Origin of the sequence: Novacetimonas sp. GS1, from assembly GCF_036686925.1 — a bacterium.
GTDB lineage: Bacteria > Pseudomonadota > Alphaproteobacteria > Acetobacterales > Acetobacteraceae > Novacetimonas > Novacetimonas hansenii.
Genome location: NZ_VSZP01000001.1, coordinates 2,026,819 through 2,257,504, shown reverse-complemented (window position 1 = coordinate 2,257,504; position 230,686 = coordinate 2,026,819). Strand labels below are relative to the sequence as shown.

The window sequence follows — 230,686 nt, the reverse complement described above, 5'->3', positions numbered from 1 at the left end:
TAATGTGGTGGAACAGACCAATGGCCTTTACCTTGCTGATACTGTTTCCCTTCTTAATGACAAGTTGAAAATTTCGGCTGGCCTGAAGGCAATGATGGTTGATCGGCGTGGGACGGATAAGATGCCGAACACGCAGTATGTCGTCAGTGGCAACAGTTTTCAGCCACTTCCGCGTGTTTCCATTCATTATCAGATCAATTCCCATCACCAGATTTATGTAAACGGCACAACCGGGTTCCGGCCACCGTTGAGCATGAGCTTCTTTGACATCTACAACCCCAACACGGGTGCGGCAACGCAGCTTGGCGGTGGCAAGACGAAGGATGAATATTCCATCGAGGAGGAACTTGGCTACCGGTATCGGGACAAGACATTTACGGCATCTGTCGTGTTCTTCAACTATAACTTTACCAATCGGCAGATCGCATCACAGACTTATATCGGGTCGTCACCGGTTTCGACCTTCATCAATGTTGGCGGACAGACATCGCGTGGTGTCGATGTGGAATTTGGTACACGCCCATTCTATCACTTCAGCCCATATGTCTCGTTTGAATATCTGTATACGAGATTGGGCGATAACTTCAAGGTTGGGGATAACTACCTGCCGACCAAGGGCAAGGAAGCTGTGGCCTCCCCACGGTTTCAGGGTTCCGTGGGTATTTCCTACGATGACTCCCACTTCTTCGGGAATTTCGCGCTTAAATATATTGGAACACAATATTCGACCTTCATGAATGATCAGCAGATGCCCTCGCAGGTACATGCCGACATGTCCATTGGCTATCGCTTTCCGTCTTATGGACGACTGCAGAAGCCGACACTGCAGGTAAACTTCATTAATCTGGGTGATAATCATTACCTGTCTGGGATCGGTGGTGTCATGGCATCGGCCAAAAGCCATGAAAATGTCGGTAATACAGCCGTTGTTGGGGCGACTGGCACCCCAACTTACTTCATGGGGGCCGGATTTACGGTTGCGGTACAGATGGGGATCCATTTCTGATCGTATGTCACGCCCATGCCCTATTGTGCCAGCCGATGGGGCAGGGAATATCAATCGGCATATAGTATGAATGGATACGGCGCTTTCCGGTCATAGGGGGGAAGGGAACGTATTTATAAAAGAAAGGGTAGCAATAAGATGCATGAATACGATGGATCTTTTCCTGATTGGCGGCATTCTGGATTCTCTGCTACCCGATGAACTCTGGTTTGTTTCGACACAATGTTGGAATTACATTGTTTTTTGAAGACAGGAGAACGGCATGAGCCGTGTTATACGTGTCGCGGCCGCGCAGATGGGCGGAAACCAGAGCACCGATAGCCGTCAGTCCATTCTGGGCCGCATGATCGGGTTGCTGGAACAGGCCGCACAGCAGGGAGCGACACTTGTCGTATTTCCTGAACTTGCATTTACGACGTTTTTCCCGCGGATGCTGCTTGATGGTAGTGTATTGGCGGAATATTTTGAAGCACATATCCCCTCGGATACAACAGAACGTCTTTTTAAGCGTGCCCGTGAACTGGGGGTTGGCTTTTACGTGGGCTATGCCGAACAGACGCCAGAGGGGCAGCGTTTCAATACGTCCATCCTTGTCGCACCAACAGGGGAGATCATCGGGAAATACAGAAAAATCCATCTGCCTGGTTCGGTTGAACCCAGGCCAAATTCACGTTTTCAGCAGCTTGAAAAACGCTATTTTGAATATGGTGACACGGGATTCCCCGTCTTTCAGGGACCACAGGCTTGGGAAGATGCCCGTATAGGCATGCTGATCTGTAACGATCGTCGTTGGCCGGAAGCATGGCGTTGCCTTGCGTTGCAGGGAATGGAATTGTTGTGTGTAGGTTATAACTCCGCTGCCTATGACCCTAATGGTGGCAATAGTGAAAGCCCGGAACTGCGCACGTTTCATGCCTTGCTTGCCGTACAGGGTAATGCCTACATGAATGCGTGCTGGGCTGTCGCTGTGGCGAAGGCCGGTGTCGAAGACGGGGCGGCGTTGATCGGTGGGAGTTGTATCGTTGACCCGAACGGGGTCATAGTGGCACAGGCCAGCACATTGAAAGATGAAGTGCTAGTTGCGGATTGTGATCTGGACATGTGCCTGCAGGGACGCACCAAAATGTTCAACTTTGACCTGCATCGCCGTCCACAGTGGTACAGGCGTATCGTGGACCAGGTTGGCATCGAACTGCCCAAGGCGGAATAAAAATCGCACCGCTTGGTGCAGCCTTATGACCGGGTTCTCTGGTGCCCTGGCTGTCAGCCACCATTGGACAGGGAACAGTAGACCGGAACTGTTTTTATCTTCGTAAAATTGATAAATCGAAACGAATATAGAGCCTGACTTTAAAATAAAAAGTGGGAGTTTCCATGACTGAATATGATCTTATACTGAAAAACGGTCACGTTCAGATCGATGGACTTCACCAATGTGATATCGGATGCCGCGATGGCCGTATTGCAGCCATAGGAAATATTCCCCCCTCCATGGGGCGTACGGTCATGGATTGTTCCAATCTTGTCATCCTGCCGGGGCTTATTGATCCTCATGTACATCTGCGTGATCCGGGAAACCCGGCGGTCGAGACGATACATGATGGCACACGCGGGGCGATCCTTGGGGGGATCACCACGGTGTTCGATATGCCCAACACATTGGAACCTGTGACCTCGCGTGCGGTACTGGATCGCAAACGTGATTTTGTGGCGGATCAGGCATGGTGTGATATCGGGATGTATGTGTGGGGTGTGCACGATAATATCCCTGCCTTGTCCCACCTGGAACTGCAACCCAACGTCTGTGCCATCAAGGTATTCATGGCGGGCAACATGATGGTGGACGATGATGCAGGCCTTGAGGCCCTGATGCGCAGCGGCACCCGGCGTGTATGTTATCATTCAGAGGATAATGACCGGCTGCTGGAAAGGCGCAAACTGTTCACCGAAGGACAGCCCCATCGCATGCACAGTGAATGGCGGGATGTGGAATGTGCATTCCTTGGCACGCGCCGGCTGCTGGCTCTGGCGCGCAGGACAGGACGCCCGACCCATATCCTGCATGTTTCCACCATGCAGGAAATTGAATATATTCAGTCGTATCGTGACATCTGTACGGCAGAAGTCCTGGTGAATCACCTGACGCAGATTGGGCCGGAAGTTTATGATACGCACGGAGGATATGCGGTCATGAATCCGCCCATCCGGGGGCGCGAGCATTATGACGCCCTGTGGAGGGCGATCAACGAAGGTCATGTCGATTGTATCGGGTCGGATCATGCCCCCCATGCGCGTGCGGCAAAGGAACGCCCGTGGCCGTCGACTGCGGCCGGTCTGACCGGGGTGCAGACACTGCTACCCATCATGCTTGATCATGTGAATGCCGGGCGACTGTCGCTTGCGCGTATGGTGCAGCTTATGGCGCATGGGCCTGCACGGGTTTATGGCGCAATCAACAAGGGGCGGATTGCCCTGGATTATGATGCTGATTTCACGATTGTCGATATGAAGAAAAAACGCACAATCGAGGAAAGCTGGATTACATCCCCATGTGGTTGGACGCCGTTTCATGGCTATTCCTGCCACGGGTGGCCGCATGCGACCGTTATTCGGGGCCGTATTGTCATGCGTGAGGATCAGGTTCTTGGACAGGCCACAGGAAAGCCGGTGTTTTTTCATTAAAGGTCGGTTGCATAGACCTGTGATCAATAAAATATTTCGGCACGCCGTCCGACGGATGACGGTTTCCTTCAGGAGATAAAACATGAATGGACGTGGGCGTATCCTGATTCTCAATCCCAATTCCTCAGCAAAGGTGACAGATGTAATCGAGGCGGGGATTGCTGGGATGCGTGGCATTGTTGCGCACGACATTGATGTCATTTGCCTGCCCGAAGGACCATTGGGTATTGCAACGCAGGCCGATGCGGACAGGGCGGCAGTGCTTGTTCAGGAAAAAATCCGCACTGAACCCGCCGATGCCTACATCATTTCGTGCTTCAGCGATCCTGGCCTGCTGGGCAGTCGTGAAGAGCATGCCGGGACAGGTCGTATCATTCTGGGATGCGGTGAAAGCGCGATTTTGCATGCCCTGACGCATGGTGATAAATTCGGCATCATTGCGTTATCGCCCCTGTCATGCATAAGGCAGGCACGGATCATACGCATGATGGGGCTGACGCAACGTTATGTTGGTAGCCAGTCGATTGACGCCAGTGCGGAAAGTGCGGCAACCCTTGCTGTCGCGGCGCGTATGATCCAGGCAGGTCGGCAGTTGATGGACAAAGGGGCAAACACCGTCATCCTTGGATGTGCGGGTATGGCGCATTTCTGTCCCATCCTTGAATCTGCGTTGGGCATTCCGGTGATGGAACCTACGATCGAGGCATTGGCAATGGCCATGGGGCGTATGGGATTGCGTCAGGCGCGTGCGCGGGAAGAACCGCAGCATGCTCAGCGGTCATGAACAATATTTTCCACTTCCCTGATGAACTGTCGGCTTACGCGCGTCAGGGAACGGTTTTCTGCCCACACGACGGATGCCATGACCGAAATTTCAGGAACGAATGGTCGTTGCGCCAGTGAATATTGTGATGAATCCGCCGTCAGGGGATCAACTACAGCCACGCCAACCCCTGCATTGGCAAGCGCGCATGCAGTCAGCCCATAGCGCACTTCCACCGCGAAATGCAGGTCCTGTTTTGACTGTCTGAAGGCATGTCGCAATGCATCGCCCAGTTTCGTTCCGTGTTCCAGCGCGATAAAGCGATGCCTGACAAGATCCTGGGGTGTGACAACCGAAAGTTTCATGAGTGGGTGCTCGGGCGGCATGACGCACACCATATGCCCCTTATAGACGACTTGTGATACAATGCCGGGATGTTCGGCAAATCCCATGACAAACCCGATTTCTGACCGGTGACTCAGGATATATTCTATAACATCCTCGTAACGATGCACGTCAAAAAAAGCCTTGAGGTTAGGCTTCTTTTTCTGGATCTGCTGGATTGCCTTTGCAACGACACCATAGCCTAGGGGAGGGGTCGCGACCAGGCGCAATTGCCCGATGCGGTTGTTCTTCAAATCTTCAATGCGCATCTCAATGCGTTTATGGATTTCGAAGATCGTTTCAGCCTCGTTGAGGAGGATTTTCGTTTCTTCGGTGGGGAAGATACGATTATTACTACGTTGGAACAGGGAAAAACCAACCTGTTCTTCCATGGTCTTGAGGGCGTTGCTAATCGCGGGTTGTGACAGCCCCAGCACCCGGCCCGCGGCCACGGTGGTATTGTAGCGCACAATCGCCCTCAGGATTTCCAGCTGCCTCAGGTTCACTTAAATACAACCTTTTACCATATGTATTGATGCTCAGGAATATTTTGAAAATAACCTGTCAAGAAAAACAATAAAAGTTTCTTGTTCTTGTCTTCTGCAAAAACACCTGCCGGATCATGTTGACATCACCCATCGGATACAGCCCGATAGGTGATGTCAATATACGATCATGGCCGCATCGTATTTCAGAGGCGATAGTCCGTACCCTCATTTTCAATCAGGCGCAGGCAGGCTTCCCATGCCATCTGTTCTATATCAAGCTGGACCTGTGCATCCGCTTGTGCGCCCAGATGAGCCTGTATGGAATGTGCGGGCACCACCAGTGGCGTATTCCCCGACTGTGCTGCAATCTGGATTTCGCAGGCGCGTTCCAGATTATAGATCCGGTTTACAGCTTCCGCCACAGTACGTCCCACGACGATCAGGCCATGATTGCGTAGGATCAGCGCCTTGTTCATCCCAAGGTCACGCGCCAGCGTCGTGCGCTCTTCACGTGACAGCACAAATCCTTCGAAATCATGATAACCCACGGCATCATGGAACATCATTGCCTGCTGACTGATGGGCAACAGGCCTTTGGCCTGCGCGGAAACGGCAGCGCCGGCACGGGTATGGGTATGGATCACGAACTTTACGTCCGGGCGCGCCTTGTGAATGGCGCTGTGAATATTGCAGCCAGCGAAATTCACCCGCAGATGGTCATTGCCGTGTTTGCGCTGCCCCTCTTCATCAATTTCGACCAGGTTGGTGGCCGTGACCTCATGAAACAGCAGGTCATAACGGTTGATGAGCAGCGTATCCGCCGTTTCCTCGATCCGTGCGGAGGAGTGGGTATGAATCAGGTCCGTAAAGCGGAAATGGTTCAGGATGCGAAAAATGGATGCAAGCTGCTGCCGGGTATCAAGTGAGGCGGGAACAGTCGGGAGGTTATTCCATACCATGCGGGCTCTCCATAATGGAAAGTGAGAAGATGTGGGAATGTCTGCTTTTGCCTGTTCATATATATAATCAGGCACGACGATTTTACGCGCAATATCGTTGCCGACAACGCGCAAATGGAAGATGCCCTATAATTTAAAATGACCTATTATCATTCCCTTTTATAGTTATGAATGGGGTAGTTTTTGGAAATTTTTCCAAGAATATTTTATAATCATTAGTTTTCCAAAACTACATGGTCTGGATCAGGCCACCATCGACACGAAGCGTGCTACCGGTGATGTAGGATGCCCTTCCGCTGGCGAGGAAGGCCACGGCATCCGCAAATTCATCTGCACGGCCATAGCGTTGCATGGGAATGGCCTGTTGCGATGCTGCGGCCACATCCTGTGGTGTGCATCCACGGCTGATGGCTGTAACGCGGTCAATCTGGTCCACGCGACGGGTATGGATGCGTCCGGGAATAACGGAATTAACGGTGATCCCGTCTGCCGCGACCTCCATGGACAGGGCCTTGGCCCACCCAATGACCGACATGCGCAATGCACTCGATAGCCCGAGCTGGGGAATGAGCTGGACAACACTCGAAGAGGCGATATTGATGATCCTGCCCCATGTCTGCTGGCGCATATGAGTCAGGGCCGCCTGTGCAATCTGGATGGGAACATTGACCATCGTTTCGAACTGCGCGCGCCAGGCTTGTGCATCCACGGCGGAAATGTCACCGGCTGGTGGACCACCACAATTGGTAATGACGATATCGATACCCAATGTCGGTATAAGGCCCAGCAATGTTTCGACCTGCGTGGGGTCGGAAAAGTCCACGGTATGGATATCTACCTGCGTCCGCGTCGTCTGCACGGACTGTCGCGCCTGTTCAAGGCGTGCTGTGGACCGGCCCGTCAGAACGACATCAACGCCTTCGCATGCCAGCGCCTGTGCGGAGGCAAGCCCCAGTCCCTGGCTGGACCCCATGATCAGTGCCCGACGTCCGCTGATATCCAGATCCATGATATGTCTTATCCATCCGTGTGCAAAAACAGCGTCATACCGATAAATTTTATCGTTACATGAAGTTTATGAGCATGTGGGTCAGTGTTTCGCAACCCGAAATGAAATCATCCATCCGCATGGCTTCTCGCGGATTGTGGGAACCATTCTGATTGCGCACGAAAATCATGGCCGACGGAACTCCCATAGCTGCAAAAACTGCCGCATCGTGCCCCGCCCCACTGGGTAATTGCATGAAGCCAACGCCCTGTGCCTTCATGATTGTGCAAAGCCGTGCTTCCCATTGCGGGTCCATCTGCACCGGGGGCGTCGTGTCCTTGTGTCCCATTTGGAACCGGACGCCACGCTGCGCAGAAATTCGGGCGCACTGGGCAAGGAATTCCGACTGGAAGCGTTCCAGCATCCCAGATGATGTGCTGCGGGCTTCAAAGGAAAATGACACTGTATCCGCGATCTTGGCGATGGCATGCGTTCGTGCATCGGTGCCGATACAGCCACTTGTCATGACCAGGTCTTCCCCATTGCGCAGATGTGCCTGCCAGTATTTTTCCATGGTCGAGAGCAAGTCCGCTGCCGCCAGAACGGGATCGTGTCGCAGGGCAGGGGGGGTAGAGCCTGAATGCCCGCTTTCACCCATGCAGGTAATGGAGGGATAGCGGAAATTGCCCCGGATGGCGCTGACCACGCCTAACGGGATGTCACATGTGTCCAGAACGGGGCCCTGTTCGATGTGCAGTTCGATCCAACCAGCCAGTGTGTGCGGATCAAGCAGGCATCTTCCATCCGCGATTGCGGTTGTATTAATCCCGCAGGCGCGCATGCACTCCCCTAACGGGCGGCCGCTACCATGCTGGCGCAATGCCAGGTCTGCCGATCCCAGTCGTCCGAACAGTGCTGACGACCCGAGGTAAGGTTTGCCAAAGGCCGCGCTTTCCTCTCCCCGCAGGGCATAGACCCTAAGGTTGCGATGTGGCCGCGCGCCCCGTGCATGGAGGGATGCAAGCGCGATAATGCCCGCGATGACACCGGCCGCGCCATCGTAATTGCCGCCCTGTGGCACGGAATCCATGTGCGAACCGCAGGCAAGGGCAGGCAGGGACGCATCTTTCCCCCGAAGAGAGATGACAAGGTTTCCTGCCGCGTCAGAAGCAGTGTCCAGTCCCATCTGACGCGCATGGCGCGCAATGATCCCAAGTGCCGCATTTTCCTGTTCTGTATAGGCCAGTCGGGTGATGCCGATGCCATCAGTCCCCTGCAGGCGCAGTTCTTCGAACATGTTCTGCGCAAGTTTCAGGCTGTCGGGGAGCAGGATGGACGGCGTAAGGCTGGTCATGTGCGATGGGAGTGTCTTTATTATCGGGTGGTCATGCATTGCATTATGCGTCCATATCGCAGCAGCGGGGGCTGGTCGCGTCGCGCAGGGCACCTGTCAATGCTGCCACCCGTGTGATGCTGCGGGCGTGGCAGAACCGGTCCAGCCCATCAAGGATATCGGTCATGGCCAGACTGTTAATAAAAGAGGCCGTGCCCACCTGTACGGCCACAGCACCAGCCAGCATGTATTCCACCGCATCGTCTGCGGTTGTAATGCCACCGCATCCAATGACCGGAATGGCCACGCTGCGGGCACATTGATATGTCTGGCGCAGTATGATCGGCTTTATCGCCGCGCCCGACAGGCCGCCCATAACATTGCCCAGACGCGGGCGGAATGTGCGGGTGTCGATGGACATGCCAAGGATGGTGTTCGCAACGACCACCGCGTCGGCGCCCGCCGCCTCCGCCGCGCGGGCAATCACGCTCATGTCATGGCAGTTCGGGGTCAGTTTTACCCACAGGGGCAGGTCTGTGGCTGCACGCAACGCCGCAACCACCTTTGTGGTGGCGTTGGCCTCCATGGCGAAAGCCTTGCCGTCAGCCTCGATATTGGGGCAGGAGATATTGGCCTCTATTGCATCGACGCCTGCAATACTGACGGCGCGGGCCAGTGTTGCAAACCCCGCCGCGTCGGGGGCAGATATGGAAACGATCAGTGGCGTACCCCATTGGGTGTAATGTGGCAGCGTCCGGTTGATGAAATCCTCGACGCCACATGAAGGAATCCCGATGGCGTTCAGCATGCCCCCCGTGGTTTCAGCGACACGGGGCAGGGGATTGCCGGCACGTCTTTCACGGGTGATGGTTTTGGTGACGATGGCCCCCAACCTGCGGATATCCATGACCTGGCCCAGCCCGTCGCCAAATGTGCCCGAAGCCGGCATCACGGGGCTGTCAAGGCGCAGGTTGCCGATCATGACCGACATGTCCGTCATGCCAGTGTCTCCCTGATGTCAAAGACCGGACCGTCAAGGCAGACACGCCTTGTCACAGTCCCATGGGCCGACGCAAAATCGCGGACGCAGCAAAAACACATTCCCAACCCACATGCCATCTGCTGTTCCAGCGCGACCTGTCCGGGAAGGTCGAATTCAACCGCAAGTGCCCGTAGCATGTGCAGGAGGCGTGAAGACCCACAGGTGAAAAGCGCATCGCACCGATCCGCCGAGATCAGCCCGCGTAATGCCTGTTCGATCCAGGCCGGATCGCTGTTGCCCTGCGTATCCGTAACCGGGATGACAGACATGCCGTTCATGTTAAATCGGTCTGCCGATACAATAAGTTCAGGACTGCGGGCCGACAGAATGGCGGTGACGCCAATGCCAGCTATGTGCGCAGCCTCGGCCAGCGGTGCGAGTGTGGCAAGCCCGACGCCGCGCCCGATTACGACGATATGGCGCAGGTGTCCGGCAAGATCGTATCCTTTTCCCAACGGTCCCAGAATCCTGATGGTATCGGATGGGAGCAGCGTGCTCAGGCCCCGTGTGCCGCTGCCTGTCACTTTATACAGAAACTGGATCTGTCCCGTCGCCGGGTCCGTGCCGTACAGGCTCATCGGGCGGCGCAGGTAGGGTGTTGCCCCATGGGCAGGTGGGCACTGCAACTGATAGAACTGACCCGGGGATGCGGCCGCGGCAAGGGGGGATGCCTGTATCACCAGATGCCAGTACTGTGCATTGACCGCCATGTTGGACAGGACCGTGGCGTCCTCTTCTGCGACTGTCGGGTGAAAGGCGGGGGCGGGGACGCCTGTTGCATGTTCCTGACCCGGTTCAGGATACAGATCATGGGAAAGGTGCTGTATGGTATGCGCCATGGCGGATCTGCTTTCCCATTTTGTTCATGATGCCCGTTCTGGATATCGGGAACCTGCGCGGCATTACTTGACAACATGAAAATCATTACGAAAAAAGGATATTATCGCTGGTGAGGATGTGCGCGATAGATCATAATATAGAGCGTCATGATGCTGTAATAGCATCACCTCCCATACGCAGTATCAGGTAGGGTTTCCCTTTGCCGGATGTGGAATGGAAAACGCCATGAAACGGAAACGCCTTAGGATACATGCGGCTTCCTTGCATTATTTCGATGCGGTCTGCCGGGCCGGCACGATACGCGAGGCTGCACGGCGATTGAATATCGCGTCATCTGCGGTAAACCGACAGATTTTACGTCTTGAGGAGGAAATTGGTGCTCCTGTTTTCCTGCGCCTCTCATCAGGATTGCGCCTGACGGAGGCAGGACAATTGCTGGCTGCACATATCCGTACGGTTCTGCGTGATGCGGAACAGGTTGCGTCGCGACTTGATGAATTACGTGGGCTGCGTGCGGGGCATGTGGAAATCGCCACTGTTGCGGGAACCTGTGCCTGCCTGTTGTCGGATACGATCACGCAGATGGCACAGGATTATCCGAAAATTACCGTGGGGGTAAGGATCATTGATACTCATGCCATTGCGGAAGCCATCGTCAATGGGGATGTGCATCTGGGACTGGCGTTTGAAGTGCCCCGCCAGCCGGAGATACATGCAATGCATGTCGCGCAATTTCCGCTTGGGGCCGTCATCCTGCCACAAAGTCCCATGGTCCAGAAAAAAATCGTAGATATAAGTGAGTTTTCAGAACACCCAATCATCCTTCCCAAAGAAAATTTTGCCAACCGCAAACAGGTTCATTCTCTTTTGTTCAAGGCAGGAATGGAGGATTGGGGACAATATGAATCCGGTTCGATCGACCTGATGAAACAACTTGTATTACGTGGTCTGGGCGTTGCATTCATGACGCGGATTGGTATCGAGCCTGAACTTCGTCAGGGTCTTCTGGCGCATGTGCCGCTGATGCAGGGGGATATGCCGATACGCAGTGAACTCGGATTGTTTGTCCATGCATCTTCACCATTACCGGTGGCGGCAGGTCTGTTCGCAGACAGGCTGATGGCCATAATCGACCGCGAGTATGAGGCCACGCACACCAGCGCAAAGGAATGAATATACCCCCGACCGAATGTCAGTCGGGATCAGCATTCCGTGCGTCGCTGTTGCGGGGGATAAGGAAGATGGTGGTGATGAGGTCGATGATATAGATGCCAGATAGTACCTTAAGCGCAGTATCAAACGACATGTAAACCAGTAATGCCCCAAAAAACATCGGCCCAAAACCACCCAGCGCCCGACCCACGCTCCAGATCACGTTTTGTGCAGTACTGCGGGCATAGGTTGGAAACAGGTCGGTAATCAGGGCACCATATCCCCCCATCATGCCGTTAATGAAAATGCCGGATACAAATCCCCCCACCAGAAGTTCGGTTGGGGTACGCAGCATTGTATAAAGCAGGACGGTAACAATGGCCCCGACCTGATAGATCAGGAAGGTTGGTTTACGCCCGATCCGGTCGGCAATTTCGCCAAAGGCCCAGACACCAAGGATCATGCCGCATACTGAAACGGCCGTCCAGATCCCTGATACATTCAGTGTGAAGTGGTAGACTTTCATCAGATAGGACGGCACCCAGATGATAATGCCATAATATCCGAAATTCTGTACTGTACTCAGGATCAGTATGGCCAGGCTGCGTTTGGTGCTTTCCACCGTATGGAACAGCGCCTTCAGCGGGAAATGCGGTATGCCCGTTTCCTTGACTTCGGCAAAGGCCTGGGATTCAGGGACTGTGCGCCGGATCATGAACGACGCCACCGCAGGCAGGCCCCCAATGATGAACATGCCGCGCCATCCTACATAAGGCAGCAGGAAAGGGGTAAGCAGGGCAGCAAATAAAACCCCGAATTGCCAGCTCATCCCCACATAGGACGCGATCCGTGCACGTTTTTCACGTGGATAGGCCTCGGTCGCGAGCGTCATGCCCACACCAAATTCACATCCCAGCCCGATTCCAGCGCAGAAACGATAGATGAAAAGATCCTTGAACCCCACCGAGAACGCACACAGGAAGGTGAAGAAGGAAAAGACCAGTATGGAAATGCTCAGAACCCGGGCACGACCGAAATAATCCCCGGCGATTCCAAAGACCGATCCCCCCAGCGCCCCGCCAATCAGCGTCCATGTTACAAGAGATCCGCTTTGCGCGGTCGTCAGGTGCAGCGCCGTTGCAAGCGGTGTAAGAATGAACCCCAGCATCAGCAGATCGAAACCATCAAGCGCATAGCCGGACATGGCGGCGAACAGGGCACGTTTCTGGTTGGTCATGCGATACGTCCTTGGCAGGTGGAATGGTCGGCCCATCATAACTTTGTCGCAACAAAAACGTGGGTGTAACCAGACGATGGAATTCGTGCAAACACGGGGAGGGGAGGTAGATCAGGTTCGCATGTCAGCAAAGTAGATGAAAATATGTTAGATTTCATAGAAGTATAAAAATGTCGATATGATTTGTAAATAAACTGCATGCCCATAACCTATGATAATGCGCGTGTGCCTATTAATCATTGTGATGGAGGGGATATGTTGCGTATCTGCCACGTCTATCCCCCCGATCGTGGTTGTTGGCTGACGCTGCCTTCGTGCCCTGCCGGGCGCCATGATCCTGTGTGCCTGTATGATCAAGATGACAGTCCAGCATCGCATGATCCGCCATGGGCCGCAGATAGTCCCGGTAGACGGACAAGGGCCGAAGCCTATATCATATAGTGTGAAAAGGTTTGCCAACAGCGCATAACACCCTGCGTCAAAAGGACTTTTCACGCGATATTGAGCACGAAAGACTTTGTCTGGTGAGAGTGTCTATATACATTAGTATATAGACAAGCGCGGCAAATAGTCTGCCATCCGGCAAAAGCGGCTTATACACCTGACGTGATCTGCGCTTGGTTGTCAGGATGGCCTGCTATATGGCCGATAAAATATATCCGGAGGTCACGGTATAACCATGCTTTACCAGACAATAAATCCGTATACGGAAGAAATTCTCAAGACATTCGATTTACATTCGGATGCGCAGCTTGCAAATATTATCACAAATGCTGATGCAACATATACTAATATCTGGCGCAAGAAGAGCTATGCAGAGCGCAGCGCCGTTCTGCACCGGGCTGCGGAACTCATGCGGCATAATCGCGATGCGTTTGCAACCCCCATTACCGTGGAAATGGGCAAGCTGTTCCGTGAAGCCCAGGCGGAAGTGGATCTTAGCGCGGATATCCTTGATTATTATGCCGATAATGCTGAAAAATTCCTGGCTCCCGTCAACTTGCAGGTTGATGATGGCGAGGCGACGATCCTGAATCAGCCGATTGGCATCATCTTTTGTATTGAACCGTGGAATTTCCCTTATTATCAGCTTGCGCGCGTTGTCGGGCCAAACCTGATGGCGGGGAATGTGCTGATCGTGAAACATGCGCCTGGCGTGCCGCAATGTGCTGTCATGTTTGAAGACCTTCTGGCCGATGCTGGTGCACCCGCCGGGGCCTATACCAATGTCTTTATCACCAATGAGCAATCGGCAACGGTTGTGGCGGACCCGCATGTGCGTGGCGTTGCCCTGACCGGAAGCGAGCGTGCGGGCAAGGCCGTTGCCGCCGAAGCGGGTAGCGCATTGAAAAAGAACACGATGGAACTTGGCGGAAGCGATGCTTTCATCGTATTGGATGATGCAGACCTTGATATCGCGATCAAATGGGCGGTATGGGGCCGGATGAACAATACGGGGCAGTGCTGTGTCGCGGCCAAGCGTTTCATCGTTCATGAAAAGGTTGCGGACACCTTTACTGCCCGTTTCAAGGCAGAGCTTGAAAAGCTGGTGGCTGGTGATCCCATGGATGAAAAGACAACACTCGGGCCGCTTTGCAGTGAAAGTGCGTTGAAACTTGTGCTGGGGCAGATTGAAAGCGCAGTCGCGCACGGAGCCCGCATTGTTACTGGTGGCAAGCGTATCGCGCGTTCGGGCTATTTCATACAGCCCACAATCCTGGAAAACATCAACAAGGATAATCCGGCCTTTCATCAGGAATTTTTTGCACCGGTAGCCATGATTTTTCGCGTACCTGATGAACAGGCCGCAATTGATCTTGCCAATGACTCCCCCTATGGGCTTGGTGGTTCTGTCATTACGACGGATATAGAACGCGGCAGGCATGTGGCCGCCCAGATTGAAACGGGAATGGTTTTTATCAACCGTTCGACGTGGACGGCTCCGGGTCTTCCGTTCGGCGGGGTCAAGAATTCCGGTTATGGTCGTGAATTGTCCTCACTGGGTATCGAGGAATTCATTAACAAAAAACTGGTGCACACCCCGGCATAAGCGCGCATTCAACCTGTCTGTCATGGCTGTGAATGACGAAGCAATCTTGGGTAAGGTTTTTCCAAACCTTTGCAAGGTGGGGCGTTTTCAAAAGACAATATCTGGTGCCCCCCCCAAAAAAAAACTCCCGCGGCAATCACCGCGGGAGGTCCGATTTTTTGCAATGCCGACGCAATGACCGGCCATGCGCATCAGAAGGGGGCGTCAATGTCCACAATGTTGATCAGCTTGTGGTTGACAAACTCCTTGATGCCCAATCCGACGAGTTCACGTCCATAACCAGAGCGGGCGATACCGCCAAATGGCAGGTCTGCCTTGGGCACGAGGGGATGATTGATGAACACCATGCCGGTACGGATGGCGTGGGCCACCCGTGTTCCACGGGCTTCGTCACGGGTAAAGACCGATCCGCCCAGCCCGTAAGGAGAGTCATTGGCGATGCGGATGGCATCGGCATCGTCCTTTGCCCGGTAAATCTGGGTGACGGGACCAAAGAATTCCCAATGACGGGCGGCATTCTTTTCATCAAGGTTCGACATGAGCAGCGGTTGGAAAAATGCGCCCTTTTCAGGCACCGGTGCCCCGATGACTTCGACCTTTGCACCGTGATCCATCGCCCGCGTCACCTGATCGCGCAGGTCATCTGCTGCGGCCTGAGAGGACAGGGGCGCAAGCGTGGTGGCAGGGTCCATCGGGTCGCCCGCCTTCAGGGCTGCAACGCCTTCCTTGTAAAGTGCAAGGAACTGGTCATAAATTGCGTCGGCCACGATCAGGCGTTTGGCTGAAACGCAGACCTGTCCAGCGTTCCAGTGACGACCGATAACGGCCCAGTGGGCGGCCTTTTCCACGTCGGCATCGTCAAGCACCACAAAGGCGTCTGCCCCGCCGAGTTCCATGGTCGCCTTCTTCAGTGCCTTGCCCGCAATCCCTGCGATGACTGTGCCTGCACCTTCTGACCCCGTCAGGGCAACACCGCATACGCGTGGATCGTTCAGGATCATGGCGGTATGGGGACGTGCCGCGTACAGGTTGCGGAACAGGCCCTTGGGCAGGCCGGCTTCGACCATCAGCGTGTCGAATGCCGCCGCACACTGCGGCAGGTTGGACGCATGCTTGAGCAGGACGGCATTCCCGGCCGAAAGCTGCGGCGCAATGATACGCACGACCTGATAGAAGGGAAAGTTCCACGGCTCGATCGCCAGCACAATGCCCAGCGGTTCATGGACCAGGACGGCCTTGCCTTCGGCGGGATCGGCAACGGGCAGTATCTCGGGCTTCAGCAGTTCTTCGGCATATTTTGCATAATATTCAAAGATTTCCGCCGAAAGGATGACTTCCTTCTTGGCCTCTTCAAACAGCTTGCCCATCTCCAGCGTGCCAAGGCGGGCATATTTGTCAATGTCGCGACGCAGGATGGCGGCGGCAGCGTTCATGACCTTTGCGCGTTCGGCAAATGAGGTGTTGCGCCAGGATTCAAATGCGGCATGTGCTTCCGACAGGGCGGCCTGCACTTCGGCATCTGTGGCGTCGGGGAAGGTCGCGACGACCTCGTTGGTATAGGGATTGGTTGTTGCGTAAGCCATTTTCAGTCCTCGTATCTGTCAATTCGTTGCGTCCGGCATGTGATGCCGGACTGTATCCCGATGGTCCCTGCCAACAGGTCAGGCGGCGGCTTCGAGTATCCGACGGCTGACGTCAAGGGTAATATCGCCGTTTTCACCCAGATGGGTCATGCCGTGGTCCTCCAACTGCTGCACCAGGTCGGTAATGCCTTGCGCACCGATGTCATAGGCGGACAGGCGGGTCGGCACACCAAGGTTTTTAAAGAATTCCTCCGTCTTGCGGATAACCGCATTGATCCGCTCATCTTCCGTTCCATCGGTCAGGTTCCATACCCGTACTGCATACTGAAGCAGTTTGGCACGCTTTTCCTCGCGACGCACCTTCAGCAGGGCAGGAAATACCATGGCCAGCGTCCGGGCGTGGTCAATGTGGTATTTTGCCGTGATTTCGTGCCCGATCATATGCGTGCTCCAGTCATGTGGCACCCCTGCGCCGATCAGGCCATTAAGCGCCAGTGTCGCCACCCACATGAGGTTGGAGCGCAGGTCATAATCATCGGGTGCCGCCATGATACGTGGCCCGATTTCCACAAGGCTGGAGAGCAGCCCTTCGGAAAAGCGATCCTGCGCCATTCCGTCCACAGGATAGGTCATGTACTGTTCCATCACATGGACGAAAGAGTCCACAACACCGTTGATAACCTGCTTCATCGGCAGGCTCATGGTGCGTGTCGGGTCAAGCACGGAAAAGCGTGGGTAGACCAGGGGATTGGAAAACAGGAGCTTATCCCCAGTGGACTGCCGTGAAATCACGCTCATGCAGTTCATTTCAGACCCCGTGGCAGGCAGGGTGACCACCGTGCCCAGTGGCAGGGCCTTGGTCGCGGCTGTGCCTTTGCTGGTCAGGATGTCCCATGCCTCACCTTCATATGGGACAGCGGCAGCGACGAACTTGGTCCCATCCATGACAGAGCCCCCACCCACGGCAAGCAGGAAGTCGAGCCCTTCTTCACGCACCATGGTTACGGCCTTCATCAGGGTTTCATAGGTGGGATTGGCCTCGATGCCACCGAATTCCCGAAAGGTCCGGCCACCGAGGGCGGCGCGTACCTCGGCAAGCGTCCCGCTGCGCTCGGCGCTTGAACCGCCATACAGGACGAGGACACGGGCCTGGGGTGACAACTGATCATCCAGACGGCCAATCATGCCTTTGCCGAACAGGACACGTGTTGGGTTATAGAATTCGAAATTCTGCATCATGCACCTATTAGACCGGTCGTATTTAGTAGATCGGTCATCTATTAAAATCCTGTTGCAGGACCTTTTGCCCCATGCACCAGGATCAGATTTCCAGAAGTCGCCTGCTGGCCTGCCACGCATGGTCAAAAGGCGGGGAACTGTGTGTGATCTTGACCATCAGCGTTGATCCCAGCCAAAGCTGGTACAACGATGACGCCAGCATTCCGGCAGGTTGCGTGCTGCCGATGGAGCCTTCTTCCTGCCCGATGGCGATGACCGTGCTGATCCGCTCGATAACGGTGGCAGTACCAATTTCAAGGATGGCACGCATACGTTCGGACAGGTCAGACACTTCTGCCGCCAGTTTTACAATCAGGCATTTGTTCCCGACCTGTCCGTCGATATGGGTATCACGCCAGAACTGACAGTATCGGGTAATCCGCTGTGCGGCATTGCCGTCGCGGTTCCTGAGGATATCGTCTATCCTGATCAGGTATTCTTCCACATAGGTCCGCAGGAGTTCTTCGCCAAAGGCTTCCTTTGATTCAAAGTAATGATAAAATGACCCTTTGGGAATGTCCGCGACATCAAGGATCTGCGCCAGGCCGACGGCCGAGAAACCACGCTGGCCGATCAGTGGTTTTGCTGCCTGCAATATGTGCTGCCGGGCAGCGCGATGTTTCTCTGCGATCTTCATGTCAGCTTATATAAAAGAGGATATATCCCCTGTCCACTAAAAATTAGACCAGTCGTCTTTTTTGTGGGCGGGTTCAGATCGCATGCCGGGCCATGATATCCCCCATGAGAGTGCCGACCAGATGTGTAAGACGTGAGAGCTGCCGGGTGCGGTCATGTACCAGGGCCAGCGTCAGGTGCGGCATGTCGGTGCCGACAAGCGGTACAAAGGCCAGATCCCCGCGTGCCACTTCGGACATCACGTCAAGGGAACTCAGAAAACAGATCCCGATACCTGTGGTGACAAGGGAAATGATCATCTGCACATTGTTTGCCCGGGCGGCCACAGCCGGAACGATCCGGCCTGCCTCCATAAGACATGTGAACATGGCGGCCAGTGCCAGCGGCTGTTCCGGCGCAATCATGGGATAGGTTGCGCATTGCGCCAGTGTGACGGCGCCATGTCGTGCCAGTGCGTGATCGGGCCGACAGGCAAAGCCAAGGGGAAAGGACATGCGTCGGATTATGACAAGGTCGCGTGTTTCTTCAGGGTCCAGCACAAGGGCGAGATCCCCTTCGCCAGACAGCAGGGTCGGACAGATCTGTCTGTTGTCGCGGATGTTCATGTCCAGAATCACGCCTGGATGGCTGTGTTTCATGCGGTTAACCAGTTCGGGCAGGAAGGTGCGTGACAGCGCCTCTGGCGCCAGCAGGTCAACCTGTCCACGCCGTATGCCCTTCAGGTCATCTATCTGGCGGTTGAGGTCGTCAAGATCCTTTCCCCATCGTCTGGCGCATCCGTACAGCAGCTCTCCTGCCGCCGTCAGGCGCATGCCGCTGGGCAGGCGTTCAAAAAGTGGCGTCTGGAGCTGTTTTTCCCCCAACAGGATATGCCGGTTGATGGCGGAGCCGGCGATGCGGAGTTCTTCTGCCGCCTTACGTATGGATTTATGGCGCGCAACCGCCAGGAAATAGACAAGGAAGCGGGAGAACGGTTGCATGTGTGCTTATTTTGAGAATGGGAAATGATCAATTATGATATATCCGAGATCACATTGGTTGTGAAATGATCTTTCTCCAGATCCGCTGGACACAGTCCGGCGACCCTTCAGGAGGACCCGCCGTGACCACGACCACCCGCCCATGCCCGCCCAACAGCCCTGCCAATATCCTGCCACGGAACATGACGTTCGATGTGGATGACTGGAATATCCTTGCCAGATGCTGGTATCCGGTGGCCCTTGTGCGGGATCTGGGGGCGCAGCCGCTGTCCATGACATTGCTGGATGCCCCACTGGTTATCTATCGTGCGGGGGAAGGTGATATTGTGATTGCCGATGACCTGTGTCCCCATCGGGGCGTTCCACTCAGCATGGGGAAAGGGGATGGCCAGACGGTGGCGTGCGCGTATCATGGTTTCCGTTTTGGTGCGCAGGGGCGGTGTGTAAGGGTGCCGGCGCACCCCGACAGTGCCATTCCGTCGAAGCTGAACCTGCGTACCTATCCTGTGGCCGAACGTTATGGTCTGATCTGGACATGCCTGCGGCCGGAAGGCGAAGTGCCGGAAATCCCGCCCATGCCACACTGGGACGATCCTTCCTATCAGCAGATCAACTGTCCTTGGATCGATATCGCCGGTTTTGCCGGACGGCAGGTCGAGGGGTTTATTGACGTGGCCCATTTTGCCTTTGTCCATACCGATACGTTTGCCGACCCGGAAAATTCGGTCGTGCCCCCATACAGGACAAGGCTGACCCCTGACGGGTTTGAGGCGGAATACCGTAGCAACGTGGGGAATTACCCCATTGGCGTGACCGACAGGGGACGACCGGGTTTTGAATGGTTACGGCATTTCCGGGTCCATGTACCATTTACCGCAACATTGGAAATCCATTTCCCCGATAATGGGCGCCTTGTAATCATGAATGCGGCATCCCCTGTATCTGCGCGCAAGACGCGGATGTTTGCACCGATGTGTCGTAATTTCGACAAGGAATTGCCGCTGCAGGATGTCTACGATTTCAACCTGAGGGTTTTCGAAGAAGATCGTGCCCTGGTGGAGGCGCAGAGGCCCGAGAACCTGCCGCTTGATGTCACGCTGGAGGCCCATGTGATGGCGGACCGCAGTTCTATTGCCTATCGCCGTGCCCTGCGCACGATGGGGCTAAGCCAGTTTTTCACGGCGTGAAGGTAGCTGTGGCGATGTCTTCCCTGTTTCCTGTCCTTGTTGAAAGTGTCACGTTAGAAGGGGCCAGGTGCGTGCGCCTGCGTCTGGTGGCGCGCGCGGATGATGAAAACCTGCCAGGGTTTGAGCCTGGGGCGCATGTGGATATCATGACGCCGTCTGGCCTGATCCGGCAATATTCGCTGTGTGGTTCAGCGGATGATACTTCTGCTTATGAAGTGTGTATCAAGCATGACAATGCCACATCACGTGGTGGGTCAGCATCATTATGCACCCAAGTCAGCCCCGGCATGGAATTGCAGATATCCAGCCCGCGCAATGCGTTCACGTTGCCTGAGGCACGACGATATTCGCTTGTGGCGGGTGGGATCGGCATTACGCCGCTATTGCCGATGCTGCTGCGCCTTCAGCGTAACAATGCAGAATGGGAATTGCACTATTACACACGGGAACCGGAACAGGCCCCGTTTGCAGATATGCTCCGCAACAGTTCGTATCAGGAACATGTCCATTTCAGACGAAGCCTGCGGGAGGGATATCCCGATTGCCTGAACATACCTTCACCCGATACGGCAATCATGCTGTGTGGGCCAGATGGGTTCATGAATGCCGTTTCTTCTCATGCTGTTGCTGCGGGCTGGCGCGCAGAGCAGATCCATACTGAATATTTCCGTCCCGCAGAGTCCTCCCATAGCCTTATGGACCAGCCATTTGAGGTTGTGTTGGCCCGATCCGGGCAAACCATCCGGGTCCAGGCAGGACAGAGTATCGCATCCGCCCTGCTGGCTGCGGGGATAGAAATCGATCTGGCATGTGAGCAGGGCATGTGTGGTGCATGTATCGTCCCGCTTCTGGCCGGGGTGGGCGATCATCGTGACGTGGTGCTGACACAAGAAGAGCAGGGTGGTCACATTGCCCTATGCTGTTCACGTAGTCGCACCCCTTCGTTGACTCTTGATCTGTGAGCGCACGAGCCTGTCCGACAGAGTGTAGATTTCAAAAACATTCTTATAATATATATCTTTTATAAATTATATATTCCTGTCGTAAAAAAACGGGACCGCATTGTGCGGTCCCGTTTCGCTGTGTCTGCAAGAGACCAGACGATCAGTTCGTATTATCCAGTGCATAGACCACGAGGTCATCCGTCACCGGTGTCATCATGAAGTGGTGTCCACCCGCCATGATGGCAACATACTGCTTGCCTTTATATTCATACGTCATGGGTGTGGCCTGCCCACCACCGGGCAAGACGTCATTCCACACTTCCTTACCTGTATGGATATCAAAGGCATGGATCATGTTGTCGGTTGTTGCCGCAACAAAGATCAGGCCACCGGCTGTGATGACCGGTCCACCATTGTTGGGCGTCCCGATATTCAGCGGCAGGTGCGTCGGCAGGCCAAATGGTCCGTTGGCACGCGCACTGCCCAACGGGCGCTGCCACAGTACTTTTTGGGTGTGCATGTCGATGGCTGTAATCATGCCATAGGGCGGCCGATTACACATCATGCCGGTATATTCATCCCAGAAGGGTGAAACCACGATACCATACGGGGTTTCGGCCATGGCGCCTGCGCCCTCTGCCCCACCGCCACCGGGTTTATAGTTGGGGTCATCCACCGGCATCAGGCCCAACTTATCGGCCTTCTTGCGGCTGACCAACTGGTCATACATCGGTGTATTGTTCCAGTTGGCGATCAGGATTCCGCTCTTTTCGTCATATGCCACACTGCCCCAGTCGGATCCCCCATTATAGCCTGGATATTCCAGCCACGGCTTATCGATGCTTGGCGGCGTGAATTCACCCACATAATGGGCACGACGGTATTTCAGGCGGCAGTAAAGCTGATCAATGGGGGACATACCCCACATATCGGTTTCCTTGAGCGGGGCGAAGCCAAGGCGTGGCATCCCCACCGACCAGGGCTGTGTGGGGGCACGCGTATCATCCGGGACCATGCCAGGAGAGGGCGCAGGGCGTTCTTCCACCGGCAGCACCGGATCACCTGTACGGCGGTCGAGTACAAAGGTCTGTCCGCGCTTGGTGGGCATAATCAATGCCGGGACCGTGGAGCCGTCAGGTCTGGTGAAATCCATCAGTGTGGGCTGCGACCCGATGTCGTAGTCCCATACGTCCTTATGCACAGTCTGGAACACCCAGCGTGGCTCGCCCGTTTTGACATCGATCGCGACAACGGCGGAGGAAACCTTGTTTTCCTCCGGGCTGCGCATGGCGCTGTAATAATCGGCCGCCGAATTTCCGGTGGGCACATAAACCAGCCCCAGTGCATTGTCGCCGATCATGGCTGCCCACGAATTGGGGGTGCCACGACTGTAATGTTCGCCTTCCTTTGGTTCTCCATGTTCATGCGGGCGATTGACATCCCATGCCCACAGGAAGCGCCCGGTTTCGGCATCATATCCACGGATCACCCCAGAGGGGGCCCAGCGGCGCTGACCGTCAAGAATTTCCTGATTGGTGATGATCGCACCGTTGACGATGGGCGGCGGCGCAGTTTCAGCCACGAAACCGGGCACCGACTCACCCATGCCTTTCATCAGGTTGACCATGCCGTGCCAGCCAAACCCTTCACACACTTTGCCATCCTCGCTATCTACCTCGATCAGGCGTTCATCCAGCGTGGCTTCTAGGATACGGTGATGGCAATGCTCGCCTTCGGGCACGGTCGAGGACGTGTAGTACACAACTGCTTTGCATGCCGCCGTATAGGGAATGCTTTCATATTTCTCGTTGGCATGGAAGTGCCAGATTTCCTTGCCTGTGGCCGGGTCGATGCGCATCATGTCATTCAGTGCGGAACACATGTACAGCCCGTCTCCCACCTTGATGGGGGTGGTTTCGGCGGCCCATTTGTTCACCTGCCCCGGACCAGGCTTGCTGCCGGTGTGATAGATGAAGGCACGCTTCAGATGGCCGATATTTTGTGGCGTGATCTGGTTAAGCGGGGAAAAACGGGTCGCCCTGTCATCACGGCCATAGCCGGGCCAGTCATCATGCGCCGGATTTGCCGTGACCTGTTCCACCATCGGGGTGGCTTCGCTGGGCTCGGCAGGTGGTCCGTCTGGAATGTTTGCGGCATTGACGCCCGGCCCCTGCGGCGCGTTGGGGGATGGTGCGGAAAATGCATCAGCCAAGGGGGCTGGTTCCGTGGGCGGGACCGTGGCGTTGTCCTTGCCGGGTGGCTGCTCGGCAGGGGGAACCTGCGCCAGGGCGACCGTACAGGACATGCCTGCGATGATTGTGGCGCCCAGCAGAAAGGAACGCAGCATCGGGGGGGTAGACATCATGCAATCTCCCGCACGTTAAGGGTACGCGCGTTCTGTATACGACGCAGGACTGGCAGGCTTAGCAATACGCCAATAGCCAGCAGGGTGGGGCCGAATACACGCGGCAACAGGCCCCAGCCGTCAAAACCGACTTCCCACAATGCCCACAGCCATGTGAACGCGACCGCCGCGAGGTAAAGCATACCCCCAGCAACCCGGCCCATGGCCATGAGAATGCCTGCCACCGTTACGGCAAGGCCAACAATGATGTAGTACCAAGACCCACCAAGGAACGCGAGTTCCGCACCCATATAAACAAGTGGCAGGCCCAGTAAGGTGATAATGATCGCAAGCCCAAGCGTCGCCCATCCACCGGCGGTTTGGGGGACTGTGAAAGCGGACATGATGGATGTTCCTCCAGTATTGGTGATGCGGAGGCTAATCCCACCTTTACTGAACGTGAAAAAACGAAGTCGTGAAAATGGTCACGAGTTTATGAGTATTGTTACTGCGTGAACTGTATTCCGCCAAAAAACCACGTATTTCATTCCATTTTTAACAGACAGACCTGCGGTTTTCGCACGGTTCCAAGATTGTTATTATTTTTTTATCTATGGAAGGAACTATTTTGAATTCAGAATAATATAGGAGACGTTAACCTTTTGGTCTTGGTCGGTATCATAAAGACCAATTAGTCTATTCCCTGACGGGGGTCACAGGAAATCAATAACCTGTAGTCTATTTTTTCCTGTCATCGCATTGTCGGCTGCCACAGTCCATGCAGGGACAGTATATTCATTCCCCGATCTGGAAAAATAAAAATTATTTTGTATATTTTATTTATACATTGTGAAATTTAAAATAAATATGTATATTATAAATAAAAATGGAAGAAATTTCTGGTATATGTCATCAGGTAATGATGGGTGATATATAACCATAATATCACAAGACCGTTTCATGGATGGCTGTGAAACTACGAATCATTTTCTAAAATATAATAAATATGGGTATGATATCGCCCGACAGTAAGAAAAATAAAGTTTTCTCAAAGTCGCTCTATCAAAGATAGGCGGTTCTTTTGAAACTTCACTCGGGAGTTTTCTGCGTCATTATCATTCACCCAACCAGGTTTGCATCTGAACTGGCGATTTCCTGCTGGATAATACCAACAGTTTGGTGGGGGGCGTGCAGAAACCGAAGCAAGCGGTGGTGTGCAATCATACATGATTGCAATCACGCGTAAGGCATGGATTTTTCTGGAATCCACGGCTTGCAACGGTCTGTTTTCAGGTCGATCAGGAACATTATTCCCGCACTGATCCGTGCCCTTATGACCTTGTATGTAGTCAATGTGTTTGAGTCAGCAGCATGGCTACATGAAAACTCTTGTGCAGGAAAGGCGCCAACCCTCTGGCCCATTATCTGGGCAAGAGGGCGTCCTGTCCTTTATGCAAGCTTTTTTGTGATTTCAGCGACATGCTGGCCAAGGAATGTTGCACCGTCACGTTCATTCGCACTTGGCTGCCGGGAGCCGTCGCCTGCGGCAATCGTTGTGGCGCCATAAGGAGAACCGCCGGTCACTTCATCAAGCTTGAGCTGGCCTTGGAAACTGTAGGGAAGGCCAGTAATAATCATGCCATGGTGGATCAGGTTCGACATCAGCGAATAAAGAGTGGTTTCCTGCCCACCATGCTGGGACGCGGTGGAGGTGAATACCGCACCTACCTTGCCGATCAGGGCCCCACGCAACCACAGACCACCGGTCTGGTCCCAAAAATTGGCCATCTGTGCCGGCAGGCGACCAAAGCGGGTGGGCGCACCGAGGATGATCGCGTCGTAATCCGCCAGTTCATCAATTGTCGCGATGGGGGCATCCTGTTCAACCTTGAAATGATGCGCACTGGCTACCTCTGGCGGAACAAGTTCAGGAACCCGCTTTACATTGGCTTCCAACCCTGCAGAGCGGACACCGTCTGCCACTGCATTGGCCATTGTTTCAATGTGACCATAGGATGAATAATAAAGCACAAGAACTTTGGGCATGGTTGAGACCTCTTGAGGATAGCATATGAACAGGATTTGCAGGCAACGTGCAAAGCCCCCCGATCATATATCCTTGCTTGCATCAGAACAGGCTAAATCCGGAAATGATGTGTTTCCATAAATTATTCCATTCCTTATTGAAGAATGACATGTAAATTCTATACCAGTTTTTGGAATGATTTTTACAGGCATTAAAAAATCGTGGTTGTTAAAAATCAATATAAAATAAAGATATTCATCAAAAAATTTTATGTTTTTGACAGCGGTATTTCCAAACGACCTTTTAGCCTCCAACCATAAACTACTTGGCAAAAGTTTTGTTTGCCCGGTTCCGCTGGGCAGTGCACTTATGCGTAAGAAAAGCGAGTAGAGTTTGCACGGCAGGGAATCGCCCGTGGCATGTGGGGAATACGGCATGAACGATCCCCGCTGTTGGGCTCCAGTCGGGCAGAACTGGTGCCAGATGCCAGGTCTCTATATCGCGTCAGATCATCATGATGGGAAACTGCACAATTCCTACCCCAGCAGGGCGGCTTCACGCAGGATGGTCATGTCATCCGTGCCAACCAGGGAAGGGGAATGGTGGCGGTCTGTCACGGCAGCTTTTCCAATAGCAATGAATGCATTCCCCGGATCGGTTTGAAAATCGAGAGAGGGGTATCCGTTCAGGTCTGCGGTGGCAAGAAGACCATAGTACCTGTGCCGGGTTGCGACAGGGCATTGTATGCTGGTGTCAAGCGTGTGCATCACAAGATAAGGGAATGCCTGTGGGGGAGGGGACAGTACACGGTATGGTAGATTTTTTGAAAAAGATCTATTTGAATGAAAGTGGATCGAAAAAACTTTCCCCAGGATAGCTGCCATGCAGGACAAAATCCGGTGCCACGCGCATAGACGTGTGCAGCACAGGACCGATAATCCTGTTAGGGTAGTGAGACCTTAATAATGAAAGCAGGAATTACCATGCGGGATAATACGCTTTTCTCACTTGCGGGCAAACGGGCGCTTGTTACCGGCGCTTCGCGTGGTATCGGGCTGGCACTGGCCCGGGGGCTTGGGCAATACGGTGCGAAAATCGTGTTGAATGGTCGCACGCGTGAACCGTTGGAGGCAGCGCGCATGGTGTTGGATGGGGACGGGATTGAGGCTGTTACAGCCCGGTTCGATGTGACGGACCAAGATGCCGTCATCGCCGGTGTTGAGGCGATCGAACGTGATCATGGTCCCATTGATATCCTGATCAATAATGCTGGAATCCAGCGTCGCGCACCGCTGGAACAGTTCAGCCGTAAGGATTGGGATGCGCTGATTGCGACCAATCTCAATGCGGTCTTTTTCGTAGGGCAGGCCGTGGCGCAACATATGTTGCCGCGCAAGCAGGGTAAGATCGTCAATATCTGCTCAGTCCAAAGTGAACTCGCACGTCCTGGGATCGCGCCGTATACGGCAACCAAGGGGGCGGTAAAGAACCTGACAAAGGGAATGGCCACAGATTGGGCGCGGCACGGGTTGCAGGTCAATGGGCTGGCGCCTGGGTATTTTCAGACGGAAATGAATGAAAATCTTGTTGCTGATAAGGATTTTACGAAATGGTTATGTCAGCGTACCCCTGCGGGGCGGTGGGGACGGGTGGATGAACTTGTCGGGGCGGCAGTGTTTCTCTCCTCAGAGGCATCAAGTTTCGTAAATGGACATATTCTGATGGTCGACGGTGGTCTTACGTCATCAGTATGAGGTAAATAATTAGTATAAAATTGTAGGTATTTTATAAATATTCACGAAATATCGTATTTTTATGAATTCAAGGATTGCGGCATTCAAAGAGATTTCAAACCTATCGGACATAAGGGGATGTTTGAAAACAAACCTTTTATAAAAAATAGAAAAATATTTCTGGAGTTGCCTTTTGATCGAAAAAGGGGGGGATTTCGAAGATTTTTGAAAAAGACTCACCAAAAACTTTTATTATCTCAAGATTTTATCGGACTTATCTTTTCAAACAGTCTCTAAGCGTATCCGTTGGGGTCAAGCGGCTTTGAACGCCAAAATGAGCTTGACCACAACGGATACTTTAAGATTCTTCAATATTTTCCTGGTTGGATATTCTTTGAATTCTCTGCGCCTGATCGTAATCAAAGCAGGAAATTTACTCGTCTTGCAGTGAAAGTAATATTTTTGCAGCCTGCCTGCGATCCGGGGCAAGGGCAAAAGCTGAGGAAAAATCACTTAACGGGAATTTCTGCGTCACGAGGATATCGGCAATTTCCGGTTTTTCGGATAGCAGGGCAAGGGCAGCATCGAATTCCACATCAAATCGAAAGGTGCCACGGACATCTATTTCCCTGTTGATAATCAGGGCCATCGGCGCTGCAATATCACCCGGCGGGAACATACCAACCTGCACCAGTATGCCGCCGCGCCGTGTGTGGGTAATCGCATGTGACAGGGCTGCCGGCACGCCAGTAGCTTCGAACAGGATGTCGAATTCGTCTCTAACCTCGACATTGCTGGTATTGTAACATGCATTGGCCCCAAGCAGTCGCGCGCGTTGCAGGGGAAAATCCACCAGATCGGTGACGACAATATGTCCGGCCCCATGATGGGCAAGGGCGGCCACCAGCAGCAGCCCAATCGGTCCGGCCCCCTGTACCATTACGGTGCGTCCCCTGACGTCACCCGCGCGCGCAACCGCATGTAACGCGACGGACAGCGGTTCCGCAAGGCAGGCACGGCATGTATCCAGTCCTGGTGGCAGGTGACGCAGTTGCGTTGCCGCCAGCACCATCGTGCGACGAAAGCCGCCATCGGTGTGGGGATCACGCGCTGCACTCCCCAGAAAACGTGTGTTGCGGCACAGGTTGCGTCGCCTCGCCATGCATTCGGGACAGGTGCCACAGGGACGGGCGGGATGAATCGCCACCGCATCGCCTGGCGCAAATCCTCTGACCTCGCTTCCTATACGCGCAATAATGCCGCTGACCTCATGTCCCAGAACCATGGGGCCGTGTAATACCGATGCCCCCACGCCGCCATGGGCAAGGTAATGCAGGTCAGAACCGCATATGCCACCCCATGCCATGTCCACCCAGACCTCATCGGGTGCGGGTTGGGGCAGAGGAACCGGCTCCAGCCTCAGGTCATGTGCGGCATGAATGACCAGTGATTCGGTCATGCTGGGGAAGGTTTTGTTGTCGTCGAAAGGATACATGTCCATGACATCGCCCGCATTTGACAAAATGCAGCATACTGATAGCATATTTACACCATCAGGTGCATGACGCACGCGCCGCGTGCCATGAACGCAGCCATGCAGGCAGGTTTCCATCATGCTCCATCACAGGTTGCCTATAATGCCGTGCGATATGGTGCGATGCCACGTCCTTCGTTATCGACATCAACACGATGACCCATCATCGGCAGGGCACGATGGTGGCAGTGTTCGCGGGTGCATGCGCGACAGCCAGGACCAATGGGAATGATCATGCGCGGATCTTTCAGGTCCAGCCCCGCAGAATAGACGATCTGGGGCGCATCGGTGATGGAGCAGCCAAGGACCACAGCCGTCAGGCGTGGCCGGTCAAGATAAGAGATGCTGTTGCGCCCGACCGTCCGCGCGATATTGAGATAGACCGCGCCGTCGGTCGTCTGGGATAGCTGGACCTGCACCTGCTGGGGGGTGCTGAAGGCGCGGAAAATGTTCCATAACGGACACGGACCGCCAAAGCGGGACTGTGTAAAGCGGTTCGCGCTGAAACTTTTGAGAATGTTTCCCGCGATATCCGTCTTCAGGAAATAAAAGGGGATTCCCTCATGCCCTGGGCGTTGCATGGTGCTCAGCCGGTGGCAGGCCTGCTCGAAACTGACACCGAAATGGCGTTGCAGCAGTTCCAGGTCATGGCGCACTTCATGTGCCGTAACACGAAACCGCTCATAAGGCAGAAGCAATGCGCCCGCGAAATAGTTGGTAAGGTACACGCGTGCCAATCCCCGCGCCTCACTTTCCTTCAGGCGTGAACGGCGGACTACGCGTGCGAACAGGCTTTGATGTTCGATCTGGCCCAATGCCTGTGCCATCCAGAACGTGCTACTTTCCGAAGGGGCAAGGCGTGATAGGAACAGGATGCGCTGGCGACGGTCGATGTGCCACATCAGGCCCTTCTGGCTCAGGTTGAGGTCGATTTCGGTACGGATGCCATGGCGGTCAAGCAGGTAGCGGGCAAGCTGCTCACCAGGACTGCCTTCATCAAGGCGCATCATCTCGAATTGCTGTTCCGCACAGCGATCAATCTCGTCAAAATAGTTACGTTGCGCCTGAACCCAGTCATTCACGGCTTCATAAGGTTCAACCCGATCGGGGCCGTCATGCTGCATTGCGCGTAATGATGCAGATCCTCCCCCGATCAGCGCCGCTTCGGCATGTTCTTGCCGCAGGAGATAGGCGCGATAAAGCCGCACGAACTGCGCACACAGGTCTGGGGCCACACGCATGGCGGCGTGAATACTGTCAAGCCGTATGGCATCCATGTCAAATACGGGATCAGCCAGAATTTCCCGCACGGCCTGTATACCGCGGGTTTCTTCGGTATCACTGAAATAATCCGCACCAACGGAGAAGAGAGTGCATAGCGCGCCAAGCAATGTAATGGGAAGCGGTCGTGTATCATGTTCAATCTGGTTCAGGTAACTGGCGGAAATACCCAGTCGCTGCGCCAGTGCGCTTTGTGTCATTCCGACGCGGTGTCGCTGATGACGGATACGTGATCCGGTAAAGGTTTTGGTGGCGGCTTTTTTCATCTTCGCAATCTTTGCAATTCGCGGCGCGGCATTCGCCCCTTTAAACGGCAAAACATCTTTCGTCCACAATCAGGATTTGCCAAAGTCTGGGTAACAAAAAAAACAAGAGCAGAAAACATGAAGCGCCATGACGGAACAAAAACAATTATAAAATAAACATGTTCCGCAAAACATAACGTGCGGATTGTGCTTTCTGGCACGGCCTGCCGGACATGAAACATCGTTTGTGCAATGTCCGGCAGGCTGCATGCCATACTGCATCCCTGCTTTTGCCTGTTGTGATGCACTTCGTACGCAATCTTTCCCGCCGGTCTATTCGTCGCGGTTTCCTGGGCGGTGGATGCGGGCGCAACCCGATGGATTAAGGAACAGGACCATGATCAGCATGAATTATGCAAATTCCGCCCTTCGGTCAGTTCTCCGTACGGGGGCGGCCCTCCCGCAACAGCCCCCTACGGCCGGAAAGCATCGTTTCCGCCCGCAGCCTGATCATGGTCGCAGGGCATTGAATGTGTCCGCCCTGTGTGTTGACCGCCACCTGGGTGATTGTCCAGACCGGGCGGCCGTGATTATCCGCACCAATGCAGGCGCGGAGGCGGTATGTTATCGCGAACTGCACGAACGTGTCTGCCGCCTTGCGAATGCGCTGAAGGATCAGGGCGTGCAGCGTGGTGACAGGGTCGCAATTCACCTGCCCCTTATGGTTGAAAGCATCGTGGCGCTGCTGGCCTGTGCCCGTATTGGTGCGGTGCATGTCGTGCTGGACACGGAACTTGATGCACATTCAATGGCGGAACGTCTGATGGAATGTGGCGCGGTTGCCGTCCTGACGGGGGATGGTATTGGTGGCGCGTCCGGTCCCGTTCCGCTGAAGGCTACGTTGGATGGTGCGCTGGAAATTGCGGGGACGCGGGCGCGGGTGCATCTGGTTCTGGTTACTGCCATCAACGGTGCGGAAATTACGATGACGGCCGGTCGTGACCATTATTATGATGCCATGGTGGACTGGTATGAACCTGATTTCCCGCCAGAAGCGATGTACCGCGACGATCCGTTATTCGTGCTCTATTCCTCTGGTGGTCGCAATGGTGCCTGCGCTGTAACCCATACGGTGGGGGATTACAGGCGCATGGCGTCCGATGCCATGGAAATGGCATATCCATACACCGACGCCGATGTTCCCTCTGGCCTGCTCAGCATGGCGTGGAATGCGGGACAGACGCCCCTTCTGGTGAGGCTTCTGGCGCATGGTGGTACCATCATAACCACGACGGAGGCGCTGATGACCCTGCCGAGCTGAGACAAGTATTCCCACTTGCGCAAAAAGACAGGCAGGGCGACGAAGGATCGGGTGTAGGGCCAGAAACCTGATCCTTTTTCACGATATTGTTTTTATCGTTGGAAAACCTGCCTGTCAGGGTGGCGTTAAAGTTCATGATTGCCAAAATCAGAACTTCCACCAACAGGTTAATAAAAACCATCGTTACATACGTAACATTCCCAAACTGAATATAAAAATAATACAGACCTGCACGAAGCCGTGCCAGAGACGGGGAGGGCACGTGATGCCCGTGGCTATTCAATGAATGAACATATCGGCTGGGCCCTGATCGGCGCAAGTAACGTCGCCAGGCAATGGATTGTGGATGCCATTCGTGTACAGAATGACAGCAGCATTGTAACCGTCCTGAGTTCCAGTGAAGAACGTGGGGCGAAGTTCGCAAATGAAAACGCCATTCCTGCACATGTGACAGATATTGGCGCAATCCTTGCCGATGACAGGGTGAATGCCGTTTATATCAGCACTGCCAATCAGTTTCACCATGCGCAGACCATGGCTGCTGCGGCGGCAGGTAAACACGTGCTCTGCGAGAAGCCGCTCGCCCTTCGTGTCACCGACGCGCATGACATGATTGCCGCGTGTCGTACGGCAGGGGTGGTGCTGGGGATCAATCATCACCTGCGCTGCAACGCCATGCACCAGGAACTGCGTCGGCTTCTGGCGGAAGGTGCCATCGGGCGGCTTAACGCCGTACGTGTGTTCCACGCCAATTTCCTGGCCCAGGCCCTGCATGGATGGCGGATCAATGATGCGGGTGGTGGCGGGCTGATCCTTGACAGCACGATCCATGATATTGACACGCTCCGCTTCTTGATCGGCAGCAACCCGACCCACGTCATGGCCATGACGCAAAGCGGTCGTTTGGCTCATGACGGGGTGGAAGATGGCATCATGGTCATTATGCGTTTTCCCGGTGACGTGCTGGTGCAGATCCATGGATCCTATACCGTGCCATTTTCAGAAGGCGGCGTGGAATTTTATGGCAGCGATGGTGTCCTTGTCGGTCGCGATTGCATGAGCCAACGGCCTGCGGGTCGGCTGTTTATCCGTAATGCCGATGGGGAGCGTGAAATACCCATCCATCACCACAATCTCTATCACTATGCACTTGCCACCTTCAGCGGTGCGGTGCGGGGCAGGGGACAGCCTGCCGCCACTGGCGAAGATGGACTAGCCGCGCTTGCCATAGCGCTGGCCATTCGTGAATCGGCCCTGACGGGCCGTCAGATCGAAGTGGACATTCCATGACACAGGCAGCATTCGGGGCCGTCGGTGCGGACGGTCGGATAATACGGGGCGCGGGCGCAACACGAATGGCCCTGAGCGTAAGCGAACTTCGACGTGCGGCATGGACGTGCTCGCTGGGCAGTGCGCTCGAATATTACGATTTCGCGCTCTACAGCCTTGCATCCGCACTGGTGTTCGGACCGCTCTTCTTTCCGTCGGTTTCCCCTGTGACGAGCCTCATCGCCAGCTTTGCAACCTATTTCGTCGGGTTTGCCGTAAGGCCTGTCGGTGGCATTATTTTTGGCACGTTGGGTGATACTATCGGGCGCAAGAAAGTCCTGCTCATCACGGTGACGCTGATGGGTCTTGCAAGCACAGGCATCGGCCTGATCCCCACGTACCAGACAATAGGGGTATGGGCCCCTGTCCTGCTGGTCACAGCGCGGGTGCTGCAGGGACTTGGCGCCGGGGCAGAGCAGGCAGGCGCGGCCGTGATGATGACGGAATATGCCCCGGCAGGACATCGTGGATTTTATGCCTCGCTACCGTTCCTTGGCATCCAGATCGGCACCATCATTGCCGCCATTGTCTATTGCAGCCTGTTGTTTGGCGTGACGGACATTACGCATTCATGGGTCTGGCGTGTTCCGTTCCTGGTCAGCGCCGTGATCCTGGTGGTTGCCCTCTATATGCGTCTCAAGTTGAAGGAATCGCCGACGTTCGAGAAAATCCAGCGTAAGACGCAAGAAGAGCATGAAGCCCTGGCTGTGGTCATCCGTACCTCATGGCGGACCATCATTGCGGGGATTGGCGTCAGGATGGCGGAAAATGGCGGCTCATCCATCTATCAGGTGCTGGCGATCAGCTATATCGTCAATACGATGGGCCTGCCGGGCCTGTGGGGTACGTCGGCCCTGATAACGGCTGCCGTGGTGGGCGGATTTACCGTGCCCATCGCCGGGTTGCTGAGCGATCGGTTCGGACGCATAAAAGTCTATCGCAGTTTTGCGATCCTGCAGGGCGTCACGGCGTTTCCCGTATGGTATGCTTTCAGCACGGGTCGCCCGCTGCTGGCCGTGCTTGCGCTGTCGATGGGACTGGGGATAACGACATGGGGCATGTTTGGGACACAGGCGGCGATGCTGCCGGAAATGTTCGGCGCACGTCATCGCTACATGGCGGTATCCATGTCACGCGAAGTATCGGCCGTAATAGCCGGTGGCGTGACGCCTTTGGTGGGGTCATTCATCATTCGCTGGGTCGCGGCATTCCATCCCGATGCGGTTCATCCCGGACAGATGGCGTGGCTGCCGATCGCTGGATATGTCGTCCTTCTTTCGATGACCACAATTGCAACCACGTTCTTTATTCCGGAATGCTGCAACCGCGACCTGCTTGAGCAGAACGATATTCTGTAAATTTTATGATTAGACGGAAATGTAACAATGACTGATGTTGTCTCGACCGACGTGGTACATCTGCTGTTATCGGTGCGAAATGGCAAAACACCACCACCGGCACATGTGGATGATAATCTTGTGCCTTTGTCGATTGAAGATGCCTATCGTATCCAGGACGAGGTTGCGCAGCATCTCGGGCCGATTGTGGGGTGGAAGGTCGGGGCGCAGACGCCATCATCTGAACCGTTCTGTGCCCCCATCCATGCATCAACTCTCTTCAATGATGGTGCGACAGTCCCGCATGGACTGTGTCGCCATCTGGGCGTTGAGGCGGAAATAGCCTATCGCTTTGCCCAGGCTCTGCCCCCGCGTGAGCGGGATTGGACACGTGATGAGGTCATGGACAGGATCGGTACTATCCATCCTGTTATCGAGATTCTGGACACACGTTTCGAAACACCGGGATCACAGCATAAATTTCTGCACACTGCTGACCAGCAGAGTCATGGCGCACTGATCGTCGGGCCAGGGGTTGCCGAGTGGCGAAAATATAACCCTGTCGTGGAGCATGTGCGCCTTAGCATCAATGACGAGACTGTTGCCGAGCATGTGGGGGGAAACTCCGCCGGTGACCCGCTTCGTCTTCTGGTATGGCTTGCCAATCACGCCTCGCGCCGCAATCTGGGTATTGATGCGGGAAGTATCGTTACAACTGGTTCCACCACCGGGACTATCTTTGTGGATCATGGTGCGAGGGTCAGCGCAAGCTTCCCTGCCATTGGGTCCGTACATACCATTCTTGCCTGAAACAGGAGACAATACATCATGAAGCCTGAAATCCTGTTAATTGAACCGATGATGCCTGAAGTTGAAAAGCAGCTTGATGCGGCTTATACCGTTCATCGCTTTAACTCTGTGGAGCAATTGGAGGCGATTGCCCCCAACATACGTGCGATTGCAACGGGCGGGGCGACAGGTGTGCCCGCGCCGGTCATGAACAGCCTGCCCGCACTTGAAATCATTGCCATAAATGGTATTGGCACCGATGCCGTGGACCTGAAGGAAGCCCGGCGGCGGCATATTCATGTCACGACGACGCCAGGCGTCCTGACTGATGATGTGGCAGACATGGCGCTGGGTCTGATTCTGTCCCTGCTGCGTGGATTGCCAGAAAGTGATCGGTATGTGCGTGATGGTGCGTGGGGTCATTCACCCGCACCGGCCCTTGGTCATAAGGTCACAGGAAAAAAGCTGGGCATTATCGGAATGGGGCAGGTTGGTCGAGCGATTGCCCGGCGCGCCCAAGCTTTCTCAATGCCCATATCCTACACCGACCTGAAGGATTTCGGGCTGGATGAATATCATTTTGTTCCTGACCTGAAGGCATTGGCGCTGGAGAGTGAGATCCTTGTGATTGCTGCATCCGGTGGGCCCGGGTCGCGGCATCTGGTGAATCGCGATATTCTTGACGCGGTAGGAACGCATGGGGTCGTTGTGAATGTCGCCCGTGGTTCAGTCGTGGACGAGCAGGCATTGGTGCAGGCGTTGGAAGAAGGAACATTGGGGGGCGCAGCCCTTGATGTGTTCGAACATGAACCCAATGTGCCAACTGCCCTGATGCATTCCAATCGCACCGTGCTGCAGCCCCATCGCGCAAGCGCTACGGTGGAGACGCGCCTGGAAATGGGTAATCTGGTCGTGCGCAACCTTGCAGCTCATTTTGCAGGGCAGGCATTGCTGACGGCCGTTATCTGATTGTAACGGCTTTGCGACCGTATGATTCTCAACGAGAGAATCAGCGGCTGCTTAAAATAGATTATTAATGAGAGTAATAATATTCCTTAGATGTCGCCTGTTTATACAGGCGACATCCTATCGGGAATTTTGGTAACGGACTCAGAAGATTTTGTGTTAGTCAGCTTTTTTCAGGGTTTTCTGAAGAAATAACAAATATCAGAAAGAAAATGTTTCTGGAATTATGACCTGTCAGAGCAGGTCTATGACCAGGAACTTATTTTTCTCATTGTGTATTCTGATAGTGACTAAGTAAAATTATATCGGGGCCAGATGGATGATTGCATTTTTTGCAATGCGTAAAAACACATGTTGTCATGGATGGTCTTTTGTCAAAACGACCCTGATATTCGGTGCCCTCGTCACTATATCATCAGTACAGGCGCTGGCGCAGACTTTTCAGGACAATGCAAACAGTGATGCCAGATTGCGTGTCGCGACCCCGCTGATGGCCAATCCCTCCAGCAAGCCTGTAGTCCCCCCCTTTTCACGGCCAGAAGCCCTGTTTACCAACCCGTTTGGCATGACGTCATGGTTACGGTCGCGGGGGGTTGCCCTGACCATGGACAATACCAATGAATATACAGATGCTCTTTCCGCCCCTACAGCCGGTCATCCGAATTACCGGCAGGGATCAAGTAATGCAGGTCAGGTCAATACTGCCCTGCATATTAACTGGGATAAGATACTGGGTCTAAAGGGCTTTGCCACGCATACGCTTTTTACCAGCAGGTATGGCACAACGGCCAATCGCATGATGGGAGACTGGCTGGCGCATTCGTCGGAAATATATGGGGGCGGAGGTAATGTCGTCGTCCACCTGGTTACGGCTTATGGAGAAGAAAACCTGCTTGGGGGGCGCGTTAGTATTGCTGGAGGACGTTTAACGGAAATGAGCGAGTTCAGCGCCAGTTCTCTTTTTTGCAATTTCCAGAATAACAGTTTTTGTGGACGGCCAAAGGCTGCGATTGATAACCAGTACATCACCTCCTATCCCGCTGGGGAATGGGGATTTCGTGTCCGCGGACGTCCATCACGTTATACCTACATACAGGCAGGTGTTTATTTCGCTGAACGCGGAATATATGCCAACAGCCAACATAGGACCGGATTTCATTTTAATTCATCGAATATTGTTGGTCAGTTGGCCCCCATTGAACTTGGGTGGGAGCCTGTATTGGGAAGCAAACATGAATTGCCTGGACATTACAAGATTGGTGGACAGCTTATTTCAGCCCCCAACCCTGATAATTACTATGACGTAAATGGACAACCTTATGCCCTGTCGGGAAGGACAGCCCGTAATCACCAACAGACATGGAGTACATGGCTGGAAGTAGATCAAAAAATTCTCCATCATCCCTATTCCAACTCTGAAGGTGGACTGACGGTCATGGGAGGAGTGATCTATAATGATCCTCGTACATCCTTGCGCAATTACGAAACATATGTAGCATTTGTAGATCGCGGTTTTATTAGAAGCAGACCGTACGATGCTTTTGGCATGGTCATGACATATGTGAAGATTGCTCCGGGAGTTTCGGATACGGATATACTTGATCTCTCCATGATGCCGGCAAGGACTGCCCCCAATCATGCAACCGGCGTGCAGGGACATGCAACGATATTCGAGACGAATTACCAGATCCATGTCATGCGTGGTGTCGTACTGGCGCCAGATTTTCAGATATATTTTCATCCCAATGCACAAAGAAACCTGAAAAATGTTGAATTTATAGGGTTTAAGTCCCAGATACAGATAATGTAATGTATAATTTACAGAATGTTTTCAGTAATATTTGCAAAGTATCATTCCATGAATGATGGGATGTGTCGTATTATTATTGGCATAAATACAATTTTAAATTTCATAATTTATATGAATGGATGGTCATCAACCAGACGTGGGATAACGATATTGTTGCCTCGACATCCTTCGTAAGGCGACGGCAACGTCATGAGCCATGTAAAGTTCGCGCCACGATCCAGCGTTTGGGCAGGACGGCGAAGCCTTCGGCCTGATCGCTGCGTTTGACGCCCTCGATCATCCATCGACCGAGTTCAACCAGCGCACCACGCAATTTCTATCCCCTACCACTGATCAGATGGCGAAACCAGGGCAACAAAGACCTGATTTAGGCCGCTACGAGCGGAACGCCGTCGCAAGCCTGTATGTCGGCAGGATGCACTACGGCCGCGACGATATAGAGGATTGCCTCCTCCATGACCCGGCGCAAAATCCGTACGTTGTGGTTTGCCCAGACGTTTCTTTCTGGACATCAGCGGCGCAATCAGTGCCCACTGCGCATCGCACAGGTCGCTTGCATAGTTCAGGTCGTCCCTTTGATACTGCGCTCGGGTTATTTCAGTCTAGGTCATCTTGATCTCACCAGGTTCTCTCAACCCCATGAATCATAACCGGCTTAAATCGCTAAATCTATTTTCGGTCAGGCACTAAGGCAAGTGGGTATCCGTTACCTGATATTTCTATAGTGTCATATAACACATATGCGGATCAGTCAGGCGAAGAGAATTATCATGGCAAAATGTGAAACCTGTGGGGCCGAGTTTTCCTGTCAACCAAATGGAGCATGCTGGTGCATGGAACGTTTGCCTGTCCTGCCTGTACCCATAGATGCGCCATCGGGATGCTTTTGCCCAACATGTCTGGATAAGATGTCACTGTCTCATAAAAAAATAAAAAATAATAGTCACCAATGAGTTTATAAATATTCATATATAAAATATTATTATAAATCAAGTAAATTGTACAGGAAATTTCTTTTGTGATCCCTGTATTATCAAAACATATGATATGCATCGTTTGACCCTGCGCAATTGATTTATATCAACGACAGGCGAAGCTAAAGAAGCACGCTATGGCTATAAAGGGTTTGAAATGGATGGGCCATGCAATGGCTCCAACAGAGGCATAATATCCCATGAGATACGCCCACAGCAATTATGAAGCCTTTGTAAGGCCAGAAAAACCTGCCGGGATCGAGACACGTTCCGCATGGATTGTGGGTAGTGGCCTTGGGGGGATGGCAGCAGCAGCCTTTCTGGTTCGTGATGCGCAGATGCCCCCGTCACGTATCACCATATTGGAATCTTCAGATGCTGATGGCGGCGCGCTTGATGGTGCAGGCAATGCACAGACCGGTTGGCTTATTCGCGGCGGTCGGGAAATGGAGGAACAGTTTCAGTGCCTGTGGGATCTGTACCGGTCCATTCCTTCTCTGGAGGTTGCCGGGGCGTCCGTACTGGATGAATTCCATCGTTTGAATCGGACGGACCCAAGCAGTAGCCCAATACGGGCCATGTGTGGGCGTGGCCGACCCCTGCCTGATCGGGGCAGCCTGAAACTGACAGGTGGGGCGCGACGGGAAATTATCTCACTGATCCTGACGGATGAAGAAAAGCTGGCGGATAGAACAATTGAAGATGTTCTGTCAGAAGAGTTCATGAAATCGAACTTCTGGTTATTCTGGCGTTCCATGTTCGCATTCGAAACATGGCATAGCGCAATAGAAATGAAGCGTTATCTTGGGCGTTTTGTCCATCAGATCCTTGGCCTCAAGGATCTGCATACGCTGAAATTTACCCGTTTCAATCAGCAGGAGTCCCTCAGTCGACCGCTTGCTACGTGGCTTGCTGGACAGGGTGTTGTATTCCGACACGATGTGTGTGTAACCAATGTGCAGGTTGAGATATCGGGGGAAGCGAAGGCCGCAACCCGTATCGAATGGCTGGAGAAAGGGCAGGCAGGGGGCACCGATCTTGGTGGTGGAGACCTTGTTTTCGTTACCAATGGGTCGATGGTGGAAAATTCCCGCTGGGGTGATCACCATACGCCTGCACCGGTGGATGTGACCATTGCACAAGGCGGGACATGGCAGCTATGGCGTAATATCGCGCAACAGGATCCGGCATTTGGTCGGCCAGACGTATTTTGTGGAGATACCATGAAATCCCGGTGGGAGTCCGCAACCGTTACGACGCTGGATGCGCGTATTCCTGCCCTTGTGTACAAAATCACGGGTCGTGACCCTTTTTCCGGTCGCACCGTGACAGGGGGGCCAGTTACCATCGCAGATTCCGCATGGCTTATGAGCTGGGTCGTCAGCCGCCAGCCACACTTCAAAGGCCAGCCAGAAGGGCAGATGGTTGCGTGGCTTTATGGCCTGTTCAGCGATGTACCTGGGAATTACGTAAAGAAGCCGATGCAGGAATGCACGGGGGAGGAGATTACCCGCGAATGGCTGTTTCACATGGGCGTGCCCGATGAAGAGATTGATGACATGGCGGCAACAGGCGCCCTGACACGTCCATGCATGATGCCATTCATTACGGCGCAGTTTATGCCGCGTTCCAGTGGGGATCGACCGCAGGTGGTGCCGCAAGGCAGTGTCAACCTTGCCTTTTTGGGACAGTTTGCAGAAACACCACGTGATACTGTATTTACCACGGAATATTCTGTTCGTACCGCGATGGAGGCGGTTTATACGCTCCTCGATATTGATCGCGCCGTACCGGAAGTTTTTAGTAGCATTTATGATGTGCGCATGCTGATTCAGGCGGCAGCGGAATTGCGCGATGGCAGAAAAGTCCCGGCATCGGGTGTGGTACGCCATCTGGTCACAGGAACAGAAATTGGCGATTTATTGGAACGCTATGGACTGATTTGAAAGACAGGACCGACCCGGAAAGGCGGTCCTGTCTATGGTTTATGCTGGACAGGGTATTTTGGGGATATGGGAAAGAGGCCAAGTTGCAATCGCATCTCTGGGACTGAAAGATGCGGACAGGAAGACAATTATATATGACATTCAAAATATCATCCCGATGGTATATGAATATTGAAAACAGGAGGTACAGATAGCTATGTCAATCGCCCAGATGCGTAAAAACATGTCTGAAAATGCGGGTTTCATCGCGGCCCTGGACCAGAGCGGCGGCTCCACGCCGGGTGCGTTACGCCATTATGGCATTGCCGACAGCGCCTATAGCACTGACGCCCAAATGTTTGCCCTCATGCATGAAATGCGGGTCAGGGTCGTGACGGCTCCGTCTTTCACGGGGAAAAAAATCCTTGCTGCCATTCTCTTTGAACAGACAATGAATGGGTTGGTAAAGGATACACCGGTTCCGGCCTTCTTGTGGAAGGACCGCGGTGTCGTGCCATTTCTGAAGGTGGACAAGGGGCTGGAAGCCGAAGCCGGCGGCGTGCAGTTGATGAAGCCGATCCCGGATCTTGACGCACTCCTTGAGCAAGCAACAAAGAAGGGCATATACGGCACCAAAGCCCGTTCTGTCATTCACCTTGCCGAACGCCGCGGGGTGGAGGCGATTGTGAAACAACAGTTTACCTTGGCGCAGCAAATCGCGGAACGAGGGCTTGTTCCCATTCTGGAGCCCGAAGTCCTGATCAAGAGCCCGGATAAGGCTGGGGCCGAAACACTGTTGCATAATGAACTACATCGCGGTCTTGATGCCCTGCCGGGCGATTATCAGGTCATGATCAAGGTTTCAATCCCGGAAAAACCCGACCTTTACCTTGATCTGGTGAAACATCCCCGTGTGCAGCGTGTTGTGGCCCTGTCCGGTGGATACTCACGCGATGAAGCCTGTCAGCGTTTGGCGGAAAACCATGGCATGATTGCAAGCTTCTCCCGCGCGTTGCTTGAGGAATTGCGCTATACCATGACAGACGCACAGTTCGATGCGGCTCTTTCAACGGCTATCAACCAGATTTATGCAGCATCCACGCAAAAGTCCTGAAGTAGGGCACTGCATCATGTAGTATACCCCATTTCCATACGGGGAAATTGATGAATAGCGGCTTCTGAAATCTGGAAGCCGCTATTTGTGTATGTCGCTGTCATGGCGGAAAAATACATAAACAACTTCTGTTCAATCAGTGGCTTGTGATGATGTCGGTGTGGGAAGTGCGTTTTATCGTAGCGATAGATAACGGAGGAAAATCCCCATGCCTCACAATCCCGTCGCTCCTGAATTCCGTGCTGCCCTGAAGGTTCTGCCGTCGTTTGACGGGCTGTGTGACCAGACCCTTCCGCAGACAAGAGAGGCATTCATTGCCGCCATCCGTACGGTTGAGGTGCCTTCATATACGGATGTAGATGTTGAAACGCGCACTGTGCCTGGACCTGTGGGGGCACCACAGGTTCCCGTGGTTATCTATACCCCACGGGAAAGGGACGAAAATATCCCTGTGCTGGTTTATATTCACAGTGGCGGTATCGTCAGCGGCACGCCCGAAGTGGATGATGCGCGATGCCGGAACCTTGTAAATGAACTGGGTATTGTCATTGTTTCCGTGGACTATCGCCTTGCCCCTGAAGCACCGTATCCTGCTGCCATAGAAGACTGTTATGCTGTATTAAAATGGACGCATGCAAATGCCGACAAACTGTCGGTTGATCGGGCGCGCATCGCGATCGGGGGAGACAGCGCGGGTGGGGGACTGACGGCATGCCTTGCCCTGATGGCACGGGATCGTGCAGAGGTGCCTGTGTGTTTTCAGTTGTTGATTTATCCGATGCTTGATGACCGGACGGGTACGACTGTCATGTCATCCCCTGAACTGGGTAAATATATCTGGACTCGTTCTGCCAACCATTATGCCTGGAATGCCTATCTGGGTCAGGCACCAGGTAGTGCGGGTGTTTCGGAATATGCTGCGGCATTTCGTGCGGCAGATCTGCATGGCCTGCCACCAGCGTATATTGGTGTTGGATCTCTGGACCTGTTCCTTGACGAAGATCTTGAATATGCAAAACGCCTTATGGCAGTAGGTGTCCCAACGGAAGTTTGTGTCATTCCTGGTGCCTATCATGTGTTTGACGTTTTTATTCCGGAAGCACCATTGAGTAAAACATTCAAAAATTCATATTTTTCCGCGCTGAAACGTGCGTTTGCAAAATAAAAATAATTCCTGATAATATTATAATAATATATGGATATATTCACGTATATTTTGAAATTCATGGGGTTTGAATTTTTAAAAATAAGCCAGACATAATGCTGGGGTTAAAATTTCAAATACTCACTTCTATAATTAGAACTGTATGAATCTAAAAACGCCGCCTTTTAAAAAGGCGGCGTCAGAATTTTTATTGCTCTATAATTTCTGGAATTTCCCGATGCCCTCACATTTCGGAAATAATATTAATTGTTCAGGGCGTCTTTCTCTTCTTTGCGCGTCGCAAATGGGACTTCCTGTTTATCATCAAGTTCATTCATGCTTCCCCCGGGATTACCCAGGTTTTCTTCTATCCATGCCGGCTCTATCGGCTGTCCATTGGCATCAAGCGGGACGGAAGAGGCCACCGGAATCTGTCCTGCATCAGGGTTATTTTCCATCCCGATCAGTTCAGAGGCGTTTTCCCTATAGGCTTCGGGCCCACATCCGGGCTTGCCATCAGCAATCCACAGTTCCTTTGCCTTGGCGAGGATCCGGGCTTCCTTTTGCGGGGAATCTTGAAGTGGATTGTCCATCTTTATGTCCTTTATCCATGGTTCTGGCCTGTCTGTCAGGTTTACGAACCTGTGCCTGACAGACGTAATATCATGCTGCCGCAGAAATCAGGCAGGTTCTTTTGCCAGGTCTGTCTCATTGGTGGTGGGGTCAAGGACGACAGTTGCCTCACTGGTAAGTGCGCGGAACACAAAGCTTTCCTGCAGGTAGAGGTCAACTGTCTGCGCCGTATGCGCCAGATAACCGATTGAAAAATCCTGTCCGATATCGAGGGCCAGATCCCCCCCACGTGTAGAGACCACAAAAGCCCCCTTGATAGCTGGGGCCCAGATCAACTTCCCATCAATCAGGCTTTCAATATGCTTGCGGACAGGATAGCCCTCGTCGTCGCCGCTACTGATGACTTCATAGGCTTTTGTGCCAAGGACAATCGAATAAGGCCCATTTACCCCAGCCAGACGTAATGCACCAAGGGCATCGGCAATAACACGGGGATAATCCTTTGCGGATACCGGTAGCTTGAGATGGGTATTGGACGTGCTTTGACGGATGCCCTGCATTGCGGCGGCGGCATATCCATCGAAAATGGCGCGGTCTTCAGCGAACGCGATTTTGCGTGCGGCGTCCTTGACCGGCTGCCAGTCGGAATCAAGAGAGCCGCGCTCCACGGCATCAATTTCAGCGCGTGACAGGGTAAAGGGGACGCGCAATTCTACCAGTGGCAGGACTTCACGCTGCGTGACTTCTATACCCTCGCCAGGGGAGGTGATCTGACGCGTGCGTCCCGTCCCGACGCCAGAGAAAGCCTCGCCTTTTGGCTCTGACGTATCAACAATGCGACGTCCTGCCAGATGCCGCCGGATGGTGCGGGCTGCCTCTTCCTCAATCTGTGCCCATGCGCTGCTGGAGATGGGGGCAAGGTGCCGATGAAGATTATTCATGTCAGGAATTCCTTATTTTAATGATCCGATACCAAGAGAGCCGGGCCTTGGCTCCGTAAGGGGAGGTGTGGCAGGAGAGGCGGCAGATATATTGTCTGCCGGGATATTTGGCGCATTGTCGAGGAAATCGCCGGTCGGGATGAAGAACAGGGTTCCTGTCACCGCCGTACTGACATCAAGCAACCTGTCATAATTACCCGGTGGTTTTCCGATGAACATGTTTTGCAGCATCTGCTCTGTCCGTGCGGGCGAACACGCATAACCGATGAAGTAAGTGCCAAACTCTCCCTTGCCAACTTCGCCAAAAGGCATGTTGTCACGCACGATCTGAAGCTGCTGCCCGTTTTCCTCGATATTGGTGAGGACATTGTGGGCATAGCTGGGTTTGGCCGCATCGGGCAGTTCGATATCCGACACCTTTCGACGACCAATGATATGTTCCTGAACCTCTGTGGGAATGGCATCCCATTTTTTCAGATCATGCAGGTATTTCTGGACAATCACATAACTACCACCAGCGAATTCAGGGTCCTCATCACCAATCAGCGTGGATTCAAGCGCTGCCTGCCCCGTAGGATTCTCTGTTCCATCGACAAAGCCAAGCAGGTCACGCTCATCGAAATATTTGAAGCCATGCACCTCATCCACAACACCTGCGGCACCATCCAGCCTACTGACGATTGCTGTCGCAAGTTCAAAGCAAAGATCCATGCGTGTTGCACGGACATGGAATAGCAGGTCCCCGGCGGTGGCGGGCGCATGATGCACGCCACGGATTTCCTGAAACGGGTGCAGTTCCCTTGGGCGGGGCAGGCCGAAAAGGCGATCCCAGGCATCAGACCCAACACCTGTGATGCAGCTTAACCTGCCGTCAGGCACCCGGAAACCGACACCACGTACCAGGGAGGAAATATCCCCAAGCAGATCTCGCACCTGATTGTTGACAGATATGTCATCATTCAGGCGGACAACAAGAAATACAGCCGCTTGGGTCAGTTTGGTATCAATAGGTTGAGGTGTTGCCAACTGTCTGAAACTCCCTTGCAGGTTGTATTCGCATGATCATGCATGTCCTGCCAGCATAGGCAGGTGGTGGATGATGACAAGATACGGAATGCAGGCAGATAAACAAAACCATCAAAAATCGTTCACATTCATAATCCCTGTTTATGATAAAATAACAGGAATAATTATACGTTCGAAACATTACTTATAAATTGTGCAAATTTCCAATTTCATAGGGAATATTTTGAATTATGAAAAAATTGTTCGCTAATGGCTCTTTTTCTGTTTCCATGCCACATTTACTTTTAATGATAATTTAACATCCATAAATATCAAATATGTTTTATGTATTTCATGAATATATAATAAAGACCAGGGGATTTATTCATATATAATACATGTTACATTTTGTATTATTATTGCGATTCGCCATATGAAGGACATATCCTTCTTCTTCTCCTTGATTCTATTTGTAACATTGTTGGGGCTTACATTTGAAAGCATGCGGGACAATCTCTTGATGGTCAGATTATAGGAGACATTATGAAACGCTCGATTTTATTCGCATTGGCTCTTGGTGCCTCTGTACCGATGGTTGCCCATGCCGAGGACGGGCGCCATGGTCATCATCATGGTAGTGAAAACCAGAATGGTGGCGGTCAGGATGGCGACAACCAGGACGGCGGCTGGGGCGGTCGTGGTGGTCACGGCAATGGTGAGAACCAGAATGGTGGCGGCCAGAATAACGGCAACCAGAACGGCGGCTGGGGCGGTCGCGGTGGCCACGGCAATGGCGACAACCAGAATGGTGGCAGCCAGAATAGCGGCAACCAGAACGGCGGCTGGGGCGGTCGTGGCGGTCACGGCAATGGCGAGAACCAGAATGGTGGCGGCCAGAATAACGGCAACCAGAACGGTGGCTGGGGCGGTCATGGCGGCGGTGATCGTAACGGTGGTGACTGGAACCGGAATGGCAACTCAGATTCAAACTCAAACTCCAGTTCCAACTGATCCTGCCTGTCATCCCGAAAGGCCTGACTTGATCAGATCAATAAAACCCCAAGGAAGGCTCCGGTTTAACCGGGGCCTTTTTTGATATTCAGTTTTTCAATTTCAGATTGATTGCGCTCTTAGTGTCCGTCCAAGAACATGTTGGATTATTGGAATCGTTTATGATTTTCTGTCAGCGCGCCTGATTTGAAGGAGTTGCTGATGTGGACCGCCGAGAACCGTGCCCGATAGTGCATCCTGCCGACATCCAGGACCGCGACGGCGTGCCGCGCGTAGCGGCCCAAATCAGGTCCTTATTTCCCTGGCTTTGCTATCTGATCGGTGATGGGGGATATGCTGGCAAGAAATTGTGTGGTGCGCTGGTTGAACTCGGCCGATGTACGATCGAGACCATCAACGTAGCGATCGGGCCGAAGGCTTCGTCGTCCTGCCCAAACGCTGGATTGTGGAGCGTAGCTTTGCATGGCTTGGACGCTGCCGTCGCCTTACGAAGGATGTCGAGGCAACAATATCATTATCCCACGCGTGGTTGATGATCGCCCATATCCGTAGAGTCCTGCGAAAAATCAATCAGATTACTTTCTGATTTATAATTTCAGAGATTATTTCAAAAGTTTGAATAAATAATATCAAGAAAATATCAAGGTTTTTTTTGTGAATGTTTCCTAGAAATTTTTGGAAGACGTTGCCTTTTTCAAAAAAACGGCAATCGCAAAATTTTCTTATTTTTATCAAGGGTTTATTTTAAAACAATTTCCAAGAAATATATTCGTTCTCGCACACAATATAAAAAGTATTAATAAAATTATTTACTGATAATATGATTAAAACATGAATATATTTTTAAGTTTTGTAAAATATTATATTAATATTTTGTATAAGCGCATAGATTCATATCAATAGAAATTCATAAAAATATCACACAAGGTCCCCTGACGATTTTACATAATGTAAGGGAGGATCTTCAATGATCGGGTCAAGGCATTCTGGATCTGGGAGCAAAGGCAGACAAAGCAGAAATCTGTATTTTATATTCAGATCCAGAAAGGGATTTTCATGGTATTTCTAAAACGCAGGCAGGTTTTGGCAGGCTTGGGCACAGGATTGCTGCTTTCTACGCGGATCAGGGCCTTGAAGGCTGCTACTCCAGTTAACCTCGATAAAAATCCGAAATTTGATATATCACCTTTTCAACTTGGCGTCGCATCAGGCGATCCTTCATCAGATGGTTTTGTAATCTGGACACGTCTTGCACCTGCACCACTTTCGCTTGACGCGGGTATGGATAATAACCGCCCGATGCTGGTAATATGGGAAGTAGGTGAAAATGAGGCCCTTTCGCATATCGTGCGTCGGGGGCAGGCTTTTGCCCATCCCGAACTGGGGCATTCGGTGCATGTGGAAGTGACAGGCCTGAAATCTGACCGACCATACTGGTATCGCTTCCGCATTGCCGGTTACGACAGCACGATCGGACGCAGCCATACATTCCCACAACCCGATGCATCCCCCGCGCGCGTAAGGTTTGCCGCAGCAGGATGTCAACATTATGAAAAGGGATATTATACTGCCTGGCGTAATATTGCGAACGAACCAATAGATTTCGTGTTCCATTATGGTGACTATATTTATGAAAGTGGCGGCAGCAAGGTCGGCATAACGCCGAACAGCACATCGTTTCAGGCATTGCGCCGTCATGTCGGACCTGAATGTTACTCCCTTGATGAATATCGTCGCCGTTATGCACAGTATAAGGCGGACGCAGACCTGCAGGCGGCCCATGCCGCAGTACCTTGGATCGTTACGTCTGATGACCATGAAGTCGATAATAACTGGGCCGGGGACAGTGATCAGGACGGCATACCACCGGATATATTCCGACTGCGCCGGGCATCGGCCATGCAGGCCTATTATGAACATATGCCACTGCGCCTGACTTCGCTGCCCGATGGTAATCATATGCAGATATACCGCAGCCTGCGTTATGGCGACCTGATGAATATATTCGTGCTTGATACACGGCAGTATCGCAGTGACCAGGCATATGGGGATCAGTTCGCCGCACAAGGGAAGGATGTCTGGTCATCAGATCGGACAATGATGGGACGGGAGCAGGAACAATGGCTGTTCAATGGCCTTGCCCATTCAGATGCGAGGTGGAACCTGCTGGCCCATCAGGTCATGATGATGAATCTTGCCTTTCGCAAATCCGATCATGGCGCGTTGCTGTACAGCATGGATCAATGGTCTGGATATATGTACAGCCGCAATCGCCTGTTGCAGTTCATCAGGCAGAACTGCCCCGGGAATGTAGTAAACGTGACGGGAGATGCACATCGTCACTTCGCCGGGAACCTGCTTCTTGATGGAAATGATTCCAGCCCGGTATCGGTGGAATTTCTTGCGACATCCATATCATCGGGTTCGGATGGGGGCGGGGATAACGACAGTTTCAGCCGTTCGGTCCGGCGTGAGAACCCGCAGCTTATGGCAACGACGGACCAGCGTGGCTATGTGCTGTGCGATGTCGGACGTGATGTCTGGCATGCCGACCTTAAGGTGCTCGACAAGGTCACGCAACGTGATGGCAAATTATCAACTTATGCCAGCTTCGCTGTGGAGCGTGGATACCCAAGAATACAGAAGGCCTGATATCTATAGGAAAAGCAGGAGGTTAAAGGTCAATATTGCCCATACGCCATGCACGCGATACCATTTCATGCAGCTTTAGGCGTTACCGGATCAGGGCGGGGCGAACGATATGGGGTGGGGTTGGGTTGGTGCGACGACCCTTGGGTGTCAGTTACTGTTTATTGGAAGGGTGCTGTTAAGACCCCATCGTCAGCCAGCGTCACGTGTGGCGTGGGTTGCGATTATCGGATCGCTGCCTGTTCTGGGGATGGTTACGTACCTGCTGCTGGGTGAAACGCACCTCAACTGGCGGATTGTCCAGCGTATCCACAAAGCAATCCGGGATCTGCCGGTTGCGGGAAAAAAGAATGATGCCCTCATTGACGCCGAACATGATTTCGGCCTTCCGCCCCGCCTTGCACCCCTGTTCCGGGTGGGGCAGTCGATCAGTGGCTATCCTCCCGCCGGTGGTAACCGGGCCAGGCTGATGTCGGATTCCGATGCTGCGATCGCGGCTATGGTTGCCGATATCGATGCCGCAGGCGCACATGTTCATATCAGCTTTTATATCTGGTTGTCTGATAATAATGGTATGAAGGTTGTCGAGGCCCTTAAACGTGCGGCCATTCGTGGGGTTGTCTGCCGTGTGATGGCCGATGATCTTGGATCACGGCGATTGATACACAGTCACCACTGGGGGGATATGCGTGCGGCCGGGGTGCGGGTTGTGCGCGCATTGCCGATCGGAAATCTTTTGCAGCGTCCTTTCCGGGGACGTTTCGACATGCGAAACCATCGCAAGATTGTCGTGATTGACAACCGGATCACCTATTGCGGAAGCCAGAATTGCGCCGATCCAGAATTCCGGGTCAAGGCCCGCTTTGCACCGTGGGTAGATCTTGTCGCACGTTTCGAAGGTCCCGTCGTGCTTCAGAACCAGCATCTTTTCGCGACGGACTGGATCGCCCATACGGACGAGGATCTGACACCTCTCCTTGCTCCGCCTCCCATGGCGGTGGAAGAAGGATTCGTCGCGCAGGTCATTGGCACAAGTGCCGCAGTCCGTTATGCGGCAATGCCTGAGGTATTCGTCTCGCTCATGAATGCAGCGGCGCGGGAACTGACGATCACCACGCCGTATTATGTTCCGGATGAACCGATACAGGCCGCCCTATGCGCGGCGGCGCGGCGGGGTGTAAAAACGGTCCTGACCCTACCGCGTCGTAATGATTCATGGATCGTCGCGGGTGCCAGCCGCAGTTATTATCGTGAACTGCTGGAAGCCGGCGTCATGATCCATGAATATCCCCACGGCCTGTTGCATACCAAGGCACTTACGGTAGATGGCCATATGACCATGATCGGATCGGCAAATCTGGATCGGCGTAGCTTCGACCTTAATTTTGAAAATAATATCCTGCTGGTGGATCGGGATTTTACGGCGGCCATATACGAAAGGCAGCAAAGCTACACCGCTGCGGCCGCACGCGTGACGCTTGATGATGTGATACATTGGCCGATCCATCGGGTGCTGTGGAACAATATCCTCGCGATGGTCGGACCAGTGCTTTGACCTGCTCCCCCATCAAGCATATGGCCGGTGGGAGCAGGGCTGCATTCGGGAATGGGAAATAGCTGTTCACCAGAACATATGCATGTGCCCACGATAAATGTGATGTGGTCTGTCGGGCTGTTTACGCATAATCACTGCGCGGTGGGCGTGCAGTGTGGCGTTACGGGTTTTCCTGCCATGACCGCCTGCGTAAACGCGGCTGAATCCGGCAGGGAGGCATTGACCGTTTGGCTGTGGTCCAGTCCCTTGTAAAGATGTGCCTGCACGATTGTTCCTGCCGCACACGCAGCCTTGACAAGGCCGAACTGCAACGGTGGCGGAACATCGCGGTCCAGTTCACCTGTGCCTATGAACAAGGGTTGATTCAGTTTCATGGTAGGATATGCCATCGCAGCGAGTGCCGGGGCCAGGACCTTTGCAAAATTCGGTGTAAGCGAGTTACCGAACGTCAGGCCCTCAGCCTTCACCTGGTCGGTCAGTTCATGCACGCACAGGTCACTCGCGGCCTGATAGGCGGGCAGGGCCTTTGCGGTGAAGGCATCTTGTGGTCGGAAGGCGGGGTCATAACCAGCCAGTCCCTGTGCGAGATAAAGGGTATAGACCATAAGAGGGTCAAACGTCGCGCCCTGCTGCCGTGTGGCGGAAGTCGTCATGAGCTGTTTCAACAGTTCCGGCGTAAGATACGGCACGCCGGTCGCCACCGTACCACGAATATCGATGTCGGGGGCATAAGTGGGGGCAAATGCCGCAGATGCAAATGCGGCGCCACCGCCTTGCGACTGTCCGACAATCATGACCCTGTTACGTAGTTCCGGGGTGGAGGACAGGGCAGCGCGAACCCCATCAAGCAGGCTGTACGCCTCAACCCGCGTATCCAGATAAGCATGCGTGCCTGGTGTGCCCAGCCCCTGATAATCGGTACCTACGACAGCAAATCCGCGCTTCATCCAGGTCAACAGGTACTGCTTGTTACGATCCGTCCATGGATTGGAGGATGGGGCGCAATGATCCGCAACCCCCACAGTGCCATGTGCCCATGCAACGATAGGCCACCCTCCCTTCGGGGGCTTACCGGGGGGAAGGATCACTTCGGCCGTAACAGGTACCAGCCCATTGCCAGTAATGCCGTTTGTGGAAAGGTAGGTAATGCGCATGGCACGTCCCGCATCCGGCAGGCCGAATGCTTCAGGCAGCGAGGCCGTGGCAGTAAGTTGTCCCGGCCTGCTTTCATGCATGATGGGCGCTGCGTGAACGATGGATGGCAGGGCGACAAGGCATAGGCCTGCGGCAAAACAGGTCAGGGTGCGGACAGGGCTGGGAAAACGCACGCGGAATCCTTTCCATAAGGCAGCCTGCTTTTTGCTTGACCACCATGCGGGCTTAAACTTAACACTGTAAAGAATGACCATCAGGGCAAGCAGGTGTCAAGTTCCCACGATCATATGATATTGGCTTTGCCGTGCCCTGCGCCAAGGCGGAAAGGCGGAAGCAGGAAAGCCTATCATCATGGCAACTTGCGTGCGGCTTTGCTGAATTCTGCACGTCATCTGCTGGAGGAACAGGGCATTGCTGCTCTTGGGCTACGCGCCATCACGCGGCATGCGGGTGTGTCTTCAGCAGCCGCAACACCGCATTTTGGTAACCTGACCGGCCTTCTAAGTGCGCTTGCAGGCATGGGATATGAAGAACTGGCCGCAACGCTTTCCCCGGTGTTGGAAAAAGGGGTGCATGCAACGGGAATGGCATATGTGCGCTTTGCCATTCTCAACCCCGGTCTGTTTACCCTTATGTTTCGCAGTGACGCCATTGATCGCAGCACACCTGCACTAGCCCTGGCGTCAAGCCGGACATCAGCCATGCTGACACAGGTGATTGAGGGGATGCAGGAACGGCAGGCATCACACACATGCGCGGGAACACGTGCCGCCCTGTGGGGACGTGTACATGGCTTGGCCGTGCTGGCGATCGATGGGTTCCTTGATAGGCTGCTTGCCAGCGAAGGGGTGGGAATGTCGTTGGAGGAACTGGTGGAAGATGCCTTGCGCTGACAATAGGAAATCTTTTATCAGCATATTTGAAGGATATTGCCTTTGAGATAAAGGCAACGCCAGAGTGTTCTGTCATTACTTTTCAAATATCTGGTTCCATACAGATTTTATACAATCGTGGCATCGTCACCACCAATATAATAAGTGTGAGCAACCTCGGCAACGACACCTGTCCATTACGGTCCACGGTCGGATTGGCGCTGACACAGTTCAGCAACTGATGGAAAATGAATCGGGTGATTTTTGCACGGTATGATCCATGGGTTTGCGATAACCTGATGAGATCATGATGGCTTTGACTGAAACCACCTGCGCGCAGTATCGTCGGGACAATCAGGAAATATGTAAGTGAACTGTGTGATGCACTGTGGGCCCTGATTGCCCCCTGATACAGCGAAGGAAGGGCGGTTGGGCTGCTTCCCCGTGCACAAACCTGCGGCAGATCGTTGAGGCCATTTGATATTGTCACGATTGGGTGCCAGTGGCAGTAACTGCCAGATCATTTCCCCCTTCACGATCATGCAGGTACAGAGAATTTCTACCGGTGGATCCGTGAAGGTCGGGATTGGAGGTCTTGAATCATATCCTCGTCTGGTTGATGACCGCCTTCAATACGGAAGATGGAAAAGGGCTTGGTCTACGTGTGACGACAGGTGGGGAACTGACCAATACAATTGCGTAGGCATTGAAGAACCATGAAGGGCCGCCCTTGATCGAGTGTGATCTCCTGGGGGCGTCGCTGCGACCAAATGTACGGCCACCCCGTAATAATGTATAGGTGAGTATTTAAAAACGCTGCATGAAAAAAGAAAATTTGGACGATGACTTTTTTTAAAAGTCATCGTTTTTTTTGGGGGGGGTTAAATAATATTTTAAAAAATATACCTAATTATAAAATAATGTGAATTAATTTCTGGTTTTATATTGTGTATTTATGGTGCCGCTGTGCGTTTCACAACAGGGGGTATGTCCTCGAAACGGAGATTCTGTATCGGATAATCCCGCCAATCCTTGTAATCAAAATGCCACCATTCTTCTGGAATCTGTGTGAAACCTTCCCGTGCCATGGCCTGACGCAGGATTTCCCGGCTTTTCCGCTCTTGTTGTGTGCCACCGGTATAATCGGCATAGGCACGCGGGGTCATTTCATCAAACCCGCTGGGCATTGACACCGGAAGGCCGGATTTCAGTTCATAAAGCGTCAGGTCAACCGCGCATCCCCGGTTGTGCATAGACCCCACCGCAGGATCGGCCACGAACTGGTGCTTGTCGGGGGGCGTTGCATCCCAAAAGAGTTTCGTGACGTACCACGGTCGATATGCATCATAAATCAGCAAACCGTAACCTTGTGAATGCAGGGCGCGCTGTACCCGTACCAGTGCTTGTGCCGCGGGACGTTCCAAATACGCATGGGATGAGGAATAAACGGGATAGCTAAGGAAATTCCGTGTTGTGGCATAACGTACGTCAAAATGGAAAAGCGGCGACAGGCTGGAAAGATCGACAAGGTCGGGTTTCTTTTCCTGCGCTGAGGGGGCAGGGGGAGTGGCTTTCAGGGCATAATCCATCAGTTCCGGCACGGGGCGGCCTGGGGTAATGTGGAATACGGCGCCAGCAGGTTCCTGCGCCGCATGCGCCACCTGCAGAAGTGACCAGAACGATATCGTAACGAGACAGGTCGATCGAAACATCTGTCGGGATTTCCTATGCCGCATTCAGGATAAAGACAGGATTGGAATGTAGGAAAAAATATCTGTCAAGCCTTCCTTTGCAGGGAGCAGAGACGTCGGACATCATGTAACAGAAGAAACCAGGCATAAAAGACAGCATGTCTGGGGTTATGCGTGGCCTGCATTGGGGGAGGCGTATGTATCTTAGAGCCTGATCCGAAAGTTTTTCAGCACTGACAATGCCTTGCGGTTCTGCGGGTCAGCATGCGGATTGAGGCGATCAAAGTCCACGCTGTTGATGAGGCTATGGACTTTTCCCAGTCTTTGGCGAGCCGCCTGCATCGACCGAGCCAGGCGAATGTTCGTTCGACCACCCAGCGGCGAGGCAGGATTTCAAAGCCTCTGGCTGTGTCTGATCGCCTGATGATTTCGACCATCCATTTTCCCATGCTGGCGAGCGCGGATCGCAGTTTATTACCGGCATAGCCGCCATCGGCGAAGATGTAGCGAAGCCATGGAAAGTGTTTGCGTATTGCCGCCAGGACATCGACAGCCCCGTCACGATCCTGAATGTCAGCGGCATGAACAAGGAGGAAGATCAGGAAGCCGCAGGTATCCGTCAGAATATGGCGCTTGCGACCTTTGACCTTCTGTCCAGCGTCATAACCGGAAATTCCCCCACTTTCCGTGGTTTTCACCGACTGGCTATCAATCACGCCCGCGCTCGGGGAGGCCTTACGCCCTTCGATCTCCCGCAGGTTCATGACCAGTACTGTGTTCATCGCTTCGAACAGTCCGGCATCACGCCATGCGTAAAAGTAGCGCCTGACGGTCGAGACCGGTGGAAAGCATTTCGGCAGCAGACGCCACGCACACCCACCCGAGGCGATATAGAGTATCGCGTTTACAACCTCGCGCATATCCGCCGTGCGAGGCCGTCCGCCCCGTTTCGCCGGGGGCACGAACGGCATAATCAAAGCCCACTCCGCATCCGTCATATCCGATGGATATCGCAATCCCTCCCGGCTATGTTCGTGTCGGGCAATACCAGTCCATGCCACCATTCACTCCATCTCTTCGCAAAGACGGATGAATCACAACATGCCGGTATTGTTCAAAAACTTTCGGATCAGGCTCTTACATCCTGGAAGGGACCGATGTCCTTTCGATACGCAATTTCCAATATGCATACGCAATATGTCCAGACAGGCGTTACACGCAGGTGCAATGCAATCACCATCCGCTTTCAATGATTTCGGGGATGGTTGCGCCATATGAAATCCCTTGCCACACTTGTTTCCGATGCGCCGCACCGGCGTCCCCGGCAGTCATGTGCTGCTTCAAGCGATGGATTTTAGGATGAAACGAAGAGAACTTGGCCGTACAGGCATTATGGTCAGTGAAATCTGCCTGGGCACAATGACATTCGGACAGCAAAATACAGAAGCGCAAGGTCATGCACAGCTTGACCTTGCGCTGGAACATGGCATCAATTTCATTGATACTGCCGAACTTTATTCCATTCCGCCCCGTGCTGAAACCTATGGCGCCACGGAGACGATTGTCGGAAGCTGGCTCAGGGCCCGTGGTGGCCGCGACCGGGTCATCCTCGCAACCAAGGTGGTGGGGCGCAGTACGATGCCATGGTTCCGACCCGGCGGAGAAGAAACCCGGTTGAGCCCACAACAGATCCGTTACGCGATAGAAGGCTCCCTGCGTCGCCTTGGAACAGATTACATCGACCTTTACCAGCTACATTGGCCGGATCGTCGCATTGGCCTGTTCGGCGAAGGGGGAACGACTTTTACGGCCACCCCCGATCCGGACGAAGTTCCCATTGCCGACACGCTTGGCGTATTGGGCGATTTGGTCAATGAAGGGAAAATCCGACATGTCGGTGTGTCCAATGAAACGGCATGGGGGGTGTCGCAATATCTGGCATGCGCGAAAACCGGTGCGCCACGTGTCGCATCAATCCAGAATGCATATAACCTGATTAATCGTACTTTTGAGACGGGCCTTGCTGAAATCGCCATGCGGGAGAAGGTGGGCCTGCTGGCCTATTCCCCTCTGGCGCAGGGCTATTTGACGGGAAAATACCTCGATGGCGCCCGGCCTGAGGGGGCACGCACCACCTTGTTCAATCGTGGGCAACGTTATGAAAAACCTGGTGTGGATGCTGCAATCCGCGCTTACATCGACCTCGCCCATGAACTGGGGCTGGACCCGGTACAACTGGCTGTTGCTTTTGTAACGTCGCGCCCATTTGTGACATCCAACATTATTGGCGCCACGAGTATTGAACAGCTTAAGACAATTCTGGGATCGACGGAAATAAGCATGTCCCCGGAGCTGGAAGGAAAGATCAACGCCATTCACCAGATTCATTCCAATCCGGCCCCGTAACCTGCCGACAGATTGGGGCACGAAACCCGGCTTTATTGATTGACCGGGTTTCGTGTTCCCATGTTCCCTGTCATTCAAGAAAAATCAATGCCGTTGACAGGGCAAAAGCGACGGCAAGCAGGGTGGGACCAACGATATCCCAACGGTTCGGCCCACGCAGTCGTGGGATGTTATTATATGCGGTTTGGCGCAGTTACATGGACATCCAACCCTCCCGAGTGTGGGAAGACATATTGCACGAACAATATTATAAGGACTTCGCGGTGCCTACAGCACCATCAGCGCGCCCCACAGCGCCAGTGTAAGCACAACAATGCCAATTCCAAGCCAGTCCATGGCATTGCGACCGGGATGCATTTCCGGCTCTGGCGTGGGGCGGTATTGTGTTCCCATTGTCATGGCAACCTCCATGCCGGAACGAACATTGCCCGGCACATCCGATATGGGACATGCGACATCGGGAAAAAGGGATGATGACGCATGATCCATATCACAAAACAGCTACTGGCTACCGTTGGCCCATATCCCTGCGGAACAGCGCCCATTCCTCCATTTTCGTGCCATCAGGCAAATGGCAGATACCGACTGCACCATCCGCATCGTTACGGATTTCCAACCGCCCGCCGATTTTGATGCAATGTGCGGATGCGGGATTGGGCATGCCGATCGACTGGACATGTGATGGGTCCTGATGTGTCATGAGGGCAGGTGTCCTGTGGTGGTGGCATGCACCGAGAAGCAAGGGGAGAAACACGGTCATTGCCGCTTTGCGTGTTATCGTCACGTCATATCCTTGTCTGTCATGATGGGGGCCCGGGCGCATACAGGATGTTCCCGATACCAATGATAGTATATCATGCATGTGCGGGCACAGTCAGGCATGCCATGGCATGCGCATGTAATGTCTGGCACGCCCGCAATGCATCGTCGGCGGCGAACCCGACGAAACGGGCACGATAAAGCGTGCCACCAGCAACCGGAACCGGCATGACCATGGTGGCCAGAGGCACACGTCCGGTCCCGATGATCTGGCGTGTTGTATCAAGGGCCTGGCGTGCCTCCACATCCGTGGAAAATGCGCCGATCTGCACCGCCCACTGCCCCGGCGCGGCGGGTATATAGCTTGCGGCATGAAGTATGGGGGATGGTGCAGATGACGTCTGTGTATCGGGCAGGGGGGCGCTGTCGGCAATCGCGATGGCGCCAGCCGTCATTGAGGGCGCATTCCCCCCATCATCATGCGGTGTATCCTGATCCATCAGGCAGGGCGCCGCCGGGTCATAGGCCGCATCGGCATTACGCAGGCAGCCATCCGCCGTCCGTGACAGGGATGCCGCCATCCTGATAGGCTCGGAAGTAGTGGAAGACGCCGTGTCAGTAGAAGCATTGACCGGAGAAGCATTGACCGGAGAAGCATTGACTGGGGGCACATAGGCGGCATCCGGGTTCACCCCATCCGCCCGTGCCAGCAGGGTGGGGGCGCGAAGGGGGGATGCATCGATTCCCAGACTGGGCGTGATGGCCGCCACATATTGCACGGTTTCATCAGGCAACGGCGCACCATTGCGGCGCCATTCCTCCACCCGATCCGGACCAGCATTATAGGCAGCCAGAAAGTCAGGGGCGCCAAAACGGTCATACATCTGCCGGATATAGGCTGTGCCTGCCATGATGTTATCATGCGGGTCATATGGATCACCACCAAGCCCGTATTGCGCCTGCATGTCGGCATAGGTCTCGGGCATCAGTTGCATCAGGCCCATTGCACCCGCGCCTGATGTGGTCAACTGCCCATCCAGATACTGTTTTCCACCGGATTCCTGCTGCATGACAGCACGTATCCATGCCTGTGGAACGGAAAACTGGCTGGCGGCCTGCTGGATATATGGCCCCCATGGGTCATCCGCCGTTCCCGGTGCGCGATAGATACGTTGCCCGGCGGTCATCTGCGTCTGGATCGCGGGCTGGGCGGTGGTGCACGCGGCCACCCCCATTACAAGACCCATCATCACCAGTCCCATGCGGCGCTTCTGCATTGGCGCATCTTTCGTCATCATGTGGTTTGGAACATTTCGATCAGGTACCGCCCATCCTATTCCTAATATCCACGCCCTGCATCATAGAGAAGGGCAGGGGGCACACCATGCTCGATTTCGTGAATGACACCCGCCAGATAGGCAGCCTGCTCCGTCCGGGATGCTTCAGAGGCGGCGTGGGGTGTAACCGTCACCATCGGATGCTCCCACAGGCGGGAGGCCATCGGCAGGGGTTCCTCCCGAAAAACGTCAAGTACCGCCCCCGCAAGGTGGCCATTATCAAGTGCCGCAAGCAGGGAGACCTCGCACACCTGTTCCCCACGCCCGGCATTCACCAGCATGGCCCCGCGCGGCAGCCGCGACAGCAGGGCTGCGTCGATCATGTCACGTGTCTGTGCCGTGTTGGGCAGGAGGGAGACAAGGATATCAACCTGCGACAGGAATTCTCCCAGCTCGCCTGCCCCTGCAAATGATCTGACGCCGGGAACCTCGCGTCGTGTCCGTGACCAGCCGCGCACCTTAAACCCGAAGTGATGCAGCCGCCGTGCCACATGCCCGCCCAGATGCCCCATCCCCATGATCCCGACGGTCGTGGTGGCAGCCGTGCGCGTCACCAACCTACGATGGAAGATCCTGCGTTCCTGCTGCCGTGCCCATGTGCGGGTTTCGCGCAGAAGGGACAGGCACGCCCATGTCACATATTCCTCCATCAGGGCAGCCGTTTCCCTGCCCCCCATGCGCACAAGCGGTACGTCATGGGGCCAGTGCGGGTCTGCCAGCAGATGATCCACCCCCGCGCCCGCACACAATATCGCCTTGAGGTTCCTGAAGCGCGCAACAGCACCATGCGCAGGCTTCCATACAAGCAGGTAATCCACACGGTCAGGGATACACTGGGCATCTTCCCACCAGATGATGTCCAGATCCGGGGCAATGGCGGAAAATTCATCTTTCCAGCTCTGGAATGCCGGATATTCGCCTTCCGCGACTGCTAATGTCACCATGTTGAACAAGTCTCTCCCGCCATATGTGATGTTATCGTCGGGCCGGGCAACGTGGGCGGCAGTATCGCGGATACCCGATTGTAACCCTCATACCCTTATGGAGAAGCAGCATGACCACGACCAGCCCCCTGCATTTTGTTACCCTTCTGGGCAGCCTGCGCAAGGCGTCATTCAATGCAGCAGTGGCACGTGCCCTGCCGGAGATCGCACCGGAAGGGATTGCCATCACTCCGCTTGGCTCCATCGGCACCTTTCCGCATTACAGTCAGGATGTGCAGGAAGAGGGATTCCCTGCCCCGGTGCTGACGATGGCGCAACAGATCGCCACAGCGGATGCCGTGGTGATCGTGACACCTGAATATAACTACTCCGTCCCCGGTGTTCTGAAAAATGCGATCGACTGGCTGTCGCGTGTGTCGCCGCAACCGCTGGCTGGCAAGCCCGTGGCACTTGTAACCGCGTCCCCGGGAATGATCGGGGGCGCACGGGCGCAATATCATCTGCGCCAGAGTCTTGTATTCCTCGACGCCTATGTGCTCAACCGGCCCGAAGCAATGATCGGGCAGGTGACAGGCAAGGTGGATGCACAGACGCTGGAACTGCGCGATGTCGCAACGCGGGAGTTTCTGGCCCGTCAGCTCGATGCGCTAGCAGCACTTGCACGCACGCTGTCTCCGCGTGCAATCACCTGAAACCGGGGGCGGGTGTGGGGCAGGAACATGGCCTGCCCCACGCGGCAGGCCACATAACAGGGCTACAGGATCGGTTCGCGGACTTCGGCAATACCGCTTTTCTTCAGGATTGCCACCGCCAGAAGATAGACAAGCAGCCCCCCAAGCGAAAGGACTGCCCCCCCCATGCCAAGTGCACCATACCCATAATGCCACGCAAGAAGCTGACTGCCGAGTGAGGCCCCCAGCGCGTTGGCGATATTGAAGGCCGAGTGATTGAGCGAGGCGGCAAGCGTCTGTGCATCCCCTGCGAAATCCATCAGGCGCGTCTGTAGCGCGGGACCAAGTGCATTGACAAACGCGGGAATAAGAAAGACGTCAAGCATCAAGCCATAGATGTTATGCAGCAGTACCGGGAAGACCACCATGGCCAGGACACTGCCCGCCAGTGCCAAAATTGCAGCAAGATCCAGGTTACGGTCCACGATCCATGCACCGATATTCGCACCGGCCAGCATGCCCAGCCCCCAGACGACCATGAACACCATGATCAGCCATTCAGGCACATGCGTCACATCCTGCAACACGCTGGTCAGATAGGTATAGATGGCGAACATGCCCCCGAACCCGATGGCCGCCGTCAGCAGTGTCAGCAGCACCTGCGTGTTACCCAGTGCCGTGACCTCCCGCAGGGGGGAATTGGCGCGGTTGGGTGTGTCAGCCGGAATATAGCGCAGGACCCCAAGGAAGACGACGAAGCCAAGGACGGCGATTATCAGGTACGCCACGCGCCAGCCCATATGGTCGGCGGCGAATGTCGAAAATGGTGCGCCAAGCAACGTGGCAATCGCGATGCCGGACAGGATACGCCCGACCGCCCAGCCACGTCGGGACCGTTCAACCATGGATGCCGCCACCAGTGCGGAAATCCCGAACAGTGCGCCATGGGGAAGGCCGGTGATGAACCGCGCGACCTCCACCAGTCCAGGCGTCGGCATGAGGATGCTCAGGACATTGCCAGCACAGAACAGCAGCAATAACAGCAACAGCAGTTCACGTCGCGACAGGCGCGCACCCAGAACGGTGATGAGCGGCGCGCCAATCACCACGCCAAGCGCGTAGGCAGTGATGGCATATCCGGCATCAGCGGGTGAAAGGCCAAGCGACGATGCGAATTCGGGCAGCATTCCCATAATGGAAAACTCCCCGGTGCCAACGACGAACGTGCCGAATGTCAGCGTAAGCAGCGCCGCTGTCCTGCCACGGGGAGGGACAACAATCCCATTGATGGGCTTGGGCGGTGCGGTTTCAATCGTCATGAGGGTTCCCGGACAAAGGCCATTCAGGCCGTTAGGATATTGGCCGCGGCGCGGGCGATGGCGATGTCATCCTCGGTGGAGGCGCCAGAAACGCCGATTGCCCCCACAAGCGCACCGTCAGCCGCTCTGAGCACCAGACCGCCACCAAAGCTGGTCAGGCCACCGTTGGTGTTTTCCAGCGTATATGCACCAGCGTCGGGGTGGGCAACTTTTGCGAAATCTGCACTGTCCATCTGAAAAAGCACTGCCGTGCGTGCCTTTTTGTTGCTGACATCTATGACCCCCATCGGGGCATCATCCATACGCATGAAGGCCACAGGCCATGCTGCGGCATCCACGATGGAAATGCACACGCTGACGCCAAGCCGCTGCGCCTCGGTCAGGGCAGCGTTCAGCATGAGTGTTGCAGAAGATAATTTCATCGCACCTGTCCTATTAACCGCTGTCCCGAATGGAAAACGCACAATAACCATCCTCCCCCGCATGGGAACATGCCGCGGCCGGGAAAACAGGTTTATTCAGCATTGTTGAACCGCGCGCATCCGGCATGCCGCATCATCATCCATGCCATGCGTGCAAGCCGGTGCCGGGGAAACTGCGCCGCTGATCCCGTCAGGCAGATACTGGCCCGTACTTCCCCGTTTTCACGCCACGGGATGGCCACACCATGCAGTCCGGCCTGATAGGCCTGTAAATCCAGTGCGTATCCACTTATCCGTACCGCCTCAATCTGTGTGCGGATATCTTGGCCCAACGCATTGGCACGGGTTGCCAGTACCCTCTTTCCCAATCCGGGGACAAAGGCCAGGAAAACCAGACCCACAGCCGACCCTTCAAGCCTTTCGCGACGGCCTATGCCCGATATCGCCATCGCGGGATTGGCGATATCCACGATGTCGAGATAGGTGGCTTCATCGCCACTGGGTACAGCCAGCCAGGCAGTGGCGCCACTTTCACGCGCGATGGCCTCCAGCATCGGACGCAGGTGGGTGCGCAGCCTCGTGTCGTCCCCTGCGATCCGCGCAAGATTCAGGATACGTCCCCCAAGATGATATCGCATATCGCCCGGCCTGCGTTGCACATAACCAAGCTGGCCCAACGTCTGGAGGATATTGTGTGCTGTCGTCTTGCCGATACCTGAAACGGATGCGATCCGCTGCAATCGCGCGGCGCCGCCTTCCTGTGCAATGATTTCCAATATGGCTGCGGACCGTTCGATGGACTGGATCAGTTTCGGCGTGTTTTCCACGATGCATGTTCCCGTCATCCGGCGCGGATCAAGATGTTTGAACAACCGGAACATACGCGGATTTCGCGGTCAATTCCGCCAGGCAGCCATCCCCACAAAGTTATGACGGGCGGCAGGAGGGCGATTACCCTAGGATAGGGAACGAGACCAGACTGAAAACAGGAGTTTTTCTGCCTATGTTGCTGAATATGATTGAACAGGGACCGCAAAACGGCGACCTGTCACGTCCTCCTGTCGTTTTCCTTCATGGCCTGTTCGGGCGAGGACGTAATTTCGGGTTTTTCCAGCGGCGCATCGCAGCCACACGACGTACACTGGCGCTTGACCTGCGCAACCATGGGCAAAGCCCTCATGGGGCGATGGACTATCCCACCCTCGCCGCTGACGTGCGCGAGACACTGGCGGCGCATGATGCATTACCTGCCACGGTTGTCGGCCATTCAATGGGGGGAAAGGTCGCGATGATGCTTGCCCTGTCTTTCTGCACGGATGTGCATTCCCTGCTGGTTGCCGATATCGCCCCGGCGACAGGGGGATTTGCACAGTCATACCAGCTTGCGCACAAGATGGCGGCGTTACGTCTGCCCGCCATGCTGGACCGGGTAGGGGCGGATGCTCTCCTGCAACAGTTTATCGGGGAAAAGCCGATACGTGATCTGATGATGACGAACCTTACCCTTGGGGAACGTCCGCATTGGAATATCGGCATTCAGGATATTGTGGCGTCGATGCCTGCCATTATCGGATGGCCGCAACTGGGCGCGCAAATACATTATGATGGCCCGACGCTGTTTATTGCCGGGGGGCGATCACCCTATATCCAGCCTGCAAATTATCCTGTGATGCGACAGCTTTTCCCGCATTACCAACTGGAGGTCATACCAGATGCGGGCCATTGGGTACATGCACAGGCCCCGGCAGAATTTCTGAACCTGCTGAATCTGTTTTTGGATGCACCCTGAATTTCAGGGAATGCAGAAGGGTAAAACATGGCAGGACAGCAGCCTTCACCTTGAATCTGCATGAAAATAATCACGACAGGCGGGTATGGCTTTCGGATATCCTCAAGATATTATCACACATGATTATTATTTTCAGGGAGAATTCATTCCTTCGAACAGGATTGACGGATCTTTGAGTGAGAGAAATACCGCCCTGCCCAGCACCATCTTCCCTGTGTGACAGTTCTGGGCAGTGCGTGGAAATCCATCTGACAGACAGCCTGCCTGACCCCTGTAAATGGTCGCCCCCATCACGGTGTTACACACAGCCCTGTTGATTGGGCACCATATAAGAACATGGATGTCCGATCATGTCGGTGGTCATGTCTCAATAATCAATAGCAGACACATGGGGGACGATGCAGCCTGAGCGTTCCTTTGGGGAATAGCAACCATCCGCAAAATAATGGGCAAAAACGGTAATGGAAAATAACAATCCTGACCATTCATCAAATGCAGGGAAATATTTCAAAATATAAATTACAAATCATGTCTGGATTTTTTGATTATTAATGTAACAAAATTTTTCTATCATGTAGTTTTTATGAAAAATAAAGTAACAGAGCATCATCCATGGCTCGATTTCCGTGGTGGGTATGATAGGCATTGCCTGTATTCCAGAGTGTTTTCCTGGATTTCATTACCAGCCAGAGATCGCAATATCATGAGAGCCAATAGTACTACCCCCGAATGTTCTGTGAATACGCGATACACGGCCTCACATTCCACCTTGTCCCAAGGTTTATTTCATTCTTTGACGCGTGGGATGGGATTCGAACTTCCTTCAGATTTTCATGAATGGGCGGCGGATCGCGGGTTATATGTCCCACATGGACGCAAACGTCGGCAGCGCATGGATCTGATCGCACGACGGGGGGTATTGTTCATTCATGTGCCGAAAAATGCCGGGACATCCATTGCCACGGCACTGTACGGTCGTCCCATGTTACATGAGACAATGCATTTCTTTACCCGGACCGCCCCGGCAACCCTGCGTCAAATACCCAGCGTTGCCATCCTGCGCGATCCCGTTGCCCGGTTTGTCTCCTCTTACTGTTATGCAAGGGCAGGGGGTGGCCGCCATCGACAGGTTGTGGATACGTTTCGTGATCGTTACATGAAGTTCCGTTCAGTGGATGATGCTCTCGACCATGTCGAAAACGCCCGTTCGATTTATGGAATGGATCATATTTTTCGTCCCCAGTCATGGTACGTCAATGACCGTTCCGAACAGGTGCTGGTGGATCATCTGGTTCCGCTGTCGGCTGTTGCGAACCTGCACAGGGTCCTGCCCGCATTCCGTGGCGTGCGTATCCAGCACCTTAATGAAAGCCTTGATCACGATATCGTCCTGACCGGACGGCAGACCGCGCGCATTCATGCGATCTATCATCAGGACGTCCTTTTATATGATCGCAGCATCAAGAACGCAGACAGGTTTTGATGAGGGGGCTTTGAACATACCCATCGGATGGGATAAGGGTTCGCGAATATCGAATTTTTCCACAAATCCCATGTTTTCCGCGGATTTCCCAAGAAATCCCCGGCAGGTAATCCCTTGATGCCTGTAGCAAGGCGCCCAGCATAACGCTTTGTGCCACGTGCGATGTATGGCCATCGCCCTCTTTCCCGTTCTCCTTATTGGCGTATATCGTTGACCCTGCGGTATCAACCACAGGGGGAGACAGAAAAGATGACATGGGTTCCTGATGCACGCCGTTATGAACGGGCCGACTTTCGGCGTTGTGGTCGCTCGGGACTGGATCTGCCCCCGATATCCCTTGGGTTATGGCAGAATTTTGGCGGAAGCGACGTGTTTGAAACAGGACGTGCGGTTATCCGTCGGGCATTCGACCGTGGCGTCACGCATTTCGACCTCGCAAACAATTACGGTCCGCCCTATGGCTCCGCCGAAGAAAATTTTGGCCAGATCCTGAAAAAAGACTTTTCCGCCCACCGTGATGAAATGGTCATTTCGTCCAAGGCGGGATGGGACATGTGGCCTGGTCCGTATGGGATGGGGGGATCACGCAAATATCTGCTTGCTTCCCTGGATCAGAGCCTGCACCGCATGGGTCTTGATTATGTGGATATTTTCTATTCCCATCGCCCGTCCCCTGATACTCCCCTTGAGGAGACGATGGGCGCGCTGACGCAGATGGTGCGCCAGGGCAAGGCGCTTTATGTCGGCATATCGTCCTATGGACCGGAACGCACGCGTGAGGCGGCGGCGATCCTGAAGGCGGAAGGCGTGCCCCTGCTGATCCACCAGCCCTCCTATTCCCTGCTGAACCGATGGGTGGAGGTGTCATTGCTTGATACGCTGGCGGAACTCGGGGTGGGGTGTATCGCCTTCTCTCCACTTGCGCAGGGATTATTGACGGACAAATACCTTCATGGAATCCCGGATCAGTCTCGGGCGGCACGGGGGGAGTCCTTCAGTCGTGACATGCTGGGGGCGGAAAACCTGGCGCATGTGCGTGCCCTGAACGAATTGGCGGCGCAACGGGGGCAAAGTCTGGCCCAGATGGCCATCGCATGGGTATTGCGCGACCCGCGGGTGACATCCGCGCTGATCGGCGCACGTAATGTTGCGCAGTTGGATAATTCACTTGATGCCTTGAACAACCTTCATTTCAGCAGGGACGAACTGACGCGGATCGACACATACGCCCGCGATGGCAAGATCGACCTGTGGCGCGGGGTCAGCGCCCTGTGAACGGTCATGAACAAGACCGTGGTCATATCCCCGTTCCATAATCCGCCACCCCTGTAAAATATTATGGGGGGGCCAGAACTTTACTGACCTGACCCTGCATATCACGGGAAACACGACTGCATGCTTTCAAACATACTTGCCGCGATGCTACCGCTTGTGGTGGTGTTTTCCCTTGGTTATCGCGCGGGATGGCATAAGGATTTCAACGGGGAACAGGTTTCCACCCTGAACCGGATGGTCATGCTGTATGCCTTTCCGCTGAACCTGTTCGTCGGGATCACCAATACCCCCCGCGCAATCCTGGCGGAGCAGGTGCCACTTGCGGTGTCCGTATTTTCATTGATGTGCGCGAGCTTCGTCATAGCGTACTTCATGTCACGTCACGTTTTCAGGCGTGATGCCTCCACCTCGACATTACAGGGGTTGGCGATTGGCGCACCATCCGTACCTTTTATCGGTTCGGCCATGCTACCTCCCCTGATCGGGCACAGCAGCGCCACCGTCGCCATTTCCGCTGCCGTATTCGCCATGGTGCTTGTGCAGACGCCGCTATGTTTCATGTTGCTGGCCAAGAATGCGGATGCAGGCAGCGTGACCACGCCAGTCAGTGTCCACAGGCAGATCCTGTCCTCGCTGGAGGAACCGATCGTCTGGGCTCCCATCGCTGCCACGATGCTTGTGGTCATGGACCTGCATCTTCCCAAGGTACTGCTCGATTCACTTGGTCTCCTGGGGAATGCTGCGGCTGGGGTTGCACTTTTTGCATCGGGGATCGTGCTGTTTGCGCAACGTGTATCCATAACTCTGCCCGTGGTCATGACGGTGCTTGCACGCAATCTTATCGTACCGGCGGTATCGTGGGGCGTACTGGTGCTGGTTGGGATGCCGCATGATACCATCCGCGCAGCAGTTCTTGCGCTGTCGATCCCGGTGGGGACCGTGATGGTGATCCTTGCCGTACGCTTCAGGGTTGATGAACGTGAGGCCGCATCCACCCTGTTTCTCAGCGCCATCCTGTCGGTTCTGACGATGACGCTGTTTATCGCCTGCACGGGTTAGCACGCGACGCTTGCGGCCATATTGTTCCTTGGGAACTGTCTGAAAACAAACCGTTGATAAAAAATAAGAAAAGTTTTTGGGTGCCGCCTTTTTTTCAAACAGGCGGCGTCTTCTGAAGCTTTTTGGGAAAAGCTTCACAAAAAAACCTTTATAATTTCAGGATGTTATTGAACCTGACTTTTCAAACAGTCTCTTACTGGTATCCTGCCGCCTGAAGGGCAAACAGCTCGGCATAACGTCCATTGCGGGCCAGCAGGTCATCATGTGTGCCAGATTCCAGTATCTGGCCATGTTCCAGGACAATAATACGATCAGCAGTGCGCACGGTGGAAAAACGATGCGAGATCACCAGCGCCGATTTGCCTTGGCGCAGCGCACGCATACGGTCAAACACATCCGCTTCCGCACGCGCATCCAGCGCCGAAGTCGGTTCATCAAGGATCAGCAGGTCTGCATCACGCATATAGGCACGTGAAATGGCAATTTTCTGCCATTCCCCACCGGACAGGTCCCGTCCTTTTGCGACCCTCTTGCCAAGGGGCTGATCATACCCAAGCGGCAGTTTTTCTACGACGCCATCGGCCAGCCCTTCGCGGGCTGCCGCCATGATCCGCGCGCCATCCTCCAACGCACCGATACGCCCGACGGCGATGTTTTCTGCTGCCGTCAGGCTATAGCGCACAAAATCCTGAAAAATGACCCCGATATGGGCACGCAGGTCATCAAGGTCCATATCGCGCAACAAGACGCCATCAACCGTGATTTCCCCTTCATCAGGTTCATACAGGCGCGTCAGCAGCTTGACGATGGTGGTCTTGCCCGCGCCATTTTCCCCCACCAGCGCCACGGTCTCCCCGGCGCCGATACTCAGTTCCAGATGGCGCAGCGCCCATCGGTTCGTTCCGGGATAGCGGAAACCGACATTTCGAAAGCGGATGCCATGACGGATGGGGGAGGGAAAAGGCTGCGTCACGGCAGGCGTGGTAATGACCGGTCGCAGGTCAAGGAATGCAAAGAAATCATCAAGATACTGCGCCTGTCCCGCCGTCTGGGTGATCCCCAGCAGGAGACTGGATAGCAGGCCATGCAACCGAAGGAATGAACCCGACAAGAATGTCAGATCCCCCACCGAAAACTGTCCCCGCACCGTATCGCGTACGATAATGATATAAACACCGTAATAGGCCAGTGACCCGATCGCGGCGAACAGGCCACTCCATCCGAACCGGCGCAGAGCAAGCCCGCGGTTCTGTTCTAAGACAGTGTTGGCCGCCGTACGGAAGCGCCCGACAAGGAACCCACCCAATCCAAACAGTTTTATTTCCTTGGCATGTTCGGCACTGGCCCCGACATGGCGCAGATATTCCATCTCCCGCCGCTCCGCCGTTTTGGCCCGCATCAGGCGATAGGCTTCGGCATTGAAACGGGCCTCGCCCGCTGCGGCAGGCAACAGGCCGACAATCAGGACAACAACCATCCACGGCGCAAAAGCAACCACCCCGATCACCAGCGTCACGGCCGTCAGCGCCGTTTGGCCAATGTTGAACAGTTGCACCAGCAGGTTGTTGCGCCCGGATGCCTGCCGCCGGGCACGTTCCAGCAGATCCTGCAATTCACTCGATTCGAACTGCGCCAGGTCAAGTGTGGCCGCATGATCCATCAATGCAATGCTGACGGCGTTGATATAACGTTCATTCAAAAGCGCATCGACAAGGGCCATCGCGCGTGATGTCAGGTCTGACATGATAATCAGCGCGAATTCCACCGCCAGCCACATTTCCAGCCGGGGCGAACCCGCAAGGGAACCCGCATGCCCGTCAAGGCGTATGACGTCATCGACGATCAGTTTCGCGACATACAGCGCAAGGGGCGGCTGGATCGCCTGCACCAGTCGCAACCCGATACTGCCGAGTGTCAGCGCCGGGCTGCATTGCCATAACTGTCGGAACATACGCGGAAGATGTGCATACACCCCGAAACGCCGTAACAGCCATATACGCCATGATGTAAACATATCAGGCCGTGATGACCGGGAGGAAGACTGTGGGATCAAGGCCGATTTTCCATGAACGTGGTGAACGTGGCGACGCATCGCGCCACCCGGACCGGTGACAGGCATGATACCTGACGGGATGGGGGACTGTTACCCCTGTATCCCATAACCGCCCTGATCGGGATCAGTCACCGGATGGCAGCCATCTGGCGTGTTTTCACGCAGGAATGCTGCGAACTCGCGAAATGCGTCCTCCCGCGGGTCGGATGCGCGCCACACCAGGCCAATGGTGCGCCGCGCATCCGACAGAGGCAGGGTGGTGATCAGGTCTTCCCATTCACCGCGATGCCGCAGGGCAAGATGAGGTATCAGCGAATATCCCTCGCCAGCACCAATCATATGCCACAGCATTTCCAGACTGGTGGCAAGGCGCTGCCGGTCATGATGTGGGGGCATGCCACACAGGGCAAGTGCCTGTTCACGCAGGCAGTGCCCTTCTTCAAGCAGCAGCAGATCCGGCCCGTCCAGTTCCCCCATCGCCAACCCCTGATGCGCCGCCAGAGGATGCTGCGCAGGAAAGGCAGCGACAAACGGTTCTTCGAAAATCGGTGTGCAATGCAGGGCATCATGGCTGACGGGGAAGGCGGCAAACACCAGATCAAGTTCATCATGGCGCAGCATCTGGAGCATGGGCAGTGTCTGGCTGTCGGTCAGTTGCAGACGCAGTTGCGGATATGCATGTCGCAGCAATGGGAGGAGGCTGGGAACATAATAGGGGCCAAGCGTGGCGATGACCCCGATACGCAGCATGCCTTCAAGCGGGCCAGCCTGCACGCGCGCGGCCTCGATCATGGCACGTGCGGCGGCAAGCACCTCTCGGCCAAGCGCGATCAGGCGCGCGCCCTGCGGGGTGGGGGCGACATGGCGGCGGGTACGTTCGAACAGCACCACACCCAGTAGGGTTTCAAGTTTGCGCACCTGTTCCGACAGGCCGCCCTGACTGACGCCGCAGCGTTCTGCCGCACGTGAAAAGTTGCGCAGGTCATCCACCGCAACAACATATTCAATGTCCCGCAGCGAAAGGCCGGAAAGGGGGATATAGCTCATGGGTATAGGTATAACGGATTCCTGAATGGGGATTGAAAGGTTTTGCCGATCAGAGCTATCAGAACAAACAGTTTCCGCGTCATCCGTGTTCGTGGGACAACAGGCCTGTCATCAATGACAAGCGAAAAAGTGAGGAGCATTTTACATGGCACGCATCAATTCGCCCCTGAAGCCTTTCAAGGCTGATGCCTTCCACAATGGCAAGTTCATTACCGTGACCGATGCCGACGTGAAGGGCAAATGGTCTGTCTTCTTCTTCTACCCGGCGGACTTCACGTTTGTCTGCCCGACAGAGCTTGAAGATCTGGCCGACAACTATGCCGCGTTCCAGAAGCTGGGTGTGGAAATCTATTCGGTCTCCACTGACAAGCATTTCACGCATAAGGCATGGCATGATACCTCGCCGGCCATCAGCAAGATCAAATATGTGATGATCGGCGACCCGACCGGGCATATCGCACGTAACTTCGACGTCCTGATCGAGGAAGCGGGCCTTGCCGACCGTGGCACCTTCCTGATCGATCCCGAAGGCAAGATCCAGTATATCGAGATCACGGCGGGCGGCGTCGGTCGCAGCGCCACCGAACTCCTCAGCAAGATCGAGGCCGCGCAGTATGTCGCCTCCCACCCGGGCGAAGTCTGCCCGGCGAAGTGGAAGGAAGGCAGTGCGACCCTGACCCCGTCGCTGGACCTCGTCGGCAAGATCTGATCGCAGGTTCGTGGTCCGGCCCCTTTGCGGGCCGGACCATTCCCCACCTTTTCGGAAAAAGCGGAGTTCTTTCCATGTTGCAGGACACCATCAAGGCACAGCTCAAGGGGTATCTGGCGAATCTGTCCCATCCGGTCGTGCTGGAAGCCTCGCTTGATGACAGCGCACCATCGCATGAGATGCATGAGCTTCTGCATGAAGTCGCCGCCCTTTCCGACAAGGTGCAGGTTTCTGAACAGGGCGTGGCCACGCGACGTCCCTCCTTCGTCATCCGTCGCGCCGATGCGGCGGCAGGAAATACTATGGCGGGTGTGACCTTTGCGGCCATCCCGATGGGGCACGAATTCACATCCTTCGTACTGGCGCTGTTGCAGGTGGCCGGGCGTGCGCCCAAATTTTCTGATGACGTGATCGCGCAGATCCGTGCCCTGCCGGGAAAATACACGTTCGAGACCTATGTCTCGCTGTCATGCCAGAACTGTCCGGACGTGGTGCAGGCGCTTAATGCCATGAGCGTGATAAATCCCAACATCCATAATACCACGATTGATGGTGCATTGTTCCAGGACGAGGTTGCCGCACGTAACATCATGTCCGTGCCACAGGTCTACCTTAATGGCGAAGCATTCGAGACCGGGCGCGCCGATGTGGAACAGATCCTTGCAAAGCTGGATGCGGACGCCCCACGTCGCGCGGCGGAAAAGCTGAAGGATATCCCCCCCTTTGACGTGCTGATTATTGGTAGTGGCCCTGCTGGGGCTGCTGCTGCTGTCTATGCCGCGCGCAAGGGATTACGTACCGGTATCGTGGCAGAGCGTTTCGGCGGTCAGGTGATGGATACGGACGGGATCGAGAACTTTATTTCAGTCCAGGAAACGGACGGCCCGAAACTCTCTGCCGCGCTGGAGGCGCATGTCCGGCAGTACGATGTCGATGTGATTTCATCGCAGCGCGCCAGTGAACTGTTTCCTACGGCACAACCAGGGGGGCTGCATGGTGTGGCGTTGGAAAGTGGGGCCATCCTGCATTCCCGCACGGTCATTATCGCCACCGGTGCGCACTGGCGCCATCTGGGCGTGCCGGGCGAGGAGGAATACCGCAACAAAGGCGTGGCCTATTGCCCGCATTGTGACGGCCCGTTCTACAAGGGCAAGCGTGTTGCCGTCGCGGGCGGCGGAAACAGCGGTGTCGAGGCTGCGATCGACCTTGCGGGCATTGTCGCGCATGTCACGCTGCTGCAACGCGGATCGCACCTGAAGGCGGACAAGGTGCTGCAAGATAAACTGCACAGCATGACCAATGTGACGGTTCTGACGGAGGCCCTGACCACCCGGATCGAAGGAAATGGAAAGAACGTTACAGGCCTGACCTATCGCGGGGGCGATGGCACGGACCACCAGATCGACCTTGAGGGCGTATTTGTGCAGATCGGCCTGCTGCCCAATACCGGCTGGCTTAAGGGCACGATACAGTTGACCGATTTTGGGGAAATTGTCGTCAACGATCATGGCGCGACCTCGATCCCCGGCATATTCGCGGCGGGTGATGCCACGACAACCCCCTACAAGCAGATCGTCATTGCGATCGGGGATGGGGCAAAGGCTGCGCTTTCTGCGTTTGACTACCTGATCCGTGTTCCCCCAATCGTGCAAAAACATGCCACGACGCTGGAGGCTGTTTCAAACTGATCCAATAACGATAAGGTCTCTCCTGGCGCTGTCTTGTCCAGACAAGGCAGCGCCAGAACCGTTCAGTTCTGGAGGCGGGTGACAAGCAGCTGGTTAATGCGAAACCCTTCCACATCGACCACTTCAAAGCGGAAGCGTGCAGTATCCACGCGGTCGGCCTTGCGCGCCATGCGACGCAGCCGGTGCATGACAAACCCGCCGATGGTGTCGAACGGCCCGGCTTCGTCAAGGTCCATGACCTCAAGGTCACGTCGCACATCCTCGATCGAGGCCGCACCATCTATCAGCCAGGAATTGGCATCACGTCGGACGATCAACTGTTCCTCGAACGGATTTGCCACTCCCCCCATCAACGCGCCCATGATGTCCTTGAATGTGATAAGGCCGACGACAAGCCCATATTCATTGACAACCAGTGCAAACCCGACCCCATGCGTGTCGAACTGCGCCAGTGTATCCCACAGGTTGATCGTCTCAGGCACCGACAGGACATCACGTCGCACCTCAAAAACCGCCCTGTCACCCGCAGACGTGCCTGGTGACGGCGTGGCGGGGGCAGGGGGGCGATCCACCACCGCCGCCAGCACGTCTTCTGCCCGGATGGACCCCACGACATTATCCAGCCCGCCATCACATAGCGGATAACGCGAATATGGCTTTGCCCGTACCTTGGCTTTCTGCGCCTCGACGCTTTCCTGCAGGTCAAGGAATACAATTTCATCGCGTGGCGTCATGGCTGATGTGATGGAGCGGTCCTGTAATCCCAGCACGTTCTGGATCATCTGGTGTTCCTGCTCCAGCAGGACCCCTGAGGCTGTGCCCGCCGCAAGGATCGCACGCAAATCCTCTGGCGTGACCGGTTCCACCGCCGATGCCGCCGGAATCTTCAGCGCCCGCAGGATCGCATCCGACATCTTGGAAAAGATCCAGACAAGGGGAAAAAACAGTTTCAGCGCCATCGCCGGAAACCACCCGACAGCAAGCGCAACCTTGTCCGGGGCGTTCATTGCGATACGTTTGGGGATCAGGTCGGCAAACAGCACGAACATGCCTGTCACCATGAAAAACCCTACCGTCGCGGACAGTGTCTGGGCCGTGGCTTCGCCCAGTCCCCATGTCATAAGCCCATGGGTCAGGGATGGGGCGAGCATTTCCGAACTGATGATACCGCCCAGTACCCCCACACCGTTGAGGCATATCTGCAGTACCGTCATGACCTGTCCGCTGTTGCGGCGCAGACGCAGGAAGGCTGCGGCGCGTTCATCGCCCGCATCCGCGCGTGAGCGGAGCCGGACATCACGCGCCGCAGCGAATGATATTTCCGATAGTGAAATAAAAATATTGAGTGCGACCAGAAGAACCAGAGAAATCAGGCCAGATAAAAACAGAATCACAAGAGCACCTGTTAAGAGATAGGTGCCTCAAACTAGCATAAAACCCGCACGATATGGATATATTTTACAAAACATACATATGTCGCGTATGTATGTTTTGTATAAATAATAAAAGCTATGACCCTTTCCTGTGCAATCCCACCGTGCGGGTGGGCTACCTTGCGGTAGCCCTATCTTACTGACAGGGCCGACAGCTTGGGGCCGGTCAGGTTATCTTCGGGGTCTTCGCCCTTGGTGCGCGGCACAGGAACATCGCCGACAGGTTGTGCCGGGTGCAGACCGGAATATTGCAACGCTCCGACAGACGACAGCCGGTTCGACGCCGGCAGCAGTGATGCATTCCATCCCCCGCCACAGGCCCGGATCAGCCCGACCTGCGCCTGGAGATAGCGTGTCTGGACCTCCACCTGCTGGATACGCGCCTCCAATGTACTGACCTGCGCGATCAGCACGTCGAGATATGCGGCCAACCCGCCCTTGTACAAGTTCATCGTGATATCCTGTGTCTGGCTTGCGGCACCTACCGCCGCGCGCAGGCGTGCATTTTCATCATCCAGCCGTTTTGTGCGTGAAAGTCCGTCCTCCACATCACGAAACGCCGTCAGCACCGTCATGCGATAATGGTCGCGCGTCTCGCGGTAGGCCGACCAGCTCTGTTGCAATTGTGCGCGTCGCAGGCCCCCTTCGAAAATGGGCAACGTAACCGTGGCGCCATAGGTCCACATGCTGTTGGCAAGGTTGGCGAGGTTGAAGCCATTATCGTCAAAACCGCCATCCATCCGGAAAGAGACATGTGGATAGAAGGCCGCACGTGCGATGCCGATGGCCCGGTTGGCCTGTGCCATCTGGCGTTCGGCCATGGCGATATCGGGACGACGTTCCAGCAGCTCCGACGGCACCCCGGGTGAAAGTGCAACGCGGTTCGTGTTCAGGTGGCTGTCGGGGGCAAGATGGAACGAAGACGGCGCGACATTGACCAGCACGGCGATGGCATGTTCCATCACCTCACGCTGCGCCTGTATGTCGAGCAGGTGCGCCTGTGTGGTGTAGAGCTGGTTTTCCGCACGCGCCACGTCAAGCCGCGAGGCGGCCTGATCCTGCAGACGCGTGCGCGTCACACGTAGCGAGTCCTCATAATACCTGATCGACTGGGTATAGATGTTTGCCTGCGCGTCGAGACCGCGCAGGGTGAAATAATCGCTGGCAAGTTCCGCCTGCAAGCTGAGGCGGGCGGACGCATATTCGGCGGCCTGTTCCTGTGCATAATCCTTTTGCAGGCGGACACGGTTGCGGATGGATGACCAGAAATCCGGCTCCCACGAGGCCATGCCGCCATAGAATTCGTCAGAATCCGTGATCGGGCCTTTGTACCGGAACAATCGTTCGGCCGAGCTCTTGTTATTGCTGCCACCAAAGGCAAGCCCGAAATGGGGCAACAGGTCGGAACGCGCCTCGCTGACGACGGAACGCGCCTGCAGGAAACGTTCCGCCGCGGCCTGCAGGTTTCCATTATGGGCTGTGGCCTCGGCCTCCAGCTCATCCAGGCGGGGGTCAGTAAATGCTTTCCACCATTCCGCCCTGACGCTGTCATCCATCGGATGCGCCGGTGCAAAGGGGGCCTGCCCCTGCCATGTGGTGGGGATCACGTAATGTGGCGCGTGATAGGCGGGGGCAAGGTCACATCCCGCCAGCATCAGCATGGATGCAAGACCGACCCCACGCATGGCCGTGCAACGACGAAGACCTGATTTCATCATTCATCGTCCTTTTCAGAGACATCATTGCTGTATCCTGCGGCGGGTGCGGAGACATGGACCTTCTCCCCCTCCAGCAGGTCGGCGGGTGGGTTGTCGATGATCCGGTCCTGCGCCGACAGGCCAGAAAGCACCTGTGTGGCCCCATCCCCCATACGGCCCACCGTGATGTCATGGAAATGCGCGATATCGTGGTCATCCACCACCGCAACCTGCATGCCATGTTCCTGAAACACCAACGCGCCGGTGGGGATGGCAAGGTGGCCGGACTGTTCCGGTGCGCTCAGCGTCACTGCGGCAAAGGTGCCGGGCCACAGGGCGTGGTCCTTATTATCAATCACGAATTCACTGACGCTTGTCCGTGTATCGGGATCATATCCCCCCGATACAGTCAGGAATTGCCCTTCGAACACGCGATCGGGAAATTGCGGGACGCGCACGCTTGCATGCAGACCGGGTTGCAGGATGTAGGACATGTTTTCGGGGATGGAGACAAACAGGCGCATCTGGTGGGTGTCCGCCACACTGAACAATTCGCTGGCCCCGCCATTGGCGTTGAGGTTGCCGCCACCTTCGTGCACGTAATCCCCGACATTGATGTCACGTTCCGTCACCACCCCGTCAAAGGGGGCGACAATCACCTTGAAACGTTCAAGCGCGGCATAGCGATCGAGGTTATGGCGCGCGGCCTCAAGGTCAGCCGCGGCCGATTTTTCATTCGCGTCCTGCACGGACACCGACTGTCCCGATACGGCCTGTGATTTCCCCATCAGCCGCCAGCGCTGTGCCGTGACGACGGCAAGGTCGTATTTGGCCTGTGACGATTGCAGGTCAGCCTGGGCCTGTGCGAACTGTGCATCGAGGCCGGGCGTATTGATTTCAGCCAGTACGTCACCGGCGGCGACACGTGCGCCGTAATCCTTGTACCACATGCGCACATATCCCGACACCTGCGGATAGATCGGGGCCTGGTACCATGCCTCCACCGTTCCAGGCAGTTCGAGGCTGACATGATGGGCCTCGGTATGGGGGGAGATCACCATCACGTTGGGAATGGCGGCCATCTGGGCCTCCCTGCGCAGGGAGGCTGCATGGTGGACACGTTCGGCCACAAGGTATCCGCACCATCCCATGACGGCGACAGCCCCCGATACCAGCAGTATTTTTTGCGATTTCCGGATCGACATCACTTTGTTTCCCCCCGGCTGCGGGACGGACGATTGTGCAGGATTGCGTAAACACATGGCACGAACAGCAAGGTGGAAACCGTTGCCACCAGCAGGCCGCCGATGACGGCACGGCCCAGTGGTGCGTTCTGCGAATTGCTCATGGCCATGGGGACCATGCCGATCACCATCGCCAATGCGGTCATCAGGACCGGACGGATGCGGCCATATCCCGCCTCCACCGCTGCGCGCAGGGCGTCACCATGTTCCTCGATCCGTTCGCGGGCAAAGGAGACGACAAGGATCGAATTGGCCGTGGCTGTGCCCATGCACATGATGGCCCCCGTCAATGCGGGTACCGACAGGCGCGTATGGGTCAGGAACAGCGCCCATGCGATACCGGCAAGCGCGCCGGGCAGGGCGGTGATGATGATGAACGGGTCAAGCCATGACTGAAAGTTCACGACGATCAGCAGGTAGATCAGGAGAACAGACACCACCAGACCGAAGATCAGTTCGTTATAGGAATTGCGCATCGTTTCGGTCTGTCCCCGGATCACCACGGCAGCGGTGGAGGGAACCATGTGTGCCGTCTGGCGCAGGACGCGTTGCACGCCTGATGTCACCTGCCCCAGGTCGGCGCCTTCGGCCGAGACATAGATATCGACTTCCGGCATGGAGTTGAAATGCGACACCTGTCCCGGCGTGCCGGTGGCGGTGACATTGCTGATCCCGCCCAGAAGCTGCATGTGTCGACCCTGCGGATCGCCATCCCCCTTGTCCACCGGGATGGTCATGAGGTTGCTGAAATGCGTCAACTGGTCCTGAGAGACATAGACATTCAGCGGGAAAGTAATCCCGGTCTTCGGGTCCAGCCAGTATTGCGGGTCCACCGTCTGGCTGCCTGACAGGGTCATCAGTTCATTATTCGCCAGGTCTGCTTCGGTCATGCCGGTCGCCTGACCAAAGGTACGGTTACCCTGCACAAACAATGTCGGTGTTTTCATCGTCTGCTGGATCACCACGTCGGCGGTTCCGGGCACCTTGCGCAATTCATTTACCAGGTGGCGGGCATATTCATAATTATCACGCAGGTCAGGCCCTGAAATCTGCACGTCGATCGGCGCGGGGGAGCCAAAGTTCAGGATGCGTGCCGTCAGGTCCGCAGGCTGGAACGTGAAGACCGTGCCGGGAAAGCGCGCCGACAGGTCGCGCCGCAGGATGGCGCGATAGTCCCACACGGGCGTTTCCTCGTCCTTCAGGGCGATGGTGATGTCACAATCCTGCGTGCCGATGGTCGGTGTGGGGATGAAGGCCTGATTATGCGCACCTTCGGGCAGGCCACAATTTTCGATCATGGTGTCCACACGGTTGGGGAAAAGCTGGTTGATGCGGTCTTCCACCAACGATGCCTCACGCCCTGCAACCTCAATACGGGTGCCAAGCGGCGCACGCATATGCATCTGGATCGTGCCTGATTTCGTCTCGGGAAAGAAATCCCGCCCGGCGGTCAGATACAGCCCCATCGAAACGACGGAAATGCCCAGGAACGTGCCGACAAACATCCGCCTGCGCCCGATCGCCCATTGCAGGAGAAGGGAATACCGCTCCCGGAAGGTGTTGAACCCCCGTTCGAACGCCTGCTGGAAACGTTCGGGCAGGCGGCGGGGATATTGCAGCTTGTGATGCTGGGGTTCGCAATGGTGTGAATCCCCATGTCCCGCGACGCTATGGCCCGCCAGAAGGTATTTCGCCATGGTCGGCACCAGCGTGCGTGACAGGATGAACGACGCGATCATGGCAAAGATGATGGCTTCGGCCATTGGCATGAACAGCCATCCTGCAACGCCACTCAGCGCGAACAGGGGCAGCCATACAATGCAGATGCAGGTGGTGGCGACAAAGGTCGGGATGACGATCTGGTTCGCCGCATCAATGATGGCGGTTTCCAGTTCCTTTCCCATCTCCAGGTGGGCGTCGATATTCTCGATCATGACGGTGGCGTCATCGACAAGGATACCAACCGCCAGCGCAAGCCCGCCAAGCGTCATGACATTGATCGTCTGTCCCGCGATATGCAGGCCGATGATCGCGCACAGGATGGCAAGGGGGATGGAGGTTGCAATGATGACGGTGGGACGCCACGACCCAAGGAACAGCAACACGACCATGCCCGTCAGGAATGCCGCCGTCAGCATTTCACGCACGACGTCGAAAATCGAATCTTTCACAAAGACAGAGGCATCGCCCAGGATGCTGACCTTCACGTCGGGGGGCAGCAGTTTCTGTATCCGCGGCAGCAGCGCCTTCGCCCCGGCCACGACATCGAGCGTGGAGGCATCGCCACTTTTCATGACCACGATTTCCACACCCTGCTTGCCCTTGACCAATACAAGGTTCGTTTGCGGATGGCCGCCACGATAGACCTCGGCCACGTCATGTACGTAAATGACGGCATTGCCCACGCGCTTGACAGGGATATCACCCAGTTCCTTCATCGAACGTGGTGTGGCGTTTGTCTGCACCATCCAGTCCGTGGCAGAGATTTTCTGGTCCCCGGCCGGCAGGACGATATTTTGTCCGCGCAGGGCGTTTTGTACATCCATGGCGGACAGGTGATGCGCCTGCAACTGCTGCTGGTTCAGGGCGACCATGACAAAACTGTCCATGCCGCCATAGGCCTGCGGCACCACGGCGCCGGGCACGGTCACAAGCAGGGGACGCACACGGATCATCGCCAGCTTGAACAGGTCAGAAGGCGTCTGCCGGTCCGATGTGACCTGCAGCGTCAGTACCGGCACGGACGAGGCATCAAGGCTCATCACCATGGGGGCGGGGATGTTTTCAGGAAGCTGTTTTATGACCGTCTGGGAAATCGCGGTCACTTCGGCTTCGGCCTTGCCGATGTCGGTTCCGGGCTGAAAGTATATGTTGACTATACCACGGCCGTAATACGAACTGCTTTCCATATGCTCGATGCCCTCGACTGTCGAGGTCACCATCAGTTCGTAATTATATATGATACGGCCGGCGAATTCTTCGGGCAGCATACCGCCATAGGTCCAGACAACGGACACCACGGGAATGCGGATGTTCGGGAACACGTCCGTCGGCGTACGCAATACCGACATGATGCCAAAGACCACGATAAGGATCGACAGCACCACAAAGGTATAGGGCCGACGTAGTGCGGTAACTACGATGGCATTCATGGGATATGTATTTCATGCGTGAAACGGACCCCGCATGCATGGCAAAAGCCATGTATTCAACACGCGGGATTCATTTTTGTTTCCGGGTCCCGGTCATTTCTGACCGCGTATGAACACGAAAGGTTCAGGGTATACAGGCCATATCTGTGAAATGTGACATATGCGTACACTCCGGCAAAGTCGGCAGCAAATGCCTGACATGGGTTCATGGGGTAGCGGCTTGCCCGGTAGATACCTGTTTTTTGACAAAGTATGAACGGAAAATGTTTAAAATATTTTTCTAATACACACAGATTATGATATTATTACTTATAATACATGAGAATATTTTTAAGAAACTTTTGGCGCCATGCCAGAATGGCTGCACTCTGCCTGTTATGACACGCATCCCAAACGGGATGCAGAAAGCCGCGATTATGCCCTTCGGTCATGCGTTCACATTGCATCCTTACGGGATCATGGCTCGACAGCGGGGTGTCCGCATGGCAAGAAACCGCGAAATCTGGACGATAGGACATCGTCGCGCGCCAGCCCTTGCACCTTGAATGTCCGCGACGCCCTGCGGCATGATGCCGGCGGACATAAGGAGAGTGTATGAAGCCCGACGCCAGTGAGGACCAGCCCAAGCCCGGCCTGAGGGAGCGCAAGCAGGGCCGCGTCCGCGCCACCGTGATTGCAGAGGCAATGCACCTGTTTTCCGCGCAGGGATATGACCAGACGACAGTGGACGAAATCGCCGATGCGGCCAGAATTTCGCGGCGCACACTGTTTCGCATGTTCGCGACCAAGGGGGACATCGTCCTTGCATGGACCCGTGGCATGACACAGAGCCTGAGTGACGCGCTGGCGGCATGCACACTTGATATGCACCCCGCCGATGCAATGATGCATGCCTTTACCGCGCTGGTTCCGCAGATCGCGGAAAACAGGAAAGATACTTACGCGTTCGTATTCCTGATCGAAAAGACACCTTCGCTACAGACAGTCAGCTTCCAGAAATATGCCAAGTGGGAAGACTGCCTTGCCGAAGGGTTGGCGAAACGTATGACCGACCGGAAAAGCCGTCGCGCTGCCGCCCGCCTGATGGCGCGTGGTGGCATCGCCATCTTTCGTACTGCCCTTGATGAATGGATACGCCTGAAGGGGCGGCCCGCGCTCGTGCCGCTTTTGCAAAAGACCTATGAATTACAGTCCGCCCTGTGGCCCACGTCCGCCGGGCACGAACCCGTCATCACGATGTGATACGGGAGGCAAGGGGCCGCGCCGGTGCAGACAGCCGCTGCCCGACGCCTTTGTTCAAGCAGCTATCGCGAAGCAGCCCCGTCATAGAGACACAGAACGGTCTTCACGGCTTCAATGGTGATCTGTCGTGGGTCGCGGGGGATGTGCCCCGTGCGGATCTGTTCATAAAGGCCGGGCAGAAACTGGCTAAGCAACGGGTCCGGCATGCCTGTTTCCCGCAGATCGGAAAACAGGTTTTCCACGGCCTCGCGCGCTTCAGGAAGCGCCCAGTAATAACGGATACGGTCGCTGTATGAATAATGCCGTAACCATGAAACCTGCTGATCCGTCCCCGCGTAGTGCCCTGCCCAGTATCCCGGCCTGTCGGTCATAAGACGGTCCATCGTGTCATGCAGCCTGTCACCACCAGGTCGCAGCGCAGCACGGATGCCGTCAAGCGCATATAGTGCTTCCCTGAGGGCGAAAGTCAGGCCCGGTCCGACCTTCAGGATGGCGAACCCATCTTCCACCAGCTCGCGCAACGCGACTGCGGGTTGGTAATCTGTGGAATGTGCCTCAAAAACCAGTCCCGGCATGCGGGGCAGTGTATCAATCAGGTCGCGTGCGGCGTCACGTCGGTAAAAAGCGACATTGTCCACCCCGAATTCCACGCCCGGCTGCACCACAAGGGCAATGACACGCTTCCACACATCCTCGCCCAGTGCGGTCGTGAACATGTCCTGATGGATGCGCAATGTCTGTAGTGCCGCAGCCGGTGCGGTCGGTTTCAGGTGGTCAAGGGCATCGGCCACACCACCCGGAACCGGCACTTCGGTTCCGATGACATAAGCCGCCTGCCCGGGACGCGCCGCCTCGGCTGATGCCGCAAGTCCGCATGCCCGTTCGGCCACGATTTCGTCCGACAGGGCTGCCGCTTCGCCCCGGCACCCCATGCTGGCATCGAGGTGAAGCTTGACGAATCCTGCCTCGGCATAGGCACGGACCATGGCCTGTGCCCGTTCCATGGCCTCCGTCGCCGGCAGGGATTTCCATGGGTTAGGCCCCAGATGGTCCCCCCCAAGAAGGATAAGGCCCCGATCGCAACCGACCCGCATTGCGATATCCCAGACCATATCCCGAAAGGCCACCGGCGTCATACCGGTATAGCCGCCTTCCTGATTGACCTGATTGCAGGTGGCTTCGATCAGGACGGGGCGCCCTGTCTGTGCCGCACGCGACAGGACGGCTTCCAACACCAGCGGATGGGCGGAACATACCGATGTCATACCCCGCCGCGCCTGTGGCGGGATCGTGCTGTCGTGGGCCTGATGTGCCAGCGCGAGGAGCGGGGCTGCGGCTGTGGTCATGACGGGCTATCCTTATTGGGCAATGGCGACGCGGGACTGCCCGTCAGGCAATCTTGACCACCTTGGTCAGGTGACGGGGGGCCAGCGTGTCAAGGCCACGCATACGTGCCACGTATTCACCAAGCAGTTGCAGGACAGGCAGGCAGACCAGCGGCCGTACGTCCGCGCCCGTCGCAATCGGCAGCTCTACCGTGCCGGGACCGCCAAGACCCAGCACACGGGCCCCTTTTGCCATCAGTTCACGCGCCAGAAGGCTTTCTTCCTCCAACGTATCGGGATGATACAGGAAGATAACAAGTGAACGTTCGTCAATCAGGCTGACCGGGCCATGGCGATATTCCAGCGGATGATGTGCCTCAGTCTGGCTCAGGCTCATTTCCTGCAGTTTCAGCGCCCCTTCGCGCGCGACACCGTAAAGCGCCCCGCTGCCGAGGAAGACGAAATGCGAACGCCCCTCGATCTGCTCCTTCAGGTGCCGGTCCGCCGCCGCAAGCAGGTCGTGTGCCGCGCGCGTGGTCGAGCTGTCCATCGTGACACCCGCGTAACGCAAGCCCATCAGCAGCATCAGGCTGGCGGAGGCCGTCATGACGATGCCTTCTTCCGGGTGGGTCTGGGCCACCATCAGCGTGTCCGCCTGATCACACAGGGCGCTGCCGGGTGCGCAGGTGAAGGCCGTGACCTTCAGGCCGGCTTCACGGCTGGCTTTTGCCGCGGCAACCGTTTCGGTGGATTCCCCACTGCGGGAAAGGGCGATGACATGGGGGGCGATTTTCGTGGGGATGTAGGAACTGCGGCGGCAGGTCCATTCATTGCCCGGTATGGCACGCGACAACACCCCATGTTCATTCAGTGCGGTTGCGATGGAATCCGCGATATGGACGGATGTACCACATCCCACGACGACATGGACGTCATCCGCACAGGGCGGGACAGGTTCATCCATGACCTGGTCCCAAAGTGGAAACTGCTCGCGGATACCGCGTTCCGTTGCATTCATTGATGGATCCTTTGTCTGACAAGTGCATCCGGGATATGCCCGGGTTGAAAAAACAGGCTTACCTGTGCAGCCCTTCAAGGGTGTGTGACAGGCGTTCGGTCCATGCCGTACCGGTCTGCCACTGCGCCAGTTGCGCAGCCCGCAGGATCACGCCCCCGATGGGCGGAAGCCGCGGCGCCTGTGGCGTCCCGCAAAAAACCGACAGTGCATGGCGTAGATAGACACTGTTGAATGTGCCGCCGGTATAACTCCATGGCAGGGCCGGGCGCGACAGCCCCTCCCGCGCCACTGCGACATGCCGTGCGAGGTGGGCGGCCGCGCGATCCAGGATGGCGCAGGCCTGTTGGTTGCCCTGTGCCGCCATTTCACTGACCCCATGCGCCAACGCGGCCACGGCCGAACGTTTATGCGACAGGCCGCCATACCACTCAAGCAGCGCCGGCCCGGCAAGGGCAGGGGAGGAGGGAAGGCCCATGATGCCGCACATCGGTGCGATAAATGCCCGCGCATCCGCCGCGCGCCCATCCAGCGCCTGCGTCAGGAGCGAGAGGGCTTCACGCCCGATCCAGAATGCACTTCCTTCATCCCCGAACAGCGGCCCCCAGCCCCCGACACGCAGACTGTGCCCGGTTTCGTCGTTTGCCCATCCCATCGACCCCGTACCCGACAGGACCAGAACCCCCGGCGCACCTGCAAACGCACCGCTACACGCCATTTCCACATCATTGCGGACGACATACTTATCCATGGGTATATCGAGGATCTCGCCCAGGGCCTTGTCCTGCTGTGCCGTGATGCTCCGACTTTCCCCATATCCCGCCAGCCCCAGTGCAACGGCGGCAATATGGTGTGGAATATCATTCAAAAGATCGGCCAGAACGGTGCGCCAGTCGGAACGGTCGAACGGGTTGGACCCCGGCCCCTTGCGCGTCAGGACGACATTTGCATCACGATCGACCACGACCAGCAGCGTCTTGGTGCCCCCGCTATCCACCGCGACAAGGCATGGCGTGTCACCCGTATGCGCTGACGGGTGTTTCATGCCAACAGGCCGATGGTGGAACAGGGAATCATATGGTTCATGATCGGCACTATGGAAATCCTCATTGTCCACCCAATGAGACAGCCCCACGATATGGGGCAGGTTGCATTATGGCACGGGCGCCTGTCCCGCAGGGAGTGCGTCCATGGATATGCTTCGCGTTTCGCGCTTTTCATGTCAAGTCAAAGAATTGATTGTTTATGATCTTTTTGGGGATGAATTTTGAATATTTCCCTATGATCCATACATGATATGACGTGAATCCCCAAATTCCATGATCATCATATTATGAAAAACAACAGAAATTTTATGAAACGACAGAGAAAAATATAGATTCTCCGTTGATGGTGCGAGAATGATGCACATAAATATCATACATAATCAAAAAAACGATTGCATAAGATCGTTCCGGTGTCAGATTCATCAGGAATCGTCCAATTGGTCAGCAAGGCCGAAATTGAGGAATCCCGAATGACAGATACACGTGGCTGCCGCACAGCCCTTGCCCTGACGCTGGCGGCGCTGCCCGCACTGCTTGGTACGCCTGATGCGCGGGCGCAGGCACACGCGGCGATACCGTCGCTGTTGCCACAACCTGCCAGCATGTCGATGCAATCGGGTTCGTTTTTTATTCCGGCATCCCTGAATGTCACCATCGACGGGGTGGATGCCCATGGGGCTGCAACCCTGTTCGACAGGTTGCATGCACCACATGGACCGATCCTGACGCTGGTGCATGCCGGGGGCGCGCAGGTCAGGATGCGGCTGGTTGCGAATGCCCTTTCCCTTCCTGCGCAGGGATATGAACTGCGCGTGGACCATGGGGGCATTGTTGTGACGGCCCGCGACATGACCGGACTGTTTTATGGTGCGGTCAGTGTTTCGCAACTTCTCGGGGCGGGACGGAAAACCATCCCTGCAATGCGGGTACGCGACTGGCCGCGCCTGCAATGGCGGGGGGTCATGCTTGATTCTTCGCGGCATTTCCAGACACCTGATGAAGTGCGCGCCCTGATTGACGCCATGGCTGAACTGAAGCTTAACGTCCTGCACTGGCACCTGACGGATGATCAGGGATGGCGGCTGGAAATCCGGCGTTATCCTGAACTGACGCGGATAGGGGCATGGCGTCGCGCGCAGGATTCCGGCCCGAAAGGGGATGGTGCGACCTATGGCGGGTTTTATACGCAGGACGAAATACGCGCCATCGTGGCGTATGCTGCCGAACGACAGATCACGATTGTCCCGGAACTCGACATGCCCGGTCATGCGCAAGCGGCGATTGCGGCTTATCCCAAGGTAGGGTCAGGGGGCACCCCGACGCAGGTTTCCACGACGATGGGCGTGCATTCCTACCTGTATAATGTCGATGATGACACCTTCACCTTCATTGACAATATCCTTGACGAAGTCATGGAGCTTTTCCCCTCCCGTTTCATACATATCGGGGGTGATGAGGCGGTAAAGGATCAATGGAAACACTCCCCCAGTGTACAGGCGCGCATGCATGAACTGGGCATTCATGACGAAGACGCCTTGCAGAGCTGGTTTGTCGAACGGTTGGGAAAATATCTGTCCGCCCATGGACGTCGCCTGATCGGCTGGGATGAAATCCTCAAGGGTGGCTTGCCTGCTTCTGCATCGGTCATGTCGTGGCACGGCATTGATGGGGCGATCACGGCCGCCCGGGCCGGGCATGATGCCGTCATGGCGCCGTCGAACACGCTTTATCTTGATTACATGCAGACCAACCGCAATGACGAACCGACTGGCGGACGCTATCCGGCGGAATCCGTGTCCACTGTCTATCATTTCGACCCGCTGCCGCCTGGAACGCCGGAGGCGGTGCGACAGCATGTGCTGGGTGTAGAAGGGGCAATCTGGACGGAATACCTGACATCGGGCGCAGCCGCGATGCAGGCGGCCTTTCCGCGTCTCGACGCGATGGCGGAAATCGCATGGACCCCACGTGAACGACAGGACTGGCAGGGGTTCACCACACGCCTGAAGGACGAGATCGCACGTCAGCTATCCTATGGCGTGCCGGTAAACCAGATGGGGTATGCCGTCGATATCACAACCGCCCCGGCAACCGATGGGCATTACGATGTGACCCTGTCCAACCAGATCGGGCAGGGGACAATCCGCTATACCCTTGACGGCGGTAATGTTGATGCGAACACACAGCCTTATGTTCATCCTTTTGTCGTGACGGAAGGGACCGTCATCCATGCCGCCGCGTTTGACCAGAGCGGCATGCAGCTTGCCCCCGTCACGGCACGCACCCTCACCACGACAGAGGTCGCGACGAGAAGCGGAACACAGTTCAAGGCCTGCGCAGGCGGCCGTCTGTCGGTTCGGGTGCCTGCCACCCCGGATGCAACTGCCGCCCCATATGTAACCATTGACCGCACACGTGACTGCGTCATGTATCCGTCGGCTTCACTGACCGGGGCGCAGCAGCTTTCGGTTCGGATGATGCCGCTTACACACTTCTTCAACACTCCGCTTGATGGCGATCCTCAGGCGCCGGCAATGGGTAAGGATGCGCCACACCACGCCGTAAGCATCTGGCTAGACCGGTGCGAGGGAAAACCTCTTGCAACCCATCGCCTACCCCATCATCCAAAGCCCGGGCAGGCGATAGAGCTTGTGCTTTCGCTGCCGGCGCAGGGGACGCATGACCTGTGTGTGGCCGTGCCGGAGGACAGGGAAAAGTTTTATTATGCTTTCCAGAAGCTGTCGGTAACCGAAGTTACAGGAAATGCCGGTAGTAAATGATATGGTTCCATGGAATGTTTCAGCAACCATGTCGCCATAACGCCAGTTTATGCCGTGATCGTCAGGTGCATCAGGATCTGCACCCGGGCGCTCATGGCATTGACCGCATATGTCGCTGTGTCTAGTTTTTGCGTACCCCATGCGGTTGTCCCGTGGCCGTGCCAGCCGTCGCGGGATGGGGCATTTCTATTTTTTCAGGAGAATCAATGTGGCGCCCGACCGTCTGACGCAGATCCGTCGCTATCTATACCTGAACGGTGCGACAGGGGTTCATGAACTGGCGGAAAAGGTGGATGCTTCCCTTGCCACGATCAGGCGCGACCTGCAGAGGCTGGAGGAGCAGGGCATCATAATCCGGACCCATGGTGGCGCCACGATTGCGGATTCCGTGGGGTTGGAAATTGCGTTCGAGGCCCGGGAGAACCAGAATCTGGAAGATAAGCGGGCAATCGCCGATGCCGCTTTCGCCATGCTGCGCCCCAATACCGCGATCTTTCTGGATGCGGGCACCACTGTTTTGCAACTGGCGCGGCGACTGCGGCTTGATCCGATGCCGCTTACGGTTTTTTCCAACAATATTTCCGTGGCGGAGGCCCTGATGGGCCTCGATCATATCCAGGTCATCCTGCTGGGCGGTCGCGTGCGGCAAAGCAATCGCAGCGTGGTCGGCGCACTGTCCGAACAGGTTATCGAAGGATTGTGGTTCGATCAGCTCTATCTTGGGGCCAGCGCCGTCCAGCCAGACTATACCATCGCCACCCCCGACAGTGATGAAGCCAGTCTGAACGCCGCCATGCTTAAACATTCAAGCGAACGCTACCTGCTTGTCGATAGTGGGAAGTTCGGCCGGCATTCCACCTATCGCGTCGGGCGACTGGATCAGATCACACAGATCTTCACTGACGCGCATCTGAGCGAGGAGTGGATCGCCCGCATGCAACAGCTCAACATTCCCCTGACGCAGCCAGAAAACCTGGTCGAATCCATCGCCTGACCCGGCCACGCACGATATTTCGTGTAACATATGAAGCGTTGCAGGATGCTGCCTTTCCGAAAGTAAGGCAGCATCCTGTATTACATATGCCCATCAAATGGCGCTTTTTAGCTGCGCCGCCCCAGGGCTTCATCAAACTGCGCCCAGCTATCGGCAAGTTCGATGACAGTGCGCGTACGGCGTGCCTCTTCAATCATGAAAATCAGCAGGCCCGCCTCCAACGCGTCGATGGCGGAAACCGGCAGCGGACGGCCCTCGGTCACATGGTCATACACGTCCGCCGCCATCTGCTCATCCGCGCCATAATGCAGTGACAGTGCGGTGCTGCGGGGGAATGCCTTGTCCATAACGCATTCACTGGTGCGCGCGTCATGCATCTTGAGGAAGCCACGAATGAAATCGCCCTCGGCCATGCCCTGCGCACCAATGATACAGAAACGACGGAACTGATCCGCTACATTCGTATTGGCATGAAAAGCAAGGGAGGCACCATTTGCGTATTCAATAAGCGCTGTCTGGCTGTCGACGATGTCAGCATCGCTGTCAAAAACCTTGTCGGTTCCCATCCAACCGCTGGGCTTACGGAAATAAACTTCGGTATCATTGACGCCCCAATTAGTCGGCATGTTTTCGGGTGTGAAGCTGCGTCGCCCACCAAAACTGGCGACCCGCATGGGGCGTGCGCCCACAATGCTGTTGTAAAGATCAAGATCATGGCAGCATTTTTCCATCAGAAAGCCGCCTGAATACTTCTCATAACGCCGCCAGTCGCGCATGAAGAATGCCCCGTGGAACGGTGCAATATGTTCTGCCGCCTCAATGGAGGCAATATCCCCGAGGATGCCCTGTGCCTGCGCACGACGAAGCTCGGTATAAAGCGGGGCATAGCGCATCACGAGCCCGACCATGAGCTGATCCGCGGGGAAACGTGACAGCAATCGCGCCAGTTCAAGTGTCTGTTCAAGATCCGTGACGACCGGTTTTTCACTGAAGATCTTGACGCCGTGTTCCAGCCCGATGCGGATATGTTCTAGGTGACAGAAATTGGGCGATCCCACCATCAGGAGGTCAAGCTTTTCCGTAGCCAACATTTCTTCAAGGGAGGAAAAATGTCGGCCAGCAGAAATCCCGCGTTCCTGCATGGATGGCAGGCCAGCGGGTTCAGGGTCCACATAACCCACGATCTGGAAATCAGGTCGCACCTGAGTGAAAACATGGGCCAGGTAGCCCAGCCTGTAACCAAGACCAACAATACCAACTTTCATTGACTTCAAAGCTCCATGCTAAAGGGCGGGAATATCGGGCAGGGTGGCATCACGACCGGCTGCCTGCCCTTTGTCTGCGGTAATGCGCATCGCCCAGAGGGAATAGGAAAGGATGAACAGGTAAGCCGGGACAAGGATGATCCCAAAGGCGAACCGGAAATCATGCATCGTCGCCAGCCAGACAAACAGTTTAGGCAGGACTGCACCGCCACTGGTTGCCATGACGGTAATCGCCGTGCCGTGGAGCGTACGACGCCCCAACCCACGAATGGCGACAGGATAGAGTGACGGCCACATCATGGCGTCGGAAAAACCAAGCCCCGCCATGCACCAGACCGACAGCATCCCCGATGTCAGAACCGCCCCCGCAGACAGGAACATGCCCACGGTCGCAGCAAAGGCGAGGAACTGCAACTGCGACATGATGCGGGGAATAACCGCCAGTCCACACAGATAGCCAACGATCATCATGCAGAATGTCAGCGAGGTGAAAAATTTGGTGTTATCGACATCAAGGCCGAGGTGATTGCCATACGTGCCGATGGCATCGCCAGCAATGGCTTCCACCCCGACATACAGGAATAGGCACGCAGCCCCCAGCCATAACAGCCATTGTCCATGTCCAGACGGCTGCTGTCCCGGATTTTGTGCCTCTCCATCTTCCATGGCGTGAAAGCGCAATGGCGGCAGTGTGATGAACCTGATCACCAGCGCCGTCATCGCCAGCCCTGCCGCCAGCAGCAGGTATGGCAACACGATCCGATGTGCAAAATGGCTGAGCAGGGCGGTTCTGCTGGCGAGATCGGTGGTTGTGGACAGGGCCCGGGTCGTGCTGCCCAATGTACTTAGCGTAGTTTTGCCAAACACGACGGGAACAATGATCCCTGCTGCCTTATTGCACAGACCCATGATTGCAATGCGCCATGCCGCCGAATCAAAAGGCCCCATTCCCGTCACATAAGGATTGATCGTAATCCCCAACAGGGTCACGCTGCTGCCGGTTACGAACAGCGCAGCAAGGGCGCCGGGATAGAACTGCATGACGGAACACAGCACAAACCCGATGCATCCCCCCGCCATGCCCAACAGGGACAGCATCATGCCCGGTTTGGCACCAAGCCGTCCCGTCAGCCACGCACAGGGAAATGCCGCAAGAAGGTGGGCCGTATAGAATACGGTCGGAATCAGGAACGTTTTGTTATCATCAAGAGAGAATGCAACTTTGGAGAATGCGATCAGCGGTCCGTTGATCCATGTCAGCACCCCGATAATAAAAAACAGGAACCCCATCAGCATCATCAGTCCACGCATGTTCATGATATGCGCCGATCCCGTGCGAGGCATGGATGATGATGTATATGGTGTGAAATCCATGCCGGAACTTCCCTGAAACATTCTCTGGCAACATCTTTGTCGTTCAGTCGCATCATATGCAAGCATGAAAATGATTGATTTGGTCAGATTCGATATGATCCTGCGCAAAATAGCGAGAGGAATCCACGACCTCTATCGAATCATGCCATGGAAACGGCATAAAAAATCATGAACAATCATATTTATGATCTTATTGTGCTATAACATGATAGGGTGGGCCAATGTGCGTTACGGGCATGTATCAAGGTATAATTACTAACTTTATGATATAAATATAAGTTTTTTGTAAAAACAAACTTTTTCTATACTGGATACTGTCCGTTTTCCGGTGATTTCCCATAGTGTGAGAAAAGTCACACTTGACAGTTTTTTGCGCATCAAGCTGCGGATAACGACCAAAATGATCGTTTCACGCAAAATATATCTTGAAATGTGCGCGTTTATGACGCCACAAATCTTTATGAAAACGGAATGAAATCACAGATGGCATCGCTATCCATGATTCCAGTTCGCGGATTTACGTTGTCGTCCCATAATGAAACGGTGGAGAAGAAGGTGTTGAACCCAAGCAGGAAGACCCTGATTCTATGTTGCACAACCTTTATCGCGCTTGATGCGGGCGCATTGCTGTCCAAGGCCATGGCGCAAACCGTCAGCGTGCATACGACGCATCACACAAGGGCGGCCCCGACGACCACACATGCCGCGACCCAGCCAAAAGCCAAGGGCGCGTCGTCCACAGCCGCCACCACGGCCACCCCATCAGGCGTACAGGCCAGCGGCAAGGCCGAGGTCCTGACCGTCCATGCACGTGGGATCAGTTCGGCCACCGGGGTGACGAACACGACGCCGGGTGGCGGCCTGATGGCTGTGCAGACGGCCGCCCGTTCCCAAAGTGGCATGACACGCGACTATATCGCCAAACAGAGCCCTGCCGTTTCACCGGGCGTCATGCTCTCGGCCATGCCGGGTGTCGTCGGGGGGGCATCTGACCCTTATGGCGGTTCAACCCATGATGGCCTGACCGTGCGTGGCCTGACACAGGGGGAAATCGGCTTTGTCATGCAGGGAATCCCGCTTGGCGATCCGGTCAACCCCAATATTTTCAGTGCTGATATGGTGGATAATGAAAATCTGTCATCGGTCACACTGACACAGGGCAGCAGCGATATCTCCGCCCCTTTCTACAGCGCGGTTGGCGGCCAGGTTAAGATGGATACCGTAAACCCGAGTTCGCGTTTCGGTGGCCTTGTTGATCTCAGCTATGGCAACAACAACATGCGTCGCGAATTCCTGCGGCTTGATTCCGGGGAACTTGGCCATACCGGCATCCGTGCCTTTGTATCCTATTCCAACAACCGTTATGACCAGTGGCGTGGTCCCGGCAATGTCGATCGTAACCACATTGATTTCAAGGCCGTAAAGGAATGGGGGAACGACAACAGTATCACCGCCAACTTTGGCTGGAATCACCAGACAGCGCAGGCGCTGCGTTATCCCACCATGGCGCAGTACGAACAGTATGGTAACAACTATAACTGGGATCGCAGCTATACCCCGGGCGATACGAGCTATCATAAGTTCCACACAACGCAGCGCGTCGATACGCTGGGAAGCCTCCAGCTTCACCTCAATCTGCATCATGGGCTGACGCTTAATGTCACGCCTTATTACATCTCGGATGCCGGGATGTATAATGGCGGTGAAAACCTCCATGCAACGGGAAGCTACCTGGGCAGCCAGGCACTGGGTACGCTCGACCTGCCTTATGCCACCAATGGCACGACCACCGCCATGAGCTTCGACCATGAATTCGAATCAACCGGCGGCATTACGACGCAGCTTTCATGGAAAAAAGGGAACAATACACTCAGTGTAGGTGACTGGTACGCCTACCTGCAGCATTCCGAACTTGAATCCTTCACCGCAGCAAATTACCAGGGCGGCGTCAGCAATTCGTTCGGAAATGACCCCATTCGCGTCAATGGCCAGATCCTGACTGGTTATAATATCAACTTCAAGCAGCAGACCAATGCGCTGTTCATCAATGACCGCTATGCCGCCCTGCATGGGAAACTGATCCTTGAGGCCGGTTTCCGCGAGGTCATGATCAGCCGTACCGCGACCAACGACATCCCCGGCGAAAACATGCAGGACCAGAGTGGGGGACCATACCTGAACGGCGGCAATTATGCCGAGCCGCTGCCCCAGTTTTCGGCGACCTATTTCATCTCTCCGCATGACCAGATCTATATCAACGGCACGACATCATTCCGTGCGCCTGGGTCGGAAGAAATCTATGTTGACCTGTGGGATCCGAACGGCGGTGGCGTCCCGACCATGCAGCGTCAGAAAAATCCCAAGTCCGAATTCGCCATTGGTGAAGAAATTGGTTATCGACACAAGGGATTTGTCAATTTCTCACTTGCGGCGTTCAACTATAACCTTGTTCATCACCAGGTCAATTCGTCAAACTATATCGGCACCGAACTCGTGACGCAGCCAATCGACATGGGGGGGGAAACCATCCGTGGTTTCCAGGCGGAATTCGCCCTGCGTCCGTGGCATCATTTCAGCCCGTATGTCGCGTTCCAGTACCTGCACACAACCATCGACAGCAATTTCAAGGAAGGCAATGTCTATCTGCCGACCGCTGGCAAGACCATGGTCATGAGCCCGACCGAAAGTGGCTCGGCGGGTGTGAACTATGATAACGGCCACTTCTTCGGCAACCTGTTCGTCAGTTGGGCCGGCCGCCAGTATTCGACCTTCATGAATGACCAGTCGCTGCCGGCCTATGCCGTGGGCAACATTACCGCAGGTTATCGTTTCGGCAACTTCTCCTACCTGCATCATCCGCAGATCCAGATCAACGTGACCAATTTTGCCAATGCGCATTATCTGTCAGGTGTTTACGGATATACCGCCAATGCGCATGCCGTGAATGTGGGGGGCACCACTGTCAACGGCAGTGCCCCGACATACTTTGTCGGTGCGACCCCTGCCGTCATCTGCTCGGTCACAACAGGGTTCTGAAGACATGAATGATCAGCTTCATAAAGGCCCCGTTCGCGGGGCCTCACATAAAAAACGCCTCATGCAGGGACGTGCGAAATGGCTGCGCGTGGCGGGGGGCGTCATGATTGCGGGGGGCCTCCTCGCCAGTGGCGGGAGGGCACGCGCGGATGACATACAGGCGGCACGTGACGTCGTCGCCCGTTTATTGCCCGCCCATGCCGGGCAGGTCACACTGACGCTGCGTCCCGCATCGGGGACAACGGCTGAACATTACCGCATATCGGGCCATAAGGGGGATATCCATGTCACGGCATCAAGTGACAGCGCCCTCCTGTTCGGGTTGAACTGGTATCTGAAATACGTGGCGCATGCGGGCATTTCGCCCAACGGCATCACCCCTCCCGCGATGGCGCAGCTTCCAGCACCTGGCCACCCGATCGAGGGTGAGGCGACGTTCCCGTACCGTTATGCCCTGAATGAAAACACGGACGGGTATACCTCGCCTTACTGGAACTGGGAACGCTGGCAGCACGAACTCGACATCTATGCGATGAACGGGTTGAATACGCTCCTGATCGAACGGGGAACGGATGCGGTCCTGTATCGCACGTTCATGCGCCTGGGTTACAAGGACGAACAGGTAAGGTCCTGGCTGAGCATGCCTGCCCATATCAACTGGCAGTTGATGGCGAACATGTGCTGTTATGGTGGTCCTGTCCCACGCGAACTGATTGAAAAACGCGCTGTATCCGCCCAGCAGATCATTGGACGTATGCGCGAACTGGGCATGCGTCCTGTCCTGCCGGGTTTCTATGGCATGGTTCCGGATGATTTTGGCAAACGTTTCCCACAGGCCCATGTGATCGGGCAGGGGGAATGGAACAGGTTCCGCCGTCCTGCATGGCTGGACCCGCGTGATCCGATGTTCGCCAAGGTTGCCGCCATTTATTATGACGAGCAGAAAAAACTCTTCGGCGATGCGCCTGTCTATGACATCCAGCCATTTCAGGAAGGCGGCACCCCTGGGGATGTACCGCTTGCCGATGCGGGGCAGGGAATACAAAAAGCACTGGATACCGCACATCCGGGTGCGATGTGGATGTTGATGGCATGGTATGAGGAACCCGATGCGCGGATGCTGGCCGGTGTGGACCGCAAGCGCCTGTTCATCGTTGACCTTGAGCAGAACACCCGTGTGCGGGAAAACCGCGATGCGGATTTCCAGGGTGCGCCCTTCCTGTATGGTGGTTTGTGGGATTTTGGCGGACGGACATCGCTGGGTGGATCATCGTATGATTATGGCGTACGCCTGCCCGGACTGTGGCGTACACAGAAAAATATGATCGGAACGGCCGTCTTCCCCGAAGGGATGGACAATAACCCGTATATTTTTGACCTGTTTACAGAAGCCGCATGGCGGCGTGACGGCGTGGATACCACGCAATGGACGCGTGATTATGCCGACCGGCGTTACGGGCAGCCGGGGGATGTGCATGCACGCAAGGCATGGGACCTGCTGTTGCACAGTGCATTTTCGTATCGTGCCACCGGGATTCAGGATTTTGGTGAGGCCAGTGCAGCGCCGGATTCCCTGTTCAATGCACAGCCTTCACTTGATACCCATTCGGCGGCATGGAACGGCATGAAGGTACTGCCTTATGACCCGCATCTGGTAGAAGCCGCCATGGCGGAACTGCTTCAGGCATCGGCTGCCACCCGCGCGACGGAGGCCTATCGCTATGATCTGGTTGATGTCACACGTCAGGCCGTTGCGAATCAGGCACGCGCCATGCTGCCCCAGATCGGGGATGCCTTCGCCGCCAGGGATCGGGCAAAGCTGCATGCATTGACCACCCGCTGGCTGGAACTGATGGACCGCCAGGACAGCCTGCTGGCGACGAACACATTCTTTCGTGTCGGCACGTGGCTGTCATGGCCGCAGGCATGGAGTGACGATCCGGCGCAGCGTAAGCTGATGGATTATGACGCACGCGTCATCCTGACCAACTGGGGTGGCCGGACCGCAAGCCAGGTCGGGCACCTGCGTGATTACGCCAACAAGGACTGGGCGGGCCTGACAAAGGATTATTATCGCGTACGGTGGCAGCTTTTCTTTGACAGCCTTGAGACATCGCTTGCGACAGGGCGACCGCCACGTGAAATCGACTGGTACAAGGTGGGCGAAGAATGGTGCCATAACGGCCGCGTCTATTCCCCCACACCCGAAGGCGACAGTTACACGGTTGCGCGGGACATCCATGACTATCTGACACAAGGGAATATGGCCCCTTCCAAATAAGACCACACTCCCATGCCGCGTCACTGGCCCATGGCCGCTGACGTGGCCCATACACAAAAACAGTCCCTGTCGGCATGACCGACGCCATGCCGGCAGGGCATCCGGGAAAGGATCGCCAGGGATATGCAACACTGTCTGAAGCCCTTGCAACGTCTGGAACGGGGGAGGCTCCTTGGTATTGGCCTTCTTTGCATGACGGCACTCGTTGCGCCCCATGCCGTGCGGGCGGATACACTTGCGGCCAATACGTCCACCCCGCTTTCACCCCTGCCGCCCATGGGGTTCAATAACTGGGCGCGCTTCATGTGCGTTCCACAGGCACCGCTCGACGGGCAGGACCGGTCGCATTACAGCTTTCAGGATTTCATGACCGATCAGGGGCGTGCCCTTGTTTCCAGTGGCCTTGCAAAAGCAGGCTATAAGACGGTGGTGGTTGATGACTGCTGGATGGAACGTGACCATGACGGACAGCTTTACGGTGCTTCTCACTGGTCTTCCCCGCGTCATGGCGGCAGCACCCAGCCCGGATTCGCACGTGATCTGTCGCCTTATGTTGCGGAACTGCATCGAATGGGCCTGCTGGCGGGGGTTTATAACACCTCTGGCGCCCTGACATGTGAACGTGTTCCCTCTGGCGAAGCCGGGCATCAGGAAGCTGACGCCAAGAAATTCGTCGGATGGGGGGTCGATTTCCTCAAGCTTGATAACTGTGGCGCACCGGAAACCAGCCTGGAAGGGTTGTTCGGACAGATGGGCCACGCATTGGGGTATGCAACGCGAGAGTCCACGCGCAAGATCCTGTTTGATGAATCCGGGCCTGCAGAATTCGGGCCAACCGACCCCCTGAAATATCAGTCCATGGAATGGGTACGCGGATTGGGGCAGATGTGGCGCGTGGCCCCTGATGTCGCCACCACCCGCCTTGATGCACAGGGGCATCCAATGGATGACCCGTGGGTCGTGCATGATCCCGCACGTGCAAGCCTTGATGGTGTGTATCAGGCATATACCGATACCGTTGCCCTGTCGCGTTATGTCGGCCCGGGCAACTGGAACGATGCGGATCAGCTCCTGCTTGGGGACAATGGCCTGACAACGGCCGAGGAACGCAGCCAGATGGGTTTGTGGTCCATCATGGGGGCACCCCTTGTACTGAGTGCCGACGTCCGGCAAATGGCGCACACTCCCAATGATCCGCATTTCGCACAATCACTCTCCATCCTCAACAACCCGCGTGTAATCGAGATTGACCAAGATCCGCTGGGGGCGGGGGGATACAGTGTACTGCGTGATAATCCGTCCGATGACAGCGGCACGGATATCGCGCTAAAGCCACTTGCGGATGGCGGTTTTGCCTTCCTCGTCCTGAACAAGAATGCACAACCGGCGGATTACGCGCTGCCGATGTCACGATTGGGGGTGGAAGCACGACATTGCGGGTTGACCCTGACCAATGTCTGGACGGGGGATATTTCCCACGTTCGTGCGGACGCAACGCTGCAACTGCACATCGACGGACATGACAACGCCATGTTTCGTGTGGCGCCTGCAGCCTGCGCTGCGCTGAAGCCGGTGGGACAGATCACAACGGTGCAGGCGTCGTTCGGGCGTGCGCCCCTGTGCCTTGACGCAACAAAGGGAAGCCGCGTCATGACGGCCAATTGCTCCGCCAGTCCTGCGCAGCAATGGGTCATGCCCCCCACCAGCGCCGAAGGTCCGATCCATAATGCGGCCTTCGCTGGTAAGTGTCTTGAACTTGATACGACGACTGGTCTGGTTCAGATGGCGGCCTGTCATTCGGGACGGGTGGAACAGACATTCCGTTATCACCTGAACGGAACACTGACGGCAGGGGGCGCCTGCCTTGATGTGGCAGGGGCTGCCGTGACCGCCCCGGGTGAACGGATCATGACCGCGCGCTGCATCGATTGGCGGGTATCGGAAATCTTTTCCGCCCCGCATCATGGTTCCCCGCCTCAATAAGACGGGGATGGGCATGGTGCAATTGCGCCATGCCCGTTTCCTCAAATCCTGAAAATTGTCTTATTCACCTGTGGTCATGCAAGGGGCTTTATCTTTCCATGACCTTACGGACACCTTCGCCCAGCAGGTTGAACCCCAGCACCGCGATCGTGATTGCAAGACCGGGGAACAGCGACGGCAGGATATCGATCCCCAGATAATTGCGGCCATCACTCATCATCGCGCCCCATTCCGGCGTGGCAGGCGCAACCCCCAGCCCAAGGAATGACAGGCTGGACGCGGTCAGGATCACCGATCCGGCCGTCAGTGTGGATTGCACCAGGATCGGTCCAAGCGCATTGCGCATGATATGGACATACAGGATACGCCATGTTCCCGCACCCAGCGTGCGGGCGGCTTCCACATATTCCGTGCGTTGCAGCGTATGTGTCAGGTTCTGGGCCAGGCGTGCATAAACCGGAATGGAAAAAAGTGAAATCGCCAGAAGCATATTGATAAATCCTGGCCCCAGAAGGCTGAGGATCAGCAGGGCCAGTACAATCCCGGGAAAAGCAAAGACGATATCCACGGCCCACATGATCGCCTGTTCCACATACCCCCCCACCAGACCGGCCAGCATACCCGCAAGCGTCCCGGCAACGCAGGAGACAAGGACACTGATGCAGACCTCGGCAAGGGAGTAGCGTGTGCCATAGACGATACGGCTGAAGACATCGCGCCCGAATGCGTCCGTGCCGAAGGGATGTCCCCACGACATGGGCTGGAACGTGGCGTACAGATCCTGCGACAATGGATCGGCCGGACTGATGAGCGGGGCGACAAGCGCACCCATCACCAGAAATGTCGTCAGCACCATCCCCACCAGCAAGGAGAGGGGCAGGCGTGAGGCAAGGGCGCGAAAGGGAACAGTCATGACGATATCTCTCCTTCAGATGCGCCGTGCCTTGGGATCAATCCGGGAAATAAGGATATCCGCCGCAAGATTGACCAGTATGACCGACAGCACCGCAACCAGTGTCACGCCCTCGATCACGGGATAGTCGCGCCAGCGCACGGCCTCGATCATCAGGTGGCCAAGGCCGGGCCAACCAAACACAGTTTCAGTGACAACCGCGCCACCAATGACACTGCCAAGGTTCATGCCAATGACGGTAATGACTGGCGGCAGGGCATTGGGCAGGGCATGGCGCAGACACAACCGCATAAGGCCGACACCTTTTGCCCGGGCGGTGCGGATATAATCCCGCGACAGCACGGCAATCATGCTGGCACGCGTCATGCGACCAATCAGCGCCATGGGCATCAGCGCCAGGGTCAGCGACGGCATCAGCAGGCTGGACCATGAATGCGCACCCATCAGGGGCAGCAGACCAAGGCGAACGGAAAAGAGTTCCATCAGCAAAAGCGCAAACCAGAAATTGGGTACCGACGCCAGCACGATCGTAATCCCCATGAAGATCCTGTCCCACATCCCATCCTGAAACATCGCGGCGGCAAGCCCACCGGGAATGCCAAAGCACAGGGCAAGGGCATAGGCGCTTAGCCCCAATAGCAATGTATAGGGAAAATGGCTGGCGATTTCGCGCCCCACCGGCTGACGTGATTCAATGGATACACCCAGGTCGCCAGCAAGCGCACCACGCATGAACCCGCCATATTGCTGCATGACCGGCCGGTCCAGCCCAAGACTGTGGTGAACCGCATCAACTGCGTCCTGCGTTGCGGCAGGACCGGCCAGCATGCGTGCAGGATCTCCGGGCAGATGACGGACCGCAACAAACACCGCAAACGATACCACCAGCATGACAACAGGCAGCATAAGCATTTTGTTGATGATACGTGCATTCATGAATGCGGCTGCCGGTTACGGGTGACATGCGTAATGTCCAGCGCCCCGTCCGGACGCACAACCAGCCCGGTTATATCGGCACGCATGCCCACAAGCGTATCGCGGGTATAGATCAGCACCGCAGGTGCATCATGCATGATCATCTTCTGCACCCTTGCATAGATATCCTTTCGGATATCTTCAGATGTTTCGACTGCTCCCTGATTAATCAGGGTATCCACGTCCGGGTTATGGAAAAAGCCGAGATTGGCCCCTGCGGGCGCAGCCGACGCACTGTAAAACAGGGGGCGTAGCTGCATGTCGGGAATAAATCCTGATGACCAGGACGCAAGCACCCCATCAAGTTGCAGCGCCTCCTTCTGCATTGGGTCCGCAAAGGCCTCGGACGCATAGACGCCTCCTTCCAGCCGTGAAATCCTGAGTTTTATACCAGATTTTTTCCACATATCCTGCAAGGCTTCGGCAATCGGTTCATCCATGTCCTGAACCGCAAGGTTGAATGTCATGCCAGCAGCCAGCCCCGCATCTGACAGAAGGGTCCGGGCGCGTTGCGGATCATATTGCGGATCAGGGGCATAGCTTACGAAATAGGGGGAAACCGGTTGCAGCGGGGATCGCGCGGGCTGCCCCCTGTCGCGCAGCAGGGCATGGACAAGCGCATGTCGGTCGGTTGCGTAATTCAGCGCCTGACGGATACGTATGTCAGACCCCGACCGCCGGTCCATGTTGATGGCAATCCAGTATAATGGCCCGTTACGATCATCATAAATGACAAAGCGGGGATCGCCCTGCATCTGCTGGGCATAAAGGGCAGGAAGATTACTGACGATATCGCTGTCACCGGTATGCAGCGACATATCCATCACTGATGGTTCAGCAGACCACAGCCAGCGTACATTGGTGATATCTGATTGTGTTCCCCAGTAATCCGGGTTGCGTGATTGCATGACATATTCAGAACTTTTCCACTCCACAAACCGGAAAGGCCCCGTTCCGTCCGCCTGCCGCGACAGTGATGTCCCCGCGAAAGGCGACGTCACATAGGCCTGGCTGAAGGACAGTAGCAGCAGGAAATCGGGGTAGGGACGGCGCAGGTGAAACCGTACCGTCATGTCATCATCGGTGGTCGTCACCGTATCCACCACGGCCATGAAACGGCTGCTTCCGGCAAGGGGGGCTGTCCGATCCAGCAGGCGGCGGAAACTGCGCATAACGGCATCCGCTGTCATGGGATGTCCATCATGAAACCTTACATTGCGACGCAGGACAAAATCCCATGTCGTACCCTGCGGGTCATGGGTCCATGCCGTTGCCAGCAGGGGATGGATCGTGCCATCCGCATCGGAACGCACCAGCCCTTCATACATCGCGGTCAGGATGGAGGATGTATCGGTCGCCACCTGGTCCGCCGGGTCCATGCTGCGTGGGGGTTCGGGCTGCATCACGCTCAGGCACTGCGAGGCGTCCGTTATGGGCGATGCATGGGCCGAAGACGCACATAACATACCGATACACGCAAAAAAGGTCATGCGGGATAGGGGCGGGCGGTACTGACATTTCATCTATCGGCCACGATCACCAGTTTGTTTCGATCTGTTCTGACTTATATCACATAAAAAACTTACTTGACGAATGAAAGATCAATCAATGATATAAATTGATCTTTATCCGGAATGGAGGGGCATGTGTCCTGCCGGTCGCATGTGCAACTGCTACGCCTGATCAACCAGTTCGGCCCCCTGAGCCGCGCTGAGCTGATCCGTATTTCCGGGCTGAGCAAAGGCGCGGTTTCCATGGTGACAGCAGACCTGCTGGCGCATGGGCTGATTGAAACACGCGATACCGTACATGGTGGGGGGCGACCGTCGATACGACTGGGGATTGCGGCGGACAGCGCATTTTTCGTCGGGATATCGCTGGCGGACCGTCCTGTCATGGTGTTGGGCGACCTGCATGGGACGATACTGGATCGGCAGGATATCGACCTGCCGGACAGGGTGGAGGATATCGGCCCGCATGTCCGCCGCCTGATTGCCCGGATCGCACCGGAGGGTTCGCTCCATGCACAACGCATGCGTGGCATCGGGCTGGCGGTTTCGGGGCTTGTGGATGAACAGGGCGGCATATGCGTGCGTTCCACCCTGACGGGATGGGAAAATGCGCCTGTTGGCCCGCTGATAACGCAGGCCTGCGGGTTGCCTGCGTATGTCGAAAATGACGCCAATGCCCTTACCGTTGCGCAATACAGGTTCGGACCCATGCGGGAAGCCGCATCCTTCAGCCTTATTTCCGTCGGGCAGGGGATCGGGTGTGGTCACATTTTTGGCGGCGAACTGTTTCGTGGCTTCCGGGGCGGGGCAGGCGAAATCGCCCACGCCACGGCGGAACCGGGCGGGCTGCCGTGCCTGTGTGGGAAAACAGGCTGCCTCGATACCGTTGCCTCTCTGACGGCCATTGCCCATCTTGCCACGCGGGCGGGGCTGCCGGGGGATCTGGACCAGCTTGAACAGCTTGCGGCGCAGGGCAACCTTGGTGCGGTCGAATTGCTGCATCGCGCGGGCAGCGCACTGGGCCTGATGATCGCACAGATGGTGCAGATCATGGACCCGCAGCATGTACTGGTTGCACGCCAGGGCGGTGAACTGACGGGATTGTTCGGACGTGCAATGCGCCAGGCCGCAGAAGGCAACATCCTGCCGCAGCTTGCACCCCGGCCAGAGATCATGACCTGCGATGTCATGGCTGACTCATGGGCGTTCGGCGCAGCCAGCGTCGCGGCCGACCGGTCATTGTTCCACGAATTCTAAACAAAAGGGAAAAGGGTATGCGTATTGCCGTGGGTGGCATTCATATCGAATGCAGCACTTATAATCCGGTTCCAACCCGGATGGAGGATTTTCGGGTGATGCGTGGCGATGAGCTGTTGCAGGCACCTTATTTTGCATTTTTGGCCGATTATCCGGCGCAATTCGTGCCAACCCTGCATGCCCGCGCCATTCCCGGCGGCCCCGTCACGGCAGAGACCTATCGGGCTCTGCGCGACGAATTCCTTGACCGCTTGCGTGCGGCCGGGCCGCTGGACGGTGTGTACTTGTCCATGCATGGCGCGATGTATGTTCAGGGTATGGAAGATGCCGAAGGTGACTGGATCTGCGCAACCCGCGCCGTGGTAGGTAACGATGTACCAATTTCCGTCAGTTATGACCTGCATGGCAATGTGACACAGCGCATCATCGACGCGATCGACATGTTTTCGACCTATCGCACCGCACCGCATATCGACGTTCAGGAAACGATGCGCAGGGCGGTGACGATGCTGGTGCGCAGCCTGACGCAGGGGGTACGACCGCATGTCGTATGGGCACCGGTTCCAGTTGTGCTGCCCGGCGAAAAAACCAGTACCGAGGACGAACCCGCCCGCAGCCTGTATGCACGCCTGCCTGAAATCGACGGACGTGAAGGCATCTGGGATGCCTCCCTCATGGTGGGATATGTATGGGCGGACGAACCGCGTGCAACGGCTGCCTCGGTCATGACGGGAACAGATGCCGCGGCATTGCAGAGCGCGGCCATAGAAATGGCGACGGCATATTGGGACGCGCGCACGCAGTTCCAGTTCGGCTGCTGGACCGGGAATATCGGACAGACCCTCGAGCAGGCGTTTCAGGTCACCAGTGGCCCGGTTATTGTGGCGGATTCAGGTGATAACCCCACCGGTGGTGGCGTGGGGGACCGTGTCGACGTGCTGCGCGCGCTGATTGCATGCGGGGCGCAGGACGTCATTGTCGCGGGAATTGCCGATCCACGGGCCACACGCATTGCCCGTGCCGCCGGGGTGGGGGCACAGGTTACGCTGCTGATTGGGGGCGCCCTGGACACTGCGGGGACGACCCCGGTCGAAGTGACAGGCGAAGTCCGTTTCGTAATTGATGATCCGAACGAGCGTGAATGCCAGGCGGTCATCGCCGTTGGCGGGATACAGGTGGTCGTGGCAGGACGGCGCAGGCCCTATCATAACATCGCCGATTTCACGGCACTGGGGCTTGACCCGCATGGCGCACGGATTGTCGTGGTGAAATCCGGCTATCTTTCGCCGGAACTTGCCCCGATTGCCAATCCGGCGCTGATGGCGTTGTCGCCCGGGGCCGTGGACCAGCATGTCACACGCCTTGTGCGGGCACACAAGGCCCGGCCGACATTCCCGTTCGACACGTCCTTTGCCTGGCTACCGCATGTCTATTCCTCGGCCCGAAAGGGAGGATGACATATGACGGTGTCACGTCCTGTCCTTTCGGTCGAAGGGCTGCATATTCATTTTCACACCCGACGTGGCACTGTCCATGCCGTGGATGACGTGACATTCGACATCAACCCTGGCGAGATTGTGGCTCTGGTAGGGGAGTCCGGTTCGGGAAAAAGCGTCACCAGCCTGTCGATGATGGGGCTTTTGCCGCGTATCGGACGCATCGCAGGGGGACGATTGCTGTTTCAACCCGCCGGGCAGGATATCGTGGATCTGGCCACCGCGCCGGAAAAGGCATTGCGCAAAGTCCGGGGCGGCGGGATCGGGATGATCTTTCAGGAACCGATGACCTCGCTCAATCCGGCGATGACGGTTGGTGAACAGATTGCCGAGGCCCTTGTGTTACATGGACAGGCAAACAACCATGCCGCCATGGCGCGTGCGGCGGACCTGCTGGCGGCAGTTGGTATCGCCAACCCGCATGCACGGGTGCGCAGCTACCCGCACCAGATGTCGGGGGGCATGCGCCAGCGTGTCATGATCGCCATTGCCATCGCCTGTCGTCCCGCACTGCTGATCGCGGATGAACCAACCACGGCACTTGATGTTACAACACAGGCGCAGATTCTCGATATCCTGAAACAATTGCGCCATGATACCGGTATGGCCGTGCTGTTCATCACGCACAACCTGTCACTGGTGGAGGCATTCGCGGACCGGGTCATGGTAATGTATGCGGGACAGGTGGTCGAATATGGGCGTGCGGCCGATGTGATGGAGGCACCGCGCCATCCATATGCCCGCGCGCTTCTGGACTGCCTGCCGGTGCGTCATCTTGATGCACGGGAAGGCGCGACATTGCCTGAACTCCCCACAATCCGCGGGCATCCCCCCGACCTGGCCCATCGACCAGCAGGCTGCGCCTTTGCCACGCGCTGTGACATGGTGCGGGATGCCTGTCGTGCCGGTCATCCCGACCTGCAGATGGTCAATGCGGTCCGTGGCCATGCCACACGTTGCATCGCATGGCCGGAGATGGAAGGAGGCACCGACATATGAGCAACCAGCCATTACTGTCGGTTCGTGACCTGAGCGTGGAATTTAGCGCATCGCGCGGCCTGTTAGGCCGCAGCCTGCGAAATGTTCAGGCATTAGACAAAGTGTCGTTTGATATCCATGCAGGCGAAATCGTCGGTATCCTTGGTGAATCCGGTTCTGGCAAAACGACGGTTGGTCGCTGCATGCTCCGCCTGCAAACCCCTACGGCAGGGCATATCAGTTTCGAGGGACGTAATATCAACTCATTATCCCGCACGGATCTGGACTGGTACCGTCGTCAGGTGCAGATGATTTTCCAGGACCCGGCCGCCAGCCTTAACCCACGCCTGCGGGTGCGTGACATCGTTGCAGAAGGGCTGGAAATCCACAGGATCGGCACACGTGAAAGCCGGCAGCAGACAGTCATTGACCTGCTGGCGTCCGTTGGGCTGGGCAGGGATGCGCTGATGCGGTTCGCACATGAATTTTCCGGTGGTCAACGGCAGCGCATCGGCATCGCCCGGGCCATGGCGGTCAGGCCACGCCTGATTGTCGCAGATGAACCTGTTTCCGCCCTTGATGTGTCGGTGCAGGCCAAGGTCATTAACCTGTTGCGTGAATTGCGCGGACGGCTGGGCCTTGCGATGGCATTCATATCGCATGACCTGCCAACCGTCATGTTCCTGTGTGATCGCGTCGTGATCATGTATCTGGGACGCATCATGGAAATCGCCCCGATACAGGCCTTCCGTACCACGCCCTTTCACCCCTATTCGCGCACCCTTGTGACCCTGGCGCCGGGTCTCGGATCACCAGAGGCGGGTGCTATGCCGACAACCACCGAACAGCCCGCGCCAGCACCGAACCTGCGCTATGGCTGTGCGTTCCGTACCCGCTGTTCCCACGCCATGGCGTCCTGCGCCACGGTGGTCCCCCCATTGAACGAAGTCGCACCGGGACGATGGGTTGCCTGCTTGCGACCGGAGATATTTCATGACGCGTGTTGAAATCTGTGTGGAGACCCCGCAGGGCATTGCCGCAGCCAATGCGGCCGGGGCAGACCGGATCGAGCTCTGCGCCTCGCTTGAGGTGGGGGGACTGACACCAAGCGCCGGACTGATGCGTCAGGCGGCACGCGGGGATGTCGCGACACTGGCCATGATCCGTCCGCGGTCCGGGTCCTTTATATTCGATGATGATGAAGCTGCCGTCATGGTCGATGACATCCGCACCGCCCGTGAGTGCGGCCTGAAGGGGGTCGTGCTTGGGGCGATCCGGCCTGATGGCAATCTGGATCATGATCTGCTGTTGCACCTGTCCGGGCATTGCGCGGGAATGGAACGAACGTTGCATCGTGTTTTTGATCTGGTGCGTGACCCTGCGGCCGAACTGGAATTCGCGATCAAGGCGGGATTCACCCGTATCCTTACATCGGGTCAACGCCCCACCGCACCACAGGGGCAGGAATGCCTGGCCTTGCTGCATGCACAGGCGGCGGGACGTATCGCCATTCTTGCCGGTAGCGGTGTGAACGCAGGCAATGTTGGCGCGTTGATCCGTGCCACGGGTGTGCGTGAAGTCCATGCGTCATGCCGGAGGCCTGCATCTTCTCCTGCGACTGAGGGAGGAGAATTCGGATTTGGCCCCATGCCTGGCCAGACAGACCCGGCCGCTATTCGTGCCCTGATAAATGCAGCACAGAGCGTGCCATCACAGGATTAGGACCGATCGACATTCATGCCATCCAGATCATGGCTGCGGCGAGGTGAACAAAGCCAAGGAAATGGATGGTGCGTCGATCATCTCGGGTAGCAAAGCGTCTGAAGTGCTTGAGGCGGTTGAAGCAGTGCTCGATACGATTACGCAGTTTGTAAACTCTGGTATCATACGGGATGATAATCTTGCGGGTGCGATTGCAGGGAATGACAGCTTCTGCGCCCATCTGAGCGACAGGAACACGTAATGCATTGCTGTCATAGGCTTTGTCGGCCATAACGGCCGCCTCTTCCTGACCTGCAGGCAGAGCCTGTGCCTGGGTGACATCGCCAACCTGCCCAGTTGTAACAACGAAGCCAAGACACGTGCACTGTTTCACTTCCTATGAATTCATTTACCAGTCGTAGTAAAAAGAATCATCACGGTTTACACATAATCCGCACCATAAAATCCCGGAACCAAACATCTAATATCAAAACATGTCATTAACTTTCCTGAATTTATTATTTGTCAATTAAATCCAATAGACACACCACCAAAAATGCCAAATCCATCTCCTGATAGCATGGCGGCCGGCTGCTGCCCGTTGGCGGTAGAATAAACAGGTACCACGCCGGTAGCATAATGTTTATTGGCCAAGTTATGTAAGCTCAGGAACACCTGCCTGTGTTTGTTAGGCCAAAGATAACCGATATCAAAGTTGTAGATGTGATAAGGCGCAGCTTTATACTGGTTATCATATGATGCCAGAACCGAAGAGGATACTTCCACATCGAAAGATGTATAAAAACCGTTCTTCATATCAAGGTGGAGTTCTCCCTGATAAAAATGACGTGGAATGCCAGGAATGTAGTTATGTCCCCATGTTGAATCATGGTTAAAACGAAAACTTTGAAATGTGTATGCCTGGCGAAGTGAAATGATGTTACCTTGCCATTTGTACAATGTTGAATGAAAAGATGTCTCAACCCCCTGATGCGTAGTGGCCGATGCATTACCATAGGTTGCGTTGTTATAAAGTTCAGATAGTGGGGTCATGACGGATAATAGTTCGTTATGTACGGCTGAATGATAGTAGCTGACACTCCATTCGGTACCTTTGAAATGCCCATTAGTACCAAATTCAAATGTTGTTGCTGTTTGTGGCTTGAGATTGACCCAACCGGATGTAAGTCCTTTGGCTATACCAGATGTATAAACCGCGCCGGAAAGATATTGCCAGTCCTGCGGTGATTGTACGCTGCGCGTCACATTGCCATAAATTTCAACATTGGGAGTAATGACATAGCGAAATCCAGCTCGGGGCGCGAAATACAGGGCATTCTGACTGAAGGAACTGGTCTGGGGGTAGGTCTGCGATCCAGAACGTGGCGTGTAACTTAAAGCTCCAGCAGCCGTGAGCCAGAAATTATGAAAGATCTCTGTATTGTTGCGTACATGAAGAACAGTATCGCTGCCGCCAAGATGTGATCGGGTCACAAGCGTACCAATGGCATAATCGGGATAGGCTGATTTCACGCGCACCCGGTTGTCAATGGTTGCCGTCAGGTCATGTGACGTATAAATCCCAATATCTGTATCGCTGTTATGACCTAACAGGTTGTCATGACGTGTATAGTCAACCATACCGGTGGCATAGTCAATGTCGTACAATGAAGACGTGCTCCCTAGTTCGTGGTTCATGGGGGCATTCAAATAGGCAAACCCCGCCACGAGTTTTGACTGATCATCTATATGGATGGTTGTGCGATCAGCGACGAAAGTGGTGCCTGGTTCAATGGTCTGGGTGCCCAATCCGGCATAACCGGTCTGTACCTGTTTCGGGTTCTCACGGATCTGGTCGCGCGTCAGGTAGAAAGGATTGCCTTCCGATGTCTGTCGGTACCGGACAAACAGGCGCGTATCGACCCTGTCGTTAAATTTGTATCCATAATTAAAATTCACACCAAAATTCGTGCTCTTTGTATTGTCCTGATAGCCTGCACGATAAGAATTGGTGACACTGATATAATAATCAGACTTGCCAATAACCGATCCTGAACTCAATTGTTCCTTTACATAACCGAAGCTGCCTGCTTCCACACGTGCCTGGTAACGCTGAGAGTTATATCCGGTCTGGGTGACGTAATTGATTGCACCCCCTAATTGCGTTGAACCGAAATCCATCCCATTGCCGCCACGCAGGATTTCCGTATAGCGAATGCCCAGTGGTTCCTGAAGTTCATTGACCGTGCCTATGGGCGTCGTAAGCGGAATATCATCAAACAGGAACATGATACCCGAACGCGTTGCGTTCAGGCCTGTCTGGATGCCAGAACCGCGAATGGAAATGCGCAGGTCATCCGATCCGCAGGGGGCTTGGGCGAAGACACCGGCCTGATACTTGAATGCATCCGCATTGGTGGCGTTACGTCCCTTCAGCACGGTGGCCGCATCAATGACGCTGGTGCCGCCGGGAATGGTTTTTAGGTACACCTCCGCCTGATGTGTTGCCGCACTGTGATGGTGCACGGCGATATGTTCGACCGTGCTGGCATTCAGCCCGCTGCTGGCCGCATGTTCATCATGATGGCCGACGGCATCATGGCCACCTGCGGCATGATGGGGTGGGCTATGGTGGGGAATACGATGCGGAGTGATGTCGTCTGACGAGATGGATGCGGCCGCAATGGCGTGATGGGAAGCAACCAGAACACCGAACAGACTGCTGGCGAGCGCAAAGGTCAGTCTGTTTGAAGCCTCTGCGACAGGGCCTCGGTCGCTGTAAGGCAGAGGATGGAGGCGGGGCGGGACAGTTGGGGGAAGTGATAATTCACTTTTTATCATTGTGATTTTCTATTATGGCCGCGAGGAATGCACTAATCTGTTAGCAGGCAAAAATGACTTTTCATACAGTGTTATGCCCACAAACCAGTTAAAATACGTAATATATGTAATAAAATAAAATATGCTCATATATAATAGTGAATTGTAGGCAGACTCATACAGCTATCCAGACTGGACATCTCTGAAATTCAAAAATAATATCTTTTGTTATCAAATGGATAATAAGAAAAGCAATGTAGGGTCATGTCGTAATTGACACTTGCCATGCTTACACCGAAAATTAAGAATATACTTCTCTTAACGGCGAATGGCCGCATATCCGGCGGGACATGCGACCTGTCTGGATGGGATAATTATACAATTTAAGGTGTTATTTATGGCGCTGCCACCCCGCGCCTCAACTCCATGCATGTAACGGGGGAAAGGTCTGGTTCAGGTAGTAATTTCCCACAATCGCATATTTCCATCGCACCGGATCATGCAGCGTATGCGTGCGCGCGTTACGCCACAGGTAATCAAGGTTCAGCTTCCGGTCCGTGGCGGATGTACCAACCAGTTCAAACAACCTGTTTGTCGCCTCGATGACACTTTCGGTGGTCAGGACCTTGGCCTGCGCCGTCTCGATCTGGGCGGTGGCGACACTTTGCACACCCGGGGTCGATACGGCATGGTCAATGGCGTCACCTGCCCTGTCCAGCAGGGCAAGACCCGCATTCAGGCGTATTTTCAATGCTCCGATCGTCTGGATTGTATATGGATCGTCCGATGCCCTGTCCTGTCCACTATCGATCCACGGGCGTGCGCGCGTATGGATCAGTTCAATGGCCGTATCGATAGCCGCATCGGCCAGACCGGCGTCAATCGCCGCCTGAATGAACTGCGATATGGCGCTGTCGGCAAACGGCGCATCAGGCCTGTAGGCTTTCCAGACCGGAATGACACGGCTGCGTGGCACCTGCACGTCCGTCAGTTGCACGGTACCGCTTGCAGTTCCTTTCTGGCCGAATGCCGACCAGTCATTGATGACATTCAGGCCGGGCGCATTACGCTCGGCAATGGCAAGATGGCTGTGCCCGTCTTCATCAAGTGCCACGATCTGGACCAGATGCGCCGACAGCGCCCCCGTGCAGTAATGCTTGACACCGTTCAGGGTCACGGTGTCGCCCGTTATCTGGAGACGTGTTTTCAGCGCCCCGACATTCTTGATGCCGCGTTCTGAAAACGCATTGCCAAACCTATATCCTTTCAGCACCAGTGCAAACAGATCGCGCGCCTGTTCGGGGCTGGCACAGGAGGCAAGGCAGGCGATGGTGGCAAAGTGATTCTGACTGAGTTGCGCCACCGCTGAATCTGCTTTTGCAATCAGCCGGATCACGTGTCCCAACGTGCGGTAGGACACTTCGGCCCCGCCATAGTTACGTGGCACGGTGATGCCCCACAGTCCAGAATTGGAAAAAATGTCCAGTTCACGCGCAGGAAACCGGTTATCTTGGTCACGCTGCGCAGCACCCGGCGCAATCTGCCGGGCGACTTCGGCGGCAATGCGCAATGCCTCCGCATCATTCGCGATGACGGGCACGCCCGCGGGAGGCAGGGGAAACGGGGCGACATCAGTTTCGCCTGTGCCGACAAATTCCGTAAGGGTCATGATATGTCCAGTCTGGATGCGATCAGTAATGGTCGGGATTCATGACAGCGCCTGCTGCCCTGCAATCCGACGCAACAATTCGTCATGGGGCGCATGGATGCGGCCACACAGCGCGTCGCGATGGGCGCGTTCCAGCGGGTTATGGGCGGACAGCCCGGCATTGCCCGCAAGGCCCAACAGGGCGGATGTAACATCGACCGCCGCATCAACCACGCGTGACTTTATGACCGCTGCATGCGCGTTCAGTTCAGGCAGCGGGCAGGCGGCCGTGACATCCGTGGCATAAAGCCGCAGCAGCATGGCGTTCATGTGCAACGTAATGGCAAAGCCCCCTACGGCATCGCGCATGGCGGGCAGGGTCGAAAGCGGTGCGCCCAGATTGGATGGCACGCGGTTTTTCAGGAATTCGCCAAACCAGGCCAGCGCGGATGTAACGATGCCATTATACAGGGCCCCCAGCAGCCCTGTATTCCATAACATGAGGGTATTGCGTCCTGCCGGTGGTGCATCGGGCGTGTACAGGGCCAGTGCCGCATCGGGTGGAAGCACGACCTGCGTAAAGACAACTTCATGGCTGTTGCTGGCGCGCATGCCGATATGGTCCCAGTTTTCAATGATATGAACGCCCTTCGCAATAGTCGGGACCATAAACGTGCCCACCCGTACCGGGTCTTCATCCGTGCGGGCACGCACCAGCAGCCACGACAGGCCGGGAATGCCGGTAACATAGGCCTTGCGTCCGTCCAGCATCCATCCCGTGGTCGTGCGGGTTGCCACCGTGCCGGGCAGGCCGCCGCGCGATGCGGAGCCAAGGTCGGGTTCCGCCAGCAGGATATTGATCAGCCGGTCATGCTGTTCCTCTTCCATCCAGCGTACGAAATCACCGGATCCGAATTCATGGTGCGCGATCGCGGCCCGCACCATGTAATGATTAACCATGACCAGCGCGGTGGAGGCATCCCCCTGCGCAATCCGGCCCACGATGTCCTGCACCACGCCAAGGGTAAACGGCGTGGGGCGCTCGGGAGTGGAAATGCGCAGCGACAGCAGTCCCGCCCGGCGCAGGTCGTCAATATTTTCCTGTGCGAAAATCCCGGTGCGGTCATGGTGCGCCGCCCGTGTGGCAAGACGCGCCTGCAGGTGTGTGGCTGCGTCGATGGCATCCCGTGCGGTATAATGAAGGTCTGCGGACACGGCTTCATGCCTCCTGTACAATGGCCCGGACATCCGGGAGGGGCGGCATGCCGAGACCGGTCAGGACTGCGCAACGTGAGTGCCGTTTCATTGCAGGCTTACCTGTAACAGGAGTGGGGCATGCCATCCGGTGGGTTCCTGCCGGTCGATGGATCAGACCGGCAGGCAGATATTAAATAAACAATAAAAAACGTGAATATGTACTTACAACATTATAAACGTAAATTTATATGTCAATAGGATAGTTATCCCGTACCACGTATTTAAATACGGTCATATTTCGTGGATTATGCGCTAAATTCAGAGTCAATACGATCGGGACATTACATCTCGATGGAATTTTTATGATTTAACAGCCTGTCGGGTTGGGGTGCCGCTCTGACGCGGCGAGGATGTAAGGGGACATGATAAGCCACTTCATCCCGTTTGAACGGTCTCAGCCGTATCTTCTGCCACCCGACCTGAAGTCGTGGCTTCCGGCCGACGCTATGGCGCATGTCGTCGTTGAGCGGGTTCCGATAAATGGGATTCCGCCAAGACTAAAAAGACATAACCCAGCCAGAGGCGGCACGGGTCTCGCACTGGCTTCCCGATTGCATCGGGGGCCAGTACGGAAAACCTTACACGTTCACATGCCGTGTGCCGTTTATATTCTTACTTCAGCCCATCCACAAAAGCTGAGATCCGGCGGCAGCCTTCGCGCAGGGTGTCTGTATCGGTCGCGTAGGAAATGCGGAAAAACGGGCTCATGCCGTAAGCTGCCCCCTGCACGGAGGCAACCTGCTGTTCTTCAAGCAGGGCCATGACAAAATCGGCATCGGTTGCGATCAGGCGGCCACCGGCCGAAGTCCTGCCCATGCAGTCACTGATGTCAGGATAAACATAGAACGCACCCTGCGGTGTGTGACACCGCACGCCGGGAATGGCGTTGAGCAGGGAAACCACCAGATCGCGCCGGGTCTGGTATTCAGCCGCGCGGTCCTTGAGGAAGTCCTGCGGGCCGTTCAGCGCCGCCACGGCTGCAGCCTGCGCCAGCGTGTTGATGCCGCTGGTCGACTGGCCCTGCATGTTGTTCATGACAGCGATAAGCGCACGCGGGCCACCGCAATAGCCAACGCGCCAGCCCGTCATGGCATAGGCCTTGGACACGCCATTGACTGTCAGTACCCGATCCTTCAGGCGCGGCTCAACCTCGGCGATCGTGCAGAAGGTGAAGCCGTCATAGATCAGGTGTTCATAGATATCATCGGTCATGATCCAGACCTGCGGATGCTTCATGAGCACGGCGGCAATGGCTTCCATATCCGCCCGCGGGCAGCACGCGCCAGTGGGATTGCCGGGGAAGTTGAGCACCAGCCATTTGGTTTTGGGCGTAATGGCGGCCTCCAGTGCCGCAGCCGAGAGGCGAAAGCCGCCTTCGGCAGGGCAGGGCACGGAAACGATGGAAGCCCCGGCAAGGCGCGCGATATCAGCATAGCTGATCCAGCTCGGGGTGGGCAGGACCACCTCGTCACCGGGGTTGATCGTCGCCATCATGGCATCATAGATGATCTGCTTGGCACCATTGGCCACCAGGATCTCGTCCAGGGCGTAATCAAGGTGGTTTTCACGCTGGAACTTGGCCTGGACCGCTTTTTTTAACGCGGGTTTGCCATCCTGCGGCGGGTATTTGGTATCACCCGCGCGGGCTGCGGCAATCGCGGCATCCACAACATGCCCGGGCGTGGGAAAGTCTGGCTCGCCTGATGACAGGCTGATGATCTTCATCCCTTCAGCCTTCAGTGCCGATGCCTTGTCGGTCATCGCGGCCGAGGCCGAAATCCCAATTCCATTCAGTCGATCAGCAAACCCGGGCATCAGACACGTTCTCCAATTTTACTCAATGCAACAGCATATTAGATGTTCATAGCGATCGTAGATCGTTTCGCCACAGGTTAGATACCGGTGAAAACCGTCTGACCCCATACAACAATCCTATGAGCGGCAGCGCCTTCCGCTTATCCATCCATCCGGATCGGGTTGCGCACCATGGCAAGTGACAGCCCGCCCGCAATGAGCAGGGCTGCAGCGCAGATATACCATGCCATGTCAAAATTTCCTGTCCAGGACACGATATATCCGGTCAGGATGGGTGAGAGCAGCCCCAGAGAATTGCTGCATGTCAGGGTAACACCCGTTACAGCGCCCATCTTGCCACCGTCTTCCACCATATCCGTCAGGAGTGCGGTATTGGCGCCATTGGCTGCCATCAGGCAGGCCAGCGCGCCAGACAGCACCAGCAGGATGGGCATCATGGTATGAAAATACGGCAGCAGCCCGATCGTGGCTGCCCCCAGAAGGCAGGTTGCAACAACAAAACGCCGGTTGGGCGGATGAATGCCCCTGCGAAAGACTAGGTGCTCCAGAATGCGCCCGATAACGACCGCGCCCATGGCCGCGACCAGATAACACAGTGCCGTGCTGTTGCCCGTACCGGTGGTGTTGATGTGCAGTTCATGGATCAGGTACAGCGGCATCCATGACATGACCAGAAAGTTCAGGTAGTTCTGGGTGCATTGCACCGCCAGTATCCCCAGAAAGGAAGATGAGCGGAACAGGTTCCTGATCTCGCCGGCCGAAATGGGCCTGCGTGGAGCTGCATCGGGCTTTTCCTGCGGGTTACGGTAAACCAGCCACCACACCAGCGCCCAGGCAATGCCAATGCCGCCCAGCGCCATGAACTCGCACCGCCACCCGAAGAACGTGATCAGGTATGCCCCCGCAATCGTGCCGCCCGCCAGACCGAGCTGCATGCCGGTCAGCAGCATGGTCATGACCGAGCCGCGTTCGCGCGGTTGCGCCCAGTTGCGCACAACCGTGGCCCCTACACCAAAGGTTGGCGCCTCGCCTACGCCAAGCAGCACGCGCGTCATTAGGAACTGGGTAATGTTCTGTGCCATGCCACCAAGCAGCATGGCAAATGACCAGACGCCCACGGCAAGGCTGCCAATAGCGCGCGCGCCAACCATGTCGAGCACGATGGTCGAAGGCAGGTTGAGCAGGAAATACGACCACAGGAAGCTCGACGAGACCCAGCCCATCTGCACCGGTGTCAGCGAGAACTCCTTGCCCATCGTAGGCAGGGCAATGGAGAGTGCCGCGCGGTCGCCATAGCTGATGGCGTACATCAGGAAGACAAGAAAGAAGAACACGTAACGAGCAGGAATTGCGCGCCTGCTTCGTGCATTGGTGGTCATTTCACCTGTTGTCACGCTGGAGGACTCCTGGTGTGCCATGAATTACTGGAAGGAAGGGGGAGGGCTGCGCGATCAGGGCGGGGTGCCGGTGGCCGCATCCATCGTGCCTTCCGCCACCGCTTTCTGTTTGGCCGGGCGGTCGTGGCGGAGCATCCACACACCCGAGCCAATGATCAGCAGCCCGCCAATGCACATGGCAATGCCGGGTATCTCACCAAACCCGAACCATCCAATCAGCGCGGCCCAGAGCAGGCCGGAATAGGCAAACGGGCCAATGGCAGATACCTGCGCCGAGGCGAAGGCTTCGGTCTGGAGCACCTGCGCAATACCGGCGAAGGCACCCACCGCAACAAGGCAGCCGGCCTCGGTCAGGCTGGGCGTGGTCCAGATGAAGGGCAGAGGTAGCGCGGTCATGACCGTCATGAGAATGGCCTGCCACAGGGAGATGGTGGTACTGGATTCCGTTGCGGAAAGCTGGCGGATCTGCATGGTGGTCAGCGCGCCGACGCCCCCCTGCGCCAGGGCCACGAAATACGCCCAGATGGGCACAGCGCTCCCTGTCATGTCATGTCCATGCAGCAGCCCCTTGCCAAGGGCCACCACGATCACCCCCGAAAACCCGATCGAGACCGCAACCCAGCGCTGGAGCGAGGGACGTTCATGCAGCAGCGGGATCGAGAGCAGGACCAGAAATAGCGGCTGCGTGTAGGACAGGACCTGCTGTTCGGCCAGTGGCAGGCGGGTCACGGTGATCACGATCATGATCATGCTGATCAGCCCCACGACCGAGCGCAGGACATGACCAAAAAAATGATGCGTTTTCAGTATAATGGCCGTGCGTGAAGCAATCAGCAGCACAAAGGGAAGCGAAAACAGGTTCCGGAAGAAAATGATTTCAAGTGCTGGAAGCGTGGAGCCGGTCAGTTTCTGCAGGGCATTGAGGGCCGCAGTAAAAAACGTTGCCGATGCTAAAAGAAGGGCGCCACGTTTCAGGTCATGCTTCATTTTATCCGTACCTCAATGCACGACATGGACAGCGGTGCATGTCATCAATCAATGCTGGCCCGATATCCCCACGCGCTTCATGTTACGACATCGTAACGCAGGGGGCGGATTTCGGGTCATAGGCGTTCGTTGCGATGCGATAGGAAATTCTTATGGGTGAAGGGCGATGCCGGCCTTAAAGCTGGCAGGCCGGAGTCAACACGCCGCCGCTTGCTTCGATTTCCGCACGGATGGCGCGGGAGAGTTCCAGTGATCCGGGCGTGTCGCTATGCACCAGAATGGACTGCGCCTTAACCGGCAGGCGCGCGCCATCAATGGTCGTGACCGATCCGTCATCGAGGAACTGCTTCACGCGCGCCCGCACGCCTGCCAGATCATGAATGACCGCACCCGGTTGCCCACGCGGCACCAACGTGCCTGCGGTGGTATAGGCACGATCGGCCAGGAACAGGGTCTGGGCCCGCAGGCCGGCCTTCTCGGCGGCGCGCTCGGTTGCCTGGCCGGACATGCAGAATATGCTCAGGTTCCGGTCGATGGCGGCAATGGCACGGGTCAGGCGCAGGGCAAGGCCCTCATCCGCATTGGCCATGTTACCAAAGGCAGCATGGTAACTGACATGCGTGACCCGGTGGCCATGACGGGCGGCAATGCCCTGCAATGCCCCAATCTGGTAACACATCATGGATTCCATGTCCGCGTCGGATACGGCCATGTTGCGGCGGCCAAAGCCCATCAGGTCCGGCAGGCCGGGATGGGCGCCAATGCCCACCCCCTTTTCCTTCGCCAGTCGCACGGTACGGTCCATGATGGCATAGTCACCGGCATGGAAACCACAGGCGATGTTGGCCGATGAGACGGTGTCCATCAGCCCGTCATCATCTGCAATGCGCCAGCGGCCAAAACCTTCGCCCATGTCGGAATTGAGGTCGATTTTCATGCCTTGGCTCCAGATTTCATGCCAGCACGGCTGTGGGCGGATGAGCGGTAATGGGCAACCATCATGCGCAGCCTGTCGAGATAGGCATTGACCGGCTGCATGGCGGCAACGCCTTCGGCAAAGCTGCATTCATGCAAACGGATGCGCGTACCAATGCGTGCCTGCGCCAGTCGCCACAGATCGGCTTCGATCACGGTAGCGATGCGCGGATAGCCACCCACGGTATTGGCGTCAGCCAGTTGCACGATCGGCTCACCCGCTGGCGGAACCTGCACGATACCGGCAATCACACCATAAGAGCGCAGTTCAACCCGGTGGCGCAGTTCAAGCGGAGCACCCGACAGGCGGTAGCCCACACGGTTGCTCTGTGGCGTAATGCGCCAGGGCGTATCCCACAGCCGTTGCTGGGCTTCGGGCGTGAACAGGGCGTAATCGGTTGCGGGCATGGCGCGCAGGTGAATGACCTTGCTGTCCTCTGCGGTGGCCACGGCATCGAGCACCGCAGCGGGGGGCAGGGCGCCGTACCCCACCACATCCAGCGCGGTAGCGATGGTTTCGAGTGTATCTCCTGCTTCCAGCGGGCGACCGTCGAGCCCACCAAAGCTGCCACGCAGTTGCGTACTGCGAGAGCCCAGCACCACCGGCACCTCAATACCGCCAGCAAGGCAGATATATCCGCGCGCACCCGCTTTTGGCGGCCCGACACGCAGGACCTGCCCGGCTGCCGCCGTCTCGATCATCCAGGGCAGGATCGTGCGGCCATCAAGTTCGATCGCAGCGTCAATGCCCGTCACCGTAAAGGTGGTGGCTGTTTCAAAGCGCAGCACGAAAGGATAGGTCTGCAGTTCGATGCAGGCATCATCCATCTGGTTGCCCAGCAGGATATTGCCGATCTGAAGCGCAAGCGCATCCATGACGCCCGACGTGCCCACGCCCAGATTACGGTAGCCGGGGCGGCCGAGATCCTGCACCGTGTTCAGGGCGGATGTTTCAAGGATCGTAATCACAACTCGATGCTTTCGGGGTAAAAGCGGATGCGATCGCCAACGGCAAACAGGGCAGGGGGCTGTTTGGTGGGATCGAACACACGCAGGTCGGTAAATCCGATGGAATTCCACCCGTTGGGCCCCGTCAGCGCGGAAATGCCAGCCTGCATGCCACCGATGATGACAGTTCCCGCCTGCATGTTCAGTGATGGCACGGTCTTGCGCGGCGTTGCGATACGCGGGTCAAGGCCGTGCAGGTAGCCAAAACCCGGCGCGCTGCCAATGGCGCAGACCGTGTATTCGCTACCGTGATGGATGGAAATGACGTCCTGCGCAGGCAGGCCGGAATGGGCGCAGACTGCCGCCAGATCTTCGCCCAGAGTGCCGCCATAGTGTACGCCGATCTCGAACAGATGCCCCTCGATATGCCGCTCGGGCAGGGTGTTCCAGGCATGGCACAGCCACTCCGCCACCGCCTGCGGGCGCTCGGGCGGGGCGGAAAAGATCAGCATGAGGTTGGTCACGCCAGGAATGAGTTCGCACACGTCGGAGCGCGCCTGCGCCGCATCCATCAGCGCCCAGACCCGGCGCTGGTGGGCCATGGTGAAATCACCCGGCGCCTCGAACAGCATGGCGCGTGTGCCGATCATGCTGATGGCAGGCGCCGCAGCCATATTGCGCGCCACATCGTTCTTTATATCCGTGTTCAAAATACACAGTCCCTGGAATGGCGCTGGTTATTGAGCCTGAACCGTAACAATATAGGTTTCACGGCATGAAGTGCTGAATGCAAGAGTATGAGCGTTTACGTAACAATGGCCAGTGCCATTATGGTTGTGAGGCTATTGAATAATCTTATGGATCAGCATGATATCCGGGCCATCATATTATGTTATGGCGTGAGAACGAAGTGCTCTTGGCGCAAGCTGTTCATGGCCGTTAGCATGCCGGTCAATAGCTGAACATCCGGTATCCGCTGTAGGCCGGGTGGTATTAGTTTTTCTGTTCAGGATCGGGTTTTCTTACCATGAGCAACCAGCCGTACCGTACCGCCCTCGTCACTGGCGCATCTTCTGGCATTGGCGCGCAGATCGTGCGCCGCCTGGCGCTGGAAGGGATTGAGGTTCATGCCCTGGCGCGTGACGCGGCCCGACTGGAGCAGCTTTCGAAGGAAACCGGCTGCATTGTGCATGCCGTCAGCGTGTCCGATCAGGCGGGGATCGAGGCGCTGGTCAAGACGCTCGAGATCGACATCCTGGTCAACAATGCCGGGCAGTCGCGCACGGGCAACATCACCAACACCACGCCCGAGGATATCGATGCGCTGGTGGACGTGAACCTGCGTGCGGTACTGCAACTGACCCGCCTTGTGGTGGCGGGCATGATCGAGCGTGATCGCGGGCATATCGTCAACATCACCTCCATTGCAGGCCATTATGCCTTTGCTGGCGGCAACACGGTCTATCATGCCACCAAGGCAGGCGTGCATTCGCTCTCGCAGCAGTTGCGCTGCGACCTGTTCGGCCACCGTATCCGCGTGACCGAAATCTCGCCCGCGCGTTGCGAAACCGAAGTGTTCGGCCGTCTGATCGGCAACATGGAAGAGGCGAAGAAGCGCTTCTTTGATGAATATGAGTCCCTGCTGCCCGAAGATATTGCAAACTCCGTCGCCTTCGCCGTCATGTCACCGCAGCGCATGAATGTCAGTTTCATGGAAGTACTGCCGACCATGCAGGTCGTGGGTGGGCTGAACTTCGCCAAGAAGACATCCGGCGCGGCGTAAGGACGGTGGATCTCACGCATGTCAGGCGGCTGATCGACCTGCTGGCCACGGCTCCGGTTACGGAGCTGGAGGTTGAGGAAGGCTGCTGCCGCATCCGCATCACCCGTGGCGGCGGCGCGCAGCCTGAGGTTGCGCCATCTGCCCCCCCCGTGGTGAGTCCCGTGGTGGGGACGCCCGCAGCGCTCCCGCAGTCAGCAGAGGCATGCGTGGTGGCGGAGACGGTCATTACCGCTCCGTCCTATGGCGTGTTCCATCTCGCGCCCACGCCAGGTGCGCCGCCGTTTGTCACGGTGGGGCAGGCGGTGCGGGCCGGGCAGGAAGTCGGGCTGGTTGAGGCCATGAAGGTATTCAACGCCGTCCGTGCCGAGCAGGCTGGCAAGATCGCCGCCGTGCTGGTGGAAGATGGCACCGAAGTAGAGGCAGGCACCCCCCTGTTCCGGCTGTCATGAATGAGACCCCACGTTTCAACCGGGTGCTGATCGCCAATCGCGGCGAGATTGCATTGCGCATACAGCGCGCCTGCCGCCAGCTCGGGCTGGAGACGGTGGCCGTGTATTCCGAAGCCGATGCCGACAGCCGTCATGTGCACGAGGCTGATATAGCCCTGTGCATTGGCCCTGCCGCGGCTGCCCGCAGCTATCTCGACGCCGACGGGCTACTGCTTGCCGCCCGGTTGACCGGGGCGCAGGCCATTCATCCCGGCTACGGCTTTCTGTCGGAAAATGCTGATTTTGCCGATGCTGTGGAAAAAGCGGGCCTGACCTTCATCGGCCCGACCGGCGCTTCCATCCGCATGATGGGCGATAAGATTACCGCCAAACGCGCCATGCGTGAGGCAGGCGTGCCCTGCGTGCCCGGATCGGACGGGCCGCTGCCCGCTGACATGGAGACCGTGAAGGCCATTGCACTGGACGTAGGTTTTCCCGTTATCGTCAAGGCGTCTGGCGGTGGCGGTGGACGCGGGATGCGTGTGGTCGAGCGTGCGGCCGATCTGGCACAGGCCGTAACGCTCACCGCAAAAGAGGCCGAGCAGGCCTTTGGCAACCCGACGCTGTATCTTGAACGCTTCATGCAGAAGCCGCGTCATATCGAAATTCAGGTTCTGTGTGATACACATGGCACTGCGCTGTGGCTGGGAGCGCGTGACTGTTCGCTGCAGCGTCGCCACCAGAAAGTGCTGGAGGAAGCATCCGCCCCTGGCATCACACCGCAAACCATTGCAGAAATTGGTACGCGCTGTGCTGAAGCATGCAGGCGTATCGGCTACCGCGGTGCAGGCACGTTTGAGTTCCTGTATGAAGACGGCGTGTTCGCCTTTATCGAGATGAACACCCGCGTACAGGTCGAGCACCCGATTACGGAAGAGACAACAGGCATCGACATCGTAGCCGAGCAACTGCGCATTGCCCAGGGTGCGAGGCTTGGCATCGCGCAGGCGGATATCGGGCTGCGGGGCCATGCCATTGAATGCCGCCTCAATGCGGAGGACCCGTTCACCTTCATGCCCTCGCCCGGCACCATCACGCGCTGGGATCTGCCCGGTGGCCCCGGCATCCGGGTCGATACGCATGTCGTGGCGGGTTACACGGTGCAGCCTTATTATGACTCGCTGATCGGCAAGGTCATCAGTTACGGCGCCACCCGTGAGCAGGCGATTGCGCGCATGCGCGTGGCGCTGGCGGAAATGAAGGTGGAAGGGATATCAACCAATATCCCCCTGCATCAGGACCTTCTGGCCGATCCCGCCTTTGCGCAGGGTGGGGTGGATATTCACTATCTTGAACGCTGGCTTGCAAAAAGGACAGCCTTATGAGCAACCGGTCCGGACAGATGGTGCCCCATTTTGATCGGCTGCCTGAGCCTGAACAGATTGGCCAGATGGCGACATGGCTGGCGCAGGCAGGGCTGGAAAGCCTGGAACTGAGCAACGAGGCAGCGGGGCTGAAGCTGCGGATTTGTGTGGGACAGACCGCATCCGGGGCCACAGCCCCCGATGCCCCGACAGCAGCGCAGCCCGATGCGTCGGCGGGACTGGTGGCGGTGAAAACGCCGTATTTCGGCCATCTGTGCCTGACTCATCCGCAACGCGACAGCGCTTTTTCTCCGGTCGGGGCAAAGGTGGCGCAAGGTGATATTGTAGCACTCCTCACGCTGGACAGCCTGCAACTGCCTGTTCACGCACCGGTTGCGGGCACAGTAGCTACAGTAACGGGGCAGGCTGGTGCGCTGGTTGGATATGGCACCACGATCATGCAGATCCAGCCGGACTGATACGCTCAGGCCGAGCCCTGGGGTTGTGCACATGGCTGTATCCGGCGCGTTTTTCTGGCCTGTTATCATGTCATTACTGGCGAATATTTGCATGGTGCGGGCGCTTTTCCACCCTCGTCCTGGCATTATTCTCAACGTGGATAGATCAAAATGATTAATATGCCCGCTCCGGCACGAGATGGCGCAGCTAGCACCCTGACAGGCAAGGCCAGCCCCATGGGTGCGCAGTCCGCCCCCCGCGTCGAGCGCGACCTGCTGGGCGAGGTCACACTGCCTCCGGGCGTGTTGTGGGGCGTGCATACACAGCGCGCGCTGGATAACTTTCCCATAAGTGGCAACACCATCGGCAGTTTTCCGGATCTGGTGCGGGGGCTGGTCGTGGTCAAGCAGGCTGCGGCGCGGGCCAATCTTGCGCTCGGCTACCTTGACCCCACGCGCGCCAGTGCCATTGATGGTGCCTGTCAGCACATACTGCAAAACCCCGCCTGTCATAAGCAGTTTGTGGTAGACGCAATGCAGGGCGGGGCGGGTACCTCGACAAACATGAATGCCAATGAAGTTATTGCCAATGTTGCCCTGGGGCTGCTGGGCGAAAAACCGGGCACCTATGGCGTGCTGCACCCCAATGACCATGTCAATATGGCGCAGTCCACCAATGATGTGTACCCCACGGCGCTCCGCCTGGGGCTGTTGCTTGCGGTTGATCCGCTACTGGTGGCCCTTGAAGGATTGCACGAAGCACTAGATAAAAAGGCAGAGACCTTTGATGGGATCCTGAAGGTTGGCCGCACGCAACTGCGCGATGCCGTGCCCATGACGCTGGGGCAGGAATTCGGGGCGTTCCGGACTGCTGTGGCGGGAGAAATCAGAAGCATCAAGGCCCATGCCGCAGCCTTTGAGCAGGTCAATCTTGGTGGTACTGCCATTGGCACGGGACTGAATACCGACCCGCGTTATGCTTCTACCGTCATGGCGGAACTGCGCAGCCTGACCGGGCGACCCATGAGCAGTTCACCCGACCTGATCGAGGCAACATCGGATGTGGGCGCTTTCGTGCTGTTTTCAGGCGCGCTCAAGCGCCTGGCGCTCAAACTGTCGAAAATGTCCAGTGACCTGCGCCTGCTCTCAAGCGGGCCGCGCACGGGCTTGGGTGAAATCGTGCTGCCCGCGGTGCAGGCCGGGTCTTCCATCATGCCGGGCAAGGTCAATCCCGTCATACCCGAGGCGGTCAATCAGGTGGCCTATCTGGTTGCGGGGCACGACCTGACCATTACCATGTGCGCCGATGGTGGCCAGTTACAGCTTAATCCGTTTGAACCGATGATCGGCTATTGCCTGTTTACATCGATCAAGATATTACGCGCCGCCATCGAAACCCTGACCACGCGCTGCATCAGCGGTATTTCTGCCGATCGGGCGCGGTGCCAATATCTGTTTGACCTGAATATCGGTATCATTACCGCACTGGTGCCGGTGCTGGGATATGATACCTGTTCGGCCCTTGCCAAGCGTGCGCTGGCGGAAGACCGCAAGGTCACGGACCTGATCATGGAGGAGCAACTGCTTTCTCCCGAACGGCTTGCAGCCCTGTTGCAACCCGATGTACTGACCCGCCCCAATATCGGGTGCGTACCGGTCTGATCCCTTAGAGCCTGATTCGAAAGTTTTTCAGCACTGACAATGCCTTGCGGTTCTGCGGGTCAGCATGCGGATTGAGGCGATCAAAGTCCACGCTGTTGATGAGGCTATGGACTTTTCCCAGTCTTTGGCGAGCCGCCTGCATCGACCGAGCCAGGCGAATGTTCGTTCGACCACCCAGCGGCGAGGCAGGATTTCAAAGCCCCTGCCTGTGTCTGATCGCCTGATGATTTCGACCGTCCATTTTCCCATGCTGGCGAGCGTGGATCGCAGTTTATTACCGGCATAGCCGCCATCGGCGAAGATGTGGCGAAGCCATGGAAAGTGTTTGCGTATTGCCGCCAGGACATCGACAGCCCCGTCACGATCCTGAATGTCAGCGGCATGAACAAGGAGGAAGATCAGGAAGCCGCAGGTATCCGTCAGAATATGGCGCTTGCGACCTTTGACCTTCTTTCCAGCGTCATAACCGGAAATTCCCCCACTTTCCGTGGTTTTCACCGACTGGCTATCAATCACGCCCGCGCTCGGGGAGGCCTTACGCCCTTCGATCTCCCGCAGGTTCATGACCAGTACTGTGTTCATCGCTTCGAACAGTCCGGCATCACGCCATGCGTAAAAGTAGCGCCTGACGGTCGAGACCGGTGGAAAGCATTTCGGCAGCAGACGCCACGCACACCCACCCGAGGCGATATAGAGTATCGCGTTTACAACCTCGCGCATATCCGCCGTGCGAGGCCGTCCGCCCCGTTTCGCCGGGGGCACGAACGGCATAATCAAAGCCCACTCCGCATCCGTCATATCCGATGGATATCGCAATCCCTCCCGGCTATGTTCGTGTCGGGCAATACCAGTCCATGCCACCATTCACTCCATCTCTTCGCAAAGACGAATGAATCACAACATGCCGGTATTGTTCAAAAACTTTCGGATCAGGCTCTTAATCGAAAGGTTGGGTACCCGGCCAGTTATGTGAAGCGGCCATCGCCTTGGCAAGGCCGATGAGGAGTTCGCGCACGGCCACCGAGGCCTCAGTCTCAGGAATGATCTCGGGGATGCAGAGCGAAACATCTTGCTGAATGACGGGGTTGTGCAGCGGGAAGATGCGCGACTTACCCGGCATGACAATGCGGCTGGCAACCGACCATGGCAGGATGGTGCTGCCGATGCCTTGCTCGATGGCGCCCTGCAGGGTGATCAGCGCCTCGATTTCAGCCACGATGCGGGGATCAAGCTGCTTGCGCATGAAGGCCATGTCCACGCTCTTGCGCACAAAATTATGCTTGGGCGGAAGCAGAAGGGGAATGTCAGCGATATCCGCAAGCTGCACGGCCCCTTTTTCATTCTGGGGAAATTCCAGGTCATGGGGTGCAAGCAGGAAGAATTCTTCCTTCATCAACGGCGTGAAAATAACCCCCTTGATGGGACCAGCGCCATGGATCACGGCCATGTCCAGCCGCCCGGTCATGATCAGTTCGCTGTAGATGTCATCAAAGCTTTCGGTCAGGTGCAGGGTGATGTTGGGCAGGCGCTCGCGCACGAGCTGCAATAGCTTGACCGAAAGTGTGGAGCCCGCGCTGTAGGGAGAGAGTCCGACCGAGACCTTGCCCACCAGTGGACCTGCACCCTGCGTGATTTCAACCATGGCCCGGTCGAACTGTTTGGTCAGGGTCTGTGCATGCCGGTACAGTTCCGCCCCGGCCGTGGTGGGGGTTACGCCGCTCTTGCTGCGGATGACCAGCTTCTGCTTGAAAGCATTTTCAAGTGTGGCGAGTTGCTGGCTTAATGCGGGCTGAGCAATATTGAGCAGGTCAGCCGCACGCGAAATGCTGCCAAGGTCAATAATCTTAATAAAAGCCTGTAATCGGCGTATATCCAACGGGAACTCCGTAAAGGTTATATTCTATGGATTTATAGACTTGACATTAAGGACTTTTATTTAACTGTCAACATATTGTACCAGGAGCAGGCCATATGGAAGGTCCTGCGCTACACCTGACTGCATATACGCAGTGCGGGACCGCCCGAACATGCCTGATGCAGGGTTGCAGATACTTGGAAATATTGTGCGAAAAGTAACATTCGCACAAAAAACGAAACAATTTCAATTATATATTTTTTTATCTGCAAGCAAGAAACAATCCGGGTTCGGAACATATCAATAATTCATATGACGCCAAATCATAACGAATGCGCATCATATCATTACACATATTCACGCGAAACGTTTCGGTCGAGTTCCAAGGGGGGGAGAGGCAGATGTCAGGCCTGTCAAAGCACAAGTTATATCTGGTGGCCGGGGTAGCATTTGGCGCATTCGTGCCGCTTGCAGGTGAAGCCGCGACCTCGACCGTTTCGTCAGTGCAAAAACATTATCGGGTTGCCGCCGATAAAAAGGCACCCACCCCCAAACAGGCCATGCCCGCAGCCCTGCGTGCATCGAGCCGCCCCGAAGAAATCCATGTTGGCGGTCACCAGACCAATTCCATCTTTTCACCTGGCACAGCACAGCACAGCACCACGCAGGTTACGGTCGTAACGGGCGCGGAACTGCTCAAGACCGGCCAGACCAATGTGCTGTCGGCGCTGTCGCAGGCCAATCCGGCAATTACCACCGCAGCCCTGCCCGGTGGCGGTGCCAGCTCTTTTGTTCAGACCATGCAGCTCCGTGGTCAGTCGCCGGATGATACGCTGATCCTCGTCAACGGTCATCGTCGCCATATTGGTGCCAACTTCAACGCCAACGCAGGCACGAACTGGGGCAGTGAGCCGGCTGACATTTCGCTCATTCCCATCACCGCGATCGACCATATTGAAGTGGTGACCGAAGGTGCTTCCGCGTTGTACGGACAGGACGCCATTGCAGGTGCGGTCAATATCGTGCTCAAACGCGATACGCATGGTGGCACCGTAAATTTCAAGAACAGTGGTTATTACGCAGGCGACGGCCAGGCGCTTGATGGCTCGGCCAGCTATGCCATGGCGCTCGGCAACAGGGGCGGCTACCTCGACCTTGCGGCACAGGTGACCCACCAGTTGCCTACTACCCGTGGCGGTGATTACTATGGCAACCTGTTTTCTGCCAACGACCCGCGTAATGCCACGGCAGACCGTAACGTGCAGCGTGGCCTGGGCCTGCCCAAGAGTACGCTGGAAACCCTGAGCGAAAACATGTCCGTGCCACTTGGGCATGGGTTCAGTTTTTACAGCACGTCCACCTTTTCGCATCGTCGTGCCAACGTGGCCGAAACCTATCGTGCCAATAACGGTGATGATATATGGATTAATTCGGCTCTGTACCCTACTGGTAACCAGCCTTACATCACCATGGACCAGTACGACTTCGAGACTGATAATGGCATCCGTACGCGCAAATTCGGCTTCGCATGGGATGCTTACGTAACCTTTGGGCGTGACCAGCAGACATACGGTACGAAGGATTCCGAAAATGCCTCGCTGACGTCTGGCGGCGCATATGCATACGATCCGACGCAGACATCCTTTTATGATGGCAAGTCGATCTCGACCGAATTGACAACCGGGCTGAGGGGATCACGTTCGTTCCATACCGGTCTGCTGCCCAGGGACATCAACCTGCGGTTCGGTGCGGAATACCGCCACGATACCTTCCAGATGACCGAAGGTGAGACCGCGTCGTGGAGTGGGCAGGGCGCAACCGATCACCCTGGCAATCCGGCGCTGGCCGTATCGAACACGAACCGTGACGTGTACGAAGGTTTTGCCAACCTTGATTTCCATATCACCAAAAAATGGGAATGGACGCTGGGCGGCCGTGTTGCCAACTACAGCAACATGGCAACCGTCGAGACAGGTTCGGTCGGCACGCGCTACAACTTCAATAAGCACTGGGCCATCCGCGCCAATATCAATTCCGGTTACCGCCCGCCAACGCTGGGTGAGATTTCGTACTTCTATTCGGCGCCATATCCCGGCTATGTTGTGGATCAGGTTCCCTCCAACAGTGCCCTGGCCAAGTCCTATGGCGCGACACCCCTGAAGGGTGAATATTCACGTAGCTATACCATTGGGATTGATGCGACCCCCGTAGATGGTTTCCACCTGGCGGGCAACCTGTACTACATCGCCATTAATGACCGGATGGGCAGCTCCAAGAGTTTTGCCGTTGACTCGGGTAATATTACCGGTCTGGGTAACGTGACTTCGATCAGCTACTATGCCAACCTGTATAATACCCAGACATTCGGTGGCGACCTGACCGCTGATTACACACTGCATACCAGTCATTACGGCAAGTTCCGCTTTGCCATGGGCATCAATTTCTCGGATAACGAAATCCGTTCGAGCAAGAGCAACCTGGTTAACGAATATACCAAGGAAATGGTGCTACACGCCGCGCCGAAAAACCGCGAGCAGATCAGCGTGAACTGGCAGTATAAAAAGTGGTCGGTTTTCGTGCAGGAAATGCGCTATGGCTCCATGACCTACATGGCGGCGCCGACGGGCCCGGGGTCCGTGCCGTTCGAGCAGAATCCTGCCTTCATTACCAATATGGAAATTGACTACAAGCCTGTTCCGCGCTGGACCATTGGCATAGGTGCGAACAACCTAGGCAACAAATACCCGACCCGTATTTCCTCCGCTATTGCCCAGTCGCAGCAAGGCCTTGCCAAATATGCTTCCTATTCGCCCTACGGGTTCAATGGCGGCATGTATTATGTCAAGACGTCGCTCGATTTCTGAGCAAGCGCATCGGAGCATAAAAAGCATTTGATAAAGAGTAGGGCAGGGGTTTCATGATCCCTGCCTCGTTCCCCAGGGCCGGAGAGCAGGTTGCCAGAACTTTTCCCGATGGCTTTCGAAAGATGATTTTTCAATAATAGAAGTTCCTGAATATTATCTTTCGAGGTCAGCATGTTTTTTCAAGATGTCAGGAACAACCATCAGGTACGCCAGCAGGTTTATTATTTCAAAGAACGTGCGAAATTCAGCGTTTCCGACAGATGCTTACGATAACGGTCAATGGTCCCGTCGACATCCGGGGCTTTCATGACATCGGTGGCCAGGAAGGTCGGCAGGGCTGACAGTGCCAGAAACTGATTGGCCTTGTGAAAGGGGAAATAGACAGCATCTATACCTCTGCCTTCAAAGAACTGCACAGGATCCGTAAAGGCATCATCCGGCGCGTTCCATGTGAGGGACAGCATGTAACGCTTACCGCCCAACAGGCCCCCCGAGCCATATTTGCGTTCGGGACAGGCCCGGCTGCGCCCGTCATTAGCATAGAGCGTGCCGTGACCGGCGGTAAAGACCTCATCCATGTATTTCTTGACGATCCATGGCGCGCCCATCCACCAGCCGGGCATCTGGTAGATGACCAGATCTGCCCACAAAAAATTCCGGACTTCCTGTTCGATATCGTAGCCTGCGTCGATTTTGGTCTCGCGTGTCGCGAAACCTGCTTCTGTCAGCACCCGTACCGCGACATCATGCAATGTATCGTTCAGGCGGCCATGCGAATGCGCAAAGACCTTGCCACCATTCAAAAGAAGAATGTTTTTCATAGCTCAGAATATTCCTTAATGGGGAATGACAATGACAGGGTGACCGTATCATCGCTGAACGATGCCGCTTTCGGACGGGCTTGATAATCGGCTTTTCCTCCACATAATCTTGGATTCCAATTCACAGATGGGCTCAGGAATATGGATAATCGCGCGGGAGAGATGCAGGTCTTTGTGAGAGTGGCCGAAGCTGGCAGTTTCTCCGAGGCGGCAAGACATCTCCTGATGACACCATCGACGGTCAGCAAGCTGATCGGCCGCATGGAGGAGCGGCTGGGCGTGCGGCTGATTGAGCGATCGACCCGACGGCTTTCGCTGACTGACGAGGGGCGCCTGTTCCATGAACGCAGTGTCGCACTCTTGGCGGAACTGAATGATATCGAGCGCGAGGTCTGTCATGGGGCGGGTGGTGCCAGCGGAATTGTGCGGGTGAGCGCCTCGGTCCCATTCGGCGTCCTGGGGATCGAGCCGCTGCTGCCGGAATTCTGGCGGACCTATCCAAATGTCATCGTTGATCTGTCGCTGTCGGACGAGATCGTCGATCTTTATCTTGATCGTACCGACATTGCTTTCCGTGTTGGCCCCCTGACAGACAGCAGCCTGCTGGCTCGCAAGATCGGAGTGGCACGTCGGCAGATCGTCGCCTCACCCGACTATCTCAAGAATCATGGTACCCCGATCACGATCGACGACCTCAACCACCATAATTGCCTGGGATTCAACTTTCGCCGGGCTGCGCCGGTCTGGCCGTTGCGCGAAGGAAGGCGGATCGTGGACCGCATGGTCGGCGGCAGCCTGCTGGCCAACAATGGCGAGACGGTGCGCCGCCTGGTCCTGGCAGGGGTGGGGCTGGCGCGTCTGGGCGACTTTCATGTCCGCGACGATATTGCCCATGGGCATCTGGTCGAGGTGCTCGCAGATGCGGGGCATGGCGATGCGGAGGACGTCCACGCCCTTTATCTCGGGGGGCAGCGCATGCCGCAGCGTATCCGGCTGTTCCTCGATTTCATGGTACCAAGGTTGCAGGCATTCATGCGGAACGGAGTGTAAGGGGCGTTTCCAACCCATTGGGCTCTTTTTTGTGATCCTGGTTCACAGCTCTTGTGGCCACAAAGCCTCTGGTCGGTTTTATCCCATATTGGCAATTTCCCTTTTTCGCCCATCTTTGGCCAAAAGGGGTTGCTGATGCTGTTTTCGCCTTATTCACTGGGTGGTCTGAACCTGCCCAATCGTATCATCATGCCGCCCACGACACATTCCCGCGCCCAGCGCGAGGGGATGCTACCCCTGGTCATCAATGTGATGCATGCTCAGGGTGGTTGCATTTTCGCCCGAGTGTAGCATGCCGGACGTGTTTCCCACACCGGCTGCATATGACCATGTATTTGAAATCTCTTATCGAACCAAAGAGGCGAATGTGCCGGATTCTCATTCTTCGTCAGATCGTGCGCTGTTGTCCCTGGCCTGCGGGGCCTTCGCGATCGGGGTGACGGAATTCACCCCCATGGGCCTGCTGCCTGTCCTGGCAGACGGGGTCCATGTCAGTGTACCCAAGGCAGGCAGCCTGATCAGCGCCTATGCCTTCGGCGTGATGGGCGGCGCACCCTTCGTCACCCTCTTTCTGGCACGTTATCCACGCAAATATGCGCTGATCGGACTTATGATCCTCTATGCGATCGGCAACCTGACTTCGGCTGTCAGTGGCGATTATATGCAGTTGCTGCTGTCACGGGTGCTGACCAGCATGGCCCATGGGGCATTCTTCGGGCTGGGCGCGGTGGAGGCAGCCAGCCTGGTTGCGGCCAACCGGCAGGCCAGTGCTGTGGCCAGTATGTTCATGGGTCTGACCGTTGCCAATATCTTTGGCGTGCCGGCCGCGACATGGCTGGGTGACACGCTGGGCTGGCGCAGTGCGTTCGCCGCCATTTCGGTGCTGGGTCTGATCGCGGCTGCGGCCCTGTCGGTTGCCCTGCCATTGGCTGAGGCCGGTCCAAGGCCGGACGCGGTGGCCGAGATGAAGGTCATCATGCGCCCCAATGTGCTGATGGCACTGGGCGTCACGGTGATCGGCGCTGGAGCGATGTTCGAACTCTATACCTATATCGTGCCGATGCTAGAACATATCACCCATGCGGGGCCAACCTTAACGACGGTGGCACTGATGCTGATCGGTATTGGTTTCAGTATAGGCAATGCTATCGGCGGTCAGGCGGCAGACCGGTCGCTGGCCGGTACGTTGCTGGTGTTCTTTCCACTCCTCGGCCTGATCATGCTGGCCTTTCCCTTCGCCGCGCAAACGTCGGCCGGTGCGTTGGTCGGAGTCCTGCTGTGGGGCATCGCCAGTTTCTCCCTTATGCCGGCCCTGCAGATGCGCACCATGCAGGCCGCACACGATGCACCGGGCCTGGCTTCGTCGGTCAATATAGGCGCGTTCAATCTGGGCAATGCCTTGGGGGCGGCGTTGGGCGGGGCTGTCTTGTCTATGGGGTTCGGCTATCCGATGGTTTCCGTCGCGGGCCTAGGCATCAGCTTGCTGGGCGTGCTGCTGGTCCTGCTGTCCCGTAAGGGACGGCTGTCACCCGAAAGGTCGCTTTCAGAAACGCGATGATCCGGGGTTCATCGTCGCTGTTGCGGATCAGCGTCATTACGCGACGTGCCACAGGCCGGATTGTGGTAGATCATGAGTAAGACTCCGGATTTGGGCAGCAGGCGGATAAATCGGCGGTCAGAAGCACACATGGTTCGGGATTTCCTTCCCAGAAATCCTTGACGAGGAACAGCATCAGTAAAGTATCATTAAAAAATAAGCATATTATTCTATCTTTAGGTGAATAATTTCGTGCGATTTAAACCCCGACACTCCGAACGGTCTGGATTCCTGTGTGGGGAGACATGTGCAGGATGAAACCATGGAATATGGGAGTGCCTGGTAGATTTGTTGATGGGATATACACCCGATGGATCAGTTCCAGTTCATTGCCGTGTTCCCATTCAACTGCGAAGATATGCTGCTGCCATGACAGGGAAGCAGAGAGATCCCCGGATGCGTGGGAATAATTGAGAACAGCAGCATTCTGACGTGCAATCTGGCCACCTGCTGTGATCACCATCATGAGGCCTGCTACAACCATGGCTGCGTGACCGATATGGTGAAACAGTCGGTCATGTAGGTAAGGGAGCAGATGGCGCATGATGATCGAAGACAGGATTGCGGCCGCGGCAACAGCGATACCCACGATGACGACATGAATACTCATCAGGCCGAATGCCGCGTAGAGAATGAGCTTAAGACCGTGCAGCATGATTTCATTGGCGGCGCGAGTTGCGACGACTTCTTCCTTGCGAAGACCAAGCTGGTAATAGAAACCGTTGAAGACCAGACCAATCGCCCCAGTAAAACCGGAAATGAAGCCTGCGGCGGCACCCAGCGCATGGAGCGATGCGATACGGACTGGTTTCCTGTTGGGCTGGATTGGAGGTGTGCGAAATAGAAGGGGGAGATGACCCACCAAAAACAGACCCAATAACAGCGATAGATAGACGGGATTCATGCGACTGAGCGCCCAGGCACCGAGGGCGGAAAATGGCAGTGCGGTTGGCGCAAAATGACGAACAATGTCCCACCGGATCGCTTTGTGAAACGAAATGATGCGCGCCGCCGAACTGGTAGCAGTGCCAATTGATAGGGCGGCGGGCACCTGCATGTCAGGCAATACCAGCCCCAGCAGGGGCATCAGGATCAGCCCTGCACCGCCGCCCGAAACGGCACTGATCCCAAAGGCCAGTGTCGACGTAACCAGAATTGCAAACCGGAGCAGCATTGGCCGTATAAGCTCCGATTGAAGGCCCTGTGCGCCGGGGCCATGACGGGCGGCCACGTCCTGAAAGGTGCGTGACAGCATTATACCTGGCGAAGGTTCACGGCGATGTCAGCTTACAATATCCCAACCCTCTGGGGAATCAGGGGCCATGCCTCATGCCGGACAACGCACGCTGTCTGAAACACCAGTACTTGGAGATACGTAAGGGTTTCTGTCGTGCAGTCATGACGTTTTGAAGAAATCTTCATCAAAACCCATCCTCGTTTAGCAACCAGCCAGTAAGGCTTTATCAGGCGTGTTTCGCTATCCCATATGAACTTGAGCGGCGGGAGTTCCGGGGATGATGAAAGTCATGAAGGGGCTGGTAGATCTTGAGTTCGAACGTCTCTACAACATGGAAGTGGCCTGTATCGACACCTTGATGGTGACGCGTCGGGAAGCTGCGATGGTCCGCTTGTCCTGTAACCATGCCCGTAACACTCTCTCTATGGTCGCCGGGTGGGCGGCACATGCCACAGCCGTTGCTGGTCTGGCATTCTGACGCGCATATGCGATGACAATGCCCATTCCGCATCTGCAGTCTTCCATTGCCATCCGTGGATGAATGGCCAGATTGAACGCATGAACCGGACGATCAAGGCGGCGACGGTCAAGCGCTTCTATTATGAAACGCATGACTAACTGCGCCAGCACTTCGCAGGCTTCGTCGTCACCTGCAATTTCGCCCGCAGCCTCAAAACACTGCGCGGACTTACTTCGGATGAATTCATTTAAACGTAGTGGGAAAAAGAGCCACTACGGTTCATGCAAAATTCGCACCATCAAACCACGGGACTAAACAGCTTATGGACTTGTTTGAGGTTCCCGCAGACGCCGTCGCGCAGCGCGGCGTTCCTGCAAAGCAAGATGTTCATAGCGAACACGCTGGCGTATCCAGTTGAGCATGCCTGAAAATGTCACGACGACAATACCGATAAAGGTCCATCCATCCAGCGCCTGATGAAACAGGAAATAGCTAAAACCCACCGCCCATAACATCTGGCTGTATTGGGGCAGGGCCACCCGGTTGGCGGGGGCACGGGCTGTTGCCACCATCATCAGCAATTGTCCCAACGCCGCCAGGAAACCATACCCGAACAGGAAAAACCACGTTTGCAGGCCATGCGGCCAATGCGCATGCGCCAGCATCAGCAGGCCATCACCCACCAGCGGCCCAAACAGGCTGGACCCGAACAGTGACAGGCGTGGCGTATCATTCCCCGCAAGGCGATAGGCGATAACGCCCACGGCATTCGCAACCGCCGCGATCAGGGCGCACAGATGTCCAAGATGCAGGGCACGCATCCCCGGCCGCAGAACGATCAGAACCCCGATGAACCCGACGATAACCGATACCCACGCCCACGCTGATACCTTTTCATGCAGCAAGGTGACAGACAGCATGGTCACAAAAAGCGGCATAAGGAACATCAGTGACAGGGCTTCGGGCATGGGAAGCAGCATGAATGCTTCAACACTTGCGGCGGTAGCGGTAAAGGTCGCGATCGCACGCACAAGCCACATGCCCGGCTTCTGTGGGGAGAAAATATCCAGATAGGATTCATTGTCCCGCCTGATGAACGGAATGATCAGAAAACCGAAGATCCCACCCGAAAAGGCAACCTCAAACGGGTCAAGCTGTCCTGCAAGCAGCTTGGAAAAAGCGTCACTGATTGAAAACGAAGAAAAGGCGGCGAACGCCAGCACCATCCCCGAGGAAAGAAAGCCCATCTTCATCTGTCACATCCATGATCAGTATTCCGCCCCAGGGGGCTTTACGGGCCAGCAGGCATAAAAACCAGTGCTGTCACACATTACCAGCCATGCATGAAGAATACAGCTTATGATATTACTTATATATGAAGAATTATTTTGGAAATAATTTATATATAAAAATAATAAATCCCGCGACCAGCTTCTGTCCAGACGGCCTGTCACCGTCATTTATCCAGGACAGGTGCCACGTGACATATGATGGCTCTGTCCCTGCCATGGCCAGGTCATGCATCGATTATGACAGGGACAGCACCCAAATGGGGAAAAACTCAGTCGGCGGATTTACGACCGAAGATATAGCTCGCCAGCGATGCAGCAGCGAGGATCAGAACCCCATAGACCTTGCATGAGGTCGGGATTTTGTTTTCATGGACCCGTACTTCCCCTTTCAGCGCGCCCAGATGTTCGGCAATCTGTTTGTGCAGTTCCGCCTTGTGCTGGTGAAGGGATTGTTCCACGTGCTTTGTGATGTCCTGAAGGTCTTCAGGGCTCAGCTTGCGTAGGTTTTCGGCAACACTCATGATCCGGTTCGTCCCTGTTTATCATCACTTTGGATATGCCCATGGAATCATTGGGCATATTTTTTATATCGGTTCGGGGGAGATATATTTCAAGCCTTGCCCCTCGCCATGGAAGTCCGATCATTGGCCATGAAATGATGGTGCGTCATTGCAAGGAATGGTTGTAGTGTGAAGACCGCAGGGGATTTTTCCCATTAGTGCAGTTTAGGTACCTGATTTTTGCAATGAAACATAGTTCATCTCGCCATCTCCATCCTTCCCGGCCCCGCATAAAGGGCCTGGCACGCACTGCCGCAATTTTTACCCTGACGATGCTGGCGGCATGCGCGGGGCCGGTTGAGGTCCGGCATGTTTCCCTTGTCAAAAGCTATAACAACGCCCGCCTGACCGCGTTACAGGGGCATGGCCTTGGTCCCAATACGCAGATCGTCCTAAGGCGGCACGGGCTGGCCCCTCTGTGGGAGCGTCATCCCGATCGCGCGATCGAAACCCTGCGTGGGCTGGCGGGCAAGGGCACCGGCGATGAACTGCCAGATATGCTGTTTGCACTGGCGGAACTCAGCTACCGTCAGGGCCTGCGTCACCGGCGGGTGGCCGATTTCCTGGCGGCTGCGGTTTATGCCTACGCCTTCCTCCAACCCGGAGAGGTGGGGGGACCCAGCCCCTATGATCCACGTTTTCGGCAGGCGGCCGATTTCTACAATCTTGGCCTGACGGCGGCATTCCCCGCCCCCGTTGCGATCATAACGCAAAACCGCCTCCTGCCGTTCGGGGATATCGAACTTGGCGCCGACCCGGCACAACTGCACTGGCATGGCCGCCTGCTGGAGAGTTTCCTACCGACGGCCACACTTGCCGTCAGCGGCATAAGCAATGTCTATCGCACCCCTGGGCTGGGCGAGGCCCTGACCGCCCTGGGCCGCCCTGAGGATGGCACAATAGAGGCCACAGGCGACGGGACACAGACAGGCAGGCTGTTTGACGTTTCCACCCGCCTGCGGATTCCCACCAGCATGATGTTGGAAATCCGCAATCCACGCGCGCAGGTACTGACCGGACACCTTCATGGGCGTCTGGTTGTGCATGTCATGGATGACACTCCCGGCGTTTCCATCCCGCCCGCATATGATCAGACAGCCGCCCGCGCCATCAGCCTGCATGAAACTGCATTATGGACCAAGGAATATCGCGGTTTCTTTGATGGCACCACCTATGATGGGACGCAACCACGACTGGTCGCGATGACGCCGCACCGACCGGGCAACATGCCCGTCGTCTTCATCCATGGCACAGCCTCCAGCCCGTATCGCTGGGCCAACATGGTCAACGATCTTCTGGAAGATCGCACCATCCGCGATCATTTTGATTTCTGGTTCTTTTCCTACGCCACCAGCAACCCCATCCCATATTCCGCATGGCAACTGCGCCGTGCCATCACCCAGGCGGTGGACAGTCTGGGCGGCACAAAGGCCGATCCCGCACTGGGACATATCACGCTGGTGGGACACAGCCAGGGGGGGCTGCTGGCGCGTATGCTGGTTATCAACCCGGGAGACAGACTGTGGGATGGAACGGCGGGACGTCCGCTTTCGACATTTCACCTCAATACCCGCACGCGGCAACTGATCAAGGACACCATGTTTCCGACCCCGATGCCTGAAATACAGCGGGTCGTCTTCATCGCCACGCCACAGCATGGCAGTTATCTGGCCGGGATGTCACTGGCCCAATTGGTTGGCGGTATGGCAAGCCTGCCATGGCGGGTCAGTGAAACCGCGCGCGAAATTGTCACCGGTGCAGGCGACAGCACGCGTCTTGACAATCGTATACCACGATTGGGCAGTGTCTATGCCATGTCCCCACGCAGCGCCTTCATGCGGACGTTGCCCACAATCCCGATCATGACTGATGTGCATACGCATTCCATCATACCGGTCTGTGGCACGGGGAACCCGCTATCCAACGCGAATGATGGGGTGGTGTCGTATGAAAGCGCCCATATCCCAGGAGTGGAATCCGAACTGATCGTACGCCATTCAGAACATTCCACGCAATCCAATCCGTTTACCATCGCCGAAATACAACGCATCCTGCTGCTGCAACTGGCCCAAAACCCTGCTACCGCCCCACAGGGTTCGTCCGTACAGGCCGCAAGGCAATGAACTGGCGCAACGCACTCAGGTGGGGCGGTCATATTACGCTGGTCCTGTATGGTGTGCTGGGGGCGGCGGCAGTCTACTACTCCACCATTCAGCCGGACGTGCTGCGGGTGGGAGGCACCCTGGTTTTTCCCATCCTGCTGTTTGGTAGTGCATGGATACGCCTGCCGCGCCGCAGGCGTATCCTGCGCATGGCATTGGTCGGGGGCATGGGTGTATGGTATGTCACCGACCCGCCGCGCAATGATCGGTCATGGGCACGCGAATATGCCATCCCCGCCGACGCATGGCGCGACGGTAATGACGTCCATGTCCATAATGTCCGTAATTTTCGGTATCGCACGCCAGATGACTATCTTCCCGCATGGTATGATGCGACCTATCACCTTAACGGGTTACAGAGTGTTGACCTCGTCACCTCTTACTGGGCAGGGGACTCCATTGCACATGTTTTCCTGAGCTTCGGCTTCACCGACGGGCAACACCTTGCCATTTCCATAGAAACCCGGCGGCAGGCACGTTTTGCCTATTCCACCATTGCCGGTTTCTTTCATCATTATGAACTGTTCTATGTCACGGCGGACGAACGTGACCTGATCGGCGTGCGAACCGATATCCGGCGCGAACGTGTCTATCTTTATCGCCTGAATCTGTCGGCACAGGTACGTCAGCGCCTGTTCATAAGTTATGTCGATGCAATCCATGACCTGATCCGCCATCCACAATGGTACAATACCCTGACAGACAACTGTACCACCGGCATTCTGGCACGGGCAGGAGCACGCCTGCGCTACCGGCTGGACTGGCGCGTGATCCTTAGTGGCCATACAGCGGCCATGGCTTATGACATGAACCTGCTGGGACCGTACGATTCCACCCATCTGCCGGATTTTGCCGCCCTGCATGAAGCAAGCCATATCATCCGCCCCCCCGGTGCAACCCCGGGGCCAGATTATTCAATTGCAATCCGTGCCAGCCTGCCGCCCCCTGAAGGAATCGGCGGAAAATAAGCGGCCGTTTTTACGACCCTGTTGATACATAAGAGACTGTTTAAAAACAACCTATTGGTAAGGAATGACAACCCCGTCTGGACAGCGACCTTCGAAGATTTTTAAAAATCTTCGCAAAAATTTTATCATTCCAATGGGGTGTCGGTTCCATATTTTCAGACAGGCCGCCAAAAGCATCCCATGTTTTTTGATGCCACCCGGTTCCACGGACTATGGATATCCCTGTCCCACCGATGTTGTGCTGGCGCGATTACGGCGACGTGCCACCACCTGCCACCCGTCATAAAGACAGACAAAAAACACGGCATTCAACAGGCTGGCGATGGCCGTCATGCGTTCCGTCGGATCCAGCAGCATTGCCACAAAGACCATGCAGATCCCGCCAATACTTACATATCCCTGCCAGATACGACCCATAGTATTCCTGCGACACATCATTACAAGGTAACTGACCGCGATCAGCAGATAAACCAGCAAGATGACGCCGCCACTGCAACTTAGCAGGAAAGAGAAGATCACGTTTGGCGACAATATGGAGCAGAATGCGACAACAAGGCCAGCAAACGTACTGGCGATCAGGGCCGACCGCGGGGCCCCCTGTGCCGAATGCCGCGCCAGCAGGGCAGGGGCATTGCCTGAACGTGCAAGTTCGGCAAGGATACGCGATGTTATGTAAAGGCTGGAATTCAGGCATGACAGGATCGCGCTGAATACGACAACACGCATGATCGTTGCGGCACCGGGAACACCCATGACATTCATGGCGGCGATGAAGGGAGATTTCCCCGCCGTCACCTCAGTCCATGGCACGATCGCAAGCAGCAGCATGATGGATGTCAGGTAAAATACCGTGACCCTGACACCGATACTGCGTGTCACACGGGCAACCCCCACACGTGGGTTAGCGGATTCCGCAGCCGCCACCGTCGCAACTTCGGACCCGATCATGCTGAACATGATCGTCGGTATGACCGCAAGTATGGCCGTAATCCCGTGGGGGGCAAACCCTGCATGCCCAAGGTAATTGGCCCGCACGGAAATGCCTGGCCCAAACATATGCCCCACGAAAAGCACACCCATCACGATGAACATGATGATGCTTGCGACCTTCATCAAGGATAGCCAGAATTCACATTCCCCGAATACATCCACCGACCGCAGGTTGACAGCCATCAGCACAAGGATAATGCCCACCGCCAACAACCAGATGGGCAATGCGATCCAGTCCTGCATCAGTAGACCGCCTGCGATGGCCTCGCTCCCCATTGCGACCACCCAGAAAAACCAGTACATCCATCCCGCGACAAACCCGGACCTGCTGCCATATCCCTGCCGGATATATTCCACGAACGAGCCCAGGCCCGGTTGCTGCATCACCATTTCGCCCAGCATGCGCATCACAACCATAATCAGTCCGCCGCACAGAGCATATGCCAACAGAACCGCCGGGCCGGCCACGGTAATGGCGGAACTGCTGCCCACGAACAGGCCCGCCCCGATGACACCACCAAGGGCGATCATGGCAATATGGCGATTTTTCAGCGTTCGGCCAGAAACGGCATCCTGTGTCATCAAATATCCTTCGTGGGCCACGGACCGTCTGTGGCCCGCCAGAACCGTCTGCTGCCCATCAGGGAAAGGGCGACATCATGTTAGTTCCTGTGTGGTGGGAACGATACCACCTTTCATGGCATATGTCCAAAATCGTAACGTAAATCTTCTTTATATTCTTATGTTTTCCATATTTTATTACATATTTTTCGCTTCAGATCCGAAAAGATATCATGCGAATTTCAGGATTTTATATTCTGAAACTGATGTCACCTTCCATCATGTTTATTTATAAAATTCAATAAAACAACCATATTACTCTCCCACACCATACAGGACATGCAATGGTGTGGGGTAACGATATGCTGTGTAATCAGAAATCGGCCTTGATGGCGCCAAAGGCCATACGTGGCGTGCCAAGCAGCATCGACTGATCACCATAGGCAGATGCGCCATTCATCGGGTTGCCATTTTCCCCCATCGTCGCGATATAGCGGGTATTGGTCAGGTTGGTCAGGTTGAAAGACAAGGTCAGGCCACGCAGGAAACCGCCAAGGCGCGGACCGGTATCGCTGGTCTTCTTTACATGCCATTGCAGGCCAAGATTCGACAGCCAGTAACCCGGAATCCGGTATTCTCCCTCATAATCATAATTACGCTGCCCGACATAGTTTCCATCAATATAGAAACTGAGTGAACGCCAGTCATAGGACAGCCGTGCCTTGTACATGAACCGCGGATAATTCACGACCTGCTTGCCCTTTGTGGCATGTGTGCCGTTGGAATCCGTAATGTTATCGTCATAAACGGCATGGTTGTAGCTGACGCTGTTGGTGATCGCGAGGTTACGCAGTGGCGTTATCGTCAGGGCCGCATCCACGCCATTCATGGTCACGCCGCCCACATTGGCAACACTGGAAATCGGGTTGACCGCAGGACCAGACGTAATCTGTTGCAAGCGATTGTTGAAATTCGTGCGATAGGCATAAACCGAAGCCCCAAGCAACCGGTCATGATACCGATAACCGATGGCATAGGTCCACGCTGTCTCCGGTCGCAGGGTGCTGCGCGCATCGTTATAGGCGGTTTGTGTCACCGCAAACGGCGAGTTGGACAGCTTGAACCCTGACTCCGCATAAGTATGGACATTTTCTGAAATGTCGATGAACAGCTCATGACGTTTCAGGAATGTCCAGTCCACGCCAATATGTGGCAGGAAGGGCTTGGCAATTGTCTGGCTGACGCCACTCGTGATATTACCGATATTGCCGTAATAATCCTGATTCAGATACCCATCACCCACACGTGTTGTATTCAACAGTGACTTGAACCCGAAATGCAGCGCAAGATTACGGATCGGACGATATGTATCCTGCACGAAGGCGGTGAAGGTATTCGTGTTATAGTTCTGGTTGAAAACCTCGGCAAACGGGTCTTTGAAATGTCCCAGTGGATTGACAAGGTTGCCCTGCACGACGCCGTTGACGACATTGGGTTCCGCATACTGGTACATCGGGGACTGATAATCATTGTTTTCATACCAGACGCCACCACCAATATGATTATGCGCGATATCATATGTGACCTGCGACAGCACGCCAAAGCGCCGGATGGAAGGCTGCTTGACCAGTTCGCTCAGGGGGGAGCCATTGGGTGAACCACTATAGGGCGTGGTCCAGGTGGTCTGCTGTGATTCCCCGTGACCATAGGCCGTGGTGGTCCAGCGCACCTTGTCCGTCAGTGCCAGGTCGGCCTTGAGATAGCCTACGATGTCGTCCTGGTTGGTCGCCCCTTCGTAATAGGATGCATCCGACGCATCACTCAGGTTGCCATATCCGGCGGGATAGCCACCGCCCTTGTTCTGTGCCGCCAATGCTGCGTCATAAGCACGGATATAACCGCTTGCCCGGCCATTATAATAATTATCGGCATTGGGGCCGAGATGATTGAGAATATCAGGCGACATGTCCTGATATTCCAGTTCATGCAGGTCGCTCCAGTCGAAATAGGCGGAAAGTGAGCTATTATTCCCGATCGGCTGAACCAGCTTGGCATTGACCTGCTGATAGAACTGTTCCCCGTACCCTTTCCATTTATCCTGATCATTGCGCATATAGGATGCATAAAAGCGGGTGCCGGTGCTGTTCAGGTCACCACTATCGACCCGTGCAAATGTATGGAACGTATTAAAACTACCGAAGCCCTGATTGACCGTGCCGCCGAGCTTATGGCTCGGGTCAGTAGTGGTATACGCCAGGGAACCCCCAAGATTATTGGTCGCCGCCACATCTTCGGCGCCCGCTGACTGCGACACGTCAATGCCCTGTACATTTTCGGACGAAACAGCCAGAACGGGATTCAGACCGTTATAATTTCGATATGTCATTTCACCCAGCGGCACACCATCAAGAGTCATGCCGATTTCCTGCTGCTGGAAACCATGCATGAAGATCTGCGTACTCCACGTACTGATGCCCTGCGCATCGGCGGACTGGAAATCCACACCGGGCATGGTGTTCAACGCCGCCATCGGGTTGGTACCCGGTGGCGCTGCCTCCAGCAGTTTCTTGCCAACAACCAGGTGCGCACCATGCACCGTGCGATGTGCCGAAACCGACAGGGATTCAGGTGCGGCACGTGAACGGACCGGACCGGTATCATGCGTCGTGGCCGTATGATGTGCTGCATGCACGCCCATCGGGCGCATATTGCCCCGCGATGTGGCATGTCCTGTCTGGATCGTACTGGTGGCGGCATAGACCGAATGTGAGGACACGCCCGACAGGACCGTTGTCATCAAAAGCAGGCCTGAGAAAATTTTACGGTTGCTCATGCGTCTGTGTTCCTACCGGGCGTATGGACAGGAGAGGGTCACAACATGCGCGGGCACATCACAGCCCATGGCGGCAACCCGGTTTAACAGTCGGTGGAACAGGTCGTTTTCATACAGCATTATTCCTAACCCCTCTGTATATATTTTAGAATACCAAGAACAAAAACATGAAACCCGCATGAATATGAAAGTATTCCCCGAATATGGGCACATGACCAAAGTGTCTTTTTCGTCACAATCACCTGACATCGCTGATGTGTGGAATATTGCAGAAATTGGTATGGCTTCCCCCTTTGAGGATTTATGCATCTCAAAGTCAGGATTTCTGTGGGAAAATTGCTTTCATTAAAAGTGTTTCGTTATTTTTGTTTCCTTAAACCCCGCGATTGGTATCGAATATATCGTATACCGTGCATGAAATATAATATATGATCAATACGTTTCCGCATTATTCCGCGACAAAAAAGAGATTGATTTCCCAGATCGTTGCATATTTAACACACATTTTACGGCGGAAAGTTCTAAGAATATGTTTGTTTATTTTAAAAATAAGCAAAGAAAATTCCCATGAATTTTAATGATTTATTCCATATATATAATAATTATATAATGAAATGAAATTATTATAATGAATTATATTCCATGCATATGCTCTGGAATTATATCACGGTATAACTTGAATCGAAACTACAGCTTTTACTTACAATCCACTTTGCGCGCACATCTGTACAACGACAGACGTCAGCATGTCACCATCCGCCCAAAGATGCAACATCATATATTATATGATATTGCGATTTTTATATATAAAATATTCCATTCATGTCGCGAAATAGGGCATATTTGGAATAAAATATATGCATATGCCGTTATTTTCATCATATTGGATATGTCAGGCGAACTCTCCGCCCCGTTCGTGCTGTTATATCCGGCGTGCCGCAGGTTGAAACAGCACTGAATGATTTGCGAATAATGTCCTGATAAAAAACAATGAATACCGAATCATTTTTCGAAAAAGCTAACTGTCGAGGATATCACGGGAAAGATTCCTCGAAATTTTCAGGGCGTTGCAATTATCTTTCCGACAGTTTCTTGGGGGCTGCTGGAAAAAACAGGTCCAACAACCCGCTGAAATCATGAATATTGTTGGTCGATATTGTCCTGGAAACGCTTTGAAAAATGTCAAATTCTTGAAAAAAGGCATAGATCAGAGTTTTTATTATTGTATTTCAGTGGGTTATCCGAAAATTTCTTATTATTTAGAACCAGCCCGCGGCAGTTCCTTACGCAGATCCTCATGTGTATCGCGAATATGGTTGCGTGACAGCTTCAACAGGGTCTTTTCATCCCTGTCGATCCAGGCCGCCAATATCTTGCCATGTTGTATGTTGGCCTGTTCCGGTCGCCCCATCGGACCAAGATGAAAACGCACATATCGGTCCGCGATGACATTAAGGCGTTCAATCATTGTATAGGTTAACGTGCCCGCCCCAGGGCGGATCAGGGACATGTGAAAGGCGCGATTACATTCCCCCCAATCCCCGTCACCCTGCATGCAGGCATTTCCCACCGCCGCCAGCATGGCGCGCGCATGTGCATGATCCGCAGCCGTGGCATGCCGGCTTCCTGCTACGGTAGCTGTTGGTTCAAGTTGCAGCCTCAGCGCAAAGACCTCGTCCGCTTCTTCCGCGCTCAGTGTATTGACTGTGAAACCGCGATTGACGTGTGACCTGACCAGGCCATCCTGTTCCAGGCGGGCCAGGGCCTCACGCAGCGGGATCTTGCTGATTCCCAGTTCGGCTGCAATCGTGTCTTGGCGTATGGGCTCTCCCTCCGCCAATTCTCCTTGCAGGATACGTTTGCGAATCAGGTAGTAAAGCTGATCCGCAATGGTGCGTATCTGCAGCGATGCGGAATGGCGTACGATGCCCATGCACAGGGGGCCTTTATGCAAGATGAAGGTCAGGACTGCAGCGGATGGCCGGTTTCAGACCACCTGGAAACCGTTGCTGAAAACATCTTCCTTATCAATCCAGATCGTGTTGAACCCGGTTGAAATGGCGCTTCCCGTAATCAGCGGAACGATCGCCTGATGGTCGCCTACTTTCGTCTTGCTGTCGATACGTCCGGTAAAACGGCTGCGGATATAGCTTTCATGGATGAATGGCTGTCCCGGATCAAGGATTCCCTTGTGCGACAGATGTGCCAGTCGCGCCGATGTCCCGGTGCCACAAGGGCTACGGTCAATGGCTTTGTCACCATAGAACACGGCATTACGTCCCTGGCGTGCGGGATCTTCACCCGGTTCCGCCCACAGGACGTGGCTGACCCCCTTGATTGTGGGGTCAAGCGGGTGGACCGGGGTATAGGCCTTGCGCACCAGATCACGGATCACGGGGCTGAGTTCAAGTATACGGCGTGCGCCAAGTTCATCGAGCGTATGGTATGCGCCCTGCGGTTCCACGATGGCATAGAAATTCCCGCCATAGGCCACATCCACCGTCAATGGGCCAAAACCCGGCACTTCAATGGAAATCCCGGTTCTGGCCACCCATGCCGGCACATTGCGGATGGTGACAGACGTCACCCGGTTATGTGCATGTGTATAAGTGATGTCGATTATGCCCGCAGGAACTTCCAACCGCAATTCACCTTCTTTGCGGGGTTGCAGCAGCCCATGTTCCAGCCCGAATGTTACCACCCCGATCGTGCCATGGCCACACATCGGCAGGCAGCCACTGGTTTCAATGAATAATATCCCCCCATCCGTATCGGGACGGGTAGGGGGATACAGGAAACCGCCGGACATCATGTCATGGCCACGGGGTTCGAAACACAGTCCGGTGCGTATCCAGTCGAAACGCGTCAGAAAATCCTGACGCCGCTCGCTCATGCTTGTCCCGCGCAGCAAGGGTGCCCCGCCCGCGACCAAGCGGACGGGATTGCCCGCTGTATGCCCATCAACACAGAAAAACGTATGTCGCATTGTCATATCCCTGATGTAAACGCGGCGGACGCAGGCGTGTGGCCTATTGTGCGCAGGGGCGTGTGGCGGCCGCTTTTTCCACCATGGCCGTGACTTCGGCGCGACGCGCGCCGGTCAGGGGCATGCGTGGCATACGGACGCGTTCATTGCCACGCCCCATGATCTGTTCCGCCAGCTTGATCGACTGCACCAGGTCATGTTCCGCATCCAGATGCAGCAAGGGCATGAACCAGCGATAGATTTCCAGCGCCCGCGCCATATCCCCCCTGTTCAATGCCGCCACCAGCTCGACCGATTCCTGTGGAAATGCGCTTGTCAGCCCTGAAATCCATCCCGCAGCCCCCAGGGTCAACCCTTCGAACGCCACGTCATCCAGCCCCGCCATCATGATATAGCGTGCGCCAAACGCATTGACCACATCGGTATAGCGACGCGTATTGGCTGAACTTTCCTTAACCGCAACGATCGTCTTCACATCCGTCAGCTCTTGCAGAACCTCCATGCTGATGTTCACGCGATAGGCAGTGGGATTGTTATACAACATGATCGGCAGGTCGGACGCCCCCGCCACGGCCTTCAGATGGGCGACAAGCTCCGCTTCCTTGGGGACATAGACCATCGCTGGCAGCACCATCAGCGCATCGGCACCAATCCGTGCGGCATCGGCCGCGAACTTCACCGCGCGCGGCGTCGTCAATTCGGATACGCCCACAATCACGGGCACACGCCCTTTTGCCGTTTCACATGCGGCGGCAAGGACCTTCAGCTTTTCTTCGGGTTCCAGCGAATTGTTCTCGCCACATGTTCCCATGATCGTCAGGCCATGGACGCCATCGCCAATCAGATTGTCCAGAACTGTTTGCGTCGCTGTAAAATCGATCGACAAGTCCGGGGCGAACTGCGTGGTCGCCGCAGGAAAAACACCTGTCCACTGCATTGGAACTCTCCACTTGATTTCGATATCGTTTCGTCTATCGTATACGTATTGATTTGGAAAGGACGAAATATCCATGCCCCCAAAATCCGGTCGCGTTGCATCCGCTGTCGTGGTCGGGGGTGGGGTCATAGGGCTTTCGTGTGCGCTGCGCCTGCGACAGAAGGGATTTTATGTCGTGGTCCTGAATACGGGTGAGGCACGCGACGCCGCGTCATGGGGAAACGCGGGGCATATCGCGACAGAGCAGGTGATGCCGCTGGCCTCGCCACGCATGCTCCTGTCCGCACCGGGGCGCATGTTCACGCTGACGGGTGGGGTACTGGATATCGGCTGGCGGCATATTGGTACATGGCTGCCATGGGGCATGCGCTATGTGCGCGCGTGCGCACCTTCCACGGCGCGACGCGGACACATGGCCCTGCGTGACCTGCTATCGCACGCCATGCCCGCATGGCGACGCATGGTGGATGATCTTGGTGCGCCTGACCTGCTTATCGACAAAGGGCACCTGATGCTTTGGGATGGAACGACCGACCCACGCCGCGCGATGCGTGCGGTCATGTCGTCCGACCTTGGGAGCGCAACGGCATGTGCCATGACACGGCAGGAACGCGAAAACCTGATCCCGCTGCTTGGTCATATTCCACGCGCAGGGCTGGCTTTTGGCGGAACAGGTCAGGTCCGTGACCCCGGATTGGTGCTGACAATATTGCAGGACCGTCTGCGCGCGGAAACTGGATGCGAACTGCGACAGCAACGCGTCATCCGGGTTTCATCCGGCCCGTCGGGGGCGCAGGTCATCGTGCAGGATGGCACATCCCTTACGCCTGATATCGTCGTGATGGCCGCAGGGGTGGGGACGCGCGACCTCGTCCATGGCTGGACGCCCCCGCTAATCGCGGAACGTGGTTATCATATCGAATGGGACCATGGCGGCATACCCGAAGGGCCACCGATGGTTTTTGCAGATCACGCCGTCATCGTATCGCGCTTTGAAGCACGGATGCGGGCTTCGACGTTTGTTGAATTCACCCGTGCCGATGCACCACCTGACATGAGGAAATGGCAGAAACTGGAACATACGGTGCAGAAAATCGGCCTGCCCGTCAGGTCCGGCTTTTCCCGCTGGGTCGGCTGCCGCCCCACTTTACCCGACTACTTGCCTGCCATCGGCCGTCTTCCCGGGCTGCCGGGGATCATCGCCGCGTGCGGACATCAGCATCTGGGCCTGACACTTGCGCCATTCACGGCGGAAATTGTGGCAGCCATAGCCACTGACGAAGACATATCGCTGAACCTGCATCCCTTCCGCCCGGATCGCTTCGGACGGACACATGCACGAAAGGTATAAAATATGACAGGAGGAAAAGAAAATATGACATTAAGCGGAACCTTGCTGATCGGGCAACGCGATGTCGGGGGTGACACGCATTTCCATGCGATCAATCCCGCAACGAACGCACATCTGGAACCGGCCTTTGCCTGCGCCACGTCCGCAGATGTGGATACTGCCTGCCGTCTGGCGTCCGACGCATTCGATCCCTATCGTGCCGTGTCATTTGAAAAACGTGCGGTATTCCTTGAACGGATCGCATCCTGCCTGGCCAAGAATGCCGATGCCATCATAGCGCGCGCAGGCGCGGAAACCGCATTGCCCGAAGGACGCCTGCGCGGAGAGATGGGGCGCACAATGGGGCAGTTACGTCTGTTCGCCACGCTGGTGCGGCAGGGGGAATGGAGTCAGCCGCGCATTGATCCTGCATTACCCGACCGCACGCCAATGCCGCGCGCCGACCTGCGCCAGCGCCGTATTGGCGTGGGGCCGGTTGCTGTATTCGGTGCCAGCAATTTCCCGCTTGCGTTCTCTGTCGCCGGTGGTGACACGGTTTGCGCGCTTGCTGCGGGATGCCCGGTGATCTGCCGTGCCCATCCCGCACATCCGGGAACCAGTGAACTTGTGGCGCGCGCCATCCGCCAGGCAATTCAGGACTGCGCCCTGCACGAAGGGGTTTTCTCCCTGCTGGGTGGGATCGGGCATGAGGTGGGGGAATGGCTGGTAAAGCATCCTGCCATTATGTCAGTCGGTTTTACCGGCTCTTACGCCGGGGGGACGGCCCTTGCGGCAATCGCGGCGCAGCGTGCGGTGCCCATTCCCGTATTCGCGGAAATGGGCAGCATCAATCCGGTCTATCTATGTCCGCAGGCATTGTCCGCACGCACGGAAACACTGGCGCGGGAATTTGTCGGTTCCCTGACCATGGGGGTGGGGCAGTTCTGTACCAATCCGGGCATTGTCATCGCCCTGGAAGGAGAGACGTTCGAGGCCTTTGTCCACACAGCCGCGCAGGACATCGCCACACGCCCGGCGATGACGATGCTGACACCAGATATCCATGCTGCCTATGATGCAGGGGCGGGGAAGCTGGCGCGATGTCCGGGCGTCACGGTCGTAGGGCAGGGGACGGATGACGGGGCACCCAATCGGGGGCGGCCGATGCTGTTACGTACGACAGCCGCTGACTTTATGCGTGAAAGCATCCTGCGGCACGAGGTTTTTGGCCCGGTCTCGCTTCTGGTTTCATGTCCCGACATCACCACGCTGCATGCCCTGACCGAAAGCCTGGAGGGGCAGTTGACCATGACCTTGCACATGGATGACGGCGACATTGACTTTGCACGGATGCTGCTGCCGGTTTTCGAACGCAAGGCAGGACGCATTGTGGTCAATGCGTGGCCCACCGGAGTAGAGGTCAGTCCTGCCATGGTCCATGGCGGCCCGTTCCCCGCCACCACGGACACCCGCACCACATCGGTAGGGACTGCTTCCATTGAACGTTTCTTGCGGCCAGTCTGTTATCAGGATCTGCCAGACATCCTTCTGCCCCCTGAACTGGAGCGCGCCAATCCTCTGGGCCTGACACGGCTGGTGGATGGAAGGCCACAGGCCGCCGCCTGATCCAGTGTCCGCACCGGCGCACATCTGTCCATGACCTTGTGCGCCACGCATCAACCGGCAAGGAAGTGCGCCATGGCCCCGCCATCACCGACATTCAATCGTTCGCTTTCCCTCCTCGATCTGACATTACTGGGGTTTGGGGCGGTTTTCGGGTCCGGCTGGCTGTTCGCGGCGTCGCATGTCGCGGCGATTGTCGGTCCCGCCAGTATCCTTTCATGGCTGATGGGCGGGATTGCGGTCCTGTTTCTGGGGCTGATCTATTGCGAACTCGCCGCCGCCCTGCCAGAGGCAGGGGGCATGATCCGGTATCCGGCCTATGCACACGGTCCCCTGCTGGGTGCATTGCTGGGGTTTATTACCGTCATTGCCTATTCCAGCCTGATTTCCATCGAAATCATCGCAGCACGCCAGTATGCGGGATCATGGGTCCCCGGACTTACAGCCAACAAGGCAGGGGATCCGACCCTTTTGGGGTGGGGGATGCAGGTCGCGGTACTGGCAGGGATGCTGCGGCTGAATATTTCTGGTGTCAAGACATTCGCATTATTCAATAATATCATAACATTCTTCAAATTCGTCGTGCCAATGCTGGTCATTGGTGTGCTGCTGCTGTTTCTCCGTCCTGATAATTTCACGAAATACGGCTTCATGCCTTTTGGCGGACAAAGCATGGAAAGCGCCGTCTCCGTCGGGGGCGTCATCTTTGCCTATCTGGGCCTGACCCCCATCATTGCGGTCGCAAGCGAGGTCCGCAATCCGCAACGAACCATTCCCATCGCCCTGACGCTTTCGATCTTTCTTGCCGCCTTTGTCTATATCCTGCTGCAGGTCGCCTTTATCGGAAGTGTGCCCGCCCGCATGCTTGCACCACATGGATGGGCCGGTATCGACCGCCTGCTGCCCCTGCCATTTCATGATATCGCCATCACGCTGGGTCTCGGGTGGCTGGGCTTTGCCGTTGTCATTGATGCGGTCGTATCCCCCACTGGCACGGGCAATATCTATATGGGATCGACCACACGCATCATTTACGCATGGTCGCGTTCCGGCACCTTCCTTTCATGGTTTGGGCATCTGGATCCGCGCCATGGCATACCCCGGCGCGCGGCTTTCCTGACATTCGGGCTCGGCCTTTTCTGGATGCTGCCTTTTCCATCGTGGGAAGCACTGATTGGCGTGGTGTCATCCGCCCTGATCATGAGTTATGCTTTCGCCCCGGTTGCCGCCGCCGCATTGCGACACGCAGCCCCCGACCTTGTCCGCCCGTTCCGGGTCAGGTGCATCCGGGTTATCGGCCCGGTTTCCTTCATGATCGCCAGCCTGATCGTATTCTGGTCAGGATGGTACACGCTATCTTGGCTTTTATCGGTTCAACTTATTTTTGCGGTGGGGTTCCTCGCCATTCGCACGTTACGCGCCATGGGCAATACAGGCGAAGATATCCGCAGTAGCGCATGGGTGCTGGCCTATTTCACGGGCATGCTTGCACTTTCGGCCAGTGGATCCTTTGGGGGATATGGCTTTGTGCCCCATCCATTCGACGATATGGCGGTGGTCATTTTTGCCGGGCTGATTTTCATATGGGGCGAACATACCGCACATCGCAATATGACATTGCCCGATGCACCCGCCAGTATCCCGATGACCATGACGCCAGATACACTTATCGCCCAGGAACCTGTTATTTCTCTTTGAAAGGCCGGTTGAAACACCTTCTTCGAATCATTTCATGGTTCTGAAATCGCAAGATGGCCGGACGGCGGGCAAACCCTTTGACGGCATTGGCAGCGTATCATATAATTTTATATATAATGTATACCAAGGCTCCTGTCGTATAACTTGCCCGCCGCACCATGGCAGGAGAGGGGGAGGCGCCGGGAGCCTATGTCCGGGAGATTGCCATTTCCCCGTCTGCCCTGCGTGGGGACACGACCATCTTGCGAGGGGAAATATCTGCATGCTGCCATCTGCCATCTTTGATGTGGAAACCGGCCAGAAACGTGGTGCCGCGTCCATTGTGGTTGGGGCCGCGTTGCGCAATGCCATCCTGACGGGACAGCTTCCGGCCGGGCAGGCATTGCCGCAATCAGAATTGGCTGGTGGTTTTGGCACCAGTATCATTCCCGTGCGCGAGGCGCTGAAGCAGCTAGAAGCCGAGGGGCTGGTAACGTTCCTGCCCAATCGTGGCGCAATGGTGACCGGCATGACCGAACAGGACATCATCGAATATTCCGAAATCCGCGCCTCGCTGGAGGAAATGGCTGCCCGTCACGCCGTCAGCCACATGTCACGCATGGACCTTGCCCGGGTGGAGGACGCCTATGACGCCTTTGTCGAAGGCGCGGCCAATGCCACCAGCAAACATGATTCCGGCGACCTGAACCGGGCCTTTCACAATGCGATCTATGTCGCGGCACAACGCCCACGCCTGCTGGAAATGATTGATGACCTGCATATCCGGCTCAATCGCTATATCCGCAGCCATCTTGAAATTGAGGGGCGCAAGCTTGTAACCGACAGGGAACATGCGGAAATCATGCAGGCCTGCCGACGACGTGATGGCGATGCGGTTGCGAATCTGACGCGGCGACATATCCTTGAAGCCGCCGACATTTCCATCCGGGTCATCCGCGAGCGCGCACAGTCCTGACGATATCAGGGCCGTACATCATCCCAAACGGCCTCCAGCCATAATCACAGGCACCGAAAGTTCCCGGTGAAGCTTTTCCTCAAAGCTTCAGGAAACTTCCTCTGCCTGAAACAAGACAATCCGTAAATTCTGATCACCTGTTATCAACGGGTTGATTTGAAAATAGCTTGCCATTGCCTTCCGCGATGGACGCATGACCACGCCATTATGCTGCAAAAACATGCTATGAATTTTTAGATCGTATATTATAATATAGAAATTATATCATCTCGGGTTTCTCCCGGATGTGCTGGCCTGCCTTGGGATCTTCATCATGGTGTTTTTCAAAGAGTTTTCTGGTCCGGTGGATGCCCCTTCACCCCTGCGGCAACGGATAACCGATGCGTGGCGTCGGCCCGAACGTGAGTGCATTGCCGCGCTGGCTCCGGCTGCGACGCTGACCCCGGCGCAGGGCGCGCATACAACCGCACTTGCAACACGCCTGACCGAGGGATTGCGCCATAACCGCGCACCTGGTGGGGTGGAGGCACTGGTGCAGGAATTCTCCCTTTCCTCGGCCGAAGGGGTGGCTTTGATGTGTCTGGCCGAAGCACTTCTGCGCATTCCCGACAGCGCCACGCGCGATGCCCTGATCCGTGACAAGATCGGCTCAGGCGACTGGATGGCGCATATTTCGCGCGACCGTCCGTTATTTACCAATGCCGCCGCATGGGGACTGCTGGTGACGGGACGCCTGACGGGAACGGAAACACACAAAGAAGCCGGTCTTGCACGGGCGCTGAAGGGACTTGTGGGCCGATGCGCCGAACCCGTGATCCGCAAGGCCGTCGATCTGGCCATGCGCATGATGGGCGAACAGTTCGTCGTGGGTGAAACCATCGAATCCGCCCTGAAGAACAGCGAAAATCTGGAGGCAATGGGCTTTCGCTATTCCTACGACATGCTGGGGGAGGCGGCGTTGACGGCACACGATGCCGAACGGTACCGGCAGGACTATATCACGGCCATCCATGCAATCGGCAGGCAGGCACAGGGTGCGGATGTATATGAACGTCCCGGCATCTCGATCAAGCTGTCTGCGCTTCATCCGCGTTACAGCAGGGCGCAGCGCGCACGCGTGATGGCTGAACTTCTGCCGGTGGTGATCGAACTGACCGTTCTGGCGCGGCAGTATGACATCGGCCTGAACATTGATGCGGAAGAGAGTGAACGGCTTGAACTCTCGCTCGACCTGCTGGAAGGGCTGTGCCATGAACCGGCCCTGCAGGGATGGAACGGCATCGGCTTCGTCGTTCAGGCCTATGGCCGTCGTGCGCCCTTCGTGCTGGATTTCATAATCGACCTCGCACGACGTACCGGCCATCGCATGATGGTGCGCCTGGTAAAAGGCGCCTACTGGGACAGTGAAATCAAGAAGGCGCAGATCGAGGGGGTACAGGATTTCCCCGTTTATACGCGCAAGGTCCATACCGACATCAGCTACATCGCCTGCGCGCGCAAGCTGCTTGATGCCCGCGACGTCATATTCCCCCAGTTCGCGACCCACAACGCCCGCACGCTTGCGACCATACATACGCTCGCGGGGCCGGAATTCCATGTCGGTTCCTATGAATTCCAGTGCCTGCATGGCATGGGGGAGCCCTTGTACAAGGAAGTCGTTGGCCCCGGAAAGCTGGACCGGCCCGCGCGCATCTATGCCCCTGTCGGGACACATGAAACATTACTGGCCTATCTGGTGCGACGCCTTTTGGAAAACGGGGCGAATTCCTCCTTTGTGAACCAGATCGGGGATGAACGCGTGCCGGTTTCCGCCCTGGTGGCGGACCCTATGGCCATTGCACACGGCATCGTGCCGTTCGGCGCCCCCAATCCGGCGATCACCGCCCCGCCCGACCTGTTCGCACCGGAACGCCGTAATTCCGCGGGGCTGGACCTGAATGATGAAAATACCCTTGCAGCACTGGGTGCGGGGCTGGTGGCGGAGATGCCTTCATGGACATGTGCACCGATGGTTGCCACATCCATCCCGGCCGGACTTACGCTGGATGTTGAAAACCCGTCGGACCGGCGTGACATCGTAGGGACATGGGCCCCCGCCGATATCGCCATCATCCCCGCCGTCATGGACAGTGCCGTTGCAGGTAGCAAGGCCTGGGCCGGGGTGCTGCCCACAGAACGTGCGGAAATACTGACGCGCGCGGCGGACATCATGGAATCACGCCGCGATGCGCTGCTTGGCCTGATTGTGCGTGAAGCGGGGAAATCCTTTCCAAACGCCATTGCCGAAATTCGCGAAGCCGTTGATTTTCTGCGTTATTATGCGGCTCAGGTCCGTGCTGAATTCGATAATGCCACCCATATCCCCCTTGGCCCTGTTATATGTATCAGCCCATGGAATTTCCCGCTGGCAATCTTTACGGGACAGGTTGCAGCAGCACTGGCTGCGGGAAATAGCGTCGTCGCCAAACCGGCGGAAGAAACACCCCTGATTGCGGCACAGGCCGTCAGTATCCTGCATCAGGCGGGCATTCCCACAGACGTCCTGCAACTGCTGCCTGGGGCAGGGGATGTGGGTGCGGCCCTTGTTGCAGCGCCACAGGTGGCAGGCGTGATGTTTACCGGATCAACCATGGTGGCGCAGTCGATCAACCGGCGGCTTGCACCCCGTCGTGGCCGCATGGGACAGCCCGTACCGCTGATCGCTGAAACGGGGGGGCAGAACGCGATGATCGTGGATTCCTCCGCCCTTGCGGAACAGGTCGTTACCGATGTCGTTGCCTCGGCCTTCGACAGCGCGGGACAGAGATGTTCGGCATTGCGCATCCTGTGTGTGCAGGAAGACTGCGCCGATCATGTGCTGGCGATGCTGCGTGGGGCGATGCGCGAACTGCAACTTGGCAATCCCGCCATGCTGTCCACCGACATCGGGCCGGTCATCACGCCCGATGCGGCAAAAGGGATAGAGGCGCATATCGAGGCCCTGCGTGCAAAGGGCGCGCCCGTGTTCCGCGTGCAGGCCCCGCCACAATGCGACCATGGCAGCTTCGTCTCCCCAACCCTGATCGAGATTGATTCCATCTCTGACCTTGGGCCAGAAATCTTTGGGCCCGTGTTACATGTCCTGCGTTACCGTCGGCAGACACTCGATACCGTCATCGATGCCATCAATGCATTGGGCTATGGCCTGACGGGGGGGCTGCATACCCGTATCGAAACCACGGTCGAACATGTGACGCAACGCCTGAACGTGGGGAATCTGTATATCAACCGCAACACGATTGGCGCAGTTGTCGGGGTACAGCCCTTTGGTGGGCGTGGCCTGTCAGGAACGGGACCAAAGGCGGGGGGGGCCGCTGATCCTGCGGCGTCTTGTCGCACAATGCCCCGCGATGATCGCCCTGCCGCGCGGCATGACCGCCGGACAGGTGCCGGCAATGATGCAGACATGGCATGACTGGCTGGTGGGAACCGGGCAACGCCAGGTAGCACGATATGTGGCTGATATGATGAAAGCCCCGCTTGTCGGCGCACAGATGATGTTGCCTGGTCCGGTGGGAGAGGAAAATCTCTATCACCTCATGCCGCGTGGCAACGTCTTGTGCATCGGCGGCGGCACGCGCGGGGAACTGCTGACAGTCATATCCATGGCACTGTCATGTGGTAATACGGTGTTCGTGACCGGAGCAGAAGGGGAGACGACATGGCTGTCGGGACTGCCCACGCATATCGCACAACATGTACACGCTGTTCATGACGTGGGGCAGCACACATATGCGGTCGTACTTGGCACCCGCGACAATGACAGTTTCCGAACGATCACGCACACCCTTGCCAATGGGGCAGGGGCGATTACGTCCGCCTTCCTGCTGCAAGATGGCGACCTGAGACGGGAATTCCTGTTGGAGGAACAGTGCCGCAGCACCAACACGACAGCAGCGGGTGGTAATGCAAGCCTGATGGCAATCGGGTAAGCAACCGCACACAGGGCGCCATCTTTGAAAAAGATGGCGTCTGAAAGATCACTCTTGCACCGGCATGTTTCCATGCCGGCCTGCCGGGCAGGTTTCAGCAGCCTCCGGCAAGCACCTGCTCTATGATATCCATGCCTTCGTCAATGATTTCATCTGATGCCGTAAGCGGGACAAGAATGCGGATGGTCGCACCCTGCACCCCGCATGACAGCAGGATCAGACCTTTGTCACATGCCTTTGCACAGATCGCGGCGGCAGCGTTGTCACGCAATCTTACGTCACCATGGGCGTGCAATATGTCGAATGCAATCATTGCCCCCAATCCCCGTGGGGCGCTGATCGGCAGGAGCGTCGTATCCTCATGCAATTGCATGATACGCGCGCGCATCCTTTCGCCAATGACATTGGCGCGCGCGGGCAGGTCTTCTTCCTCCATGATATCCAGCACGGCAAGTGCGGCGGCACAGGCCAGTGGCGCACCGGCATAGGTTCCGCCCAGGCCACCCGGTCCAACCGCATCCATCAGGTCCGCGCGCCCGATGACACCCGACAGGGGCAGGCCACCCCCCATGGATTTTGCAACCGCCACAAGATCCGGTTCAACCCCGGAATGGGTGATGGCGAACATCCGGCCAGTACGGCCAAAGCCACTTTGCACCTCATCCGCAATCAGCTTGATCCCATGTGCATCGCAGATCTGGCGCAGGCGATGCAGCAATTCAGGCGGCGCCACACGAAAGCCGCCTTCTCCCTGCACGGGTTCAATGATAATCGCGGCAACGTGGGACGGATCAATATCAGCGGCGAACACAAAGCCAAGCATCTTCAGGCTGTCATCCACCGTAATATCCCCATCGGGGAAGGGGATATGATAGACTTCACCCGGCAGCGTCCCGAACGGTTTCTTATAGGGTCGAACCTTTCCTGTCATGGCCGAGGCCAGCAGCGTGCGGCCATGGAACCCTCCACAAAACGCAATCACCCCTGTACGCCCTGTTGCGGCACGGGCGATTTTCACGGCATTTTCGGTGGCTTCCCCGCCAGTGGTGAAAAAGATGGTCTTTGCCGGGCCGGAAAATGGGGCGAGAAGATTCAGCCGTTCCGCCAGAGTGATATAGGATTCATAGGCCGAGACCTGAAAGGCGGTATGTGTAAAACGTTCCAGTTGCGCCTGTACCGCCGCCATGACCCGGGGATGGCGATGCCCAACATTCAGGACTGCGATGCCACCCGCAAAATCTATATAGCGACGATTTTCAATATCCCACACTTCAGCATTCAGGGCACGGTCGGCGAAAATGGGGGTCGAAGTCGCAACACCACGTGCAACGGCGCGTTCACGCCGGGCACGCAGTTCCTGATTGGTGGTCGTCATTGCCGTTTTCCTTTCATGCCTGTCATCGCAGGGGAGTGAAGGAAAAGGGATAGGAAGGTTGGGGCAGGGCAGGAAGTTGTCTTTTATCCTACGGGTGGTGATGAAAAATCACCACCCGTGGCTGTTCCCCAATCTGACAGCATTCTTTGCTGTCTCTCTTTCAATCCGCAGTTGGCGTGACCCTGGCTTTTGCCAGTTCCTCCAGATATGCGCGATAGGCATCGTAATGTTCAGGGGCAGCATGTTTAAAGTGGGGATCATCCAGATGGGGGACGCGGCCATGATGACCGAAATTGACCAACCGTGCCTCCAGAAGATGAATCTTGCCAAACAGGTCACACTGGATAGCGAGAACCGCAAGTGACGATCCTGCAAAAGGACCGATCAGATAAATCCACAGGCTGGTCCATGTCCCATCGAACAGTGCCGGTCCAAGGCTGCGTGCAAAATTGACGCTGTTGCCCGACAGCCATGCGGTCAGGGGATTCATGACAAGGAAGAATATCCCGCCGATCCATGGGGTCACAGCCTTGTAACGCGGATGCGCCGCAAGCCAGTAAAGCGTGATGATCAATAACCCGGTCACAAGTGCCTCAGACCCCAGGGCGTACCAGACTGAAATGCTCGTATAGGGGATGGTCGCACCGTAATGCACCTCGCGCGACAACAGGTGCCACGGGGCAAAAACCAGCCCCAGGGCATAAACCACAGCCGTTCCTGCCAACGCGCCCACGATCTGCGCAATGGCATAGCCAACGGCATCAATCCAGACGATCCTGCGCGAGAGCATGAACGCAAGGGTGACGGAGGGATTGAGGTGCGCGCCACTGATCTTGCCAAACGGTGTCATCGCCGCTGTTGTTCCCGCCATACCAAAACACAGGCCACACAGAGCGGTCTGGATATTTGGATACGGTGCCAGCAGGCGGGCAAGGAACGTGCCTGGCGCACTCAGCAGGATGACACAGACCAGCCCGACGATCATCAGCACGGCCGTGGCAAGGGCCTCGCACCAATAAAGCCGCCAGTGGAATGGCCGGTCGGGGTGGGGGGCCCCCGACAGGGGCCGGTCGTGAAAGTGAATGTGGAAATGCGGCCAGTGGATATGCGGCAGGTGCATATGCGGCATATGAAAATGCCGCGGCCCATCCTTGTGTTCCGTACTGTCCTGATGTTCCGACATTATCCTGTCCATGTATTCATGCCATGAAAGCGGAAACACATCATATTCCCATATTATTTTTTGTCATGACATTGGAATACATAGGTCATATTAACAGTTTTAATCGTAAATACATCGTGATAACCCAACATATTCACTTATTTTATTATATTTATATATGTGCTTTAGGTTTTAATAAAATCATATGCCCACCATATACATCAGGTATATCCAATAATTATTTTCATGATCACCATGACTATCCAAGTATAGCCGATATCGTATGTTGCTTCCCATCATCTGACATCCTGACCCGATGCCCCATCACCACAACCTGCCCATCCATCAACAGTCGCGTCACCCCGCGGCAGACATGGTTCGGGTTTTCAATGGTGATGACATACAACGCCGTTCGCCATGCAAGCTTTGCCTCAAAACCAGGCCAGCCAGCGGGAATGCAGGGATCAAGTATCAGTTCGTCACCCTCTATGCGGATGCCAAGAATGGTTTCACATCCCACCCGCTGCATCCATCCGGCGGACCCTGTATACCATGACCATCCGCCACGCCCTTCGTGCGGGGGACGGGAATAGATATCCGCCGCCACCACATACGGTTCCAGCCGATAAAGTTGTGCCGCACGCATCGTCAGGGCGTGCGTAATGGGAAGCAGGTCGTGAAACAGGGCATGGGCACGATCCCCATCATGCAACCCAGCCACCGCCATGACAGTCCACAGCGCCGCATGCGTATATTGGCCGCCATTTTCACGGATGCCCGGCGGATACCCACGGATATAGCCGGGGTCTGGGCCATTTCCGCCGAATGGCGGTGCAAGCACCAGAACCAGCCCATGCGGTTGCCCCGCCAGACGCTGCATGACGGACCGCATGGCGTGCGCGGCACGTTCGGGCATTGCCACCCCCGACAGGACCGCCCATGATTGTGAAATCGCATCGATCTGGCATTCTGTATTAAGGTGCGAGCCCAATGGTGTGCCATCGTCGAAATAGGCCCGCAGGTACCAATCCCCATCCCATGCCTGTTCCAAAGCCCCCGCCAACGCATCCGCATGGGCCTGCCATGCATCGGCACGGGCATCCGCCCCACGTTCGCGCGCAAACGTGATAAAATCCATCAGGACCGCATGCAGGAACCACCCCAGCCATACGCTCTCCCCACGGCCCTGTTCCCCCACACGGTTCATCCCGTCGTTCCAGTCGCCCGTTCCCATCAGGGGAAGGCCATGTACGCCCACCCGCATGCTGTGATCCAGCGCACGTGCACAATGTTCAAAAAGGGAGCTGGCAACAGCCGAAATGGCAGGTACCATGAAACGATCATGCTCGGTCAGGGATAGCAGCGGCGCCTCCAGAAACGAGACCGGCTCATCAAGGATGCCGCGATCGCCACTGACCCGGACGTAATGGGCAACGCTATGGGCCAGCCACGCACAGTCGTCCGAGATATGAGTACGCACGCCCGCCCCTGTCTGGGGCAGCCACCAGTGCTGCACATCCCCTTCGACAAACTGGCGCGATGCAGCATGCAGCAGATGCGCCCGCACCCGCGCGGGACAGGCAGACACCACAGCCATGCCGTCCTGCAACTGATCGCGAAACCCGAAGGCTCCGCTGGCCTGGTAAAAACCTGCCCGCGCCTGGATACGGCTGCTGAGGGTCTGGTAAAGAAGCCAGCCGTTGAGCATGATATCCATCGCGCGATCAGGCGTGCGAACCTGCATCGAACGGGCAAGCCCCTCCCACCGGGCCCTGACGTCATTGAGGACGGCATCAAGGCTGGTCGCACGGTATTTTGCCACAAGGGTACGCGCGGCGTCCTCATCCTCTCCTTCCCCCAACAGGCAGACAACCTCCACCCGTCCATCGGGGGGCAGGGTCACGATCGTCTGCAACACCCCACACGGGTCCAGCCCCGCGCCCAGAGCTCCGGCCACGCCGCCAGGCCGCATGAAGGCCATCGGCGCGTCAAGCGTGCCATGACGTCCCATAAAGGCCGCCCGATCCCCGCAGGCTGCGGTGCTATATCCGCCGATATCAAGGAAGGCGACACGACGGCCATATGTTACGTTCCACGGATTACGCGCAAACAGCGCCCCACTTTGCGCATCAAGCCCGGTAATGACGAACGGGGCGGCCATCGCACGTGCGGCCCCCAGCACCCATTCGACATACGCGGTGACAGACAGCGTACGCGGGCGTTGGGACAGGTTATGCAACTGGATGCGCGAAATCTTGACCGGGTCGGTGTCAGGTACGTACTGCAACACCGTGCTGGCAATGTCATGGGCCACGCGTTCATGGCGGGTATAACCGCGCCCATGGCAGGCCACATAGGTCGCCCCCGCTTCCCGGCGGGTCGCAGCCAATGGGCACCATAGGTCACGTGTGTCCTGATCCTCAAAATAAAAGGCTTCGCCGGCACGGTCACTCACCGGGTCATTCGACCATGGCGTCAACTGGTGCTCGCGGCTGTTCAGCGCCCATGTATATCCCGCCCCTTCGGCAGAAACCTGAAAACCAAAATCGTCATTGGCGATGACATTCACCCACGGCGCAGGCGTCGTACGACCCGGTGCAAGAATTACGACATATTCCCGGCCATCATCAGCAAAACCCCCGAAGCCATTGAAGAACTCCAGTTCAGGCAGGACAGGCACCACAGGGGCGGAAACGCCGGCCCCCGGCATATCCCCTGTCATGACGGGGAGGGAGGAGGTCAGGGCTTCCGCCTGTTCCAGTTGCTCTGCAATGGGACGGGCCGCTGACAGCACAACACGCGCCACCGACAGCAGCAGGTCGCGCATGGCAGGCTGGATCAGGTCCGCGCGGAGCGTACGCACCGATCCCGCACCCGCGACCAGACGTCCGGTCGCACGCACCAGGTCATCCAGCGAAATCTGAAGATCCTGCAGGTAAGACGACGGGTGTTCATTCAGAATGACGATATCCACTGCCAGCTGCTTAAGCTGGAAATATTCCTGCGCCTGCAGCAGGTGACGTACTACATCGGTATTGGCATTGTCGCGTATCCGCAGGAGTACGATCGGCAGGTCCCCTGAAATCCCCTGTTCCCACAACAGGGGCTGCGCGCCGGCCCCCTTACTGATGCACACCGCCTCGGCCCGCGGGGCCGGGCCTGCAAATATGATGTGCCCTGCAAGACGCTGGAACAGGTCAGCATCCGCCGGGGTGATGTCCAGATGACGCAACTGTACCTGCGCCTGTGTCCAGGCCAGCGTACGTACCCGTTCAAAGGCGGCATGGTCACGGTGTGTGTCGATCAGGTCAAGTAACGCCTCACGCGACGGGGCAACCAACGTCCAGAAAGTGATCCGGGCCATCGCACCGGGCTTTATCAGCATCGTGCTACGGATCGAAAAGACAGCATCCAGCACTGTTCCCGTGCGCCCTGACATAACCCCGTCAGGCTGGAGCGCACGCGGATGGCGCGTATCATGTCCGCGCCCGACAAAGTACGCCCGGTCCGTTTCCACCTGCACCGGTGTTGCGCAGACCGCCAGATGCGCAGCCCAGATTTCGGCTTCATCAGCCGTACGGCGACGGCGCGTGGCAATTATGGCACGGGAATCCGGCAGGTATTCTGTCTGTACGAACAACTTGGTGAATGCAGGGTGCGCAAGGTCAGCCGCCTGGGTAATAAGCGCAAGTTCCGCATAGGACGTGACGTCGATTTCCAACACATCACCACCACCATTAAAGACGGAAACCTGCCTGCATTCGGCATCGTCCTCGGCCGAGACCATGACCTCCATCATGGTCGTGACAGCACCGTCGCGGCGGGCGAATTCCGCCCTGTCCTCATGAAACACAACGGCATGATCGTCCCCCCGCACGCCACAGGGCTGCACCCCTGCGGACCATACCTGCCCGGTCCGGACATTCCGCAGATAGATATACGATCCCGTATCATCGCATGTCGGATCTTCACGCCAGCGGGTAATGGCCTGCCCCTGCCACCGGCTATATCCTGATCCGGCAGTTGTCAGCATGACCGAATACCGCCCGTTTGACAGCAGGTGCGTTACGGGTTGCGGTGTATCGGGTGTCCCATAATATCGTCCGGCCGCCGCCGTCACCGCCCGCACCGGCACAGGGGCCGCATCCTCTGCCACCAGGGCGCGGGCCACCGCCCCGGTGCGCGGCGCGCGTTCCTGCAACAGCAGTTCAGCCGATGCGATGGCTGGATCATCATGGAAACGCGAACGCATGATGCCGTTCATGACCGCATCGGCCACCGCCAGGATCGACATGCCCTGATGATGGGCCATATAGGCACGCACGACGGCGACACGTTCATGATCGGGCACGCGCTGCGGGGTGTAATCAAGGGATTCATAAAATCCGTAACGGCCCTGCGCCCCTACATGCTCAAGGGCCAACAGATTGGCAACCGCCTTTTGCGGATCCACCATCGCCGCAAGCATCGTGGCATAAGGTGCAATGACGATATCGGCCCCAAGGCCACGTTTCAGGCCCAGACCCGGGACGCCAAAATTCGAATATTGATAGGTATATTCAAGATCACGCACATTATATGCGGATTCCGAGATCCCCCATGGCACATCATGCCCCTGCCCATAGGCGATCTGGCACTGCACGATCAGTGTATTGGTCTGTTCCAGCAGACTTCCGATCGGCGCGCGCATGACCAGCGATGGCATCAGATATTCGAACATCGACCCCGACCATGATACCAACGCCGCGCCATTGCCCACGGGGGTAATGGCACGTCCCAGGCGGAACCAGTTGCGTGCAGGTATGTCCCCCTTGGCGATGGCGAAAAAAACCGCCAGTCGCGCTTCGGATGCCAGCAGGTCGTAACAGTTGCTGTCCTGTATGTCTTCGGCCACCACAAAGCCGATCGAAAGCAGCTTGCGTGATTCATTGCACAGAAAACCGAACTGCATGTCCTGCGCCATGCCACGTGCCTTGCGTTCAAGCGCCTCCAGACGCGCCCGCAGGGACGATGCGGGGGAGGCGGACGCCAGATCCCGCATGTGGCTCTCCAGCCCGCGCAACGCCGCATTGGCCCAGAATCCTGGGTCCGCACGTCCCGTGGGCATTGTGTCCACAGACATGTTCGCTATGGCATCCACCTGCTGGCTCACACGACACGCACGTGCCTGCAATATGGAAAGCTGCGTGTACGATGGCAGTTCAGGGGCAGACAGGACCGCGCTTTTCAGGGCTGCAAGTGCCCGCACCAGACGCCGTTGCCCGATGGACAGGGACAGGCGCGCACCATTGTGGAACGTAAGGTCCGTAATGGCGATATTAAGCGCATCGGCGACCCCTTCGCGCCATGATGCGCAAAGCCTGTCATCGCCATGGCGCCACTGGCGGCAGGCACTGGCCAGTGTCACGAGATGGCCCGCCATGTTGCCACTGTCCACGGTGGAAATATAGGCGGGTTCCAGCACCGTCAGGTCGGATGTATCGTACCAGTTATAGAAATGCCCGCGATAACGTCCCATGCCATCAAGCGTAGCGAACGTAGCCTCCAGCCGGTCGATCGTATCGGTCAGCCCGGACCAGCCGAAATCACGTGCGCTGATGCAGCACAGCAGATACAGCCCGATATTGGTGGGCGACGTACGGCGCGCCAGTACGGCATCGGGATCTTCCTGAAAATTGTCGGGCGGCAGCATATGGTCCGCAGGCGTCACAAATGTTTCAAAAAAGCGCCATGTCCGCCGCGCGGTCATCCGCAATGCGCGGATATCCGTACGTGATGGCCGTGACCGCGCCGCCGTGACCGGAAACCTGCTGACCCACATCGCAACGATAGGTGACATGCCCCATACCATGATCAGCGGCACGGCCACGAACAGGCTCCGTACCGCAAAACGTGCGATCATGTCCCCCATCACCAGGGACAACAGCGGGACTGCAAGCATCCGGCGGTAATATTCCACCATCCCCGGATGCACGGTCGGGATTGTCTGTGCCGCTGGCACCCATTGCAGCAGATTGCGGCGGGTTATGAACACCCGGATCAGGGTCCGTACGATCGCATCCCCCATCAGGACCGCCAGATGTGCAGCAAAAATGATATTGAGCGCGGCGAGCACACATGCATCCGCCGCATCGGCCATCAGAACGCTGCCGTAACTGCGTAACGTGATCCATTCGCGACGGGGAACAAAATCCGCAAGGACAGGCAGGAACACCGGCAATGCCATCATCGTCATGATGAACAGGCCCCAGACCATGGCGTCATGCAGGGGCAGGAACCAGCTTGTGAACAGTGCCAACAGCACGAAAGGTGCGCTAAGTGTGCGTCGCAGGTTATCCGTCATTTTCCATCGCGAAATTCCCGACAGCCGACGCCGTGGGTCCGCCCTGCGCCCAAATACCGGAAAGATCCACGGCAGGAGCTGCCAGTCCCCACGCGTCCAGCGATGCAGCCGCCGTGCCGCCACGAGGTAATCGGTGGGGGAGTCCTCCACCACTTCGATATCGGAGGCAAGGCCCGCACGCGCGAAAATCCCCTCGAACAGGTCATGGCTCAACAGGGTCGATTCCGGTATGCGATGCGCAAGCGCGGCCTCGAACGCGTCGATATCGTAAATACCTTTTCCTGCATACGATCCTTCGCCAAACATGTCCTGGTACAGGTCGGACACGGCGGCGGAATAGGCGTCAATGCCGCTGGCGCTGGAAAAAGCCCTCTGGAACACGGTGCTTTTGTGACCGACAGGCAGGGCAGGCGTAACCCGTGGCTGCAGGATCGCGTATCCTTCAACCACACGGGCGGATACGGGATCAAACCGCGGCAGGTTCAGTGGATGCGCCATTTTCCCCACGAGCCGACGCACCGTCTCCAGCGGCAGGCGCGTATCGGCATCAAGGGTCACGACATAGCGGATACCATCAGGCAGCACACGCGCAGGGTCCGGCAGGAAGGTCGTATTACGCGCACCACGTAACAACTGATTGAGTTCATGCAGCTTGCCACGCTTGCGCTCCCACCCCATCCAGATCCGTTCGCTTTCGCACCACACACGCCTGCGATGCAGCAGCATGAAACGTGGCCCGCCGGTTGCAGGGCCATGGCGATGATTGAGGCGCGCGATCCCGTCACAAGCCAGTGCCAGCAACGCCTCATCATCGGGTGCATGCGCACTGTCATGATCGTGCCAGTCGCTGAGCAATGCAAAATGCACCGCGTCATCACGCGTGGCGAGGTAGTGTACCTCCAGCCGTGCGACAAGCTCCGCAACTGTTTCCTGCGTTACCAGCATGACCGGCATCACAACAATCGTACGCAGATGTTGGGCAATGCCATCGCGCAGTTCCAGTCCCGGCAGCGCAGTGACACGAATGGCCTGTAACGCAAGCCGGTTGATGCACGCCACGGCGGCATCGGTCGTGGGCACGAACGTAAGGAGCGCCACCACCATGGCCAGAGGTGTCGTAGTCCCCGCCGATGAGAGAAGCCAGAACGGAATCACAAGAAAGACAAGCGTGAGAAGCGTGACCGCGATGCTATATCCCGCGATCCCCCAGCGACATCCCCCCCGCACCACCCACATCAGGGGCGTGGGCCTGAATCCCAGCGCCTGTTCCAGCCCCCGGCGACCATCCATCAGCAGGTAATATCCCGGGTCGCCCCGCCGTGGATCATCAGGATGTGCCTGCTGCACAGCTCTTGCCATTGTAACGGCAGTCTGCGCGATGTCTGTTTCGGTATGATCGCACCCACGGGCGATCTCTTCTATCGCCTTGCGATACAGGTCGCGACTGGCGAAATCAGCCTGCGTGAAACTGTCATATTCCGCAAATACCCGATCCACCAGACAGATACGCTCAAACGCCTCGGTCCAGTCAATCCCGGCAATCAGGCGAAGGCTGGTGATAATGTTGCGGATCGTGGCATTGAAGGCGCCCTGTTCATGCAGGTCGTCGCGGACAGCGGCCTCAATCGTGCTGTCCCTGTCGGACAGGCGTTGCGCCAGCCAGACAAGGGCCGGATCCTTTTCAGGGTCCAGTCCACGCAGGCAATGCGCCATCTGGGCGGCAAAGGCGGGAGTAAGCAGGTCAGGCGCCACGGCGGCAAGAAGGACAGACGGCACCGGATGACCATTTTTCCGTGCAGCAGCCAACTGTTCACACAGTTGGTCGGCCGCACGGCGATGGGTGTTGTTGTGCATGATCGCACCGACAACGCGACGCAGGTTTTCAATCAGCACAATCCGTAATGTAATGGGAACGGCCCATAATTCCCCGATCGTCAACGCCTCCACTTCCTGATAGGCAAGAAGGTAGCCACGCAGGATATCGGGTTGCAGATTGCTGTCGGTATGGGCGACATACGCCCACGCCACGGCGAATATCCGTGGCAGGCCGGCAAACGGACCATTCGCAAGCTTGGGCAGCCGCGCATAATATCCCGACGGAAGATCCAGTGCTGTTTCACGGATCTGCATATCGACCAGGGCATAATTATCCGCCAACCATTGCGCTGCTGGCGTCAATTGCCTGTCTTGTGTGATCGCCTTTGTGATCTCGCGTTCGGCATTGCATAAAAAGGCACTGTTCTGCGCAAGGCGTCGCGACAGGGGTTGTGTGCCCCATTGTCGCGCGTGCGCTAAGGTAATCTCCTGCGCCGCAGCAAGGCTGCGGGCATGATCCTCCAGCCGCTCCGCGCCAAAAATCTCGCTTCTGACAGGAAAATCATCGGCCTGCCATATTGGCCACGGCTCCCTGCGAAAGAGGCGACGCATGAAACCAGACCATCCGCCCCCCGCCGTCAGGGACGGGGCAGACGTCAATACAGGATGCGCGTCCATGCTCTGCTCCGGTCCCTGGGGGGGAAGAAGGTCAAAACTCTATTTCTTTTAAATATCTATTTCCGAAAAAGGGTCTGCCTCTGCCGCTGATCCTTTTTCCCGGAAATTTGTCGCAACAGGGGAGGGATGTCCCCGGAAAAGGGCGATCGTACCGGCGGTTTTATCGCGACATCATCTTTTTTCCGCTTTTCTTCAGCGATCTGCGTAATGTCTGAAAATCCCATGCCCTTTCTCCCCGATCTGTCGATGTGGAAACGATCTGGACCCTGCATATCAGGGCGTCATTCGCATGTTTTACGAATATGGCATGATCGTTTGAAAGCGTGCAGACAACGCACCATCGCATCGCATGTTGCATGGACATCCGTGCAGGCATAAGGCAGCCATCATATGCCCCCTTTTGAACCGTTGCAGGCATGACCGGTACCCGGCCGGTGGCTGCATTACGTCCATTACCAGAACATTTTCTGAAAATTTCTGTTTCTTACCAAAGATCTGTCGCAGTCACCCGACAGCTCCATGCCCTGTCGAAAGCATGACAGGACGCATGGCAAACAGCGCCACGATGGCAGTGCAGAAAACCTTCAGATCATCTGGATGACGTGATGTCACCAGCATACCATCCGTCACGACATCGCGATCCACCCAGTTTCCCCCGGCATTTGTCAGATCGGTGCGCAGGGAAGGCCATGATGTAAGCGTACGTCCCCCCACGCCCCCGGCTTCAATCAGGGGCCATGGGCCGTGACTGATGGCGGCGATCGGCTGTCCCGCCTTCACGAATTCCCGCACGAAACGCACAGTGTCGCGATCCATACGCAGGCAATCGGAACAGGTGATCCCCCCAGGCAGCAAAAGGCCGTCAAACATTGCGGCATGTACTGCGCCTACCTGTATATCGACATGATACCGGTTGGTGGGATGAATATCGGCTTCCATCGCCTGGATATCCACACGATTGGGGGAAATCAGCAACGTCCGTGCCCCAGCCTGCCGCAAGGCAGCGACCGGATCGGTCAGTTCCACTTCCTCCACCCCATCTGTCGCAAGTATTGCAATCGTCCGCCCGCCCAGGCGACTGCCATCACGCCGCACGGGATTGCGTGGTAACGACGTACGGCACGGTCCCAACCTGACCGGTAAGGGGATATTGCGCAGGGCCATAGACGGCCTCCATCAACGATGGAAAAGGAAGGAAGTAGCACTCTCGTCCACCACCAACGGCTGCAGGTGGATCGTGTTCCCACGCAATCACATATTTCGTGGGACGCCCTAAAACAGAGTGAGCACGCCTTCATGACGTCCGGTCAAAGCCTTGGCATGACACCAGTTTCACAGGAACGAAGCATTTTTCGTAGACTATTGAACAAAACAGTCAGGAGACGTTTTATTTTCACACGAAGTCCGCAGAATTTTTATATTGAATGGTTGTTATATATTAAGGTGCTTTTCCAACGATCATTTCAATAACATCTGGAATATCAGGTTCCAAAATCATGTTGCCTCAAGGCACGTTTAACAAAATCAAGGAAAAATCGCACCCGCGGTGGCAGATGCGTGCGTGACGGATAAATCGCGCACAACACGACATCTTCCCATGCATACGCACTCAGGCATTCAATCAGTCGTCCGCATTTCAGGTCATCTGCGATATCCCACAAAACCTTCAATGCAATTCCCTGCCCACTTACTGCCCAGTCATGGACGACCTCGCTGCTGGAAGCGGCAAGATGGGGTGTGACATGGATTTCCTTGCGCGTCTTGCCATCATAATATGCCCATTCATTAAAGATCCTCTGCCGCCGCAACAGGCAGATGCAGTCATGTTTAAGCAGGTCATGGGGCGTGGCAGGCAATCCCTTGCGCACGGAATATGCAGGGGAGGCACAGACCACGCGACGGCTGCTTATCAATGTCGTGGTCATGACGTCCTGATCGGGCGGCATGCCCGCGCGAATTGCAATATCAAGCCCGTCATCAATGACATCAAGCCCTGCATCCGACAATGTCAGGTGGACCGTGACATCGGGATATTTCTCTACAAATGCGGCGACGATACCCGCAAGCATCTTCCGCCCGAGTTCAGATGGAACCCCCACCCGCAGGACCCCGTGGGGAATACCGGCCTTGGCCGTGACCTCGGCCTCGGCTTCCTCGATTTCATGCATGATACGGGTTGCACGTTCATGCAACCTCTGTCCTTCCGCCGTCAGGGCAAAATGACGCGACGTACGGGTGACAAGCCGGGTGCCAAGCCGTGCCTCAAACCCACTAAGCCTCCGGCTCATGGCGGCGGGCGACATGCCCATGACACGGGCACAGCCTGCAATACTGCCTGCGGCGGCGAGGATGCAAAAGAATTTAAGGTCGCTGATTTCGTCGGGCATGCGACCTCCATGATTGCATGTGGCGTACGGTTGCCGTGCATGAACGGGCTCTACACGGGATTGTGCAGACAGGTATTGTGCGCACTGTTTCATCGTCATCGCAATATTGAGTTCCCATGCCTGCTTCCGCGCAACCGTCGTGCATCCCCTCGCGAAAAATTAGCCTTAATGGACATAACCTTCTGGAAAGTCCTGTTTTTAACAAGGGAAATGCCTTCGATATGCGGGAACGAGACCTGTTCGGACTGCATGGCTTCCTCCCGCATAATGTCACGACACTGGAACATCAGGTTGCCCGTGCGACGCGGCGCCTTGAGTCCCTGCCGGACAATTTTTCGCGCCATGTTGCGCTGCGTGAAATCCAGGATCGCAACGAAACACTTTTCCATGCCATCGTGGCGCAGTCACTCGAAGACTATCTTCCCATTATCTACACCCCCTGCATCGGGCGCGCCTGCCAGCAGTTCAGTCAGATATGGACCCGTCCACGTGGTCTGTTCCTGAATTACGACGACCGGGGACGCATTGCAGACATCCTGTCCGATACGCGCTGGGACGATGTGCGCGTCATCGTGGCAAGTGACGGTGGCAGCATCCTGGGGATTGGCGATCAGGGCGCGAACGGGATGGGTATCCCGATCGGCAAGCTTGCGCTCTATACCGCCTGTGGTGGTCTGGACCCTGCCTGTGCGCTACCGATCCTGCTGGATGTCGGGACCGATAATGAAACACTGCTCAACGACCCGGATTACATCGGATGGCGACACCGGCGCGTACGCGGTGCTGACTATGACGCATTTATCGCGGAATTCGTCACGGCGGCGGAAGCGCGCTGGCCCCGGATTGCCCTGCACTGGGAAGATCTGGCCGGGGAAGACGCCCTGCGTATCCTCAGCCGTTATCGCGAACGGATGTGTACATATAATGACGATATTCAGGGCACGGCCGGGGTAACTGCTGGCGCCCTGTTGGCTGCAATTCGTGCAGGTGCTGCGCCGCTTGCGCAACAGCGGGTCGTCATCTTTGGCGCGGGCGGGGCAGGGTGCGGCATTGCCGACCTTCTGTCACGTATGATGATGGCCGAAGGAATGCCACCGGCGGAAGCACGGGGCAGGTTTTTCATGATCGACGTCGATGGCCTGGTCCGGCACGGCATGGCGGGAATGACGGACGGGCAGGCTTCTTTTGCACAGCCACACGACATCGCAGCACGATGGAATGTCGCGGATCCTGCGCATGTATCGTTGTCCGAAGTGGTGGCGCACGTCCGTCCCACGATGCTGATTGGCACATCAGGGCAGGGGGGGGCATTCACGCGCGAAATCATTGCCCCCATGACCGATATGCCGCAACGCCCCGTGATCTTTGCCCTGTCGAACCCGACCGCCAATATCGAGGCCACGCCATCCAATCTGCTGGAATGGACGGATGGGCGCGCCATTATCGGCACAGGCGGCCCGTTTGCTCCGGTTGTCTTTGGCGGGCGCGAACGCCCGGTGGACCAGATCAATAACTCATATGTCTTCCCCGGCATTGGCCTCGCCGTCGTGGCCGGGGGGATCACCCGCATGACTGACGGCATGTTCCTTGCTGCCGCGCGGGCGCTGGCGGCGATATCCCCCGTTTCAACGTTTCAGGAGCCGGCATATGCAGCGCTGCTGCCACCGGTTTCCGACCTGCCAAAGGCCGCGATCGCAGTCGCGCGTGCCGTTATTAACCAGGGTCAGGCAGAAGGTGTGGCCCCGCCAGCCACTCAGGACGAAATTGAAGTCGCGCTGGACAGAGCGATATGGACACCGCGGTACCGCCCATATGAAAAGGCGGTAAGCTGAAAACTCTTCAGCTCCAAATGATGTCATTATTACATCGGCACAGATAGCTGCTGATGTGCTTTCTGTATTCTGCCAGTACCACTCTGCCCCGTTTCGCGTGGCAGGCGTGTCGTGACAGGCTGCGTTGGCTGTACTGCCCATCGTTACCAGCCATCGGCTTTGCCGCACGCAATACGCTGGCGTCGCTTATCGCGCTGGCCGCCGCATTGTGGATGGAACTGGACAGTCCGCAGTGGGCAGTCGCCACCGTATGGTCGGTCGCACAGGTGCGCCGTGGCGAAAGCATGTCAAAGGCGCGCTGGCGCATTGTCGGCACCTTGGCCGGGGCCGTTGCGGCCGTGGTGTTCATTGCCGCCTTTCCACAACAGGCATGGCTGTTTTTCCCGGCGGTCGCAGCCTGGATCGGGTTGTGCAGTTTTCTTGCGACATTCAGTGTCAACTTCAGATCTTACGCCTTTGTACTGTCCGGATATACCTGTTCGATTATTGCCGTGGCCGCCGCGTCGCAGCCTGACAATGTATTTTTCATCGCGGTATCGCGCGCGACCTATATCGTTCTGGGTGTAGTGTGCGAGGCTGCCATGGCGTTGCTGTTCGCGCATAACCTTGCATCGCGCGCCCGCGCCACGATGCTGGCGCGGGTAGAGGATGTCCTGCACCGCCTGGCATCCCTCCTGCGTGAAATTGTAATGTATGATCGTGAAACATTGATTCACGCAGGGGAATTTTCGGACGTGATGGTCTCCGTCCATCATGGAATTGAATTCCCAGCCATTGAAATGGGGCGACATTCGCACGCAGGTGATCATGCCCGGGCGGTATTTGCCAATATCTCGATCATGGTAACACGCCTTGTTGGCCTGTCGGGCAGCATGGAACGCGCGGAACTGAGTAAAGACCCACTTCTGGTGGATACGCGCGGCAGGTTGCTGCAACTGTGTGATCGCCTGGTATCCTGCCGACTGCAACGCAACATGCTGGACACATTGTTGCGTCACGTAACGCAGTTACATGCATTGTTCCAGGACCTGACCAGATACGAAAATGATGAAACGCGCCGGATTACACACAGCGTTTTGTGTGACGCAATGGCAGACCTTGCCACCGCCATCACACATTGCCAGGCCATTTTCATGCCCCCGCCGCATGACCGTTTCCGCTTCCGGCTGCCTGGCCATCGGGACCTGCGTCTTGCCTTTCACAACGGATTGCGGGGGGCAATCGCCATCGTTGGCGCGGGCATGATTTACGAAATGACGGCATGGCCGGGGGGAATGGGATTTATTGCAATCACGACGCTGGTATGTGGCCTGTTTGCAACCCGCGAGAACCCGGTCGTAGGAACCTCGCGCTTCCTGTCGGGGGCAATATGGTCCGCTGTTGCAGCAGGATGCCTTGACCTGTGGATTATTCCGTATCTTGCGGATTATGAGGTACTGGCCCTCGTCCTTGGGGTTTTTCTGTTCGTTGGGGGACTGGCAAAATACAATCCCGCCACGGCAGGGGCGGCGGCGGCCTATGGATTATTGATGCCGAACCTGCTGATGCCCGGCAACCAGCTTCGCGTCGATGAGGTCACGTTCCTGAACGCAGCCCTGCATACCGTGCTTGCTGTGGGACTAAGCCTGCTGGTATTCCGTCTGGTACTACCTTTTGATGCACGCAACGAACGGGGGCGGTATGGTAGGCATATACGGGTGGAATTGCGCGGATTATGTGTCATGCCACTGCCGCCTTTGCCACAGTGGTGGATCGGCGCAAGCGTGGACCGGATCGGGCGCCTGGTGCGGCATGCTGCACGGACTTCAGATCATACTGCGGCAGGCGACATACGCCAGACATTGCTGCTGTCGGCGGTTGGCCTTAATATCCTGCTGCTGCGGCAGTTGAAACGTGAACAACGTCACGAAGCATCGCAGACGCTGACCCTGCTGATGCGGGCTCTGGCACGATACAGGCCAATCAGTCGACGAGGGATCGCCATGATATCCGTGGCACGTCGCCGCGTGCTGCTGATGCTGCGGCGGGAACCGGATAACCTGTGGCTGCTGCGGGTTCTGGGCTGTCTTGACGGGATCGGGCGCGCCGCCTCTGATTGTGTGACAGAGAACCGCACCAGCCAGGAATAAGGCCTGTTGACAACAGCCTGCTTTTCCCAAGGTCCTGACATTTTACAGCACGAAAATATATAAATACATTTTTTATTCAGGATAGTATTTCAAAACCCTCAGGCAGAAAACTGATTTTCATGACACTATGTGACATGGTTGTGATATCATATTTTCTGTCAATAGAATTTACGGCAAATGAAAAATTGGATCTTCATCTTTGATGATGAAAATCTGAAAAACACATGAACCATGTTTCATTTGCATATCTGATATATTAATATATAATGTCATTCGCATAAATTAAAAATAAAGAGAACGATATGGATCAACTTCTTCATTTTTTTGCGGACGTACTCCTGTTCGTTTTTATTCCTTCACTATTATGGCGTTGGTCACAGAAAACCATACCGATTGTCGTAATTCCGATATTGGTGGGGATCGTGATTGCGGTCACGAAATATCCCGTGGGAACATGGGGTATCCCATCGCAATATGGGGAAGATGTCGGGTGGATTGCCGTCCTTGTACTGGCATTTACGGCCGGGCTGGATATGTGGCAGTTCTCCGACGGGGTTGACCCGAACCAGAACTTTACCGCTCCCTCTATGGGACGCCTGTTAGGCAGTGCGCTTGTCGCCCTAGGGATTCCGTTCTGTATCGGCTCCGTGCTGATCTATTTTTATTTCCTCCCATTGCATGGCTGGGAAACCCCGCATGGTAGTTCCACGATTGGTGCCATGTCCATTGGGCTATGCCTTGCGGTCAGTGCGTTACCCGTACTGATCGGGGTTGTGCGCGAACTTTCCCCCGCCGAACGTCCGATGGGGCATCTGGCGTTACGGCTGGCGATTGTTGATGATGCGGCCCTGTGGATCGGGCTGGCATGCCTGCAATTCGCGGCCGAAGGGCCTGGTGCCTTTCATGGGTGGCATATCACACAATTCATTGCCGTGGCTGTGCTTGGCGGACTGGCACTCATCAGCAGTACCGCCGCGTACCGCCTGCCACATCCCCCGTTATGGGCCATATGGGCGGCAGTTCCCCTATGGCTGGCAAGTGGTGCATGGGCCAGCATGCAGATCGGGTTGCATGAATTAATCGGCGCCTATTTTGCAGGGGCGATCATGCCCCCCAAATGGGTCCGTCGCCTGCCTGTGGAACGGGTGGGGACGTTTTCCCTGCTCTGGCTTGCGCCCATGTTTTTTGGCCATAGCGGAATGCACATCAATGGGGAGGCGCTGACATGGCCGTCCGTTATTGCCTCACTGCTGCTGGTGGTCATTTCCATTACGACCAAGATGGGGGCCGTCGTCCTTTATCCGCCATCACCCGATATGTCGCGCCAGCAGGCACTTGGCATGGGGGCCCTCTTGCAATGCAAGGGGCTGATGGAAATCGTTGCCGCCACCATCTTGCACAACAAGGGCATGATATCTGAATTCGCATATGCATCGTTAATGGTGCTTGCGGTCACATCCACGACCCTTACTGGACCGATGTTCCGTCTGGTGACACGCTGGAGGCGGCCGGCATAGGGACTGACTGCGCTGGTTCACGCGCAATCAGTTTTGCAAGCACCAGCGCCTCTGCCGCTGCTGCCACAGCGGGAAAGGGTTTACCTGAACGTTGGGCGATATCCATCAGGGAATGCGTCCCATCGGCAAGGTTCAGAACCCAGAGCAGGGTCATCTGGTCAAAGGCAGGACGGGAGGAGGCATCGCCATCCCCACCACCAATCGCCTTGTAAAGCCCCCTGCGCCCCAGTTGCGGTTCGCCGTAGGGCGCAAGGCTGTGCGGATAAAAATCCGTCTCCATCATGGATATAAGGTCCATGATGAAACCGAAGGAGGCGTATAACCCTTCGGGGGTTACGAAATCCAGGTTATCGGCGGATGTATGATACTGTTCGAACTGCCCGTTGGGAGAACGCATGAGGCATCCCACCGGCAGATTGAACCCGGGCGAACAATATTGCCGTTCATCATAGCCATATGGTTCGAATGGCACGACCTTCCCACCCCAGCGTGTCTGCACCAGATAAGCTGCATATCGATCGACCGGGGCGTTCCCCTGACGTGACTGTTTATAAGTCGGCTTCCCCGCATCCCCCAGGCAGCTCATAACCAGGCCATGGCGGATACGGCCAATCCTGTCACCATTCCGGGCCAGCCATGTTATTGAGCCTATGGTCCCCGGAATGAAGACAAAGCGGTAAGACAGGCGCCGATGAGCAGTTTCCTGCAACGCACGGATTACCTCGACCGCTATTGCAATGGACGATGCATTGTCATTCGCAAGGGCGGGATGACAGCAGTGAATTGAAAACAGGACTTCATCAGCCTCATCACCTGCCGTCATAGTCGCGGGAATGACAACTTCACCATAACTGAGGTGCCCGGGGCCAAGTTCAGTCCGGATCTCCACATCATATTCATCATCCGTCAACTGTGCATATTGATAGGCGGAAAGGCAAAATCCCCAGTCCTTTTTGTAATAGGATGTCCGATAAGGGATAAGGTCGGGCTGATCCGACAGCCAGTACAGATGCTTTTCCAGATCCTTACGTGAAACACGTGCGCATACCGGAATACTATATTGCATCAGATGAAGATTACACCATGCCCAGTCAATCACCACTTCGCCAGTTGTACGACGAAGGGTCGCGCCATAGACATTCCATTCATCTGGCACAGTCCAATCCAGCACTTTAGTACCGGACTGGATATGGTAGATGGAAAAATTTTTAACTCTCGTAGCGATATATCCCAGTGTCTTTCTTATTCCCCTGCCGGTTATACTGCGAAAAATAGGGAATATATCTTTGACATGGTTATAAAGTATATCAGGGAGGTTCTCCATTGGGACGATATACCTTTCTATCGGGAAAATATCCTCAATGTGGAATAAAGGTTCCGATTGCAGACCCAATAACCTTTCCAGGTCCTTGCATGACACCCATTTTTCCAGTAACTCCCCATGTATTAAATGGAAACTGTACTATATTATACTCACTATGTGATGAAATCCATGCATCTGCTGTCGGTTTCCCGTTATATCCATTGACCATCACAAATGACCCCGGCGTCATGAATAATTGTGCAGCCACCATGTTGGGTAACGCCCGCAGTTCAATCACCGGCTGGTCAGATGGGCCGGTTTCAATATGTCCGTCAAATTCGACAAGGGCAGACAGGATCGCCGTTTTGCTGTTATAATCCCAGTGCCCCCCAAGCCAGTCCATTTCAAACCCACCTTCATCATCAATACCCAGTTGGTTATTAAAAACACCCACGTCAACAAAAGTCATGCGTTCCCCAGCATCTTCCGCACCATTTACGGTATAGATTCCAACTTTATTATTAAATATTTGTATGTGTGAGAGACCAAATCCATAGGAATGGTTGGAAAAAGTGATTGCGCGTCGGAAACCTGAAATTGACATACTTTCCAATGTCATTGCCGCTGCAAGAATATTGTTATGATGCACACTGTTAAAGACAATACCATCCACATTTTCATTACCAATAAGGCGTATACCCTTAATATAATGAACGAATGTTCCATAATCCGGGGTTGTCTCGCTATCAGTACTGACCGTAATTGCCGCGTCACCTGCCGGCAGGGCAGATGCGTCAATCCGCCCATCCTGTAACGTAACACGCAGTGGATTGATCAGGATACCATGGGGAAGGTGCGCGGTACGTCCCCCAAGATTAAGAACACATGTACCATGTCCCGCGTAACAGGACTGCAGCGCGGCGGGCAGGTCTCTGGCAATATCAATACTGGCAGGGGCGGTGGCGGCTACAATATTTCGTGGAAGAACAGCCAACCCAACCAAAAGCAGGGCCATGATTGTCCGTGAAACATATCGCATCCCCAGACCCTTCCTCTTAAGAATATTAGAATTGTTATTTTTTATTTTAATTAAGGAAATACCTTTCCCATGATCCCCGCAGGCAGCATTCGTATGCGGTGCCACAACGCCAAGAAAAGCGGGAAGATATAGGTACTGACAGGAAAACGACGAAGCCTTTTTCCAAAAATACTCTTCGGAACAAAAAATTTCTCAGGTCGCCCTTCATATCGGATCGTACTTGCAATGTAGCGTTCCCGATCCAGAACAGGATGAACAACTTCGTTTTCCAAGAGCATATGAGTATCTTCTTCAAGATATGCCGGTTCATGGCTATAACGTCGAACATCTAGATATTTTGACAGCTCAGTATAATGATACCCTGCCAATCTGGTTTCAATCGGAATAAACGCTTCACAATGTGGCCAATATTTCAGGGATCCTGATCTGAACTGTTCCGATAACGCCAGCCTGCGTTGATAAAGAAGACTTACGGCCCTCCTGGAGAAAATACCTATCTGCAGGAATGTCTTCGTCAGATCCCGTTCCCTATAAAGATCACTGCAGGAACGGTAAAAATACCATTCCCTGAATATGTCTTTTGAGGTCAATCCGACAAGGTCACTTCCATCGCGACATATATTTTCCATCAGGCGATCAAAATTTATGTTTCCACGGACATCATATTCAAACAATATATAGTAATCATATTTATCATATCGATCGGCAAAAAAATATAATGCATAATCTACATTATACCACATGGGGTTTACCTTGACCCCAAACTCTAATCCCTGATCACGAAAATCTGCTTCATGGAAAATAACAACAGGAAAATTGTCCGGGATACGACATTTTCCTGATGTATTATTGGCAACAATGAATAAGTCGCCATTTCCGATCATTGATCGAAGACGAAGAAACTGGCGTTCGACAAAGCTGTCCCATACATGAGTACGAAACAGGATCGCATATTTAGGTGTACGAACCACCTTTGAATTCCCTGATATGGTTTAGATATATATGTCAACGGACATTCATCAGTCATAATATTTCTATGCCCGGTATCGAGGTTACAAATTTTCCACCCCATTCACGAATATACGACATGGTATCAATGATTTCGTTTTTCAGATTCCATGGAAGGATCAAGACAAAATCAGGCTTCTTTTCGCGGATTGCATCCGGGGCAAGGACCGGAATGCGCGTGCCAGGCAACAGCATATTCTGTTTATGTGGACTGGCATCGACCGTAAAGGAAAGCAATTCTGGCCCAACGCCACAATAATTTAAAAGCGTATTCCCTTTGGCCGGCGCACCATACCCAACAACAACTTTTCCATTGTGATGAGCATCAATAAGAAACTGAAGAATATTGCATTTTATATTCACAACAGATTTTGAAAATTGATCATATGTATCAAGGGATTCAAGGCCGAATTCACGTTCTTCCATACAAAGTGCATTGACGGCAGGATTTTCCTGTAATGTCGTATTTTCTTCATGCGTCGCATAAACCCGCAAGGATCCCCCATGCGTAGGAAGCTGCTCGACATCGAAAACACGCAATCCATGATTAAATAGTGCGCGACGGATAACCAGCAAAGAGATATAGGAAAAATGTTCATGATAAATGGTATCGAACTGATATTCCTGCATCAATTTCAATAGGTGCGGAAATTCAAATGTTATCACTCCTCCGGGCGCAAGAAGAATTTTGAACCCTTCAAGAAAATCATGAAGGTCAGGGACATGCGCAACAACATTATTGGCCACCATCAAGTCAGCCGCATATCCTGCTCCTTTCAACCGCATTGCAGTCTGTACGCCAAAAAAAGCGACTTCAGTGGGGATACCTTTTGCAATTGCAATTTCTGCTACATTCGCGGCGGGTTCTATTCCCAGGCTTCTAATTCCAGCATCCTTCACATATTGCAAAAGATATCCATCATTACTTGCAATTTCCACGACCAAAGATTCAGTATTTAGCGAGAAACGCGCCCTTTGCTGTGCGACATATCTCTTTGCATGCTGGAGCCAACTGGCGGAATATGACGAAAAGTAGATATAATCCCCAAAAATGGATTGAGGGGATTCAAATTCAGACAATTGTACCAGGAAACATTTTTCACATACAAACGCATGGAGAGGGTAGAATGCCTCCATTGTATTCTGCAGCTCAGGTTTGATAAATGAATTCGCCAGTGGCGAAAGCCCTAGATCAGCAACACTCCGCCGGAGAGGGGTAGCACATAAACGGCATGCCCCCGTCGATGAGTAGGGAATACTCGAATGAACATGAACACGATTATGGGGGGCGGAATGGGTTAAATTGTCCATGGTGATGATCCATTATACCGAGTGACGGGGAGGGATGTAGTATTTCAGGGAATCGTTGCATTTTTTGTTTCATAACAAGGCCAATTCAGGTCTTTTTCTGAAATATAAGTGACTGGTCGTGGCCATGAAATCCCAAGTCTCGGATCGTTATATCTGACACCTGATGCATGACTTTGCATATATATGCTTGACATGGCATATAATACCTCAACATCATCATTGAGTGTCATGAACCCATGGGCACAACCTGGCGGAATATAAACCATTTCATTACTAGAAAAACTCAGATAAAAACTTTCATATAACAGATATGTAGGTGAATCAGGACGAAGGTCACATATAACGTCATATATCTCCCCCCGCAGACAATGCACCAATTTAGCTTCTGCATAGGGTGGCCGCTGAAAATGGAGTCCTCGTAATGTACCTGCATAGGATGTGCGTGAAATACTTGTCTGTATAAAATCGCACGATATCCCATTTTCCACCAAGCAACCCTGATCGAATATACGTCCAAATGATCCCCGTTCGTCGCAATGACGGGGGAGAGTGATTTTCTGGACACCAAATATTTTGGTCGGTTCAAAAATCATCTTCTTCTGATCACGCTTATGGCATTTTCCAAAGTACAACAGCATACCCCAGGATGCGTGCTAAAGAGTGCCCCAGAGAGAAAGTTTCCTGTTTTAAAAAATATTATTTATAAACCATCATAATATGCGCATATATACAGAATCTTCGTCTTTTTTAATCCCTTGGCAGATCTGGTGGACGGATCACGATATCCGTGATTTCCGCGCTTCGTGGTACAGAAAGGCATCCTAAGATGACATCCGCAATGTCCTTTGGCTGAAGAAGCGGGATCCTCATATCCGACCGACCTTCATGACGCAAAACCTCGGATTGCATTGGGGTTGCTGTCCGGCCAGGATAGACATTCAGTATGCGGATGCCGCGCCCGCGGCTCTCTTCGCGAAAGCGTGAAACCCCCTGTTTCAGAGCTTGCTTGCTTGCTGCATACGCATCCATCGAAACACGCTCGCCTAACGATGCTGTCGAATTAAGAAATACCACCTGTCCACCCGCCGTTTCCAAGGCAGGCAATAATAGATTTGAAAGACATAGCGGGGCATCGACATTTACATGATGAAGTAAAATATTCATATCATTGGAGATCTCGGAAATGAGCCCCCCATGGAACATTCCAGCAGAATGGATGAGGACATCAAGTGACTCGATATTGCGTATAAGGGCAGGAAGAGCATCTTCATCCGTAATATCAATGGGACAGACAGTCGTAACATCTTTCCCAAGTTGATCTGCCAACAGATTCAGCAGAATACTTTTCCGCCCCACCAGAATAACATGATAACCGGCATGGCATAAAGCAGAGGCAACCGCACGGCCAATACCACTCCCCGCCCCAGTTACAAGGGCCTTTCCATGATGCGGACACCTGGAAGGCACAAATATATTTTCAGATTCCATGGGGTCATCATTCCCTGTCCCAGAGTTCACCTTGAAACAAGATACCGGCAATAAAAAATAATATATTCCTGATAATTTTGAAATTTATAGATTTATTTTCTTCGTATTTATAACGTTCTTACGCTCCCAAGCCTCCTATAGAACGTTGTCGAACTGACACGGTTTCTTTAATTCTGCATATATGCGCAAAAAACCAGATATCTGACAGGTTTGAAACATTGTATAGGTTCATTTGAAATTTGTTTTATAGAACATAAAACCCGATCGAAGAAATGACGTTCGTCGTCGTAGATCAAGACAGAATAGACGATAAAGGGAACATGCGCACAAAAACCGTCATCCGAGGATGATGTGGCACATATGTGCCGATGTATGGAATGTCCTAAAATTTTGGGAACATTTTTCGCATGGCTGCAATATCCGTAACCTGAGACAGTTTACCTCCCTCTGGAGCATAAGAAAAATATGCGCATACTCATTGTGGGAAATATGGGCTATGTCGGTCCAGTCGTCATACGACATCTGCGGGATCGATTCCCGACGGCGATACTTGTGGGATATGACAGTTGCCTGTTTGGCCAATGCCTGACCACATCCGGTCCGTTCCCGGAAATTATGCTTGATGCGCAATATTTTGGGGATGTACGCGATATTCCTGCTCCTTTCCTGAATGGAACGGATGCAGTCGTGCATCTGGCCGCCATTTCAAACGATCCAATGGGATCGCGATTTGAGGAAGTAACTGACCAGATCAACCGTGGCGGCAGCCTGCATCTGGCCCAAATGGCCGCCCGTGCTGGCGTGCAGCACTTCGCGTTTGCCTCCAGTTGCAGTGTATATGGCGTAGCGGGTGGCCTGCCACGCAAGGAAAGTGATCCGGTCGAACCCCTGACCGCCTATGCCCGCTCGAAAATAGAGACTGAACGTGCCTTGATGCACATGGATGCAGGTGAAATGGCCATTACCTGCCTGCGTTTTGCAACGGCCTGTGGTTTCTCAGATCGCCTACGACTTGATCTCGTAGTAAATGATTTTGTCGCCAGCGCCCTGACCTGTGGGGATATCACTGTCCTGAGCGATGGAACGCCCTGGCGTCCGCTGATCCATGTGCGGGATATGGCACGCGCGCTCGAATGGGCGATAACACGCAAAGGGGAACGGCATCTTGTGGTCAATGCAGGCAGTAATGCCTGGAACCATACTGTCCGTAACCTTGCCGAGGCCGTGGCACAGCATCTGCCAGGCACCTCGGTGCGTATTAACACCGAGGCCCCGCCAGACCGACGTTCTTACAAGGTTGATTTTTCCTTTTTCCAGAATATTGCACCTGATTTCGTTCCGAGGGTCAGCCTGTCGGAGACCATCGCCGAACTCATTTCAGGTCTGCGGGGCATTGGCTTTTCCGACCGCAATTTTCGCAATTCCTCCCTGATACGCCTGCATGCGCTGAAGAACATGATGGATGCAGGATATCTGGGACAGGACCTGAGATGGGTCAGATGACCCCAAGGCAGGTCATCATCAGCCAGCATGCGGCAGCAGGATAGAATCCATGACCATTTTCCAACCGACATTCGCCACGTTCTGGGGCAGTGAAACCATTTCGGCATATGAGGCTGCCTGCCTCAATTCCTATGTGGCGCATGGGTATACCTTCACCGTCTATAGTTACGAAGCGGTCAAGAACCTCCCTGCGGGTGTGATAAATGGTGATGCGCGCGACATTACCGATCCGGCCAACATGATGCGTTTCCTGATTAGGGGAAAGCCGAACCTCAGCCATTTTTCCGACCTGTTCCGCTATGAACTGTCGCGCCGGACTGATCACATATGGGTCGATGCGGACATGCTCATGCTGCGCCGCATCGACCTGCCGCGATGGGACATGCTCCTTGCCAAAGAAGACCCGACTTCGGTGTGTGGCGCGATCATGCGCCTGGAACGCAATCATCCCAAACTTGATCATCTGGTCCATGAAACGCTGGCGTTGCGGGATCGCGATCTGGTCTGGGGGGCGACAGGCCCGCGTCTGCTGACATCGTTGTTCGGAAAACAGGTGATCATGCAGGAATCCTATGCCCCGCAATATTTCTTTCCCATCCATTTCCGGGAAGCATGGAAGATCCTCCTGCCGCAATACCGGCAGGAATGCGAAAAACTGTGCGCATCCGCCTATACGCTTCATCTGTGGAATGACCAGATGGTGCGCATCGGCATATGGAAACGCTTTGCCCCGCCACGCGGCTCATTTCTGGCGGAGTGTTTCGCAGCCACGAACGGGCTTGATTTCTTTGAGGATTTCTACCCTCTCCAGGTCATGGAACACATGGTCTCCAACTGGAGGTTCCGTTGTGAGGGAGGGGAGATCGGCATGGGACAATGGCTTCGCCGGGGCCTGCCGAGTGTTGGCGTGACCGTGCGCCGCCGATTGAACCTGCCGACATGAACACACATGCGACAAAAGGTGTGCAACGTCACAGGCTGTCAAATTTTACCTGAGACCTGAATGGAGAGCAGTGATCATGAAAGCCGTTATCCTGTCCGGTGGTTATGGAACACGCCTGATGGAGGAAACCGACAGCAGGCCAAAACCTATGGTTGAAATTGGGGGACGTCCCATCCTGTGGCACATCATGAAAATCTATTCCCATGCGGGGATCAATGATTTTGTGATTCCCCTTGGCTACAAGGCAGAGATGATCAAGCAGTATTTTGCCAATTACCATCTCCTGTCATCGGATATCACGGTTGATATGCAAAACGATACTATTGTCACCCTGAAACGCAGTGCCGAACCATGGCGTGTAACGTTGGTGGATACCGGGCTTGATACCATGACGGGTGGTCGTCTGCGACGCCTGCAACCCTATCTGCAGGATGAAGCGTTTTGCATGACATATGGCGATGGGGTCGCCGAAATAGATGTGCGCACGACGGTTGCATTCCATCACAGCCACGGCCGTGTTGCAACCGTCACGGCGGTCAAGCCCCCGGCGCGTTTTGGCACACTGGAAATCGTCAATGGATGCGTCGAAGCCTTCCGTGAAAAGCCCATCGAACCCGGTTATGTAAATGGTGGCTTTTTCGTGCTGTCACCTTCGGTCTTTGGGTATCTGGAAGATGATGAAACCGTTTTCGAACGCACCCCGCTGGAGCGCCTGGCCAGCGATGGGCAGTTGATGGCGCTCAAACATGATGCATTCTGGCATTCCATGGATACCCTGCGTGACAAGCGTCATCTGGAACATCTATGGGAAACACGCAACGCACCCTGGCGCATGTGGTAAACATAATGCGGATGCACATATCTGACGTGCATATACGAAAGGAGGGGTGGACATGGGCACCCGGCGACATGCTATGATGCCGATTGTCCCACCGGGGCATGTCAAAGAAGTCCTGTGGATGGCAGGGAAACGGGTGTGAACGCGATCGGCGCAAAAAAGTGGCGGTATATGGTGGCCTGCCTGTTCTTTCAGGTCGGGATACTGCTGTCTGTCGTGCCGGTATATGCTGCACCCAGCCCCACTGGTATCGAGGGGATGCCTGATACACACGCCCGGGATACAAACGCCCCGGCCACATATGCGACCCCGGCGATGGCGGCAATGCCAGGCGTCCATCAATCCTCCCCCCAATACCATCATCACCAGCCGTGCGACACACACCAATCCTGCAAACATGGCGATGCAGGATGCTGCCTGTCGGGTCCAGCCTGCATGACCGGTTGGGCGGTGACACCAGGTTTTGTGCCACTGATGCAGGCACGTGCAGACACAGTGACCTTTGGCAGCCGTTATGCCATTGGTGCAGGCGGGGTGGCATCCGCCCCCGCACTTCCACCCCCCAGAAAAACGGTCTGATCCCTTCCTGACCGTTTCGGAACCGGACTTCCCGCATGGGAAGACACGGTACCGTCCATATTTTCTGGCGGATATCTATCCATGACACTTGTATCGCATGCGAAAGGCGGGGCGTTGACGCGTCGTCGTTTCGTAACCGGCGCAGGCATATGGGGCGCGCTTGTGACCGCAGGCACAAGCCCCCATGCCCGTGCGCAATCCCCCATGACGGGGCAACCTGCCGCCACGCCGTCCACCCGCTTTGACCTGGGCATTGAACGCCTGCACGCCAACATGACAGGACACCGCGTCCGTGCCGTGGGGGTCAATGGTTCCATCCCGGCCCCGATCCTGCGCTGGCGACAGGGGGACACTGTTGAACTCAATGTCACGAACCACCTGCATGAAGACAGTTCCATCCACTGGCACGGCATCCGCCTGCCTGCCGCCATGGATGGCGTGCCGGGGCTGAGCTTTGCCGGCATCCCCCCGGGCGAGACATTCACCTACCGCTTTCGCCTGCACCAGAGTGGCACCTACTGGTATCATAGCCATTCCGGCTTTCAGGAGCAGCAGGGCATGTATGGGGCGATCATCATCGACCCCAGACATGGGGAAACCCATCATTATGACCGTGAATATGTGATGGTTCTGTCCGACTGGACAGACGTGGCCCCAGCAGACATCGTCTCCAACCTCAAATTCGACAGCGACTATTACAATTTCCGCCAGCGCACGGTGGGAACCCTGTTCCATGACATGCGCCACAAGGGCATATCGGCAACGTTGCATGACCGTCTGCAATGGGGCGGGATGAACATGGCGCCGACCGACATCCTTGATGTGTCAGGTATCATCTATACCTACCTTCTGAACGGGCACTCGCCACAGGCCAACTGGACGGGCCTGTTCGGGCCGGGAGAACGCATACGACTGCGTTTCATCAACGCTTCGTCCATGACGTTGTTTGATATCCGCATCCCAGGGCTGGAGATGACGGTCATACAGGCCGATGGCAACGAAGTCGAACCTGTAACAATAGATGAATTCCGCATCGGTACGGCGGAAACCTATGACGTTCTGGTCACACCACGCGGGTCAGGTCCATACACCATCTTCGCACAGGCCGAAGACCGGACCGGATATGCACGTGGTACGCTTGCGACCCGTGCAGGAGTTTCTGGGCCGATCCCCCCGATGGACCCACGCCCACTGCGCACCATGACGGACATGGGGATGGGGAATATGGACATGCATACCCCATCTTCGCCTAAGTCCAAGGAAATGGAAGGCATGGACATGTCGCACATGACGCATGATATGCCCGCCCATGCCACCCCACGCCTGCGCCCTGGTGTGGAAGTACAGAGCATCGCCATGATGCCCATCAACCGCCTGGCAGAAGCCGGGGATGGGCTGGATCATAATGGCCGCCGCGTCCTGACCTATGCCGATCTGCGCGCGACCATCGCAGGCGCGGACCCCAGACCACCATCGCGTGAGATCACATTGCATCTGACGGGCAATATGCAGCGCTTCATATGGGGGTTCGACGGTAAAAAATTCTCCGAAGCGGACGCAATCCGCCTCACGCTGGGCGAACGGGTCAGGTTCATCGTGATCAATGACACGATGATGGAACATCCGATCCACCTGCATGGATTCTGGAGTGAACTGGAAAACGGGCAGGGGGAGTACCGTCCCTATAAACATACGATCATCGTCAAGCCAGGCGAGAGACTGAGCTACCTTGTCACCGTCGATGAACCAGGGATGTGGGCCTATCACTGTCATCTGCTCTATCATATGGAACTGGGCATGTTCCGCACGGTCATCGTGTCATGAAACACATGTTCATCATTGCCACGATATTACCATGTATCCCCGTCTCCTCCCTTCATGCACAGGCCGTCACCCCGATGGCACAGGCCCACACCATGAAAAATAGTGGCGTGCAGAAAAAAGGGCTGTCTTCTGCCCCTGTTGCCTATGTCAACGCAATGCCACCGGTCATGGATCATAATCTCTATGCCCATGCCCTGCTTGATGAGTTCGAGGCACGCTATAACGCCAATGGGGGACAGTTCCGATATGACGGACAGGCGTGGGTCGGCACGGATTACAACAAGCTGTGGCTGAAATCCGAAGGTACGGTGGGGACGAACGGAAGGTTTGGCGACGGCGATCATGAAATTCTGTATGATCGTGCCATCTCGCGCTATTTCGATGTCCAGACCGGGGTTCGGATGGATATCGACAATGGTCCCACCCGCGCATGGGGTGCGGTCGGGATAGAAGGGCTGGCGCTTTATTTCTTTGACGTGGAAGCGACCGCTTATTTCAGCGATCGTGGCGCAGCCGGCCGCCTGCAGGGATCATATGACCTGTTGCTGACCAACCGCCTGATCCTTCAACCTCAGGTCGAACTTAATTTCTACTCACAATCCGATCCGGGTCGGGCGAACGGACGGGGCCTGTCTGATATCGATACAGGATTGAGGCTGCGTTATGAATGGCATCGCAAACTCGCCCCCTATATTGGCGTCACCTATAGCGGCACATTCAATCAGGCCACAACGTTGGCACGGGCGCGTGGCGAACATGACCTGCATGACCTGAATTTCACATTCGGGCTACGGACATGGTTCTGAAGGCAGGGCAGGGCCGGTTCCCCCAAGATATGAAAAAATATTCCTGTATAAATAAGGATTACAAAGCAATGATGAAACATGGTTCCCGGTTTTTTGCCCTTTCGACCATTATGGGCACGATCTTCCTGATGGCCCCTTACGCCCATGCAGCCACCACTCCGGCGATGCAGATGCACGATATGCAGGGAATGGAACATATGGAGGGGATGGAAGGGATGGAGGGGATGACCCATCATCCTGCACCGGCACCACATCCCACCCATCGCATCCAGGACCACATGGCGCAACAGAACGGACATCCATCCGCAGCCAGAACAGGTCCATTAGGTATGCCGGAAGCCGTGCGTGAACGATAAGAAATGGTTTTAACAATACCCTGACAAAAGAAGAGGATTCATAAAGCCCTTGCGAGAATTCTTCAAAAAACGTCACAAGGGCCACGCCTTTCGGCAGGCTGTTGAAGACAGGGAAACGCATATTTCTGAGCTATATTCATGCATTTTTTGGTAAGAGATTATTTTAAACCAAATCATTGACAAAAAATAAGAAAAGTTTTTGGTGCCGACTTTTTAAAAAAGGCGGCGTTTTGTGAAGATTTTTAGGAAAATCTTCACCAAAAACCTTATGTAATTCCAGATGTTATCGAGCCTGATTTTTCAAACGGTCTATAAAGTTTTTTTTAATAGGGTTCACACGCCTTCCCCTTTTGGGAGAAACTGACTGTTAAAGAATTTTATCGTTTTTTGTCAGTGACTTGTTCTAAAATCATGTCCGTCCCCCTGACTAATTCCCATACTGTTTCCATGACATGGGTGCACATTTCATGCCGATCCCGCTATAGGACAACGTACAACGCCCACATTGGTTAAGAAATCCATGCCCCATTCCATACTGCTTAAAAACGCGCTGATGCTTGTGACGATGGATACGCAGCGACGTGAAATCGCCGGGGGCTGGGTCCTGATACAGGACCAGCAGATCACACGTGTTGGCATGGCCGACGAGGTACCGCCCACCGCGGACGAGGTCATGGACATGTCAGGTCATGTGGTTATGCCAGGCATGGTCAACACCCATCACCACATGTACCAGACCCTGACCCGTGCCGTGCCCGAAGCACAGGATGTCTCCCTGTTCGGCTGGCTGCGTACGCTCTATCCCATCTGGGCACGCCTGACGCCGGACATGATCCGGGTTTCTACATGCACGGCAATGGCGGAACTGATTCTTTCGGGCTGCACCACCAGTAGTGACCATCTGTACCTGTTCCCGAATGGCAGCCGCCTTGATGACCAGATTGAGGCGGCAACCACGATGGGCATGCGCTTTCATGCTGCCCGTGGCGCAATGAGCGTCGGTGAAAGCAAGGGGGGACTGCCCCCCGACAGTCTGGTGGAGGATGAAAAAGCCATCCTGCATGACATGCAACGTGTGGTCGAAACATATCATGATCCCTCCCGCCTTGCGATGCGACGCATTGTCCTTGCCCCCTGTTCGCCATTTTCCGTCAGTCGGGATCTGATGCGCGAATCAGCAGCACTGGCGCGTGCAACGGGCACAAGGCTCCACACCCATCTTGCTGAAAACGCCAGCGATATCGAATATAGCCGCGCAACTTTTGGCATGACTCCGGCAGAATATGCTGAGGATACGGGCTGGCTTGGGCCGGATGTATGGCATGCACATTGCGTCCGTCTGGATCATGCCGGCATTGAACGTTTTGGGCGCAGCGGGACAGGCGTTGCCCACTGCCCATGTTCCAATATGCGTCTGGGGTCAGGCATTGCGCCCGTGCGCCACATGATGGCCCATGGTGTGCCCATAGGGCTGGGGGTGGACGGTTCGGCCTCCAATGACAGCAGCCACATGCTGACAGAGGCACGCCAGGCGATGCTTGTTTCGCGATTGCGTGATAATGGGGACGATACCCCCATGATGGGAGCACGCACCGTTCTCGAACTTGCGACACGAGGGGGGGCCACCGTTCTGGGACGTGATGATATCGGGCATCTGTCGCCGGGCATGGCAGCGGACCTTGTCGCCTTTGACATGCGTGGCATCGAATATGCCGGGGCGCTGGTGGACCCTGTCGCAGCCCTTGTGTTCTGCACCCCGCGCAATGTGGCACTGTCGATCATCAACGGACAGGTCGTCGTACGTGACGGACATCTGCTGACATGTGATACGGGAATGCTTGCCGAACGACACAACCGTCTGGCCCATGCCTTGCTGAACAATGAGACCCTGGCCTGAGGCAACTGATGTTACGATGGATGGACATACGGCAGATGGATGATTATTGAGGCGCCATGTCTTCCATCGGATCCCCCCAGAGCATCAGGCTCGGCATTGATTTCGGCACGACCAACACTGTTGTTGTCCTGCTGGATGAAAATGGGCACCCCCATCCGGCACGCTTTTCCTTTCCCCATCACGAGGCCACGGAAACCTGCCGTTCGCTGCTGTGCCTGTGGCATGAGGAAACGCAGGCAGGGCGCATCAGCCTGTGCGAAGCCATAGGTGCCGCAGCTATCGATGCCTATCTGGAGGATCCGGCCGAAAGCCGCCTGATCATGTCCATGAAATCCTATCTGGCGCAGGCCTCCTTTCGCCAGACGCGCCTGCTTGGGCATGTCATGACGCTGGAGATGATGATCGCGCGCTTTCTGGGTTGCCTGATGCGCACGATCGGAATTGATCCCGCCACAGTCACCGCCACGGTGGGACGCCCAGTGCATTTCGCGGGGGACGGCGTCGATGATGCCTTTGGGGAGCAGCGATTGCGCGACAGTTTCCGTGCCGCAGGGTTTCACCATGTCGATGTAGCCCTCGAACCCGAAGCCGCAGGGTGGCGCTTCGCCCGCCGCCTTGGCACACCAGCCACCGTGCTGGTGGGGGATTTCGGTGGGGGCACCAGTGATTTTTCCATCCTGCGTTTCGACCCCGATACCCCGCATCGGGCAACACCATTAGGATATTCCGGTGTTGGCATCGCAGGCGATCAGTTCGATTACCGTATCATTGATAATGTCATTGCCCCTGAACTGGGACGGCATACCACTTATCGCGTGATGGGTGGCGCACCACTGCCGGTCCCGGCGGAATGGTATGCAAGCCTTGGCCGCTGGCATCGCCTTGCCCTGATGCGCACGCCACAAACCCTGCGCGATATCTCGGAAGTGGCGCGCACGGCCTCAGAACCGGATCGACTACTTGCATTGCGTAACCTGATTGATGATCAGCAGGGGCAGGCACTTTATCGTGCCGTGGGCGCGGCAAAGCGGGAATTGTCACAGGCCGACCGCGCGATCTTGACATATGATCACCGGGATATTCACATCAATCGTACAATCACACGCACCGAATTCGAAAACTGGATCGCCCCGGACCTGCATCGCTTTGATGCGGCCGTTGAAAACGCCCTTGAACGTGCGGCGCTGCCTGCAAGCGCGATAGACCGCGTTTTCCTGACCGGTGGCACATCGTTCGTACCTGCGGTGCGGGACCTGTTCACCCGTCGCTTTGGCGCGGAACGTGTTGATACGGGCGGAGAGTTCGTCTCGGTCGCAGAGGGGTTGGCCCTGATGAATGCGCAGCCCTGAGAGAAACGGGACTAAATTTCACAGGTGTTTTGTGAGGATTGCTTTTTGCAAACATTACAGAACACCCACCGGACTCTTATGGCGACAAGATAATGTCCAGACAGATGCTTCAAATCGGATTGGGTGCAGAATCGATCAAGCACACAGATTAAGAGATTGTTTGAAAAAAAAACAGGAAAAGTTTTTGGGTGCCGCCTTTTTGAAAAAAGGCGGCGTCTTCTGAATCTTTTTGAAAAAATTCACCAAAAACCTTTATGATTTCAGTATGTTATTACGCCTGCCTTTTCAAACAGTCTCTAAATATGACCATCACGGTTTTTGAATTTACACTTTTTCCGTGGAAAATATTATAAAATACATTCGCGAATTACTCATTCCCCGTCAGTGGTTTATTTATTTTTTACATACCGTTACTGAAATATCCGAATTTTATGGTGTTCGGATATTCTGCCATCCCCATTTCAACCCGCATGTCCATCATAGGTCAGACGATAGATCGCACCGGCCAGGTCATCACTGACAAGGACGCTGCCATCGGGCAGTGGCTGTACATCCGCAGGCCGCCCCCACGGGGTCTCGTCATGTTGAAAACCATCTACAAGGACAGAGGCTGGCCCTACGCTGCCACCCGCACTGACAGGAACTGCCACCACCCTGTATCCCGACAGACGGGAACGGTTCCATGACCCATGCTCCGCAATCAGCAGGCCACCACGATACATTGCGGGAAACATCGTTCCTTCGTAAAACCGTAACCCGAGGGCCGCGACATGTGCGCCCAGCCTGAGGACAGGCGGTGTAAACCCAGCACATGGATGACCCTTGCCATAGACAGGATCAGGAATGTTACCCTGATGGCAATAGGGAAAGCCAAAGGATTGCCCAACCCTGTCAATACGGTTCAGCTCATCAGATGGGATGTCATCGCCCATCATATCGCGGCCATTATCGGTAAACCACAGGGCGCCCGTTCCGGGCTGCCACGTAAATCCCACGGTGTTACGGATGCCATACGCCACATCCTCACGCCCGGTGCCGTCGGGATTCATGCGGATCAGACGACCGAACTCATGCCCGATATCACAAACATTGCACGGTGCGCCAATCGGAACATACAGCTTGCCATCTGGTCCAAACGCAATGAATTTCCATGAATGGTCTCCCGCACGATAGGGCAGGTTATCCGCGACCGTTTGCGGCGTGGGCGGGTGGTCCAACCGGTCCTCTATCCCCCGGAGGACGACAATCCGGCGGGTATCGGAAATATACAGATCCCCCTGATGAAAGGCCACACCAACCGGGAGGTTCAGGCCATGGGCCACCACCCGCACTTGTGGCGCATGGCCGTCTGCGCCGTATGTCAGGGCATAGACCTTGCCCGCCCCCATGGAGCCGACAAAAATCGTCCCCCGATCACCAAGCGCCATTTCACGCGCACCGGGGACATGACTGGTATAAGTAGCAATATGGAACCCCGCTGGCAGTTGCAGCGCCTCTGGCCGTGGGGCGGCCTGTGAAGTCATATGCCCAAATGATGCACCCAGAAACAGTGAGAGCACGATACCATGACGACCCAGGCGACAAGATGACATGATCCGATCCTTTATCAGGGACGACAGAACAGGGAACATAAATGTAGGGCTTCCGTCTTCTGAAACGCATCTGGAAAATGCATAATCCGGCATAGACATGAACACCATGGAGAAAACGTGACATCCCTGTTCGAGACCGTAGCGCCCCGTCCCCTTGCCGAAGCCCTGCGTCCGGAACGGATCGAGGATGTCATTGGCCAGGCCCACCTGATGGCCCCAGATCGGCCCATTGGCCGCATGGTGGCATCGGGGCGCCTGTCATCCATGATTTTCTGGGGTCCTCCGGGAACGGGAAAAACCACGCTGGCACGCATACTCGCCGCGCGTTCGGGCATGGCGTTTGAACAGATCTCCGCCGTCATGTCAGGTATGGCAGACCTGAAAAAAGCACTCGCCCGGGCGCAGGGCCTTCGCCAGCAGGGGCAGACAAAGGGCATGGTCCTGTTCGTCGATGAAATCCATCGCTGGAACAAGGCACAGCAGGATGCACTGTTACCGTATGTGGAAGACGGGACCATCGTCCTGATCGGTGCAACCACCGAAAATCCCTCTTTTGAACTGAATCGCGCGCTTGCCAGCAGGGCGCAGGTCATGGTGCTTGAACGGCTTGCCACACACGACCTGTCGATCCTGCTGGAACGGGCGGAGGCGCATTTGGGCCATACGCTTCCCCTTGAGGCGGAGGCGCGCACCGAACTGCTGAACATGGCGGATGGCGACGGGCGTTACCTGCTGGTGATGGCCGAAGCACTGTCGGATCTCGGCCCTGACGCCGCCGTTACGCCCGAACAGCTTCATACCCTTGTACAACGCAAAGCACATGCCGGCGACAAGGGATCGGATATTCATCATGCGCTACTGTCCGCGTTTCAGAAATCAATCCGGGGTTCGGATGTGCAGGCAGCACTTTACTGGCTGGCCCGGCTACTCAGAAGTGGGGAACCACCACGCGCGATCCTGCGCCGCCTGATGGTCATGGCGACGGAGGAGGTCGGTCTTGCCGATCCGCGCGCCATCGAACAGGCCGCCGCCTGCGCGGCTGTGTTTGAACGGATCGGGGAACCAGAAGGACTGCCCGCACTTGCACAATGCGTGGGATACCTGGCAACCGCGATCAAATCCAATGCAATCTACAAGGCATTCTACACCGCCATGGACCTTGCCGAGGCACATGGTTCAATCATGCCGCCAAAGCATCTGGTCAATGCGCCAACGGCACTGATGAAGGCGCAGGGCTTCAAGGATGGATACAGATACGACCATGATTTCCCGCATGCCTTCAGCGGTCAGCCGTTTTTTCCCGACATATTAAGCGGGCCAGACAGACCGGAAATCTATCGTCCCAACGCACGGGGATATGAACGCGATATCCTGAAGCGATTGGCATGGTGGGACCAGCGTCGCGAAAACTAAGCAATGGTTACTACGATTATTAAAATTACCATCCTGTATTTTAGAAATATTATTACGAAAAACTTTCCAATCCGATGGATTGTTAAACACTTCTCAAGAGGAAGAACCAATATACGATTGAAATTACAAAATTCTGTGAATATTTTCCAAGATACTGCGAAAAGACAGTATCTTGGAAATTTTTACATTTATATAAATAGTTTGTTTTCCAAATCCCCCCTCCATTTACAGATCATATACGCATACCGCCGTGTGTGCGCGTTCCCCTTCAGTCCACATCCTGCTGTTGGCCTGGGAACCGCCCGGAAAACGCGACATCAGCAAGAGGACGTCGGGAGGAGGGGACATTACGCGCACGCAGCCCTTCTGGCAGGCTCCCGGCATCGCCTGGGCGTCCGATGATGATGGCGGCATCAAGAGCATAATCTTCGGGCAATTCCAGCCCTGCACGCGCCAGATCATGATCAAAGCCGCTGATGGGATGGGCCGCCCACCCAGCCTTGTTCAGTTGCAGTTGCACCAGAACTGCCGCTGCACCGGTATCAAATGAATGGGTAGGGGCGGGCACAGGTTCCACCTGTCCGATATTCATGACCGTATGCGAAGCGACATAAACAACGGCGGAGGCATTTTGTGCCCATGAATGGTTGAACGGGATCAACCACGACAGGAAACGTTCCCAATCCGCAGTGTCACGCCGGGCATAGATAAAACGCCATGGCTGTGAATTATAGGCCGAAGGCGCCCAGCGCCCGGCATCAAGGAAGGACAGAAGTTCCGTTTCCTCAATCGGGGCCGGGGTAAAGGCATAGGGAGACCAGCGGTCAAGGATCAGGCGATCCACCGAGGTCTCGGAAGTGCGGGCGGGAGGTTGGGTCATGTGGGTTTACCTGCCATCGGTTATTATGAAAAATCGGGATATGTTACGCCACATGTTCCCGGCAAAGACAGACATGTGGACGGAAAAAGCGGGTATCAGGGACTGTCGCCCCGACTTTTGCATATCCCCCAACATATGAAAAAGAATTCTTCCATTCAGGAATTCTCACGACATGCAGCATGATTGCACATCAGGGCGGATTGAAAAATATTTTCAAATTACTAAAATTTTTCGCGATATACATGCTCCCGAATTGGAATTTTCCGTATGAAACAGACCACAGAAAAACTATGTCTCTCCGAACTCACCGCGCAGGAAGCACGCACCGCACTTGCCGATAACCCCGTTATCATCCTGCCCCTTGGCAGCCATGAAGATCAGGGCCCGCACGCCCCCATGGGGGATTACCTGTGCGCGGATGCAATCGCACGCCGTGTGGCACTTGCCACGCGGGCACGTGGCATCGGAACCTACGTCGCGCCCGTCCTGCCTTATGGCGGGGCGGATTATTTCGGCAGCGTCATCGGCGGAATTGCACTGGGCCAGGCAACGTTACGTGCCGTCCTGACCGATATCATGTCATGCCTGCTGCGTAACGGGCTGACACGCATCATCATCTTCAACGGGCATGGCGGCAATGCACAGGCCGTGCATGATGTCACGCTGTCGATGCGACACACACATGGCGTGGTGATCCCAAGTGTCTATCTATGGAGCATCGCGGCAGGTATGCTCCCCGAAGTAATGGGCAACCGCGATGTGGCGGAACGTTCCGCCGGGCACGGTGGCAACCCGTTATCCAGCGTGGCCATGGCGCTGTTTCCTGACCTGGTGCGTCCCGACCTTCTGCCGGCCCCTGCCACCCATCCACAGCAGTTCATGGGCTTGCCCGTCAATGGTTTCGCCACGGCACGGTTCGAGGGGTCCAGTATCCACTTTCCCCTTGAAATTGACGAAATCGCAACGCAGGGGGTCATGCAGGCCGACCCGCGCCTGTGTTCCCCAACCGCGGGGCGGGAACTGGTGGAGCGCCTGACCGCCCTTGGCGTCAACCTTGTGTCACATCTCATGAAGGAGGAATGGTGATCCCCAAACCATTTCCAAGGCTGGGGGAAATCCCCTCAGCCACACGACACTCCGCCCCATAAGAACTGGGTACCATGGATACGTGCTGCCTTCAGGAACGTAGGGAGTCCGCACCCTCCAGCAGGGCAAGTATCTCGTCCGGGGGCGGTTCATGCATGATAAAGTCAAAACATTCATGCAGTTCACGTCGTACCCAGTGAAACAGGGGCTGGTTTTCCGTCTGTGTATAGAGGGAAAATTTCATGACACTCATCATTCCCTCCCTTGAGCCATTGCCCATACAGCGTATGGCCTACCGAAAGGTTTCATACAGAACGCGCACAACCTGATCGCTTAAGAGGCAGCGCAACCACCTGCAAATTCGCTTCCAATGTTTTTTCACAAAACTGCGGCCATATATGCAGATTGAAAAACCCGATCCCTAATCATCCGGCAGATAGGCGCCCATAGCCTACTTTCTCCGGCGTCGCTGTCCACTGGCATCGATCACCCCACCTGCCAGCATATGGGCGGTATGGACAAGGGCAAAATGGCTGAAGGCCTGCGGAAAATTCCCAAGCTGCCGCCGCGCAACGGGGTCATATTCCTCAGCAAAAAGGCCAAGGTCATTGCCATAGGAGAGCAACCGTTCAAACAGGATGCGCGCCTCCTCCATGCGACGGGACATGATATAGGCATCACACAGCCAGAAACTACATGCAAGGAACGCGCCCTCCCGTCCCTCCAGCCCATCGGCCGTCACCCCTTCGGGCAGATAGCGATAGACCACATTGTTATGCAGCAGTTCCTTTTCGATCCGGGCAACCGTGCCCTGCACGCGCGGGTCATCTGCCGGCAGGAAACCCAGCAGCGGGATCTGCAACAAGGAGGCATCTACACGGTCCGCGCCATAATACTGCATGAAACTGTTACTGGCCACGTCGAACCCTTTTTCACAGATTTCGGCATGGATTTCCTCACGCGCCGCACGCCAGGCGTCAACCGGACCTTCAAGCCCGAAATCCACAGCGCTGGCAATCGTGCGGTCAAACGCAAACCAGCACATCATCTTGGAATAAACAAAGTGCTGCTTCGGGCCACGTACCTCCCACAGGCTGGAATCCGGCTGACGCCACAGGACAAGCAGGCGGTCGGCGATCGAACGTTGCAACGGCCATACCGCGTCCATGTCCGCCAGCCCGTCACGTCGCGCCGCATCGAATGCACCCAGCAAAGAGCCATAGACATCAAGCTGGAGCTGTTCATGCGCCGCATTTCCGATGCGCACAGGACGGCTGTTTTCGTATCCCGCCAGATGGTCCAGCGTGGTTTCCGTCAACCTGCGCTCTCCATGCAGGCCATACATGACCTGCAACCCGTCTGGCGCGCCAGCGGTCGCGCGCATCAGCCACCATCGCCATGCGCTTGCTTCCTCCATATATCCCGATACCGTCAGCGCATGCAGCGTCCAGACCGCATCACGCAGCCAGCAATAACGATAATCCCAGTTACGCCCCCCACCGGGATCTTCGGGCAGGGAGGTCGTAGGGGCCGCAACAATCCCACCGGTCGGCTGATAGGTCAGCGCCTTGAGCGTCATGAGAGAGCGTCGCACAACCTCGGCATAAGGACCGTTATAGGTACACTGCGCCGCCCACAGCCGTCCCTGGGCCTCGGTATGGCGTAACAGGGCGTAAGGATCACGCGGCAGGGGCGGTATTTTGTGTGAGGGGAACCATTCCAGTGTCGTGGCCACACTTTGCCCCGCAACAATGGTGAATTCCGATGTGGTGGAAAAGTTGGTGTTGCTGAGGTCAACGCTACTGCTCAGGCGGATGGCATCCGGTCCGGCAAAGGCAAAGATCGCCCCCTCGCGCCGTTCCACCCAGGGAATCCATGCGCCATAATTGAAACGAAGGCGCAGTTCGGCGGAAAAATCGACCTGGCCTTCGACACCATGGATGATGCGGACAAGTTCATGAAGATCACCATCAACGGGTGTCGGCATGAAATCAAGCACGACGGCACGCCCTGACACCGTCTGTATCGTGGTTTCAAGGATCATCGTATCCGGAACATAACGACGCGTGATATGTGCCGCCGGATCGGTGGCACGTACCGCCCACTCCCCATTTTCAGACGTACCGAGGAGAGAGGCGAAAATCGCCTCGGAATCAAAACGTGGCATGCACAGCCACTCGATAGTGCCGTTACGGTGGATCAGCGCGGCACTGTGGGTGGAACCGATCATGGCATAATCTTCGATCGGATGCGTGATGGTGGGAGTAGGGGACATGAAAAGGTCCTTACATGCTCGAAGGATCAACACGGCTGCCGGACGTGGCGCCATGGGTGACATAATCCAGCATCGCGCGTGCGATCTCGCGCTCCCCCATGATGACCAGACTGGCGCCATATTCCAAAAGATAGTTCGCAGCACTGTCAAAGTGCGCACGTGCAACGATATCGATTTCGGGGTTGAGGCCACGCGCCTGCTGGATGATCTCCCCCGCCTCGAACGCATCGGGAATGGCCACGATCAGGATACGGGCACGATCCAGCCCCACAAGCGGCAACAGCCCGGGGTCCGCCGCATTGCCCAGCATCACGTCGATCCCCCGCCCACGTAATGCCTTTACCTGCGTGTCCGCTTCCTCCACCACCAGCAACGGGACATCATGCGCACGCAGCCCTTCCGCCACGAGGGCACCGACCCGGCCACCCCCGATCAGGATGGCATGCCCCCGTAATCCTGCAACAGGGCTTTCACGTTCCGTGCCATCAGTGCGCAGGCGCGCCCGTCGGTCCAGCAGGTCGTTCATCCGGTTGATGACCGCAACAAGGACAGGGTTAAGCAGTATGGATATGATGGACGCACCAAGCACAAGGTCGCGCGCACGTTCGGCAAGCACCCCCGATTGCACCCCAAGGGCGGCAAGGATGAAAGAGAACTCTCCGATCTGTGCAAGTCCTGCACCGACCGACAGGGCTGTCCGCCATGGCTGGCGCAGGATACGCAGGATCACGACCGTCAGGGATGGCGTTGCCACCATGATGACCGCCAACGTACCCAGCAAGGGCAGGGGATGGCGAAACAGGATGACGGGATTGAACAGCATTCCCACCGAAATGAAGAACAGCACGGCAAAGGCATCGCGCAACGGCAGGGTTTCGGCCCCCGCATGCTGCGACAGTGGCGACTCACTCAACACCATGCCTGCAACGAACGCCCCCAGAGCAAAGGAAACGCCAAAGATTTCCGTCGCCGTCAGGGCAACACCCAGTGCAATTGCCAGCACGCACAGGCGAAACAGTTCCCGTGAACCGGTATGCGCGACATAATGCAGCATTGTCGGGATCAGCCGTCGCCCGACCACCAGAATCAGGGCAATAAAAGCCACGACCTTGCCAATCGTCAGCCCGACCGCGATGACCAGTTGCCACGGACCGACCATGGCTGCATGCGGATCATGTTTCAGCAACGGCGCCATAACCGGCAAAAGCACCAGAACCATCACCGTCAGCAGGTCCTGGATCACCAGCCAGCCGATGGCGATATGCCCACGTTGCGTGTCCATCAGGCGATGTTCCTGCAACGTCCGCAGCAGCACGACCGTACTGGCGATGGCAAGGGTCATGCCGAAAACCACGCCACTTCCCCATGACCAGCCCAGCAGTCGTGCCAGAAACATGCTACATATTGTGGACATGACGACCTGCAACACGGCGCCAGGAACTGCGATGGCCCTGACGGAGACAAGGTCATTGACGGAAAAATGCAGCCCCACACCAAACATCAGCAGGATAACGCCAATTTCCGCCAATTGGGGCACAAGATCCTGATCCGCCACAAAACCAGGGGTGAACGGGCCAATGGCGATACCCGCCAGCAGATAACCGACAAGCACGGAACATCTGAGCCTGTTTGCGATCGTGCCGAGTACGAAGGCAAGACTGAGACCAATGACAAGGATCGTGACAAGGGGGCTTCCATGCGGCATGGCCTGCTGATCCCTTACAGCCGATGATATGACAAACAGTGTTTACGGTGGCGGGGCACCGCGTGCTTCAGGCAGGCCCATCCAGCCCGGATGACGTCGCTCGATCCATGCAAGGAGGCGCGCCATGACCCGACGTAGAAACGGAATATCCTCTGCCAGCAGGACAAGCCCGAGCGGCGTCATCCACAGACCAAAAACAGGCAACACCGCCAGAAACCCTGCCGGAACCAGCACGATACCAACCGGCACCCGCACCCACCGCGCGGACGGACGGCGCAACCTGTGTATCAGGCCCTGTATCCGCGCAGGAAGCCTGCGGACAAGCAACGCCATGCGACGTTCATAATCGCGGGAAGAAAAGCCCGCAGGATGGTCTTGATCGGGCGCAGACTGGTCCATATGCTCGTTTTTCAGATATTCCATTCCCCCTTTATTGCGGCAGGGCGCGTGCCATTTCCAGATGGGATTTCAGGATTGGCAATGTTTTTACAGCCCAGCTTTTCAGTTTCATGTTATCCTCACTATCTGCATAACGCTGGAAAAAGGAAATCGCACTTTCATGTGCGCTGATCTGATCAGAGCGATAGCGTCCCACGAAATTATTACCGTGCAGTTTCCTGAGCCTGTCGAGCATCTCCTGATGCGAACTGTCGAGTGCAGTGGGAAGGTCAATCTGCAGATCGCCATTTTGCACCATTTCCTGCAATTGTCCCGATGTTGCCTGATGATCGGTGATCATACGCGATGCAAAGCCCTGCAACGACGCCGTATGCTCCTCCTGCGCAAGCTGGCTGGACTGGATTTCGAACTGGTCACTGATGGCCGCTTCCCTGAGAAAATCCGCAGTTGCGGGCGCCACGCCAAACACGGAATTCAGTCCCGTCTTTTCCGTCAATGACTGCGCCACGGCAGAAGACGAACATAATAATACCGCGAGAAGGAAGCAGACTTTTTTCATGGCACGATGCTCCTGTCATGCATGTAAAAAGTCTTTTTCGTGATAAAAGTTTTTATGCTCCTTCATATATCATGAATTTTACATTCGCCTTGCACGGGAATCCGCATGGAAATACCGCCTTTTGCTTTTGGCAAAAGGCGGTTGCGGAACCTGCCGTCCTGTATCATCCGGCGGTTTTCCAACCCACCTGGCTGTTTTATCCCACAAGTCCGGGTTTGAGGTACCTGCGTCGTGTCAACCAGTAGCCAGCCTTCATGCAGGGCGATTCCACCAGCCAGAAGCAGACCATTGCAACCACACAGCAGGTCGGCAGTGCAAGCATTCCCCATTCCCACAGGGACATATGATGCAGCAAGGTATAAGCCATGACCAGCAAGACCACCATATGGCTGAGATACAGGCTGTATGAAATATGACCCAGGCCCTGCATATGTGATTTCTGAAGATAAAGAGAGATTTTTTCATTATGCAGCACGATGCAGATTACAGCGCACGATCCAACGATCGTACAGACGATCCATATAAGGTTTTTCATGATCCCGACGGCATTTTCCGGCCCGATGGTGGGCGTCCCCAGCAACAGGACCGCCAGTGGCAGGGCAATATTGCGAATAACTGGCCATGTGGAACCATAAAACCCCCGTATCTGCTCCCTGAACTGATAAAAAAGAATGCCCACCACGAAAAGTGGCAGGTATTCGAATGTAAACAAAATGCTGTGCATGAAAGTGGTAGGCGGGTTTTCCCCCAGGCGGTTCAGAAAAATGCTAGAGAAAAAATATGCAGCCACAACACCGGTCAGTGTCTCACTCCTGTATTTTTCCATAAGGATAAACAGGATTGGAAATATCAGGGATACCCGCATTTCGATAATAAGGGACCAGATCGGGCTATCGAGGCTGACCAACGGCACCGTGCCGATCATCATGAGATGGCCCATGATCACCTGTTCTGTGGGATAAACGGACCATGGCCCGTTTGCAAACCACTGGCTAACCCCATGCAGTGGCGCCGTTTTGACAAGAGGCAGGAGAGAGGCGCTGAAAAGGATGACGACGACAAAAGGCAGGTAGATCCGAAATATCCGCCTTATGACAAAACGCCCATAGGACGCCATTCTCTGTCGTGCCACAGATAGGGACAGCACATATCCACTCAGTACAAAAAACAGCCCCACAGCACCTGATCCTGATACCAGAAGGCGCAGGGGGGTGAAATGGAAAAGGATTTCGGGGGTAATGGATATCCCCGCCATATGCGTAATATACGCATGTGATTTCCATTCATCTGGAATAATCAACCAGAAATGGAAAAACATGACAATCAGCGCGGCAATGCCACGCACGGCATCAAGTTCTGTTTCGCGACGCACGACTGCCCCCCATCAATGTCGGGTTGAACCAAAACGGTCCTGATCTTGTCGAGAGATGCGCCACAAGCCGCCCCGCATCCATCAGGAAACAGGTGTCATGTGGACGTTACCGGAAGATATTTTGACATAAATCCAATCTGGCGCGCCGGCATTGGGGCGTCTGCCATAAAATTAACATAATTTGAACGTCGGCTGAAATCCAGCTTATTTCAGGACCGGACAGGAACCGGCCCGAACACTTTTATTTTTGAAGAAAATAAATACAGGCCGGAAACTTTACTGTATCTGGCTTTTTGTTCTGATATCAAATTATTTAATGCGTATTATCAATATCTTCCGGGTCTTACCTTACGAAAAACCGCCCTGCGCCTGAACAAGGCATTTAACAGGGATGCCCTCTTGCAGGAATGACAGTGAAAGACGTGCATCCTGCGGATATGTCCTGTTTTCATGCAGAATACTGCACCATTCCCCATTCCCGGAGACAGGGAGAGAAAGATAGGTCTGTCCCAGCGTCGGGGCATCAAGGCTCAGGTCGTGCGGGGAGGGGACAAGCCCCCAGACGCAACGCACCACAACCACAAGCAGCACATTCCCTCCCTCGCGGCGCAGGAATGCGATGACATGCTGTTCAGCAGGCCCTGACACCTTCACCGGTTCATAAGTGCCTTTCGAAAACATAAGGGGATATCGTGCACGAAACGCCAGCAAACGCTGTATCAGATGCATCTTCACCCCTCCCGTCCGCCATTGCGCGGCCTGCCTGCGCAGGGACGTATCATGCTGCATCAGCGTTTGGCGCAATGTGAAGTCCACAGGCCGCCGATTGTCGGGATCTACCAGTGAAAAATCCCATAACTCCGTTCCCTGATACAGGTCCGGCACACCGGGCAGCGTCAGGCGCAGCACGACCTGTGTTATGGAATTCACCGCTGCGGCTGGCGCAATGCGCGCCACGATTGCATCCATCTCTGCGATGAATGCACCAGAAACATGCGGGTCAAGCAGCCGTCCCACGAATTCCCGACAGCCCCTTTCATATTCTGCATCAGGATCGATCCAGTTGGTATGACGCTTTGCTTCACGCAATGCCTTGACTTGCCATGCGACGATCCGGTCGTGAAACACCTGCCGCGCCTCTGCATCCGGCCATGGCTCCAGTGGCCAGGCGCCAAGCATCGACTGATACAGGATCATTTCATCCGCACGGTCGGGTATCATGCGCCGCTGACGCAGATGCGCATTACCGATGATCCAGCGATTGACCAGATCACGCCAGTGCGGTGCAACCTCGCTCAGGACTGCAAGACGCATGCGCGCATCCTCACCGCGTTTATGGTCGTGCGTCGCAGTGGCCAGCAAGGTTGCGGGATATGCCTTGTACCGATGCAGGTTATCCTTATGAAACTGCGCGCAGGACAGGGAAATGCGCCCAGGATCGGACCCGACCTCGTTACGCGACAGCAGACGTCCATATCGGTAGAAGGACGTGTCTTCCACGGCCTTTGCAGCAAGAGGCGCCGTCAGGTGTTCAAACTGCTGCTGCGCCACGCGAATGGAACCATCGCGCGGGCCTGCCTGACCCAGCGTGTCGACAATCCAATCGAGCATTTCATGACATGAAGGCAACAGGTGCCTGCGCGCCTCACGCGCTGCGCCCCTCAGGACGATATGGTCGGCCTGATGCCCACCAGACCCATCATCGGAAAAATACGTGCGATAGGAATGAAATTCCACCAGCAAGGCCTGAAGGACCATTCCAATCCGGCCCATACTGTAATCACGGGTATCGACATTGCATTGCGCAATGTGGCCCAGGTGCGTCCGCAGACGTGACAGCTCAGCGGCAAACACGTCATTAAGCACCTGAACACGCGCTTTTCGTTGCGTGGTGGCGAATGTCGGGTCTTCAATGGCATGGTCACGCCACAATCCGTCAAGGGGCGCGGTTCCTGCAGAATCATGCAGCACGGCGGACACCTGATCCATGAAATCATATCCGGTCGTTCCATCCACCTGCCACGATGCGGGCAGGTGTTCACGGTCATGAAGGATCTTCTCCACATGAATGGAAAGCGATTGCGGCGCCATGGCAGGCCGCAGGTGTTGCACGGCCATCAGCCGCTGCCGAAGGCGCCGGCAATAGGATCGGGGCTGCGTCAGGCCATCCACATGGTCCACCCGCACCCCATCAATCAGGCCGTCCGCATACAGGGCGACGATATGGCCATGCACGGCATCGAACACATCATCATGTTCGACAGACAATGCAGCAAGTCCGGTAATATCAAAAAATCGCCGCCAGTTGATAAGGTCAGGCGTCGTACGCCACCAAGCAAGCCGGTATGCCTGCCGCACCAGCAGGTCATGCAGGCCCGATCGCCCGCAGGCTGTACCCGTATCATGCTGTTCCATAACCCGCGCGATCGCGGCCCGCCCATCCGGTGTCTTTCCCCATTGTGCCAGTCGGGACAGCGCAGGGGCATCCGTCATGCACGCCCCACGCAGGGGCGCCAGTTCCCCAAGGGCATCGCACAACGCATGCGGGGCGCCCGCACTGTCCAGCAGGGCAGCATAATGGCGCGGACAGACAGGAAAACGATGGTCATTATGATGGATGAAAAACATCCCCGTTTCCGCCTCATACACAAGGCGCAGCACGCCATCACGCAGCGCCGTGCCATAAGGACGGTCCAGAAAGGGGGCGAGGATACGCCCATGCAGCCATGGGGCGAAGGCGTCCCAGTCCACGTCGAAATAATGCGCGTACTGACTGGCCCGGCCCCATGCCAGCAAATCTTCCCACCATCGGTTGCCTGTACCGCCAACCGCCATGTGATTAGGCACGATATCGACAATCAGCCCCATCGCATATTCACGCAGGCGCATAACAAGGCGGCACAGCGCATCACGCCCCCCCAATTCGGGATTTACCCGACCGTAATCAAGTGTGTCATACCCATGGGATGATCCTGGTCGCGCCATGAGGATGGGCGAGGCATAGACATGGCTGATCCCCAGCCTTGAAAAATAGGGAACCTGTGCTGCTGCATCATCGAGTGTAAATCCCGCATGCAACTGCACCCTGACGGTTGCGCGCAGTTCGTTCATATGACATCGCGTCCCTTGCGCAGCAGGGCCAGCCGGTGGGAAACGTCCGGACGTGACAGAAGAGGATGTGTGGAAGGGGGATACCGGCGGCGCCAGTTGGGGTGGCCATCGACCGTGCCGGGCAGGTTGGGCTGCTCCACCAGGCCCAACGCATCCTCCAGCGGCAGGATCGCCAGTTCCGCTGCCGATGTCCCGATAAAATGCGCGGCTGCATCCACCACCAGCGATGCCCCTTCAGGCGTCACGGGTGGTAACGGGAAATGTCCCATCCCCCGTGCCGCGATCAGGGCGGACCATAGGGCCTTTCGGTCCGTCTGGCGCTGTGTCCGTATCGTGGTGCGTTGACACTGGCGTGGAGCGGCCTGCTGCAGGCGCTCACGCCAGTCAAGGTCGGTTCCCAGCCACCACCCAGCCACAGTGGGCAGGTCATGGGTGGAGGTCATGGCAACTGAACCCGCCGTCCATTCACATGGGGGAATGAATGCACCATCCACATCGCGCTGGAACCACAACACGCTCATCCCCATGATGGCATGCCGCCGCGCGTCACGGCGAAAGGAAGTGGCGACCGTGCCGAGGTCCTCGCCCACCACCACGGCATCATGCCGCATGGATTCCAGCGCGATCAGGCGCATAAGATCCCCCCCGGGAAAGGCGAGATAGGCCCCGTCCATCGGGCTTCCTCCTTCGGGAATGATCCACAGCCGCTGCAAGCCCATGACATGGTCGATCCGCAGCCCCCCGCCATGGGAAAATCCCGCACGCAATGTCTGGATAAACGCATCATAACCATGATGCCGCAGGCCTATGGGTGAAAAGCTGGTCAGGCCCCAGTTCTGCCCGGAGGGGCTGAGCATATCGGGGGGGGCACCGATCGACAGGCCCGTCAGGAACTGCTCATGCTGCGCCCAGCACTGGCTGCCACCCGGATCGACGCCGACGGCCATGTCCATGATGAGGCCGATCTTCATACCTGCGCCACGCGCACCTTCGCACGCACGGCGCAGGCTGGTGGCCGCCATCCACTGTAAAAATCCATGGAACGCAACATCCGCGGCATGAAGCCGTGCGAAGTTACGTACCTCTTCGCTGTCGGGACAACGCAGGGCGGGTGGCCACATGCGCCAGTTGCCCCCATGCGGCCCCTTGCGGGTTTCCTGCGCATGTAATGCTTCGAATATGGCATGGTGTCGCAGGGCCTCTCCCCCTGCCGTTATAAATTCGGTCATGGCGGCAGGGGGGGCCGGTGCAATCATACGATCATACAGCCAACGGAACAGGCGAAGCCGGGCCTGTGCTGCCAGTGGCCAGTCAATCAGTACCGCATCCTGCAGATGCGACAGCTGATCGACCGTATCCTTTTGCGCATGCATGGCCATGGTGATGTCATGGGCACAAAAGATACATTGCGGGTCCGCCAGAAGGACATTAAGGAACAGGCGGCTGGAGGGGGAATAGGGGCTGTATTGTCCCGATGTGGCGGCAAACATCGCATGGACCGGACTTAGCGCCAGTGCATCCGCCCCCTGTGCCGCCGCCTGCCGTGCAAGTGTTTCCACCGCGCCGAAATTACCAATCCCACCGTCACGCGGCATACGCAGGCCATAGATCTGCGCCGCCACCCCCCACAGGCGCGGATCGGGGCGTCCCGCCCGCATCGCCACACTGCAACAGCGCGCGGGCGCCACGGCCAGTGTCGTCATGGCATCACGCAGATACAGCCGATGGTAGCCGGGCAATGTCACGGCAGGCAATGTGCAGCTCTTTTCATCACGCGGATGGAGAAAACCTTCGACACTGCCACCATTTTCCAGCTCCAGCCGGAAGCTGCCCGTGCCACGGAGCACCGCCAGGGGCAGGGGGGTGGGACGATCGACCTCCGTTACCACCAGGGACGGAAGAAGCGGGGCGTCATGCAGGGCGGCTTCCTCCTTTTGCAGGACACGCAGGAGGTGACGCAGGCTGTCATCACCCACGTGATGCATCCGCCCCGACGCATCACGCCAACGACGGCTCAGCCCAAGGGCACGGGCACGCCCGCAGAGCGTACGCTCATCCATGGCCGTCCCCCGTCATGAAGACCATGACACCATAGCCCGACAGCACCACGGGTGTGCCTTTCCCCCTATCGGGAGGGGGATGGGCATAGACCAGCCTGTCGGCGCAGGGCGGCATGTCGGCCTGCGCGTAGGGACCAAGATTGAGCATGATTGTCAGGACCGCGCCGTCATTCATACGCCATCGCGCAATGACCGCGGCCTGCCCGATCGCCCGGGCATCAAGCGCATGCGCATCCCGCAGGCGTGGGACAATCCACTTCGCCCGTAGTGCAAGCAGATGTGTGATCAGGTTGATCCGGTCCTGCGCGCGCGCCGATTGACGGTCGGATTTTGGCAGGCAACTGGCCTCGAACGTTGCAGGATCGTTGGGATCGGGAATGGTTTCGCGCACGGCGGGATCGGAAAAATGCGAAAATGCCGCCAGTTCCGCGCGCCGCCCGTCACGCACAATCCGGCCAAGTGCTGCGTTATGGCTGGTAAAAAACAGAAAGGGACGGGTGCTGCCCCATTCTTCCCCCATGAACAGCATCGGGATCTGTGGCGACAGAAGCAGCAGCGCATACGCTGCCAGCAGGGCACGGGGGTCCGCCAGGCGGTCCAGCCGCTCCCCAAAGGCACGATTCCCGATCTGGTCATGATTTTGCAGGAATAAAATGAAACTTGTGGCTGGCAGGTCGCTACTCGGGCTGCCTCGTGGCTGGCCGGTTACGGGTTCGACCTGTCCATGGAATACAAACCCGTCGCGCAACACCGTGGCCAGTTCACATGCCGTTCCGGCCTGAAAATTCCCGTAATACCCTTCATGTTCCCCAGTCAGCAGGACATGAAGAACATTGTGGCCGTCATCATTCCACTGCGCATCAAAGCCACGCCGCAACAGATCGGCATCATTATTTCGGTTTTCGAGCATCAGATGCACCCGCCGCCCCGGCTCGACACATGCGCGCACATGCACCAGCAATTCGACAAGCCAGTCCCGTTCCGGGATCGCATCCACCGCATCCAGACGCAACCCGTCGAAACGATATTCCATCAGCCAGTATAATGCATTATCCAAGAAATATGTCCGCACCTGCGGTATGCGAAAATCAATCGCGGCCCCCCATGCGGTATGCGATCCGGCATGGAACATCGGCGCGGCATATTGGGCAAGGTAATTCCCGTCGGGGCCAAAATGGTTATAAACAACATCCAGAAAAACCATCAGCCCGATGCGATGCGCGGTATCAACCAGCATCTTCAGGTCATCCACAGTCCCATAGGAGGACTCCGGCGCATAGGGCAATACCCCGTCATATCCCCAATTCCGGCCGCCCGGAAACTCCGACAATGGCATAAGTTCGATGGCCGTAATGCCCAGCGCCGCAATCCGTGGCAGATCATCGCACAAGGCACGAAACCCACCTGCAATACCGACATGAACTTCGTATATGACAGCCTGTTCCCAGTTGCGCCCATTCCATTGTGTACTGCGCCATTCAAAGGCGCGCGGATCGACCACCATACTGGGTCCATGCACATCGTCGGGTTGCGCCCGCGATGCGGGATCGGGCACGATCAGATCAGGACCAACACGATAACGGTACCGCGCCCCGGCCCCCACCGGGGCGATACATTCGAAATACCCCCCGGCCGCCACATGCATTGGCAGATCGGGATACCCCTCCAGCAGGAGGGAAACCTCGGTACAGGTGGGCGCCCACAGGCGGAACAGTGTCCGTGACGGGTCCAGCAACGTAGCCCCCATCGTGCAACGATAGGCATGGCGTTCGCTCATGATAGCCTCTCTTTCGCAACGCTACGCGGCGTAAAGGACATGAACTGGACCGAAGATGCCGCGACCCTGAAGGTTCGGGAAACGGCCATCCCCATGCCCGGCCCAAACGGATCGGCGCTGTCAAGCAGCAACAGCCAGTCACCTTCGGGTTCGGGCAATGTACAGATGGCTTCCTGCAACCCGGGATTGAGCACAAGGAACGTAATATCCGTCGCATCCCCCGGACAGCGACATGCGCGACGCAGGCCCAGAATACGATCGTTGGGGTCGTTCCACTTTTCCGGTGTCATCGCCGTCCCATCAGCGGCATGCCACGAAATATCCGTGATGTCGGGGGAAGGGCAGTGCCGGGCATGCCAGAACGTATCCCCCCGCACCGAGGGATGCGCGCGACGCAGGGCCGTCAGCCTTGCGACATAGGCGCGCATCTCATGCCCCTGCGGATGGTCCAGAAGGGACCAGTCCAGCCAGCTTGTCGCGTTATCCTGACAATAGGCATTGTTATTACCCTGCTGCGTCTGCCCGATTTCATCACCCGCCAGCAGCATCGGCGTACCCTGCGCCAGCAGCAGCGTCGCCAGCATGCCACGGCGCACCAGGGTACGGACATGCATGATGGCGGGATCGGTGGTCGGCCCCTCCATCCCCCAATTCGCACTCAGGTTATCAGCATGGCCGTCTTGCCCATTTTCGCCGTTCGCCTCATTATGCCGTGCGCAATAGCTGACCTGGTCCATCAGGGTGAAACCGTCATGCGCAGTGATGAAATTGATGGAAGCGTAGGGGCGTCGGCCACGACGGTCGAACAGGTCCCCAGATCCCGACAGACGCACGGCCATGTCCCCACGTTGCAATGCATCACCGCGCCAAAAGCGCCGTGTCGTGTCGCGAAAACGGTTATTCCATTCCGAAAAACCGGGCGGAAAATTGCCAAGCTGGTACCCACCCGGCCCCGGGTCCCACGGTTCCATAATCAGCTTGAGCCGTGAAAGCACCGGGTCCTGTCGCAGGGCATCGAAAAAGCCCGCCCAGGGATCAAAGCCATAGGATTCACGCGCCAGCGTCGTACCAAGGTCAAAGCGAAACCCGTCGACATGGAACTCCGTCGCCCAGTAGCGCAGGGAATCCATGACCATCTGCAAGACGCGCGGATGCGACAGGTTCAGCGTATTCCCACATCCGGTGTCATTGATGAAATGCCGTTCGTCAGAGGGGACGAGCCTATAATAAGTCGCGTTGTCCAGCCCACGCCACGACAGCGTCGGACCAAGTTCGTTTCCCTCGCAGGTATGATTGTACACCACATCAAGGATAACCTCGATCCCGGCGGCATGCAGGCGACGGATGGCGCCCCGCATTTCATGCAGCGACCCGTCGGACAGGTACGCCGCATGCGGGGCGAAAAATCCCAGCGTACTGTACCCCCAGTAATTCGTAAGACCCCGTTCCAACAGGAACCGGTCGCGCGCGAATGCCTGCACCGGCATGAGCTCAAGCGAGGTCACACCAAGTTTTGTCAGATATTCAAGGGTGCGCGGATGTGACAGGGCACGAAACGTGCCACGTTCGGCCACCGGCACGTCCTCACGCAGGATGGACATACCGCGCACATGGGCCTCCATAATGACCACCTGTCCCCACGGCACGTCCGGCAGGTGGTCATCACCCCATGCGCAGGCCTCTCCACCCACGACACATTTGGGCATTGCCTGTCCACTATCGCGCCGATCGAACGACAGATCACCACGCGATGCGCCGATACGATATCCAAACAATGCATCCGACCACACCAACGCACCATGCAAACCACGCGCATAGGGATCAAGCAACAGCTTGTGCGGGTTGAATCGGTGTCCGCGCATCGGGTCATAAGGACCAAAGGCACGAAACCCATAGAGCAGGCCGGGGCGGGCGTCAGGCAGATAGCCATGCCAGACTTCATCGGTGAATTCAGGCAGGCACATCCGCGCCACTTCCCTGCGTCCCACCTTATCGAAGATACACAGGTCGATACGCTGCGCATGTGCGGAAAATACGGCGAAATTAACCCCCAGCCCATCCCATGTCGCCCCCAGCGGATAGGGCCTGCCCGCATGCAGGGTGGTTGGCCAGGGCGTCGTCATGACGCCACCCGCGCCATGCAGAGATACAGCACCCCAAGCGGCGGCAGCGTCAGCACACAGGCCTCGGCATATCCATGGATTACATATGGATGGCTGTGGACGCCGCCGCCATTCCCGACACCCGATCCACCATATTCGCGTGCGTCGCTATTGAAGAGTTCATGCCAGTATCCACCATGGGGCACACCGACATGATAGTCGTGGCGCACCGATGGCGTCATGTTGCATACAATCAGAACAGGCGCGCTTTCCCCATCATCGCGTATCCATGCAAAGACATTGTTGGCAGTGTCATCGGCGATGACCCAGGCAAAGCTGGCAGGGACGCACTCTCTACGATGCAGGGCGGGACAGGCACGATAGAGGTGATTGATATCCGCCACCATCCGCTGCGTTCCCACCGCAAAAGGCAGGCAGGCCGCATCCCACGGCAGTTGCCCATCCGGGTTCCAAGGGGTTTCCTGCGCGAATTCCTGTCCCATGAACACAAGCTTCCTGCCCGGCCATGCCCACAGGAAAGACAGATATATGCGCCACGCCGCATGCCGGCGCCATGCATCCCCCGGCAACTGCGAAAACAGCGAAGGCACACCCCCCGCATTACCCGCATCTGCAGAACACAGGATGTATTTCCCGGAAAACGCCTGCGCCGACGCCGCAATGATGTCCAAATGCCGCGGCCCCCGCCACAGCGCTTCCTGCGCCAGATAGGCACCCACCCTGCATGGGACGGCAGTGCACGATTGCAGCGAAAAACCCCATCCACCACGTGACACCGGCACCGTGGCATCAGGACCTGTCGACCCGCCGGATGCAATGACCAGCGCACCGGGCACCCGCTGCGCAATGACTTCGTTCAGTTCACGCAGGAAACTGATGAGTTCGTCATGACGTTCCCGCGCACAGCCACGCATATCCACGCGCAGACCATCGACATGGCAATGTTCCAGCCACATCAGGGCGCTTGAAATCAGGAAACCGCGCACCTCCGCACGATGAAGGTTGTAAAACAGGGGAGGGCCCTCCAGCACGGACCGCTCATGCGGGTGGGGATGCGGATGTTCATACAGCGCCGTGCCGTCAAAACAGGCAATGCCGTGCAGGTCCGGCGGCAACCGGTCGGGTATCCAGTCCATGATCACACCAAGCCCCGCACGATGACAGGCATCGACAAGCCGGCAGAACCCCTCTGGCGGGCCATGCCGGGCCGAAGGGCGGAACAGGCCAAGCGGCGCGCATTCCCACACCCCACCTGAAAGCAGTTCCATGACCGGCAGGAAACCGACATGCGTAAACCCGGCCGCCTGGACATAGGGGACAAGTTCGGATGCAAGTGCATCCCACGACATGGTCAGCGCCGGGTCCCCTTTTGGCCGACGCCATGATGCGGCATGCACTTCGTATATCGTTATTGGGGCATCATCGGCCTGCAGGCGTGCGCGGTCGCACATCCACGTCGCATCCGTCCAGATGGGAGGAGCCGACGATGCAATGACCGATGCGGTCGCAGGCGGTATTTCCGCATCCCGTGCAAACGGGTCTGCCTTATGCGGGACAATCCGCCCCTCCTGGTCAAGGATTTCGTATTTATAACGTTCACCGGCCCCGATACCGGGGATGAAAATTTCCCATATCCCCGCCTCATGACGCAGCCGCATCGGGTGGCGTCCGCCGTCCCATATATTGAAATCCCCAATGACCGAAACACGCCGCGCATGGGGGGCCCATACCGCAAAACGCACACCGGCCACCGTATCGACCTGAAGGGGATGCGCCCCCATGATCCGTTCCAACCCGGCGGCATGGCCATTGCGGAACAGTTCAAGTTCGCGTTCATTAAGCAGCGGAGGAAAAGAATAGGGATCCTCCGTTTCCTCCACCCCATCGGCCCATGTGATCTTAAGGCGATAGGAAATACCGGCGGGGATGTGTCCGATATACAGGCCCGTATCCCCAATCCGGCGCATCGCACGTTCGCCCCATCCCCCCTGCGGACGACCAATCAGCAGGCGTACACGTCGTGCATCGCGGCAAAAGACACGCACGATATCAACGCCACCGGCATTATGGCGGCCCAGGATGGAAAACGGGGCCCCGCATGTACCCTCCAGCAGCGCGTCCGTTCCATCCGGCAGGGCATAAAGGATCTTGTCATCTAATCTGGGCATTGCTCGACCATCCCCGCATGTCCCAAACCCCGCTGCGTGCTCCACCCGGTCTGTCGCATCCATTATTGCCCGGAACGCGGCAGGGGGGCACGCAGGCGGGGCTGGCGCGCAATCCTGCGCCGGGCGGCGGCCACGTGATCCATGTGATGAAGAGGGACCACATTCCCCCCGATGTCCCCCTTCAAGCGGGCACGGGCGACGACCGTGCGAAAAAGATCTGCATATTGCGCGGCCTTTTGTGTCCATGACACGTCATAGGCCACGGCATTACGCTGCAATGCGGACCAGGCCTGCCTGTCACGGAAGGTCACATGCGCGCGCCGGACAGCACCAAGCAGCGTTCCTGCGTCCACTGGTGAAAACAGGAACCCTGTCGCAGCATTCCCCGCGATGGCCGCCGCGTTGGCATCGACAATGGTATCCGCAAGCCCCCCCACACGCGCAGCAATCGGCACGCCGCCGTAATGGCATGCACTCATCTGCGTCAGGCCACACGGTTCGAAGCGTGAAGGCATGAGTAATGCATCCACCGACGCAGGCATCCGATGGCCGAGCGCCTCGCTATACCCGATATGACAGGCAAAACGACGCGGAAACCGGCGTTGCAGCATGGAAAGTTCACGCTGGATCGATAGGTTGCCGCTTCCCACCACCACGAGCTGGATATTATCACGAAAAATATCCGCCACCACATCAGGCAGCAGATCGACACCTTTTTGCATCGTCAGGCGACTGACACTCCCCAACAGGAATGCATCAGGGTCCTGTGGCAGGCCGAATTCCGCCTGAAATGCGCGCTTGTTCGCTTCCCGCCCTGCAATATCGCGCAGGCGATAGGGGAAATGCACATCAGGATCATGTTCAGGATTCCAGATATCGGTATCAATCCCGTTCAGTATGCCCGTCAGGGTCTGCGTCCGCGCCCGCAGCAGACCGTCCAACCCCATCCCGCCTTCTGGCGTCTGGATTTCGCGCGCATAGGTGGGGGAGACGGTCGTAATCCAGTCGGCAAAGTAAATCCCGGCCTTCAGGAACCCGACCTGCCCATAATACTCCACCCCCTCCATCCGCAGCGCATCCGCAGGCAGGCCCAGCCGCATGAGGGTGGAAGCAGGAAAGCATCCCTGGAACGACAGGTTATGAATCGTCTGCACGACAGGCGGTGCCGCGTGCTGGTCATAATGCAGATAGGCCGCCGTCAATCCCGCCTGCCAATCATGGGCCTGCACCAGATCGGGGCGATACCCCTCCACCATTCCCTGTGCGATATACGCAGCCGCGCGCGACAGCGCGGCAAAACGGATGTCATTGTCAGGCCAGTCATTTCCGTCGGGACCAACATATGGATCCCCCCCGCGATCATACAGGGCAGGGATATCGAGTATGAAAATATCATTCCCATACAGGCTATTTTCCAAGATCTCAGCCCTATGCCCCAACAGGTCCGCAAACCGTGCGACGCAACGCGCATGTTCCCGCCCCGCGAGTACTGCACGATATCCCGGCAGCAACGTGCGCGTACGGATGCCATGCCCCGATAAGGCGCGGGGAAGGGTGCCGACTATATCGCCCAGCCCTCCTGTCTTCACAAAAGGAAACATTTCCGATGCAACCGAGAGCAGTTCCACTGGGCTGGCAGGATGCAGATTGGCAAGACTCATCCGCTGGATGTCCCCATTTGAAAAAACCATGGAATAGTCTGTTTTTGTGCAACGCAGCCTGGGCATAACAGTGCGACAATCACGGTTAAGTGATATCCAGCCCGAGAACGGCAAAAATAATACCGAGCCTGTAAGTTACTTCATCGACTCACGGTATTAATAATATGAAATAATATGCCAATGAAATATTTCAAAACATCCATCCACAAGCATATTGAAATGCCATAATTTTCGATGGATTTAACAAAAACAATTACAAATAAACATTTTTTTGAAATGTAATGTCCGATAAATTTATCAAATGATTATTCCAGACTGTTTTTTCCTACCATCAGGCACAACGTAATCCACACCATGCCCATGAGCCGGAACAGCACGACCCGGACAGCGTGGCGTGACATGTCAACATCCAATAGGCCGTCGGTGCCGGATGATCTGCGTCAATTACTGCCACGCATGAATAACGTATGAGAAAGATGCCTGAAGACCTTTATGGAAATGTGGATGTGAACATGCATATTTAAGCTAAACCGCCTGTCTGTGTGCCAATCGTTGCAAAACAGACACAGCGTTGTATTTCGACATCGCTTTTTTACATAATAATTCCCACATCCTGCGCAGCCCGCCGTAATCGCACGAAAAAACCGGATCATCGCCATTTCCCGTCTCGACGGGGGGACATTTCATCCTTTACAGATTGTTCCTGAATCAAAGAGATGTTCCCGTGATTGTCCCAGCGGGTGCCCCTGATATCCCCCAAATCCTTTCACGGAGCCACCAATGTCCAATCAGATCAGTCCCCTGGCAGGAAAGCCCGCCCCGGATTCCATCCTGGTCAACATTCCCCGCCTGATGACCGCCTACTTCGCAGGCAAGCCAGACCCGAAAATTCCGACACAGCGGGTGTCCTTTGGCACATCAGGACACCGGGGTTCCTCCCTCAGCAACAGTTTCAACGAACATCACATCCTGGCCATCAGCCAGGCGATCTGCCTGTACCGGACGCAGGCGGGGATCACCGGGCCGCTGTTCATTGGCATTGACACACATGCCCTGTCCGAAGCGGCACTGGCCAGCGCGTTGGAGGTTTTCGCCGCCAACAAGGTGGAGGTGATGATTGACCAGGACGGGGGCTATACCCCCACGCCGGTCATTTCCCACGCCATCCTGACCTATAACCATGGCCGCAAATCGGGACTGGCGGATGGTGTCGTCATTACGCCCTCCCACAATCCCCCCGAAGATGGAGGGTTCAAATACAACCCCCCCAATGGTGGCCCTGCGGATACCGACGTCACGACATGGATACAGGACAAGGCCAACGCCTTCCTTGAAACGAAGATGGAAGGCGTACACCGGATTGCATATGCGCAGGCACTAAAGTCCCCACACGTCCATAAATACGATTATATCACGCCATATGTGGCGGACCTTGAAAACGTCGTTGACATGGCGGCGATCCGGGATGCGGGCGTGAAGATCGGCATCGACCCGCTGGGTGGCGCGGCGGTTCATTACTGGAAACCGATCATCGAACGGTATGGCATCAATGCAACGATCGTCAGCGAACAGGTCGATCCGACCTTCAGCTTCATGACGGCGGACTGGGATGGCAAGATCCGCATGGATTGCTCATCCCCCTACGCGATGGCGCGCCTGATCGACCTGCGTGATAAATTCGATGTTGCCTTCGCCAACGATACCGATGCCGACCGCCACGGGATTGTCACCCGTACAGCCGGGTTGATGAATCCCAATCACTATCTTTCCGCCGCCATTGCCTACCTGTTCGAACACCGTGCGGGATGGAGCAGGGACGCTGGCGTTGGCATCACCTTGGTCAGCAGCGCGATGATCGAACGTGTCGCCGGCATGCTGGGACGTAAGTTCGTGGAAATGCCCGTCGGGTTCAAATGGTTCGTTGATGGGCTGAATACCGGATCTCTGGGCTTTTGTGGGGAGGAAAGTGCTGGCGCATCATTCCTGCGCACGGATGCGGGCGCATGGTCAACGGACAAGGACGGCATCATCCTGGGCCTGCTGGCGGCGGAAATCACGGCCAAGACCAAGCTGGACCCCAGCCAGATCTATACGCAGTTGACTGAAAAGCTGGGCACGCCTTTCTACGCCCGTATTGATGTGGCGGCTGATCCCGAACAAAAGGCACTGCTCAAGAAGGTGACGGCCGAACAACTGGCCTATCTGACGGAACTTGGGGGACAGCCGGTCCGTGCAAAGCTGACGAAGGCGCCGGGCAACGATGTCGCGTTTGGCGGCATCAAGATCACGGCAAAGGACGGCTGGTTCGCCGTGCGCCCGTCGGGAACGGAAAATGTCTACAAGATTTATGCTGAAAGCTTCATCAGCGCGGACCATCTGCGGCAAATCCAGCAAGAAGCACAACAGGTCGTCTCGACCTTGTTCGAAAGGGCCAAGGCCTGATCCCATGGCCTGATCCCCAAGGCATGCCTCATGGCGGTCCGGGTCATCAAATGACCCGGACCCACATCACAGGGATCAAACCTTATTATGTGAAAAAGGGCTGAAGGTCTTGGCGGGCCTTCAGCCCTTCGGCTTTACGCCCTGCACACCCGCAAGAAAGATCTGCACCGCCACGCCGGTATGATGACGGATCGTTTCGCATGTTGGCGCTTGTGTCGCACACCCCAGTGCCTGCAGCAAAAAATCCCCAACGGTCATACCAAACAGCATCTTGCCCCAGAGCCGGACATTGGTGTTGGAATATCCCTGCTGCCTGCAATAAGCCTGCAACCATGCCTCAAGCGCGTTATCCTCGCCCCCGGCCTCAAGGGCTGCCATAATTTCGCGGACATACCCTGATTCGGAACTTTCTGCGATGATTGCGCGGATAAGGGAGATGCGGTCAGGGCGCAGGATCGTACACGCCAGATCGATCAGAAGGGTGGAAAGTTCCTCTTCCGCTGTCATGGCATCCGGTGCGACCTGCGGCTTTACATCAAACAGGCGCTCCCTGATCAGGATCTGAAACAGCTCCAGCTTGGACGGAAACATCTTGTACAGGGTCCGCTTGGACATGCCTGAACATTCAGCAACCTTATCCATAGACGCGCCGTGATAGCCATGCTTTTGCAGAACCTTGCACGCGGCCTCCAGGATACGCTCCCGCCGCACGCATTCCTCCATCTCTGGCGGGCGTCCGCAGCGGGGCTTTTCCTCCATAAAGGCCTGGCTCGCCTCATTCAATTTATGGCTGTTGCTGTTTTCCATCACCTCGCCCAGTTACGTGCGCCACATCATCATGACGGCTTGACCGCCCTATGGAGACGATATAGTTTTCGTTTATCAGAAAACCAAGTGGTTTCTTTACCCCATCTCCGCCGAGCACGTCATGCATGTTACGTCTTGAGACAGAATTTTCAGGATGCTGCGGGAGACAGACTGTAAAGGCAAGGTCAAGATTGTGAAAAGCCAGCATTATTTTCAGGCCCTCGCCCCTGTTGCTGTCCTGCTTGTTCTGGCGGGCTGCAATCGCAAGGCGGCCGCCCCTGCGATACAGCCACAGCAGGTCAGCGTGGTGACGCTCAGGGCGCAGCCTGTTGAAATCCATACCAGCCTGCCAGGACGCACGGAAGCCTTTGAAATCGCGCAGGTCCGCCCGCAGGTCAGCGGTGTGATCGAACAACGCCTGTTTGTCGAAGGCAGCGATGTCAAGGCCGGGCAGCAACTTTACCAGATCTATGCCGCACCGTATCAGGCCGCCTATGATTCGGCACGGGGGCAGCTTATCCGCGCACAGGCAGCCGAACTGACGGCCCATGCGAAACTGACCCGCTATGGTCCGCTCTTGCGCGCCCATGCCGTCAGCCAGCAGGATTATGACGATGCCCTTGCCGCAGACAAGGAAGCGCAGGGAGAAATCCTGACCGCGCAGGGGCAGGTGGAACGCGCCGCGGTGGACCTTGGCTATACCAAGATGAATGCCCCCATCAGCGGGCGGATCGGTCGGTCCATCCTGACGGTTGGCGCGCTGGCCATCGCGAACCAGAGCAATAACGTCGCGATCGTAACGCGGCTTGACCCGATTTATGTCGATGTCAACCTGCCGGCCACCGAACTGCTGCGTTTCCGTCGCGAACTGGCACAGGGACGCCTGCAGCGCGAAGGCGATAATGCCGCCAGCATCTCCTTGCAACTGGAGGACGGCACGCCATACGAACATGCAGGCCGGATGGAATTTTCCGAAGTCAATGTCGATGAGTCGACCGCCACCGTAGTGGTGCGCGCAATCATGCCCAACCCGGACAAGCTGCTGCTGCCGGGGATGTACGTGCATGCGCAACTGACCGAAGGAACGGACCCACAGGCCCTGCTGGTACCGCAAGAAGCCGTCAGCCGCAATTCCCATGGCGACCCGCAGGTGTGGGTCGTGGATCAGGACAACAAGGTGTCGCTACGCCAGATCCAGACATCCCAGGCAATCGGTACAAGCTGGCTGGTAACGAACGGGATCAAAAGCGGGGAGCGGGTCGTCACCGTGGGCCTGCAAAAGATCCACCCCGGTGCGACAGTAACCCCCATCGAGGCCCAGCCTGCGGGCAAGGCAGGGTAAAGTCATGTCCCTTTCACGTTTCTTCATTGATCGCCCGGTCTTTGCCTGGGTGATTGGCATCATCATCATGCTGGTGGGCGGACTGTCGATCTTTGCGCTGCCGATCGCACAATACCCCAGCATTGCCCCCCCACAGATCGCGATCAGCGTGACCTATCCCGGCGCATCCGCCGATACGGTCAACAACACCGTCGTACGCCCCATCCTGCAACAGATGTTCGGGCTCGATCACCTCGAATACATCTCGGCGCAATCCTATGCGTCGGGGCAGATGGAAATCGACCTGACCTTCGCACAGGGAACCAATCCCGATATCGCGCAGGTCCAGGTGCAGAACAAGCTGCAGCTTGCGCAGCCCAAGCTGCCGACCGAAGTCACCGCGCAGGGGCTGAGCATCACCAAGGCCGTCAAGAACTTCATGATGGTGATTGCATTCATCTCCACCGACGGCAGCATGAATGGCGCGGATATCGCTGATTACGTGGCATCGAATATTTCCGACCCCCTCAGCCGTGTCACCGGCGTGGGCGACCATACGCTGTTCGGGGCGGAATATGCGATGCGCATATGGCTTGACCCGTCCAAGCTGTATAAATACGCCGTAACGGTGGGTGATGTGCAGGCCGCGATCCAGGCACAGAACATACAGGTCTCGTCCGGTGAACTCGGCGGGCTGCCTGCACGGGCGGGGACACGGCTTGACGCCACCATCATTGGTCCGACGCGCCTGACCTCGACCGAGGAGTTCAATAATATCCTTATCCGGGTCCAGCAGGATGGCTCCCAGGTGCGCATACGCGATATCGCACGTGTGGAACTTGGGCCGCAGACCTATAATACCAACTCTTTTTATAACAACATGCCTGCATCGGGCATGGCACTGAAACTGGCGCCGGGCGCCAATCAGCTCAAGACCGAAACGGCGGTACGCGAACAGATCGCGGAGCTGGAGAAATTCTTCCCCCCCGGGCTGAAGACAGTTTATCCGCTTGATACGGAACCGTTCATTGTCCTGTCGATCAAGGAAGTCATCATCACGCTGATGGAGGCGATTGCCCTCGTGTTCGTGGTGATGCTGATTTTCCTGCAGAACTTCCGTGCGACGCTGATCCCGACCATTGCGGTTCCGATCGTGTTGCTGGGCACGTTTGGCATCCTTGCGGCCCTGGGCTTCTCCATCAATACCCTGACCATGCTGGCGATGGTGCTGGCGGTCGGGCTGCTGGTGGATGATGCGATTGTCGTTGTCGAAAACGTCGAACGTGTCATGACGGAAAAGAACCTGTCCCCCGTGGAGGCGGCGCGACAGTCCATGGACGAGATCTCTGGCGCGCTGGTGGGGATCGTGCTGGTGCTGACGGCTGTGTTCCTGCCGATGGCGGCCTTCAGTGGATCGACCGGCGTGATCTATCGCCAGTTTTCGATCACCATCGTCGCCGCAATGTGGCTGTCGGTGCTGGTGGCCATGGTCATTACCCCTGCATTGTGCGCAACGATGCTCAAACCCGGCACGCATGAAAAGACCAAGGGCCCGGCCGGCTGGTTCAACCGTCATTTCACACGGATGACCGCAGGATACATGAAGGGTGTGACCCGCATTATCCGGCATGCCGGCACTGGAATGCTTGCCTTTGCGCTGGTGACTGCCGGCGTGGGGTACCTGTTCATGAAGCTGCCAAGCGGCTTCCTGCCGGACGAAGATCAGGGCCTGATTTTCGGTCAGATCACGATGCCGCCTGGCACCCCGATGGAGCAGACCGCAATCATCAACCACAAGGTCGCGGACTATATCCTCAAGACCGAAGGAAAGAATGTCGAATCCGTCTATTCCATGAACGGCTTCAACTTTGCGGGGCAGGGACAGACGGCGGGGGCGTTCTTCATCCGCCTCAAGGATTGGGACGAACGTCCGTCCGCGTCCCAATCCTCTGCCGCGATCGCAATGCGCATCATGATGCATTTCTGGAGCGACCCCGTGGCCCAGATATTTGCCATCAATCCGCCTGCCGTGCTGGAGCTGGGTAATGCCAGTGGCTTTGACCTGGAACTGGAGGACAGGGGACACCTTGGCCATGACAAGCTTCTGGCCGCGCGCAACATGGTGCTGGGCATGGCCAGCAAGGATCATCGCCTTGTGGCCGTGCGTCCCAACGGGATGGAAGACGCACCGCAATATCACCTTGATATTGATCGGGAAAAAGCAAACGCGCTTGGTGTGACCATCGCCGATATCAACACTACGGTCGAAGGCGCGCTGGGGTCGATCTACGTAAACCAGTTCCTGCGTGATGACCGTGTCAAGCAGGTCTATATCCAGGGCGAACCCGACGCCCGCATGATTCCCGATGACCTGAACAAATGGTATATCCGCAATGCAAGCGGTTCCCTTGTGCCATTCAACTCGTTCGTATCCGGCACATGGATCATGGGGCCGCAGAAGGTCGAGGATTATAATGGCCTCAACGCCTTTGAAATCCTTGGTCAGCCCGCTGCGGGCTTCAGTTCGGGTGATTCCATCGCGGCGATCAAGGAGATCCTGGCCAAGCTTCCAACCGGGATCGGGTATGAATGGACCGGCCTGTCCTATGAACAGATTGCGTCCGGTTCCTCCACCGGGCCACTTTATGCACTGGCGGTCATCGTTATCCTGCTGTGCCTTGCCGCATTGTATGAAAGCTGGGCCATCCCCTTCGCCGTGCTGCTGGTGATCCCGCTTGGCGTATTGGGGGCGATTGTCGCAACGCTTTCACGTGGGCTTGCCAACGACGTTTATTTCCAGGTGGGGCTTCTGACCACCGTCGGGCTGGCGGTCAAGAACGCCATCCTGATCGTGGAATTCGCCAAGGCCTTTTTCGAGCAGGGCAAGACGCTTGAGGACTCTGTCATGGAAGCAGGACGCGAACGCCTGCGTCCGATCCTGATGACATCAATCGCATTTGTGGTCGGCGTCTTCCCGCTGGCGATTGCATCGGGTGCAGGATCGGCCGCACGTGTCGCCATTGGCACGGCCGTCGTAGGCGGCATGCTGACGGCGACATTACTGGCGGTCTATTTCGTGCCGCTATTCTTTGTCGTGGTCCTGCGCCTGTTCAAGGTGCGCCGCATGAATGAACGCGTGCAACCCGCCACAGCCCCAGAAATCGCGGGGAGAGAACAATAATGAAAAGGTTTTCCTTGCATGGTATAACGCTTGGTGCCGCTGCGGCGCTGCTGGCGGGCTGTACCATGATCCCCCATTATCACCGGCCCGTCGCGCCAGTTTCCCAAAACTGGCCGACCTATGGCGGTGACAGCCAGCCGATGGCGCAAAACACGCTATCGGCCAACCTTGGCTGGTCGGAATTCTTCACGGACCCACGTCTAAAGGCGCTGATTGCCATCGCCATCCGTGAAAACCGCGACCTGCGCGAAGCCGCAGCCAATATCCGCCGTGCGCAGGGGCAGTTTGATATCCAGCATGCCACCCTTTTCCCCCAGATTGGCGGCAATGGCGAAGCCATGTTCCAGGCTCCATCCAGTGCTGCAGGTCTGAGCTTCGCACCAGGCCTTGATGCGCAGGCCAACCCGCCGATGTTCAAGTATTTCAACATGGGTATCGGTTTTTCATCGTATGAAATCGACCTGTTCGGACGTATCCGCAGCCTGTCGCGTGAGGCCGCGGAACATGCACTGATGCAGCGCGAAAATGCCCGCGCCATGCTGATCAGCATCATTTCGCAGGTTGCAAACGCCTATATTTCCTGGCTAGGCGATCAAGAAGCACTCAAGCTGTCGCAGGCCACACAGGCATCACAGCAGGCGACGCTCGACATGATCCGCGCCAAGTTCGAACATGGCGAAGCCGATCAGCTTACCTTGCGCCAATCCGAAACGCAGGTGGAACAAAGTGCCGCCTTCCTTGCTGACTCCCAACGACGCGTGGCGCAGGACAAGAACCTGATTACCCTGCTGATTGGCGCACCGATCCCCGATAATCTGCCCCCGGCCAGCCCTTTTGGGCAGCAGACGATGATGCAGGACCTGCCACCGGGCCTACCGTCCGATGTGCTGGAACACCGCCCGGATATCATCTCGGCGGAACATGATCTGAAGGCTGCCAATGCCGATATCGGCGCAGCAAAGGCGGCCTTCTATCCCCGCATCACCCTGACCGCATCCGACGGAATCAGCAGCCTGCAACCGCATCGCCTGTTTACGGCGGCAGCGACAACGTGGGGGGTCTCACCACAGTTGCAGGTGCCCCTTCTGACATGGGGACAAAATAGCGGAAATCTGAAGGCATCCCGTGCGGAACGGAACGTCAAGGCGGCCGCCTATGAAAAAACGATCCAGACCGCATTCCGCGAAGTCGCGGATGCATTGGCGGGCCGTGCCGCCTATCATGATGAAGGAATACAGGTGGACAGGTTGGTCGCGTCCTCGGCTGATTCCTACCGCTTGGCCAAGATGCGTTATGACGCAGGGACAGATTCATATCTGACCTCGCTGGAATCCCAACGTTCGCTCTATCAGGCACAGCAATGGCAGATTTTCGTTCTGGTTTCTAAATATCAGAACCTGGTCACGCTGTACCGTGCACTGGGCGGGGGATGGACGGAAAAGACGGTCCAAAATCCGACCATTACGGCCAAATCACAGGATAAACATGGATAAGGCCCGGGCCAACTGCATTCATAAATGCAGTTGGCCCGTTTTTAAATGGTTTGTTGAAAACTGCTTTAAAATACGGGACAGCACGAGTTTCCGGAAAAATTATTCCTTATCCTTCATGCAAAACACTGGATTTTTTGAAAATTTCTCCGATCAATTCGTTTAGAGATTGTTTGAAAACCACTCATTGATAAACAATAAGAAAATTTCTTGGGCGCCGCCTTTTTTTCAAAAACACAGTGTCTTTTGAAGATTTTTGAAAAAAGCTTCACCAAAAACTTTTCTTATTTCCCGATCTTATCGGACTTACTTTTTCAAACAGTCTCTTAGGGCCTGACTCAAAAAGCGGTTTGAGTGGTTTTTGGCAGAAAACAACACTTGGTTGGGATCAAATCTTATGAGGCTGGAGGGCAAATTGTCTCCAACCTTATGACCATAAACTGCGATTGAGAAACCAAAAGAACCTATCTGGTTTTCACTGTGAACATCAGCACCTCTTAAGTAACTGAAATAAATTTATGTTCGGTCAGACTCTCAGAGAATTATGTGAAATTTAGATAGAATAACCCACTCAAATAAACGTTGCCCAAAATCTTTTGCAAGACGTCACTTTTGAAAAACAAAGCGACGCCACAAAACTTTTATTCCTGACAAATAAGTTGCCCCTCAGAAATCGTCCCGGCATGCCGGGACAGAACCTCCTACTTTCCTGACATCGGATGCAGGGGGGCAAGATTGTCTTTCAGATACCGCATGCGTGCGATCGCAACATGCGAACGCAGCGTCGGATCAGATAGCATATGCGTCCCCGGCAACAGCATCAGGTCATAGGGACGCCCAGCAGTCACCAATGCGCGTGTCAGCTTCAGCGTATTGATGAAATAGACATTATCATCCGTCACCCCATGAATCAGCAGCAGGGGACGTGACAGGCCGGATGCGTATGTCAGCACATTGCTGATACGGTATCCAGATACATCCTGATCCGGCAGCCCAAGATAACGTTCGGTATAGGCAGTGTCATAATCTGAAAAATCAACAGGTGGCGCCCCCGCCACGCCTGCATGGAACAGTTCGGGATGACGCATGACCGCCATGGCCGTGAAATATCCGCCAAACGACCAGCCATAAACCCCTACACGCTTCATATCCATTTCAGGAAATGCCTTGCCCAAGGCGGTCACACCCGCAACCTGATCGTCAAGAGGGGCATCAATCAGGTCATTATGTATGGCCCGTTCCCAGTCACGGTCACGACCGGGCGTCCCGCGCCCATCAAGGCTGACAACAATAAATCCCTGATTGGCAAGACACTGGTTTTCCGCATGCAGGCGCGGTGCGCGCAGTACTTCCTTATATCCCGGCCCGGCATAAACCGACAGGATAACCGGCAGGCGCTGCCCATGGCGAAAATTAACCGGCCGGATGACCATGGCATCATAATCCCGCGTGCCAATTGTCAGGAACTGCATGTTGAACACAGGCGCGGGATGCGCGACGTCAGGCAATACACCTGTAACCTGCCCATCACGCCCACGCAGCAGCACACTCAGGCTGCCGTCCGCCGCATTGAAACGGTCGATGAAGCCGTCATGGTGACCGGCTGTAAAATTCACCTGATGCAACCCAGCCGCCGTCGCCAGTGGCGTGACAGCCCCCGTCGCAAGATCCGCACGGTACACTGCGGTTCCCATGCGATCCGGTGTCGCGGTAAAGGTGATCGTATGGCGTGTCGCATCCACATCATCAAGTGAAGCAAATGGCAGCGCCGATGGCGTCACAACATGATCCATGGACCCATCCGCGTGCCGCATCTCCAACTGCCAGCGACCACTACGTTCCGATGCCCACAGAAAATGCTGCCCATCATGCATCCAATAGGGGAGGGGAAGGCCCGTCGTCCGTGCCGTAGGGGCGATATTCACCCATGCAGCATCATGCTCGGACAACAGTTCCTTTGTCTGGCCCGTGCGGGGATCGACGTCGAGTACATGTTCCTCGTCCTGCGCACGGTCCATCACCACCATCGACAGATGCCCGGTTTCCTTTGACCAGACCACGCGCACGACATACGGATAACGCTCCCGATCCCAATGTATCCAGCGTGTATGGCCACCAGTACGCCTTATGATGCCAAGACGTACTTTTGCATTGGGCGTGCCTGCCTTGGGATAACGAAAGGCCACCGGCGGTGTCGCCGGATTTTCCGGATCGGCGATATAGTGTTTTTCCACACCGGACAGGTCTGCTTCCTCATAGACAAGGAAACGGCTATCAGGCGACCACCACATGCCTTCATGACGATCCAGTTCTTCGGCCGCCGCGAATTCCGCAACGCCATGGGTCAGGTCCGCCGTGCCCCCGCGGGTGACGCGATGCACCTTTCCTGTTTCAAGCGCGATGACGTGGACATCATGATCCTTTATAACCGCGACATGACGTCCGTCGGGGGAAAGGCGTGGCGCACCCCAGTCATCCCCCGGCAACGATGTTACCTCCTGACTGGTCAGGTTGACCCGCAGCAGGTGCCCCGCCTGGCTGGCAATGGCCATCGTCCCGCCATAAGCCATTTCAAAAGCGGTCACACCCGTCATCGTCAGGCGCGCCCGCTCCCGCCGGGCTTTTTCCTCAACCGAAAGATGCTCGTTCGCGACCGCAACATGCGTCAATGCCACATCGCGTCCCGAAGCAATGTCACGATACCATAGCTGCTGGGCCGTATCCTGCGCGCCGCTGCGCAGGAACATAACCCCACGACCATCGGGGGTCAGCATCGCATTACGTGCAATGCCAAGCGTATAGCCCTGTGTCGCCGCACTTTCGGCAAAACATTGCAACGTATCGGCCCGACCGTGGCTCTGCCAGGCGGCAAGCATCAGCACACCGCCCATCAACCGCCACCCGTTCATCACCTTCATGGTGCAATTACCCGGGGACGAAGGATATCAGCGAGCATATCGGTTGTATTGGCAACC

The 230,686-nt window shown here is 56.0% G+C and carries 169 protein-coding genes and 4 pseudogenes (2 of these 173 running past the window's edge); 76 read left to right on the top strand and 97 right to left on the bottom strand.

Annotation, left to right across the window (positions count from 1 at the left end; all coding sequences use genetic code 11):
• From FYB92_RS10095 to FYB92_RS10080, 4 genes are all read left to right on the top strand, one after another.
• On the top strand, nucleotides 1–1,006 hold the 3' portion of the coding sequence (locus tag FYB92_RS10095; protein WP_192263983.1) for a TonB-dependent receptor. The gene continues 1,406 nt to the left of window position 1, outside the view; 1,006 of the gene's 2,412 nt are visible here — the last part of the coding sequence; its start codon lies beyond the left edge, outside the window; its stop codon occupies nucleotides 1,004–1,006.
• A 262-nt stretch (nucleotides 1,007–1,268) separates the two neighbouring features.
• Complete coding sequence (locus tag FYB92_RS10090) at nucleotides 1,269–2,216, top strand: N-carbamoyl-D-amino-acid hydrolase (RefSeq protein ID WP_075631651.1); 948 nt, start codon at nucleotides 1,269–1,271, stop codon at nucleotides 2,214–2,216.
• Nucleotides 2,217–2,380: 164 nt separating this feature from the next.
• Nucleotides 2,381–3,688, top strand: coding sequence for a dihydroorotase (locus FYB92_RS10085; RefSeq protein WP_281649818.1), 1,308 nt, complete (start codon nucleotides 2,381–2,383; stop codon nucleotides 3,686–3,688).
• Nucleotides 3,689–3,770: 82 nt separating this feature from the next.
• Complete coding sequence (locus FYB92_RS10080) at nucleotides 3,771–4,472, top strand: aspartate/glutamate racemase family protein (RefSeq protein WP_075624382.1); 702 nt, start codon at nucleotides 3,771–3,773, stop codon at nucleotides 4,470–4,472.
• On the opposite strand, the gene FYB92_RS10075 is transcribed toward FYB92_RS10080, so the two are convergent.
• The 6 genes from FYB92_RS10075 to FYB92_RS10050 all read right to left on the bottom strand — a co-directional run bounded on the left by FYB92_RS10075 (nucleotide 4,460) and on the right by FYB92_RS10050 (nucleotide 10,484).
• Nucleotides 4,460–5,341 carry a LysR family transcriptional regulator gene (locus FYB92_RS10075; protein WP_003619661.1) on the bottom strand — a complete coding sequence of 294 codons (882 nt, stop codon included), beginning with the start codon at nucleotides 5,339–5,341 and terminating at the stop codon, nucleotides 4,460–4,462. The genes FYB92_RS10080 and FYB92_RS10075 overlap by 13 nt on opposite strands.
• A 185-nt stretch (nucleotides 5,342–5,526) precedes the next feature.
• Nucleotides 5,527–6,282, bottom strand: a complete 756-nt coding sequence (locus FYB92_RS10070) for a class II aldolase/adducin family protein (RefSeq protein WP_062808950.1) — start codon at nucleotides 6,280–6,282, stop codon at nucleotides 5,527–5,529.
• 229 nt (nucleotides 6,283–6,511) lie between these two features.
• The gene (locus tag FYB92_RS10065; RefSeq protein WP_332828580.1) at nucleotides 6,512–7,291 is read right to left on the bottom strand and encodes an SDR family oxidoreductase; all 780 of its coding nucleotides are present in this window, start codon (nucleotides 7,289–7,291) and stop codon (nucleotides 6,512–6,514) included.
• Between the two features lie 55 nt (nucleotides 7,292–7,346).
• Entirely contained in the window at nucleotides 7,347–8,624 is a 1,278-nt protein-coding gene (locus FYB92_RS10060) for a Zn-dependent hydrolase (RefSeq protein ID WP_332828579.1), read from the bottom strand.
• A gap of 43 nt (nucleotides 8,625–8,667) precedes the next feature.
• Nucleotides 8,668–9,603 (bottom strand): dihydroorotate dehydrogenase, encoded by a 936-nt coding sequence (locus FYB92_RS10055; RefSeq protein ID WP_003619673.1) that lies wholly within the window; start codon nucleotides 9,601–9,603, stop codon nucleotides 8,668–8,670.
• The gene (locus FYB92_RS10050; RefSeq protein WP_332828578.1) at nucleotides 9,600–10,484 is read right to left on the bottom strand and encodes a dihydroorotate dehydrogenase electron transfer subunit; all 885 of its coding nucleotides are present in this window, start codon (nucleotides 10,482–10,484) and stop codon (nucleotides 9,600–9,602) included. The genes FYB92_RS10055 and FYB92_RS10050 overlap by 4 nt, the downstream gene beginning before the upstream one ends.
• Nucleotides 10,485–10,710: 226 nt before the next feature.
• On the opposite strand from FYB92_RS10050, the gene FYB92_RS10045 reads away from it, so the two are divergent.
• The gene (locus FYB92_RS10045; protein ID WP_332828577.1) at nucleotides 10,711–11,658 is read left to right on the top strand and encodes a LysR family transcriptional regulator; all 948 of its coding nucleotides are present in this window, start codon (nucleotides 10,711–10,713) and stop codon (nucleotides 11,656–11,658) included.
• A 19-nt stretch (nucleotides 11,659–11,677) separates the two neighbouring features.
• On the opposite strand, the gene FYB92_RS10040 is transcribed toward FYB92_RS10045, so the two are convergent.
• Nucleotides 11,678–12,874, bottom strand: a complete 1,197-nt coding sequence (locus FYB92_RS10040) for an MFS transporter (RefSeq protein ID WP_081380413.1) — start codon at nucleotides 12,872–12,874, stop codon at nucleotides 11,678–11,680.
• A 679-nt stretch (nucleotides 12,875–13,553) separates the two neighbouring features.
• On the opposite strand from FYB92_RS10040, the gene FYB92_RS10035 reads away from it, so the two are divergent.
• The gene (locus FYB92_RS10035) at nucleotides 13,554–14,924 is read left to right on the top strand and encodes an NAD-dependent succinate-semialdehyde dehydrogenase (RefSeq protein ID WP_003619683.1); all 1,371 of its coding nucleotides are present in this window, start codon (nucleotides 13,554–13,556) and stop codon (nucleotides 14,922–14,924) included.
• 191 nt (nucleotides 14,925–15,115) lie between these two features.
• Here the strand turns inward: FYB92_RS10035 and FYB92_RS10030 are convergent, their stop codons facing one another.
• From FYB92_RS10030 to FYB92_RS10015, 4 genes are all read right to left on the bottom strand, one after another.
• Nucleotides 15,116–16,507, bottom strand: coding sequence for an NAD-dependent succinate-semialdehyde dehydrogenase (locus FYB92_RS10030; RefSeq protein ID WP_003619685.1), 1,392 nt, complete (start codon nucleotides 16,505–16,507; stop codon nucleotides 15,116–15,118).
• Between the two features lie 78 nt (nucleotides 16,508–16,585).
• Complete coding sequence (locus FYB92_RS10025) at nucleotides 16,586–17,743, bottom strand: iron-containing alcohol dehydrogenase (protein ID WP_332829004.1); 1,158 nt, start codon at nucleotides 17,741–17,743, stop codon at nucleotides 16,586–16,588.
• A gap of 85 nt (nucleotides 17,744–17,828) precedes the next feature.
• Complete coding sequence (locus tag FYB92_RS10020; RefSeq protein ID WP_003619687.1) at nucleotides 17,829–18,422, bottom strand: TetR/AcrR family transcriptional regulator; 594 nt, start codon at nucleotides 18,420–18,422, stop codon at nucleotides 17,829–17,831.
• A gap of 73 nt (nucleotides 18,423–18,495) precedes the next feature.
• Entirely contained in the window at nucleotides 18,496–19,401 is a 906-nt protein-coding gene (locus FYB92_RS10015; protein WP_003619689.1) for a LysR family transcriptional regulator, read from the bottom strand.
• 182 nt (nucleotides 19,402–19,583) lie between these two features.
• On the opposite strand from FYB92_RS10015, the gene FYB92_RS10010 reads away from it, so the two are divergent.
• Both FYB92_RS10010 and FYB92_RS10005 read left to right on the top strand, forming a co-directional pair.
• Nucleotides 19,584–20,588: an aromatic ring-hydroxylating dioxygenase subunit alpha gene (locus tag FYB92_RS10010; RefSeq protein WP_332829003.1), complete on the top strand. Its 1,005-nt coding sequence runs from the start codon at nucleotides 19,584–19,586 to the stop codon at nucleotides 20,586–20,588.
• Nucleotides 20,589–20,602: 14 nt separating this feature from the next.
• Entirely contained in the window at nucleotides 20,603–21,550 is a 948-nt protein-coding gene (locus tag FYB92_RS10005; protein WP_075631641.1) for a PDR/VanB family oxidoreductase, read from the top strand.
• A gap of 142 nt (nucleotides 21,551–21,692) precedes the next feature.
• Here the strand turns inward: FYB92_RS10005 and FYB92_RS10000 are convergent, their stop codons facing one another.
• The 5 genes from FYB92_RS10000 to FYB92_RS09980 all read right to left on the bottom strand — a co-directional run bounded on the left by FYB92_RS10000 (nucleotide 21,693) and on the right by FYB92_RS09980 (nucleotide 26,669).
• On the bottom strand, nucleotides 21,693–23,879 hold the full coding sequence (locus tag FYB92_RS10000; RefSeq protein WP_003619696.1) for a pyrroloquinoline quinone-dependent dehydrogenase: 2,187 nt from the start codon (nucleotides 23,877–23,879) through the stop codon (nucleotides 21,693–21,695).
• Between the two features lie 14 nt (nucleotides 23,880–23,893).
• Nucleotides 23,894–24,280: a hypothetical protein gene (locus FYB92_RS09995; RefSeq protein ID WP_062808960.1), complete on the bottom strand. Its 387-nt coding sequence runs from the start codon at nucleotides 24,278–24,280 to the stop codon at nucleotides 23,894–23,896.
• 1,045 nt (nucleotides 24,281–25,325) lie between these two features.
• Nucleotides 25,326–25,922: an NAD(P)H:quinone oxidoreductase gene (gene wrbA, locus FYB92_RS09990; protein ID WP_062808962.1), complete on the bottom strand. Its 597-nt coding sequence runs from the start codon at nucleotides 25,920–25,922 to the stop codon at nucleotides 25,326–25,328.
• Between the two features lie 63 nt (nucleotides 25,923–25,985).
• Complete coding sequence (locus tag FYB92_RS09985; RefSeq protein ID WP_247066532.1) at nucleotides 25,986–26,339, bottom strand: hypothetical protein; 354 nt, start codon at nucleotides 26,337–26,339, stop codon at nucleotides 25,986–25,988.
• Nucleotides 26,340–26,438: 99 nt separating this feature from the next.
• Nucleotides 26,439–26,669 (bottom strand): hypothetical protein, encoded by a 231-nt coding sequence (locus FYB92_RS09980; RefSeq protein WP_075631640.1) that lies wholly within the window; start codon nucleotides 26,667–26,669, stop codon nucleotides 26,439–26,441.
• Between the two features lie 216 nt (nucleotides 26,670–26,885).
• On the opposite strand from FYB92_RS09980, the gene FYB92_RS09975 reads away from it, so the two are divergent.
• Nucleotides 26,886–27,656, top strand: coding sequence for an SDR family oxidoreductase (locus FYB92_RS09975; protein WP_003619706.1), 771 nt, complete (start codon nucleotides 26,886–26,888; stop codon nucleotides 27,654–27,656).
• Between the two features lie 412 nt (nucleotides 27,657–28,068).
• On the opposite strand, the gene FYB92_RS09970 is transcribed toward FYB92_RS09975, so the two are convergent.
• The 3 genes from FYB92_RS09970 to FYB92_RS09960 form a co-directional block, all read right to left on the bottom strand.
• The gene (locus tag FYB92_RS09970; protein ID WP_075624434.1) at nucleotides 28,069–29,136 is read right to left on the bottom strand and encodes an L-idonate 5-dehydrogenase; all 1,068 of its coding nucleotides are present in this window, start codon (nucleotides 29,134–29,136) and stop codon (nucleotides 28,069–28,071) included.
• A 131-nt stretch (nucleotides 29,137–29,267) separates the two neighbouring features.
• Nucleotides 29,268–30,716: a short-chain fatty acyl-CoA regulator family protein gene (locus FYB92_RS09965; protein ID WP_332828576.1), complete on the bottom strand. Its 1,449-nt coding sequence runs from the start codon at nucleotides 30,714–30,716 to the stop codon at nucleotides 29,268–29,270.
• Nucleotides 30,713–30,970: a hypothetical protein gene (locus tag FYB92_RS09960; RefSeq protein WP_139312486.1), complete on the bottom strand. Its 258-nt coding sequence runs from the start codon at nucleotides 30,968–30,970 to the stop codon at nucleotides 30,713–30,715. Before FYB92_RS09960 ends, FYB92_RS09965 begins: the two co-directional genes overlap by 4 nt.
• A 122-nt stretch (nucleotides 30,971–31,092) precedes the next feature.
• On the opposite strand from FYB92_RS09960, the gene FYB92_RS09955 reads away from it, so the two are divergent.
• From FYB92_RS09955 to FYB92_RS09930, 6 genes are all read left to right on the top strand, one after another.
• Nucleotides 31,093–32,016, top strand: coding sequence for an AMP-binding protein (locus tag FYB92_RS09955; RefSeq protein ID WP_332828575.1), 924 nt, complete (start codon nucleotides 31,093–31,095; stop codon nucleotides 32,014–32,016).
• Between the two features lie 282 nt (nucleotides 32,017–32,298).
• Nucleotides 32,299–33,306: a Gfo/Idh/MocA family protein gene (locus tag FYB92_RS09950; protein ID WP_075624373.1), complete on the top strand. Its 1,008-nt coding sequence runs from the start codon at nucleotides 32,299–32,301 to the stop codon at nucleotides 33,304–33,306.
• Nucleotides 33,303–34,703, top strand: a complete 1,401-nt coding sequence (locus FYB92_RS09945; protein ID WP_332828574.1) for an MFS transporter — start codon at nucleotides 33,303–33,305, stop codon at nucleotides 34,701–34,703. Before FYB92_RS09950 ends, FYB92_RS09945 begins: the two co-directional genes overlap by 4 nt.
• A 27-nt stretch (nucleotides 34,704–34,730) precedes the next feature.
• Nucleotides 34,731–35,492: a 2-keto-4-pentenoate hydratase gene (locus FYB92_RS09940; RefSeq protein WP_003619719.1), complete on the top strand. Its 762-nt coding sequence runs from the start codon at nucleotides 34,731–34,733 to the stop codon at nucleotides 35,490–35,492.
• An 18-nt stretch (nucleotides 35,493–35,510) separates the two neighbouring features.
• Complete coding sequence (locus tag FYB92_RS09935; protein ID WP_332828573.1) at nucleotides 35,511–36,440, top strand: 2-hydroxyacid dehydrogenase; 930 nt, start codon at nucleotides 35,511–35,513, stop codon at nucleotides 36,438–36,440.
• A gap of 316 nt (nucleotides 36,441–36,756) precedes the next feature.
• Entirely contained in the window at nucleotides 36,757–38,247 is a 1,491-nt protein-coding gene (locus tag FYB92_RS09930; RefSeq protein WP_075631485.1) for a carbohydrate porin, read from the top strand.
• 100 nt (nucleotides 38,248–38,347) lie between these two features.
• Here FYB92_RS09930 and FYB92_RS09925 read toward each other — a convergent pair.
• Nucleotides 38,348–38,843: pseudogene (locus FYB92_RS09925) on the bottom strand (hypothetical protein).
• 578 nt (nucleotides 38,844–39,421) lie between these two features.
• Between FYB92_RS09925 and FYB92_RS09920 the strand changes: the two are divergent.
• From FYB92_RS09920 to FYB92_RS09910, 3 genes are all read left to right on the top strand, one after another.
• Entirely contained in the window at nucleotides 39,422–41,167 is a 1,746-nt protein-coding gene (locus FYB92_RS09920) for an oleate hydratase (protein WP_332828572.1), read from the top strand.
• Between the two features lie 196 nt (nucleotides 41,168–41,363).
• A complete protein-coding gene (locus FYB92_RS09915; protein ID WP_062808767.1) occupies nucleotides 41,364–42,260 on the top strand; it encodes a fructose bisphosphate aldolase in 897 nt (298 codons plus the stop codon).
• Nucleotides 42,261–42,468: 208 nt separating this feature from the next.
• On the top strand, nucleotides 42,469–43,425 hold the full coding sequence (locus FYB92_RS09910) for an alpha/beta hydrolase (RefSeq protein ID WP_332828571.1): 957 nt from the start codon (nucleotides 42,469–42,471) through the stop codon (nucleotides 43,423–43,425).
• 242 nt (nucleotides 43,426–43,667) lie between these two features.
• Here FYB92_RS09910 and FYB92_RS09905 read toward each other — a convergent pair whose 3' ends face one another.
• The 4 genes from FYB92_RS09905 to FYB92_RS09890 form a co-directional block, all read right to left on the bottom strand.
• Nucleotides 43,668–43,997 carry a hypothetical protein gene (locus FYB92_RS09905; RefSeq protein ID WP_003619731.1) on the bottom strand — a complete coding sequence of 110 codons (330 nt, stop codon included), beginning with the start codon at nucleotides 43,995–43,997 and terminating at the stop codon, nucleotides 43,668–43,670.
• A gap of 87 nt (nucleotides 43,998–44,084) precedes the next feature.
• Nucleotides 44,085–44,918 (bottom strand): family 1 encapsulin nanocompartment shell protein, encoded by an 834-nt coding sequence (locus tag FYB92_RS09900; protein ID WP_332828570.1) that lies wholly within the window; start codon nucleotides 44,916–44,918, stop codon nucleotides 44,085–44,087.
• Between the two features lie 12 nt (nucleotides 44,919–44,930).
• Nucleotides 44,931–45,944 carry a Dyp-type peroxidase gene (locus FYB92_RS09895; protein WP_247066517.1) on the bottom strand — a complete coding sequence of 338 codons (1,014 nt, stop codon included), beginning with the start codon at nucleotides 45,942–45,944 and terminating at the stop codon, nucleotides 44,931–44,933.
• Between the two features lie 537 nt (nucleotides 45,945–46,481).
• Nucleotides 46,482–46,856: a hypothetical protein gene (locus tag FYB92_RS09890; protein ID WP_332828569.1), complete on the bottom strand. Its 375-nt coding sequence runs from the start codon at nucleotides 46,854–46,856 to the stop codon at nucleotides 46,482–46,484.
• 305 nt (nucleotides 46,857–47,161) lie between these two features.
• Between FYB92_RS09890 and FYB92_RS09885 the strand changes: the two are divergent.
• The 3 genes and pseudogenes from FYB92_RS09885 to cls all read left to right on the top strand — a co-directional run.
• Nucleotides 47,162–47,520, top strand: a pseudogene (locus FYB92_RS09885) (transposase); the annotation flags it as partial.
• A gap of 470 nt (nucleotides 47,521–47,990) precedes the next feature.
• Nucleotides 47,991–49,586, top strand: coding sequence for an alkaline phosphatase D family protein (locus FYB92_RS09880; RefSeq protein WP_332828568.1), 1,596 nt, complete (start codon nucleotides 47,991–47,993; stop codon nucleotides 49,584–49,586).
• 109 nt (nucleotides 49,587–49,695) lie between these two features.
• A complete protein-coding gene (cls, locus tag FYB92_RS09875; protein ID WP_332828567.1) occupies nucleotides 49,696–51,138 on the top strand; it encodes a cardiolipin synthase in 1,443 nt (480 codons plus the stop codon).
• Between the two features lie 131 nt (nucleotides 51,139–51,269).
• Here cls and FYB92_RS09870 read toward each other — a convergent pair whose 3' ends face one another.
• Entirely contained in the window at nucleotides 51,270–52,466 is a 1,197-nt protein-coding gene (locus tag FYB92_RS09870; RefSeq protein WP_332828566.1) for a lipase family protein, read from the bottom strand.
• Between the two features lie 114 nt (nucleotides 52,467–52,580).
• Here FYB92_RS09870 and FYB92_RS09865 point away from each other — a divergent pair, with 114 nt between their 5' ends.
• Nucleotides 52,581–53,186, top strand: a complete 606-nt coding sequence (locus tag FYB92_RS09865) for a TetR/AcrR family transcriptional regulator (RefSeq protein ID WP_048858937.1) — start codon at nucleotides 52,581–52,583, stop codon at nucleotides 53,184–53,186.
• A gap of 932 nt (nucleotides 53,187–54,118) precedes the next feature.
• Here FYB92_RS09865 and FYB92_RS09860 read toward each other — a convergent pair.
• Nucleotides 54,119–54,877, bottom strand: coding sequence for a M15 family metallopeptidase (locus FYB92_RS09860; RefSeq protein ID WP_332828565.1), 759 nt, complete (start codon nucleotides 54,875–54,877; stop codon nucleotides 54,119–54,121).
• A gap of 206 nt (nucleotides 54,878–55,083) precedes the next feature.
• Complete coding sequence (locus FYB92_RS09855) at nucleotides 55,084–55,920, bottom strand: IS5-like element IS1031C family transposase (RefSeq protein ID WP_332828564.1); 837 nt, start codon at nucleotides 55,918–55,920, stop codon at nucleotides 55,084–55,086.
• Nucleotides 55,921–56,215: 295 nt separating this feature from the next.
• Here FYB92_RS09855 and FYB92_RS09850 point away from each other — a divergent pair, with 295 nt between their 5' ends.
• Nucleotides 56,216–57,262 carry an aldo/keto reductase gene (locus FYB92_RS09850; protein WP_040511910.1) on the top strand — a complete coding sequence of 349 codons (1,047 nt, stop codon included), beginning with the start codon at nucleotides 56,216–56,218 and terminating at the stop codon, nucleotides 57,260–57,262.
• Between the two features lie 267 nt (nucleotides 57,263–57,529).
• Here the strand turns inward: FYB92_RS09850 and FYB92_RS09845 are convergent, their stop codons facing one another.
• From FYB92_RS09845 to FYB92_RS09830, 4 genes are all read right to left on the bottom strand, one after another.
• Nucleotides 57,530–57,661, bottom strand: coding sequence for a hypothetical protein (locus FYB92_RS09845; RefSeq protein ID WP_275395023.1), 132 nt, complete (start codon nucleotides 57,659–57,661; stop codon nucleotides 57,530–57,532).
• Nucleotides 57,662–57,770: 109 nt separating this feature from the next.
• Entirely contained in the window at nucleotides 57,771–57,962 is a 192-nt protein-coding gene (locus tag FYB92_RS09840; protein WP_003619748.1) for a DUF333 domain-containing protein, read from the bottom strand.
• Between the two features lie 154 nt (nucleotides 57,963–58,116).
• Complete coding sequence (locus FYB92_RS09835; RefSeq protein ID WP_239021083.1) at nucleotides 58,117–59,319, bottom strand: lytic transglycosylase domain-containing protein; 1,203 nt, start codon at nucleotides 59,317–59,319, stop codon at nucleotides 58,117–58,119.
• 41 nt (nucleotides 59,320–59,360) lie between these two features.
• Nucleotides 59,361–60,302: a glyoxylate/hydroxypyruvate reductase A gene (locus FYB92_RS09830; protein ID WP_075624361.1), complete on the bottom strand. Its 942-nt coding sequence runs from the start codon at nucleotides 60,300–60,302 to the stop codon at nucleotides 59,361–59,363.
• 110 nt (nucleotides 60,303–60,412) lie between these two features.
• Here FYB92_RS09830 and FYB92_RS09825 point away from each other — a divergent pair, with 110 nt between their 5' ends.
• A complete protein-coding gene (locus FYB92_RS09825; RefSeq protein WP_062808779.1) occupies nucleotides 60,413–60,994 on the top strand; it encodes an NADPH-dependent FMN reductase in 582 nt (193 codons plus the stop codon).
• Between the two features lie 62 nt (nucleotides 60,995–61,056).
• Here the strand turns inward: FYB92_RS09825 and FYB92_RS09820 are convergent, their stop codons facing one another.
• From FYB92_RS09820 to FYB92_RS09810, 3 genes are all read right to left on the bottom strand, one after another.
• Nucleotides 61,057–62,292 (bottom strand): MFS transporter, encoded by a 1,236-nt coding sequence (locus FYB92_RS09820; RefSeq protein ID WP_332828563.1) that lies wholly within the window; start codon nucleotides 62,290–62,292, stop codon nucleotides 61,057–61,059.
• A 23-nt stretch (nucleotides 62,293–62,315) separates the two neighbouring features.
• Entirely contained in the window at nucleotides 62,316–62,714 is a 399-nt protein-coding gene (locus FYB92_RS09815) for a heme-binding protein (RefSeq protein ID WP_332828562.1), read from the bottom strand.
• Between the two features lie 92 nt (nucleotides 62,715–62,806).
• Entirely contained in the window at nucleotides 62,807–63,541 is a 735-nt protein-coding gene (locus FYB92_RS09810; RefSeq protein WP_408902353.1) for an IclR family transcriptional regulator, read from the bottom strand.
• Between the two features lie 176 nt (nucleotides 63,542–63,717).
• Between FYB92_RS09810 and FYB92_RS09805 the strand changes: the two genes are divergently transcribed.
• From FYB92_RS09805 to FYB92_RS09790, 4 genes are all read left to right on the top strand, one after another.
• Nucleotides 63,718–64,503, top strand: a complete 786-nt coding sequence (locus FYB92_RS09805; RefSeq protein WP_062808782.1) for an alpha/beta fold hydrolase — start codon at nucleotides 63,718–63,720, stop codon at nucleotides 64,501–64,503.
• Nucleotides 64,504–65,485: 982 nt separating this feature from the next.
• Nucleotides 65,486–65,986: a hypothetical protein gene (locus FYB92_RS09800; RefSeq protein ID WP_332828560.1), complete on the top strand. Its 501-nt coding sequence runs from the start codon at nucleotides 65,486–65,488 to the stop codon at nucleotides 65,984–65,986.
• 249 nt (nucleotides 65,987–66,235) lie between these two features.
• The gene (gene mgrA / locus FYB92_RS09795; protein ID WP_062808783.1) at nucleotides 66,236–67,261 is read left to right on the top strand and encodes an L-glyceraldehyde 3-phosphate reductase; all 1,026 of its coding nucleotides are present in this window, start codon (nucleotides 66,236–66,238) and stop codon (nucleotides 67,259–67,261) included.
• Between the two features lie 120 nt (nucleotides 67,262–67,381).
• Nucleotides 67,382–68,320, top strand: coding sequence for an AEC family transporter (locus tag FYB92_RS09790; protein WP_075596239.1), 939 nt, complete (start codon nucleotides 67,382–67,384; stop codon nucleotides 68,318–68,320).
• Nucleotides 68,321–68,513: 193 nt separating this feature from the next.
• Here the strand turns inward: FYB92_RS09790 and FYB92_RS09785 are convergent, their stop codons facing one another.
• Nucleotides 68,514–70,334 (bottom strand): ABC transporter ATP-binding protein, encoded by a 1,821-nt coding sequence (locus FYB92_RS09785; protein ID WP_332829002.1) that lies wholly within the window; start codon nucleotides 70,332–70,334, stop codon nucleotides 68,514–68,516.
• A gap of 129 nt (nucleotides 70,335–70,463) precedes the next feature.
• Nucleotides 70,464–71,420, bottom strand: coding sequence for a hydrogen peroxide-inducible genes activator (locus tag FYB92_RS09780; RefSeq protein ID WP_332828559.1), 957 nt, complete (start codon nucleotides 71,418–71,420; stop codon nucleotides 70,464–70,466).
• A 145-nt stretch (nucleotides 71,421–71,565) separates the two neighbouring features.
• On the opposite strand from FYB92_RS09780, the gene ahpC reads away from it, so the two are divergent.
• Both ahpC and ahpF read left to right on the top strand, forming a co-directional pair.
• Entirely contained in the window at nucleotides 71,566–72,129 is a 564-nt protein-coding gene (ahpC, locus tag FYB92_RS09775) for an alkyl hydroperoxide reductase subunit C (RefSeq protein WP_003619768.1), read from the top strand.
• Between the two features lie 74 nt (nucleotides 72,130–72,203).
• A complete protein-coding gene (gene ahpF / locus FYB92_RS09770; RefSeq protein ID WP_075632418.1) occupies nucleotides 72,204–73,817 on the top strand; it encodes an alkyl hydroperoxide reductase subunit F in 1,614 nt (537 codons plus the stop codon).
• A 62-nt stretch (nucleotides 73,818–73,879) separates the two neighbouring features.
• On the opposite strand, the gene FYB92_RS09765 is transcribed toward ahpF, so the two are convergent.
• The 4 genes from FYB92_RS09765 to FYB92_RS09750 form a co-directional block, all read right to left on the bottom strand.
• Nucleotides 73,880–75,211 carry a hemolysin family protein gene (locus FYB92_RS09765; protein ID WP_003619771.1) on the bottom strand — a complete coding sequence of 444 codons (1,332 nt, stop codon included), beginning with the start codon at nucleotides 75,209–75,211 and terminating at the stop codon, nucleotides 73,880–73,882.
• Nucleotides 75,212–75,381: 170 nt separating this feature from the next.
• The gene (locus FYB92_RS09760; protein WP_003619773.1) at nucleotides 75,382–76,965 is read right to left on the bottom strand and encodes an efflux transporter outer membrane subunit; all 1,584 of its coding nucleotides are present in this window, start codon (nucleotides 76,963–76,965) and stop codon (nucleotides 75,382–75,384) included.
• The gene (locus tag FYB92_RS09755; protein ID WP_003619776.1) at nucleotides 76,965–78,152 is read right to left on the bottom strand and encodes an efflux RND transporter periplasmic adaptor subunit; all 1,188 of its coding nucleotides are present in this window, start codon (nucleotides 78,150–78,152) and stop codon (nucleotides 76,965–76,967) included. Before FYB92_RS09755 ends, FYB92_RS09760 begins: the two co-directional genes overlap by 1 nt.
• Entirely contained in the window at nucleotides 78,152–81,343 is a 3,192-nt protein-coding gene (locus tag FYB92_RS09750; protein WP_003619778.1) for an efflux RND transporter permease subunit, read from the bottom strand. The genes FYB92_RS09755 and FYB92_RS09750 overlap by 1 nt, the downstream gene beginning before the upstream one ends.
• A 594-nt stretch (nucleotides 81,344–81,937) precedes the next feature.
• On the opposite strand from FYB92_RS09750, the gene FYB92_RS09745 reads away from it, so the two are divergent.
• On the top strand, nucleotides 81,938–82,585 hold the full coding sequence (locus FYB92_RS09745) for a helix-turn-helix domain-containing protein (RefSeq protein WP_332828558.1): 648 nt from the start codon (nucleotides 81,938–81,940) through the stop codon (nucleotides 82,583–82,585).
• 62 nt (nucleotides 82,586–82,647) lie between these two features.
• Here FYB92_RS09745 and FYB92_RS09740 read toward each other — a convergent pair whose 3' ends face one another.
• Genes FYB92_RS09740 through FYB92_RS09730 form a run of 3 tightly spaced genes read right to left on the bottom strand, consistent with a single transcriptional unit; the run spans nucleotide 82,648 to nucleotide 85,970 of the window.
• Nucleotides 82,648–83,931 (bottom strand): class II D-tagatose-bisphosphate aldolase, non-catalytic subunit, encoded by a 1,284-nt coding sequence (locus tag FYB92_RS09740; RefSeq protein WP_192263841.1) that lies wholly within the window; start codon nucleotides 83,929–83,931, stop codon nucleotides 82,648–82,650.
• 43 nt (nucleotides 83,932–83,974) lie between these two features.
• Complete coding sequence (locus tag FYB92_RS09735; protein ID WP_003619786.1) at nucleotides 83,975–84,928, bottom strand: SIS domain-containing protein; 954 nt, start codon at nucleotides 84,926–84,928, stop codon at nucleotides 83,975–83,977.
• A gap of 58 nt (nucleotides 84,929–84,986) precedes the next feature.
• A complete protein-coding gene (locus tag FYB92_RS09730; RefSeq protein ID WP_225578596.1) occupies nucleotides 84,987–85,970 on the bottom strand; it encodes an N-acetylglucosamine kinase in 984 nt (327 codons plus the stop codon).
• A gap of 471 nt (nucleotides 85,971–86,441) precedes the next feature.
• Here FYB92_RS09730 and FYB92_RS09725 point away from each other — a divergent pair, with 471 nt between their 5' ends.
• A complete protein-coding gene (locus FYB92_RS09725) occupies nucleotides 86,442–88,751 on the top strand; it encodes a beta-N-acetylhexosaminidase (protein WP_147317958.1) in 2,310 nt (769 codons plus the stop codon).
• Nucleotides 88,752–88,959: 208 nt separating this feature from the next.
• Nucleotides 88,960–89,745: a DeoR/GlpR family DNA-binding transcription regulator gene (locus tag FYB92_RS09720; RefSeq protein ID WP_040511916.1), complete on the top strand. Its 786-nt coding sequence runs from the start codon at nucleotides 88,960–88,962 to the stop codon at nucleotides 89,743–89,745.
• 107 nt (nucleotides 89,746–89,852) lie between these two features.
• Here the strand turns inward: FYB92_RS09720 and FYB92_RS09715 are convergent, their stop codons facing one another.
• Both FYB92_RS09715 and gluP read right to left on the bottom strand, forming a co-directional pair.
• Nucleotides 89,853–91,010: a Gfo/Idh/MocA family protein gene (locus FYB92_RS09715; protein ID WP_003619794.1), complete on the bottom strand. Its 1,158-nt coding sequence runs from the start codon at nucleotides 91,008–91,010 to the stop codon at nucleotides 89,853–89,855.
• 18 nt (nucleotides 91,011–91,028) lie between these two features.
• Complete coding sequence (gene gluP / locus FYB92_RS09710) at nucleotides 91,029–92,327, bottom strand: glucose/galactose MFS transporter (RefSeq protein WP_181920782.1); 1,299 nt, start codon at nucleotides 92,325–92,327, stop codon at nucleotides 91,029–91,031.
• Nucleotides 92,328–92,882: 555 nt separating this feature from the next.
• On the opposite strand from gluP, the gene FYB92_RS09705 reads away from it, so the two are divergent.
• The 3 genes from FYB92_RS09705 (at nucleotide 92,883) to FYB92_RS09695 (ending at nucleotide 99,684) form a co-directional block, all read left to right on the top strand.
• On the top strand, nucleotides 92,883–95,420 hold the full coding sequence (locus tag FYB92_RS09705) for a TonB-dependent receptor (RefSeq protein ID WP_175576258.1): 2,538 nt from the start codon (nucleotides 92,883–92,885) through the stop codon (nucleotides 95,418–95,420).
• 61 nt (nucleotides 95,421–95,481) lie between these two features.
• Nucleotides 95,482–97,701, top strand: a complete 2,220-nt coding sequence (locus tag FYB92_RS09700; protein WP_332828557.1) for an alpha-N-acetylglucosaminidase — start codon at nucleotides 95,482–95,484, stop codon at nucleotides 97,699–97,701.
• Nucleotides 97,702–97,824: 123 nt separating this feature from the next.
• Nucleotides 97,825–99,684: a hypothetical protein gene (locus tag FYB92_RS09695; RefSeq protein ID WP_332828556.1), complete on the top strand. Its 1,860-nt coding sequence runs from the start codon at nucleotides 97,825–97,827 to the stop codon at nucleotides 99,682–99,684.
• A gap of 88 nt (nucleotides 99,685–99,772) precedes the next feature.
• On the opposite strand, the gene FYB92_RS09690 is transcribed toward FYB92_RS09695, so the two are convergent.
• Genes FYB92_RS09690 through FYB92_RS09680 form a run of 3 tightly spaced genes read right to left on the bottom strand, consistent with a single transcriptional unit; the run spans nucleotide 99,773 to nucleotide 103,062 of the window.
• Nucleotides 99,773–100,597 (bottom strand): ABC transporter permease, encoded by an 825-nt coding sequence (locus tag FYB92_RS09690; RefSeq protein WP_332828555.1) that lies wholly within the window; start codon nucleotides 100,595–100,597, stop codon nucleotides 99,773–99,775.
• Nucleotides 100,598–100,612: 15 nt separating this feature from the next.
• Nucleotides 100,613–101,533, bottom strand: a complete 921-nt coding sequence (locus FYB92_RS09685) for an ABC transporter permease (protein WP_332828554.1) — start codon at nucleotides 101,531–101,533, stop codon at nucleotides 100,613–100,615.
• Nucleotides 101,530–103,062 carry an ABC transporter substrate-binding protein gene (locus FYB92_RS09680; RefSeq protein ID WP_332828553.1) on the bottom strand — a complete coding sequence of 511 codons (1,533 nt, stop codon included), beginning with the start codon at nucleotides 103,060–103,062 and terminating at the stop codon, nucleotides 101,530–101,532. The genes FYB92_RS09685 and FYB92_RS09680 overlap by 4 nt, the downstream gene beginning before the upstream one ends.
• 156 nt (nucleotides 103,063–103,218) lie before the next feature.
• On the opposite strand from FYB92_RS09680, the gene FYB92_RS09675 reads away from it, so the two are divergent.
• From FYB92_RS09675 to FYB92_RS09655, 5 genes are read left to right on the top strand one after another with little or no spacing between them, the layout of a single operon-like run.
• On the top strand, nucleotides 103,219–104,340 hold the full coding sequence (locus FYB92_RS09675; protein ID WP_332828552.1) for an ROK family transcriptional regulator: 1,122 nt from the start codon (nucleotides 103,219–103,221) through the stop codon (nucleotides 104,338–104,340).
• A gap of 17 nt (nucleotides 104,341–104,357) precedes the next feature.
• The gene (locus tag FYB92_RS09670; protein WP_281649847.1) at nucleotides 104,358–105,797 is read left to right on the top strand and encodes a M81 family metallopeptidase; all 1,440 of its coding nucleotides are present in this window, start codon (nucleotides 104,358–104,360) and stop codon (nucleotides 105,795–105,797) included.
• Nucleotides 105,798–105,800: 3 nt separating this feature from the next.
• Entirely contained in the window at nucleotides 105,801–106,835 is a 1,035-nt protein-coding gene (locus FYB92_RS09665) for an ABC transporter ATP-binding protein (protein WP_062808798.1), read from the top strand.
• Nucleotides 106,832–107,821, top strand: coding sequence for an oligopeptide/dipeptide ABC transporter ATP-binding protein (locus FYB92_RS09660; RefSeq protein WP_332828551.1), 990 nt, complete (start codon nucleotides 106,832–106,834; stop codon nucleotides 107,819–107,821). Before FYB92_RS09665 ends, FYB92_RS09660 begins: the two co-directional genes overlap by 4 nt.
• A complete protein-coding gene (locus FYB92_RS09655) occupies nucleotides 107,808–108,536 on the top strand; it encodes a copper homeostasis protein CutC (protein ID WP_003619814.1) in 729 nt (242 codons plus the stop codon). Before FYB92_RS09660 ends, FYB92_RS09655 begins: the two co-directional genes overlap by 14 nt.
• A gap of 13 nt (nucleotides 108,537–108,549) precedes the next feature.
• Here the strand turns inward: FYB92_RS09655 and FYB92_RS09650 are convergent, their stop codons facing one another.
• The 10 genes from FYB92_RS09650 to pxpB form a co-directional block, all read right to left on the bottom strand.
• On the bottom strand, nucleotides 108,550–108,909 hold the full coding sequence (locus FYB92_RS09650) for a transposase (protein WP_332828550.1): 360 nt from the start codon (nucleotides 108,907–108,909) through the stop codon (nucleotides 108,550–108,552).
• Between the two features lie 131 nt (nucleotides 108,910–109,040).
• Nucleotides 109,041–111,356: a TonB-dependent receptor gene (locus tag FYB92_RS09645; RefSeq protein ID WP_332828549.1), complete on the bottom strand. Its 2,316-nt coding sequence runs from the start codon at nucleotides 111,354–111,356 to the stop codon at nucleotides 109,041–109,043.
• Nucleotides 111,357–111,753: 397 nt separating this feature from the next.
• Nucleotides 111,754–113,004, bottom strand: a complete 1,251-nt coding sequence (locus FYB92_RS09640; protein ID WP_332828548.1) for an SfnB family sulfur acquisition oxidoreductase — start codon at nucleotides 113,002–113,004, stop codon at nucleotides 111,754–111,756.
• 39 nt (nucleotides 113,005–113,043) lie between these two features.
• Entirely contained in the window at nucleotides 113,044–114,198 is a 1,155-nt protein-coding gene (locus tag FYB92_RS09635; protein WP_332828547.1) for an acyl-CoA dehydrogenase family protein, read from the bottom strand.
• 654 nt (nucleotides 114,199–114,852) lie between these two features.
• Nucleotides 114,853–116,055 carry a pyridoxal phosphate-dependent aminotransferase gene (locus FYB92_RS09630; protein ID WP_048858952.1) on the bottom strand — a complete coding sequence of 401 codons (1,203 nt, stop codon included), beginning with the start codon at nucleotides 116,053–116,055 and terminating at the stop codon, nucleotides 114,853–114,855.
• A 140-nt stretch (nucleotides 116,056–116,195) separates the two neighbouring features.
• Nucleotides 116,196–117,434, bottom strand: coding sequence for an MFS transporter (locus tag FYB92_RS09625; RefSeq protein ID WP_332829001.1), 1,239 nt, complete (start codon nucleotides 117,432–117,434; stop codon nucleotides 116,196–116,198).
• Nucleotides 117,435–117,506: 72 nt separating this feature from the next.
• Nucleotides 117,507–118,439 carry a DMT family transporter gene (locus FYB92_RS09620; RefSeq protein WP_048858953.1) on the bottom strand — a complete coding sequence of 311 codons (933 nt, stop codon included), beginning with the start codon at nucleotides 118,437–118,439 and terminating at the stop codon, nucleotides 117,507–117,509.
• A 175-nt stretch (nucleotides 118,440–118,614) separates the two neighbouring features.
• Entirely contained in the window at nucleotides 118,615–119,376 is a 762-nt protein-coding gene (locus FYB92_RS09615; RefSeq protein WP_075596224.1) for a LamB/YcsF family protein, read from the bottom strand.
• Nucleotides 119,373–120,383: a biotin-dependent carboxyltransferase family protein gene (locus FYB92_RS09610; protein WP_075632335.1), complete on the bottom strand. Its 1,011-nt coding sequence runs from the start codon at nucleotides 120,381–120,383 to the stop codon at nucleotides 119,373–119,375. The genes FYB92_RS09615 and FYB92_RS09610 overlap by 4 nt, the downstream gene beginning before the upstream one ends.
• A complete protein-coding gene (gene pxpB, locus FYB92_RS09605; protein WP_081378617.1) occupies nucleotides 120,380–121,036 on the bottom strand; it encodes a 5-oxoprolinase subunit PxpB in 657 nt (218 codons plus the stop codon). The genes FYB92_RS09610 and pxpB overlap by 4 nt, the downstream gene beginning before the upstream one ends.
• A gap of 353 nt (nucleotides 121,037–121,389) precedes the next feature.
• Here pxpB and FYB92_RS09600 point away from each other — a divergent pair, with 353 nt between their 5' ends.
• The 5 genes from FYB92_RS09600 to FYB92_RS09580 all read left to right on the top strand — a co-directional run bounded on the left by FYB92_RS09600 (nucleotide 121,390) and on the right by FYB92_RS09580 (nucleotide 126,057).
• On the top strand, nucleotides 121,390–122,145 hold the full coding sequence (locus FYB92_RS09600) for an SDR family oxidoreductase (RefSeq protein WP_075632336.1): 756 nt from the start codon (nucleotides 121,390–121,392) through the stop codon (nucleotides 122,143–122,145).
• A 5-nt stretch (nucleotides 122,146–122,150) separates the two neighbouring features.
• A complete protein-coding gene (locus FYB92_RS09595) occupies nucleotides 122,151–122,594 on the top strand; it encodes a biotin/lipoyl-containing protein (RefSeq protein ID WP_332828546.1) in 444 nt (147 codons plus the stop codon).
• Nucleotides 122,591–123,958, top strand: a complete 1,368-nt coding sequence (gene accC / locus FYB92_RS09590) for an acetyl-CoA carboxylase biotin carboxylase subunit (protein WP_281649855.1) — start codon at nucleotides 122,591–122,593, stop codon at nucleotides 123,956–123,958. The genes FYB92_RS09595 and accC overlap by 4 nt, the downstream gene beginning before the upstream one ends.
• Nucleotides 123,955–124,416, top strand: a complete 462-nt coding sequence (locus FYB92_RS09585) for a biotin/lipoyl-containing protein (RefSeq protein ID WP_332828545.1) — start codon at nucleotides 123,955–123,957, stop codon at nucleotides 124,414–124,416. The genes accC and FYB92_RS09585 overlap by 4 nt, the downstream gene beginning before the upstream one ends.
• A gap of 216 nt (nucleotides 124,417–124,632) precedes the next feature.
• Nucleotides 124,633–126,057 carry an aspartate ammonia-lyase gene (locus FYB92_RS09580; protein ID WP_081378616.1) on the top strand — a complete coding sequence of 475 codons (1,425 nt, stop codon included), beginning with the start codon at nucleotides 124,633–124,635 and terminating at the stop codon, nucleotides 126,055–126,057.
• A gap of 27 nt (nucleotides 126,058–126,084) precedes the next feature.
• Here the strand turns inward: FYB92_RS09580 and FYB92_RS09575 are convergent, their stop codons facing one another.
• Both FYB92_RS09575 and FYB92_RS09570 read right to left on the bottom strand, forming a co-directional pair.
• Nucleotides 126,085–126,921, bottom strand: a complete 837-nt coding sequence (locus tag FYB92_RS09575; RefSeq protein WP_332828544.1) for an IS5-like element IS1031C family transposase — start codon at nucleotides 126,919–126,921, stop codon at nucleotides 126,085–126,087.
• A 73-nt stretch (nucleotides 126,922–126,994) separates the two neighbouring features.
• The gene (locus FYB92_RS09570) at nucleotides 126,995–127,933 is read right to left on the bottom strand and encodes a LysR substrate-binding domain-containing protein (protein WP_003619845.1); all 939 of its coding nucleotides are present in this window, start codon (nucleotides 127,931–127,933) and stop codon (nucleotides 126,995–126,997) included.
• A gap of 380 nt (nucleotides 127,934–128,313) precedes the next feature.
• Here FYB92_RS09570 and FYB92_RS09565 point away from each other — a divergent pair, with 380 nt between their 5' ends.
• The gene (locus tag FYB92_RS09565; RefSeq protein WP_332828543.1) at nucleotides 128,314–130,776 is read left to right on the top strand and encodes a TonB-dependent receptor domain-containing protein; all 2,463 of its coding nucleotides are present in this window, start codon (nucleotides 128,314–128,316) and stop codon (nucleotides 130,774–130,776) included.
• A 221-nt stretch (nucleotides 130,777–130,997) separates the two neighbouring features.
• On the opposite strand, the gene FYB92_RS09560 is transcribed toward FYB92_RS09565, so the two are convergent.
• Complete coding sequence (locus FYB92_RS09560; RefSeq protein ID WP_192263792.1) at nucleotides 130,998–131,597, bottom strand: NAD(P)H-dependent oxidoreductase; 600 nt, start codon at nucleotides 131,595–131,597, stop codon at nucleotides 130,998–131,000.
• A 141-nt stretch (nucleotides 131,598–131,738) separates the two neighbouring features.
• On the opposite strand from FYB92_RS09560, the gene FYB92_RS09555 reads away from it, so the two are divergent.
• Complete coding sequence (locus FYB92_RS09555; RefSeq protein ID WP_062808813.1) at nucleotides 131,739–132,647, top strand: LysR family transcriptional regulator; 909 nt, start codon at nucleotides 131,739–131,741, stop codon at nucleotides 132,645–132,647.
• Between the two features lie 292 nt (nucleotides 132,648–132,939).
• Nucleotides 132,940–134,205, top strand: a complete 1,266-nt coding sequence (locus FYB92_RS09550; protein WP_332828542.1) for an MFS transporter — start codon at nucleotides 132,940–132,942, stop codon at nucleotides 134,203–134,205.
• Nucleotides 134,206–134,443: 238 nt separating this feature from the next.
• Here FYB92_RS09550 and FYB92_RS09545 read toward each other — a convergent pair whose 3' ends face one another.
• Entirely contained in the window at nucleotides 134,444–135,499 is a 1,056-nt protein-coding gene (locus FYB92_RS09545; RefSeq protein WP_332828541.1) for a sulfite exporter TauE/SafE family protein, read from the bottom strand.
• A gap of 259 nt (nucleotides 135,500–135,758) precedes the next feature.
• Here FYB92_RS09545 and FYB92_RS09540 point away from each other — a divergent pair, with 259 nt between their 5' ends.
• A complete protein-coding gene (locus FYB92_RS09540) occupies nucleotides 135,759–135,959 on the top strand; it encodes a hypothetical protein (protein ID WP_332829034.1) in 201 nt (66 codons plus the stop codon).
• A 53-nt stretch (nucleotides 135,960–136,012) separates the two neighbouring features.
• Nucleotides 136,013–136,369 (top strand): annotated as a pseudogene (locus tag FYB92_RS15480) (hypothetical protein); the annotation flags it as partial.
• On the opposite strand, the gene FYB92_RS09530 reads toward FYB92_RS15480, so the two are convergent.
• Nucleotides 136,262–137,194, bottom strand: a complete 933-nt coding sequence (locus tag FYB92_RS09530) for a DMT family transporter (protein WP_075624333.1) — start codon at nucleotides 137,192–137,194, stop codon at nucleotides 136,262–136,264. The pseudogene FYB92_RS15480 and the gene FYB92_RS09530 sit on opposite strands and share 108 nt — an antisense overlap.
• Nucleotides 137,195–137,502: 308 nt before the next feature.
• Nucleotides 137,503–137,754, bottom strand: a complete 252-nt coding sequence (locus tag FYB92_RS09525) for a hypothetical protein (protein ID WP_003619870.1) — start codon at nucleotides 137,752–137,754, stop codon at nucleotides 137,503–137,505.
• Nucleotides 137,755–137,978: 224 nt separating this feature from the next.
• On the opposite strand from FYB92_RS09525, the gene FYB92_RS09520 reads away from it, so the two are divergent.
• Nucleotides 137,979–139,916 (top strand): alpha/beta fold hydrolase, encoded by a 1,938-nt coding sequence (locus tag FYB92_RS09520; RefSeq protein ID WP_332828540.1) that lies wholly within the window; start codon nucleotides 137,979–137,981, stop codon nucleotides 139,914–139,916.
• Nucleotides 139,913–140,923: a DUF4105 domain-containing protein gene (locus FYB92_RS09515; protein WP_332828539.1), complete on the top strand. Its 1,011-nt coding sequence runs from the start codon at nucleotides 139,913–139,915 to the stop codon at nucleotides 140,921–140,923. Before FYB92_RS09520 ends, FYB92_RS09515 begins: the two co-directional genes overlap by 4 nt.
• Nucleotides 140,924–141,133: 210 nt before the next feature.
• Here the strand turns inward: FYB92_RS09515 and FYB92_RS09510 are convergent, their stop codons facing one another.
• The 5 genes from FYB92_RS09510 to FYB92_RS09490 all read right to left on the bottom strand — a co-directional run bounded on the left by FYB92_RS09510 (nucleotide 141,134) and on the right by FYB92_RS09490 (nucleotide 149,230).
• Nucleotides 141,134–142,495 carry an amino acid permease gene (locus FYB92_RS09510; protein ID WP_332828538.1) on the bottom strand — a complete coding sequence of 454 codons (1,362 nt, stop codon included), beginning with the start codon at nucleotides 142,493–142,495 and terminating at the stop codon, nucleotides 141,134–141,136.
• A gap of 352 nt (nucleotides 142,496–142,847) precedes the next feature.
• On the bottom strand, nucleotides 142,848–145,307 hold the full coding sequence (locus tag FYB92_RS09505) for a TonB-dependent receptor domain-containing protein (RefSeq protein ID WP_332828537.1): 2,460 nt from the start codon (nucleotides 145,305–145,307) through the stop codon (nucleotides 142,848–142,850).
• A 1,255-nt stretch (nucleotides 145,308–146,562) separates the two neighbouring features.
• Nucleotides 146,563–147,240: a GntR family transcriptional regulator gene (locus FYB92_RS09500; protein WP_075596212.1), complete on the bottom strand. Its 678-nt coding sequence runs from the start codon at nucleotides 147,238–147,240 to the stop codon at nucleotides 146,563–146,565.
• A 54-nt stretch (nucleotides 147,241–147,294) separates the two neighbouring features.
• The gene (locus tag FYB92_RS09495; protein ID WP_075631994.1) at nucleotides 147,295–148,293 is read right to left on the bottom strand and encodes a 4-hydroxyproline epimerase; all 999 of its coding nucleotides are present in this window, start codon (nucleotides 148,291–148,293) and stop codon (nucleotides 147,295–147,297) included.
• 43 nt (nucleotides 148,294–148,336) lie between these two features.
• The gene (locus tag FYB92_RS09490) at nucleotides 148,337–149,230 is read right to left on the bottom strand and encodes a dihydrodipicolinate synthase family protein (RefSeq protein ID WP_003619884.1); all 894 of its coding nucleotides are present in this window, start codon (nucleotides 149,228–149,230) and stop codon (nucleotides 148,337–148,339) included.
• A gap of 73 nt (nucleotides 149,231–149,303) precedes the next feature.
• Here FYB92_RS09490 and FYB92_RS09485 point away from each other — a divergent pair, with 73 nt between their 5' ends.
• From FYB92_RS09485 to putA, 5 genes and pseudogenes are all read left to right on the top strand, one after another.
• Nucleotides 149,304–150,581, top strand: coding sequence for an FAD-binding oxidoreductase (locus FYB92_RS09485; protein WP_332828536.1), 1,278 nt, complete (start codon nucleotides 149,304–149,306; stop codon nucleotides 150,579–150,581).
• 24 nt (nucleotides 150,582–150,605) lie between these two features.
• Nucleotides 150,606–152,186, top strand: a complete 1,581-nt coding sequence (locus tag FYB92_RS09480) for an aldehyde dehydrogenase (NADP(+)) (RefSeq protein ID WP_332828535.1) — start codon at nucleotides 150,606–150,608, stop codon at nucleotides 152,184–152,186.
• A gap of 72 nt (nucleotides 152,187–152,258) precedes the next feature.
• Nucleotides 152,259–153,881, top strand: a complete 1,623-nt coding sequence (locus tag FYB92_RS09475; RefSeq protein WP_332828534.1) for an APC family permease — start codon at nucleotides 152,259–152,261, stop codon at nucleotides 153,879–153,881.
• A 262-nt stretch (nucleotides 153,882–154,143) separates the two neighbouring features.
• Nucleotides 154,144–154,836, top strand: a complete 693-nt coding sequence (locus FYB92_RS09470; RefSeq protein ID WP_003619892.1) for a GntR family transcriptional regulator — start codon at nucleotides 154,144–154,146, stop codon at nucleotides 154,834–154,836.
• 313 nt (nucleotides 154,837–155,149) lie between these two features.
• A pseudogene (putA, locus tag FYB92_RS09465) lies at nucleotides 155,150–158,807 on the top strand (trifunctional transcriptional regulator/proline dehydrogenase/L-glutamate gamma-semialdehyde dehydrogenase).
• A 94-nt stretch (nucleotides 158,808–158,901) separates the two neighbouring features.
• Here putA and gabT read toward each other — a convergent pair.
• From gabT to FYB92_RS09440, 5 genes are all read right to left on the bottom strand, one after another.
• Entirely contained in the window at nucleotides 158,902–160,182 is a 1,281-nt protein-coding gene (gene gabT, locus FYB92_RS09460) for a 4-aminobutyrate--2-oxoglutarate transaminase (protein WP_332828533.1), read from the bottom strand.
• Between the two features lie 160 nt (nucleotides 160,183–160,342).
• Nucleotides 160,343–161,302 carry an aquaporin gene (locus tag FYB92_RS09455; RefSeq protein WP_332829000.1) on the bottom strand — a complete coding sequence of 320 codons (960 nt, stop codon included), beginning with the start codon at nucleotides 161,300–161,302 and terminating at the stop codon, nucleotides 160,343–160,345.
• A 301-nt stretch (nucleotides 161,303–161,603) separates the two neighbouring features.
• The gene (locus FYB92_RS09450; protein WP_332828532.1) at nucleotides 161,604–170,180 is read right to left on the bottom strand and encodes a GH36-type glycosyl hydrolase domain-containing protein; all 8,577 of its coding nucleotides are present in this window, start codon (nucleotides 170,178–170,180) and stop codon (nucleotides 161,604–161,606) included.
• Between the two features lie 504 nt (nucleotides 170,181–170,684).
• Nucleotides 170,685–171,344, bottom strand: coding sequence for a type 1 glutamine amidotransferase domain-containing protein (locus tag FYB92_RS09445; RefSeq protein WP_332828531.1), 660 nt, complete (start codon nucleotides 171,342–171,344; stop codon nucleotides 170,685–170,687).
• Nucleotides 171,345–171,661: 317 nt separating this feature from the next.
• Nucleotides 171,662–172,567, bottom strand: a complete 906-nt coding sequence (locus FYB92_RS09440) for a LysR family transcriptional regulator (protein ID WP_003619904.1) — start codon at nucleotides 172,565–172,567, stop codon at nucleotides 171,662–171,664.
• 116 nt (nucleotides 172,568–172,683) lie between these two features.
• Between FYB92_RS09440 and FYB92_RS09435 the strand changes: the two genes are divergently transcribed.
• The 3 genes from FYB92_RS09435 to FYB92_RS09425 all read left to right on the top strand — a co-directional run bounded on the left by FYB92_RS09435 (nucleotide 172,684) and on the right by FYB92_RS09425 (nucleotide 178,045).
• The gene (locus tag FYB92_RS09435; protein WP_332828530.1) at nucleotides 172,684–174,399 is read left to right on the top strand and encodes an NAD-dependent malic enzyme; all 1,716 of its coding nucleotides are present in this window, start codon (nucleotides 172,684–172,686) and stop codon (nucleotides 174,397–174,399) included.
• 53 nt (nucleotides 174,400–174,452) lie between these two features.
• Nucleotides 174,453–176,528 carry an FUSC family protein gene (locus FYB92_RS09430; RefSeq protein ID WP_332828529.1) on the top strand — a complete coding sequence of 692 codons (2,076 nt, stop codon included), beginning with the start codon at nucleotides 174,453–174,455 and terminating at the stop codon, nucleotides 176,526–176,528.
• A gap of 302 nt (nucleotides 176,529–176,830) precedes the next feature.
• Nucleotides 176,831–178,045, top strand: a complete 1,215-nt coding sequence (locus FYB92_RS09425; protein WP_332828528.1) for a cation:proton antiporter — start codon at nucleotides 176,831–176,833, stop codon at nucleotides 178,043–178,045.
• Here the strand turns inward: FYB92_RS09425 and FYB92_RS09420 are convergent.
• The 6 genes from FYB92_RS09420 to FYB92_RS09395 form a co-directional block, all read right to left on the bottom strand.
• Nucleotides 177,996–179,369, bottom strand: coding sequence for a DUF4910 domain-containing protein (locus tag FYB92_RS09420; protein WP_332828527.1), 1,374 nt, complete (start codon nucleotides 179,367–179,369; stop codon nucleotides 177,996–177,998). The genes FYB92_RS09425 and FYB92_RS09420 overlap by 50 nt on opposite strands.
• 34 nt (nucleotides 179,370–179,403) lie before the next feature.
• Nucleotides 179,404–180,363: a hypothetical protein gene (locus tag FYB92_RS09415; protein ID WP_332828526.1), complete on the bottom strand. Its 960-nt coding sequence runs from the start codon at nucleotides 180,361–180,363 to the stop codon at nucleotides 179,404–179,406.
• 74 nt (nucleotides 180,364–180,437) lie between these two features.
• Nucleotides 180,438–181,358 carry a hypothetical protein gene (locus FYB92_RS09410; RefSeq protein ID WP_281649872.1) on the bottom strand — a complete coding sequence of 307 codons (921 nt, stop codon included), beginning with the start codon at nucleotides 181,356–181,358 and terminating at the stop codon, nucleotides 180,438–180,440.
• Between the two features lie 52 nt (nucleotides 181,359–181,410).
• Entirely contained in the window at nucleotides 181,411–182,706 is a 1,296-nt protein-coding gene (locus tag FYB92_RS09405; RefSeq protein WP_281649873.1) for a class I SAM-dependent methyltransferase, read from the bottom strand.
• A 44-nt stretch (nucleotides 182,707–182,750) separates the two neighbouring features.
• A complete protein-coding gene (locus FYB92_RS09400) occupies nucleotides 182,751–183,299 on the bottom strand; it encodes a dTDP-4-dehydrorhamnose 3,5-epimerase family protein (RefSeq protein ID WP_075632004.1) in 549 nt (182 codons plus the stop codon).
• A 154-nt stretch (nucleotides 183,300–183,453) separates the two neighbouring features.
• Entirely contained in the window at nucleotides 183,454–184,194 is a 741-nt protein-coding gene (locus FYB92_RS09395; protein WP_332828525.1) for an SDR family NAD(P)-dependent oxidoreductase, read from the bottom strand.
• 465 nt (nucleotides 184,195–184,659) lie between these two features.
• Here FYB92_RS09395 and FYB92_RS09390 point away from each other — a divergent pair, with 465 nt between their 5' ends.
• From FYB92_RS09390 to FYB92_RS09350, 9 genes are all read left to right on the top strand, one after another.
• The gene (locus FYB92_RS09390) at nucleotides 184,660–185,697 is read left to right on the top strand and encodes an NAD(P)-dependent oxidoreductase (RefSeq protein ID WP_281649875.1); all 1,038 of its coding nucleotides are present in this window, start codon (nucleotides 184,660–184,662) and stop codon (nucleotides 185,695–185,697) included.
• 49 nt (nucleotides 185,698–185,746) lie between these two features.
• Nucleotides 185,747–186,640 carry a hypothetical protein gene (locus FYB92_RS09385; protein ID WP_332828524.1) on the top strand — a complete coding sequence of 298 codons (894 nt, stop codon included), beginning with the start codon at nucleotides 185,747–185,749 and terminating at the stop codon, nucleotides 186,638–186,640.
• 76 nt (nucleotides 186,641–186,716) lie between these two features.
• Nucleotides 186,717–187,481 (top strand): glucose-1-phosphate cytidylyltransferase, encoded by a 765-nt coding sequence (gene rfbF, locus FYB92_RS09380; RefSeq protein WP_003619931.1) that lies wholly within the window; start codon nucleotides 186,717–186,719, stop codon nucleotides 187,479–187,481.
• A 135-nt stretch (nucleotides 187,482–187,616) separates the two neighbouring features.
• Complete coding sequence (locus FYB92_RS09375; RefSeq protein ID WP_332828523.1) at nucleotides 187,617–188,057, top strand: hypothetical protein; 441 nt, start codon at nucleotides 187,617–187,619, stop codon at nucleotides 188,055–188,057.
• Between the two features lie 81 nt (nucleotides 188,058–188,138).
• The gene (locus FYB92_RS09370) at nucleotides 188,139–189,881 is read left to right on the top strand and encodes a copper resistance system multicopper oxidase (RefSeq protein WP_247066357.1); all 1,743 of its coding nucleotides are present in this window, start codon (nucleotides 188,139–188,141) and stop codon (nucleotides 189,879–189,881) included.
• Between the two features lie 5 nt (nucleotides 189,882–189,886).
• Complete coding sequence (locus FYB92_RS09365; RefSeq protein ID WP_117129712.1) at nucleotides 189,887–190,687, top strand: copper resistance protein B; 801 nt, start codon at nucleotides 189,887–189,889, stop codon at nucleotides 190,685–190,687.
• A 68-nt stretch (nucleotides 190,688–190,755) separates the two neighbouring features.
• Entirely contained in the window at nucleotides 190,756–191,043 is a 288-nt protein-coding gene (locus tag FYB92_RS09360; protein WP_192263718.1) for a hypothetical protein, read from the top strand.
• A 520-nt stretch (nucleotides 191,044–191,563) separates the two neighbouring features.
• Nucleotides 191,564–192,940, top strand: a complete 1,377-nt coding sequence (locus FYB92_RS09355) for an 8-oxoguanine deaminase (protein ID WP_332828522.1) — start codon at nucleotides 191,564–191,566, stop codon at nucleotides 192,938–192,940.
• Nucleotides 192,941–192,996: 56 nt separating this feature from the next.
• Nucleotides 192,997–194,289, top strand: a complete 1,293-nt coding sequence (locus tag FYB92_RS09350; RefSeq protein ID WP_075596194.1) for an Hsp70 family protein — start codon at nucleotides 192,997–192,999, stop codon at nucleotides 194,287–194,289.
• A gap of 461 nt (nucleotides 194,290–194,750) precedes the next feature.
• On the opposite strand, the gene FYB92_RS09345 is transcribed toward FYB92_RS09350, so the two are convergent.
• Complete coding sequence (locus tag FYB92_RS09345; RefSeq protein WP_332828999.1) at nucleotides 194,751–195,812, bottom strand: PQQ-dependent sugar dehydrogenase; 1,062 nt, start codon at nucleotides 195,810–195,812, stop codon at nucleotides 194,751–194,753.
• Nucleotides 195,813–195,998: 186 nt separating this feature from the next.
• Between FYB92_RS09345 and FYB92_RS09340 the strand changes: the two genes are divergently transcribed.
• Nucleotides 195,999–197,294 (top strand): replication-associated recombination protein A, encoded by a 1,296-nt coding sequence (locus tag FYB92_RS09340; protein ID WP_003619948.1) that lies wholly within the window; start codon nucleotides 195,999–196,001, stop codon nucleotides 197,292–197,294.
• A 268-nt stretch (nucleotides 197,295–197,562) separates the two neighbouring features.
• Here FYB92_RS09340 and FYB92_RS09335 read toward each other — a convergent pair whose 3' ends face one another.
• Nucleotides 197,563–198,174 (bottom strand): nitroreductase family protein, encoded by a 612-nt coding sequence (locus FYB92_RS09335; protein ID WP_062808843.1) that lies wholly within the window; start codon nucleotides 198,172–198,174, stop codon nucleotides 197,563–197,565.
• A 267-nt stretch (nucleotides 198,175–198,441) separates the two neighbouring features.
• On the opposite strand from FYB92_RS09335, the gene FYB92_RS09330 reads away from it, so the two are divergent.
• Complete coding sequence (locus FYB92_RS09330; protein ID WP_247066354.1) at nucleotides 198,442–199,260, top strand: creatininase family protein; 819 nt, start codon at nucleotides 198,442–198,444, stop codon at nucleotides 199,258–199,260.
• A 91-nt stretch (nucleotides 199,261–199,351) separates the two neighbouring features.
• Here the strand turns inward: FYB92_RS09330 and FYB92_RS09325 are convergent, their stop codons facing one another.
• The 12 genes from FYB92_RS09325 to glgA form a co-directional block, all read right to left on the bottom strand.
• Nucleotides 199,352–199,504, bottom strand: coding sequence for a hypothetical protein (locus FYB92_RS09325; RefSeq protein ID WP_155734111.1), 153 nt, complete (start codon nucleotides 199,502–199,504; stop codon nucleotides 199,352–199,354).
• Between the two features lie 207 nt (nucleotides 199,505–199,711).
• Nucleotides 199,712–201,535, bottom strand: coding sequence for a glycoside hydrolase family 15 protein (locus FYB92_RS09320; protein WP_332828521.1), 1,824 nt, complete (start codon nucleotides 201,533–201,535; stop codon nucleotides 199,712–199,714).
• 10 nt (nucleotides 201,536–201,545) lie between these two features.
• Nucleotides 201,546–203,240: a YbaL family putative K(+) efflux transporter gene (gene ybaL / locus FYB92_RS09315; protein ID WP_332828520.1), complete on the bottom strand. Its 1,695-nt coding sequence runs from the start codon at nucleotides 203,238–203,240 to the stop codon at nucleotides 201,546–201,548.
• A gap of 42 nt (nucleotides 203,241–203,282) precedes the next feature.
• The gene (locus FYB92_RS09310; protein ID WP_048858861.1) at nucleotides 203,283–203,639 is read right to left on the bottom strand and encodes a hypothetical protein; all 357 of its coding nucleotides are present in this window, start codon (nucleotides 203,637–203,639) and stop codon (nucleotides 203,283–203,285) included.
• A 31-nt stretch (nucleotides 203,640–203,670) separates the two neighbouring features.
• Entirely contained in the window at nucleotides 203,671–204,198 is a 528-nt protein-coding gene (locus tag FYB92_RS09305; protein WP_332828519.1) for a DUF4142 domain-containing protein, read from the bottom strand.
• A 196-nt stretch (nucleotides 204,199–204,394) separates the two neighbouring features.
• Nucleotides 204,395–205,570, bottom strand: a complete 1,176-nt coding sequence (locus FYB92_RS09300) for an acyltransferase (protein WP_332828518.1) — start codon at nucleotides 205,568–205,570, stop codon at nucleotides 204,395–204,397.
• A gap of 348 nt (nucleotides 205,571–205,918) precedes the next feature.
• On the bottom strand, nucleotides 205,919–208,681 hold the full coding sequence (gene treY / locus FYB92_RS09295) for a malto-oligosyltrehalose synthase (protein ID WP_332828517.1): 2,763 nt from the start codon (nucleotides 208,679–208,681) through the stop codon (nucleotides 205,919–205,921).
• On the bottom strand, nucleotides 208,678–210,741 hold the full coding sequence (gene malQ, locus FYB92_RS09290) for a 4-alpha-glucanotransferase (RefSeq protein ID WP_332828516.1): 2,064 nt from the start codon (nucleotides 210,739–210,741) through the stop codon (nucleotides 208,678–208,680). The genes treY and malQ overlap by 4 nt, the downstream gene beginning before the upstream one ends.
• Nucleotides 210,734–212,518, bottom strand: a complete 1,785-nt coding sequence (treZ, locus tag FYB92_RS09285) for a malto-oligosyltrehalose trehalohydrolase (RefSeq protein WP_332828515.1) — start codon at nucleotides 212,516–212,518, stop codon at nucleotides 210,734–210,736. The genes malQ and treZ overlap by 8 nt, the downstream gene beginning before the upstream one ends.
• On the bottom strand, nucleotides 212,515–214,641 hold the full coding sequence (gene glgX, locus FYB92_RS09280; protein WP_175575100.1) for a glycogen debranching protein GlgX: 2,127 nt from the start codon (nucleotides 214,639–214,641) through the stop codon (nucleotides 212,515–212,517). The genes treZ and glgX overlap by 4 nt, the downstream gene beginning before the upstream one ends.
• On the bottom strand, nucleotides 214,638–216,809 hold the full coding sequence (glgB, locus tag FYB92_RS09275; RefSeq protein ID WP_332828514.1) for a 1,4-alpha-glucan branching enzyme: 2,172 nt from the start codon (nucleotides 216,807–216,809) through the stop codon (nucleotides 214,638–214,640). The genes glgX and glgB overlap by 4 nt, the downstream gene beginning before the upstream one ends.
• Before the next feature lie 62 nt (nucleotides 216,810–216,871).
• On the bottom strand, nucleotides 216,872–218,470 hold the full coding sequence (gene glgA, locus FYB92_RS09270; RefSeq protein ID WP_040510790.1) for a glycogen synthase GlgA: 1,599 nt from the start codon (nucleotides 218,468–218,470) through the stop codon (nucleotides 216,872–216,874).
• A 780-nt stretch (nucleotides 218,471–219,250) separates the two neighbouring features.
• Here glgA and pgm point away from each other — a divergent pair.
• Nucleotides 219,251–220,912, top strand: a complete 1,662-nt coding sequence (pgm, locus tag FYB92_RS09265; protein ID WP_332828513.1) for a phosphoglucomutase (alpha-D-glucose-1,6-bisphosphate-dependent) — start codon at nucleotides 219,251–219,253, stop codon at nucleotides 220,910–220,912.
• A 120-nt stretch (nucleotides 220,913–221,032) separates the two neighbouring features.
• On the opposite strand, the gene FYB92_RS09260 is transcribed toward pgm, so the two are convergent.
• Complete coding sequence (locus FYB92_RS09260; protein ID WP_048858860.1) at nucleotides 221,033–221,671, bottom strand: TetR/AcrR family transcriptional regulator; 639 nt, start codon at nucleotides 221,669–221,671, stop codon at nucleotides 221,033–221,035.
• Between the two features lie 202 nt (nucleotides 221,672–221,873).
• Between FYB92_RS09260 and FYB92_RS09255 the strand changes: the two genes are divergently transcribed.
• The 3 genes from FYB92_RS09255 to FYB92_RS09245 are packed head-to-tail and all read left to right on the top strand — an operon-like array spanning nucleotide 221,874 to nucleotide 227,714.
• Complete coding sequence (locus FYB92_RS09255) at nucleotides 221,874–223,061, top strand: efflux RND transporter periplasmic adaptor subunit (RefSeq protein WP_003619971.1); 1,188 nt, start codon at nucleotides 221,874–221,876, stop codon at nucleotides 223,059–223,061.
• 4 nt (nucleotides 223,062–223,065) lie between these two features.
• Nucleotides 223,066–226,221, top strand: coding sequence for an efflux RND transporter permease subunit (locus FYB92_RS09250; protein ID WP_048858858.1), 3,156 nt, complete (start codon nucleotides 223,066–223,068; stop codon nucleotides 226,219–226,221).
• The gene (locus FYB92_RS09245; protein WP_332828512.1) at nucleotides 226,221–227,714 is read left to right on the top strand and encodes an efflux transporter outer membrane subunit; all 1,494 of its coding nucleotides are present in this window, start codon (nucleotides 226,221–226,223) and stop codon (nucleotides 227,712–227,714) included. The genes FYB92_RS09250 and FYB92_RS09245 overlap by 1 nt, the downstream gene beginning before the upstream one ends.
• Nucleotides 227,715–228,412: 698 nt before the next feature.
• Here the strand turns inward: FYB92_RS09245 and FYB92_RS09240 are convergent.
• Both FYB92_RS09240 and FYB92_RS09235 read right to left on the bottom strand, forming a co-directional pair.
• Nucleotides 228,413–230,629 (bottom strand): DPP IV N-terminal domain-containing protein, encoded by a 2,217-nt coding sequence (locus FYB92_RS09240; RefSeq protein ID WP_332828511.1) that lies wholly within the window; start codon nucleotides 230,627–230,629, stop codon nucleotides 228,413–228,415.
• On the bottom strand, nucleotides 230,626–230,686 hold the end of the coding sequence (locus FYB92_RS09235; protein WP_332828998.1) for a peptidase M61. It continues 1,862 nt past the right edge of the window; the window shows 61 of its 1,923 coding nt (coding positions 1,863–1,923); its start codon lies off the right edge, out of view; it ends in the stop codon at nucleotides 230,626–230,628. The genes FYB92_RS09240 and FYB92_RS09235 overlap by 4 nt, the downstream gene beginning before the upstream one ends.

Coding starts and splice junctions, on each gene's coding strand:
- FYB92_RS10090 (WP_075631651.1), top strand. CDS start 1,269: ATGAGCCGTGTTATACGTGTCGCGGCCGCGCAGATGGGCGGAAACCAG.
- FYB92_RS10085 (WP_281649818.1), top strand. CDS start 2,381: ATGACTGAATATGATCTTATACTGAAAAACGGTCACGTTCAGATCGAT.
- FYB92_RS10080 (WP_075624382.1), top strand. CDS start 3,771: ATGAATGGACGTGGGCGTATCCTGATTCTCAATCCCAATTCCTCAGCA.
- FYB92_RS10070 (WP_062808950.1), bottom strand. CDS start 6,282: ATGGTATGGAATAACCTCCCGACTGTTCCCGCCTCACTTGATACCCGG.
- FYB92_RS10065 (WP_332828580.1), bottom strand. CDS start 7,291: ATGGATCTGGATATCAGCGGACGTCGGGCACTGATCATGGGGTCCAGC.
- FYB92_RS10060 (WP_332828579.1), bottom strand. CDS start 8,624: ATGACCAGCCTTACGCCGTCCATCCTGCTCCCCGACAGCCTGAAACTT.
- FYB92_RS10055 (WP_003619673.1), bottom strand. CDS start 9,603: ATGACGGACATGTCGGTCATGATCGGCAACCTGCGCCTTGACAGCCCC.
- FYB92_RS10050 (WP_332828578.1), bottom strand. CDS start 10,484: ATGGCGCATACCATACAGCACCTTTCCCATGATCTGTATCCTGAACCG.
- FYB92_RS10045 (WP_332828577.1), top strand. CDS start 10,711: ATGAAACGGAAACGCCTTAGGATACATGCGGCTTCCTTGCATTATTTC.
- FYB92_RS10040 (WP_081380413.1), bottom strand. CDS start 12,874: ATGACCAACCAGAAACGTGCCCTGTTCGCCGCCATGTCCGGCTATGCG.
- FYB92_RS10035 (WP_003619683.1), top strand. CDS start 13,554: ATGCTTTACCAGACAATAAATCCGTATACGGAAGAAATTCTCAAGACA.
- FYB92_RS10030 (WP_003619685.1), bottom strand. CDS start 16,507: ATGGCTTACGCAACAACCAATCCCTATACCAACGAGGTCGTCGCGACC.
- FYB92_RS10025 (WP_332829004.1), bottom strand. CDS start 17,743: ATGCAGAATTTCGAATTCTATAACCCAACACGTGTCCTGTTCGGCAAA.
- FYB92_RS10020 (WP_003619687.1), bottom strand. CDS start 18,422: ATGAAGATCGCAGAGAAACATCGCGCTGCCCGGCAGCACATATTGCAG.
- FYB92_RS10015 (WP_003619689.1), bottom strand. CDS start 19,401: ATGCAACCGTTCTCCCGCTTCCTTGTCTATTTCCTGGCGGTTGCGCGC.
- FYB92_RS10010 (WP_332829003.1), top strand. CDS start 19,584: ATGACGTTCGATGTGGATGACTGGAATATCCTTGCCAGATGCTGGTAT.
- FYB92_RS10005 (WP_075631641.1), top strand. CDS start 20,603: ATGTCTTCCCTGTTTCCTGTCCTTGTTGAAAGTGTCACGTTAGAAGGG.
- FYB92_RS10000 (WP_003619696.1), bottom strand. CDS start 23,879: ATGCTGCGTTCCTTTCTGCTGGGCGCCACAATCATCGCAGGCATGTCC.
- FYB92_RS09995 (WP_062808960.1), bottom strand. CDS start 24,280: ATGTCCGCTTTCACAGTCCCCCAAACCGCCGGTGGATGGGCGACGCTT.
- wrbA (WP_062808962.1), bottom strand. CDS start 25,922: ATGCCCAAAGTTCTTGTGCTTTATTATTCATCCTATGGTCACATTGAA.
- FYB92_RS09985 (WP_247066532.1), bottom strand. CDS start 26,339: ATGCCGTATTCCCCACATGCCACGGGCGATTCCCTGCCGTGCAAACTC.
- FYB92_RS09980 (WP_075631640.1), bottom strand. CDS start 26,669: ATGCACACGCTTGACACCAGCATACAATGCCCTGTCGCAACCCGGCAC.
- FYB92_RS09975 (WP_003619706.1), top strand. CDS start 26,886: ATGCGGGATAATACGCTTTTCTCACTTGCGGGCAAACGGGCGCTTGTT.
- FYB92_RS09970 (WP_075624434.1), bottom strand. CDS start 29,136: ATGGACATGTATCCTTTCGACGACAACAAAACCTTCCCCAGCATGACC.
- FYB92_RS09965 (WP_332828576.1), bottom strand. CDS start 30,716: ATGAAAAAAGCCGCCACCAAAACCTTTACCGGATCACGTATCCGTCAT.
- FYB92_RS09960 (WP_139312486.1), bottom strand. CDS start 30,970: ATGGCATGCAGCCTGCCGGACATTGCACAAACGATGTTTCATGTCCGG.
- FYB92_RS09955 (WP_332828575.1), top strand. CDS start 31,093: ATGATCAGCATGAATTATGCAAATTCCGCCCTTCGGTCAGTTCTCCGT.
- FYB92_RS09950 (WP_075624373.1), top strand. CDS start 32,299: ATGAATGAACATATCGGCTGGGCCCTGATCGGCGCAAGTAACGTCGCC.
- FYB92_RS09945 (WP_332828574.1), top strand. CDS start 33,303: ATGACACAGGCAGCATTCGGGGCCGTCGGTGCGGACGGTCGGATAATA.
- FYB92_RS09940 (WP_003619719.1), top strand. CDS start 34,731: ATGACTGATGTTGTCTCGACCGACGTGGTACATCTGCTGTTATCGGTG.
- FYB92_RS09935 (WP_332828573.1), top strand. CDS start 35,511: ATGAAGCCTGAAATCCTGTTAATTGAACCGATGATGCCTGAAGTTGAA.
- FYB92_RS09930 (WP_075631485.1), top strand. CDS start 36,757: ATGATTGCATTTTTTGCAATGCGTAAAAACACATGTTGTCATGGATGG.
- FYB92_RS09920 (WP_332828572.1), top strand. CDS start 39,422: ATGAGATACGCCCACAGCAATTATGAAGCCTTTGTAAGGCCAGAAAAA.
- FYB92_RS09915 (WP_062808767.1), top strand. CDS start 41,364: ATGTCAATCGCCCAGATGCGTAAAAACATGTCTGAAAATGCGGGTTTC.
- FYB92_RS09910 (WP_332828571.1), top strand. CDS start 42,469: ATGCCTCACAATCCCGTCGCTCCTGAATTCCGTGCTGCCCTGAAGGTT.
- FYB92_RS09905 (WP_003619731.1), bottom strand. CDS start 43,997: ATGGACAATCCACTTCAAGATTCCCCGCAAAAGGAAGCCCGGATCCTC.
- FYB92_RS09900 (WP_332828570.1), bottom strand. CDS start 44,918: ATGAATAATCTTCATCGGCACCTTGCCCCCATCTCCAGCAGCGCATGG.
- FYB92_RS09890 (WP_332828569.1), bottom strand. CDS start 46,856: ATGACCGCCCCAGCCACCGTTCTGGTTGCCGTTATTCTGGCCGCCACC.
- FYB92_RS09880 (WP_332828568.1), top strand. CDS start 47,991: ATGGTATTTCTAAAACGCAGGCAGGTTTTGGCAGGCTTGGGCACAGGA.
- cls (WP_332828567.1), top strand. CDS start 49,696: ATGGGGTGGGGTTGGGTTGGTGCGACGACCCTTGGGTGTCAGTTACTG.
- FYB92_RS09865 (WP_048858937.1), top strand. CDS start 52,581: ATGATATTGGCTTTGCCGTGCCCTGCGCCAAGGCGGAAAGGCGGAAGC.
- FYB92_RS09860 (WP_332828565.1), bottom strand. CDS start 54,877: ATGTTTCGATCGACCTGTCTCGTTACGATATCGTTCTGGTCACTTCTG.
- FYB92_RS09855 (WP_332828564.1), bottom strand. CDS start 55,920: ATGGTGGCATGGACTGGTATTGCCCGACACGAACATAGCCGGGAGGGA.
- FYB92_RS09850 (WP_040511910.1), top strand. CDS start 56,216: ATGAAACGAAGAGAACTTGGCCGTACAGGCATTATGGTCAGTGAAATC.
- FYB92_RS09845 (WP_275395023.1), bottom strand. CDS start 57,661: ATGACAATGGGAACACAATACCGCCCCACGCCAGAGCCGGAAATGCAT.
- FYB92_RS09840 (WP_003619748.1), bottom strand. CDS start 57,962: ATGACACATCAGGACCCATCACATGTCCAGTCGATCGGCATGCCCAAT.
- FYB92_RS09835 (WP_239021083.1), bottom strand. CDS start 59,319: ATGATGACGAAAGATGCGCCAATGCAGAAGCGCCGCATGGGACTGGTG.
- FYB92_RS09830 (WP_075624361.1), bottom strand. CDS start 60,302: ATGGTGACATTAGCAGTCGCGGAAGGCGAATATCCGGCATTCCAGAGC.
- FYB92_RS09825 (WP_062808779.1), top strand. CDS start 60,413: ATGACCACGACCAGCCCCCTGCATTTTGTTACCCTTCTGGGCAGCCTG.
- FYB92_RS09820 (WP_332828563.1), bottom strand. CDS start 62,292: ATGACGATTGAAACCGCACCGCCCAAGCCCATCAATGGGATTGTTGTC.
- FYB92_RS09815 (WP_332828562.1), bottom strand. CDS start 62,714: ATGAAATTATCTTCTGCAACACTCATGCTGAACGCTGCCCTGACCGAG.
- FYB92_RS09805 (WP_062808782.1), top strand. CDS start 63,718: ATGTTGCTGAATATGATTGAACAGGGACCGCAAAACGGCGACCTGTCA.
- FYB92_RS09800 (WP_332828560.1), top strand. CDS start 65,486: ATGTTACATGAGACAATGCATTTCTTTACCCGGACCGCCCCGGCAACC.
- mgrA (WP_062808783.1), top strand. CDS start 66,236: ATGACATGGGTTCCTGATGCACGCCGTTATGAACGGGCCGACTTTCGG.
- FYB92_RS09790 (WP_075596239.1), top strand. CDS start 67,382: ATGCTTTCAAACATACTTGCCGCGATGCTACCGCTTGTGGTGGTGTTT.
- FYB92_RS09785 (WP_332829002.1), bottom strand. CDS start 70,334: ATGTTTACATCATGGCGTATATGGCTGTTACGGCGTTTCGGGGTGTAT.
- FYB92_RS09780 (WP_332828559.1), bottom strand. CDS start 71,420: ATGAGCTATATCCCCCTTTCCGGCCTTTCGCTGCGGGACATTGAATAT.
- ahpC (WP_003619768.1), top strand. CDS start 71,566: ATGGCACGCATCAATTCGCCCCTGAAGCCTTTCAAGGCTGATGCCTTC.
- ahpF (WP_075632418.1), top strand. CDS start 72,204: ATGTTGCAGGACACCATCAAGGCACAGCTCAAGGGGTATCTGGCGAAT.
- FYB92_RS09760 (WP_003619773.1), bottom strand. CDS start 76,965: ATGAAATCAGGTCTTCGTCGTTGCACGGCCATGCGTGGGGTCGGTCTT.
- FYB92_RS09755 (WP_003619776.1), bottom strand. CDS start 78,152: ATGTCGATCCGGAAATCGCAAAAAATACTGCTGGTATCGGGGGCTGTC.
- FYB92_RS09750 (WP_003619778.1), bottom strand. CDS start 81,343: ATGAATGCCATCGTAGTTACCGCACTACGTCGGCCCTATACCTTTGTG.
- FYB92_RS09745 (WP_332828558.1), top strand. CDS start 81,938: ATGAAGCCCGACGCCAGTGAGGACCAGCCCAAGCCCGGCCTGAGGGAG.
- FYB92_RS09740 (WP_192263841.1), bottom strand. CDS start 83,931: ATGACCACAGCCGCAGCCCCGCTCCTCGCGCTGGCACATCAGGCCCAC.
- FYB92_RS09735 (WP_003619786.1), bottom strand. CDS start 84,928: ATGAATGCAACGGAACGCGGTATCCGCGAGCAGTTTCCACTTTGGGAC.
- FYB92_RS09730 (WP_225578596.1), bottom strand. CDS start 85,970: ATGAAACACCCGTCAGCGCATACGGGTGACACGCCATGCCTTGTCGCG.
- FYB92_RS09725 (WP_147317958.1), top strand. CDS start 86,442: ATGACAGATACACGTGGCTGCCGCACAGCCCTTGCCCTGACGCTGGCG.
- FYB92_RS09715 (WP_003619794.1), bottom strand. CDS start 91,010: ATGAAAGTTGGTATTGTTGGTCTTGGTTACAGGCTGGGCTACCTGGCC.
- gluP (WP_181920782.1), bottom strand. CDS start 92,327: ATGAACATGCGTGGACTGATGATGCTGATGGGGTTCCTGTTTTTTATT.
- FYB92_RS09705 (WP_175576258.1), top strand. CDS start 92,883: ATGATTCCAGTTCGCGGATTTACGTTGTCGTCCCATAATGAAACGGTG.
- FYB92_RS09700 (WP_332828557.1), top strand. CDS start 95,482: ATGCAGGGACGTGCGAAATGGCTGCGCGTGGCGGGGGGCGTCATGATT.
- FYB92_RS09695 (WP_332828556.1), top strand. CDS start 97,825: ATGCAACACTGTCTGAAGCCCTTGCAACGTCTGGAACGGGGGAGGCTC.
- FYB92_RS09690 (WP_332828555.1), bottom strand. CDS start 100,597: ATGACTGTTCCCTTTCGCGCCCTTGCCTCACGCCTGCCCCTCTCCTTG.
- FYB92_RS09685 (WP_332828554.1), bottom strand. CDS start 101,533: ATGAATGCACGTATCATCAACAAAATGCTTATGCTGCCTGTTGTCATG.
- FYB92_RS09680 (WP_332828553.1), bottom strand. CDS start 103,062: ATGACCTTTTTTGCGTGTATCGGTATGTTATGTGCGTCTTCGGCCCAT.
- FYB92_RS09670 (WP_281649847.1), top strand. CDS start 104,358: ATGCGTATTGCCGTGGGTGGCATTCATATCGAATGCAGCACTTATAAT.
- FYB92_RS09665 (WP_062808798.1), top strand. CDS start 105,801: ATGACGGTGTCACGTCCTGTCCTTTCGGTCGAAGGGCTGCATATTCAT.
- FYB92_RS09660 (WP_332828551.1), top strand. CDS start 106,832: ATGAGCAACCAGCCATTACTGTCGGTTCGTGACCTGAGCGTGGAATTT.
- FYB92_RS09655 (WP_003619814.1), top strand. CDS start 107,808: ATGACGCGTGTTGAAATCTGTGTGGAGACCCCGCAGGGCATTGCCGCA.
- FYB92_RS09645 (WP_332828549.1), bottom strand. CDS start 111,356: ATGATAAAAAGTGAATTATCACTTCCCCCAACTGTCCCGCCCCGCCTC.
- FYB92_RS09640 (WP_332828548.1), bottom strand. CDS start 113,004: ATGACCCTTACGGAATTTGTCGGCACAGGCGAAACTGATGTCGCCCCG.
- FYB92_RS09630 (WP_048858952.1), bottom strand. CDS start 116,055: ATGCCCGGGTTTGCTGATCGACTGAATGGAATTGGGATTTCGGCCTCG.
- FYB92_RS09625 (WP_332829001.1), bottom strand. CDS start 117,434: ATGACCACCAATGCACGAAGCAGGCGCGCAATTCCTGCTCGTTACGTG.
- FYB92_RS09620 (WP_048858953.1), bottom strand. CDS start 118,439: ATGAAGCATGACCTGAAACGTGGCGCCCTTCTTTTAGCATCGGCAACG.
- FYB92_RS09615 (WP_075596224.1), bottom strand. CDS start 119,376: ATGAAAATCGACCTCAATTCCGACATGGGCGAAGGTTTTGGCCGCTGG.
- pxpB (WP_081378617.1), bottom strand. CDS start 121,036: ATGGCTGCGGCGCCTGCCATCAGCATGATCGGCACACGCGCCATGCTG.
- FYB92_RS09600 (WP_075632336.1), top strand. CDS start 121,390: ATGAGCAACCAGCCGTACCGTACCGCCCTCGTCACTGGCGCATCTTCT.
- accC (WP_281649855.1), top strand. CDS start 122,591: ATGAATGAGACCCCACGTTTCAACCGGGTGCTGATCGCCAATCGCGGC.
- FYB92_RS09585 (WP_332828545.1), top strand. CDS start 123,955: ATGAGCAACCGGTCCGGACAGATGGTGCCCCATTTTGATCGGCTGCCT.
- FYB92_RS09580 (WP_081378616.1), top strand. CDS start 124,633: ATGGGTGCGCAGTCCGCCCCCCGCGTCGAGCGCGACCTGCTGGGCGAG.
- FYB92_RS09575 (WP_332828544.1), bottom strand. CDS start 126,921: ATGGTGGCATGGACTGGTATTGCCCGACACGAACATAGCCGGGAGGGA.
- FYB92_RS09565 (WP_332828543.1), top strand. CDS start 128,314: ATGTCAGGCCTGTCAAAGCACAAGTTATATCTGGTGGCCGGGGTAGCA.
- FYB92_RS09560 (WP_192263792.1), bottom strand. CDS start 131,597: ATGAAAAACATTCTTCTTTTGAATGGTGGCAAGGTCTTTGCGCATTCG.
- FYB92_RS09555 (WP_062808813.1), top strand. CDS start 131,739: ATGGATAATCGCGCGGGAGAGATGCAGGTCTTTGTGAGAGTGGCCGAA.
- FYB92_RS09550 (WP_332828542.1), top strand. CDS start 132,940: ATGCCGGACGTGTTTCCCACACCGGCTGCATATGACCATGTATTTGAA.
- FYB92_RS09545 (WP_332828541.1), bottom strand. CDS start 135,499: ATGCTGTCACGCACCTTTCAGGACGTGGCCGCCCGTCATGGCCCCGGC.
- FYB92_RS09540 (WP_332829034.1), top strand. CDS start 135,759: ATGATGAAAGTCATGAAGGGGCTGGTAGATCTTGAGTTCGAACGTCTC.
- FYB92_RS09530 (WP_075624333.1), bottom strand. CDS start 137,194: ATGAAGATGGGCTTTCTTTCCTCGGGGATGGTGCTGGCGTTCGCCGCC.
- FYB92_RS09525 (WP_003619870.1), bottom strand. CDS start 137,754: ATGAGTGTTGCCGAAAACCTACGCAAGCTGAGCCCTGAAGACCTTCAG.
- FYB92_RS09520 (WP_332828540.1), top strand. CDS start 137,979: ATGAAACATAGTTCATCTCGCCATCTCCATCCTTCCCGGCCCCGCATA.
- FYB92_RS09515 (WP_332828539.1), top strand. CDS start 139,913: ATGAACTGGCGCAACGCACTCAGGTGGGGCGGTCATATTACGCTGGTC.
- FYB92_RS09510 (WP_332828538.1), bottom strand. CDS start 142,495: ATGACACAGGATGCCGTTTCTGGCCGAACGCTGAAAAATCGCCATATT.
- FYB92_RS09505 (WP_332828537.1), bottom strand. CDS start 145,307: ATGAGCAACCGTAAAATTTTCTCAGGCCTGCTTTTGATGACAACGGTC.
- FYB92_RS09500 (WP_075596212.1), bottom strand. CDS start 147,240: ATGGGCATCGTACGCCATTCCGCATCGCTGCAGATACGCACCATTGCG.
- FYB92_RS09495 (WP_075631994.1), bottom strand. CDS start 148,293: ATGCGACATACGTTTTTCTGTGTTGATGGGCATACAGCGGGCAATCCC.
- FYB92_RS09490 (WP_003619884.1), bottom strand. CDS start 149,230: ATGCAGTGGACAGGTGTTTTTCCTGCGGCGACCACGCAGTTCGCCCCG.
- FYB92_RS09485 (WP_332828536.1), top strand. CDS start 149,304: ATGCCCCCAAAATCCGGTCGCGTTGCATCCGCTGTCGTGGTCGGGGGT.
- FYB92_RS09480 (WP_332828535.1), top strand. CDS start 150,606: ATGACATTAAGCGGAACCTTGCTGATCGGGCAACGCGATGTCGGGGGT.
- FYB92_RS09475 (WP_332828534.1), top strand. CDS start 152,259: ATGGCCCCGCCATCACCGACATTCAATCGTTCGCTTTCCCTCCTCGAT.
- FYB92_RS09470 (WP_003619892.1), top strand. CDS start 154,144: ATGCTGCCATCTGCCATCTTTGATGTGGAAACCGGCCAGAAACGTGGT.
- gabT (WP_332828533.1), bottom strand. CDS start 160,182: ATGACGACCACCAATCAGGAACTGCGTGCCCGGCGTGAACGCGCCGTT.
- FYB92_RS09455 (WP_332829000.1), bottom strand. CDS start 161,302: ATGCACCTGCCGCATATCCACTGGCCGCATTTCCACATTCACTTTCAC.
- FYB92_RS09450 (WP_332828532.1), bottom strand. CDS start 170,180: ATGGACGCGCATCCTGTATTGACGTCTGCCCCGTCCCTGACGGCGGGG.
- FYB92_RS09445 (WP_332828531.1), bottom strand. CDS start 171,344: ATGGCCCTGCGCAATATCCCCTTACCGGTCAGGTTGGGACCGTGCCGT.
- FYB92_RS09440 (WP_003619904.1), bottom strand. CDS start 172,567: ATGCCCGACGAAATCAGCGACCTTAAATTCTTTTGCATCCTCGCCGCC.
- FYB92_RS09435 (WP_332828530.1), top strand. CDS start 172,684: ATGCCTGCTTCCGCGCAACCGTCGTGCATCCCCTCGCGAAAAATTAGC.
- FYB92_RS09430 (WP_332828529.1), top strand. CDS start 174,453: ATGTGCTTTCTGTATTCTGCCAGTACCACTCTGCCCCGTTTCGCGTGG.
- FYB92_RS09425 (WP_332828528.1), top strand. CDS start 176,831: ATGGATCAACTTCTTCATTTTTTTGCGGACGTACTCCTGTTCGTTTTT.
- FYB92_RS09420 (WP_332828527.1), bottom strand. CDS start 179,369: ATGGAGAACCTCCCTGATATACTTTATAACCATGTCAAAGATATATTC.
- FYB92_RS09415 (WP_332828526.1), bottom strand. CDS start 180,363: ATGGCCCTGCTTTTGGTTGGGTTGGCTGTTCTTCCACGAAATATTGTA.
- FYB92_RS09405 (WP_281649873.1), bottom strand. CDS start 182,706: ATGGACAATTTAACCCATTCCGCCCCCCATAATCGTGTTCATGTTCAT.
- FYB92_RS09400 (WP_075632004.1), bottom strand. CDS start 183,299: ATGATTTTTGAACCGACCAAAATATTTGGTGTCCAGAAAATCACTCTC.
- FYB92_RS09395 (WP_332828525.1), bottom strand. CDS start 184,194: ATGGAATCTGAAAATATATTTGTGCCTTCCAGGTGTCCGCATCATGGA.
- FYB92_RS09390 (WP_281649875.1), top strand. CDS start 184,660: ATGCGCATACTCATTGTGGGAAATATGGGCTATGTCGGTCCAGTCGTC.
- FYB92_RS09385 (WP_332828524.1), top strand. CDS start 185,747: ATGACCATTTTCCAACCGACATTCGCCACGTTCTGGGGCAGTGAAACC.
- rfbF (WP_003619931.1), top strand. CDS start 186,717: ATGAAAGCCGTTATCCTGTCCGGTGGTTATGGAACACGCCTGATGGAG.
- FYB92_RS09370 (WP_247066357.1), top strand. CDS start 188,139: ATGACACTTGTATCGCATGCGAAAGGCGGGGCGTTGACGCGTCGTCGT.
- FYB92_RS09365 (WP_117129712.1), top strand. CDS start 189,887: ATGTTCATCATTGCCACGATATTACCATGTATCCCCGTCTCCTCCCTT.
- FYB92_RS09360 (WP_192263718.1), top strand. CDS start 190,756: ATGATGAAACATGGTTCCCGGTTTTTTGCCCTTTCGACCATTATGGGC.
- FYB92_RS09355 (WP_332828522.1), top strand. CDS start 191,564: ATGCCCCATTCCATACTGCTTAAAAACGCGCTGATGCTTGTGACGATG.
- FYB92_RS09350 (WP_075596194.1), top strand. CDS start 192,997: ATGTCTTCCATCGGATCCCCCCAGAGCATCAGGCTCGGCATTGATTTC.
- FYB92_RS09345 (WP_332828999.1), bottom strand. CDS start 195,812: ATGACTTCACAGGCCGCCCCACGGCCAGAGGCGCTGCAACTGCCAGCG.
- FYB92_RS09335 (WP_062808843.1), bottom strand. CDS start 198,174: ATGACCCAACCTCCCGCCCGCACTTCCGAGACCTCGGTGGATCGCCTG.
- FYB92_RS09330 (WP_247066354.1), top strand. CDS start 198,442: ATGAAACAGACCACAGAAAAACTATGTCTCTCCGAACTCACCGCGCAG.
- FYB92_RS09325 (WP_155734111.1), bottom strand. CDS start 199,504: ATGAAATTTTCCCTCTATACACAGACGGAAAACCAGCCCCTGTTTCAC.
- FYB92_RS09320 (WP_332828521.1), bottom strand. CDS start 201,535: ATGTCCCCTACTCCCACCATCACGCATCCGATCGAAGATTATGCCATG.
- ybaL (WP_332828520.1), bottom strand. CDS start 203,240: ATGCCGCATGGAAGCCCCCTTGTCACGATCCTTGTCATTGGTCTCAGT.
- FYB92_RS09310 (WP_048858861.1), bottom strand. CDS start 203,639: ATGGACCAGTCTGCGCCCGATCAAGACCATCCTGCGGGCTTTTCTTCC.
- FYB92_RS09305 (WP_332828519.1), bottom strand. CDS start 204,198: ATGAAAAAAGTCTGCTTCCTTCTCGCGGTATTATTATGTTCGTCTTCT.
- treY (WP_332828517.1), bottom strand. CDS start 208,681: ATGAACGAACTGCGCGCAACCGTCAGGGTGCAGTTGCATGCGGGATTT.
- malQ (WP_332828516.1), bottom strand. CDS start 210,741: ATGGATGAGCGTACGCTCTGCGGGCGTGCCCGTGCCCTTGGGCTGAGC.
- treZ (WP_332828515.1), bottom strand. CDS start 212,518: ATGAGCGAACGCCATGCCTATCGTTGCACGATGGGGGCTACGTTGCTG.
- glgX (WP_175575100.1), bottom strand. CDS start 214,641: ATGACGACGCCCTGGCCAACCACCCTGCATGCGGGCAGGCCCTATCCG.
- glgB (WP_332828514.1), bottom strand. CDS start 216,809: ATGCCCAGATTAGATGACAAGATCCTTTATGCCCTGCCGGATGGAACG.
- glgA (WP_040510790.1), bottom strand. CDS start 218,470: ATGAGTCTTGCCAATCTGCATCCTGCCAGCCCAGTGGAACTGCTCTCG.
- pgm (WP_332828513.1), top strand. CDS start 219,251: ATGTCCAATCAGATCAGTCCCCTGGCAGGAAAGCCCGCCCCGGATTCC.
- FYB92_RS09260 (WP_048858860.1), bottom strand. CDS start 221,671: ATGGAGGAAAAGCCCCGCTGCGGACGCCCGCCAGAGATGGAGGAATGC.
- FYB92_RS09255 (WP_003619971.1), top strand. CDS start 221,874: ATGCTGCGGGAGACAGACTGTAAAGGCAAGGTCAAGATTGTGAAAAGC.
- FYB92_RS09250 (WP_048858858.1), top strand. CDS start 223,066: ATGTCCCTTTCACGTTTCTTCATTGATCGCCCGGTCTTTGCCTGGGTG.
- FYB92_RS09245 (WP_332828512.1), top strand. CDS start 226,221: ATGAAAAGGTTTTCCTTGCATGGTATAACGCTTGGTGCCGCTGCGGCG.
- FYB92_RS09240 (WP_332828511.1), bottom strand. CDS start 230,629: ATGAAGGTGATGAACGGGTGGCGGTTGATGGGCGGTGTGCTGATGCTT.